Genomic DNA, 230686 nt, shown 5'->3' on the forward strand with positions numbered 1-230686 from the left:
GGTTACGGCAGAAGCGCGCAAAGCAGGAATTGCGGCGGGAGATGCACTCTATGCGATAGATGGACGCCGGGTGACTTCACTTGTTGACGTTAATGAATTATTCAGGCAGTACAAGCCGGGGGCGGTAGTCAAGCTACTGATGCAGAGTGATGGCGATATCGTAGCCAGAAGCCTTGTCCTTGGACAAGGTGACCCTTTGGTGAATGCCGCTGGTGCGGAGGGGGATTCCGATGATCAGAAGACGGATTGAGGAGATGACAGGTACAGCCGGGCCGGGCAGCAGGGCGAGACAAATGCGGCGCGGGGGATCTGTTTTTGTAGTCCTATTGTTGCTGCTCAGCCTATTTCCCGTGGGAAGGGCCCAGGCGGCGGAGGGGGCTCTGCTACAGCTTAGTCTTCAAGCGGGCAGCACAGCTGCAACAGTTAACGGGAAGCCGGTCACGATTCCGAAGCCTTTTGCTGAGAATGGAACGCTGCTGGTCCCGCTGGGTATTTTCAAAAAAGCCTTCGGCAGCACTGTCTCCCTACAAGGCGAAGATGTGGTGAAGATTATGTACGGGCCGCATACCGGTGCGATGACGATAGGCAGTACGACTGCCTGGAAGGATGGCGTCAAAATCAAGCTCGCCGCGCCCCCGCGTATGGTATCCGGTGTGCTGATGGTGCCGCTGAGGTTCGTGGCTGGAGTGCTGGGTGCGCGGATGACTCCGGCGGAGGGCGGAGGGGTACTGGTTACGTTATCTCCTCCAGTAGCAGTAGTAGACGTTGAAGCGCAGAGCGGGATTGACAGTGACGTCGGCAAAACCCGGATCGGCAACAGCTATCTGGAGTGGAGCATGAACTATCCGCCAGGGCTGGTGGTAGGCGACAGCGGAGGGAATGAGAGCGTAGCGACTTTTACGAGTGCAGAGAACGGGTATTATATGGAGGTGCACGCTTCGCCGCTGGCCGTTCCGCTTGATCCCGAGGGGCTGCTGGAGAATCTGGTCCGCTCCTCGGAGGAGGGCGGGGAGATTGTGCTGGACCGGGAGGCTGTGTCTAAGGCCAAGGTTCCTTACGCCCGGACCGTGAGCAAGGATTCGAGCGGCGCGCTCTGGGAAGGCAGGCAATATTATGCCGGAGGCAGGCTGTATGAGATCTATCTGACAGATGACAATGCAGCCAATTATAAGGACCTGGGCAAATATGCGGCGTTGCTGAATTCTTTTCAGCCCTCTTTTGACGCCTTAGACCGAAGTATCCGCGACCTCTCCACGATCCGCAACGGGCTGCGCAAAGGGTACAACGATGACTACGGGATTGCGCTTAAGGTCCCTGCCGACTGGAGTGCGGATGACCAGCAGCTCTATTATACGGGCAAACAGGGGAGTTATCTGCGTGTAAAAGTAAGCTCGGCCCCGGCAGGCTCCACGCTGGCAAGTTGGAACGAGGAACTGCGGTCTCAGCTACGTGACACTTATGTGACCGAGGCCTACACCTTGAAGGACAGCGTAGCGGGCAAGGTCTCAGGTGAACCGGCGCTGATTAATGAGATCGGGCTTAACCCGGGCAGCGGGTGGAGTACGGAATATCAAATTCTGCTGCTGAAGAACGGGTACCGTTATTATTTTGAATATGTTGCGGCTTCCGGGCCGGGGCAGAGTGGTGATCAAGCGCGCTTTACAGAGGTGCTGAACTCGATCGATATTGATTTTGCCCAGACCAAGAGTAACTTCGGGCGCCTGGCGTCAGAGGATTATAACCAGCTTAGCCAGAAGTCGGTCACTAAGACCTCCAAGACCTACGGCTACAAGCTCGAGATTCCGCGGCTGTGGAGCCCGGTCCAGGATTTGTTTGAGAGCCAGAGCGTGGAATACCGCTTCACCGGCGGCCGGTTCCAGCTCTATGCCAGTCCCGAGGTTACGCCAGAATATGCTGTCAGCCAGCTGCAGAGCTATTACCAGAACACCAAGCAAGACCCTAAGGGCCCGCAGGTGAAAAGCGTCACAGAAACCACCTTCGCCGGTGTACCAGCTACGATGCTCACGGTAGAACAGACTAAGAACAGCATCCCCGTGGGCACGAAGATTATTGTCTTCAACCGCAACGATGTGGTCTATACGCTCACTGTCACACTGAATGATGCCAACGCCACGGCGAGCCAGCAGGCGGTGCTGGAGCGGGTGCTGGGGTCGTTTGGGTGGGTGGGGGAGTAGGAGAGTAAAGAGGATATAAAAACAACGTCCCAGGCTGCCGATCAGCCGGGACGTTGTTTGTGTAAGACACGAATAAATTAATTACTTAAGTCTGATAAACAAAATTATGATTTACGTCCTTCAACAGCGGTGCTTGTTCATCCTTGGCAGACAGGACAGGGGTAACGTCGATCGGCCATTCAATGGCAATATCGGGGTCACTCCACAGAATACCGCCGTCACATTCAGGCGCATATAGCTCATCGCATTTGTATTGAACTTCAACATCCTCGGTTAGTGTCATGAAGCCGTGGGCGAACCCTTTGGGGATGAGGAGTTGCTTCTTGTTCTCAGCATTTAGCTCAACGCCGAACCACTTGCCGTAAGAAGGACTGCCTTGACGGATATCTACAGCTACATCAAAGATCGATCCGCGTGTGCAGCGTACAAGCTTGGTCTGTGCCTTCGGGTTTAGCTGGAAGTGAAGTCCGCGCAGAGTGCCTTTTACCGCTGAATAGGATTGATTATCCTGAACGAACTGGTAACGGAGATTGTGTTCATGGAATTTGGCTTCGCTGTAGGTCTCCATGAACCAGCCGCGGTGGTCCCCGAAGACTGCCGGTTCAACGACAAGAACATCCTCCAGATTGGTTTTGATAAACTTCATCGTATCCACTCTTTCTATGGTTTAAAATTGGATTTTACCTGTAGCAACCTTAATTAAATATTGGCCGTATCCGGTCTTGCTCAGCTTATGTCCGCATTCCAGGAGATGTTCCTTAGTGATCCAGCCATTGATATAAGCAATTTCTTCGGGTGCGGAGATTTTGATCCCTTGATGGTCTTCAATGGTTCTGACGAAGTTGGTAGCATCCACCAGGCTCTGGTGGGTTCCGGTATCAAGCCAGGTAAACCCGCGTCCCAGCAGGGCAACATCCAGCTCGCCCAGCTTCAGATAGGCTTCGTTAATCGAAGTGATTTCCAGCTCGCCACGGTGTGAAGGCTTGACTTCCTTAGCGATAGAAATCACCCGGTTGTCATAAAAATAAAGGCCGGTAACCGCATAATTGGATTTTGGATGCTCCGGTTTCTCTTCGATACTGAGGACCTTGCCGTCTTCGTCAAATTCCACTACACCAAAACGTTCGGGATCGGGAACATGGTAGCCAAATACGGTCGCCCCGCTTGTTTTGTCGGCAGCTTGCTTCAACATCTTAGTCATGCCGTTCCCGTAATATATATTATCTCCGAGAATCATCGCTACAGAGTCTTCTCCGATAAACGATTCGCCCAGAATAAAAGCCTGTGCCAACCCATCCGGGCTCGGCTGGACGATGTACTGCAGTGAAATTCCAAATTGGGAGCCATCACCGAGCAAATGCTCGAACCGTGGTGTATCCTCAGCAGTAGAGATGATCAGAATTTCTCGGATGCCTGCCAGCATTAATGTGGACAAGGGATAATAAATCATGGGTTTATCATAGACCGGCAGTAATTGTTTGCTGGTTACCATTGTGAGAGGGTATAACCGGGTACCGCTTCCTCCCGCAAGAATTATGCCTTTCATAACTGTTTCAACTCTCCTTTTGCTGCATATAAATTTTGGGAATCGTGAGATCTTTTTCGTATTTATTCTTTTCTATTCATATTTTACGCTGGTTCTTCTTCATTTGTCTATTAAAGCAGGAGCTCCTGGCCTATTTTAAGATAGATCCCTATGGAAAGCAAAATCCAAGTGTTTCTATTTTACTGGCAGACAGCTGTGATATTTGATACAATTAACAAGTTAAAAAGCTGTAAATGACCCGCCGAACAGGCGGTTTGGGAGGATATAAATGAAAGAGCAAGGAATACGCAGAGAAGACGTAGAGCTGCTGGCTCCGGCGGGAGATTGGGACTGCATGCGTGCAGCGGTGGCGAACGGGGCGGATGCTGTCTTTTTTGGCGTAGAGAAATTTAATGCACGGGCCAGAGCGAACAACTTCCGGATGGACGAGCTGCCGGAGATTATGGCGTTTCTGCACAGCTATGGCGTGAAGGGGTTCCTGACCTTTAATATACTGGTGTTCGAGAATGAGCTGCCGGATGCCAAGGGACTGATTGATGCCTGTGTGGACGCTGGTGTAGATGCTGTAATCGTGCAAGACTTGGGGCTGGTGAAGATGATCCGTGAGATCTCTCCGGACTTCCCGATTCACGGTTCTACACAGATGACGATTACCTCGCCGGAAGCGGTGGAATTCACGAAGCCGTGGGGGCTGGAACGCGTCGTACTCGGCCGTGAGAATAATTTAAAGCAGATTCGCACGATTGGCGAGCAAGCCCGCCTGCCTATGGAAGTGTTCGTGCATGGTGCGCTATGCGTATCCTATTCGGGCCAGTGTCTGACTTCCGAAATGTGGGGCGGACGTTCAGCGAACCGTGGGGAATGCGCCCAGGCCTGCCGTCTGCCGTATGATCTGATGATTGACGGGGAAGTGAAGCCAATGGGAGATGTGACTTACCTTCTGTCCCCTAAGGATCTTGCCGCCATTGACCTGATGCCAGAACTGATTGAAGCAGGCGTAACCTCGTTCAAAATCGAAGGCCGGCTCAAAACCCCGGAGTATGTCGCTAATGTGGTCAGTAAGTACCGTAAGGCGATTGATAAGTATTTTGAAGGTAACTGGACGCCTACCTCGAAGGAGGATATGCGTGAGCTGCAGCAGAGCTTCTCACGTGGGTTCACGAACGGTTTCCTTGAAGGCACCAATAATAAGAAATTAGTCGATGGCACCTTCCCGAAAAGCCGCGGGGTCTACCTGGGCACCGTGGAGCAGATCCTGCGCGATGGCGTGGTCTGCCGCATTCATGCTCCGCTTAAACGCGGGGACGGCATTGTGTTTGACGCCGGAGATCCGACTAAGAAGGAAGAAGGTGGCCGCGTCTACGATCTGCGCCGCAAGGGCGTCAAGCTGGAAGGCGAAGCCGGTGAGGGCTGGATCATTGATATCGTTCCCGGCCGCAGTGACGTAGACCTGCGCCGTCTGCATGTGGGGGATCGCATCTGGAAGACGAACGACCCGGCGCTCGATAAGGCACTGCGCCAGTCCTACGAGACCGAGAAGCCGTACCGGGTATTTCCGGTTCATGTGCGGGTGCAGGGCTGTGTAGGCGAGAAGCTGACGACCTGGTGGACAGATGTTCAGAAGAACGTCACCGTCCGTGTGGATTCGGAGCTCGCGCTGGAGACGGCGCAGAAGCGTCCGATGGATACCGCGCTGCTGGAAGAACAATTCGGCCGCCTGGGCGGGACCCTGTTCCAGCTTGAAGCGCTGGAGTCGCATCTGCAAGGCGACGTGATCGTGCCCATGCGCGAGCTGAACAGCATCCGCCGCCAGGCGGTGGAGCTGCTTGCGGGCGAGCGCCCGAAGCCTCCCGTGTATGTGAAACGGGAGGTTGAGGTCTACGGCGGCGCCTCCCGCAGGGGCGCCGCAGCGGGCACCATCGCCGCAGGAGATGGTGCGGGGGCGGGCAGCGGTGAAGCGGAGCTCACCGCGCTGTGCCGCAGCCTGCCGCAGGTGCAGGCTGCGCTCGAAGCCGGCGTAACGAATATATACGCCGATTTCGAGTTCATCAAGCAGTTCCCGGCGGCAGTAGACGCTGTGCGGGCTGCAGGGGCCAGCATCGCGCTGGCGACACCGCGCATCCATATGCCGAACGAGAACGGCTACCATGCTAACATCCTGCGGTTGCAGCCGGATGCTGTGCTGGTACGCAACACCGGTGCGCTGTATTATTACCTGCGCCACCGGCTGGAGCACCCGGAGGTTGCGCATCCCCGGCTGATTGGCGATTTCTCGTTGAATATCGCCAATCACCGGGCTGTGGATCTGTTCCTTGACGCCGGTTGTGACATGGTGACACCGTCATATGACCTGAACATTCAGCAGATGGTCGACCTGCTGGGGCACAGCGACACCTCCCGCATGGAGGTTGTTATCCACCAGCATCTGCCGATGTTCCATACAGAACACTGCGTCTATTGTACCTTCATGAGTGAAGGCACGGACTACACCAACTGTGGCCGTCCTTGTGAGGAGCAGCGTGCGTCCTTACAGGACCGCATCGGCATGTCCCATCCCGTCCGTGTGGATGAAGGCTGCCGCAACACCGTCTATAACGCCGTCGAGCAGTCGGGCGCTGAATACCTCAACCACTTCCGTGAGCTCGGCGTAGCTTCTTTCCGTGTTGAATTCCTGGAGGAGACACCAGAGCAGGTCGCGGAGGTCATCAGCCTCTACAGTCGCGCACTGCGTGGTGAAATCTCCGGTACGCAGGTTTGGAAGAGCCTGAAGGCCACAAACCAGCTTGGGGTTACACGCGGACAACTGGTGAATGCGAAGTAAGTGAATTAGTCCCATTCTCTCAAGGATTGACCTATTTTCGCGCGTTTTACGCACTTAATCAGCTAAGGCCATAATAACAGGCCCGGCAGTTACCGGGGCCATCCAACCAGATGGCTCCCGATATTCTTCCGGGCCTGTTTTTGTATCCTCCACACTATCCAGCCAACCAAACCTTTTACCCATCCGCTCTTTCTTACAACGGCAACAGCTCAGGCCAGATGTCCAGTGCTTCACCACAGGCCGGGCAGTTCACCTTTCCGGTGAGATAAGGCAATTGCTCCATCAGCTGACCGTTCTTGATGGCATGAGCTGCTTGCCATAGGCGTGCTAACGGGCTGTCTTCCGAACTGACGCTGCCAAGCGCGGAAGGCGTAACGGCTTGACCATTGTCCTTGCCGTTGAATACCGGGTCGTCAGAATAGGCGGTCATCCCTAGGCTGTTCTCATTCGGCCAAATATACATTTCCTCATAACAGCTCGGGCATCCGACCATATACTCATCGCCTTCCGAATAGGTCAACAATATACCCGCTACTGCCCGATCTCCTCGGTAAGCAGCATCCGCAGCGAGGATGTATCGCTTCTCCTGGTCATCCTTTTGCGCCGATTCCGCATAGCGGAAGATCTCTTCCGACAGGTTGCCCAGGTATTCAATAGCAGTGAGGTAGACCGTATAAATCTCTTGGACAAGCTCCTCAGCAAGCGGCGGGTTCTGGTGAGCAAACTCAGAAGGAAGATTTTCTCTGTTCACTGTCAGCTGATTCGTCAGGAAGATCCCGCAGTTCACGTAAATATCCAGTTTTACTTCGGGGTCATCCGACTGCCTGGCAAGCTGCGACAAATAAGGCACTGCGGCAAAAGTGCAGCTGTAGATCGTGTCCTGATGGAACAGGTGCTCCCAGTACAGCTCATCTTTAACCTCGGTGCTATACTCCTTCCGCAACTGCTGCAGTAACCCGGGGACCGCTTCAGCAGGGCCGAAAGGGCCGTGAAGCTGTTGCCATACCGGACTGGATAAGTCTAACATGAATACCCTCCTCTTCGAATGGAAGTGCTGTATAGTGCTGTTATATCAACATCTATTGGGAACGTCAACGCTGGGCGTTCACCCAGAGATCTTCGTCCCTGTTTGTCCCTGCCTCAGTATACTGCCCAAAATCAGCAGGAACTGTTATAATTGAGATTATGAGTATATCTGTTAAAGGAGCTATGAGATGAAGATCCGTAAAGCGATTATTCCCGCTGCCGGTCTGGGAACCCGCTTCCTGCCTGCGACCAAAGCGATGCCCAAAGAAATGCTGCCCATCGTAGACAAACCCACGATTCAATATATTGTTGAGGAGGCGGTTGCTTCCGGGATTGAAGATATTATTATTGTGACGGGGAAAGGCAAGCGTGCAATCGAAGACCATTTCGATAATTCATTCGAACTGGAATTCAATCTGGCAGAGAAGCAGAAGTGGGAGCTGCTGGAATCGGTGCGCAAATCCTCCGAGATGGCCGACATCCACTACATCCGCCAAAAAGAACCCCGTGGTCTCGGACACGCAATCTGGTGTGCACGGAAGTTCATCGGTAACGAGCCCTTCGCAGTGCTGTTGGGGGATGACATCGTGGAGTCGAACAAGCCTTGTCTCAAGCAGATGATTGAAGTGTACGATCAATATAGATCCTCCATTGTGGGTGTACAGCCTGTACCATGGGAAGAGGTGTCCCGTTACGGGGTAGTGGACAGTTCTGAAATAGCAGAACGTGTCTACAGAGCCAACCGGCTTGTAGAAAAGCCTAAGCGTGAGGATGCTCCATCCAACCTGGCGATTCTGGGACGGTATATCCTGACTCCGCGCATCTTCGATATGCTGGGTGAGCAGCAGGTTGGTGTAGGCGGTGAGATTCAGCTTACGGATGCGATCTCCCGTTTAAGTGAAGTGGAGCGGATTATCGCTTATGACTTCGAAGGCAGACGGCATGATGTCGGGGAGAAGATGGGGTTTATCCAGACAAGCATCCACTACGCGCTTCAGCATGAGGAGCTTAAGGAAGGGCTCTTGGAGTATTTGAAGCAGGTTATCGAGAACGAAGAGAGACTGTTTAGCAGATAAGGATACTATCGCTTATCTTTATACGTATTCTTATTCAATCTCACTTAAATCATAATAAAAGGCGGCTCACTGTACTCAGACAGTAAGCCGCTTTTTTCTATATCTGTTCTGTTATGCGATCAGTACTGCGTAGTCACAACAGCCTCAATGGCTGCAGCCTCAGCCGGATCAGCGGCAACCAGCTTGTCATAGATTGGCTGATCTACTACTGCTCCTGCTTTTTTTAGTGCTGCTAAGTACCAGCGGGCTACCTCGCGGTTAGTGGTATCACTGTAATCTTCAGTCAATCCAAGTTTCAAAGTAGCAGCAGCTACATCATTTTGTCCTGAGATAACCTGTAGCTTACCCACATTTAGTGCAATGGCAGGAGTAACAGAGAAAGGACGGCCTTGCATTTGTTCTGGTGGTAAAGTTTTCAGATGCTCCACACCATCCTCAACATGCTTATATGCATCCAGTCCGGCGGTGAGGTATTCTTGTTTCTTGGCCTCATCCTTCTGCTCAGCTGCCGCCGCAGCAAGCGTCTGAGCACGGTTAATCAATGACTCATACCAGGTGATATCCCAGTTGAACTTGTAAGCATTGTCACTGTATACTGCCAACGCCATATCAGGTTGACCCTTCAGATCGTAATAGCTGGCCAATTGAGCCAATAGATTTTTATTGTAAGGCTCATCTTTCAAAGCACTTGTCAACACATTGGACGCTTCAGCCAGATACTGCTCATCTTGAGTTTGCTTGAATACCTGCATGTCAAGAGTGGACAAGTATAATGCTGCTTCGGGATGGTACGGACGGGCATCTAATGCTTTGACTAACGGAGTTTTGATCTCCTCATAGGAAGTACTCACGGAAACTAAGTTTTTGCCTTTGAGCGCAGCGTTACTGGACCCGATGTAGCTGATCGACAGGAACAGCAGGAATATCGTCCCGATGCTCAGGACAGCCATGTACCCCATGCGAATCCCGGCTTTATTCCAGCTCTGGCGGAGCGGTTTGTTCTCCATCACAGCACCCATACCAGCCAAGCCGATGAAGACCAGAATCCCCATGAACGCGTAACTCATGTTAAAGTCCAGCAGACTGTGAACAAGAATGGATAGAGCAATGATGTAGAAAAAGAATCCATTATTGAACTCGTCCTTGTCCCGCTTCAGATATGCCCGGATGTATTTGTAGAAAATATATCCGATAAAGCCCATAAACACAATGAATCCGACAATCCCGACTTCGATCAAATACTGCAGGAAGAAGTTATGAACCTGACGGCTTATATAAGGGTTGTTCTGGTACTCTTCATATAACGCAGACCAGCCGCCCCCGCCCGATCCGAGAACCGGATAATCCTTCACTACCTTCATGGCATCCTTGTAGAAAGTAAATCGTTCTAATACACTATGCTGCTTGAAGTTAATGTTCTCCAGCCGCGTCTCGATATTATCCGGTAAAATACTTTTCAAGCCTGTCCCGATCAGCAGGAATGCAACGATAGCTACAGCCACGACTGAGCCGAGTGGAATCCATAGTCCTGTGAATCTGCGGGTTTCCGAGCCTCCCAGCTTTCCATGCAGCCATGGTGCAACATAACGTTGAATCACCCATCCCAGGGCGGCCACTACTGCCGAGGCCCCAATCAGATAGGCCCAGGCCTTAAGTGCTGATGATGAGGTATAAGTCGTATTTAACTCTGTTCCAAGAGTAGTCAGCGGGTTAGTAACCAGCAGAGCCGCCAGGCCAGACAACGCAAGATGAATAATCCAGAGAATCTGCTGTGCAGGCTTCAGGAACAGCAGGAGCAGGATAAACACTACAGGCAGCATGACAAGTCCCCCACGGGACAAGGTCAGTAGCAGAGATACAATAATCGGCACCAGCATGAAGCTGTGCGTCAGCGTACCATACCACTTTTTGGAGCGTACCAGGGCATACACTGCCACGAACAGGAAGGCCATGAGGAAGGCTGCATAAGTATTGGCATACTGGAAAATGGAGGTCAGACGCAGCCCGTTAGAGTCCGTCATGACTGCATCTAAATATTTACCATCGTGAATAGTGTTGGAGAACCAACCCACCAGTCCCCCGGCGAATTTCCAGCTGCCAAGCCAGTTCAGCAGACCGAAACCGACGATGAAATAAGCGATCGCCAGAATGGAATTTTGAATGACAACATTTAGTTGCTTTTGCTGGAGCAAATATAACGCTATAATGAATATTGCGACATACATGCTCTGAACAAACAGCAGGTTCATCGCCATATAATGCGAAGCAGCGCCAATAAGCGACAACGCGTAGGTTGCAGGCAACAGCAGCGAGGTCACAGCCAGCGCATCACGCTGTCCCTCCAGTCTGAACTTAGTGAAGTATAGACCTACCCACACTAGCAGCAGTAGGCTGCTTAGGAGTGAAGACAGATAGATCGGCTTCTCAAAGTCAATCTGCTGCCCATTAAATAATCCCACTTGAAACGGGGTCCAGACCAAAAAAACAATGAACCCAATCGCTAACGCCCATATGTAACTGGATATCTTTTCAACATTTCTCGACTGAACCGCATTTTTACCGTATACTGGTTTCGACACGTTTATAATCTCCTTTATCTGTAGGTACGAGGATATTTTAGCATAAGCGGATAGAATCTTAAAGGAACATCAATTTTCAACTAATAAGGAGATAAGGAAATTGCTGAATTTACATTTGTCACAAGAAACGAGTGCCAGAAACAAACTAATATATAGTCTGGCAAAAAATGATTTTAAAAAGAAGTTTAAAGGATCATATTTTGGAATTTTTTGGGCTTTCGCAAATCCTCTCATCACAATTTTACTATACTGGTTTGTTTTTCAGGTAGGGTTCCGTTCAGGAATTACAACCAGTGGTGCACCATTTGTGGTTTGGTTAATTTGTGGAATGATACCTTGGTTTTATTTTGCTGAAGCTTTCGCGAATGCAACTTTAAGTTTTACTGAGTATAGTTTCTTAGTTAAGAAGGTTGTTTTTAAAATTAGTATTCTTCCTATCGTTAAAATAGTGTCTTCATTCTTTATTCACTTATTCTTTCTTTTATTTTTATTTTTAATATTAATATTTTATGGGATATATCCTGATATTTATTGGATTCAAGTTATCTATTACATAGCAGGAATGATAATCCTGCTTGTTGGTGTGAGCTTTATTACTTCATCCATTGTTCCTTTCTTTAGAGATATGAATCAAATTGTATCCATAATTGTCCAAATTGGATTTTGGCTAACTCCCATTGTATGGTCTTTAGATATTACACCTCCCAAATATCAATTTTTATTTAAATTGAATCCTTTTTATTATATTGCAGAAGGCTATCGAGATTGTTTCCTGAACAAGATGTGGTTTTGGGAGAAACCGTTTGAAACGTTGTATTTTTGGATTGTTGCTTTCAGTTTGTTATTAGTTGGTGGTTTACTCTATAAAAAATTAAAACCTCACTTTGCAGATGTGCTTTAGAATTAAGGAGTGTAAAAATGGAGAATGTAATTGAAATAAATGAGCTTACAAAGATATACAAATTATATAGAAACCCTGTAGATAGATTGAAAGAATCTTTAAGTTTATTTGGTAAAAATTATCACAAGGATTTTTTTGCTCTGAATAGTATGACGTTAAATGTTCAAAAAGGAGAATCATTGGGTATTATTGGGAAGAACGGTTCTGGTAAATCTACGCTTCTAAAGATAATGACAGGAGTATTGTCACCAACTTCTGGTAAGTTATCTGTCAAAGGCAGAATATCTGCGCTATTAGAACTAGGGGCAGGATTTAATCCTGACTTCTCTGGTTTGGAAAATGTTTATCTAAATGGCACGATGATGGGGATGAGCAAAGAAGATGTTGATAAGAAGATTGACGATATTACTGCCTTTGCGGATATTGGTGACTTTATTCATCAACCGGTAAAAACATATTCAAGTGGTATGTTTGTTAGATTAGCCTTTGCTGTAGCGATTAATGTTGAACCTGAGATACTGATTGTTGATGAAGCCTTATCTGTAGGTGATATATTCTTCCAAGCAAAGTGTTTTAAAAAATTCAGTGAATTTAAGGATCAAGGTAAGACGATAATATTTGTTACTCATGACATGAGCAGCGTAATGAAATATTGTGACAGGGTCATTGTTATGAATGAGGGCGTCATCATTGATGAAGGGGCGCCTGGTCCTATGATTGACATTTATAAAAAAATATTGGTTAATCAATATTCTAAAGTGGAAAGCGTGGATGTTAAAAACGGATTTGTTGAAAATCAGTGGAAAAAAGGGATTAATATTAATCCTTCCTTTAGTGATTATGGAAATAATAAAGCGCAAATTATTGACTTTGGAGTATTCGATCATTTAGGGGATTTGACGAATGTTATTATGAAGGGAAAAGAGTTTAAACTGAAAATCAAAGTGCGTTTCAATGAGGATATAGTAGATCCCATTTTTGCTTTTAGTATCAAGGATATTCGTGGTACCGAAATAACTGGAACGAATACGATGCTTGAATCAATTAATACCGGATTAATCAAGAAAGATGATATATACATGATTGAATTTTCTCAGAACATTGCTTTGCAGGGTGGGGATTATCTTATATCTTTTGGTTGCACGGGATATGAGGGTAATGAGTTTGTTGTATATAATCGGCTATACGATATTTTTAACATTCATGTAATTGCAAATAAGAACAGCGTTGGTTTTTTTGATATGGACTCGAATATAAAAGTTTTGAAAAGCGAAGGGACTGTACTAAATGGATAATTCTGAAGATGGACGACTTAATTATTCGTTTTATAGTGGAGAGGATTTATACTCCGATGGAGAAATTGAAGATGTAATGCTTGATTTGGTTAAAAGTAATGTTGATTTAGAAACAGTTATTGCAACTGATAATCGATGGCCTATACTGTATCACTTTTCTAACAAGAGACAAAACCTACTAGAGTGGTATCCATTTAAAGAAGGAGCCGAGGTTCTAGAAATTGGAGCTGGGTGTGGTGCAATTACAGGAATACTTTGCGATAAATGCAAACATGTTACTTCAGTCGAACTTTCAAAAAAGAGATCATTAATAAATTTTTACCGTAATAGTGATAAACCCAATTTGGAAATCATTGTAGGGAATTTAAACGATATTAAATTCGACAAGAAATTTGATTATATTACTCTCATTGGTGTCCTGGAATATGCGGCACTATATACTGCCTCAGATTCGCCCTATATTGATTTTTTGATAAATATTAAAAAAAATCTTAAACCAAATGGAACCTTGATTATTGCAATTGAAAATAAGTTTGGATTGAAATACTGGGCGGGTGCTAAAGAAGATCATACAGGAGTAATATTTGATGGTTTAGAGGGTTACCCTTCAAAGCGGAAGGTATATACATTTTCAAAGCCAGAGCTAATTACAACGCTAAACGATGCTGGTTTTTTAGAGAATACATTTTATTATCCGTATCCTGATTATAAATTACCTAATTCAATTTATTCAGATAGAAGATTGCCGAAAATTGGAGAACTACAGAATGATATTGTCAATTATGACCAATCTAGAATGCTCTTTTTTAGCGAACAAGCTGTTTACGATAGTATTCTACATAGTGAAGGGGAGTACGCTTTTTTCTCTAATTCATTTTTAGTTTTTTCAAAATCTTAAGTTAGAGTCTATCGTTTTGAGGAGTGGGATGTACATGCATATACTATATACGCGATATAGTAAAGACCGTAATCCTCACTTTCAAATGAAAACCGTTATTTATGAACAAGACGGTGTTAAGAAAGTGAAAAAGGAAGCAATTAATTTAAGTGGTTCTAATCATATTAAGAATATTTTGGATAACTATAAAAAGTTAAGTGCTCATTATACGATGAATGTACTGCTGGAGCCTAAGGTGGATGAAGAATTTTCTTTAATATTTGATTATATTTCAGGTCGTAGCTTAGATGAATTGATTTTAGAGGCAGTACTTAATAAAAATGAAAAAGATTTTTTTTGCCTACTAACTCTATATAAGCAATTGATTAATAATGTTGCAGCTGAAAACTATACTCCATTTAGTAATACGGAGGAATTTGTTCATTTTTTTAAAAAAAAATATCCTCTTGATGGTTTGAATTCCTTTACAATTTCTAATGTAGATTTGAATTTGGATAACATATTTATTCTTGAAAACCAACAACTCAAAATATTAGATTATGAGTGGGTGCTCGATTTTCCAATACCGGTTGGATTTGTGGCATTTAGGGCGATTAATACTTTCTATTATGCCCACTACAAAAGCATGATTAATTTTGTGGATATTGGCACAATATTCAATTTTTTTCAAATTTCTAGTGAAATAGTAGAATGTTATATTGATATGTCGATTGTCTTTGCTGACTATGTAGGAACTAATCAGGCCACAACCATGCACAAAGGTTACTTGAAAAGTAGCATACCTTTTGAGTTTAAGGAACCTGAAGTATATTATAGTCAATTATTTTATAAAAATACCGAAGAAGATTTGTATTCTGAGCAACTTAGTGTAAAAATTGGTATTGATAGCCATACTAGAGTTCTTAATTTTTTTGTTGCATCGAATATGAATTTCTTTCGGTTTGATCCTGCGGATAAAAAAAGTATAATTCGGATTGAAAAGGTTATTGCATTCGATTCTAAAAACAATACTCTGGAATTAAATTATATTTATACAAATGCAAGTTTCACTTGGGATTCAACTTTCTTTTTTGCAACAGATGACCCCCAAGTCTACTATTTTGTAGAATCTGATTTTGAAGTGTCCAGAATTGAAGTCTCTTTGAAGTACATTAAGTTTATAGATGATGATTTACTTCTTGAATTTGGTGAAAAGTACGAGGGATTGTTGGGCTTTAACAGCACACTTGAAGCTGTACTTGAGAAAGAGAGGGCAGATTTTAATAATGAGAAAGAGCGTTTTGTTCATGAAAGCGAAACCTTAAATGATAGAATAATTAATTATCAATTGAGGATAGATGAGCAGCAAAACTCGCTTCGTACTGCTCAAGATATTTCCTGTGAAATTATGGCCAAGTTGAGTAATACGGAAGCGGAATTACTTGATCAAAAAAATCTCAATAATGTTCTAAGTGGTGAGAACTCTCAAATTATTAACGAGAATGTTATCTTGCAGAATGATTTGAAATTAAGTAAAGAATATATAAAACAGATAGAAAGTACAATTTGGTGGCGTGTATCTCGTAAAATAATTAGTTTAGGTAGGAAAATTAGTGGTGAAACGAAAGGAAAGAAAAAATGAAAAAAGTATTGAAAACTTCCTCACTATTTGGTTTGGAGATAAAAGATAAAAATGAACTTTCGAATGAATGGATCAGTTTAAATAATGATCCTCAAATGTATTTTAATGAGGCATATGTTAAGGGTTTTTACAAATTTACGTGGCGTGGAATATCACTAGATACAAGATATCTACGTCTCTATATAAATTATGGAGAAGGATTTAGCCAAGAGCAGTCCCTACTACTAGGTGTTTTAAATGAAAAGGATAATACTCATTTTAAAATTGTGAAGTTTGATCAAGAAGTGAAAGATTTAAGGTTAGACCCTGGGGACATGCCAGGTTCTTTTAAACTTGAGGATCTGAGCATTGAAAAGATATCGTCTATAGGATATTTTAAAGTCGCTTTTGAAAAGTATGCTAGCTTATATGGTAATGAGGGAATTATTAAATTAATAAAAAAGGGTTATCGAAAATGGAGAGAGCACGGATTTAAGTGGATCATCCAAAGGTCTGAAACGTTACTTCTTAACCACTCTTCAGACTCAGGGGGGCAGTATGCTTATGAAGCGTATAAGTATAATGAAGAAGAGCCGATCAGTTATCACGAATTAACATCTGACCCTTTATTGTCGATTATTATTCCATTCCATAGCGGAGACGTTGAGATTTTGAGTACCTGTGTCAATTCTTTGGTGAAACAGTCTTATAAAAAAATTGAGATTATTTTAGTTGGGAAAAACGTTTCGGGGATCAATAAGCGTTTTGACAATGTCCAGATAAATATGCTTGAAGTTAACAGTGAAGACTTTATGGATCATATTAACATTGCAATTCCTTATATTTCAGGGGACTTTACATTTATTCTTGAAGAAGAAGACTTCTTATCTGTGAATGCACTATATTATGCTGCACAAGCTATCAAAGAAACAAAAAGCGAACTGATATATATGGATGAAGATCGATTTATAGGAACAGAACACTTTGCACCTTTTTTAAAAGAAGAATTCATTCTTGCTGATATAAAAAATAAAAGTGCATTTTTGGGTCCTTTATTTATAAAGTCCGATAACTTAAAGAGAAATTTAGGAGAGCCTCATTATATTGCTTTGAAGGATAAACTTATTCATGAAAGTAAGGTAGTTCAACACATTCCAAAGGTCTTGTACCACAAACGTGCTACTGAGACCCAATGGAAAGAAGTTGAAAATGAGAAGGTTAAAATCATACCATTTTATCTTCCCCAATACCATGCGATTCCAGAGAATGATGAGTGGTGGGGGGAAGGATTCACTGAGTGGACAAACGTTACAAAAGCTCTCCCCTTATACGATGGACATTATCAACCGCATGTACCAACTGACTTGGGCTACTATAACTTGGTAAAAGATAAGGATATAAAAGAACGACAAGTTGAATTAGCTAATAGATATAGTATTTTCGGATTCTGCTACTATTACTATTGGTTCAATGGTAAAAGACTTCTTGAGAAGCCATTAAACGATGTGCTAGAAAATAAGGATTTAGACTTCCCTTTTTGCATTTGTTGGGCTAATGAAAGTTGGTCAAGACGTTGGGATGGGCAGGAAAAAGAACTATTGATGCAACAGATTCATGATGAAGACTCGGATAAAAGGTTCATTGAAGAGGTTATACCTATGTTAAAGGATAGCAGATATATTTGCATAGAGGACGGGGTCCCTATTATCTTAATATATCGGGCAGAACTTTTCCCTGATCTGAAAAATACGGTTAAATTCTGGAAAGATAAATGTCGAGCGAATGGATTAAAAGACTTGCATGTGTGTATGGTTCAATCTTTTGGACAACAAGATCCAGAAATTCATGGATGTGATTCTGCTGTAGAATTCCCACCGCATGGTGTTTATGCAGCGGAAATTTCAGATCAAATCAAAGGGCTTGATCCTGATTTTGACGGAAATATTTATAATTATAAAGAGGTTGTGGAGCGGAATTTGCGGAAAAAAAATGCGAGTGATTATATCTGGTTCCGAGGGGCTATGCTGAGTTGGGATAATACTGCTAGAAGGAAAAAATCGTCGAATATGTTTTTTGATGCTTCTCCTAGTGAATATGAAAAGTGGATGATCGGTTTGATAGACTACACAAAGAGATTTAATGAAAAAGATAATCAAATTGTTTTTGTTAACGCATGGAATGAATGGGCTGAAGGTACACATTTGGAACCGGATACCAAGTATGGGCATGGATATCTGGAAGCCACATTAAGAGCATTAAATGTGCGCTAATAAAACAAGGAGTTAATTCTAATGACTAATATGCCTTTGATTAGTGTGATTGTTCCATCGTATAATTATGAAAAATTTATTGTTCAATCTCTTGAATCAGTAATCTCACAGACTTATGAGAATTTGGAGTTAGTAATTATTGACGATTTTTCAAAGGATAATAGCGTGGCTTTAATTAGTAAATTAATATCACAAGAAAGAGTGAAAAAACGATTTAATGGGAATATACGGTTCATTATACATAAAGTGAATCGTGGAGCTCACTACTCTATAAATGAGGGGATCAATGCTTCCGCTGGTGAGTATATTTCAATTCTAAATGCAGATGATTTATATAAAGAAGATCGCTTTAAAATAATGATTTCTGCAATGCTTGCTCAGAATGCAGAATTTTCATTTTCGAAGATAAATGTAATCGATGGAGAAGGTGTTTTAGCAGACACTGCAGAAGGTGAGGCTGCCAAATTTGTAACGGTTCAAAACTCAATAAACACCTTCCCAACAGTCGGATGGTCTCTTGTTCCACATAACTCTGCCATATCCACCGGGAATATGTTGTTTACTCGAGATATCTATATTAAAGTGGGTGGATTTAGAAATTTGAAGTATTGTCATGATTGGGACTTTATTTTAAAGAGTCTATTGATTACAGAACCACTCTATATTCCAGATACAATCTATTACTACAGATTGCACGGAAATAACTCATATTTACAGTTAGATAACGTCGTGGATAGAGAAGTCAAAACTGTGTTGGGAAGTTTCTTTTATAGTTGTAGAAAGAAGCAACTTCTCAACAACCTTTGTCCTAGTCCAAACATTTGGGATAATGAGTTCATGACCCAGATTAAAAATATGTCACTTGATCATTTCTGGCTGTTTTCTAAGACGCCATTAAATTATGTATATCAGTTAAGGCAATCTTTCATTGATCGAAGGTGATCTTAATATATTAATTATAATTTCAACTATTAGCTAATAAGAAGAATGAACTTGATAATAGATGTTTTACAGCAGATTAAACTGGATTTTCTTTGTAGTTAGAAAAATAGTGTTTAGTCTGGAAAATTAAAAACTGAATAGGATGTTATAAATGAAAATTGAAATTAGTGTTGATGATAAAGTGGTTAATATTCCAAGAATATTAATATTATTCTTATCTGCCATTATCTTCGGATACTATCTTAAGCTTAATAGTGTTACCCCTTATTGGAATGATGAGTTTTATTATAGCTTTGTTAGTGGCGGCGATACTAGGATTCAAAATCTATATGATATTATACGCTCGCAACATTATCTGTATTTTAATTGGACAGGTAGAATAGTCATTCATGGTTTGGTTCAGTTGTTTTTGTTGTTAGGTAAAGGGTATTTTAATATCTTCAACTCGCTTTTTCTTGTATCTCTAATATATTTAATTTGTTCTTTTATTAAGATACGGAAATTTAATAATAAAGAGGATTTACGGGACTTTGTTATAGTAACCCTACTACTATGGTTTTTTATGCCTGTGATGGGGCAAACAGCGTTTTGGTTAGCTGGGTCCATTAATTACTTGTGGTCCACTGTATTTGTTATGCTATTTCTCTTGCCGTATAGATATTTGCTAGAGGGAAGTCATATAATTGGAAATAGAATAGCTAGCATAGTATTAATGTTTTTTTTAGGTTTACTAGCTGGCTGGTCTCAAGAAAATGCTGCTGTTACTGCAGTTGTATTTGTAGGTATTACCTTTCTATTTATGATGTATAAACACAAAAAAATCCCTTATTGGTTTACAAGTGGAAGTATAGGTCTTATCATAGGAGCTCTATTTCTTCTTCTTGCACCTGGTAATGGAGTTCGGAAAGAAAAAATGTACTTTGATTTAAGCTTAAAGGATCAAATTTTTGGTTTTATTCAATCAATTAAGAATATAGTATTACATGAACAGTTGGCTCTATTTGTTTTATTTTTTGTAATGTTTATATGTATGTTTTTTGTGAATTCCGAATCAAAGGTTAAAAATATCGGGTTATCCCTAATGTTATTTATAACAGGATTCATCTCGTATTTAGCAATGATTGCTTCTCCTGAATTTCCTACAAGAGCTACATTTGTTGGTGCAATATTTATTATCATTGCAATAACGATTTTGTCTAAATTTCTAAATCGAAAGCTTCGATTGACTATCGTTATAATCTCTCTGATTCCATTTCTTCTTTCAGTTAACAGTCTATTTAAAGATTTGCAGATAGTTGGACGTGAAAATGTAATAAGAGAAAAAATAATCAAAGAAAGTTTAGAAAGTGGGAAATACGATGTTCGTTTACCAACGTTTTCTGTAAAGGGTAGTGACAGAGTATTTATCTTTGATATTACTATGAATCCTGAATATACTTCTAACGTGCATTTTGCAAAATATTATGGTTTAAATTCAGTGGTTATTGATACCCCTGTACTCGTTGTGGAATTGAAAGATCCTGTTATTAATCAGTACCAATTATATTATGATACTGGTAACGGATTTAACGAGACAGAATCATCGCTCTCCGGAATTTATAACCAAACTGATGGAAAAAAACTTTATTTTAAACTTCCTAATAAGCCGATTTATAATTTTAGATTTGATCCTGGAATTCATGCAAATGAAAAGATTGTAATTTCAAAAATTACTATTCAAAATAAAAATATACTAAAGAAGTATGAAAGTACTGATCTACTAGAGATGCTAGTGCCAAAGCATGATATTTATTCGGTAATTAATAAAGATGGATATCTGGAGGTGGTTACCAGTGGTAATGATCCTCAATTTGAATTTGTTAACGATTATACGGATAAAGGCATAGGTATTACTATAGATTTTGCTAGCAAACTTTCAGAACAAATTCAAATATTTTATGATTCTGGAAAAGGTTTTATTGAAAAGAATTCTGTTAAGGTTAATATGAATGATGATGATAAACTAATTGTTCGCCTACCATCCGCATATATAAATAACCTTAGGATAGATTTAGGAAACAAAAAGGATTTGTTTATTGGAATAAAATCAATCAGCATAGAAGGTGCCAAAACTATTAAAATTAACGATTTGTTTAAGGAAACATCATCCTTGAATCAATTGGAAAAGTCAGGACTTAGAGATGGTGCTCAATATTTTTTAACAAAAGGGAATGATCCATCTTTCCAAATTAATAATTTGGAAATAATGTCAGCGGGTGAATGATGAGAACATTTCTGATTTATTATAAATTTAAAAGGATGAAATGAGCATGGAGTTTAAGTTGTCACTTATAGTTCCTATGTATAACGAACAAGATAATATTGAAACATTTTTCAAAAGTATTAAAAGCACAATGTTAGAGCATTCCTACAATTATGAAATCCTATGTATAAATGATGGCAGTAAGGACAATACATTGCCGTTACTTAGAGATTTAGCACAAATTGATAACCATATTAAAGTAATAGATCTTTCAAGAAACTTCGGCAAGGAGATTGCAATGTCAGCAGGTTTTAAATATGCCTCTGGTGATGCAATCATTCCAATTGATGCAGACTTGCAAGATCCCCCGAGTATAATCCCTTTACTAGTGAATAAATGGATTGAAGGATATGATGTTGTTTATGCTACACGTAGTAAGCGTGAGGGAGAAACAGTTTTTAAAAAGATGACTGCACATATGTTTTATAGAGTAATCACAAAGTTAACAAGAATTAACATTCCAGAAGATACAGGTGACTTCCGGCTCATGTCTAGGCAAGTTGTAGATGCATTAAATCAACTGCCTGAACATCATAGATTTATGAAAGGATTATTTAGTTGGGTCGGTTTTAAACAAACAAGCGTTACCTACCAGCGAGAGGCACGCTTTGCAGGGAAAACAAGTTTTAATTACTGGAAGTTATGGAATTTCGCATTGGAGGGTATAACCTCATTTAGCTTTGCTCCCTTACAATTTGCATCTTACTTGGGCTTTTTTGTGTCTATTACATCGTTTGTATATATGCTTTATCTTATTTTTAATACTATCTTCTATGGTAACCCAGTTGCAGGCTATCCATCATTGATGGTTGCTATCTTATTCTTTGGAGGGATACAGCTAATTACACTAGGGATTATAGGGGAATATATCGGGAGGATTTATAATGAAACTAAAAGAAGGCCGCTTTTTCTTGTTAGAGAAGAAATAAACATTTCTTCCTCATTAACTGAAAAAGAAAATTCATTATAAATGATGGTGAGTATGAATTGGTTTAAACAAAGAATTCTTGATAATTCTACTTTATTAAAATTTTTATTAGTCGGAGTCCTAAATACGATGGTCGGGTTAGGATCAATTTTTATTTTGTATAATACTCTACATTTTAATTATTGGATATCAACTAGCCTAGGGAATATTTTAGGGATTATTTGCAGCTATATATTAAATAAAAGCTTTACCTTTCAATCAAAAAAAAGTGCAAACAAAACTATTTGGAAGTTTATTTTAGTTTCTATTGTTTGTTATTTGTTTTCCTATTATCTAGGACATTTATTTAATATTTTTATGCATACTAATGATTTAGGAAGTAAGAACAAGTTGATCGAAAATACTTCTATTTTTGTGGCTTCAGTGCTATATACTCTCTGTAATTACATTGGGCATAAGTATTTTACATTTAAAAAGGATTAAACTGATCATAAAGAAAGATCACTTCTGTTAATGTATCGAATAGTATACGATTATAGAAATAATACTTGGAGGTTAAGTTAATGAAACTTCTCATTACTGGCGGAGCGGGCTTCATCGGTAGCAATTTCGTAATATATATGTTGCAGCAACACCCAGATTACCACATCGTCAATGTGGATGCGTTGACGTATGCAGGTAATCTGGAGAATCTGAAACCTGTTGAGAATCATCCGAACTATACGTTTGTGAAGGCGAATATTACTGATGTTGCGGCGATGGATAAGCTGATCGGTGACGGTGTAGATGTAGTGGTTAACTTTGCGGCGGAGTCGCATGTGGATCGGAGTATTTTGGAGCCGGAAGTGTTTGTGAAGACGAATGTGCTGGGTACTCAAGTGCTACTGGATGCGGCTAAGAAATATAGTGTGACTAAGTTCGTTCAAGTGTCCACGGATGAGGTCTATGGATCGCTTGGCGCTACAGGTCTGTTCACGGAAGAAACACCGCTGACGCCTAACAGCCCGTATTCTGCAAGTAAAGCAGGCGGAGATTTACTGGTGCGTGCTTACCACGAAACCTTCGGTTTGCCTGTTAACATCACCCGCTGCTCTAATAACTACGGTCCTTATCAGTTCCCGGAGAAACTGATTCCGCTGATGATCTCGCGTGCGTTGGCAGATCAGGCTTTGCCTGTGTATGGAGACGGAATGAATATCCGTGACTGGCTGTATGTTGAAGATCACTGCAGCGCAATTGATCTGGTTATTCATGAAGGCGTGAATGGCGAGGTGTACAACATCGGCGGCAACAATGAGCGGACGAATGTGCATATTGTGAATACTGTGCTTCAAGAGCTCGGCAAGCCAGACTCGCTGATTACGTATGTTCAGGACCGCCTCGGACATGACCGCCGTTATGGCATTGATCCAACGAAGATTACGAATGAGCTGGGCTGGAAGCCTAAGCACACTTTTGAAACCGGCATTAAGGAAACTATTCAGTGGTATCTGAATAACAAGGAATGGTGGACCCGTATTCAGTCTGGTGAATACAAGAAGTATGCTGCACTTCAGTACGGCAGCCGTCTGGGAGATTCCCTGTAATGGCGAAGATGAAGGTACTGGTTACAGGGGCAGCCGGACAATTAGGCCAGGATCTTATGCTGTTGCTTCAAGGTGAGGATTATAAGGTGCTGGGCTGTGACCGACAGGAGATGGATATTACCGATCTGGACCAGTGTCAGGAGATCATCGGCGCTTTTGCGCCTGATGCGGTCGTCCATTGCGCGGCTCATACAGCGGTTGATGCGGCGGAGACAGATATTGATGCAGCGTACCTCATTAATGCTACAGGAAGCCGGAATGTGGCGCTCGCTGCTGAGAAGGCAGGGGCTAAGCTGGTCTATATCAGTACGGACTATGTCTTCGATGGCATGGGGGAACAGCCTTACCATGAATATGATAACACTGATCCTAAGAGTATCTATGGTAAGTCCAAACGGGCAGGAGAAATTCTGGTCCAGTCCTTATCTTCTAAATTTTTTATCGTACGTACCTCTTGGGTCTATGGCAAATACGGCAATAACTTTGTCAAAACCATGCTGAAGCTGGGGCAGGAAAAGCCGTTGCTGCAGGTTGTCGATGACCAGAAAGGCTCGCCTACCTATACTGTAGACTTGGCACGATTCTTGCTTGAGCTTATCCAGACTGAAAAGTATGGAGTATACCATGCCTCGAACACAGATTCTTGTACCTGGTACGAGTTCACACAGGCGATCTTTGCTGAGGCCGAGGAACTTCTGGGGCTGAAGTTTACAGCGAAGCTTGAACCTTGTGCGACGGAGCAATTTCCCCGTCCGGCGCCTCGTCCACGCAACTCTGTGATGGAGCATCTGGCGATCCGTACCAACGGGTTCCAGGATATCCGTCCATGGCGTGAAGGGCTTAGATACTTTTTACTGGAGCTTAAATAGCTGCAGGACTGGGAGACTCTGCAAGTGACGAGATAACAATTAGACACCTAAGAAGTAACTGAACTGAGTAATATGATCACATCCCCTATTCCGGCAAACGGCAAGGGGTGTTGTGCTGTTTTTTGGTAGGGGTTTTTTAGGTTAGGAATTGTGTAACTTGTACTCTATACGAAAGTCTATGATGCCCATTAAACCTATATTTAACTCGACATCAAATTATTGTAAAACCCATGGATTGGGAGTGTTAAATATGAAAAAAGCATTTGTTATTATAATTGTTTTGACATCTTTATTTTCTTTTTCAACAATTGGAAGTGGCGATGGCCTCATTACAAAATCTATTCAAATGAAAAACTTTTTTAGAGCATGGCAGGGAGTGGGGGCTGACCAGGAAAGAATCTATGTGACATCTGATAGGGATTCAAATTTCACTCTGTCAAACACAATTTCTGTATATGATGTTTCGGGGAAATATATAACAGAAAAAAAGAATGCCTATGCAGGTAGAGATGTAAAAGGGCGCTTCATGTCCTTTGGAGATTGTTTTGTATCCGGTACTTATTTGTATGCCACAGTGTATAATTTCAACTCGTCTCCACCGGAAGAAGAGCGTGTTAGCCGGATTGTTAAATATAGGTTACCTGATTTAAAGTTGGTAAAGGAGTATGATATCGGACAGGGCACTGCAGAATCGCTAGCAACATATAAAGGATCCTTCTGGGTAGTTTATCATGATAGAAATGAAATTAAACGATACAATAGTAACTTTGAATATCAAGCAAGTTATGCATTGTCTGAACAATTTGGGGGTGAGGGTGGATATCAAGGTATCTTTTTTAAAGATAATGAACTTTATGGTAATCTCCATGGTTCTAATAAATACGGTGAGAAATATACGCAAGGATTGGACCACTATCAATTCGACGGAACTTCTTTTAATTTTATTGAAAGGCTTAAAGCGCCTACATATGGGGCAGGTCAAGGGGTCGAACTAATAGGGGATAAATTATATTGGGTAGACCGACCAGGAAATAGAATCATTGTTACTAATGATTTTTTTTAATTAATCTTGGATAACACTGACTCGAGGTGGAACTTAACCAAATAAACAATGGAATATTCTCATTTGGAAAACCTCCCTGAACAGGCGCTGCCTATCAGCGGGGTTTTTGTGTTATAATAATTGTCGATAGATTACTATATTTGTCAGGAGAGTATAGCAGTGAATGTAGATGTTAGTATATTGATTCTAAATTACAACACATGCCGCCTGACGATGGATTGTCTGAGGTCGGTGTATGATTCGGAGACAAGCTATTCCTATGAAATTATTCTAGTAGATAATAACTCCCAGGATGACTCGGTGGAGACGATAAGCAAGGAGTTCCCGGAGGTGCTGTTAATCGCCAATTCGGAGAATGTAGGCTTTGCCAAGGGGAATAACCAGGGGATGGAGGTCGCCTCTGGGCGTTATGTGCTGCTGCTCAATTCAGATACCGTGATCCGTAAGGATACGCTGGAGACGATGCTGACGTTCATGGACAGCCGCCTTGATCTTGGCGCGTCCGGGTGTAAGGTGATTTTGCCGGATGGGTCGCTGGATAAGGCCTGTCGGAGAGGGTTCCCGACCCCGTCCGCCTCGTTCTATTATGCCTTTGGCTTCAGTAAGCTGTTCCCGGACCGTCCGAAGTTCAACGGCTATCAGCTGGGCTATCTGGACCCGGATGACGAATATCCGGTAGATTGTCTGGTGGGGGCATTCATGCTGCTGCGCCGGGAGACGATTGAACAGGTGGGCGGGCTGGATGAGACCTTTTTCATGTATGGAGAGGATCTGGATTGGTGTTACCGGATCAAGGAAGCGGGCTGGGGGATTTATTATTATCCGCAGACGTCCATCGTACATCTGAAGGGTGGTAGCGCGCGCCGCAGACCGTTCAAGATCGTGTATGAGTTTCACCGGGCCATGATTTTATTTCATAAGAAGCATTATAGCAGCCGTTACAACAGTATGATAAATGGAGCGGTCTATGTGGGCGTCGGCGTTAAGTTCACTCTATCGCTGCTGCGCAACGCATTGATTGCCCCGCGTAAGGTGCCTACACCCGCACAGAGTCTGAATGTTCCCGGCGAAGCCGGTATCCGCAATGAATCGAAGGCTGAGGTGAGATTATGATTCGCCGGAATCAGAGATTCCTAACCCAACTCTATATGGTTGCTGACTTCCTTATTATCCAGTTGTCCTTCCTGGCGGCCTGGTGGCTGAAGTTCAAGAGCGGATTGTTGGAGTCCTACCGGACGCTACCCGTAGAATCCTATGCCTACTGGAGCATTATTTACGGGGCCATCGCCATACTGATCGGGATTATGGTGTCGCTCTACTTACCCAAGCGCAAGAAGCGGTTCATTGATGAATTCATCAAGATTTTTCAGGTTCATGCCATGGGGATCTTTATCCTGCTGGGCCTGATGTTCTTCCTGAGGGAGATCGATATCTCCCGGCAATACCTGGCGATCTACATGGGCTTCAATATTCTATCCATTATGCTGTACCGTTATGTGCTGAAGAAGATGCTGAAGTCACTGCGTGAAAAAGGCTTCAACCGCCAGTTCGTTCTGATTCTTGGTGCAGGCACATTGGGTAAAAGATTCTATAACAACCTGGAGCAGTATCCGGAGCTGGGCTATGAGGCCATCGGGTTCCTGGATGACTTCCATCAGTGGGATGGCATTGAGGAGCAGCGGTATAAGCCGATTCTGGGTACAGTGGATCAGTTGGAGGCTATGCTGGAGATGCTTCCTGTCGATGAGGTGATTCTGGCGCTGCCGCTGGATGCCCACTCGAAATACCCGGCTATTATTGCAACTTGTGAAAAAGCCGGGATGCGGACGCTGATTATCCCTGACTTCTTCGATTACCTGCCGGCCCGTCCGTATTTCGATAACTTTGCCGGGATGCCGATGATTAATGTACGCGATATTCCGCTGGATATGGCCGGGAACAAAATGGCAAAGCGTGCGTTTGATATTGTGTTCGCCTTGTTCGCCATTCTCATGCTGTCTCCCGTGATGCTGATTGTAGCGCTCGGAGTGCGCCTGACTTCACCGGGACCGGTGATTTTCAAGCAGGAGCGGGTGGGGCTGAACCGCCGTAATTTCATGATGTACAAGTTCCGTTCCATGAAAATGCAGACGGACGGTGAGGTGGACACAGGCTGGAGCACGAAGGAAGATCCGCGCCGGACCCGCTTTGGTACGTTTATCCGCCGAACGAGTCTGGATGAGCTGCCGCAATTCTTCAACGTGCTGTTCGGGCAGATGAGTGTGGTTGGTCCCCGGCCGGAGCGCCCTTATTTTGTAGAGCAGTTCCGCGGCGAGATTCCGAAGTATATGGTTAAGCATCATGTGCGGCCGGGGATTACCGGCTGGGCTCAGAGTAACGGTCTGCGCGGGGATACCTCGATTGAGGACCGGATCAAGCATGATATTTTCTATATCGAGAATTGGTCTCTGCTGTTCGATATCCGGATTATTGCCAAGACTATTCGTAATGGGTTTAAGAACGCTTATTAATACACGGTCTTATCTATATTCTATTCTCCGCTAAAAAACGGTTGCTGCCCCTTGAGGATGACACAGCCGTTTTTGCTTTTTTCAGCCGACTCTCTACTACTTGCAAAGGAGACTGCCATCATGAAGAGAACAAAGCTTATTGCTTCTATTACTATGATCGGGGCTGTTACACTTTTGCTTGTATTGATGCTTGGAGGAAAAGGAAAACAACCAGCTACAGGCTTCGCGGCCCACAGGGTCATTGCCCATGCCATGGGCGGAATCAATGACAAGGCGTATACCAATACCAAGGACGCTTTTATTGCGAACTATGAGCAGGGGACCCGGATCTTTGAGGCGGACCTGCTGCTTACCAGTGATGAACAGCTCGTGGCCCGTCATGAATGGACTACAGGTATGAGTAAGAAACTGGGTCAACAGGAGGTTCTTCCTCCTGACAAGCAGGGAGAGGTGCTGACTCACGATGAAGTGATGAACAGCCCGGTGCTGGAGCTCTACTCTCCGCTGGATATTGAGAAAATCGTCAATCTGATGGAGATCTACCCGGATACCTATATTGTAACGGACACGAAGGAACTGGAGCCGCAGCAGGTAACGAAGCAATTTCAGCTCATTGTAGAAGCCGCACAGAAGAAGGACCCAGCACTGCTGGAGCGGATTGTTCCGCAGATTTACAGCCGGGATATGCTGGAGGTTGTGAAGCAGGTGTACGCTTTTCCAGAAATCATCTATACCTTATACCAGACAGAGGACAGCGACGAGGTGGTTATTGAATTCGTCAAGCAGACCGGCGTGGACATCACGATGCCGACAGCAAGGGCTACCAAGAGCTTCGTGCGTAACTTGAAAAAAGCGGGCGCCAGAGTCTACGTGCATACCGTGAACGAGGAGAAGGAAATTCTGGAGCTGTCCCGGCTGGGGGTTGACGGGTTCTATACTGATTTTGTCCCGGAAAACGACTTGAAGCGGATCAAGGGTCTCCGCTGATCGAGGAAAAGTCCAAGGCAAATATGCGAAAAAATGTTCGCATTTTGTTCTCTTTTAAATTGACACTCCCCTTCGTACTGACTTAGACTAGAGATACGGATTGTGCGTGCACAGGAGTGTGTATATTCACTTAGATGAACAATGAGGATGGACAAAGATGAACGAGATGCGGCAAATGATCAGGCCATGGCGGCATGTATTCAAGCTGGACCCGGACCGTGTGCTTGGTGACAAGGAGCTGGCCGCTGTCTGCCAGTCGGGAACCGATGCGATTATCGTAGGCGGCTCTACCGGCGTGACTTATGAGAATACAATGAGTCTGCTTGCGAGAATCCGGCAGTATGACCTGCCTTGCGCGCTGGAGATTTCGGATTTGGAGGCCGCTGTGCCCGGTTTTGACCTGTATATGATTCCCATGGTGCTCAACACTGACGATACTTCATGGATTCTCGGCCATCACCGCCGGGCGATTGAACGCTTCGGCAGTCTGATCCCATGGGAATTGCTGCTGACAGAGGGCTATATTGTGCTGAACAGCGATTCCTCGGTAGCGCGCCTGACCGGTGCGGACTGCTCGCTGGATGCGGCTGGTGCGGGAGCCTATGCGCAGATTGCAGACAAGCTGATGAACCTCCCGGTGGTCTACCTTGAATATAGCGGACGCTATGGAGATCTGGAGATTGTGCGCGAGGTCAGGGAAGTGGTTGAGCACAGCCAGCTTTTCTATGGAGGCGGAATTACAGGTGCAGAGGAAGCCATGCATGTAGCCGCACTATGTGATACAGTAGTGGTCGGCAATATTATTTATAGCAATGTGGAACAAGCGCTGTTGACGGTCCAGGCTGTGCGGGATACCCCGCAGATGGACTGGTAGACTTTATAGATCATGAGCGTATATAAGAAGCGCAAAGAACTTGACGAAAAGCAAAAAGAAGCGGAGGGGAAATTTGGAACTGTAGGAGCGGTAGCGTCCGCCTGAAAGCTTTCCGTAGGAAAGCTCGCATCGGAAGCATCAGCTGTCACCGGATTTCATCCGCGAACAGCGGTTTAAATCAAGAAATCGGGTGACAACAGCGGCCGGAAGTCCAAATGTTCACCGCAGCGACGACCAAGCTTCGAGTTCAAACCCTTAAGTGCGTCTTATATAACTTATATTCAGAAAGGAGCATGTAACACATGCAACTTGTTAACATACAGGACGCCGTAAGCCGTCTGAATCCCCCGCAGCGTCAGGCTGTAGAAGCAACTGAAGGACCCCTGCTCATCATGGCTGGCGCAGGCAGCGGCAAGACCCGCGTGCTGACCCACCGGATTGCCTGGCTGATTGCGAACCGCAAGGCACCGCCGTGGGCGATTCTGGCGATTACGTTTACCAATAAGGCCGCCCGGGAGATGCAGGATCGTGTCTCCAAGCTGGTAGGGCCGGAGGGCCGGGATATCTGGGTATCCACTTTTCACTCGATGTGTGTGCGGATTCTGCGGAAGGATATCGATCAGATCGGCTTCACCTCGAACTTCTCCATTCTGGATTCGACAGACCAGCTGTCCGTCATCCGCAATTGTATGAAGGATCTGGACATCGATACCAAGAAGTTCGAGCCGAAGGCTGTCCAGGCCGTCATCAGCACGAACAAGAATGAGCTGATTACACCGGTGCAGTATGAGCAGAAGGTTGGCGATTATTTTGAAGGTCTGGTGGCCAAGGTGTACACCAAATACCAGCACCGGCTGAGAAGCAATAACTCTCTGGACTTCGACGATCTCATTATGAAGACGATCGAGCTGTTCAAGGAGAAGCCGGATGTGCTGGATTTCTATCAGAAGAAGTTCAAGTATATTCATGTCGATGAGTATCAGGATACGAACCGTGCGCAGTACATGCTCTGCCGGATGCTGGCTGAAGGCCACCACCGGATCTGCGTGGTCGGGGACAGTGACCAGTCGATCTACCGCTGGCGCGGGGCGGATATCTCGAACATTCTGAACTTCGAAGAGGATTACCCTGAAGCCCAAACGATTCTGCTGGAGCAGAATTACCGCTCCACCTCGAACATTCTGAATGCCGCCAACGGCGTCATTGCCCTCAATACGGGCCGCAAGCCGAAGAAGCTGTGGACCGACTCTGATGAAGGCGCGAAGATCAAGGTGTTCCGTGGTGACACTGAGCATGACGAAGGATATTTCGTCACCGGGGAGATCAGCAAGAATGTGAAGCAAGGTCAGGCTTACCAGAACCATGCGATTTTGTACCGTACGAATGCCCAGTCCCGTGTAATAGAAGAAATTCTGATCAAATCGGATATTCCGTATCAGATCGTCGGCGGCATCAAGTTCTATGACCGCAAAGAAATTAAGGATCTGCTGGCGTATCTGCGCCTGCTGTCCAATCCCGATGATGATATCAGCCTGACGCGGATTATCAATGTTCCGAAGCGCGGGCTGGGGGATACAACCGTTGGGAAGCTTGCGGCAGCGGCTGCTGCCCAGGGCGTCTCGATTTTCCGGGCGCTGCAGACGGTGGATGATCTCGGGTTCGCCGGACGGACCCGAAATACGCTGGTGGAATTCTACGATATGATCGAAGCCCTGCACCGGATGGTGGAATTCCTCTCGGTGACAGAGCTGACGGAGAAGATTCTGGAGCTGTCTCAGTACCGCCTTGAATTGCAGAATGAGAATACGCTGGAGTCCCGTTCACGCCTGGAGAACATTGACGAGTTCCTGTCCGTTACGATGGAATTCGAGAAGAACAATGAAGACAAGTCGCTGGTCTCCTTCCTGACCGATCTGGCGCTGGTTGCGGATATCGACAGTGTCAACGATGAAGAAGAACGCAGTGATGCGGTGGTGCTGATGACGATGCACAGCGCGAAGGGTCTGGAGTTCCCGACCGTCTTCATCATCGGGATGGAGGAAGGGGTATTCCCGCACAGCCGTGCCTTCCAGGACAATGATGAACTGGAAGAAGAACGCCGGCTGGCGTATGTGGGCATTACCCGTGCGGAGAAGCAGCTGTTCCTCAGCTGTGCACGGATGCGCACGCTGTTCGGGCGGACGAACGCGAATGCGCCGTCCCGCTTCCTAGAGGAGATTCCGGAGGAGCTGAAGGAAGATACTGTCCGTGAATCGGACCGCTTCCGGCGCGGAGGCGCGGAGGCAGGCGGTGCCTATGGCGGCCGGGGCTTCGGCGGAAGCGGAGGCAGCCGGGGGAACTTCGGCAGCCGCACCGCTGCTGCCGGGAACGCGCCGGGAGGCGGCGGGTCTGCCAGCTTCGGCAGCGGCAGCTCGGCAAGCGCGGTGCCTGGCGCGGGCCGTGTGGTGGTGACGACCGGAGGCGCGCAGCGCACGACGGGCGGGGCCGGGGCGGCTGCCGAGGCCGGAGGCTTCAAGGCGGGCGACAAGGTCGCCCACGGCAAATGGGGCACCGGCACCATTGTGGCCGTGAAGGGCAGCGGCAACGATACGGAGCTGCAGATTGCCTTCCCGGCGCCGGTAGGCGTTAAGCGGCTGCTGGCCGGCTTTGCGCCGATCACCAAAGTTGAATAAATCAAGCTTGCGATTAACGGCAGTGCTTTTGGATCACGCTAACCGTAGGAAACCTATTTGACGGAGGGATATGCCGGATGGATATGATGTTCACGATGGAAGAGCTTGTAGCCGAGCTGAATCAATACAATTATCACTACTATACGCTGGATGCTCCACAGATCAGTGACAAGGAATACGATGTGCTCTACGACAAGCTGGTAGCGCTGGAAGCGGAGAGCGGAATTGTATTGCCGCATTCCCCGACTCAGCGGGTAGGCGGGGAGCTGCTGAAGGGCTTCACACCGCATCGCCATCTGGCGCCGCTGTGGAGTCTGGATAAGGCGCAGAACATTGAACAGCTTCGAACCTGGAACACCCGTGTGCTGAAGCTGGTGAATGATTATAATACCAAGAACCCGGAGAATCCGCTGCCGGAGCCGTGTTATGCCGTAGAGCTGAAGTTCGACGGCTTGACGCTGAACCTGACCTATCGTGATGGGGCGCTCGTACAAGCAGCTACCCGTGGCAACGGGGTGACAGGTGAGGGAATTCTGGCTCAGGTGAAGACGATCAAGTCCGTTCCGCTGAATATTCCGTTCAAGGAAGGCGTTATTGAAGTGCAGGGCGAGGGGATTATGAACCTGTCGGTACTGGCGGATTATAATACCCGCGCAGCAGAGCCGCTGAAGAATGCACGCAATGGTGCGGCGGGCGCACTGCGCAACCTGAATCCGAAGATGACTGCCGACCGCAGGCTGAATGCTTTCTTTTATAATGTGGGGTATGCAGAAGGCGTACAGTTCGCCGATCATCAGGAGATGATGGATTTCCTGCGCAGCAACCGGTTTAAGGTTAACCCTTACCTGAACTACTTCAGTAATTTCGATGATGTGACCGAGCAGCTGGCAGAGATTGAAGAGAGCCGGTCCGGTCTGGATTATCTGATTGACGGGGCGGTCATTAAGGTTACCGATTTCCGCATCCGTGAGGCGCTGGGCTATACCGACAAGTTCCCGCGCTGGGCCGTAGCCTATAAATTCGAGGCGGAAGAGACCACAACCATTCTGGAATCTGTAAGCTGGAATGTCGGACGTACAGGCAAGGTCACTCCGCTTGCCAGGGTAGAAGCTGTAGAATTAGCCGGTGTTACGGTGCAGAACTGCACACTTAACAACGTAGGCGATATTGAGCGCAAGAATCTGAAGTTTGCTCTGGGTACACGGGTATTCATTCGCCGCTCCAATGATGTCATCCCGGAGATTCTGGGCAAGGTGACAGAAGAGAGTGACGGCGGGGAGATTATCTTCCCCGAAGAGTGTCCGGCCTGCGGGTTCCCGCTGGAGATGCGCGGCGCTCATCTGTTCTGCAACAACAAGCTTGACTGCAAGCCGCAGATTGTCAGCCGGATTACCCATTTTGCGTCCAGAGATGCCATGGATATCGAGACGTTCAGTGAGAAGACAGCGGCTCAGCTGCATGAGGAGCTTAGTGTACGGGAGCCTGCGGATCTGTATGAGCTAACCTTCGACCAGCTGGTGAAGCTGGAGCGGTTCGGAGAGAAGAAGGCGGCGAATCTGCTGAAGGCACTTGAAGACAGCAAAGGCAGAGATCTGGCATCCTTCCTCTATGCACTCGGTATTCCTAATACCGGCAAAGCCACGACAAGAATGCTGGCCGACCATTACCGCAGCCTGGAAGCCGTCATGTCTGCTACAGCGGAGGAACTGGCCGGACTGCCGGATATCGGAGGGATTGTGGCGGAGAGCATCGTGAATTATTTTGCCGACCCGTTCGTAGTGGTTAGCATCGACCGTATGCGGGCGCTGGGGGTAGAGGCCAAGGCTCCTGAAGCTCCGCATGTAGTCAATACGAATACCTATTTCAGCGGCAAAACAGTCGTCCTCACCGGTTCCCTGCAAAAAATGACCCGCGAGGAAGCCGCCGAACGCCTGGAGGCTCTGGGAGCCAAGGTATCCGGCAGCGTCTCCAAAAAGACTGATCTGGTCATCGCCGGGGAGAAGGCGGGCAGCAAGCTGGCCAAGGCTCAGCAGCTCGGCATTCAAGTCATTGAGGATGAAGACGAGCTGATCCGCTTGCTGGAGATGTAAGAGAATATATAAGTCCTGTGTTTCCTTTGCTTATGGGCGGAGGGGCGCAGGGCTTTTTTTGATGTATAGGAAATCGAAAAACCGACCAGATTGCGCCAAGTGAGCGCGAACGGGCCGGATGTAATCGAAAAACCGACCAGATTGCGCCAAGTGAGCGCGAACGGGCCGGATGTAATCGAAAAACCTACCACATTGCGCCAAGTGAGCGCGAACGGGCCGGATGTAATTGAAAAACCGACCACATTGCGCTAAGCGAGGGTGAACGGGCCGTACGTAATCGAAAAACCGATCACATTGCGGCAAGCGAGGATGAAGGGGCCGGATGTACAGGGGAAGGCACCAGCATTTGTTACCCGGTAAGCTGATTTTGTTGTGCAGACGGCTACCCTTCCGCGTTCATGTGAACATTTGATAATTTAATACAACTCCAGACTTATTTTGACAGTTAGTTAATCTTTCCAAGGTAAGCTTGGGATTAGAACCGTCACAATGAGGAAGGGGTATATGATGAACAAGTTAATGAGGGGCATGATTTTTGGAGGATTGGCGGCAGCCGTAGTCTCAGGAGCAACCCTTGCAGGGGCGGCCAAGAGCCCGGCTAATTCCGGAGGCGCTGCCAAGGCCCAGTCTAAGAATCTTATCGTTCTGATCGGCGACGGCATGGGCCCGGCCCAAGTGTCTGCGGCAAGATATTTTCAGCAATATACCAAGGGAGTCAAGCACCTGAACCTCGATCCATACTACGTGGGACAAGCTACTACATATGCAGACCGGGGAGAGGACAGCGGTAAAATCGTATCCGGGATCGTCACAGACTCTGCCTCTGCCGGTACTGCATTTGCTACAGGCCATAAAACCTATAACGCGGGCATCAGCGTCTCTAATGAGGATGTCTCAAGACCCTTTGCTTCTATAATCGAAGCTGCGGAGAGCGCAGGCAAGGCCACCGGCCTTGTGACCACTGCCCGTATCACCCATGCCACACCTGCCGTGTACGCTTCCCATGTCCGTAACCGTGACAATGAATCGGCGATTGCCTCACAGTACCTGGAGAGCGGCGTGGATGTGCTGATGGGCGGCGGGAAGCAGTTCTTCCTGACCAAGGATGAGAAGGGCAAACGTACGGATAAGAACCTGCTGCCTGACTTCAAAGCCAAAGGCTATACGGTCGTTGAGAATACCACAGCCTTAAATACACTCACTTCCAAGAATACCAAGGTGTTAGGCTTGTTCGGCAACTCCCATGTGGCTTATACGCCAGACCGCACTCCGGAAATTCCGAGCCTGGCAGCGATGACCTCCAAGGCACTGAATATTCTGTCCACCGATAAAGACGGCTTTGTGATGATGATTGAAGGCGGGCGTATCGACCATGCCGGTCATGCCAACGATCTGCCGACCCTCGTGCAGGAAGCGCTCGACTTCGACGCCGCCTTCAAGACAGCGGTTGAATTTGCGAAGAAAAACAGCAATACCTCCGTGGTGGTTACTGCTGACCATGAGACAGGCGGTCTCTCACTCTCGCGTGACAATATCTATGAGATCAACATCGATCTGTGGAACAAGCAGAAGCACTCCTCCGAGAGTCTGGCAGCAGATCTTGAAGCCGCGCAGACACCTGAAGAAATCCGCAAGATCGTAACGGCTAACACTTGGATCACGGATCTGACGGAGGAGGAAGTTACCCAGATTATGAATGGTGACGGTTCTTCGTACAAACGGGAGGGCGCATATAATGCAGTGATCTCCAAGCGTCTGCTGGTCGGCTGGTCGGGTCACGGCCACTCTGCGGTGGATGTCGGGGTGTGGGCGTATGGCCCGATTGCTGACAAGGTGAAGGGACAGATTGACAATACGCAGATTGCAACTATGGGAGCGGGAATACTGGGACTGGATCTGAACAAGCGTTCCGCAGAGCTGCAGTCGAAATATGTTTATCCGAAGTTCAAAATCAGCCGCGACAATGAAGTGCTCTACCCGGCACAGGCTCTGGTGAAGGCGCTTGGAGGAACCTATACAGGGAGTACTTCTGCTGCCAAGCTTACTATTGGAAAGAATACGATTGAAGTCGACCTGACCGGTAAAACAGCGAAGCTGAACAGTAAAGAGGCCGCATACACGGTGGATGTGGATAATAACGTACTCTACCTTCCGCTTAGTGCATTCAACCAGTTGAAGGGCACGACCTTAACCTGGGATGCGTTGTCCGAACGTATTGTACTCAGATAGGAGTGGCTCTTATTGCTCCAGATTCAGAATTTGACCAAACAATTCAAAGTGGACGGCAGAGCTGTGCCGATCCTCGATATCCCCCGGTGGAATGTTGAAAAAGGAGAGCGTGTAGCCATTACCGGACCCAGCGGGTCCGGTAAAAGCACGCTTTTGCACCTGATCAGCGGCATCATGCGTGCAGACAGCGGCAGAATTACCGTAGACGGACAGCCGCTTCACGAACTGACCGAGGCGAAGCGCGATGCCTTCCGTGCTTCTGCTATCGGCTATGTGCTGCAGGACTTCCATCTGATTCCCTCGCTGACCGCACGGCAGAATGTCGAGATTGCCATGACGGCCCGGCTTACGCAAAAGGAGCGACGGCGCATAGTGGACGGCTGGTTGGAGCAGGTGGGCCTGGGGGGCCGCGGAAGGCATCTGCCTTCCCAGCTCTCACGCGGGCAGCAGCAGCGCGTTGCCATTGTAAGAGCCATGGTCAATCACCCGCCGCTTCTGCTGGCAGATGAACCGACAGGCAGCTTGGACTGGGAGACTGCCGATGAGATATCCTCGCTGCTCCTGGAGCTTAGCGCGGCGCATGGACACACTTTAATCGTGGTAACCCATGACCTCAATATGGCTGAACGGTTTCCACGCCGCTTGAACATTCAGGATATCAATGAAGTGCGGCGGGAGGCATTATCCCGGCAGCGCTCTTCGCTCAGTGGGGTGGACAAGGAGGGGATTTCGCTATGAGCCTGTTCCGGCTCACCCTCCGCAATGTGCTGCACCGGCGGTTCCTGTCTCTGCTTACCGTGTGTGCTGTGGCGATTACAGTTGCCTTTATTGTGTTACTTGTCCTGTCCCGGCAGAGTGTAGAGCAGGGAGCCAAGAAAGGCTATGGCCCCTTTGATCTTGTCATAGGAGCAACGGGCAGTGAGACACAGCTTGTGCTGAATACCTTTTATCATATCGGCGCGCCAACCGGGAATATCCCGCTTGCTGTATTGGATGAGGCACGGCGGGACCCGTCTGTGGAAGCTGCCTTTGCGATGACTACGGGCGACAACTACAAGGGCTATCCAATTGTCGGGATAGATTCCGGGTATTTCTTCACCCGTTACGGTGGCAGCCGGCTACAGGAAGGCAAGATGTATGCCGATACTGGTGATACGATTGTAGGCTCATACGTGGCCCGGTCGCTGGGACTGAAGGTAGGCGATACCTTTGCGGGGGCGCATGGACTTGTACAGGGAGAAGACCACGAATCCGCAGCGGCTGAGCATGAAGGGGATCATGAGGACGAAGAAGCAGGAGGACATGCGGCAGCCGAAGATGAGGGGACGGGAGAGCAAGCCGGGCATGCCCATGATGATTTTCGCTACAGGGTAGCGGGTATTCTTCCAGAGCTCCATACTCCGGATGACCGAGCGGTCTTTACGACAGTTGACTATGCCTGGGCTGTACACGGGCTGGCGCCTGAGGAGCGGGAGATCACGGCGGTGCTGGTTAAGCCGGCCAGTCTGCTGGGGGCCCATGATTTGAAGCAGGGATTCGATGGCAGCAATGGTGTCCAGGCGGCGTATACCAGCAAGGCCGTGTCCGATGTGTTGAATGCAGTGGATCAGGGCTCCCGGCTGCTTGGGATGCTGACGGCCATTTGTGTGCTTCTCGCAGGTATTGCGATTCTACTATCTCTCGTTGCAGCAGCCTCGGAGCGGACCAAGGATGTGGGGATACTACGTCTTCTCGGAAAATCACGGGCCTACGTATGGCTGACCTTGACCACAGAAGGCCTGCTGGTAACAGCAACCGGACTCATTGCGGGTCTTGTAATCGGTCATCTCGGTGCCTATCTGCTCAAGGACATGTTGTTCTCGCAGGCGGGCATTCAAATCGAGCCCTACCATTGGACACCGGAGCATTGGCTTATTGTGCTTGGAGCGCTGGCGATAGGTCTGCTGTCGTCGCTTGGGCCAGCCTTCCGGATGTACCGGATGCATCCGCTCGCCTTGTTCAAATCATAGGAGGTACGTTCAATTGATACGACTACAAGGAAGAATGCTTCTGCTGTCGGGAGCTGTGACAGGTATGCTGCTGCTTCAGGCATGTGGCCAGAATGCTGCTGCTAACGGAAACGGGGAGTCCTTTGCGGCGGTGGCAGAAGCTTCGCAGAGCACTGAGGAAGTCACGGCGGAGGGTGAGTCGTCCGCATCCCCTTCCCCGCAGGACACTGCTCCAGCAGCCAAAGACGGAGTTGCTGCATCCGCTGCTCCATCCAAAGGTACGGATACCGGGACCAAGGTGACGGTTACGTTCAAGCCGTCTCCATCGCCTACTGCTGCACCTGTTGGAACGGCTACCTGGAAGCCCTCCGGGAAGAATGTAACCATTACGCCGAATCCGGCCGCCTCTTCTTCTGTACAAAGCCCCCGCCCAGCGGCAGCGTCCAAGGGTACCGGGGGGAGCAGCGATGAAGCAGAACCCGTCATGGCTGGATCTGCTCCGGCATTGAGCGTATCCCCATCACCGTCACCGTCTGCGGCAGCGGCTACCGTGAGTGCTGCCTCCACAGGGAATAAGGCCATAGACTGGAACGGTTTTTTTGACGGAGACGATCAGACCCGGCCCTCAGAGCACTTCTGGGATCTTAGCGGACAGCAGGTGACCATTAAGGGCTTCATGGGTGAGGTCCTTTCTTTTGAGAAAAACTGGTTTCTGCTTATTCCCGAACCGGGTGCAGAGTGTCCGTTCGATAATGGGGATGAGACCTACTGGAACAAGATTATGATCGTGTTTGTTCCTGAAGGCAGTAAGCTCCGCTACACCTCAGGTCCGCTGGAAATTTCGGGGCGCCTGGATGTGGGAATCAAGATTGACGAGTCCGGCTACAAAACCATGTTCCGCCTGTACGACGCTTCCTTCAAAAGCCTGTGATCCATGAAGCAAGAACAAAAACCTCCAAATCCCTAATTGGGAAAGGAGGTTTTTATTCTGAAATAGAGGACAGAAGCAACATTATACCCGCTTCGCACCCGGCAGCCAGGCATCTTTATCGTATCCACGCTGTTCCCAGTACCCGGTATAATCTTCATTGATTAACTCAATCCGGTTCAGCCATTTGACGGACTTATAGGCATACATTTGCGGAGTAACGAGACGAACCGGCCCGCCGAGCTGATTGGGGATAGGTTTGCCATCGTGCATCACGGCCACCATGATATCGTCCATCCTCGCCTGATCCAGAGTGAGTGAGTCCGTATAGACACCGTCTCCCGAGTAGAGCTTGACCATGACGGCCCCAGGCTGCACACCGGCCATATCGAGCAGCTTCGAGAGGGGGAGGCCCTCCCATGTATTTTTGTACACAGACCAGCCGGTCACGCAGTGAAAATCACTGACCTGTACCTCGCGCTGCAGCTTGACGAACTCTTCCCAGTTCCAGCTCAGCTTCTTATCCACCAGCCCATCAATGGTAAAAGACCAGTTGGAATTATCGAACGCGGGAATGGCCGTGACCGTATATACGCGAAAGCTGCCCTCGGCTCCCCCGCCGATAGGAGGTGCAGATTCCGCCAGCGGAATAGGATCTGGAATCAATGCATTGGCATTGGTTGCCGCATAGTCGGCTGTGCCGGGAAACTGCAGGGATTTACCGATCCAGCGGACAAAAGTTGGGCCGAGCGTGACAGCAAGCCCTGCGCCTACCGCAACCTTAATGAACCCACGGCGTGAATACATAGGCTGGGCTTCAGAAGGAGCCACAGGCAGCGCCCGTCCTGCGGGAGAAGAGGCCTCTTCAACAGGGACAGCTTCTGCCACAATCGTGCGCTTCTTGGGCTCCTTCAGCCACTTCACCCGTGTAATGGAGTGATAGATGATGACTGGCAGGCCGACCCAGGTCAGCAGATCATGAATGAATAACGCAGTATTCGCTGCTCTCGGCCCGGCAAGCCTGAACTGCCAGAGCACAACCCCTGAGATCAGCCAGCCGATCAAAAGCGTCAGCACGAAGAGGACGTTGGCTTTTTGCGCAGGTTTACCCTTGAGCCGCTTCCAGTGCTTCGCCGCCAGGAGCAGATAATAGACCACAGGGATCAACAGCGCCAGACCGAACACGATATGGCCCCATTTCAGCCACACTCTGCCCTCACCCAGCAGCTCTCTCCAGAAGCCGCCTACCAGCATCAGACCGCTAAGGGCAAGAATTAAGACCAGCCAGGCATTCCACAAGTGAATCGAGACGAGCTTCTTTCCGTATCCTTTACGGATGCCGGTCAATATTTTTTTCACCTGCAGTCCCTCCCGTTGATGAATAAGTGTCCAACATCATATTAATTTAAGTTTTAACTAATTGTACCGCAAAAAAACACTGCTGAATAATATTACCCCGATCAAGCCCGACCGTATGGTTGCCTTCCCTGAACTTTTTCTTATAGACTAATGGAAAGAGCTAAGGAAAGGATTAAATGCCCGTGAACCAAGAAACGATACTGCTGGTGGATGATGAAGTGGAGATTGTGGAACTGCTGGATATCTATTTTCGCAATGAGGGGTACCGGCTGCTTAAGGCATTTGACGGAAGGGAGGCGCTTGAATGCCTTGGCAAGGAAGAGGTGGATCTCATTATACTCGATGTGATGATGCCACACATGGATGGGATTGCCGCCTGCATGAAGATTCGTGAAGAACGCAACATGCCGATTATTATGCTCTCCGCCAAGAATGCCGATATGGACAAAATCCTTGGACTCAGCATCGGTGCAGACGATTATGTGGGCAAGCCGTTTAATCCGCTGGAACTGGTGGCGCGGGCCAAATCGCAGCTGCGCCGTTACCATAAATTGAATCGGGACACTTCTGCCAGAACGAATGAGCACGAACTGATCTTTGAAGATTTGCTGATAGATACACTTCGGCATGAGGTAAGTGTGGACAATCGCAAGGTGAAGCTGACACCCCGCGAGTTTTCTATCCTGGAACTTCTGGCGCGGCATCAGGGACAGGTGCTCAGTATGGAGCAGATTTATCTGAAAGTGTGGAATGAGCCTTTTCTGGATGGTGGCAACACCGTGATGGTGCATGTCCGCAATATCCGCGACAAAATCGAGCTGGACGCAAAGCAGCCCCGTTATGTGCAGACCGTATGGGGCATTGGCTACAAACTGGATCATCCATCCTGAAAGCTGAGGGGAACTGTAGTGAACACCAAATATATAAGCACCATCCGCTGGAAGTTTATCTGGGCCTTTGTGCTGAGTATTTTGTCGGGGGCAGCTCTGCTTTTGGCGGGCTATCGGCTGGTTAACTCTTTAATTTATCTGCAGCCGGCGCAGCCCTCCGCACTGTATTCGCGTACTCTGAAATGGATGATCAACCATATCGGTTCAGCGCCGCTGATGACCGCTGTCGGGATTGCCAGCTTCCTGATCTTCTTTTTCATCTATACGCGTAAAATCGTCTCGTACCTCGAAGAGATCACCAGCGGTATCCAGCAGATCACGAAGCTTGATGAATCGCACCGGATTGAGGTCCGAACGTCGGACGAGCTGGGGGTACTTGCGGAGAACATCAACATTATGTCTGAGCGGCTACAGCATTCGCTGCTGGAAGAACGCAAGGCTGTCGAGTCCAAAAACGAGCTAATTACCGGTGTATCGCATGATCTCCGCACTCCGTTGACCTCGGTGCTTGGCTTCTTGGAGTATATTGAGCAGGACCGCTGCCGGGAAGAGGCGGAGATACGTTACTATGTAGGGATTGCCTATCAGAAGTCATTGGTGCTGCGCAAGCTGATTGACGACTTGTTTGAATACACGCGGGTTAACAGCAGCAGACTGCCGTTAGTGCTGGAACGGCTCGATCTCAAGGCATTTATGCGCCAGCTTGCGGAGGAATCGGTTCCGGCACTGACCCGTGCAGGCATGACTTATGAACTGCAGGATGATACCGAATCGCTGTGGATTGAAGCGGCACCTTACGAATTGGTGCGTGCTTATGAGAATCTGATTGCCAATGCGATCCGGTACGGGAAGGATGGAAGAAGGCTTGAGATTGGACTCAGCTGTGAAGGTAACGATGCAGTTGTGCGGATCAGCAATTTCGGCGAGATGATTGCGGAGGGGGATCTTCCACATATTTTTGAGCGGTTCTACCGGGCGGAGCGCTCCAGATCGCAGGTTACCGGGGGCTCGGGATTGGGTCTGGCGATTGCCAAGGGAATTGTGGAAAGGCACCATGGGGAGATTACGGCTCACAGCACCAGATCCCGGACTGACTTTGTTACCCGGTTTCCGGTATCCTCCTGACAATCTTCAGTATTTCTTAAGAAATGGCAATGGTGTTTCTTAAGATTTAGCCGATATCCTTGGGCTATGGGATGAGACCCGGGGAGGCAGGAGAAGTTGGCTGATGTCAAAAATACACACGATCCGCACACTTTACCTCTACATATTCTGCGGTAGCGTTCTGCTTAGTGCAGGGCTGTTGCTGCTTATGCGGGGGATTTTTACTATGTTCTACTCCTGGTATACGCCGGAATCGGCTGCGCTGTTTGTCCGTTTCATGCATTGGATCATCAATCATATCGGCGCAAGACCGGCGGCTGTCATGATGTTCACCGTTGTATGTGCAGGGCTGTTCCTGCTCCGTTCACAAAAAGCAGCCAACGATACTACCGCGCTGCTGCGCGCCGCGGAACAACTGGCGGTTCACGGCGCCTGTGAGCTTGCGGACCTTGAGGTGCAATCGGGTGGGGAATTCAGACGGTTGGCTGCCAGTCTGCGCCGGATTCATCAGGCCGGATTGCGGCCAGCAGCGGCCCCTGCACCGCAAATACTAATGCCGGAGCCGGATGCACAAGAATTCATGGCGCTTATTTTGCGGACACGGGCGTTGATCCGCATGCTGGAACTGACAGTGGCGGAGTCAGAGGAAGAGGTCTGTAATATCCCTGCTGCAGTTCTGCAGCAGCTGGCGATGGCTAAGCAGGAGGCATTGGGAATGGAAAAGCTTCTGGAGCATTGGACTCGGCAGGTATGAGAACAGGACGGAGATCGCTGCTGCGTATTTGCTATGCCGTTTTTGATCTGACAGTCATCCTTGCTATTCTCATGCTAGCAGGAATTATTTATATGAGTCATTATGGAAAGCTGATGCTGGATCGTTATCCGGAGAAAATGATTTTACCGGAATCAAGTGTCATTATGGCCTCTGACGGAACAATGTTGCGGAGAATACCGCTACCTGAGACAGGCTACCGAATCAAAGCAGGACTTGGAGAGATGCCGCAGCTGCTCATCGATACTTTCATTGCTGTTGAGGACCGCCGCTTTTACAGTCATAAGGGTCTGGACTACCAGGGAATAGCCCGCGCATTAGTCAACAATACCTTACGTATGGGGGTATCGGAGGGTGGAAGCAGCATCACTCAGCAGCTGGCAAGGGGGTTGTATCTGAACCGGGGGCAGAATCTGCTGCGTAAGCTGAACGAGGCCTCAATAGCGTTGGCGCTGGAGAAGCAGTTATCGAAGGATGAGATTTTGCAGCTGTATCTTAATCAAATTTATATGGGGCAAGGGCAATATGGGGTGAAATCTGCAGCGGAGCGTTATTTTGGTATAACTGATCTGGAGCAGTTGGAGATTGGACAGATCGCGACACTGGCGGCTATTCCCAAAGGGCCTTCCATCTATAACCCGGCAGACAACATTGAATTGTCAACAGGCAGACGGGATCTGGTCCTGCGGATTATGCAGCAGCACAAGCTGATAACAACCGAGCAGATGACGGCAGCAATGAAGAGCACCTACGTACCTCCGATTAAGGATAAGACTGAGATTGTCGGGGCGTCCTATATGGATGCGGCAATTCAGGAAGCGATGCGGCAGACAGGATTATCGCAAAAGGAGCTAAGCACAGGCGGTTATACACTGGTGACGGGCATGAATATTGAGGCGCAGCGGGCTATGGAGCGGGCCTTCTCACAGGAAGAGGCATTTCCGCCGGATGGCAAAAACCAGAGAGCAGAAGCAGCCATGGTCATCATGGACCAGCGGACCGGTGAAGTGGCCGCACTGTTGGGAGGGCGAAGCCCGCGTACAGGCGGTCTGAACAGAGCCGTAACTCCTTCCCGGCAGCCAGGCTCCGCGCTCAAGCCCATTATAGATTATGGACCGGCGCTGGAGAGCGGGAAATATACGCCGGACAGTCTCCTGCCTGATATTAAAACAACCTATGGCAGCTACAGTCCGGCTAATCTGAACGGTGTATATCGTGGGCAGGTGAGCATGAGGGTTGCCCTGCAGCAGTCCATTAATGCCCCAGCGGTATGGCTGCTGAAGCAGGTGGGGGTCAGCTATGCCCGTGGGTTTGCAGCCAGGCTGGGAATGGAACTCGCTGCAGAAGACAACCATCTGGCTATTGCCCTTGGAGGTCTGCATAGCGGGGTTTCTCCGCTCACGATGGCTCAAGCCTACACCGTCTTTGCAAATGGAGGCATTCTTAACAAGGCGTATCTGGTGCGTAGTATCAGGAATTCGCAGAATCAGGTGGTGTATTCACATGTCGCTGCGCCGCAGCAGGCCATTTCGGTACGTACCGCAGCGGATATGACAGCGATGCTCCGTCAGGCGGTGAATGAAGGGACGGGCAGACGGGCGCAAATGAACGTTACGGTGGCCGGTAAGACAGGAACCACGCAGCTGGACCTGCCGGGAGTCCCCGGCAAGGCCAACCGGGACTTATGGTTTGTAGGCTATACCCCTAGATGGACAGCGGCAGTATGGATGGGTTTCGACCGCTCTGATCCCGACAACTACATGACTGCCGGCAGCGGGCTTGCAGCTGCTATGTTCTCCAAGGTTCTCTCCATGCTATGAATAGATTTGCTTATTCCGCCGCCCATTCCTCCAGCTTCTTGTCACCGGGCAGCAGCAGAGCCAATAGGCCGAGCAGCGGCAGGAATCCGCAGGCCACGAACACCGTGGCGATTCCGATCGTATCGATCAGATGCCCAATTACGACAGAGCCAATTCCGCCAAGCCCGAACGCAAGGCCGGTAATCAGACCCGAGACCGTACCAATATTGCCCGGATACAGCATCTGCGCGTAGATCACAGTGACGGAGAAGCTGGATAGTAGAATGAACCCGGAGATGATCAGCAGCACGGCCGCCCAGAACTGATTCACAAAAGGCAGGGCCAGCGCAAACGGCACCGTCCCGATCATCGACACCAGGATGAGATTGCGTCGGCCGAAGCGGTCTGCCAGCGGTCCGCCGAAGAAGGTGCCCACAGCGCCGGCAGCGAGATAGATGAAGATATAGATCTGTGCCTTATCCAGCGTCATCCCGTATTTGTCCATCAAATAGAAGGCGTAATACCCGCCGATGGAGGCGCCGTACCAGGATCGCACGAATACGATGAAGACCAGAATAACCGTTGTAATCAGAATACGTTTGCTGCGGGCAGGGTCGATAGAGCGTGACGCTGACTTTTTGCGGAAGGTGTATCCGGCATCCAGCATCTCTCGGTACCAGCGGGCCACATAGGCCTGGATGGCGACTCCGGCAGCGGCGATAACGGTGAAGCCGAGAGCACCCATCTGACCGAAGGGAATGAATACCCACTTCATTAATAGAGGACCCAAGGCCTGGCCGGCGTTGCCGCCCACCTGAAATATGGATTGCGACAGCCCCTTGCGCTGACCGGCAGCCATATGAGCCACACGCATCCCTTCCGGATGGAACGCAGCTGATCCGAAGCCCACAAGCATTACGGACACAATCACTAATACATAATTGCCGGCAAAAGCGAGCAGGAAGACCCCGGCAAAGGTACAGCACATCCCCAGCGGGAGCAGGATCGGACGCGGCTTCCGGTCAGCGGCGAAGCCGATAATAGGCTGAATCACCGAAGAGGTGATATTCAGCGCGAACGCAATCCAGCCGATCTGGGCATAAGAGAGCACCAGGTTATCCTTTAGTACAGGGAACATCGCCGGAATTAATGCCTGAATGGAATCGTTGAATAAATGAACAAAGCTGACAGCAAGCAAAATACGGTAGATGGTAGCCTGCTGCAAATTGCGTGATTCACCCAAAGAGCCGGGTGGAGCTTGAGGCAGGGTCTTGTTGGACATTTGGACTCCTTTCAGGAACAGTTAATAAGTAAGTTATCTATGGATACGAAGATAAATCCTATTGTAGCGACAAATGAAGCATTATGGGAATCAATTTGTGCAGGGCAGCGGTCAACTATTCATTATTAACTCAAAAAAAGCAATGCTTAATCCTATTGTAAAAAAAGACTTGCAAACGTTTGGAACGCGTGATATATTATCTCTTGTGCTTATGAGACATCGACGCTGAATTGAGCGGCGAAAGAAAAATAAGTTGACAACAAACGTAATAAAATGATATGATCTAATTCTTGTGCAAGAGACATAACGTTGAAATGCACGGAGCAAGTTCTTTGAAAACTGAACAAATGGAACGCTTTAATTTTTACAAGATTCATTTAATGAATCGTCAGTTTCAAAATGAGCAATCGCTCTTTCTAAATACCAATTTGGAGAGTTTGATCCTGGCTCAGGACGAACGCTGGCGGCATGCCTAATACATGCAAGTCGAGCGGAGTCTGAAAGGAAGCTTGCTTCCATTCAGACTTAGCGGCGGACGGGTGAGTAACACGTAGGCAACCTGCCCTCAAGCCTGGGATAACTACCGGAAACGGTAGCTAATACCGGATAATTTCTTTTTTCTCCTGAAGAGAGAATGAAAGGCGGAGCAATCTGCTGCTTGGGGATGGGCCTGCGGCGCATTAGCTAGTTGGTGGGGTAACGGCCCACCAAGGCGACGATGCGTAGCCGACCTGAGAGGGTGAACGGCCACACTGGGACTGAGACACGGCCCAGACTCCTACGGGAGGCAGCAGTAGGGAATCTTCCGCAATGGGCGCAAGCCTGACGGAGCAATGCCGCGTGAGTGATGAAGGTTTTCGGATCGTAAAGCTCTGTTGCCAGGGAAGAACGTCCGGTAGAGTAACTGCTGCCGGAGTGACGGTACCTGAGAAGAAAGCCCCGGCTAACTACGTGCCAGCAGCCGCGGTAATACGTAGGGGGCAAGCGTTGTCCGGAATTATTGGGCGTAAAGCGCGCGCAGGCGGTTATTTAAGTCTGGTGTTTAAACCTTGGGCTCAACCTGAGGTCGCACTGGAAACTGGGTGACTTGAGTACAGAAGAGGAAAGTGGAATTCCACGTGTAGCGGTGAAATGCGTAGATATGTGGAGGAACACCAGTGGCGAAGGCGACTTTCTGGGCTGTAACTGACGCTGAGGCGCGAAAGCGTGGGGAGCAAACAGGATTAGATACCCTGGTAGTCCACGCCGTAAACGATGAGTGCTAGGTGTTAGGGGTTTCGATACCCTTGGTGCCGAAGTTAACACAGTAAGCACTCCGCCTGGGGAGTACGGTCGCAAGACTGAAACTCAAAGGAATTGACGGGGACCCGCACAAGCAGTGGAGTATGTGGTTTAATTCGAAGCAACGCGAAGAACCTTACCAGGTCTTGACATCCAACTAACGAAGCAGAGATGCATCAGGTGCCCTTCGGGGAAAGTTGAGACAGGTGGTGCATGGTTGTCGTCAGCTCGTGTCGTGAGATGTTGGGTTAAGTCCCGCAACGAGCGCAACCCTTGACTTTAGTTGCCAGCAGGTTGAGCTGGGCACTCTAGAGTGACTGCCGGTGACAAACCGGAGGAAGGTGGGGATGACGTCAAATCATCATGCCCCTTATGACCTGGGCTACACACGTACTACAATGGCCGGTACAACGGGAAGCGAAGCCGCGAGGTGGAGCCAATCCCAGCAAAGCCGGTCTCAGTTCGGATTGCAGGCTGCAACTCGCCTGCATGAAGTCGGAATTGCTAGTAATCGCGGATCAGCATGCCGCGGTGAATACGTTCCCGGGTCTTGTACACACCGCCCGTCACACCACGAGAGTTTACAACACCCGAAGTCGGTGGGGTAACCCGCAAGGGAGCCAGCCGCCGAAGGTGGGGTAGATGATTGGGGTGAAGTCGTAACAAGGTAGCCGTATCGGAAGGTGCGGCTGGATCACCTCCTTTCTATGGAGAATCGTCTTCTGCAACGAAGACATTCAAATAAAAGTCTTCAGGAAGCTTACTTCCTGAAGCAGGCTTTACTTCCTGAAGCAGGCTTTACTTCGTAAAGCCTTGAGCGTTTCCATTTGTTCGGTTTTGATGGAATTTGCGGGGCCATAGCTCAGCTGGGAGAGCGCCTGCCTTGCAAGCAGGAGGTCAGCGGTTCGATCCCGCTTGGCTCCACCAACAAACTTCATCTATTTGTTATGTCTGAAATACTAGATACAACTTGATCCTTGAAAACTGGATACCGAAACGAATTTGCGTTTTAGAACATTCCTTTAAGCTGAACTTGTGTAAACAAGTTTTGAATTAATGGCGATGCTAAGCGGTTTTCCTTAGGGAAAACGCATTGGTTAAGCTACTAAGAGCACACGGAGGATGCCTAGGCGCCAGGAGCCGACGAAGGACGTGGCGAACAACGAAACTGCCTCGGGGAGCTGTAAGCAAGCTTTGATCCGGGGGTGTCCGAATGGGGAAACCCAGCTGTGGTAATTCGCAGTTACTCGTATCTGAATACATAGGATACGCAGAGGCAGACCAGGGGAACTGAAACATCTAAGTACCCTGAGGAAGAGAAAACAATAGTGATTCCGTCAGTAGCGGCGAGCGAACGCGGAACAGCCTAAACCAAGGGGCTTGCCTCTTGGGGTTGTGGGACGTCTCACATGGAGTTACAAAGGAATATGGTAGGTGAAGAGGTCTGGAAAGGCCCGCGATAGAGGTAAAAGCCCTGTAGCCTAAACTGTGTTCTCTCCGAGACGGATCCCGAGTAGTGCGGGGCACGTGAAACCCCGTATGAATCCAGCAGGACCATCTGCTAAGGCTAAATACTACCTGGCGACCGATAGTGAAACAGTACCGTGAGGGAAAGGTGAAAAGCACCCCGGAAGGGGAGTGAAATAGAACCTGAAACCGTGTGCTTACAAAAAGTCAGAGCCCTTTCTATGGGTGATGGCGTGCCTTTTGTAGAATGAACCGGCGAGTTACGTTTAACATGCAAGGTTAAGGTGAGAAGCCGGAGCCGCAGCGAAAGCGAGTCTGAATAGGGCGACTAAGTATGTGGACGTAGACCCGAAACCGTGTGATCTACCCCTGTCCAGGGTGAAGGTGCGGTAACACGCACTGGAGGCCCGAACCCACGCATGTTGAAAAATGCGGGGATGAGGTGGGGGTAGCGGAGAAATTCCAATCGAACTCGGAGATAGCTGGTTCTCCCCGAAATAGCTTTAGGGCTAGCCTCGGTGAATGGAGTGGTGGAGGTAGAGCACTGATTGGGTGCGGGGCCCGCAAGGGTTACCAAGCTCAGTCAAACTCCGAATGCCATTTACTTCTTGCCGGGAGTCAGACAGTGAGTGCTAAGATCCATTGTCAAAAGGGAAACAGCCCAGACCATCAGCTAAGGTCCCCAAGTGTGTGTTAAGTGGGAAAGGATGTGGAGTTGCACAGACAACCAGGATGTTGGCTTAGAAGCAGCCACCATTGAAAGAGTGCGTAATAGCTCACTGGTCGAGTGACTCTGCGCCGAAAATGTAACGGGGCTAAACACACCACCGAAGCTATGGCTAGATGCTTTGCATCTGGGGTAGGGGAGCGTTGTATATACGTTGAAGGTGTACCGTAAGGAGCGCTGGAGAGTATACAAGTGAGAATGCCGGTATGAGTAACGAAAAGATCAGTGAGAATCTGATCCGCCGAAAGCCCAAGGTTTCCTGAGGAAGGCTCGTCCGCTCAGGGTAAGTCGGGACCTAAGGCGAGGCCGACAGGCGTAGTCGAAGGACAACAGTTTGAAATTACTGTACCACCGTAATCCGCTATGAGCGATGGGGTGACGCAGGAGGGTAGTGACGCGGACTGATGGATGTCCGTCTAAGCAGTGAGGCTGGTGTGTAGGCAAATCCGCACATCATTAAGGCTGGGCTGTGATGGGGAGCGAAAATTATAGTAGCGAAGGTCATGATCTCACACTGCCAAGAAAAGCCTCTAGTCAGGAGAAGGTGCCCGTACCGCAAACCGACACAGGTAGGCGAGAAGAGAATTCTAAGGCGCGCGGAAGAACTCTCGTTAAGGAACTCGGCAAAATGACCCCGTAACTTCGGGAGAAGGGGTGCCTCGGTAGGGTGAATAGCCCGAGGGGGCCGCAGTGAAAAGGCCCAAGCGACTGTTTAGCAAAAACACAGGTCTGTGCGAAGCCGTAAGGCGAAGTATACGGGCTGACGCCTGCCCGGTGCTGGAAGGTTAAGGGGAGCGGTTAGGGGTTAAACCCGAAGCTGTGAACCGAAGCCCCAGTAAACGGCGGCCGTAACTATAACGGTCCTAAGGTAGCGAAATTCCTTGTCAGGTAAATTCTGACCCGCACGAATGGCGTAACGACTTGGGCGCTGTCTCAACGAGAGATCCGGTGAAATTTTAATACCTGTGAAGATGCAGGTTACCCGCGACAAGACGGAAAGACCCCATGGAGCTTTACTGCAGCTTGATATTGAATTTGGGTACGATCTGTACAGGATAGGTGGGAGCCGGTGAGAGCGGAGCGCAAGCTTCGCTGGAGGCGCCGTTGGGATACCACCCTGATCGTATCTAGGTTCTAACCTAGTGCCCTCATCGGGTACGGGGACCGTGTCAGGCGGGCAGTTTGACTGGGGCGGTCGCCTCCTAAAGAGTAACGGAGGCGTTCAAAGGTTCCCTCAGAATGGTTGGAAATCATTCGCAGAGTGCAAAGGCATAAGGGAGCTTGACTGCGAGACCTACAAGTCGAGCAGGGACGAAAGTCGGACTTAGTGATCCGGTGGTACCGCATGGAAGGGCCATCGCTCAACGGATAAAAGCTACCCTGGGGATAACAGGCTTATCTCCCCCAAGAGTCCACATCGACGGGGAGGTTTGGCACCTCGATGTCGGCTCATCGCATCCTGGGGCTGAAGTAGGTCCCAAGGGTTGGGCTGTTCGCCCATTAAAGCGGTACGCGAGCTGGGTTCAGAACGTCGTGAGACAGTTCGGTCCCTATCTGTCGTGGGCGCAGGAAATTTGAGAGGAGCTGTCCTTAGTACGAGAGGACCGGGATGGACGTACCGCTGGTGCATCAGTTGTTCCGCCAGGAGCATGGCTGAGTAGCTACGTACGGACGGGATAAGCGCTGAAAGCATCTAAGCGTGAAGCCCCCCTCAAGATGAGATTTCCCAACATGTAAGACCCCTTGAAGACGACGAGGTAGATAGGTTGGAGGTGGAAGTGCAGCAATGCATGGAGCTGACCAATACTAATCGGTCGAGGGCTTATCCAAACTTTTAACACGCAGATTCGTTTCGGATTCAGTTTTCAGGAATCAAATTCCTGAAGCATTTACGCTGTAAATGCCCGTTTGGTGGCGATAGCGGAGGGGTTCCACACGTACCCATCCCGAACACGACCGTTAAGCCCTCCAGCGCCGATGGTACTTGGACCGAAGGGTCCTGGGAGAGTAGGACGTTGCCAAGCACATGAGCCATTGTTGAGCAATCGACAGTGGTTTTTTTGCGTGCGGGCAGGGCTGTGGAAAAGCTGTGGATAGATTTCAGTAAGTACAGAAAAGTTGCGCACATGTGGATACCTTTACAGGAACAGAATGATCCCCGGATCATGGGGGAATCACGCACAATATTGTGGATGAGTCAAGCGAAAACATAAGTAATACACCGATTTTGTGGATAAAAAGTGAATATTGTGGATAGATAAAATGTAATCGGGGATAACTCTTTTGAGCCGGAAAGAAACTCTTTCCGGTTTTTTGCTTTGCTGTGCAAAAGCTGTGGATAACTATTCTTTTTGCAACGGATGGCCAGCCTTTATTAGCATCCGGCGGCTTGGCTTGTTATACTCTCTATTAAGCAAATATCTGGAGCTAATTTATGGAATGTAACGGGGGGAACAGCATGGAAATCAGGCAATTACGTGCCGGAGAATTTGAGGACAGCCTGAGCTTGTCCGAATATGCTTTTAAGTATAAGGTTTCTGCAGAAGATAGAGTACGCGCCAGGGAGAACTTCAAGCCGGAACAAACCTGGGCGATTTTTGAAGGAGACAGCATAGGTGCGAAGCTGACGCTTCTTCCGTTACAGGTATATATACAAGGCAAGCCCATTTCTATGGGGGGCATCGCCGGTGTAGCCACTTGGCCGGAGAACCGCCGGCAGGGTTATGTAGCCCATCTGCTGACCCATGCGCTCGAGACGATGAATGAAGCCGGTCAGACGTTGTCCTTTTTGCATCCGTTCCTGATTCCCTTTTACCGTAAATTCGGATGGGAGATCTACTGTGAATATAAGAAGTATACTCTTCCGGTAGGGAAGTTCCCGCACAAGACGGAGATTAAGGGCAGCGTGAAGCGCGATATCCCGGATCTTGCAGTATTCCAGCAGTTGTACGACCAATTCGCCATGAGGTATAACGGGACTCTCCAGCGCACTGAGACCTGGTGGAAGGAAAGTGTGCTTGATGATGCTACGCATTCCTGTGTGTTTTATTCTGAGCAGGGTGAACCGGAGGGCTATGTGCTGTATAAAATAGTGCAGCAGGAGCTGGTCATAGATGAGTTTATCTATGGGAACGAGCTTGCCCGCCAGGGCTTGTGGACATTCCTGGCCAATCACGACTCCATGATTACGGCTGCACAGCTGAAGCTGGTGCCGGCTGACGACATTCTGCCCTTCCTGCTTCCCGATCCGCGGATTGCGCAGGAGAATTATCCATACTTCATGGCGCGTATCGTCAATGCTAAGGCTTTTGTGGAGAACATGATCTTCAATGTGCCGGAGGGTGACCGGGAGCGGGTGCTTTATATTGAAGATAAGCATGCATCATGGAACAACGGGTTATGGCAGTGGACTGTGTCGGAGCAAGGGGCAGCGACGTTCACCCGGATTCAGGGCGAGCGGTCAGAGGCTGACCTGGAATGCAGTATCGGCACGCTTACTGTGCTGCTGATGGGATACAAGCGCCCGCTTCAGGCGGCAAAGTACGGACAATTATCCGGGACTGCTGAGGCGACAGCTTGGCTTGAAGCGCTGATTCCGCAGGCCGAGACGGCATTATTCGATTTTTTCTGACAGAGAACGGCTCTTCCTCTTCCCTTGGAAAGGGAGGAGCTGTCCTATACATAACGCCTCCATTCAGTGAACGAAGCAGGCAACCGGAATACAATACAGCCAAAACGTAAAAAATAAGAGTAACCTCTTGGCATTCAGCGAGAATATGTTATAATATGAAAAAGTCAAAGAAAGTCAAAGTCAACGCAGGCCGGATATCATCGTTCTCAGGAATGTAACATTTAGAGAAAAAGCGCAGTGCAGAGGCTATTGCAGCCGATTCTTATTACATTGCCCGGGTTAAGTTCTTAAGAGCATGTCTCTGACGGCAGGCGTTGGCGCAGCACAGATTTAACCAATGCTTATACACTGGAGGATGAGTGATGCGTAATATCTCCGATATTATTGAACAATATCTGAAGAATATTTTGCATGAAAGTCCCGAAGGTACGGTGGAAATTCAGCGCAATGATCTGGCGGACCAGTTCTCCTGTGTCCCGTCACAGATCAATTATGTCATCAGCACACGGTTCACATTGGAAAAGGGATATGTGGTGGAGAGTAAACGCGGCGGCGGCGGATATATCCGGATTCAGCGCTATGAGCTGCCTCAGAATGTGGCCTTATACGCACATCTGAACTCCACGATAGGGAATGATATTGATCAGAATTCTGCCGAAGGGCTGATTTATCAGCTGGAGGAGGCCCGTTTCCTCTCCAAACGTGAAGCGTGTCTGATGCGGTCTGCGGTTTCCCGGGAATGCCTGACGGTTAATCTGCCGTACCGGGATGAGATTCGTGCCAAGCTTATGAAGGCTATGCTAATCTCTTTATTGGGCAAATAATTTGTCAAATGGTAAGGAGGGACACCGCTCATGCTATGCCAGGAATGCGGCGTCAAACCGGCTACACTCCACTTCACGAAGATTGTGAACGGGGAGAAGACGGAATTTCATATCTGCGAAAGCTGTGCGCGGGAGAAGGGTGAACTGATTCCCGGAACTGCGGGAGGCTTCTCTATCCACAGCTTGCTTTCCGGTCTTCTGGATCTGGAAGGCGCAGGCAAGAGCAAGACAGCAGCACAGAATGTGCAGGGTCTGCATTGTGAAAACTGCGGCATGACCTATTCACAGTTCAGCAAGCTGGGACGGTTCGGCTGCAGCTCTTGCTATAAGTATTTCGACAGTACGCTCGACCCGCTCTTCAGACGGGTGCATGGCAGTACAGCGCATGTCGGCAAGCTGCCCAAGCGGGCGGGCGCACAGATCATGTGCAAGCGCCAGATTGATGAGCTGAAGCAGGAATTGCAGCAGAGTATCGTGCAGGAGGAGTTCGAGACCGCAGCTGAGCTGAGGGACAGAATCCGCAAGCTTGAAAAAGAAATGCCACAAGAGTAAAGTCTTTGATATATAGGAGGGATCCGGGCATGTCAAGTCTCCGGTTTACCGAACAAGCACTGAGTGACTGGATGCGCTGCGGCGGCAGCCATTCCGAGATTGTCATCAGCAGCCGTATGCGGATCGCCCGTAATCTGGAGCATCTTCCGTTCCCGCTGCTCGCTTCAAGAGAGCAGTCGGAGGAGGTGCTGGAGCAGCTTGCCCCCGTATTTCAGGGTGAAGCTTCGGCCGACTTCGGCAGCTTCGAGCTGTTGAGACTGGATGAGCTGGGTGAGCTGGACAAAAAGGTACTGGTGGAAAAGCACCTCATCAGTCCTAACCTGGCGGATGATTCCAAGGGCGGGGCAGTCATTCTTAATGAGGACGAGTCGGTCAGCATTATGATCAATGAGGAGGATCATCTCAGGATTCAATGCCTGTTCCCGGGGCTGCAGGTCAGAGAAGCCTGGGTAAGGGCAACCGCCATCGATGATATTTTCGAGGCTGCTGTCAATTACGCCTTCGATGACCGCAGAGGCTACTTAACAAGCTGTCCCACCAATGTGGGAACAGGGCTGAGAGCCTCGGTTATGGTGCATCTGCCGGCCTTGGTGATGACGCATCAGATCAACCGCATTTTGTCCGCAGTTAATCAGGTGGGGCTTACCGTTAGAGGAATTTATGGTGAAGGCAGCGAAGCAGTAGGGAATATCTTTCAGATCTCCAACCAGATTACGCTTGGACAGACCGAAAATGAGATTATTGAGAATCTTCACAGCGTAGTCACCCAGATTATAGAGCATGAACGCAACGCCCGCGAACGCCTGCTGGTCGATTCCGCTCTGCGGATTACGGACCGTATCAAGCGCTCCTACGGAATTCTGGCCTATGCTGCTGTGATGGAACTGAAAGAATCGGCACAGCGGCTCTCCGATCTGCGGCTTGGTGTAGATCTGGGGATTCTGGAAGGGCCTTCGATTTCAGTGCTCAATGAGCTGAATGTCAAGACTCAGCCGGGCTTTCTGCAAAAGCTGTTCGGTGACGCGCTGTCGCCTACTGAACGCGATATGTACCGGGCGAAGCTGCTCCGGGAGACACTGGGATCACAACATTAAATTATAGATATTTATTATCCGTGGAGGTGCAGGAGATATGATGTTTGGAAGATTTACGGAACGCGCACAAAAGGTGCTGGCGCTGGCGCAGGAAGAAGCCGTACGTTTGGGACACAACAACATTGGGACAGAGCATATTTTACTCGGACTGATTCGTGAAGGAGACGGCATTGCCGCTAAGGCATTGATCGGACTTGGTCTGGGTCTGGAGAAGATACAGGATGAAGTGGAAACACTGATTGGCAGAGGTCAGGAACAACCGACCAACATCGCTTATACTCCTCGTGCCAAGAAGGTGATCGAGCTGTCCATGGACGAGGCCCGCAAGCTGGGTCACACGTATGTGGGAACAGAGCATATCCTGCTCGGTCTGATCCGCGAGGGAGAGGGCGTAGCAGCCCGTGTGCTGAACAATCTCGGCATTAGCCTGAACAAGGCCCGCCAGCAGGTATTGCAGCTCCTGGGCAGCAGTGAAGCCACCTCCAGCCACAGCGGAGCTCCGGCTAACGTCAGCACGCCAACACTGGACGGCCTGGCCCGCGATCTGACGGCCTATGCCAAGGACGGTAACCTCGACCCTGTGATCGGCCGCAGCAAGGAAATTGAGCGTGTCATTCAGGTGCTGAGCCGCCGGACCAAGAATAATCCGGTGCTGATCGGTGAACCTGGGGTTGGTAAAACGGCGATTGCCGAAGGTCTGGCCCAAAAGATCATCAACAATGAAATTCCGGAGACGCTGCGCGACAAACGTGTCATGACCCTCGATATGGGTTCTGTAGTGGCTGGTACGAAATACCGCGGTGAATTCGAAGACCGCCTCAAAAAAATCATGGATGAGATTCGCCAGGCGGGCAACATCGTGCTGTTCATTGATGAGCTTCATACGCTGATCGGAGCGGGTGGTGCGGAAGGCGCGATTGATGCCTCCAACATCCTGAAGCCTGCCCTCGCCCGTGGTGAGCTGCAATGCATCGGTGCCACAACACTTGATGAATACCGCAAATATATTGAGAAGGACGCCGCGCTGGAGCGCCGCTTCCAGCCGATCACAGTGGATCAGCCTTCCCCTGAGGAAGCTGTACAGATTCTGTTCGGTCTTCGTGACCGGTACGAAGCCCATCACCGGGTGAAGATTACAGATGAAGCCATTGTGGAAGCAGTTAAGCTGTCTGACCGCTACATTCCTGACCGGTTCCTGCCAGACAAGGCCATTGACCTGATTGATGAAGCAGGCTCTAAGGTAAGACTGAATTCTTACACCATCCCGCCGAATCTGAAGGAACTGGAAATGCGTCTGGATGATATCCGCAAGGAGAAGGATTCCGCAGTACAAAGCCAGGAGTTCGAGAAGGCTGCTGCACTTCGCGATACCGAGCAGAAGATTCGTGAAGAGCTGGACACTACGAAGAACCAGTGGAAAGAAAAGCAGGGCCGCACCGATTCCCAGGTTACACCTGAGGATATCGCACAGGTGGTGGCCAGCTGGACCGGCATTCCGGTCAGCAAGCTGAAGGAAGAAGAGACAGACCGCCTGCTGAATATGGAAGCCCTGCTGCATGAACGTGTAATTGGCCAGGACGAAGCCGTTAAGGCGGTCAGCCGGGCACTCCGCCGGGCGCGTGCGGGTCTGAAGGACCCGAAACGTCCGATGGGCTCCTTCATCTTCCTCGGACCTACCGGGGTTGGTAAGACCGAGCTGGCGCGGGCGCTTGCCGAAGCGATGTTCGGTGACGAGAATGCGGTAATCCGCATCGACATGTCGGAGTATATGGAGAAGCATTCCACCTCCCGGCTGGTCGGAGCGCCTCCAGGGTATGTAGGGTATGAAGAAGGCGGACAATTGACAGAGAAGGTGCGCCGCAAGCCTTACTCGGTTGTACTGCTGGATGAGATTGAGAAGGCCCACCCTGAAGTGTTCAACATTCTGCTGCAGGTACTGGAAGACGGCCGTCTGACCGATTCCAAGGGCCGCGTGGTCGATTTCCGCAATACCCTGATCATCCTGACCTCGAACGTAGGGGCACAGGCGATCAAGAAGAATTCGACGCTTGGATTCACCGCAGTACAGGATGCAGGCGCGGATTACAGCAACATGAAGGGCAAGGTTATGGAAGAGCTGAAGAAGAGCTTCCGGCCTGAGTTCCTGAACCGGATCGATGAGATCATTGTCTTCCACTCGCTGGATGAGAAGCATATCGCAGAGATTGTGACTCTGATGTCCGAGGAGCTGCGCAAGCGTCTGCGTGAGTACGATGTAGATTTCCTGCTCACTGACGGCGCCAAAGCATTCCTGGCCAAAGAGGGCTATGATCCGGCCTTCGGTGCCCGTCCGCTCCGCCGGGCGATTCAGAAGCATATCGAAGACCGCCTCTCTGAAGAGCTGCTCAAGGGCAACATCAAGAAGGGGGATTCCCTGAACATTGATGAGGTGAACGGCGAACTGGTCGTAACCACCGTTGAAGCACCGGCCGAGGTCTCCCTGGAGAAAACAGTCGAAACTGAATAATTGTTCCGGAAAATGAAACAATGCTCCCGTTCCTCCGTATAGAGGGGCGGGAGCTTTATTTGTTTATACCCTAACATGCCTAAAAGAAGACGCAAATGAAAACTAGATCTTAAGTGTCCTTCCGTTCAGTGTGCAGAAATGGTAAACTTTGAATAAGAGTAAAATATCCGCAATTTTAGCAAGTTCGGACGGTAAGGAGTGCACATGGCTAAACCTAAAACAAAATTTTTCTGTACCGAGTGCGGCTACGAATCACCGAAGTGGTTCGGGAAGTGCCCGGGCTGCCAGGAATGGAACTCGATGGTAGAGGAAACGGAAAGCGTAGTCAAAACACAAGGCATGAATGCACCTATTTTTCAGAGTAAAGAAAAGGCGCAATCGATCATAAATATAGAAAGTGACAAGGAGCCCCGTATTCTGACGGGCATCGGTGAGCTTAACCGCGTGCTTGGCGGCGGGATCGTTCCCGGCTCGCTGGTGCTGGTCGGAGGCGACCCCGGAATCGGGAAATCCACACTGCTGCTGCAGACTTCGCATGCCTTGACTACACAAGGGCTGCGCGTGCTGTATATTTCGGGGGAAGAATCTGTGCGGCAGACCAAGCTGCGGGCCGACCGCCTCGGAGCGCTGTCTGCGGAGCTGTACGTTCTATGTGAGACGAACATGGAGAGCATTGAGGAAGCGATTGAGCAGATTCAGCCTCAATTTCTGGTCATTGACTCGATCCAGACTGTATTTATGCCGGAGGTAACCAGTGCGCCGGGCAGTGTAGCACAGGTGCGGGAATGTACGACAAGATTCATGCGGATCGCCAAGATCCGGGGGATCGCCACAGTGCTTGTTGGTCATGTAACGAAGGAAGGCGCTATTGCCGGCCCGCGTATGCTGGAGCATATGGTGGATTGTGTCCTTTATTTTGAAGGGGAGCGCCATCATACTTACCGTCTGCTGCGGGCAGTGAAGAACCGCTTCGGCTCCACCAATGAGATCGGGATCTTTGAAATGGGGGAAATCGGGTTGACCGAGGTGGAGAACCCGTCGGAGCTGTTCCTGTCTGAGCGTCCGCTCGGAGTGGCCGGGTCAGCGGTGGTAGCCAGCATGGAGGGCACAAGACCCGTTCTTGTTGAATTGCAGGCGCTGGTTGCTTCGACACATTTCCCTTCGCCCCGCAGAATGTGCACAGGTATGGATCATCAACGGATGGCGCTGATCATTGCTGTGCTGGAGAAGCGGATGGGCATGTTCCTGCAGAATCAGGACGCTTACCTCAACGTTGCGGGAGGGGTGAAGCTGGATGAGCCGGCGGTGGATTTGGCTGTCGCCATCAGCATTGCCTCCAGCTTCCGTGATTTTCCGACCAAGCCGTATGATGTGTTTTTCGGGGAGGTAGGGCTTACCGGTGAGGTGAGAGGGGTATCACGCGCAGAGATGCGGGTGAAAGAGGCGGCCAAGCTTGGCTTCCGGCGGGTTATTATGCCCGAGAAGAGTCTGAAGGGCTGGAAGCATCCGCAGGATATCCAGATTATAGGCGTCAGCACAGTAGCACAGGCACTAGCGGTCGCGTTAGATTAGGGGGCACAGGGACATGAAAGAATATAATCCATCAGATAATATGAATGATCTGCTTAGAATGGCTGCACCCGGAACACCCTTCCGGGAAGGGCTGGAGAATGTGCTTCGCGCGAAGACCGGGGCACTGATTGTTGTCGGATATAGTCCGGAGGTCATGGAGGTTGTCGATGGCGGCTTCTCCATTAACTGCGATTTTTCACCAAACTATTTATACGAGCTGGCCAAAATGGACGGAGCGATTATTCTGAGCGAGGATCTGAAGCGGATTCTGTACGCTAATACGCAGCTGATCCCCGATTCCTCCATCTCTTCGATCGAGACAGGAATCCGGCACCGGACGGCAGAACGGGTAGCGAAGCAGACCGGCAAGCTGGTCGTTTCCATTTCCCAGCGCCGTAATATTATTACGCTGTATCAGGGCTCCATCCGTTACGCACTCAAGGAAATCGGTTCGATTCTGGCCAAAGCCAACCAGGCGATCCAGACCCTGGAGAAGTACAGAGCCGTTCTGACACAAGGGCTGACCAACCTATCCGCTTCTGAATATGAGGGGATTGTGACGGTGGCCGAGGTCGTCGGTGTGATCCAGCGCGTGGAGATGGTGCTGAGAATCAAAATGGAAATTAAGCGTTACATCAACGAGCTTGGCAATGAAGGCCGGCTGATCAGTATGCAGATGGAAGAATTGGTTGGAAATACAGAGGAAGAAGCATGGCTGCTGTACAGAGACTATGCCAGAGAAGAGCAGGAGGAGAAGATCCGTGAGATCATTGCCGGGCTGAAGCGCAGCAGCGATGATGAACTGATGGATGACAACCATATTGCCCGCCTGCTGGGCTATTCCTCAACAGCCATTTCCTCCGAAGAAGCTGTAACTCCGCGTGGTTACCGCCTGCTGAACAAGATTCCACGGCTGCCGAATGTAATCATCCACAATTTGGTGGAACGCTTCGAAATGCTGCCTAACCTGATGAAGGCAAGCATAGCTGAGCTTGATGAAGTGGACGGTATTGGCGAGGTCCGCGCACGCAATATTCAGGACGGGCTGAAGCGGCTCCAGAAACAAGTTCTTATTGACAGACAAATGTAAATACCATACAATCACGTAATGTTGCAGTCCCATGCAGTACAAGTAGGAAAATTGAGGTGAAGAAATGATACAAAAATCAATTCCAAGTCTTTTTACGATTGGTAATCTGATGCTTGGAATGTTTGGTATCATGATGGCGTTTGACGGCAAGCTGAGCATGGCCGCTATCATGGTGATTATCGCGATGCTGCTCGATGGGCTGGATGGCCGGATGGCCCGTGCGCTGAAATGTGAGAGTGAATTCGGCAAGGAGCTGGATTCTCTATCCGATGTAGTTTCGTTTGGAGTCGCACCGGCGCTGATTATGTATTTAACAAGTCTGCAGGAGCTGAATCCTGCACTGGGATGGACCGTCACAGCGATCTTCCCTGTATTCGGAGCCTTACGTCTGGCCCGGTTCAATGTCCGCCCGGGGATTCCGGGATATTTCGTAGGATTGCCGATTCCTGCTGCGGGCGGGGTTCTGGCCACGCTTGCACTTTTCCATAAGGATGTATCCGCACCATTCATGATTGTGGCTACCCTGCTGCTGTCGTATCTGATGGTCAGCACAGTGAAGTATCCCAACTTCAAGAAGATTGGTTTTCCCAAAAAAGCGGTTATAGGCGCACCTGTAGTTATTGTAATCGCTGTAGCTGTTGCGGTGGTCTTCCCTGAACAGATTGCCAAGCTGATCTTTGGACTGCTGGCGCTGTATGCATTGTACGGCTTCAGACAGAGCTTAGGACTGTTTAAGGTCCGCCGGCAACGCCGCCGCAGAAGACGCGCGGAGGATAAGGTATATCATTCCAAGAACGGTTAGCCCTTCTTCAGAACTTATTTCATTCATAGACCGCTATATACAAAAGGCATTGCCTTTCCTGAATATCAGGAGAGTGCAATGCCTTTTTGCTGCCTGCGGGGAGGGAAGTATACGGAATACGGTTCCCCCTGAGCTGGCGGAATGGATGAAGGAGAGCGCGGACGGTCTGCTCAGGACAAGTTGAACAACCCGAGTGTTGCGCATTTCTGCGATTCCTTGGCGACAACCTCGTCCATATTGATAGCAAGCAAATTGCAGAGTGCAGACATATAGAACAGCTCGCGGCCCAGCTCGGAGCCAATGACCTCCCGGCAGTTCTCACACAGCTCCCCTGCCAGATGGGTTCCGGCAAGCTCCTTGGCTTGCTCAAGGCCTAGAGTGGGCTCGAAGACCTGCTTGGTGGCATGCAGCTGAATGCAGCCGCATTCGGTAATGGCTTTGACGACAGCCCGGTTGACGGAAGCACTGCTCTGTCCGTTCTTGGACATTACATCCAGAAGACTACGGTGACGGAGCAGCAGTTCGGAGACTTGATCCTGGAAGGCCTGTAAACTTGGTGCGCTCATTTTCCATTCACCCCTGGGTTCGAATTGAATTCATTATATGCCAGGGCCTCCCACATTTTCAACCAGGAATAGCAGTTTACGGCAACAGAGCCGGGCGAAATTCGGGGCTTGCAGAAAAAATAACGCGCCCCCCGGATTATTGTCCTAAAAATTGGAACATACTGGTGAGGTATAGAGGATTGATGGATGAATAAAAGGAGGTGCGAGGTTATGTGGAAAAAGTCTGTTATGATACTTGCCGGGTGTTGTGGAGCCTGGTCCGGTTATTCGCTATATCACGCGGCAGAAAGAGGGTTCCCGGTAGGCCTTGGGAAACTGGAGGATAGCTTGCCTATGGAAGGAAGCATTTTGTTTGCGGTGCTGGGTGCCATTATTTTTCTGATTGCGGGGACTTTATGCGCGGAATGGGCAAGTTCAAAGCTGCGGGAGATGGTTGCGTATTGCTCGCGTATCCCGATGAATGAGCTTGCTGCAGGCGCAGCAGGGCTTACGGGAGGTCTGCTGCTGTCTCTGCTGCTGTATCCCGCTATGTCCTGGCTGGGTAAAGCAGGTGAGCTGCTGCAGGTAGCTGCCACGCTTGCTCTGGGCTATATGGGCCTGAGGGTCGGGCTGGAGAAGAAGGAGGAGCTGGCTTCGCTCTGGAATACCGGACGCTGGGCACGCTCTGCTGAACCGGAGGATCGTGGAACTCAGGAGCATAAAATCCTCGATACCAGCGTGATTATTGACGGGAGGATTGCTGACATCTGTAAAACGGGCTTCATCGAAGGCACAATTGTTATTCCTGAGTTCGTGCTGGAGGAGCTGCAGCATATTGCGGATTCGTCGGATCTGCTGAAGCGTAACCGCGGACGCAGAGGGCTTGATATTCTGAATAAAATTCAGAAAGAGCTGGACGTTAAGGTGCTGATCTATGAAGGGGATTTCGAGGAGATCTCAGAAGTGGACAGCAAGCTGGTCAAGCTGGCGAAAGTACTGCACGGCAAGGTCGTCACCAACGACTTTAACCTTAACAAGGTATGCGAGCTGCAGGGAGTGTCGGTGCTGAATATTAATGACTTGGCGAATGCAGTGAAGCCGGTGGTTCTGCCGGGCGAAGAGATCATTGTTCAGGTGATTAAGGACGGCAAAGAACATGGACAAGGCGTAGCTTATCTGGACGATGGCACGATGATTGTGGTGGAGGGCGGCCGGGATTATATCGGCACTACGATGGAGGTTCTGGTGACGAGTGTGCTGCAGACATCGGCAGGACGGATGATTTTTGCCAAACCGAAGCTTCTGGAAAAAGCACAATAAGTTCAGCCCACCTCTCCGGCAGCACCCTTTCGGGCTTGGAAATGCCAGCCAAACACGTTATGATGGGAGTATACGTGAAAGAAAGACAGGAGCCGAAAGCATGTCAAACAGTGTTGGCGTCGTTATCGTAGCGGCAGGCAGAGGAACCCGGATGGGAACGGCAGAGAGCAAGCAATATTTGCTGCTGCAGGGCAAGCCAATTATCGTGCATACCCTGGAGGTATTCCAGCGGCATAAGCTGATCTCCGAGATTGTGCTTGTCACCGGGGAAGAGGATGTGCAGCGCTGTAAGCAATGGGTACAAGCCTTCAAGCTGGATAAAGTGGCTGCGGTCATTCCCGGGGGAACGGAGCGCCAGCATTCGGTACGCCGCGGACTGGATGAACTTAAGACCCATTGGGTCATGGTTCATGACGGGGTAAGGCCGTTCGTACAGGACAGCGAGATAGAAGCTTGCTACGAGCGGGCGCAGTCCGCTGGAGCGTCGGTGCTTGCAGTACCGGTTAAGGATACGATCAAGCAGGTCGACAGTGAAGGCAAGGTGCTGTCAACGCCGGATCGGCGAAGTCTGTGGGCGATTCAGACCCCGCAGACTTTTCGTTTGTCCGATCTGCTGTCCGCCTATGAGGAGGCAGAGCGGGACGGTTTTCTCGGGACAGATGATTCCAGTCTGGCGGAACGCAGCGGCATTACCGTGTCAGTTGTAGAAGGAAGCTACATGAATATTAAGATCACGACGCCGGAGGACTTGGATTTCGCTGAATTCACAGTAAGAAGCAGGGGAGAGGAACACAGATGATTGCTGTAGGACAAGGATTTGACGTACACCAGCTGGTCGAGGGAAGGCCGTGTATTATCGGCGGAGTGACGATTCCTTATGAGAAGGGGCTGCTGGGGCATTCCGATGCGGATGTGCTGCTGCATGCGGTAAGCGACGCTATACTGGGAGCGCTGGGCCTTGGGGATATCGGCAGACATTTTCCCGATACCGATCCGGCCTTCAAGGATGCAGACAGCCTGAAGCTGCTGGAGCAGGTATGGGCACTTGCGCGTGAGCGCGGATACCGGCTGGGGAATATCGATTCAACCATCATAGCGCAACAACCGAAGATGGCACCTTATATTCCGCAGATGACGGAGATTATTGCCCGCACGCTGAACGCTGACGTATCGAAGGTGAATGTAAAAGCAACAACGACCGAGCAGCTTGGCTTCGCAGGGCGCGGAGAGGGAATTGCCGCCCAATCTATTGTTTGTCTGCTGCAAGATGTGATATCATCGTGAGATGGCTTTAGCGTAAGTAAAGGCCTGATTTCAACCAATATGAAGCGGAGGGAAACCCATGGCGGATCAAGTTCGGGTGCGTTACGCACCGAGCCCTACGGGACATTTACATATCGGAAATGCCAGAACAGCCTTGTTTAACTATCTGTTCGCCCGCAATCTGGGCGGCAAATTCATTATCCGGATCGAAGATACGGATCTTAAGCGCAACATTGCAGAAGGTGAAGAGAGCCAGCTGAAGTATTTGAAGTGGCTGGGAATCGATTGGGATGAAAGCGTGGATGTAGGCGGCGAATACGGGCCTTACCGCCAGACTGAACGTCTGGATCTGTACCGTGTCTACTGGCAGGATCTGCTGGACCGCGGCCTGGCTTACCGCTGCTATTGCACAGAGGAAGAGCTGGAGGCTGAACGCGAGGAGCAGACGGCACGCGGCGAAACCCCGCGTTATTCCGGCAAACACCGTAATCTGACCGAGGAGCAGCGCCTGGCCTTTGAGGCAGAGGGACGCGTGGCCAGCATCCGTTTCCTTGTTCCGGAGGACCGCACTTATACCTTCAATGATATCGTAAAAGGCAGCATTTCGTTCAACAGCAAAGAAATGGGTGACTTCGTCATCGTGAAGAAGGACGGTATTCCGACCTATAACTTCGCTGTAGCGGTGGACGACCATCTGATGGCTATCTCCCATGTGCTGCGCGGAGAAGATCATATCTCCAATACCCCGCGCCAGCTCATGATTTATGAGGCACTGGGCTGGGAAGCTCCGCTCTTCGGACATATGACGCTGATTGTCGGCGATGACCATAAGAAGCTGAGCAAACGGAATGAATCGATCATTCAGTTTATTGAACAGTACGATCAGCTCGGCTACCTGCCGGAAGCTCTATTCAACTTCATCACTCTGCTGGGCTGGTCGCCTGAGGGTGAAGAGGAGATCTTCACCAAGGAGGAGCTGATCTCGATCTTTACGGCGGACCGCCTGTCGAAGAGCCCGGCAGTGTTCGATACGAACAAGCTGGCGCATTTGAACAATCACTATATCAAGCATGCCGATCCTAAGCGGATTGCTGCACTTGCCATTCCTCATTTGCAGAAGGCGGGCCGTCTGCCTGAGGTGCTCAGTGAGGAGCAGCAGAGCTGGGCGGAGAGCCTGGTTGCACTGTACCAGGAGCAAATGACAGCTGCGTCGGATATTGTCGTCCTCTCCGAGCTGTTCTTCCGCAGCCACCTGGAGCTGGAGACCGAAGCGGCAGGGGTGCTTGCCGAAGCTCAGGTTCCTGAAGTGCTGTCCGCATTTCTGGCCAAAGTGGAGGCTGCCGAAGATTTCAGCGCCCCGCATATGGCTGTTCTAATCAAGGAAGTGCAGAAGGAGACTGGTCACAAAGGCAAAGCGCTGTTTATGCCGATTCGTGTCGCTCTTACCGGACAGATGCATGGCCGCGACTTGAATGCAACGATTGCGCTGCTTGGCCGCAGCCGGGTGATCGAACGCCTGAAATCACAAATCAAAGGCGCTTAGGGCAGGGACATGCAAGGGGAGAAGACCCTTGTCAGTTCTGCGGCTTTTCGCTAAGATAGAAGAATATAAGAATAGCTGGGATCAGGAAAAGTAGGCGTATAAGGGCAATTACCAGAGAGAATAACCGCTTAAGGGCAAACGCCCTTGCAGGCTGGGAGTTATTCATTTGTCTGCCGCTGAAGATGCACCTGTGAGCTGCGTGGTTGAATGTCCTTGTGCGGGGCTGTAGACTGTGCCGGGCTGTCGCCGTTACTGACACCAAGAGGAACACCGGATACAGCGGCTGCGAAGTTTAACAGCTCTGGCATATACGAATGTTCAAGCAGAGTGGGACCGCGGTTAAACGTCTCTGCAGCTATCATGCTGCAGGGGCGTTTTTTGTTGAAATATAAGAATGTAACTTGAAATATAGCATCCAAAGAAGAGGGGAACCGCGATGTTTAAGCATATCAAGTCGGACATTCGGGCAGTATTCGACAATGATCCCGCTGCCCGCAGCAGGTTCGAGGTCGTCTTCACCTACGCCGGGCTTCATGCGATCTGGGCACACCGGATGGCCCACTCTTTTTACAAACGCCGTTGGTTTACCCTGGCACGCATGGTCTCTCAGATCAGCCGGTTCATGACGGGAGTGGAGATCCATCCGGGCGCGGTCATCGGCAGCCGGTTGTTTATTGACCACGGAATGGGTATTGTCATTGGTGAGACCTGTGAGATTGGCGATGATGTTATTATCTATCAGGGAGTTACACTTGGGGGGACCGGCAAAGAGAAAGGCAAGCGGCACCCTACCGTCGGCAACAATGTAGTCATCGGCTCTGGTGCCAAAGTACTGGGTTCCTTCCGGATCGGCGATAATTCTAATATCGGCTCTAACGCAGTCGTGCTGCGTGAAGTGCCTAACAACAGCACGGTAGTCGGCAATCCCGGGCGTGTGGTTAAGCGTAACGGCGAACGAGTATCAGACCGGCTGGATCATACCAAGATGCCTGACCCGCTGATTGATTCCCTCAAGTTCCTGCAGAAGGAAATCGAGGAGCTAAGAGAAAAGATGGGTGCTGAAGATAAGCAGAAGCAGGAACAGCGGCGACTCGAAAGCCAGCAATATATCGGCGATTACGAAATTTAAGAGTACCGGCATTTCAGAAATCCGGGGACAATAGAAAGGGTTGGGACAAGAATGGCTTTGCACATTTACAACACAATGACGCGCACGAAGGAAGAATTTGTACCGCAGGAGCCGGATAAGGTGAAGATGTACGTCTGCGGACCCACGGTCTACGGCTATATGCATATCGGGAATGCAAGACCGGTCATTGTTTTTGACATGGTGCGCAACTACCTGGAGACGCTTGGTAATGAGGTCCGCTATCTGACAAATTTCACCGATGTGGATGATAAAATGATCCGCAAGGCGGAGGAGCTGAACATCACCGTAGCCGAGGTTGCCGAAATGTTCATTGCCGCCTACCAGGAGGATCTGGCCGGGCTGGGCGTGAAGCCGGCGACGATGAATCCGCGCGTTACGGAGAGCATGGACACGATTATCGAGTTCATTAAGGAGCTTGAAGACAAAGGCTACGCGTATGAGAACGGCGGAGATGTGTATTACCGTACCGGGAAATTTGCCAATTACGGCAAGCTGTCCCGCCAGAATCTGGAGGAGCTGCGCTTCGGTATCCGTGTCGAGGTGGATTCGCGCAAGGAGAACCAGGAGGATTTCGTACTCTGGAAGGCAGCCAAGCCGGGCGAAGTGCACTGGTCCAGTCCATGGGGAGAGGGCCGTCCAGGCTGGCATATTGAATGCTCGGCGATGGTGCGTGAATATTTGGGTACAACGATCGACATTCACGGCGGCGGAGAGGATTTGAAATTCCCGCATCATGAATGCGAATGTGCCCAGACCGAAGCGCTGACGGGTGAACCGCTGTCGAATTACTGGATGCATAATGCTTTTCTGAATATCGGTGACGAGAAAATGTCAAAGTCGCTGGGGAATGGCCTCCTCGTGAAGGATATCCGCGCGCGCTTCAAGCAGGGTGCTATCCGTTACTTCATGCTATCCAGCCATTACCGCAATCCGCTGAACTTCACCGAGGAAGCATTGCTGTCTGCTGAGAAAAGCGTAGAGCGGATCGCTCTGGCTGAAGGCAATGTGAAGCATCGCCTTGAGCTGGCGGCGGAGGGGACAAAGGGTGAAGCAAGTCCGCAGGTTACGGAGCGGCTGGCCGCTATCCTTAGCAGCTTCCATGCGCGGATGCAGGATGATTTCAATACACCGGACGCTATTACGGCGGTGTTCGACTGGGTGAGCCTGGCGAACCTTACGCTTGCTGATCCTGAGGCGAATCCGGCTAACTTCGCCGCGCTGCTGAAGGCTTTTACCGAGATGAATGCGGTGCTTCGCCTCACGGTAGAGGCTGAGGAAGAAGTGGCAAGCGAAGAGGTGGAACGCCTGATTGCAGAGCGTGTGGAGGCGCGCAAGAACAAGAACTGGAGCCGGTCGGATGAAATCCGCGATGAGCTGAATGCGCTGGGAATTCTGCTGGAAGATACTCCACAGGGAATGCGGTGGCGGCGCAAATGAACGGGCTGTTTGATCTGAACTGCGCCTGGTTCCCGTATGAACCCTCTAAGCCTGCCCATCTGCTGCCTCCAATCGTTCTTGCTTATGCAGGTGACGCTATCTACGAAATTGCAGTCCGGCAGTATCTGATCTCGCTGCCTAATTTGCGCCCCCAGCATCTGCACCGGTCGGCGACCGGACTGGTCTCCGCCAGAGCTCAGAGCAACATTCTTGCTTATCTGGACCCAGTGCTCACCGAGGATGAGAAGGATGTGGTCAGACGGGGGCGCAATGCCAAATCCGGCAGCATTCCCAAAAATGCGGATGTGCTGGAATACCGCCACGCCACTGCTTTTGAATGCATGATCGGCTATTTATATTACACAGGACAGCAAGCAAGAATCCAGGAGCTTGTTCACAGCAGTATCGAATATATGATGCACCGCCCCAAGTGAGTATACAGAACAGGAGATAAAACAATGGAAGAATTGAGAACTGAAGAGGAAATACTGGCAGGCAAGCATTCGGTGCTTGAAGCCCTTAGAGCGGGACGTACACTCAACAAAATATGGATCGCCGAAACTGCACAGAAGCACCTGACCGCACCTATCGTTGCGGAAGCGCGCAAGGCGGGCATTGTCATTCAGCATGTAGACAAGCGCAAGCTGGATCAGCTTGCACCGGGCGTTCAGCACCAGGGAGTGGTGGCGCAAGCGGCGCCTTTTGCCTATACAGAGGTTGCTGATATTCTGGCGATAGCTGAAGCTAAGGGAGAACCGCCGTTTCTGCTCCTGCTGGACGAAATTGAAGATCCGCATAACCTCGGGTCTATCCTGCGTACGGCTGACTGCACAGGTGTGCACGGAGTCATTGTGCCGAAGCGCCGCTCTGCGCAGATTACAGCTACCGTATCCAAGACCTCGGCTGGTGCAGTCGAATATGTGCCTGTGGCCCGCGTAACGAATCTTGGACAGACCATTGACCGGCTGAAGGAGCTGGGAGTCTGGGTAGTCGGCACGGATGTGGATACCGATCAGAATCTGTTCGGATCTGATATTGTCACCGGGCCGGTAGCAGTGGTGATCGGCAATGAGAACAAGGGGATGGGCCGCCTGATCCGTGAGAAATGCGATGTGCTGCTTAAGCTGCCGATGGCCGGAAGAATCAACTCTCTGAATGCTTCAGTAGCAGCGGGCGTAATCATGTACGAGGTACTCCGCCGCCGCCAAGAACAGGGATAACTATGGCAGACTGGCGCGATATCCTGCTCGTGGACGGATACAACATGATCGGCGGCTGGCCGGAGCTTGCGGCATTGTCGCAGACCGGTATGCAGGGGGCACGCGACCGGCTGCTCGATATGCTGGCCGATTATCAGGCGTTCTCCGGGCTGCGCGTCATTGCCGTATTCGATGCCTACCGTGTGCCGGGACTGGGCAGGTCGTTTGAACAAGGGAAGATCCAGGTCTTCTTCACCAAGGAGAAGGAAACGGCAGATGAATGCATCGAACGGTTGGTTGGGGAATTCACGCACCGCCGCAGACAGATCTCGGTAGCCACCAGCGATTTTGTGGAGCAGCATGTCGTTTTTGCCCAGGGCGCACTCCGGATTTCAGCCAGGGAACTGAGGCTTGAGATTGAGGAGAACCAGAAGCAGGTGAAGAAGGCGATCGAGCCGGGAAGCGTGAGCGGGACCCGTCATTCGCTTGAAGACAAGCTGCCGCCGGAGACACGTAAACGGCTGGAGGACTGGCGCAGACAGTAGGACAGAAATAGCAGTTGCCCCTCACAAGGAAATGACATAATATGTTATTGAAGATTGTTTTTGGACAAATCCGGTTGACGGTGTAAGGTAACATAATATATACTGTTCCTATATTTCGAGAAGTAACGATGTGTCTTGCGTTGCAGCCGGGGGGATTCTTGGTGAGTGTCGACCTCAAGGAATTAATGCTGTCCGAGTATGATTTCATAAGTGATGAAGAAATTGTCGAGATCTTCCGTGGTGGCGACAGTGGCGCATTGGAGCATTTAATTAACAAGTACCGTAATTTTGTGCGTGCCAAGGCCCGTTCCTATTTTTTGATCGGGGCAGATCGTGAAGATATTGTGCAGGAAGGCATGATTGGCTTATACAAGGCCATCCGTGACTTCAAGGGTGACAAGCTGTCATCGTTCAAGGCCTTTGCCGAGCTGTGCATCACCCGTCAGATTATAACCGCCATTAAGACCGCTACCCGCCAGAAGCATATTCCGCTTAATTCATATGTCTCGTTAGACAAGCCCATCTATGATGAGGACTCCGACCGGACATTGATGGATGTGATATGCGGAAGTCAGGTGCTGGACCCGGAAGAGCTGATTATCAACCAGGAGGAGTTCATCGGACTGGAAGATAAGATGGCTGAGATTCTGAGTGATTTGGAACGCAAGGTTCTGATGCTCTATCTGGACGGACGGTCCTATCAGGAGATTGCCGAGGATTTGAAGCGGCATGTAAAGTCCATTGACAATGCCTTGCAGCGAGTGAAACGTAAATTGGAAAGATATCTGGAAGTGCGTGACAATTAATGATATAATGACTAGGAAGGCTCGGGACTCGAGTCTTTTTTTAGTGTCCGCTAGATTTGGATACGGCGAATTTGCGATGGGTGAAGCGTTGGAGGATGGCAGGTTTATACACAAGCGAATTGCAGCATAATGATTATGGATGACAGCTAGCGGTAAAAGAAGAAGCAGGATCAAAGATGACTTATGGCATAAGGCTACAGCACCCGGAATTACCCAGTGCGATGGGGGAAACTTTCGTTGACACAGACATTGATATTATGCTAAAGTGTTTTAGGTAGGCCTAAATTCGCGGCTTTTTTTTGAATCAATATCTACGTCTTCTAATTTGATGATTAGAAGTACGTCTTCGGGAGGTGCACATCATGCGGGTAATTATCACTTTGGCTTGTACAAGTTGCAAACAAAGAAACTATGCAACAACCAAAAACAAGCGAAATCACCCCGACCGCTTGGAGATGAAGAAATTTTGCAAGTTCTGTAACGAGCAAACTCCTCATCGCGAAACCAGATAGTCTTTTGGAGGTGTAGTCGGCGTGAAACGTAGTTTCAAGTCTTTGTTTTCCTTTTTCACTGAGAGCTGGAGTGAACTCAAAAAGGTTCGCTGGCCTAGCCGTAAAGAACTGAAGAACTATACATTGATCGTTCTCGGTACAATTGTAGTTATTTCGCTTTACTTCTGGGTTCTGGACATCGGTATTTCCGCTGTGATTGAAGCGATTATTTAGAGAGGTCCCAGGTGGCTTGATATGGAAAAAAGATGGTACGTTGTTCATACCTATTCCGGGTATGAGAATAAGGTCAAGGCCAATTTGGAAAAACGCGTTGAGTCCATGGGCATGGAAGACAAAATATTCCGCGTTCTTGTTCCTATGGAAGAAGAGCTGGTAAACAAGGATGGCAAGAAGAAAACTGTCATGCGCAAAGTTTACCCTGGTTACGTTTTGGTCGAAATGGTTCAGACTGATGATTCCTGGTATGTTGTCCGCAATACGCCGGGCGTTACCGGATTTGTCGGTTCAACTGGTTCGGGCTCTAAGCCTACCGCTCTGCTACCCGAAGAGGTTGAACAGATTCTGAAGCATATGGGCATGGTTGAACCTAAAGCGAAGATTGATTTCGAAATTAAGGAATCCGTACGTATTATGGTCGGTCCATTTGCGAATTTTGTGGGCTCCGTGGAAGAAATTTTGGCAGACAAAAGCAAGATCAAGGTACATGTCAACATGTTTGGACGGGAAACCCCGCTGGAGTTGGATTTCACTCAAGTGGAGAAGATATAACAAGCACAAGGGTTTCTTGTGGGAGAATGCTGTTTAGCATTCGAATACCACTATTTACGCAAGGAGGTGTCACTCATGGCTAAAAAAGTTATTAAAATGGTGAAACTGCAGATTCCTGCAGGGAAAGCGAATCCAGCGCCTCCAGTAGGTCCGGCGTTAGGTCAAGCGGGTGTCAACATCATGGCATTCTGTAAGGAATTCAACGCTCGTACTGCCGACCAGGCTGGTCTGATCATCCCGGTTGAAATTACAGTATTTGAAGACCGTTCGTTTACCTTCATCACCAAAACTCCTCCGGCTGCTGTTCTGCTTCGCATCGCTGCAAAAGTAGAAAAAGGCTCCGGTGAACCAAACAAGAAAAAAGTAGCGAAGCTGGGCCGCGCAGCGGTTCGTGAAATCGCTGAAACCAAAATGCCCGATCTGAACGCTGCATCTGTTGAAGCTGCAATGCGTATGGTTGAAGGTACTGCCCGCAGTATGGGAATCACAATCGAAGACTAATATGTATTCGATGAACCGGTCATTCATGACCGCAATATGTGGGAGGAATTTCCGCTAACACCACAAAGGAGGAACATTTCATGGCTAAACATGGTAAGAAGTACCAAGAATCCGCGAAGCTGATCAACAGCGAAGCGACTTACGAGCCTTCAGAAGCTGTAGAGCTTGTGAAAAAGGCGGCAACTGCCAAATTCGACGAAACCGTTGAAGCAGCAGTTCGTCTGGGTGTAGACCCGCGTAAACAAGACCAGGCAGTTCGTGGTGTTGTTGTCCTGCCTCACGGCACAGGCAAAACTCAACGTGTGCTTGTATTTGCAAAAGGTGAAAAAGCGAAGGAAGCGGAAGCTGCTGGCGCTGATTTTGTTGGTGATGCTGATATGATCAACAAGATTCAACAGGGCTGGTTCGAATTCGACGTCTGCGTAGCTACACCTGATATGATGAGCGAAGTCGGTAAACTGGGTCGTCTGCTCGGTGGTAAAGGTCTCATGCCTAACCCTAAAGCAGGTACAGTTACTTTCGACGTTACCAAGGCTGTTCAAGAAATCAAAGCCGGTAAGATCGAATACCGTCTTGACAAAGCGGGCCAAATTCACGCGCCAATCGGCAAAGTGTCTTTCAACGCTGAACAACTGAACGAGAACCTTAAAGCTCTTATGGACGCTCTGAACCGTGCGAAACCGGCTGCTGCCAAAGGTGTATACCTTAAAGGCATCGCTATTTCGTCCACAATGGGACCTAGCGCTCGTGTGAACGCGGCTGCTTTCAGATAATTAAAGGTTGACTCCTAGAGTTATCTTTGATAATCTATAACAGTTGTAAACATTAAGGTGATCAATCTTAAATGTGAATATGCTTACCGTAGACAGTAGGTGCCGTAGGGCTTAATTTCCTACCGAGGTGTTGTGATAGAAACAAAAAGTGCCAGGCTCGCCTGATTAACTTTCCGTTTTATCAAGCCTTCGTGAATCTGCGGAGGCTTTTCTAATGCCTGCGTAGGAACGGCGGGGTTTCTCCGGAGTAACCGCCGTGACATAAATTTTCAGGAGGTGTATATAATTGGCAAATGCAAAAGTAATCCAAGCTAAACAGGATGCGGTTGATGTTGTGACTGGCAAACTGCAGAACAGTGTCTCCACTGTTGTTGCAGACTACCGCGGATTGAACGTATCGCAAGTGACTGAACTGCGTAAGCAGCTTCGTGAAGCTGGCGTTGAGTTTCAAGTCCTGAAGAACACATTGCTTCGCCGTGCAACTGCGGCAGCTGAGCTGACTGATCTGGACGCTGTCCTGACGGGTCCTACAGCGATCGCATTCAGCGAGACTGATGCGGTGGTAGCAGCTAAGATTCTGAATGACTTCGCTAAGAAGAACGACGCTTTGAAACTGAAAGGCGGCGTTGTAGAAGGTAAAGTTATCGATGCGGACCAACTGAAAGCACTGGCTGAACTGCCATCCCGCGATGGTTTGCTCTCCATGCTGCTTAGCGTGCTTCAAGCTCCAATGCGCAACTTCGCGCTTGCAGTTAAAGCTGTTGCTGAGAAAGAAGAACAAAGCGCGTAAGCCTTTGCTTCCTGCTTCATAATCAAGACCACAAACCAATTCAAATATAATGGAGGTTCAATCATGAGCAAAGAAACAATCTTAGAAGAAATTAAAGGCATGAGCGTACTGGAACTGAACGACCTGGTAAAAGCAATCGAAGAAGAATTCGGCGTAACTGCAGCAGCTCCAGTAGCAGCTGGCGGCGCTGTAGCAGCTGTTGAAGCTGAACAGTCCGAATTCGACGTAATTTTGACAAGCGCTGGCGCTTCCAAAATCAACGTTATCAAAATCGTTCGCGAAATCACAGGTCTTGGCTTGAAAGAAGCTAAAGAAGTTGTAGACAACGCTCCAAAAGCAATCAAAGAAAAAGTAAGCAAAGAAGAAGCCGAAGCTACCAAAGCAAAATTGGAAGAAGCAGGCGCAGTTGTAGAAGTAAAATAAGTTGATTCAATAGGTACTGCCCCGGAGCAGAAGTCATTCTCTCCGGTTTCCGCAACCCCCTTGAACTTGTTCAAGGGGGTTGCTCTATAAGGGAGCCTTGCAGGTATATGTAGTTCAACGTGAAAGGGAGGATGGTATGTCGCAGCATTATTACTCGCAGCAGCCGGAAGCGCGTCATGACAGACGCAGCATCGATACGGAGCTGAGAGGCAAACGCCTCCGCTTTACCAGCGACGCCGGTGTTTTTTCTAAAGGAGATATTGATCATGGAAGCCGTGTTCTGATTGAGGCGATGGAGATTCCGGAGGATGCGAAGGTACTGGATGTGGGTTGTGGTTACGGGCCTATAGGGATTAGTGCGGCGCATCTCGCTTCCAAGGGACATGTGACGATGATTGATATCAACAGCCGTGCGGTAGAGCTTGCCCGCGAGAATGCGCAGCATAATGGAATCCGCAATGTTACGGTGATGGAAAGTGATGTGCTATCGGTAGTAAAGGGGCAGGCCTTTGATGTGATTCTAACCAACCCGCCGATTCGCGCCGGCAAGGCCGTAGTGCATGCGATTTTTGAACAGGCGTATGATCATTTGAATGAGGGCGGTTGTCTGTGGGTTGTCATTCAGAAGAAGCAGGGTGCGCCGTCGGCGGTTGCCAAGCTGGAGAGTATGTTTGCGGTGGTAGAAGAAGTAGGGAAAGACAAGGGATATAGAATCTTAAAAGCTCAGAAATAAATAATAATACTCATTGACATGCGATGTCCATAGTGGTATTATTATAAAATGTCAGTATTAAGCTAGGCTCCATGTCTTTAGTTTGCTGAAATGTCAAGTGATATATTGTCGCCCGGTAAGCGCATGCCGCACGGCAGGTTTTTGCGAATTCCGTTCTCTATGTTCCTGTCACGGCGAAGGTCGCCGGGGCAATAGATAATAGCGCATGAACTGTAGCCTGGTGACGTATAATACGCACGTTTTGGGCAAATCTACTGGATAAGGAGTATTTTGGCCGTGGATAGATGTGCTCTTTTTTCGAAAGATTTCGATAAGGGGCTTTTCTGTATTTATGGCTGAATCCTTGTGTTATGGTTCCATTATACGGGTCCAAACAAGGGTTCGCAATCAATTTTTAAGTGAGTAGACATGAGGGGTGAGTAAAGTTGGCAGGACATCTTGTTCAGTATGGTCGACGCACTCGGCGGAGCTATGCGAGAATTAACGAGGTACTCGAGGTCCCGAACCTGATCGAGATCCAACAAAAATCTTATGATTGGTTTTTGGAGGAAGGATTGCGGGAAATGTTCCAGGACATCTCGCCGATCCAGGATTTCACAGGGAATTTGGTACTAGAGTTCATTGATTACAGCCTGGGTGAACCGAAGTACACGGTTGACGACGCTAAAGAGCGGGACGTAACATATGCAGCACCTCTGCGTGTGAAGGTGCGTCTCATCAATAAGGAGACCGGTGAGGTTAAAGAGCAGGAAGTGTTCATGGGAGATTTCCCTCTGATGACGGAAACCGGCACTTTTATTATCAATGGTGCGGAACGGGTTATTGTCAGCCAGTTGGTTCGCTCTCCAAGCGTCTATTTCAGCACAAAAGTGGATAAGAACGGCAAAAAAACTTACACCGCCACAGTAATTCCAAATCGCGGAGCCTGGCTGGAGCTTGAGACCGACGCTAAGGACATCATGTATGTCCGTATCGACCGGACTCGTAAGATCCCGGTAACAGTCCTCTTGCGTGCTCTGGGCTTCGGCAGTGATGCTGAAATTCTGGAACTGCTTGGCAATGATGAATATATTCGCAACACGCTGGATAAAGACAACACGGATTCCACGGAGAAGGCGCTTATTGAAATCTACGAGCGTCTGCGTCCGGGCGAACCACCTACACTTGATAATGCCAAGAGCTTACTGGTCGCACGTTTCTTTGACCCGAAGCGTTATGATTTGGCCAATGTAGGCCGTTACAAAATCAACAAAAAGCTGCATATTAAGAATCGTCTGTTCAATCAGCGTCTGGCACAGCCTTTGGTTGATGAATCTACCGGAGAAATCCTGGCAGAATCCGGCCAAATGGTGGACCGCCGCCTGCTTGATGAGCTGATTCCTTATTTCGAGAAGAGTATGGCTGCCAAAAACTACCGTGTAACCGGCGGTGTAATGGACAGCGAAGATATTCCGCTTCAGACCATTGACGTATTCTCGCCAATCGAAGAAGGCCGTATCATCAAACTGATCGCCAATGGCAACATTGATAAATCGGTTAAGCATATTACTCAGGCTGATATTATATCCTCAATCAGCTACTTTATTAATTTGCTGCATGGTATCGGCAACACGGATGATATTGACCATCTGGGTAACCGCCGTCTGCGTTCTGTAGGTGAGCTTCTGCAGAATCAGTTCCGGATCGGTCTATCCCGTATGGAGCGGGTAGTCCGCGAGAGAATGTCGATTCAGGATGCCAATGCGATTACACCGCAGGCGCTGATCAACATCCGTCCGGTTATCGCATCCATCAAAGAGTTCTTCGGCAGTTCGCAGCTGTCCCAGTTCATGGATCAGACGAACCCGCTTGCCGAGCTTACGCATAAGCGCCGTCTGTCTGCACTCGGACCCGGCGGTCTGACTCGTGAACGCGCAGGCTTTGAAGTCCGCGACGTCCATCACAGTCACTATGGCCGTATGTGTCCTATCGAGACTCCGGAAGGTCCGAATATCGGTCTGATCAACTCCTTGTCCACCTTCGCCCGCATCAATGAATACGGCTTTATCGAAGCTCCGTATCGTTGGGTAGATCCGAAGACAGGCAAGGTAACTGAGCAAATCGATTATCTGACTGCCGATGAAGAAGATAACTATGTAGTTGCACAGGCGAATGTACTGATCGATGAGGATGGCTCCTTTAAGGAAGACCAGGTTATCGTTCGTTACAACAAGGATTCAGACAACATCACTACTATGCCTAGCAACCGTGTAGACTACATGGACGTTTCGCCAAAACAGGTCGTATCGGTCGCAACGGCGCTCATTCCGTTCCTTGAGAACGATGACTCCAACCGCGCACTGATGGGATCGAACATGCAGCGTCAGGCTGTTCCGCTTCTTATTCCTAAGGCTCCGCTTGTAGGGACAGGGATGGAGCATAAGTCTGCTAAAGACTCCGGCGTATGTATTGTCTCCAAATATGACGGTATTATCGAACGCTCCTCTGCCAATGAAATCTGGCTGCGCCGTGTTGAGGCAGTTGAGGGCAAGGAAGTCAAAGGCGATATCGTTAAATATAAATTACACAAATTCATGCGTTCGAACCAGGGTACCTGTATTAACCAGCGTCCACTGGCTAAACGTGGGGATATCGTCAAAAAAGGTGACATCCTGGCAGATGGACCTTCCACAGAAATGGGCGAACTTGCGCTTGGCCGCAACGTAGTCGTTGCGTTCATGACTTGGGAAGGCTACAACTACGAGGATGCGATCCTGCTGAGTGAGAAGCTGGTGAAGGAAGATGTATACACTTCGATCCACATCGAGGAATACGAATCCGAAGCCCGTGATACGAAGCTCGGACCTGAAGAGATCACACGTGATATTCCTAACGTCGGTGAAGAGGCGCTCCGCAATCTGGATGAGCGCGGAATTATCCGTATCGGTGCGGAAATCAATGCCGGCGATATTCTGGTAGGTAAGGTTACTCCGAAGGGTGTAACTGAGCTGACTGCTGAGGAACGCCTGCTGCATGCGATCTTCGGTGAGAAGGCCCGTGAAGTTCGTGATACCTCCCTGCGTGTTCCGCATGGTAGTGATGGTATTATCGTTGACGTCAAAGTATTCACACGTGAGAACGGCGATGAGCTGCCTCCTGGCGTGAATCAGCTGGTTCGTGTCTACATCGCCCAGAAGCGTAAAATTTCTGAAGGTGACAAGATGGCCGGACGTCACGGTAACAAGGGTGTCGTTGCCCGTATTCTGCCAGAAGAAGATATGCCGTTCCTTCCTGACGGTACGCCGGTACAGGTTGTCCTGAACCCGCTGGGCGTTCCTTCCCGTATGAACATCGGACAGGTGCTTGAAGTCCATATTGGTATGGCTGCACTGCGTCTGGGTATCCACGTGGCTACTCCGGTATTCGACGGAGCCCGTGAGTATGACGTGTTCGATACGATGGAAGAAGCCGGTATGCAGCGTAATGGTAAGACTGTGCTGTATGACGGACGTACAGGCGAGCGCTTCGAGCGTGAGGTTACTGTCGGCGTCATGCACATGATCAAGCTTGCGCACATGGTTGACGATAAGATTCATGCCCGTTCCACAGGTCCTTACTCACTCGTTACACAACAGCCACTGGGCGGTAAAGCTCAGTTCGGCGGACAGCGTTTCGGGGAGATGGAAGTGTGGGCGCTTGAAGCTTACGGCGCGGCGTATACACTGCAAGAGATTTTGACCGTGAAATCCGATGATGTGGTCGGCCGTGTGAAAACGTACGAATCCATTGTCAAAGGTGAAAATGTTCCAGAACCGGGTGTACCGGAATCGTTCAAGGTATTGATCAAGGAACTGCAGTCGCTCGGGATGGATGTCAAAATCCTCAGCGGTGACGAGCAGGAGATCGAGATGAAGGAACTGGACGATGAGGACGAGACGTCAGGCGATAAGCTGAGCCTCAATTTGGAAGGCGCAGAAGTCGGCATAGAGTAGTTCACCAGCAAGCCAATAATTTCATTACACAAAGGACCATGCCCTCTGTTGACTTCAGCGTCAAGAGAGGGCTGTGGTACTAAATCAGGATATAGGTTAAGGAGGGTTGCTCCTTGTTGGACGTTAACAATTTTGAATTTATGAAAATCGGGCTCGCTTCCCCGGAAAAAATTCGTTCTTGGTCCCGCGGAGAAGTTAAAAAACCGGAAACCATTAACTATCGTACATTGAAACCGGAAAAAGAGGGTCTCTTTTGCGAACGTATTTTTGGACCGCAAAAGGACTGGGAATGTCACTGTGGTAAATACAAACGCGTCCGTTATAAGGGCGTAGTGTGCGACCGCTGCGGCGTGGAAGTTACCCGCGCTAAAGTCCGCCGCGAACGTATGGGCCACATCGAACTGGCAGCTCCTGTATCTCATATCTGGTATTTCAAAGGTATTCCAAGCCGTATGGGTCTGGCGCTGGATATGTCTCCTAGATCGCTCGAAGAGATTATCTACTTTGCATCTTATGTTGTAACTGATCCAGGGGAAACTCCGCTGGAGAAGAAGCAGCTGTTGTCCGAGAAAGAATACCGCAGCTACCGCGAGAAATATGGCTACGGATTCCAGGCCGGCATGGGTGCAGAAGCTGTCAAAAAGCTGCTTCAGGATATCGACATCGATAAAGAGCTGGAATTCCTCAAAGAAGAGCTGCGTACCGCTCAAGGCCAGCGCCGCAACCGGGCAATCAAACGTCTTGAAGTCATTGAGGCCTTCCGCAACTCCGGCAACAAGCCTGACTGGATGATCATGGATGTACTCCCAGTTATCCCTCCGGAGCTTCGTCCAATGGTTCAGCTTGATGGCGGCCGTTTTGCTACGTCTGACCTTAATGACCTGTACCGCCGTGTAATTAACCGGAACAACCGTCTGAAAAGACTGCTGGACCTCGGCGCACCTGACATTATCGTGCAGAATGAGAAACGGATGCTTCAGGAAGCTGTAGATGCCCTGATTGACAACGGCCGCCGCGGCCGTCCTGTAACAGGACCAGGTAACCGTCCGCTCAAATCGCTCAGCCATATGCTGAAAGGTAAACAGGGACGTTTCCGCCAGAACTTGCTCGGTAAACGTGTTGACTATTCCGGCCGTTCGGTTATCGTCGTAGGACCTTACCTGAAGATGTACCAATGCGGTCTTCCTAAGAAGATGGCACTGGAGCTGTTCAAACCGTTTGTAATGAAAGAACTGGTTAACAAAGGGCTAGCCCACAACATAAAGAGCGCGAAGCGTAAGGTTGAGCGCGTAAGTCCTGAAGTATGGGATGTGCTTGAAGAGGTAATCAGAGAGCATCCGGTTCTGCTGAACCGTGCCCCAACGCTGCATAGACTGGGTATCCAGGCGTTCGAACCGATTCTGGTAGAAGGTCACGCGATCCGTCTTCACCCGCTCGTATGTACGGCTTACAATGCCGACTTTGACGGTGACCAGATGGCGGTACACGTTCCTCTGTCCGCTGAGGCTCAAGCTGAAGCCCGTATTCTCATGCTGGCGTCCGGTAACATCCTGAACCCTAAGGACGGCAAGCCGGTCGTTACCCCTTCCCAGGATATGGTCCTTGGTACGTTCTACCTGACCATGGACAACAAGGAAGAAAAGGGTACCGGGATGATCCTGCGTAACGTGAATGAAGCGGTCTCTGCTTATCAGCGCGGAACTGCAGGTCTGCATGCACGTGTTGCTATTCCTGTTAAGGCTCTGGGTAAAACCAGCTTCACAGAAGCGCAGCAGAATGCTCTGCTGATCACTACTGTGGGTAAGATTATCTTCAACGAAATCTATCCAAGCAGCTTCCCGTATATCAACGAAGCTACCAAAACTAACCTGCTGCAGGGAACTCCTGAGAAGTACTTCATCTATGAAAAGGGTGCGGATGTCCGCGAACTGATCATGGCGGCTCCGGAAGCCAGTGCTGTAGGTAAAGAATATCTGGGCCTCATTATCGCCCGCTGCTTTGAGACGTATCACACCACCAAGACTTCAGTGATTCTGGATAAAATTAAGCAACTCGGCTTTACGTACTCTACACGTTCCGGTGTTACGGTTGCCGTATCGGATGTTATCGTGCCTGAGGAAAAAGCTACCATTCTTAAGGAATCCGAAGCTAAGGTTGATGTGGTTGCGAATCAATACCGCCGTGGTCTGATTACCAATGATGAGCGGTATGACCGCGTTATCGAGATTTGGTCGAAGACCAAGGATGATCTGACTAACGTATTGCTTAAATCAATGGACCGCTTCAACTCCATCATGCTCATGGTCGACTCCAAGGCGCGTGGTAACAAATCGCAGATCACCCAGCTCGGTGGGATGCGTGGTCTGATGGCAACACCTTCGGGCCGAATCTTTGAATTGCCAATCAAAGCGAACTTCCGTGAAGGCCTAACCGTCCTCGAGTACTTTATCTCCACTCACGGAGCGCGTAAAGGTCTGGCCGATACAGCGCTGCGTACAGCGGATTCCGGGTACCTGACACGCCGTCTGGTTGACGTAGCGCAGGATGTTATTGTCCGTGAAGAAGATTGTGGTACTGATAAAGGCTTCATGGTTAGCCGGATTCAGGATGGCAAGGAAGTCATTGAGGATCTCTACGACCGTATTGAAGGCCGTTATTCCTTCGAGACCGTCCGTCATCCTGAGACGAAGGAAATCATCGTTCACCGTAACGATCTGATTGACTCGGATAAGGCTGAAGAAATCGTGAATGCTGGCGTGACCAAGCTGCAGATCCGCTCTGTACTCAGCTGCCGTGCCCGTCACGGTGTCTGCAAGAAGTGCTACGGACGTAACCTGGCAACAGGTAAATTCGTGGAAATCGGGGAAGCTGTCGGTATTATTGCCGCACAATCCATCGGTGAACCGGGAACACAGCTTACCATGCGTACGTTCCATACCGGTGGTGTAGCCGGAGACGATATTACGCAAGGTTTGCCGCGTATCCAGGAGCTGTTTGAAGCCCGTAACCCTAAAGGTCAGGCTACAATCAGTGAGATTGACGGGGTAGTTAAGGAAATCCGTGAAACCAAGGACCGCCGCGAAATCGAAGTCCAGGGTGAAGCAGAGTCCAAAACGTATTCCATCACTTACGGCTCCCGTCTGCGTGTCAGCGAAGGCCAGGAGATTGAGGCCGGCGATGAATTAACAGACGGTTCAATTGACCCTAAAGAAATGCTGCGTATCAAAGGGATCCGCGGGGTACAGAACTACATTCTGCAAGAAGTACAGCGTGTATACCGTAACCAGGGCGTTGAAATCAATGATAAGCACATTGAAGTTATGATCAAGCAGATGCTGCGCAAAATCCGCATTATCGATGCCGGAGATACCAGTCTCCTGCCGGGTGCATTTGCGGATATTCATGAATATGAAGCAGCCAACAAGGAAGCCATTCTTGCCGGAAATGAACCAGCAGTCGCCAAACCGGTTCTGCTCGGGATCACCAAGGCCTCCCTGGAAACTGATTCATTCCTGTCTGCGGCATCCTTCCAGGAAACTACGCGCGTCTTAACAGATGCAGCTATTAAGGGTAAAGTGGATAAGCTGCTCGGTCTGAAAGAGAATGTAATCATCGGTAAGCTGATTCCTGCAGGAACTGGCATGAATCGTTACCGTAATGTGAAGCTGAGCGACCCGAATGCTGAGAGCAGTGAAGAAGCTTTAGAGCCGGTACCCGCTGAATAATTGAATACTCATGGCAAGCAGTATTCGCGTCACGCAGAAATCTGGCGTGACGCGGCTGTCTGCTGTGATTATTAATAAATTTATTGTCGTTTTTCTTGACATCATGTGCTGAGGATGCTAATATGTCTAAGGTGCGTGAGTAGTCTTGTCATTCTTATTCAGTGGAGGTAATGATTTTCATGACTGATGACAGAGGGTTACAGGATGCTCAGGTCAAGATCGGTTCCAAGCAAACCGTCAAGGCGGTGGAGTTGGGCCAAGCCGCAGAAGTCTATGTGGCAGAGGACGGAGATCAACGGCTTACTTCCAGAATTGTAATGCTTTGCAACAAACAAGGTGTGAAGGTCACTTATGTGGACACAATGCTGAATTTGGGCAAGGCCTGCGGTATAGAAGTTGGTGCTGCGATGGCAGCCGTCTTAAAACAATAGCAGCAAGAGAACGTTTTTGTACCGGGGTACACTTCGGCAGCAAGGACTTTTCATTTGTCTTTTTATGAACCACCTGGGTCTGTGGACTTAATGTTTGTAAATTGACTATCATTTCAGGAAGGGGGTGGCACAACATGCCAACTATTAATCAATTGGTTCGTAAAGGCCGTCAAGCCAAAATCGAAAAATCCAAATCTCCCGCTCTTCAAAAAGGGTTCAACGCCCTCAAGCGTGAGGCTACAAATTTGAGCTCTCCGCAGAAACGCGGTGTATGCACTCGTGTAGGCACAATGACTCCACGTAAACCAAACTCAGCACTTCGTAAGTATGCCCGTGTTCGTCTGACGAACCGTCTTGAGGTGACTGCTTACATTCCGGGTATCGGACACAACCTTCAAGAGCACAGTGTAGTATTGCTGCGCGGAGGTAAAGTTAAGGACCTTGCAGGAGTTCGTTACCACATCGTTCGTGGTGCACTGGATACTGCAGGTGTTGCTAACCGGATGCAGGCTCGCTCCAAGTATGGTGCGAAACGTCCTAAAGTCAAGAAATAAGATGAGCTTATCAGAATAATAACCATATAAGAAAGGGGGATATCCATGCCACGCAAAGGTCCAGTTACTAAAAGAGATGTATTGCCAGATCCATTGTATAATAGCAAGTTGGTTACTCGTTTGATCAACCGTATTATGCTGGGTGGTAAAAGAGGTGTCGCTCAAAGCATTTTGTACAATTCGTTCAAGTTGATTCAAGAACGTACAGGTAAAGAGCCGATGGAAGTTTTCGAAGCTGCCATCAAGAATATCATGCCTGTATTGGAAGTTAAAGCTCGTCGTGTCGGCGGTGCTAACTACCAAGTACCTATTGAGGTTAAACCTGAAAGACGTACTGCTTTGGGATTACGTTGGCTTGTAAACTACTCACGCAACCGCGGTGAGAAGACTATGGAAGAGCGTTTGGCGGCTGAGATTATCGATGCTTCCAACAACACAGGCGCTTCTGTTAAGAAACGTGAAGATACACACAAAATGGCTGAAGCGAACAAAGCGTTTGCTCACTACCGTTGGTAGGATCAAAGTCATTCAAATAACTTCTATTTTGAAAGGAGATCCAATTCATGGCAAGAGAGTTCTCCTTAAAAAATACACGTAATATCGGGATCATGGCGCATATTGATGCTGGTAAGACTACTACCACTGAGCGGATTCTTTTCTACACAGGCCGTACGCACAAAATCGGTGAAGTTCACGAGGGTGCTGCTACAATGGACTGGATGGAACAAGAACAGGAGCGCGGAATCACGATTACTTCCGCTGCTACAACTGCTGCATGGAAGGGTCACCGCATCAATATCATTGATACCCCAGGACACGTTGACTTCACCGTTGAAGTTGAACGTTCCCTGCGTGTATTGGATGGGGCAGTTGGTGTATTTAGTGCGAAAGAGGGCGTAGAACCTCAGTCCGAAACCGTATGGAGACAGGCTGACCGTTACAACGTTCCACGGATCGCATATGTGAACAAAATGGACATTATCGGTGCGGATTTCCTTAACGTTATCGAAACGATGCGTGATCGTCTTCAAGCCAATGCAGTTGCTATTCAACTGCCAATCGGTGCAGAAAATGATTTCGCAGGTATCATCGACCTCGTTGAGCAAAAAGCACATATGTTCAGAGATGATTTGGGCCAAAATATTGAAGTTACGGATATTCCGGAAGAATATTTGGCAAAGGTTGAGGAACTGCGTCTCGAGCTGATCGAGAAAGTTGCTGAACTTGATGAAGATCTGACTATGAAGTACCTGGAAGGCGAAGAAATTACTATTACGGAAATCAAAGCTGCTCTGCGCAAAGGCGTAGTTGAAGTTAAAATTTTCCCAGTAATTTGCGGCTCTTCCTACCGGAACAAAGGGATTCAGCTTATGCTGGATGCTGTTGTTGATTACTTGCCTTCACCTTTGGATGTACCGGCTATTACGGGTCATCTGGAGGATGGAACAGAAGCGGAACGTCATCCTTCGGATGAAGAGCCATTCGGTGCCTTGGCATTTAAGATCATGACAGACCCTTATGTTGGTAAACTCACGTTCTTCCGTGTATACTCCGGTATCCTGGAATCAGGTTCTTATGTAATTAACGCTACTAAGGGCAAACGTGAGCGTATTGGGCGTATCCTGCAGATGCATGCGAACAGCCGTCAAGAAATCTCCATCGTTTACGCTGGTGATATCGCGGCAGCCGTTGGTCTGAAGGACACTAGCACAGGCGATACACTCTGCGACGAGAAGCATCCGATCATTCTGGAATCCATGAACTTTCCAGATCCGGTTATCGAAATCGCAGTCGAGCCAAAAACCAAAGCTGACCAAGATAAACTGGGTGTTGCTCTCGGAAAGTTGACTGAAGAGGATCCTACTCTTCGTGCTCACACTGATGAAGAAACAGGCCAAACCATCCTGGCAGGTATGGGTGAGCTTCACTTGGACATCATCATCGACCGTATGCGTCGTGAATTCAAAGTAGAAACCAATGTGGGTAAACCGCAGGTTGCCTACCGCGAAACGTTCAAGGCATCTGCCCGCGTAGAAGGCAAGTTTGTTCGCCAATCCGGCGGTCGCGGTCAGTACGGTCACGTTTGGGTTGAGTTTGAACCCCTCGAGCCAGGTACTGGCAGCCAATTCGAAAGTAAAGTTGTCGGTGGTTCTGTACCTAGAGAATACATCGCTCCTGCACTTGCCGGTATTGAAGAGCAAATGAAGAACGGCGTTATTGCAGGCTTCCCGCTTGTTGACGTTAAAGCTACCATCGTAGATGGTTCTTACCATGATGTTGACTCCAACGAAATGGCGTTCAAAATTGCCGGTTCGATGGCGCTTAAAGCTGCAAAAGACAAATGTCAACCTGCATTGCTTGAGCCAATCATGAAAGTGGAAGTAACTGTTCCTGAGGAATACATGGGCGATGTAATGGGTATGCTGAACTCCCGTCGCGGTAGAATCGAAGGTATGGATTCCCGTGGTGGAGCGCAAATTATCCGTGCGAAGGTGCCTTTGTCCGAAATGTTCGGATACTCCACAACACTCCGTTCCGGTACTCAAGGACGCGGCGTATTCTCAATGGAGCTTTCTCACTATGAAGAAGTACCTAAATCCATTGCTGAAGAAATCGTAGCCAAGAACAAAGGCGGAGAATAAGCTTGATTTTTAACTTGCCGTCCGGGTATAACACATAAGTCACCTTAGAACTGCAAATAGGCGGACGGCTCAAATATATGGACCCCACAATAAGGAGGAACTGTTCAAATGGCAAAGGCAAAGTTTGAACGTAACAAACCGCACGTTAACATCGGTACTATTGGTCACGTCGACCATGGTAAAACAACTCTGACTGCTGCAATCACAACTGTATTGTCCAAAAAATACGGTGGTGCTGCAATTGCATTCGACCAAATCGACAAAGCTCCTGAAGAGCGCGAGCGTGGTATCACAATTTCTACATCCCACGTTGAATATGAAACTCCTAACCGTCACTACGCTCACGTAGACTGCCCTGGACACGCCGACTATGTTAAAAACATGATCACTGGCGCAGCGCAAATGGACGGAGCAATCCTGGTTGTATCCGCAGCTGACGGCCCTATGCCACAGACTCGCGAGCACATCCTGCTGTCCCGTCAAGTAGGCGTTCCTTACATCGTTGTATTCTTGAACAAATGCGACATGGTTGAGGACGAAGAGTTGCTTGAATTGGTTGAAATGGAAGTTCGCGATCTGCTTAGCGAATACGACTTCCCAGGCGATGACACTCCAATCGTTCGTGGATCTGCTCGTGAAGCTCTGCAGAACCCTGATGGCGAGTATGCACAGAAGATCGTTGAAATGTTCGAAACGATCGACACATACATCCCACTTCCAGAACGTCAGACTGACAAGCCTTTCTTGATGCCTGTCGAAGATGTATTCTCCATCACTGGCCGCGGTACTGTGGCAACTGGTCGCGTAGAACGCGGAACAGTTAAAGTCGGAGAAGAAATCGAAATCGTTGGTATTCACGAAGAAACTAAGAAGTCTGTAGTTACTGGCGTGGAAATGTTCCGCAAATTGCTTGATTCCGCTCAAGCTGGCGACAACATCGGCGCATTGCTGCGTGGTGTTGACCGTAACAACATCGAGCGTGGCCAAGTATTGGCTAAGCCGAACTCCGTTAAGCCACACACTGAGTTCACTGCTCAGATCTACGTTCTGACTAAAGAAGAAGGCGGACGTCACAAACCATTCTTCACTGGTTACCGTCCACAGTTCTACTTCCGTACAACTGACGTAACTGGTATCATCAACCTGCCAGAAGGTACTGAAATGGTTATGCCTGGTGACAACATCACTGTAACTGTTCAGCTGATCTCCCCAATCGCTATTGAAGAAGGTACTAAATTCTCCATTCGCGAAGGCGGACGTACAGTTGGTGCCGGTTCCGTAGCTTCTATCCAGAAATAATTCAGGCTCTATCCGTTAGGATAGACTGAATATAAGTCAGGCCCCCTTCGAATGAAGGGGGCCTGTTTTATTTTATAGATATGATTAAGAATTAGATTTCCTTCGCATAGTCCGCACTTGGCAACTTGGATAAAATCACATGCAGGCTGGACGGCGATGAACTATTATTCGTATAAGCGAATGACTCGTCACCGGCAATGTAGATGGTCTCTCCTTGGATGAAGGAGAACTCTTCCTCATTAACATGAATGGTACCGTCACCGTGTAAGGCGAGGATATAGACATCTGCTCCGGGGTGCTTGTGAACGGGCAGCTTTTGCCCAGGCATGAAATTAAGCACAAATACTACGCTATCGCCTTTTTGGAAAATGATCTTTTTGGTAAAGCGTTCCTCTTGATACTGTACGGCCTCAGCTAGTGTTTTCTTTTCCATTATAAATCCCTGCTTTCATTATATTAGTATTATTTAAAGCTTAACTTCGTACTCGCAGTGCTCATGACCGGTGACATTAGCTCTTCCACGGACTGGACAGGCAGGCTCTCGCCGATCTTTCTGCCAATGGTCACAGTCGTTCCCTTTCCGCCTAACGGCAATCCCTGGTTCATTCCAATTAGACGGATGGTCCGGAATAGTTCAAGGGGTACCATATTGCCCAGAGTTGTTCTATTCATCTGGCGCATGTCCTCAAAAGTGTATTGCTGCAAGCCCATCAACTCCTTGTCTCTCTATGAACCTATTGTATAGACAGGCGGCACGTTAATCCTTGATATAGATCAAGTTTTATGAAAATTTGTGCGTCCAGTCACCCGGCAGCGCTTCGATCATTGATATGGTGGGATAAGCGACAGTAGAGGAGGAATGATGTATGGAATGCAATACGTGCAGTTCTCATGCCTGTGTGCGTCAGGTTCCGGTATTCAGGAGTTTGTCCGATGAAGAATTGGTTATCATAGAATCAATCACAGAATCCCATTCATATAAAAAGGGTAGCCAAGTTTGCCGAGAAGGGGAGCCGTCTGAAGCCTTGTTTGTGGTGAAGAGCGGGCTTATCAAATTAACGAAGAACAGTAAAGAAGGGAAGCAGCATATTGTCCGTTTTCTTTTCCCGGGGGATTATTTCGGTCAGTTTGCCCTGCTTCATAATAAAAATAATGATGTAACGGCGGAGATTATTGAGAGTGGAGTGGTCTGCCGGATGCACCGGAAGGATTTCATTCCCCTGCTGGAGCAGAATGCGGGTCTGGCGTTTAGCTTTCTGATGTCTGTTAGTGAGCAGCTGCATCTGGCGGAAGAAACAGCAGGGGCACTGCATATGTTAGAAGTGGAAAAACGGTTAGCCCGGCTGCTAGTCTACTTGTACACGAGGAATCTACCAGAATCAGCTCTGACAATGCAAGCTTTAAGACATTCCGTGGATCTACCATCGGCGCAAAAAGAGGTGGCAGCGATGATCGGCACTACTGCCGAGACCCTAAGCCGCAAGCTGAACAAGCTGGAAGCGCTGAAGATCATCGCTATGCATAAAAGAACCGTGAATATTTTGGAGATGGAGACTCTAATTCAGCTCGCTGAAATCAGTCATTAACAATTTTCAGATAAAACCGTGTATTTTTAAACTTTTTTTCTGGAAAAGGTGATTTGTTTTGCAAAGGCTCTTGCAATATAGCCGCCTATTAGATATAATAATAAATGTTGTTCTGAGACGTTGCGATGATGTGAGAGGTTACTGACACACCCGGCCCCTTTGCCATGAGGTCGACGTCAGAAAATTTTCACGGAGTATGTCCGATAATAAATTGGGCGATAGAAGGAGGGACTAAAATGGCAAAGCAAAAAATTCGTATTCGCTTGAAAGCATACGACCACAGAATTCTTGATCAATCCGCAGAGAAAATCGTTGAAACAGCAAAACGTTCGGGTGCTGGTGTATCCGGGCCGATTCCGCTGCCAACTGAGAAGCAAATCATTACCATTCTCCGTGCGGTACACAAGTACAAGGATTCCCGTGAACAGTTTGAGCAACGGACTCACAAACGTTTGATTGATATTGTGAACCCAACACCACAAACTGTGGATGCCTTGATGCGCTTGGATCTACCGTCCGGTGTAGATATCGAAATCAAATTGTAATTCATTAAGTAATCAGGAAAAGAAAAGAGGTGTCAACATTGAAAGGTATCTTAGGAAAAAAACTCGGTATGACTCAAGTGTTTACTCCAGAAGGTAACGTAATCGCGGTTTCTGTTATCGAAGCTGGACCTTGTGTGGTACTGCAAAAGAAAGACCTGAATATCGACGGATATGAAGCAGTGCAGTTGGGCTTTTCCGATAAAAAGGAAAGTCGCTCCAACAAGCCTGAACAGGGTCACGCCAAAAAGGCAAATGCAACACCTAAGCGCTACGTTCGCGAAATTCGCGGTGTTGACCTCGGGTCACTCGAGGTTGGACAAGAGCTTAAGGCTGACATCTTCGCTGAAGGCGAGTTTGTTGACGTAACAGGTACTTCGAAGGGTAAAGGCTTCCAGGGTAACATCAAACGCTGGGGACAAAGCCGCGGACCAATGGCACACGGATCGCGTTACCACAGAAGACCGGGCTCGATGGGTTCCATCCAGGCTAACCGTGTTCCTAAGGGCAAACGCCTGCCAGGACATATGGGTCACACGACCGTAACGGTTCAAAAGCTTGAAATCATCCGGGTTGACGTAGAACGTAATGTACTGCTGGTTAAAGGCGCTATTCCAGGTCCTAAGAACAGCTTTGTGAAAGTTAAACAAACCGTTAAGAAATAATTACTGAAGAAAGGAGGAACATGAAATGCCAAAAGTAACACTTTTCAATACTAGTGGTAACGAAGTTGGCGAAGTTGAACTGAGTGATTCAGTTTTCGGTATTGAACCGAACGTACATGTGCTGCATGAAGCTGCACTTATGCAAAGAGCTTCCCTTCGTCGCGGTACACATAAAGTAAAAGGACGCTCTGAAGTGCGTGGCGGCGGACGTAAGCCTTGGAAACAAAAAGGTACAGGTCGTGCTCGTCAAGGCTCCATTCGTTCTCCACAATGGAAAGGCGGCGGCGTAGTCTTCGGACCAACACCACGCAGCTATTCCTGGAAATTGCCTAAGAAGGTTCGCCGGTTGGCCATCAAATCCGCGTTGTCCTCAAAAGTGCTTGAGAATGACATCATCGTATTGGATAGCTTGACTCTGAATGCTCCGAAGACGAAAGAATTCGCAGCGATTCTGAACAACCTTAAAGTGGGCAGCAAAGCCCTAATCGTAGCACCAAGCTATGATGATAATGTAGCACTTTCCGCTCGTAACATCCCTGGGGTGAAATTCGTAGCGGCTGACGGCATCAATGTTCTTGACGTACTGATGTACGACAAACTGATCATCACTAAAGAAGCAGTTCTGAAGGTAGAGGAGGTGTTCGCGTAATGAAAGATCCTCGTGATATAATTAAGCGTCCAGTGATTACGGAACGCACATCCGAATACATGAGCGAACTGAAGTACGCTTTTGAAGTGGATATCCGTGCTAACAAGACCGAAATCAAAAAAGCTGTCGAGGCTATTTTTAAAGTAAAAGTCGTTAGTGTGAACACAATGCGCGTACCTGGTAAACTGAAACGTTACGGCAAATACTCCGGTTATACTCCAGAGTGGAAAAAAGCCATCGTGAAGCTTAGCCCGGACAGCAAGCCGCTTGAGTTCTTTGAAGCGGTAGAATAATACTCTTAAAGTAAGGAGGAAACTATAGTGCCAATCAAAAAGTACAAACCGACCTCTCCGGCAAGACGCAACATGTCTGTGTCTACGTTTGAAGAAATTACAACAAACCAGCCAGAGAAATCGTTGCTGTCCCCGCTGTTCAAGCATGCCGGACGCAACAACCAAGGTAAAATTACGGTTCGTCACCATGGCGGCGGACACAAACGTAAATACCGTATCATCGACTTCAAGCGGACTAAAGACGGCATACCAGGTAGCGTTGCTACAATCGAGTATGACCCGAACCGTACTTCCAATATTGCTTTGATCCACTATGCTGATGGAGAGAAACGTTATATCATCGCTCCTAAAGGCCTTAAAGTTGGGGATAAAGTTGAGTCCGGCCCTGCTGCGGACATCAAAATTGGTAACAGCCTTCCGTTGATCAACATCCCGGTAGGTACAGTTATCCACAACATCGAGTTGAAACCAGGCAAAGGCGGACAATTGGTTCGTGCTGCAGGTACTGAAGCTCAGCTGCTGGGTAAAGAAGATAAATACGTATCTGTTCGTTTGAACTCGGGTGAGGTTCGCAGAATCCTCAGCGTTTGCCGTGCGACTATCGGAGCCGTAGGTAACGGAGATCACGAACTGATCAAGATTGGTAAAGCCGGACGCAGCCGCTGGCTCGGACGTCGTCCTGAAGTACGCGGTGTTGTCATGAACCCTAACGATCACCCACACGGTGGTGGTGAAGGCCGCGCTCCTATCGGACGGAAATCGCCAATGTCACCTTGGGGCAAACCAACCCTCGGCTACAAAACGCGTAAGAAAAACAAAGCATCTGATAAATATATCGTTCGCCGCCGCACAAAATAAGACGCTTCAGGCAAGTTAGTTAAGCGCGAAGCGTCGATTCGCGGTTTTGAAGAACTGGATGAAGGGAGGATTCACACATGGGTCGCAGTTTAAAGAAGGGGCCGTTCATCGATGGCTACCTGCTGAAAAAAGTTGAGGATTTGAACGAGACAGACAAGAAAGTCGTAGTAAAAACCTGGTCCCGTCGCTCAACCATTTTCCCTCAGTTTATCGGACATACGTTTGGTGTATATGACGGCCGCAAACACGTGCCTGTATACGTAACGGAAGATATGGTAGGTCACAAGTTGGGCGAGTTCGCGCCAACACGTACTTACAAAGGCCACGCGGGTGACGATAAGAAAACCAGAAGATAATTAACGTCTTCGTTTGAGAGGAGGGAAAACAATGGAAGCAAAAGCACATGCAAGATCGGTGCGGATTTCCGCTCGTAAAGCGAAACTGGTTGTTGACTTGATTCGCGGCAAGCAAGTGGGGGAAGCAATTGCAATTCTTCGCCACACTCCGAAGTCCGCTTCTCCGGTTGTTGAGAAGCTACTGAACTCGGCGATTGCGAACGCTGAGCATAACTACTCTATGGACGTTAACAGCTTATTCGTAAGCGAAGTTTTCGTTAACCAGGGTCCTACAATGAAACGTTTCCGTCCGCGCGCCATGGGCCGCGCAAGCCGGATCAATAAACGTACCAGCCACATTACTTTGGTGGTATCTGAGAAATAAGGAGGGATAACACGTGGGTCAAAAGGTAAATCCAGTCGGACTCCGAGTCGGTATTATTCGCGATTGGGAATCAAAATGGTATGCAGGCAAAGATTTCGGTACTCTTTTAATGGAAGACGTCAAAATCCGGGAATACCTTAAAGGCAAGTTGAAAGATTCCTCTGTTTCCCGCATCGAGATCGAAAGAGCGGCAAGCCGAGTGAACGTTACAATTCACACTGCCAAGCCAGGTATGGTAATTGGTAAAGGCGGAGCAGAAGTAGAAGTACTTCGCAGCGCAGTTACAACTATCGCCGGCGGTAAGAAAGTACACATCAACATCAATGAAATCAAACACCCTGAACTGGATGCTATTCTTGTTGCTGAAAGCATTGCACAACAGCTGGAACGTCGCGTATCGTTCCGTCGTGCTCTGAAACAAGCGATTCAAAGAACTATGCGTTCCGGCGCAAAGGGAATTAAAACTCAGGTTGGCGGACGTCTTGGCGGCGCTGAGATTGCCCGTTCAGAAGGTTATAGCGAAGGAACAGTTCCACTTCATACGCTTCGTGCTGATATCGATTACGGAACAGCTGAAGCACATACAACTTACGGCCGTATTGGCGTAAAAGTATGGATTTATCGTGGAGAAGTTCTTCCCCCAGCTAAGAAACAAGCTGCTCAGGAAGGAGGCAACTAATCATGTTGGTACCAAAGCGCGTTAAACACCGCAAGCAACAACGCGGTCACATGAAGGGTATGGCAAAAGGCGGAACCGAACTTAACTTCGGCGAATTCGGTTTGCAGGCACTGGAGCCATCTTGGATCACTAACCGTCAGATCGAAGCTGCTCGTATCGCAATGACACGTTATATCAAACGTGGCGGTCAGGTTTGGATCAAGATTTTCCCGGATAAGCCAATCACTCAGAAGCCTCTCGAGGTTCGTATGGGTAGTGGTAAAGGTAACGTTGAGAAGTGGGTAGCTGTAGTTAAACCGGGTAAGATTATGTTCGAACTCGGAGGCGTGTCGGAAGAAATCGCTCGTGAAGCGATGCGTCTTGCCGCTCACAAGCTGCCTGTAAAGACTAAGTTTGTGAAACGTGAAGAATTGGGTGGTGAAGCAAATGAAAGCTAATGAACTTCGCAACTTAACCACTGCTGAGATTGAACAGAAAATCGCCGGATTTAAGGAAGAACTTTTCAATCTCCGTTTCCAATTGGCAACAGGCCAACTGGACAACCCGACTCGGATTCGTGATGTGCGTAAGGAAATAGCTCGTGCTAAAACCGTTATCCATCAAAGAGTACTTGGGATTAGTTAAGTGACGGCGGATGCATAATCCGTAATCAGGAAGGAGGCTAATTATGAGCGAAGAGCGTAATGCACGTAAAGTGTTGATCGGTAAAGTAGTCAGCGACAAAATGGATAAAACCATCGTAATTGCTGTTGAAACCTATAAAAAGCACAATCTGTATCACAAACGCATCAAGTCCACGAAGAAATTCAAGGCACATGATGAAGAGAATGTAGCTAAAATTGGTGATGTCGTGAAAGTCATGGAAACTCGTCCATTGTCGAAGGACAAACGGTGGAGACTGGTTGAAGTGGTAGAAAAAGCGGTAATCATCTAAGACATGAAGCAGATCCCTTTCCGGAAGGAGGAAAATAATAATGATTCAACCATTTACACGTTTGCATGTGGCTGACAACTCTGGTGCGAAGGAACTGATGTGTATCCGCGTACTGGGTGGTACTGGACGCCGTACAGCAGCAATCGGCGATCTGATCGTTTGTTCCGTTAAACAAGCAACACCAGGCGGCGTTGTCAAAAAAGGTGATGTTGTTAGAGCGGTAGTTGTTCGTACAAAACGTTCGGTACGCCGTAAAGATGGATCTTACATCGCATTCGACGAAAATGCAGCTGTTGTTGTCAAAGACGACAGAAGCCCGCGCGGAACACGTATCTTCGGACCAGTTGCTCGCGAACTTCGCGACAAGGACTACATGAAGATCGTTTCCTTGGCACCGGAAGTAATCTAAAAATCCGAGTGATGCTCGGTTGTACTTGAAAAGGTCAGTTATAGGAGGTGTAATCAATGCCTAGAGTTAAAAAAGTTCTGGAATCCCATAACAATAAACTGCACGTGAAAAAAGATGATGTGGTGCTTGTGATCAGCGGGAAAGACAAAGGTAAAAAAGGCCGTGTCATCGCTGCTTATCCTCGTGAAAACCGCGTCCTGGTAGAAGGCGTGAACATGGTGAAGAAACACCAGAAGCCTAACCAGTTGAATCCGCAAGGCGGAATCATCGAGCAGGAAGCTTCGATTCATGTGTCTAACGTAATGCACATTGATCCGAAGAGCGGGAAAGTTACGCGTATCGGCTATAAAGTACTAGATAACGGTAAGAAGGTTCGGGTAGCAAAAAGATCCGGAGAGATTATCGACTAATACAGTCCTAATGAAAGGAGGTAAATCTTCATGGCAGCAAGAATGAAAGAACGTTATCTGAATGAAATCACACCATCTTTGATGCAGAAGTTTAACTACACAACAGTTATGCAAGTGCCTAAGATCGAGAAGATCGTCATCAACATGGGTGTAGGTGACGCTGTTCAAAACTCCAAAGTACTTGACGCTGCAGTTAACGATATGCAATTGATTTCTGGCCAAAAGCCCGTTATCACTAAAGCTAAGAAATCCATCGCCGGTTTCAAACTGCGCGAGAATATGCCGATCGGGGTTAAAGTAACACTGCGCGGCGAGCGTATGTATTACTTCCTGGATAAATTGATCAACGTAACGCTTCCACGCGTTCGTGACTTCCGTGGTATTTCCAGCAAAGCCTTTGATGGCCGTGGTAACTACACACTGGGTCTTAAAGAACAATTGATCTTCCCGGAAATCGAGTATGACAAAGTGGATAAGGTTCGCGGTATGGACATCGTTATTGTAACGACTGCTAAGACGGACGAGGAATCCCGTGAGTTGCTGAATCAGCTGGGAATGCCTTTCACAAAATAAGAATCATCCATTTCTCCGAAAATGTTTAGGAGGTGTCAGTCTAAGTGGCAAAGACTTCAATGAAAGTTAAACAACAACGCGAGCCTAAGTTCAAAGTACGTGCATACACACGTTGCGAGCGTTGCGGTCGTCCACATTCGGTACTGCAAAAGTTCAAAATTTGCAGAATTTGTTTCCGTGAATTAGCTTATAAAGGCCAGATTCCTGGCGTGAAAAAAGCAAGTTGGTAAGAAGTTTATAAACGGGAAGGAGGTTTACACACATGACTATGTCTGATCCTATTGCAGATATGCTTACTCGTATTCGTAACGCCAACACTGTGCGTCACGAGACAGTAGAAATGCCTGCTTCTACTATGAAAAAACAAATCGCGGACATCTTGAAGCGTGAGGGCTTCATCCGTGATGCTGAATTCGTTGAAGATAGCAAACAAGGGATTATCCGTATTTTCCTGAAATACGGCCCAAGCCAGGAGCGCGTTATCACTGGTCTGAAAAGAATCAGTAAACCAGGTCTGCGCGTATACACGAAGAGCAATGAAGTGCCTCGTGTACTCGGTGGCCTTGGAATCGCGATTATCTCCACATCTAAGGGAGTTATGACCGACAAAGAAGCTCGTCAATCTAAATCCGGCGGAGAAGTTGTCTGCTACATTTGGTAATAAACGTCACAAGATAAGGAGGTGCAACACATGTCTCGTATTGGTCGCAAACCAATCGCAGTACCTAGCGGTGTAGATGTCACTTTGGACAACGCCGTTATTACAGTAAAAGGTCCTAAAGGCACTTTGACTCGTGAGCTTCATAAAGACATGAAGATTACAGTTGAAAATAACGAAATCACTGTTGTTCGCCCGTCGGACAACAAATTGCATCGTTCACTTCACGGCACAACCCGCTCCGTTGTCAACAACATGGTGAGTGGTGTGACTGAAGGTTTCTCGAAATCTCTGGAACTGGTTGGGGTCGGATATCGTGCAAGCAAATCCGGAGATAAAATCGTATTGAACGTTGGTTACTCCCACCCGGTTGAAATTACACCGGAAGCGGGTATCGAGTTCGATGTTCCTGCGAACACGAAGATCATCGTTAGAGGGATTGACAAAGAACGCGTTGGCGCTTATGCTGCCAAAATTCGTTCCGTACGTGAACCTGAACCATACAAAGGTAAAGGTATCAAATATGAAGGCGAGCGTATCATCCGCAAGGAAGGTAAAGCTGGTAAGAAGAAATAACCAGCTCTACCTTAATTGTAAGATACCCCGTGCATCTTAAAGTGAAGCTGTTTACGGCAAACTGAAGGGAGTGAAAGGGAAGTCATGATTACAAAAGAGGATAAAAACAAGGCTCGTCTCAAAAGACACCTGCGTGTTCGTAAGAAGATCCAGGGTACTACTGAGCGTCCACGTTTGAATGTGTTCCGTTCTTCGAAACACATCTACGCTCAACTGATCGATGATGTGACTGGCGTTACTATCGTATCGGCCTCCACACTTGATAAGGAATTGAGTGCTACAATCGGAAATGGCGGCAGCGTTGAAGCTGCAAGCAAAGTGGGTCAATTGATCGCTGAGCGTGCCAAAGAAAAGGGTTATGCTGTGGTTGTATTTGACCGCGGTGGATACTTGTACCATGGACGGATTCAGGCTCTGGCTAGCGCAGCTCGCGAAGCTGGTCTTGAATTCTAGAATATTTCTAAAAGGAGGTTAACGACTTGCGTGTAGATCCGAACAGTTTAGAACTGACAGAAAGAGTTGTACACATCAACCGTGTTGCAAAAGTTGTAAAAGGCGGACGCCGTTTCAGCTTTAGTGCACTTGTTGTTGTGGGCGACGGCAACGGCTACGTTGGTGCTGGTATCGGTAAAGCCGGCGAAGTTCCGGATGCCATCCGTAAAGGCATTGAAGACGCCAAGAAAAACCTGATCCACATTCCAATCGTAGGAACTTCGATTCCTCACCTGGTTACTGGACATTTCGGCGCAGGACGCGTTCTGCTGAAACCAGCATCCGAAGGTACCGGCGTTATCGCTGGTGGACCGGTTCGTGCGGTGCTTGAATTGGCAGGCGTTGGCGATATCTTGACAAAATCTTTGGGTTCTTCGAATTCCATGAACATGGTCAATGCTACTCTAGAGGGACTTTCCCGTCTGAAGCGCATTGAAGAGGTCGCGAAGCTTCGCGGCAAATCTGTCGAAGAATTACGCGGTTAAGGAGGGGAACGTCAATGGCTAAATTGCAAATTACCCTCGTACGCAGTGTAATTGGACGTCCAGAAACACAACGTGTTACTGTTAAGACGCTCGGCCTGCGCAAAACCAACTCGTCCGTGGTTCACAACGACACTCCTGCAATTCGCGGGATGATCAACAAAGTGAGCCACTTGCTGTCCGTTACTGAAATTGAAGGCTAAACAGCCTCGCATAAATTAACAAACATAAGGAGGTGCAAACGATGAAGTTACATGAACTTGCTCCAGCTCCTGGATCACGGAAAGAACGCAACCGCGTTGGTCGTGGACCAAGTAGCGGTAACGGTAAAACTTCGGGCCGTGGACACAAAGGTCAAAACTCCCGTTCCGGCGGTGGTGTACGTCCAGGCTTCGAGGGTGGACAAAACCCACTCTATCGTCGTCTGCCTAAACGTGGTTTCGTCAATCCTACCCGTAAAGAGTACGCGATTGTGAACCTGGAAGATCTGAATAGCTTTGCAGAAGGAACAGAAGTAACTCCTGAGCTTTTGCTTGAAACTGGTGTTGTCAGCAACACTAAGAGCGGTATCAAGATTCTCGGCAATGGTGAACTGGCTGTTAAATTGACTGTCAAAGCAAATAAGTTCTCTCAATCTGCGGTAGAGAAAATCGAAGCTGCCGGCGGTAAAACCGAGGTGATCTAATGTTCAAGACGCTTAAGAATATATGGCATGTTGAAGATTTGCGCAAAAAGATCCTGTTTACCCTGTTCGTTCTGATCATTTACCGCATCGGTTCGTTTGTACCGGTTCCCGGTGTGAACAAAGAAGTACTGGAATCAACAAATCAGGGCGGAGACGCTTTGATGGGTCTTTTGAACACCTTCTCGGGCGGAGCGCTCAAAAACTTCTCGATTTTTGCGATCAGCATTTACCCGTATATCACAGCATCCATCATCGTTCAATTGCTTTCGATGGATGTTGTCCCTAAGTTTGCCGAATGGGCTAAGCAAGGGGAACACGGGAAAAAGCAGCTGGCGCAAATTACGCGTTACGGCACAGTAGTGCTAGGTTTGATCCAAGCGTTTGCCACATCTATCGGGTTTAACCGGATTTATGGCACTGAGATGATTCCAAATGCAACCTTTGCGGATTACCTGCTTATTGCGATCATATTGACGGCGGGTACATCGTTCTTGATGTGGTTAGGTGAGCAGATCACTGAAAAGGGTATAGGAAACGGGATTTCGATCCTGATTTTTGCGGGAATCGTCGCCGCCTTTCCGGGATATATCACCACTACGGCGCAATCAAGCTTCATTCAGCCGGGTCAGATGTTCCTGAATATTCTTAAAGTCGTTATTGTACTGATCGTGGTTGTTGCGATTATTGTCGGGGTGATCTTTGTTCAACAAGGTATCCGTAAAATCCCTGTACAATATGCCAAGCGCGTAGTCGGTAACAAAATGTACGGTGGACAGAATACGCACATTCCGCTTAAAATTAATGCGGCTGGTGTAATTCCTGTTATCTTCGCCGTTTCACTGCTTCAATTCCCGGTCGTTTTATCGAGCTTCTGGTCCACCCACGCTTGGGCTAAATGGGTCTCGGCCAATCTGGATCATACCAAGCCGCTCGGCATGCTGCTGTATGTAGTCATGATCATCGGATTCACGTTCTTCTATACGTTTGTCCAGATGAACCCGCAGCAAATGGCTGACAATATGAAAAAGAATGGCGGATACATTCCAGGTATACGTCCAGGTAAGGCTACTGAGAAATATCTGACTAGAGTTATGTCGCGTCTGACCATGTCCGGTGCGCTCTTCCTGTCATTAATCTCTGTACTGCCAGTATTATTTGGATCGTTGTCCGGGTTACCGAAGCAAGTGCAGATTGGTGGTACGGCACTGCTTATCGTTATCGGTGTTGCACTGGATACCATGAAGCAGATCGAGAGCCAATTGATCAAACGCCATTACAAAGGCTTCATCAATAAATAGGCGATAGGTTCCGGAGAAGTACCTAAGGCTTTAAACTTCCCGGTACCTATTGTGCTGTTTCTTGCTTGGTGGCGAACTTTCGGGGGGAGAAGAGAATCGTGAACATTTTATTCATGGGCCCTCCTGGGGCAGGCAAGGGAACACAAGCCGCTGTTGTTGTAAAAGAGTTGGGTATTCCTCATATTTCGACTGGTGATGCATTCCGCTTGGCTATTAAGCAAGGCACACCGGTTGGACTTAAGGCCAAATCTTATATTGATCAAGGGTTGCTTGTACCTGATGATGTGACTATTGGAATCGTCGAAGAACGGCTGCAGCAGTCCGATTGCGAAAAAGGTTTTTTATTGGATGGCTTTCCAAGAACCCTTTCGCAAGCGGAAGCGCTGGGAGAAATCCTCAGCCGGCTTGGAACTTCACTGGATCACGTTGTCAACTTGAATGTGGACCGCGGACTGCTGATGGCGCGTCTTACCGGACGCCGGATCTGCTCAGTATGCGGAACATCCTACCATTTAATTTTCAACCCGCCGAAGCAAGAAGGCGTCTGCGACATTGATGGCGGAGAATTGTATCAGCGTCCGGATGACAACGAAGAAAGTGTAGGCAAGCGTCTGGATGAGTACGATAACAAGACAGCGCCGCTGCTTGCATTTTATGACGATAAAGGTCTTGTGCGTCAGGTCAACGGAGAAAACGAAATCAATGTCGTTTCTTCTGAAATCGTATCTATGCTGCGGGGTTAATGTAATGATCATTTGCAAATCCGAACAGGAACTTGTCTTTATGAGGGAAGCTGGTCGAATTGTTGCCGAGAGTCACCGTCTTATTGCTGAAGCTATCCAGCCAGGCATTACTACCGGTGAGCTCGACAGAATCGCCGATGGGTACATTCGCAGTCAGGGTGCTGTGCCGTCTTTCAAAGGCTACAACGGTTTTCCTGCCAGCATTTGCGCTTCAGTCAACGAACAATTGGTGCACGGATTTCCAGGGAAACGCAAACTGGTAGAAGGCGACATCGTTACGCTGGATATCGGTGCAGAGTACCGTGGTTATCACGGTGATTCCGCCTGGACATACGGGGTGGGCAGCATCTCCGAAGAGGCTCAGCGTCTGCTGGACGTCACGGAAGGCTCCCTGTACGCTGGACTGGCGTTAGTCAAACCGGATGTGCGCTTGTTTACAATCTCCCATGCCATTCAGTCATACATTGAAGACGCCGGATTCTCCGTTGTCCGCGAGTATGTTGGTCATGGCATTGGGGCAGAACTGCATGAAGAACCGCAAATTCCGAACTATGGCATAGCGGACCGCGGACCACGTCTGAAGCCGGGTATGGTACTCGCCATTGAGCCGATGGTTAACGCTGGAGAACGTTATGTCAGAACGCTGGATGATAACTGGACGGTCGTTACGGTAGACGGTTCACTGTGCGCTCACTTCGAGCATACAGTAGCAGTTACACCGGACGGCATGGAAATTTTCACAAAACTGAATGCGTAGGTGATCTTCACGTGAATACTGGGAGCAGCCCGCAGGTTGGTCAAATCGTGAGAATCCTCAAAGGCAAGGATGCCGGAGAGGCTGCCGTTGTTATCGCAGTTGTGGATAGCAGATTTGTATATATTGCTGATGGGGACAAACGTAAGTTTGACAGCCCAAAGAAGAAGAATATTCAGCATCTGGAGCTCATACCCTTCATCAGCAGTGAGATTGTAGACAGTTTGGAAGAAACCGGCCGGGTCACCAACGGAAAGCTGCGGTTTGCAGTGATGAAGTATGGCCAGCCCGCTGGAAAAAGTGCTAATGAGAAAGGAGACTAACTGTGGCTAAGGAAGACGTCATTGAGGTAGAAGGAACGGTTATTGAGCCGTTGCCTAACGCAACTTTTAAGGTTGAGCTTGAGAACGGTCATCAAATACTTGCCCATGTGTCCGGGAAATTGCGGATGCACTTTATCCGTATCCTAACCGGAGACAAAGTGGTCGTGCAGTTATCGCCTTATGATTTATCAAAAGGCCGTATAACTTACCGTAAATAGATGGGAACTACAACAAAAGTTTTGCTTCGCAAAACTTTGAGGAGGTAATTAACATGAAGGTAAGACCTTCTGTAAAGCCCATTTGCGAAAAATGCAAAGTCATCCGCCGCAAAGGGACTGTTATGGTAATTTGCGAAAATCCGAAACACAAACAAAAACAAGGTTAAGAAGGGGGTGTAGCGTAAAATGGCTCGTATAGCTGGAGTGGATTTGCCACGTGATAAGCGCGTTGAGATCGCCTTGACTTATATTTTCGGAATCGGTAAAACGACTTCCCAGAAAATTCTTAATGAAACAGGCATTGACGTTAACACACGTGTCCGTGATTTGACGGAAGATGAAGTCAGCAAACTGCGTGAAACGATCGACAAAGAGGTTAAGGTTGAAGGTGACCTTCGTCGTGAAATTTCCTTGAATATTAAGCGTCTTACTGAGATCGGCTGTTACCGCGGTGTTCGTCACCGTCGTGGATTGCCTGTTCGCGGTCAACGTACCAAAACCAATGCTCGTACCCGTAAAGGCCCGCGTCGTACTGTAGCAAACAAAAAGAAATAAGAAGAGGTGATAAGAGACAATGGCTAAACCGAAAAAAGTCGTACGTACGAAACGTCGCGACCGGAAAAATATCGAGTCTGGCGTGGCACATATCCGTTCCACGTTCAATAACACTATCGTTACGATCACGGATCCCCACGGAAATGCAATTTCCTGGGCAAGCTCCGGCGGTCAAGGATTCAAAGGTTCCCGTAAATCGACTCCATTTGCAGCGCAAATGGCAGCCGAAACAGCTGCTAAGGCAGCTATGGAACACGGCATGAAGTCCGTTGAAGTTATGGTTAAAGGACCGGGCGCGGGCCGCGAAGCAGCCATCCGTTCCCTTCAGGCCGCTGGTCTTGAAGTAAACCTCATTAAAGACGTTACTCCAGTTCCTCACAATGGATGCCGTCCGCCGAAGCGTCGCCGCGTTTAGTACAATCAGAATTGTGATTGTGGTATAATTCTGACGCATCTGCTAATAATAGGTGTTTAGGCATACTACATGATACACCTGATGGGGTGACTGTTTCATATAGGAGCGACGTTTGAAGGAGGGGTACACTCGTGATAGAAATCGAAAAGCCGAAGATTGAGACCGTAGAAGCCAATGATGATGGGACCTATGGGAAATTCGTAGTTGAACCGCTGGAACGTGGATATGGCACGACTCTGGGGAACTCGCTTCGCCGGATCCTGCTTTCCTCCCTTCCGGGAGCCGCAGTGACTTCGGTCCAAATTGACGGCGTTCTGCATGAGTTCTCGACCGTTCCCGGCGTAATGGAAGATGTGACGGAAATCATCCTGAACCTTAAAGCTCTGTCTCTGAAGATTCATTCGGATGAAGAGAAAGTGTTCGAGATTGATGCTGAAGGAGAAGGCATCGTTACCGCGGGTGATATCCGTGCGGACAGCGATGTTGAGATCCTGAACCCGGATCTTCATATTGCAACGCTGGGACCTGGCGCGAGACTGCACATGCGCATTTTTGCAGGCCGTGGTCGCGGCTACGTCCAAGCGGACCGGAACAAACGCGACGATCAGCCAATTGGTGTAATTCCAGTTGACTCTATCTACACTCCTATTTCACGTGTGAATTACGGTATTGATAATACCCGTGTTGGTCAAGTGACTAACTACGACAAGTTGACGCTGGAAATTTGGACAGATGGCAGTATCCGACCGGAAGAAGCCGTTAGCCTTGGAGCCAAAATTTTGAACGAGCACCTCGTTCTATTCGTAGGTCTTACGGATGAAGCGAAAGACGCCGAAATTATGGTTGAAAAAGAAGAAGACAAAAAAGAAAAAGTACTTGAGATGACGATCGAGGAGCTTGATCTTTCTGTCCGTTCCTACAACTGCCTCAAACGTGCCGGTATTAATACCGTGCAAGAGCTGACTACGAAAACTGAAGAAGATATGATGAAGGTTCGTAACCTGGGCCGCAAATCTTTGGAAGAGGTTCAAGAGAAGCTTGAGGAACTTGGTTTGGGACTTCGTACAGAAGAATAGGACCCCGGAGTTCTTGAGACTTGAGTGAAGGAGGGAAAACAAATGGCATACCAAAAATTGGGCCGTGATTCCAGCGCGCGTAAAGCTTTGTTCCGCGATATGGTAACGGATCTGTTCCTATACGAACGTATTCAGACAACAGAAGCCAAAGCGAAGGAAGTTCGTTCCATCGCTGAGAAACTGATCACTAAAGCGAAAAAGGGCGATCTTCATGCTCGCCGTCAAGTAGCTGCATTTGTTCGTCGTGAGACTGTAGATGGTGAACAAGATGCAATCCAAAAATTGTTCTCTGACATTGCTCCACGTTACACAGAGCGTCCAGGCGGATACACTCGTATCCTGAAGCTGGGACCTCGCCGTGGCGATGCTGCGCCTATGGTTTATCTTGAACTGGTAGACCGCGCGTAGTTTCACAAGCCATGATTTCCGGATGTACGCTTTACGTATTTAACGTTATTGTACTGCAGGGCATAGTACCCTGCCGTGCAAATAACCGCGGGAATCACCTTGTATAGAGTAGAAGGAGCTCCCGCCGGGGCTCTTTTTTTTGAGAATAAATTAAGTATATGGACCAACAGGAGAATGAAATGCGCAATCTATTGATGAAAGTCAATTATGACGGTACCCACTATGATGGCTTTCAGACCCAGCCTCAGGGCAATACGATTCAGGACAAGCTGGAGCATGCTATTCAGCATCTGACCGGTGAGACGCTCAAAATCACGGGCTCAGGACGGACTGATGCAGGGGTGCATGCTTATGGCCAACCTTTTAACTTCATAACCTCCTCACAGATTCCGCTGGAGCGCTGGTGTCTGGCGCTGAATGCCAGGCTGCCGCAGGATATCGTGGTTACTGAGGCTGCTGAGGTTCCGCTCTCGTTCCACTCCCGTAGAGGGGCGAAGCGTAAAACCTACCGGTACACGATTAACGGCAACCGGTTCCCGGACCCGTTCCAGCGGCGCTGGCAGCATCATCATCCGATGAAGCTGAACGTTCCTGCGATGGAGCTGGGGCTAAGCGCGCTGCTGGGTACCCATGATTACACCTCGTTTGCGTCCAGGAAGTCTACCAAGACTTCGCATGTGCGGACCATTTATGAGGCTTATCTTGAAGTAGACCGCAGCATGTGCCGCCCGGGCTCTCCTGACCAGGGAGTGATCCATACCTATATTACAGGCAGTGGCTTTTTGCAGCATATGGTACGCATTATTATGGGCACGCTGATGCAGGTGGGGCAAGGTAAAATCAGCGCAGATAGAATGCCTGTCATTCTTGCGGCTTGTGATCGTGCAGTGGCCGGACCTACGGCTGTGTCTAAGGGGCTGGCACTCTGGAGTGTGGAATATGACGAGATAGACGACTAAACGGCCGATACTATATTTTTTATGAAAATAAGTACTGATTGTTTAAAAATCGCTTGCGCTTGTCATGTTTATACTGTAATATAAAAGTTGTGTTTTCTTGATGGCTATCCCACAGCCCCGATCAAGGAAATGCCAACAAATAAGTTTTTTAACTCACTAAATTGTAATTCAATCGCGAAACAAGATATACGAAACAGATGATTTTCGTACGAGAACAAGGAGGAAACATTCATGCGTACCACCTACATGGCGAAGCCGAACGAAGTTGAACGCAATTGGCACATCATTGATGCCGAAGGCAAAACACTTGGCCGTTTGGCAAGCGAAGCCGCTGCCCTGATCCGCGGCAAACACAAACCGCAATTCACTCCACACGTTGATACTGGTGATTTCGTAATTGTTATCAACGCTGAGAAGATTCACCTCACAGGTAAGAAAATGCAAAACAAGAAATACTACCGTCACTCGATGCACCCAGGTGGCTTGAAAGTTACCGTTGCGGAAGAACTGCTCAAGACCAAACCTGAGCGTATGATTGAATTCGCAGTTCATGGCATGATTCCTAAGACTCGTCAAGGTAATCACATGAAGCTGAGACTCAAAGTATATGCAGGCGCTGAACATCCACATGCAGCACAAAAACCTGAAGTTTACGAACTTCGCGGATAAGAATAAAGGAGGACAGTTTCATGGCACAAGTACAATACTATGGGACAGGTCGTCGTAAACATTCGGTAGCACGTGTTCGCCTTGTACCGGGTGAAGGACGCATTGTCATTAACAAACGTGAGATGGACGAATATTTCGGTGTTGAAACACTGAAGATGATCGTAAGACAACCTTTGAACCTGACTGAAACTCTGGGCAGCTACGATGTAATCGTACTTGCACATGGTGGCGGCATTTCCGGTCAAGCTGGCGCAATCCGTCACGGGATCTCCCGTGCATTGCTCAAAGTAGACCCTGAATATCGCGGTACGCTGAAGAAAGCCGGCTTCCTGACACGTGACCCACGTATGAAGGAACGTAAGAAATACGGCCTCAAAGCCGCTCGTCGCGCTCCACAGTTCTCGAAACGTTAAGATTCCCTTGTTATCAAGGAATGGAAGCTCCTGGCCTTTATGGTCGGGAGCTTTTTTGTTTTTCTCCAGAATACTAATATTCACAAATACTTTATTCCAAATTGAACGAAACCCATTGACTTCGCCGGATAAACGGATATACTATATCTTATAGAATTAGTCGGGATTAGCCTCGTAGGTTTCGATCTTGACGATATCCGGATGGAGGAAACTAAGATGAACCTGCTCGAGAAAGAGGATTTAATCAAAGTGAAAGCGGAAGAGCTGGAGAATGCTTCTCCCGAGGAGATTATCCGCTGGGCGGTGGAGACCTTTCCGAATATAACCTTTGCCTGCAGCTTCGGGGCGGAGGATGTAGTACTGGTGGATATGATCCAGAAGGTGAGTCCCTCGACAGATGTGTTCTATTTAGATACGGATTATCATTTCAAGGAAACCTATGAGACTAGAGATATTATGGCTGACAAGTACGGGATGGAGTTCGTACGGGTATCGCCGCAGATTACGGTGGAGGAGCAGGCCCAGCAGTATGGAGAGGCGCTGTGGAACACTGACCCGAACCAGTGCTGTGCGATCCGCAAGGTTGAACCGCTGACCCGTATTCTCTCGCAATACGACGCTTGGATTACCGGGATTCGCCGGGACCAGGCCCCTACTCGGGCTAATGCGAAGAAGATAGAATATGATAATAAGTTCGGGCTGGTCAAGTTCAATCCGATTGCCAACTGGACTACGGAGGATGTGTGGAATTATATCCGCGAGAATGATGTGATCTACAATCCGCTGCATGACCGCAATTTCCCGAGTATCGGCTGTGAGCAATGCACCCGGGCTGTTATGCCTGGTGAAGATCCGCGTGCCGGCAGATGGTCTGGTTCGGACAAGACAGAATGCGGACTACACAAATAAGATACGCCTAAATAAATATCGCTCAGATATGATCACTAATTTATCCGAACTTATTTACCCGCACGCACTAAATTACCAGCACTCTATACAGCACTACACAGGCATTGCACAGGAGGAGAGAACAGGGATGACTTCAATACTTCCTCACGGAGGAACGCTGATCCGGCGCATCGCAGACGGAGAAGAGAGAGAAGAACTGCTGAAGCAAGCTTCAGGCCAGCAATCGATTGCCCTCAATACATGGACCTTATCTGACTTGGATCTAATTGGCGTAGGGGCCTTCTCGCCGCTCACCGGATTTCTGAACGAAGAGGATTATCACTCGGTAGTAAGCAATATGCGCCTAGCTAACGGAACCGTATGGAGTATACCGGTTACGCTGGCTGTCGGTGACGAGCTTGCAGCAACTCTTAAGACAGGCGACAGGGTTTCTCTAATCGGTGAAGACGACGGTGTTGTCTACGGTCTACTGGATATCGAGAGCATCTACGCAGTAGATCAGCAGGTGGAGGCGCACAATGTATTCAAAACCACTGATCCGGAGCATCCTGGAGTCAGCAAACTATTGTCCCGCCCGACAACCTATGTAGGCGGACCAATAACGGTACTCAACCGTCCGCAGCCGGAGAAGTTCGCTGAATTCTATTTTGACCCCGCCGAAACCCGCCGGATCTTCGCCGATAAGGGCTGGAGAACGGTTGTAGGCTTCCAGACGCGTAACCCGGTACATCGTGCCCATGAGTATATCCAAAAATGCGCTATGGAGGTTGTGGACGCTCTGTTCCTCAATCCCCTGGTTGGTGAGACCAAGTCGGATGATGTTCCGGCCAACGTGCGGATGAAGAGTTATCTGGCCTTACTGGAGAATTATTATCCGGAGAACCGTACCTTCCTTGGCGTCTTCCCGGCAGCGATGCGTTATGCGGGCCCCCGTGAAGCCATTTTCCATGCCATGGTGCGCAAGAATTACGGCTGTACACACTTTATTGTCGGGCGTGATCACGCGGGTGTTGGTGATTATTACGGCACGTATGAAGCGCAGGAGATCTTTGCGAACTTCACCGCCGAGGAACTGGGCATCACGCCTTTGTTCTTCGAGCACAGCTTCTTCTGCGTGAAGTGCGGCAATATGGCCTCCAGCAAAACCTGCCCGCATCCGTCTGACCAGCACTTGACGCTCTCCGGTACGAAGGTGCGTGCATTGCTGCGTGACGGCCAGTGCCCGCCTCCAGAGTTCACCCGCCCGGAAGTGGCGCAGATCCTGATTGAAGGCATGTCACCGGAAGCCGCTTTGAAGTCCTAATCGAATAGGGAGCATAGCCAGTACTATTTGGCCCTCTTGTCCCATATAGATGAGTAGAATCTATCGGGACGAGGGGGTCTTTGTTATGTCTGGAGGGCAGAAGCATAAAGTCTCGGTCTGGATCTCTTGGCGCAGCATCAAAAAAGGTATCCTGGGCGCTGTGCTGCTCACGATAATGATCGGAATCATCGCCTACGACATGCCGACTGCCAAGACGGTCAATTATTGGAGCCTGCCGCTCTCCGGCAAGGTGATTGCCATTGATGCAGGTCATGGGGGACCGGACGGGGGAGCGGTGAGCCGCTCAGGCCTGATTGAGAAGGATATCAATCTCTCTGTGTCGCTGTACTTGCGCGATTATCTGCAGCAGGCTGGGGCGATTGTGGTGATGACCCGTGAAGGCGATTATGATCTGGCCCAGGGCAGCACCAAGGGGTACGCAAGACGCAAGACGGAGGATCTGAAGCAGCGGGTGCGGAGCATTGAAGAGAAGGGCGCCGATCTGTTTGTCAGCGTACATATGAACAGTATTCCCTCCAACCGCTGGAGCGGGGCGCAGACCTTCTATTATCCAAGCAGCGAGAGGAACAAGGCCTTGGCCGGGCTGGTTCAGGATGAGCTGAGAGCTACACTTGAGAATACGGACCGCGTGGCGAAGACAGCGAATACCATTTATTTGTTAAAAGTGTTAAAGATGCCGTCCGTGCTCGTTGAGGTAGGCTTCCTGTCACATCCTCAGGAGTCCTTGCTCCTTGGAGATGATCTGTACCAGCGGAAGGTGGCAACCAGCATCTACCGGGGCATCCTGCGGTACAGCTCCGAGCAGCGATAGCGGCATAGGGTGGGACTACTCTTCCCTCCGGGGGTAATGCTATAATGGGTACAAATACCGGGGCTTACCGCCGGATAGGAACAGAGGTGCTTTCCATGCAGACCAGGGAACAAATTCAGGAACTTTTACAGCCGCTTACAGACCCGGAATCCGGAAAAAGCCTGATCGAACTACAGTTAATCCGCGATATCATGATCAAGGAAGACCGTATTTCGTTATCCATCGTATGTCTGGAGTCGGATGAGAAGAAGCGGATGGAGCTGGAGCAGCAGGTACGCGACCTGCTTACGGAGGGCGGGGCAGAACAGATTCATATCCGCCTGCGTGATGCCACCGATTATGAACGGGCTATGCTTCGCGGAGAGGGCAGCGGGGACGAGCCGGATACAGATCAAGAGGGGAAGCTCAAAGGACACGCAGCGGGTCTTGAGGGACATGAGCTGATCAATGAGAACTCCGGTGTGAACTTCATCGCGATCGCCAGCGGCAAGGGCGGGGTCGGGAAATCAACAGTAACCGTGAATCTGGCGGTGGCGCTGGCCCGTAAGGGCAAGAGAGTGGGCCTGATCGATGCAGATATTTACGGCTTCAGTATCCCGGACATGATGGGTATTGAAGAAGGGCCGATCGTGGAAGAAGGAACGATTATTCCGGTAGAACGCTTCGGCGTCAAGGTCATGTCGATGGGCTTCTTTATCCGGGAGAATAGTCCGGTGATCTGGAGAGGACCGATGCTTGGCAAAATGCTGCGCCAGTTCTTCGCCGATGTCGGCTGGGGGGAACTGGATTACCTGCTGCTGGATCTGCCTCCGGGTACGGGCGATGTGGCCCTTGATGTCCACCAGATGCTGCCGCACAGCAAGGAGATCATTGTCACTACCCCTCATGCTACAGCTGCCTTTGTGGCGGCGAGAGCAGGCTCTATGGCTCTGCAGACTGAGCATGAGATTCTTGGCGTCATTGAGAATATGGCGTACTACGAATGCTCCTCCTGCGGCAAAAAGGATTACATCTTCGGCAGAGGCGGCGGAGCCCGTCTGGCGGAAACGCTGCACACAGAACTGCTGGCCCAGGTGCCGCTGGGTGCTCCGGACAACCATATTTCCGAGCCGGACTTCTCACCGTCAGTATATAAGGCGGATACGGCTACCGGAGTATTGTTCGCAGACATTGCAGACAAGCTGATTGCCAAGTACGAGCAATAATCACCCTTTGACCTTGCACGCACCTAAACAAATAAGGCCATGTCCCATCAACGGGGCAAGGCCTTATTTGTTTAAGAACCCGAACCGGAATCGTCTCCGCCTTCCTGCTTCTGGCTGTCGCCGCCCTGCTTGTCCTCCCCGCCGCTGCCTTCGCCTTTACCACCATCCTTTTTCTCAACCTTAGGCTGCAGTTCATCCTGGACCACGGATTTGAGAAGCGTAAGTACTTCCATTCGGAATAGCGGGTTCTGCATAGCCTCCTGCATAATCGTCATGGACTGCTTGCGGTAATCCGGAGTCTTCGTAAGATCGAGGAACATTTTCGCCATTTCCGGCGACTTCATAATTTCGCCAACCGACTTCTGATAAGTGGGGTCCTTGATCAATTGAAGATGAAGTTCCTTGCTCTGTTTATTAATCGCTTTGGCGAAATCGCCGGCAAACTGCGGATCAGTCATAATTTTTTCAATTTCCTTCTGATACTCCGGCGCGGTGAGGGTATCCTTGACAGCGAGCCGGATCTGCTCCGTGGTTTGCATAGGCATCATCTTCATGCTTAAGCCGCTGACGGCACTGCCCTCTTCTGAGCTTGGAGTAGACAAGGCCTCCTCTACAGCCTTTTTCCCTTCATCACTTTTCAATATATCGACAACCATCGTCTTCATTTCCTTATATCCGCCTTGTCCCGAAGAAGAACTGCTCTGTTCGCCCCCGCAGGCCGTCAAGGTGATTATCAAGCCAAGTGCCAAGCCTCCAGACCAGATAGCCCTCCATTTCATTGGCGCTGCCCTCCTTTATAGAATTACTGATTGTAGTATGCCGCGCCAAGGCACATTTATGTTGAAGCGGAATGGTTTTTTGACGGTAACCTTGGTAAAATAAATCTGACACGGGGAGGTGGAAGCGCTGAGCTTGAGAAAATGGTTTTATTTGTTCTGGACCACGCTTTTGATCGGTGCAGGCGGGGCTGTCATTGCCGGACTTGCTCTGCAGATAGGGAATGGCGGTATACAATTTAAAGGCACTGCCGATCTTCTCCTGTACTCCCTGATTCTTTTGGGCTACGGAGTGCTTGTAAGCGTATACGCCCAGCTCGGATTTTTTGCATATCTGATCCTCAACTATACGGGCATTGGGGTGTTCCCGCGCAAGGCGTGGCGTTACATACAGCTGGTGCTGGCCGTGCTGGCGTTGTTTGAGCTGATGTTCCTGCGCACCTTTGTCAGCGGAGACCAGAGCGCCCGGACGGATTTGACGCTAGGCGTGGCTATTCTGTTCACTGCACTTATTGTATCTTGGCTCAAAATGCGCAGCACGAACGCGTCAGCCTGGGTCCCGACCTTTTTTTTCATGACAGCCATCACTATAGTGGAGATTATCGGTGTGCTGCGGATCGGCGTGGACAGCGCCACCATCTTTATTCTTGTACCGCTTATCGCCTGTAATGCCTTCCAGATTCTGATGCTGCACCGTGTACTGAAGCCGGCCACAATCTGACCATAGCAATCATGCTCAAAACCCCGCCCCTCTGTATACAACCAGGGAGGCGGGGTTTTGGCATTGCCTGTGGGGAGCGGTTAGAATGAAGATGAAGAGGTTAATCTTAAAGAACAGAGTGGAGGAGGGAATATATGAACATCAAGCGCTATATGATAAAAGACACAAGTGAAACACGCCTGAAGGACCTCGATCCTGATGAACGGGGAGACTTCAAATCCAAAGAAGAAGCCGAAGCCAAAATGGAGAAGCTGAAGGAACGGCTGGTCAAGCTGCAGGATATCCTTTTTGCACAGAAAAAGCATTCGCTGCTAGTGATCCTGCAAGGAATGGATTCAAGCGGTAAGGACGGAACCGTCAAACACATCTTCTCCGGCATTAATCCGCAGGGGTTCATCGTCACCAGCTTCAAGAAGCCTTCACTGGAGGAAGAAGCACACGATTTCCTGTGGAGAGTTCATATGAAGACCCCGCCCAAAGGCTATATTGCCGCATTCAACCGTTCGCATTATGAGGATGTGCTGGTGCCCCGCGTGCATGGCAGTCTTAGCAAGGAGGATGCCAAGCGGCGGTTCCGCTACATCCGCCAGTTCGAGGAGATGCTGGCGGAAGAGGGAACGACGGTCATTAAGCTCTTTCTGCATATCTCCAAGGAGAAGCAGCTGGAGAAGATTAAGGAGCGGCTTGAAGATCCGGCGAAGCACTGGAAATTCGATGCCAGTGATCTGCAGGAACGCGAATACTGGGACGATTATCAAAAGGCGTATGAGGATGTTTTCCAGGAGAGCAGTATAGATAAGGCTCCATGGTACTGGATTCCGGCGAATCACCGCTGGTACCGCAACTATCTGGCGCTGAAGATTGTGGTCAAAACGCTGGAGGGGCTTGACCTGAGTTACCCGAAGCTGAATACACCGACGCCTGATATCTCTCAGCTGATCTCACCGCGTCACTGATGCCATACACAGGTAAGGGAGTTACATTCCTGCAGCGTCTTCCAGGCCATTATTCAGCAAGGCGGAATCGCGGACTTCCTTACCGTTTGCACTGCTTTGGCTGATTAGCTCAGAGACGGTTACGAACTCATACCCCTGGCTGCGCAGCTTATCAATAATCTGAGGCAAGGCTTCATGCGTTTGTTTACAGGAGTCGCTGGCATGCAGCAGCACAATATCCCCGGGATGGGCTTTGCTCGTTACACGGTTAACGATGTTATCCACACCGATGTTCTTCCAGTCCAGTGAGTCCGTGTCCCATTGAATGACTTTATAGCCGAGATCGGTGGCCACCTGCAGGACTCTTTTGTCAAAATCACCGTTAGGCATTCTGATCAGGTTGGGCTGAGAACCGGTTAGCTCCGTCAATACTGTATGGGCAGTACTGATCTGCGTGCGGATTTCATCATTGCTTAGCGTACTGTAGTTCACATGCTTGTGACCGTGGCTGCCAATCTCGAACCCGGCGTCTTTGATGCTTGTTACGATTTCAGGATGGGTTTTGCTCCAAGGTGAGGATAGGAAGAATGTCGCTTTATCCACCTTCTTGTCTTCCAGCACCTTCAGAATCGGCTCAGGCCGTTTCTCTCCCCAGCTGATATCGAAGGTCAAGGCGATCAGCTTCTTTTCCGTCGGCACACTGTAAATGGCAGAAGGGGCAGCTTCAGAGAATACGGTGATATTGCCCCTCTCCACATAGACAACGCCGGCGGTAAGAAGCGCAGCAGCAAAAATGTACAGGAACCGTTTGATCTTTTTGCCGCTAAATACATAAAAAGAATTCATAATGTCAGCGCTCCTCTCCCATGCGAAATGCTTGTTTGTTCTAAATGTATGCTCGTACAGGGCGCTTATGACCTCAGATATGAATCAATCCATACGAAATGCAATTCGGCAGAATCCAAATCAGGAGGTACGCATGTTATCTTTTAATACATTTATCAAGGATCTAAGGACAATTCGCACCGCGCTCCTAATGGCCACAATCCTGTTCATAGCGGGGGGAATCTTGGGCTGGCTCGGCACAGGTAGTCTTCAGCAGCTGCTGAATGAGCAATTGAAGGGGATCAGTAAGATTAGCGGGAACCTTAGAGAGTCGTCCAATCCGCAGTGGAGCTTTTTTGTATTCATTTTTCTGAACAATAGTATCAAAAGCGTAGTCATCATTTATCTGGGCGCCTTATTCGGCCTCTTGCCGGCATTCTTCCTGCTCATCAACGGTGCGGTTATCGGCTATCTGATTCATTTGTCCGCGATACAGGGACAGGATCTGTTCACGCTGATTGTAAAAGGACTGCTGCCGCATGGCATCATTGAGATTCCGGCTATCATCATTGCCTGCGCCTTTGGGCTAAAGTTCGGCAGTAAGGTGCTCTCTGCACTCTTTGGAGCGATGAAGCGGAGCGGGGAAGAGCCAGTGAACTGGCAGGCCTTTATGCGGCAGACCTTCACCGCTTCAGTCTGGATTGTGATTTTGTTATTTGTTGCAGCAATCATCGAGAGCACAATTACATTTTGGCTTTTATCATAAAATTCTGGGGAATTGTGCATAACAGTAAAGCCGGAACATTTGGATCTCCTGCCAGGTTGAATATAGGGAGTCCTAAAATGGAATTTTCTTATGATATTGGTTATAGGTTCAATACTCCGGTTAATTTAGTGTAAGCACTTCAATAGAGCTTCCCACATCAAATGGCTTTTTGATTGAGATGAAATGGCGTTTGATGATTTTGGATAACTATGAATTTCATGAAGGAGGCCAAGCATATGTTAGGGATGTTATTCAATGAGAAGGAATGCAAGGAGCTGGACTATGTTTTGCGTAAAGAGCTGGATGAGATGCTGCTGGATATGAGTGACCAGCGTTTAGATCAGAACATTAGGCATGCGATTGCCAATCGATATAAAACAGTTTTCCGTATGTATGCACGATTTGCTCCACAGAAAGAGCTGTCTAAGTATGCGTGGGGTGGACGTTCTTCTCAGTTCAAGCACTAGTATTGGAGCGGGCTGATAACCGGAATAAATAAAATGAATGGAATAGCTTGACGAAAAGGGAGCCGACATGATACATTATATCTCGCGCTCCTTTTGAATGTTTAAAGAGAAGACGCAGGCAAGAAATAATGAAAAATAACTTTTTCAAAAAAAAGCTTGCCAAACAACGAAACACTATGATATATTATGAAGGTCGCCGCTGAGATGCGGTGAAGAGCTAAAATGAGACATTGATCTTTGAAAACTGAACAACGAGTGAGTGGGAAATCACTTCGGTGAGATCCAAAAATGAGAATGTAAATTCTCGTCAGATGTTTCAAAATGAGCAATCGCTCTTTCTAAATACCAATTTGGAGAGTTTGATCCTGGCTCAGGACGAACGCTGGCGGCATGCCTAATACATGCAAGTCGAGCGGAGTTTGAAAGGAAGCTTGCTTCCTTTCAAACTTAGCGGCGGACGGGTGAGTAACACGTAGGCAACCTGCCCTCAAGCCTGGGATAACTACCGGAAACGGTAGCTAATACCGGATAATTTCTTTTTTCTCCTGAGAGAAGAATGAAAGGCGGAGCAATCTGCTGCTTGGGGATGGGCCTGCGGCGCATTAGCTAGTTGGTGGGGTAACGGCCCACCAAGGCGACGATGCGTAGCCGACCTGAGAGGGTGAACGGCCACACTGGGACTGAGACACGGCCCAGACTCCTACGGGAGGCAGCAGTAGGGAATCTTCCGCAATGGGCGCAAGCCTGACGGAGCAATGCCGCGTGAGTGATGAAGGTTTTCGGATCGTAAAGCTCTGTTGCCAGGGAAGAACGTCCGGTAGAGTAACTGCTACCGGAGTGACGGTACCTGAGAAGAAAGCCCCGGCTAACTACGTGCCAGCAGCCGCGGTAATACGTAGGGGGCAAGCGTTGTCCGGAATTATTGGGCGTAAAGCGCGCGCAGGCGGTTATTTAAGTCTGGTGTTTAAACCTTGGGCTCAACCTGAGGTCGCACTGGAAACTGGGTGACTTGAGTACAGAAGAGGAAAGTGGAATTCCACGTGTAGCGGTGAAATGCGTAGATATGTGGAGGAACACCAGTGGCGAAGGCGACTTTCTGGGCTGTAACTGACGCTGAGGCGCGAAAGCGTGGGGAGCAAACAGGATTAGATACCCTGGTAGTCCACGCCGTAAACGATGAGTGCTAGGTGTTAGGGGTTTCGATACCCTTGGTGCCGAAGTTAACACAGTAAGCACTCCGCCTGGGGAGTACGGTCGCAAGACTGAAACTCAAAGGAATTGACGGGGACCCGCACAAGCAGTGGAGTATGTGGTTTAATTCGAAGCAACGCGAAGAACCTTACCAGGTCTTGACATCCAACTAACGAAGCAGAGATGCATCAGGTGCCCTTCGGGGAAAGTTGAGACAGGTGGTGCATGGTTGTCGTCAGCTCGTGTCGTGAGATGTTGGGTTAAGTCCCGCAACGAGCGCAACCCTTGACTTTAGTTGCCAGCAGGTTGAGCTGGGCACTCTAGAGTGACTGCCGGTGACAAACCGGAGGAAGGTGGGGATGACGTCAAATCATCATGCCCCTTATGACCTGGGCTACACACGTACTACAATGGCCGGTACAACGGGAAGCGAAGCCGCGAGGTGGAGCCAATCCCAGCAAAGCCGGTCTCAGTTCGGATTGCAGGCTGCAACTCGCCTGCATGAAGTCGGAATTGCTAGTAATCGCGGATCAGCATGCCGCGGTGAATACGTTCCCGGGTCTTGTACACACCGCCCGTCACACCACGAGAGTTTACAACACCCGAAGTCGGTGGGGTAACCCGCAAGGGAGCCAGCCGCCGAAGGTGGGGTAGATGATTGGGGTGAAGTCGTAACAAGGTAGCCGTATCGGAAGGTGCGGCTGGATCACCTCCTTTCTATGGAGAATCGTCTTCTGCAATGAAGACATTCAAATCGGAAGCTTTGCTTCCACAATAGAACCTTCGGGTTCGGACACTCACTCGTGTTCAGTTTTGAAAGAGCAAGTCTCTTTCGTATGCGTTTGGTGGCGATAGCGGAGGGGTTCCACACGTACCCATCCCGAACACGACCGTTAAGCCCTCCAGCGCCGATGGTACTTGGACCGAAGGGTCCTGGGAGAGTAGGACGCCGCCAAGCGAACAATCAATTCATTGATTGCTTCACTACTGCAAGTTTTGTTATATGGGCTTTTAGCTCAGTTGGTTAGAGCGCACCTCTGATAAGGGTGAGGTCGGTGGTTCGAGTCCACCAAGGCCCACCATATAACACTTCAATTGAATACTTACTTTGGGGCCATAGCTCAGCTGGGAGAGCGCCTGCCTTGCAAGCAGGAGGTCAGCGGTTCGATCCCGCTTGGCTCCACCAATTATTCTTTACAACAGTATATGCAACAACTTGATCCTTGAAAACTGGATACCGAAACGAATTTGCGTTTTAGAACATTCCTTTAAGCTGAACTTGTGTAAACAAGTTTCATATTAATGGCGATACTAGCGATTTTCCTTAGGGAAAACACATTGGTTAAGCTACTAAGAGCACACGGAGGATGCCTAGGCGCCAGGAGCCGACGAAGGACGTGGCGAACAACGAAACTGCCTCGGGGAGCTGTAAGCAAGCTTTGATCCGGGGGTGTCCGAATGGGGAAACCCAGCTGTGGTAATTCGCAGTTACTCGTATCTGAATACATAGGATACGCAGAGGCAGACCAGGGGAACTGAAACATCTAAGTACCCTGAGGAAGAGAAAACAATAGTGATTCCGTCAGTAGCGGCGAGCGAACGCGGAACAGCCTAAACCAAGGGGCTTGCCTCTTGGGGTTGTGGGACGTCTCACATGGAGTTACAAAGGAATATGGTAGGCGAAGAGGTCTGGAAAGGCCCGCGATAGAGGTAAAAGCCCTGTAGCCCAAACTGTGTTCTCTCCGAGACGGATCCCGAGTAGTGCGGGGCACGTGAAACCCCGTATGAATCCAGCAGGACCATCTGCTAAGGCTAAATACTACCTGGCGACCGATAGTGAAACAGTACCGTGAGGGAAAGGTGAAAAGCACCCCGGAAGGGGAGTGAAATAGAACCTGAAACCGTGTGCTTACAAAAAGTCAGAGCCCTTTCTATGGGTGATGGCGTGCCTTTTGTAGAATGAACCGGCGAGTTACGTTTAACATGCAAGGTTAAGGTGAGAAGCCGGAGCCGCAGCGAAAGCGAGTCTGAATAGGGCGACTGAGTATGTGGACGTAGACCCGAAACCGTGTGATCTACCCCTGTCCAGGGTGAAGGTGCGGTAACACGCACTGGAGGCCCGAACCCACGCATGTTGAAAAATGCGGGGATGAGGTGGGGGTAGCGGAGAAATTCCAATCGAACTCGGAGATAGCTGGTTCTCCCCGAAATAGCTTTAGGGCTAGCCTCGGTGAATGGAGTGGTGGAGGTAGAGCACTGATTGGGTGCGGGGCCCGCAAGGGTTACCAAGCTCAGTCAAACTCCGAATGCCATTTACTTCTTGCCGGGAGTCAGACAGTGAGTGCTAAGATCCATTGTCAAAAGGGAAACAGCCCAGACCATCAGCTAAGGTCCCCAAGTGTGTGTTAAGTGGGAAAGGATGTGGAGTTGCACAGACAACCAGGATGTTGGCTTAGAAGCAGCCACCATTGAAAGAGTGCGTAATAGCTCACTGGTCGAGTGACTCTGCGCCGAAAATGTAACGGGGCTAAACACACCACCGAAGCTATGGCTAGATGCTTTGCATCTGGGGTAGGGGAGCGTTGTATATACGTTGAAGGTGTACCGTAAGGAGCGCTGGAGAGTATACAAGTGAGAATGCCGGTATGAGTAACGAAAAGATCAGTGAGAATCTGATCCGCCGAAAGCCCAAGGTTTCCTGAGGAAGGCTCGTCCGCTCAGGGTAAGTCGGGACCTAAGGCGAGGCCGACAGGCGTAGTCGAAGGACAACAGTTTGAAATTACTGTACCACCGTAATCCGCTATGAGCGATGGGGTGACGCAGGAGGGTAGTGACGCGGACTGATGGATGTCCGTCTAAGCAGTGAGGCTGGTGTGTAGGCAAATCCGCACATCGTAAGGCTGGGCTGTGATGGGGAGCGAAAATTATAGTAGCGAAGGTCATGATCTCACACTGCCAAGAAAAGCCTCTAGTCAGGAGAAGGTGCCCGTACCGCAAACCGACACAGGTAGGCGAGAAGAGAATTCTAAGGCGCGCGGAAGAACTCTCGTTAAGGAACTCGGCAAAATGACCCCGTAACTTCGGGAGAAGGGGTGCCTCGGTAGGGTGAATAGCCCGAGGGGGCCGCAGTGAAAAGGCCCAAGCGACTGTTTAGCAAAAACACAGGTCTGTGCGAAGCCGTAAGGCGAAGTATACGGGCTGACGCCTGCCCGGTGCTGGAAGGTTAAGGGGAGCGGTTAGGAGCAATCCGAAGCTGTGAACCGAAGCCCCAGTAAACGGCGGCCGTAACTATAACGGTCCTAAGGTAGCGAAATTCCTTGTCAGGTAAATTCTGACCCGCACGAATGGCGTAACGACTTGGGCGCTGTCTCAACGAGAGATCCGGTGAAATTTTAATACCTGTGAAGATGCAGGTTACCCGCGACAAGACGGAAAGACCCCATGGAGCTTTACTGCAGCTTGATATTGAATTTGGGTACGATCTGTACAGGATAGGTGGGAGCCGTGGAGGCAGGAGCGCAAGCTTCTGCGGAGGCGCCGTTGGGATACCACCCTGATCGTATCTAGGTTCTAACCTAGTGCCCTCATCGGGTACGGGGACCGTGTCAGGCGGGCAGTTTGACTGGGGCGGTCGCCTCCTAAAGAGTAACGGAGGCGTTCAAAGGTTCCCTCAGAATGGTTGGAAATCATTCGCAGAGTGCAAAGGCATAAGGGAGCTTGACTGCGAGACCTACAAGTCGAGCAGGGACGAAAGTCGGACTTAGTGATCCGGTGGTACCGCATGGAAGGGCCATCGCTCAACGGATAAAAGCTACCCTGGGGATAACAGGCTTATCTCCCCCAAGAGTCCACATCGACGGGGAGGTTTGGCACCTCGATGTCGGCTCATCGCATCCTGGGGCTGAAGTAGGTCCCAAGGGTTGGGCTGTTCGCCCATTAAAGCGGTACGCGAGCTGGGTTCAGAACGTCGTGAGACAGTTCGGTCCCTATCTGTCGTGGGCGCAGGAAATTTGAGAGGAGCTGTCCTTAGTACGAGAGGACCGGGATGGACGTACCGCTGGTGCATCAGTTGTTCCGCCAGGAGCATGGCTGAGTAGCTACGTACGGACGGGATAAGCGCTGAAAGCATCTAAGCGTGAAGCCCCCCTCAAGATGAGATTTCCCAACATGTAAGACCCCTTGAAGACGACGAGGTAGATAGGTTGGAGGTGGAAGTGCAGCAATGCATGGAGCTGACCAATACTAATCGGTCGAGGGCTTATCCAAACTTTTAACACGCAGATTCGTTTCGGATTCAGTTTTCAGGAATCAAATTCCTGAAGCATTTACGCTGTAAATGCCCGTTTGGTGGCGATAGCGGAGGGGTTCCACACGTACCCATCCCGAACACGACCGTTAAGCCCTCCAGCGCCGATGGTACTTGGACCGAAGGGTCCTGGGAGAGTAGGACGTTGCCAAGCGGACAATATTCCCTGATAGCTCAGTTGGTAGAGCACTCGACTGTTAATCGAGTTGTCACAGGTTCGAGTCCTGTTCGGGGAGCCATGCTCTCATAGCTCAGCAGGTAGAGTGCTTCCATGGTAAGGAAGAGGTCACCGGTTCGAATCCGGTTGAGAGCTCCACAAATTTTTTAAGGCCCGTTGGTCAAGGGGTTAAGACACCTCCCTTTCACGGAGGTAACATGGGTTCGAATCCCATACGGGTCACCATTTTTTATGGGATGAGAATTCCCTGGGTTCGTTGAAGCATAGGCATCGTAAGGAATACTTCGCAATCTCGTAATGGAGTGAAGAGTATCCCATACGGGTCACCATTTTTAACTAGTACCCTTATTAGTCACCATACATATGGAGGCTTAGCTCAGCTGGGAGAGCATCTGCCTTACAAGCAGAGGGTCGGGGGTTCGAACCCCTCAGCCTCCACCATAATGTTCTTGATATTTGAGGGAGATTGTGGGCATTATATAGGTATCTATTGTAGGGGATTCGCCAAGTGGTAAGGCAACGGACTCTGACTCCGTCATCATAGGTTCGAATCCTATATCCCCTGCCAAATATGAGCCATTAGCTCAGTTGGTAGAGCACCTGACTTTTAATCAGGGTGTCGAAGGTTCGAGTCCTTCATGGCTCACTTTTATTGATTCATGCGCGTGTGGCGGAATGGCAGACGCACCAGACTTAGGATCTGGCGTCGTAAGACGTGGGGGTTCAAGTCCCTTCACGCGCACCACTTATTTGCGGACGTGGCTCAGCGGTAGAGCATCGCCTTGCCAAGGCGAGGGTCGCGGGTTCGATTCCCGTCGTCCGCTCCAAATTTTTTGCGCCCTTAGCTCAGCTGGATAGAGCGTTTGACTACGAATCAAAAGGTCGGGAGTTCGAATCTCTCAGGGCGCGCCATTTATACTTCATTGATTCAACTCTTTGTATTAACGGGATGTAGCTCAGCTTGGTAGAGCACCTGGTTTGGGACCAGGGGGTCGCATGTTCAAATCGTGTCATCCCGATATTTCACCTTTGCGGGTGTAGTTCAATGGTAGAACTTCAGCCTTCCAAGCTGATAGCGTGGGTTCGATTCCCATCACCCGCTCCATAATAATCTCATAGTTTCGGGATGTAGCTCAGCTTGGTAGAGCACCTGGTTTGGGACCAGGGGGTCGCATGTTCAAATCGTGTCATCCCGATCGAACAGCTTATGGCTGACAATGAACTCTTACTGCGGTAAGAGTTTTTTGTTGCGTTATTAAAGGAACGTATGTTCCTTTAATCGTCTAAAAAAAAGACAACCTCAGCCGGGATGCCGATCCTTGCATAATAGCTCTGTAGGGATTCATCCTGCTCAATGGTAGTGCCGACCGATAGCAGCTTGACCGCGAACAGGTTAGCCTGCCGCTCCAGCTTGCCTGGCGAGAAATAAGAATTCTCCTCCAGAAAAAAACGGTTGACCCCTTTGTGGAGACGGTCATGCGCGAGTTCATGGGCGCATACGAATCGTTGCCACTCCAGCGGCAGCTGGTTGTGAATGACGATGAACCTTCTTCTTAGCTTCCGATAGTAGAGGCCCTTGGTGCCGTCACCCAGATGCATGAACCGGATGTGAATCCCCAGTGCTTCAGCCAGCTCGAAGGGGCTGCTGGTATTGTATTTTTTGACCAAACGCTTGATTAGCTCATCCATATTCTTCACCCGCAGCATGTTAATAGTAGTTGGATTGCCTGGTACTTACTCCTTGCCTGGATCGTGCTTGGGCTTGGTCCGCTTGTTCATCTGCTTCGCCTCCCAGAACAGGCCGGTTAATACGTCCTTGATCCGCTGCTTATCCTCCTTGTTCAGGGGAATTCCGTCAAACATCAGCTCACCATCATCCTCCAGCATTTGGCGGAAGTCCCGCTTATCCTTGCTGGTGGCCCAGGCAGGCACAGTGCCCTCTGTACTGATCTCAGTCTCGGTTAAATAACCGGCATGGCCCATCAGCTCCTCGTACGACACATCGGTCGCTTCAGCAATCTTACGCAGGGTAGCCGGCTTGGGGACACCCCGTAATCCATTCTCGATTCGTGAGATTTGGGCTCCACTGATACCGGCAAGCGCTGCCAGCTGATTAATGGTCAATCCCTTTCCTTCCCGAAGCTGTCTCAGATAGTATCCGAATTCCTCTGCCATCGATAACCACTCCTTATCCCTAATCACCTAAAAAGCTGTTGCTACTACTATAAGCTATTTATGCCAATAGGTAAACAATAAAGAGTCTATTATTGCCAAAAGGTAAGAATGGGCATGTATTTAGCTTGTTTATGCTGCAAAACGGGCGAAAATGAGGTTTTACTGAATTGGTAGATAAGTGGTATATTATGAAAAAAGGCGAACACTATACGAACAAGTAGAATTTTAACACATTTGACCGGAAAGGTCCGCAACAAAGTTCTTAAATCTGTATAACATCTAAGGAGTGGTATAAATGATGATTCTATCTTCGCTGCCCGAGCTTGACCGCCGCCGGACTCAGGTCACTATAGAGAATATGCTGGAGAAGTACCGGATTTTCAAATCTGTAACGTTTGAGGCTAAAGAGGCCGGGATTACGTACTCCTACACGGAACGGTTCCATGGCGCAACCCATACGGTTACTGATCAGACAGCAGCGATTGCCACGCATAATGTAGATGTGCCTGCTGCAAGACGGGCGTACTGTGCTGTGATTGATTCGGTTGTAGAGCGGCTTACCCAGAGAGAACAACAACTGGTGCGGGAGAGATACATGCGCAGAGAGGAGAGCTACGACTACACTATCTATAACCATGTGTTCGATCCCCCGGTGAGCAAGGATACTTATGTGAAAATAAGATCCAAGGCGTTCTATAAGATGGCGCTGGCGCTCGCCGATCTGCAGCTGCTGTCTCTGGCTGCGCTCACGAAAACCCCGGCTGGAGGGAACCTGCCGAAGGGGTAGAACTACTTTGGACACAAAATGCAGACTCCATATGTAATTGAGATGGCCGTATTGCCCGCCGGGGTGATACGGTCTTTTTGCATGAGCTTATATGTTCTGGCGGTCTCGCCGTAAATTGAACCCTTCCATTGAAGCAGGACGTGCAGGAGAGGCGGGCTAAGAGCGGGGACCGCCGTGAACCATCCCTTTTTCCACCGGAAGTTATCGTTAACTCCTCTGTAAAAGCGCCTGCGCAAGGTCTCAGGGGGTCTATGATTATAACATGGCAAATGAAGCAGAAGGACACCGCAGGAGCATGAATGCTCCAGATCATCGAAGCCTACGACAGGCCGGCAGACAAGTGCGGTGAAAGCTCCTTCGGTCATTGCCGGATACAAGACGGGTCCTATTCTTCCTGAATCGAATCCGCAGGTGACTTCAAGAAAGGCAGGAGGGATTACCACATCTAATCATGAGAGGAATGAAGTCATGACGGTACAACATCTACGAGGGAATATCACTGCTGCGCTGGGGCAGTTTTTCCCGGATATTCCTGTCTATGTGGAAGGGGATAAGCCGCAGTCAGCCTACTTCAGGCTGGAGCTGCTCTCGGCAACCTACGACAGGCAGCGCGAAGGAAGATACATGGCGGTCTACCGCTTCGGTATCCGCTATGAGCAAGGCAGTCTGCTGGATGCAGAGGCTATAGCTGACGGGCTCTGTGAGGCGCTGGACGCAAGAGAAAGTGTGAATCCCGCTTATCGGGTGGTGCGCCAGTCCTGGGTGGCCGGAGCAGAGGAACGGGGAGCGCTGTTCACCGTGGACTATATGCTCTATCTCCAGAAGCAGAAGCAGCCGGAGGAAGAGGAAGAGCTGATGGGACACTTCACAGAAGGGGCGCGGCTGAAATGAGTTCTAAGGAAATGAAGGTAAGTGAGCGGGAACGCGGCAGCCAGGGATCGGATGTTTTTGGGAAAAAGCAGATCAGGAAGTCCGCTCTGTTTACACCGCGGGAAAAGGATGTACTGGAGGTAGTTCTGCAAGAGGACGGGAGCTACACCTTGGAAGAGGCTAAGCACTTAATGGAGCTTTATTTAAATAAGGAGGTTATCTAATGGCTGGAGGAACATGGACAACACAAAACAAGGTGCGTCCGGGGGTATACGTAAATGTGGCCTCGAACGGCATTGTGGCAGGTAAAATGGGGGAACGCGGTACGGCTGCTTTGGCGCTTGCACTGCCTTGGGGGCCTGCGGGCGTCATTCTGAAGCTTACGGCTCAGGATGATTTCCAGCACAAGCTGGGCTACGATCTGACGGCTGCAGAGCTGTTGCCGGTGAGAGAGGTGCTGAAGCGGGCAGGCACACTGCTGCTATACCGTCTGAATCAGGGTGTGAAGGCTGCTGTGACCAATAACGGAGTTCAGGCGACTGCGCTGTATGGCGGGGAACGCGGGAATGCGCTTAAGGTAGTAATCGAGAAAAATATCGATGACACTACTCAGTTCGATGTTCGGACGCTGCTTGAGGGTGCCGAGGTGGACAAGCAGACGGTAAGTGCTGCTTCCAGCCTGGCTGCGAATGCTTATGTAGAATTTAAGCCTAGTGAATCCGGTGCGCTGACGGTGACAGCCGGGTTGCCGCTCTCGGGCGGTGCGAATGGAACGGTCACGAATGCGGAGCATAGTGCGTTCTTGTCTGCGCTGGAGGTTCAGGATTTCCAGACGGTAGGTCTGGTATCGCAGGATAACACGCTGAAGTCGCTGTATAGCGCCTATGTGAAGCGTCTGCGTAATACAGAAGGCAAGAAGGTGCAGGCGGTCTTGTCCGATTACGCTACGGCTGACCAGGAAGGCATCATCAGTGTGGCGAACGGCGTCATTTTGAGTGATGGGACGGTAGTGGATAAAGCTCATGCCGTGGCTTGGGTTGCCGGTGCTACTGCCGCTGCTGCTGTGAACGAATCCCTCACTTATCAGGCCTATGACGATGCTGTAGATGCGGATGTGCGTTTCAGCCATTCCGAGACTGTAGAAGCGCTCACAGACGGAGAACTGCTCTTCACCTATAGCGGAGGCCGGGCTGTAGTAGAGCAGGATATCAACACGTTCACCTCCTTCTCCACGGACAAAGGCAAGGCCTTCTCCAAGAACCGCGTGCTGCGCGTGCTGGATGGAATCGCTGGAGATTTGAAGCGGATTTTTGAGAGCTACTTCATTGGCAAATTGCCGAATAATGAGGACGGGCGCGCGCTCTTCTGGTCGCAGTGCGTCACTTATATGAATGATCTGCAGAACCTCGGGGCGATTGAGAATTTCAATGCACAGAGCGACATTGTAGTGACTCCTGGAGCGGACAGTGACAGTGTAGTGCTGGAGGTAGCTGTAAAGCCGGTAGATTCCGTAGAAAAAGTATATATGAAAGTGAAGGTGGTCTAAGATGACATTCTTGAGAGCCAGCGATACGCTGTCCGGCCAGGAGGGCCGGGCGTATGCCACGATTAACGGACAGACGGAAGAGATGTTCTATGTCAAAACCCTGGAAGCCACTGTAGAGAAGCAGAAGGCGGAAGTGAAGACGCTTGGACGCCGCGGGGTGCAGCATAAGGCCACCGGCTGGTCGGGCAGCGGTACGATGACGATTTTCTACATGACGAGTCGTTTCCGCCAGATGATGCTGGAGTACATGAAGACCGGGATTGACCAATACTTCAGCATTATCGTGACCAATGAAGATCCGTCCTCAACCGTGGGCGCCCAGCGCATCATGCTGAAGGATGTCAATCTGGACAGTGTCATTATGGCTTCGCTGGATACGGAGTCGGATGCGCTGGAGGAAGAGGTTGCTTTTACCTTCGAGGATGTGGAATTGGTTCAGCCCTTCGCGGCTCCGGTTAATGGCGGTCAATAAAGCTTAAGTGGGCTATTCGCAGGTTGTAACAGAGTAAATGAATGAATAGGTTCGGGAGGCCCCGCAAGGTATCCGGATAATCATTGGAGCCATAGCCGCTGTGCGGCGGTATTCTGCGAAGGGCCTCTTCGCTTCCGTAACACAATAAGAATCCGGGAGGAACGACATGAGTGAATTGAGTTTATTTTTTGCGCAAAATGCGGCTTGTGATACAACAGAGGAATTCGCGGTCTCGCTGCGGTTCAAGGACAAGGAAGGTAACCCTGCCGTCTGGAAGCTGCGCAGTATGAATGAGGAAGAGAACCAGGAATGCCGTAAGGCGGCTACCCGTAAGGTCAAGGGAAAGAACGGCACCTACACTACGGACATCGATCCCAATGAATATATGGCGAAGCTGATGACGGCAAGCATTGTGCATCCGGATCTGAAAAATACGGAGCTTCAGCGTTCCTACGGGGTGATGGGCGCCGAATCGCTGCTGCGCAAAATGCTGCTGCCTGGAGAATTCGCTGCGCTTGGGGAGCGGGTACAGGCCCTGAACGGCTTCGCCACAGATATGAACGAACTGGTGGATGACGTAAAAAACTAATCAACGAGGGCGATGGTGAGGCGAATCTGGCCTACTACGCCCTCCATGAGCTGCATATTCTCCCGCATGAGCTGATGAAGCTCTCCGTCCGCGAACGCGCGGCGATCTATGCCATGATCTCCGTACGCGTGGACAAGGAGAAGCGGGAGCGCGCACGGAGCAAGGGGAAAAAGAGATGAAGGGGGTGAATGAATGGAAATCGATAGCTCCAAAGCAGTCATTATCTCGCGCAGGTCGGTTACGATCTGGAAAGCCGTCCACAAACAAAGCCTGCGGATGAATAATAATCTCGACATGGTTAACCGGTCGGTAAAAGGTTTTCAGGCGGCGGTGAAACGTTCCAGTGAACAAATCATCCGTTCAGAGGATCGGATCATTCAATCCTTGCAACAGATTAATGACACGCTGCTGGAAGGCTTCAAACGGCTGCCTGTCAAAGTGGATGTGTCCAGAACAGTGGTGATGCAGCAAAGCCAAAGGGCTGCGCAATCCCAGCAGTTGGGGGTCAGGATGCTTACCGCCGCGCCTGCTGTAGAGGAGCCTGAGAAAAAAAAGCCCGAGCCCAAAGAGGTGAAGTGGTGGGAGGGCCTCAAGGAAAAAGAAAAAAAGGAAGAGGAAGAGAAGAAACCTGAGGTGAAAAAAGAGGATGTTAAACCGCCAGTGGTGAAACCTGAGGTTCTTCCGAAACCGAAAATCAACTTGAAGAAGGACCCGGTACCGCCGCCGTTGCCGCCACCTCCACCTCCACCAGTCCCGCCTGCACCGGGCGGCGATTCCAAGATCATGAAATTCCTCAAAACGGCTGATGTGGTAACGCCTTTTAACACGATTAAGTCGTTCGGGGAGAAGGCCGTGAAGGAAGCAGCACAGCCGGGGGATATTGAGAAATGGAACGTGATGAACGAGAATATTGACAATGCGCTCGGACAGATTGGTGCTAAGGCAATGGGCGCTCTGCGGCCGGTAATGGATATGATTAACAACGCGTTAACTTCAGGACAGCTTGCACCGCTGATTGATGCGATGGCTAACGGGTTTCTTGTCATAGCGAATGTGATCTCAATGGTGGTTAATGGATTGTTATGGCTGGCTCAAGTGGTTCAGGATAACTGGTCTTTCATCAAGCCTATTCTTGAGGCGATAGCGATTGTTTTCCTGGCAGCTATGATTGTTCAGGTCTATATGCTCGCTGCAGCCTGGCTGGCTGCTAACTGGCCAATCTTAATCGTCATTGCGGTGATAGCAGTCTTATTGATGATTCTGCAGCATCTTGGCGTCTCGGCGGGCGAGGTGATTGGATTTATTGTGGGATCGTTCTACTACCTGGCTGCAGTTGTGCAGAATATAGCCATTGGTATCCAGAATTTTTTCACTTTGGCTGGCGATGTGTTAGTTTATATATTTAATTCAGCTGTCAATAAAGTACAGGGATTCTTTTATGGTCTTGCCGCTGGTGCGCTGGATGTTATGTATAGTATTGCTGTAGGCGCAGAAGGATTCGCCGGAGGATTCATGAAGGTAATGGCTAAGGCTATTCAGTGGGTGCTCGACAAGTTCAACTCACTGGTTGATATGCTGAGCAACATTCCATTCTTCGACACATTAGGGATCAGTAAGGTCAAACTAGATGTAGAGGAACCGGAGACCCCTCATGGTGCCAGTGATATTATTGGGAAATATCGTCAAGGCCTTGAAGCATATAAACCAGCAGACAAGGTAGTTTTGGAAATATCCAAGCTAACAGATTATAAGGATACAAAAGCGGCATATGGCAAGGGGAATGAAATAGGAAAGAATGCCATGAACAATTTCATGGATAAGGGACAACAAATGGCGGATAAAGCCAAGGAGTTAACTAACCCTAAGTCTCTTAAGAATATCCCGGGAGGTTCTACTAATGCTTTCGCCAACCAAAACGGCAGCCTGAACAACGTCAACAAGGTGGGCGAGGTAGGCAAGATCAATGAAAAGGTCGATATCTCCAGTGATGATCTGGATATGCTGCGGGAGCTGGCGGAGATTCAGTCGATTCAGAATTTTGTTGAGCTAACGCCAACGGTGCAGGTAACAACAGGGAATATTAATAATTCGGGCGATATTGACTCCATCATCACGAAGATTGGGCAAAAGCTGAAAGAGGAGTTCGTCTCTACGGCGCAGGGGGTGTACACGTAACATGGAGGAGTATGGATTCTATCTGAGCTTCAATAATTATGAAGAGGTGATCCGGCTTCCGGTGAACCCTGAGACGCTGGAGATCAAGGAGAACAGCGATGGCAAAAGCTATACGATTGTGGATTTTGGTGAAATCAACGCGATTGCATATCCGAAGCTGACGGAGATTACGATTGAGAGTATGTTCCCGGCACAGTATTATCCGTTTGTGGTGTACTCCGGAGAGAATGCCGGTAAGCTGTTGAAGCCCTACGAGTATGTAGAGCTGATTCGCAAATGGATGCTCAGCCGCAGGCCGGTCCGGTTTGTTTTTTCAGGGCTGAAATCGGCGAATGTGCAGAATACGCAGACCCCAGATTGGCTGAGGCAGGCCAGGGCGCAGGCGCAACAGACTTTTACCGGGGATATTGGCATTAATATGGCGGTCAGTATTGAGAACTTCTCCTGGAAGCTCAGTGCGGGGTCCTCGGGGGATATCGATTATACACTTGGACTCAAAAAGTATGTGTTCTATCAGGCGTTAGCTGTGAAGGTAGGCAGCACCGGTGAAGTGAAGAAGCAGCAGAAACGGGCAAGCGAGAAGGCAGCGCCCGCTACCTATACGCTCAAAGCCGGGGATACGCTCTGGTCGGTGGCCCAAAAGCTGCTCGGTGACGGCAGTAAATCCAAAACGCTGCAAAAGCTGAACAATATCTCGGACAGCGAACTGAAGAAGCTCAAAATTGGCCGAGTGATCAAGCTGTCTTAGGAGGCCGTGGCGATGGAATTAATCGTAATTAATAAGGAAGGCGCCATCTGGAATATTGCCGGAATCGTTACGGATATCACGTGGAAAACCACCCGGACCGGCAAGCCTGCAACGCTTGAGCTTACGCTGGTGGACAGCGGGATGTATCAGCATAAAAAGTTCGCGATCAGCAACGGGGATATTGTGCAGTTCCGCAGAGACGGAGTCGATGTATTCTACGGCTTCGTCTTCAGTATTGACACGGGTGCGAATCAGGAGATCAAGCTGACGGCGTACGATCAGATCCGCTATCTGCTGGGCAATGGCAGTTATGTGCTTCAGGATGTTACTGCGGCTGAGGTCATCAGTACCATTGCCAAGGACCGCGGCCTGCGGCTTGGATTACTGGAACCGGCGGAGTACAAGATCCCCTCGCTGATCGAAGACGGCAAGAAGCTGCTTGATATTATTATGGGTGCGGTCGGCAGTGAGCTGCAGTATAAGGGCCGGCTGATGGCGTTCTATGATGATTTCGGCAAGCTGACGCTGCGCAGTCCGCAGTCCATGCTGCTAAAGGTGATTCTGGGGGCAGGCCATTACCTGTACGATTATTCGCTGAAAAGAAGCATCGACGATAATACGTACAATACGATTCTGCTCTACCAGGACAACGAAAAAACCGGTAAACGCGAGTTCTATCCGGTCACAGATAAAGAAAATGTAAAGCGCTGGGGTATCCTGCATCTCTACCAGAAGGCGGACGATAATGCGAATGCTGCGCAGATTCAGGAAAAGGCAGGCAACCTGCTCAAGCTGCACAACCGGGAGAAGGTCAGTCTCTCTGTGCAGGCTCTTGGCGATATACGGGTGAGGGCGGGGAACTTCATCTACGTGTTGTTGGATGAATTCCAGACACAGCTGTTCCTGGTGGATCAATGCAGCCATAAAATTTCCGGAGGGGAGCATACGATGTCCCTAGACATTAAGGTGGTGTAGACAACATGCTCGATATTATCAAACAGGCAAGCCTCGGGGCCGTATCGAATACGAATCCGGTGGCTTTTTCTTATGGGACGGTGGTTCTGGCAGAGCCGCTGCAGATTCAGGTGGAGCAGCGGCTGCTGCTGACGGGAGCCGCACTGGTTGTGGTTGAATCCGTGATGGAGAGTAAGGCTGTGATCGAAGGCCGGGAGATCCCGCTACGGCGTGGACTTGAAGCGGGAGACCGCGTGCTGCTCGTGCGGATGCAAGGCGGACAGAGCTATATTGTCCTCGATCGGCTGGTGGATTTATGATTCCGGCAATAGGCAGATCCGGTCCGGTGACGGGAGCGCTGGAAGGGAATGTGACCGATGCGGGGAATGCTCCGAGCCTGACGTACCGGATGGACTGGGAGCGGGGGCGGATCGGCGGGCGGGTAGACGGGCTTGAAGCGGTGAAGCAGGCTGCAATCAAGGTGCTGCAAACCAGCCGTTATGAGCACCTGATCTATAGCACGGACTACGGAACGGAGTGGAAGCTGGTGCTGGGTCAGGACAGGCTGCTGGCCCGGCCGGAGTTGCGCCGGCTGATCAGCGATGCGCTGCTCCAGGATGAGCGGATTCAGGCGCTTGAGGATGTAGAGATTCTTTTTGACGGGGATACGGTTAGCTTCAGCTGTACGGCTGTAACGGTATATGGCGATGTGGAGCTTAGAAAGGAGGGGATGGCCAGTGTATGAGGATCAGACGTACGAGGCTCTGCTGGAACGCATGCTGGATCGGGTTCCAGAGGGGCTGGACAAGCGCGAGGGAAGTATTATCTATGATGCGCTTGCGCCGGCGGCGGCTGAAATGGCCCAGATGTATCTTGAACTGGAGGTCAGTAATAATCTGTTCTTCCCGGATACGGCGGACGGCGAATATCTGGAACGAACCATTGCCTGGACGGGACTGAAGCGTCAGCCCGCAGGCAAAGCGCAGCTTGGTGCGAGGTTCTATACCAGCGGCGAACAGCCGCTGGACATTCCGCTGGGCAGCCGTTTCTCCCTGGGACTGCTCCATTATAGTGCGGCGGAGAAGCTTGCTCCCGGGACGTACCGCCTGGAGAGCGAGACCGCGGGGGCTGAGGGGAATCAGTATTCAGGCGCGCTGCTGCCGATTGATTATATCCCGGGACTGGCCCGGGGGGAGATTACGGGCCTGCTGGTTCCGGGGACGGATGCGGAGCCGGATGAAGCGCTGCGGCAGCGGTACTTCGATTCGGCCCGGCGGCCTGCAACGAGCGGCAATAAATATCATTATATGGAGTGGGCGCAGCAGATTCAGGGCGTAGGGGGAGCGCGGGTCTTCCCGCTCTGGGCCGGACCGAAGACGGTCAAGGTGGTCATTGTGAACGCGGAGCATCAGCCCGCTTCCCCGCTGCTGGTCTCCCAGGTGCAGCAGTTCATTGATCCTGCGCCGGGTCTAGGCGAGGGCCAGGCTCCAGTGGGAGCGGTAGTGACGGTGGAATCGGCCACAGGCCGTACGATCAGCGTGACCGCGAAGGTCACGCTGGCAGCCGGCTATGCGCTGCAGCCGGTTATTCAAGCTTTTACGGCGCTCCTGGAGAAGTATCGTAAGGAGAAGGCTTTTGCCGCTACCTATATCAGTCAATCGGTCATTGGCGCATTGCTGCTGGATACGGAGGGCGTAGTGGATTATAGCGGTCTGAAGCTGAACGGCGGGACTGCAAATATCCCTCTGCTGGAGACAGAAGTGCCGCTGTTCGGCAATGTCGTTCTGGAGGTGTAGGTATGGGATATCCGGAGCAGGTCGATGTTTTTCAGGATAAGCTGAACAAAAAGGCAAATGGCGGCAGTCATGTTGTAGAGGAGAAGCTTCGGCTCACAGGTGGTGTATTCAGCGGACTGCTGGCCCACGACAATATTAACAATCAGACGCTGGCCGTGTACACAGGCTCCCGCTTCAGCGGGACAGAGGTACGGAATTACTCGGTCTCTTTCCCGGACGAGACTCCTTGGCGCCGGCTCATTAACATCTATGCGGATGTGCCCGAAGTCTATGTGACTTACGAGACACCGGGAGACACTGTGGAAGCGGATGATGTGAACCAGTTACAGGGCGGGCTTACGGCTACGCAGCGTGAACTGGAGCGGTATAAACAGGCCGGTCTGATTGACGGCGGATCTTTTAGAAGAGAGGTGTAATATGGCACAGACTATTCAGGTCAAACGTGGTACCCGGGCCGAGCTGTCCACTTACGGGATGCTGAAGGCGGGCGAAATGGGCTTCTGTACAGATACGAAAGAGGTCTATATCGGAGACGGTACTTCTAACTCCATGGTGGGCCGGGCCTTGTCCGGTCCCGAAGCTTCGCGTCCTGCGGCAGCCTCGGCGGGGCGTCTATACTATGTGAGCAGCGGGAGTAACAGCGGATATTTGTATTTCGATGACGGGGCCGCCTGGCGGCGGGTCAATGCGCAGAAATTAACAGATGTGAGCGGAACGGTGGACGATATCGCTGACGGCTCCACGTATGCCAAGGTGCTTAAGGCGGATCTTACAGCAGGGCATCCCAATAAAGTGTCGGACGGCACGAATACCAAGACTGCCGCAGAAATTGCAACTCATCTTAACGATGCCGCGAAGCACCGAATTATTAACGATGGCGGTTCGACGATTACAGATCTGTGGTCCGCACAAAAAATCAAAAACGAAATCGAGCTGGCCAAGCATAATATTGAGCCGCAGGCTTCGGTGAAGGATCAGCATCTGACGGCTCCGCCAGGAAGTCCCGTGGAAGCTGACCGGTATATTATTCCTTCCGGTGCTACCGGTGTCTGGGCGGGGAAAACGAATCAGATTGCGGAATATGCCTCAGGTAGCTGGGCTTATTATGTTCCGGCTGTCGGCTGGACGGCCTATGTGGACGATGAGCAGAAAATCTACAGCTGGAACGGGAGCGCCTGGGTGCGGACGGGCGGCGCGCTACAGACGATCACGGCTGGAAATGGTCTTACCGGCGGCGGGCAGGCGGATAGTGTCACGCTGACCGTCGGGGCAGGCAATGGGATCATTGTCGGCTCAACCAGTGTTGCGGCCAAGCCGGGTAAGGGAATTCTGGTCAACTCGACTGGCATCGAGGTCAACATCGACGGCTCAAGCATCGTCTACGATTCGGCCAATGGCAACCAGCTCACAGTAAGCACTATCGATGGCGGGACATTCTAGGAGGCGGTGACCATGGCACGGAAGACTTTGATTCAAATCCGCCGCGGCCTGGAGAGTGCGCTGGGTACGCTGGCCGCAGGCGAGCTGGGCTACTGCACAGATAGCGGCAAGCTGTTCATCGGCAGCGGCAGCAGCAATATGCTGCTGGCGGCAGGCCAAAGCACAGGCGATATGCTGAAAAGCATCTACGACACGAATAACAACGGCAAGGTCGATTATGCCCAGGCTGCGGATACGGTTCCCTGGTCAGGTGTAGACGGCAAGCCTTCGGTCTATCCGGCGGCTGCACATACCCATGATTATATGCCGAAGGGTCCGCTGACCTGGAATCAGCTGAAGGGGGTGTAGCTGTGGCTTATGGAGACAGTATATATGGCGTTGTGGCATATTCGGCAGATGGTGTGACAGGGGAGGGGCCGGAAATTACCGCTCCCGATCTGATGAAGTACCTGCCCGATTATTATCAGGGCGTGCCTGAGATGGAGGCATTGCAGGCCAGTGCCGGTGCAGCCTGCGGTGAAATGGCTTATGCGATGGCCGACAGTGATGATCAGAAGACGCTGGAGTCGGCTACCTGGGGACTGTCCCGCTGGGAGCGGATGCTGGGGCTGGCCTCGGATACGAACAAGTCCTACGCCACCCGGCGGGAGATGATCAAGGCCAAGCTACGGGGCAGTGGAACAACTACGCCGGAGATGATCCGGCGGACGGCGTCTGCTTTTTCCGGGGGAGATGTGGAGGTCGTGGAGGTGCCCGGAGCGTACAGCTTCGAGGTCCGCTTCGTCGGCACGCTGGGCATCCCGGCCAATATGGCAGGGCTGATTCAGATCATGGAAGAGATTAAGCCAGCCCATCTGGATTACAGCTTCGTATACAGCTACACCTGGTGGGACTCCTTGAAGTCCCTCACCTGGAACGGTGCGCACAGCAAGACCTGGAACGAACTAAGAGTATATGAATAGGAGTGTGAGCGATGAAAACAACGGGTAATCTGGGGCTGAAAAAGCCCGATGGTACAGACATTGTAGATATCACCGATCTGAACGGCAATATGGATATTCTGGACACCGCCGTCAAGACCGCGCAGGATCACGCCGCGGATGCGGTCAAGCACATCACAGCCGCAGAGCGCACGGCATGGAACGCCAAGGCGTCTACGTCGGTTGCGACCACGACTGCTGCGGGGCTGATGGCTGGAGCAGACAAGTCGAAGCTGGATAGTGTGGCGCAGGGGGCTAATAATTATGTGCATCCTTCCACGCATTCGCCATCGGTCATCGTCCAGGACTCGTCCAACCGCTTCGTAACCGATGCGGAGAAGACGGCCTGGAATGGCAAGGCGAATCTAGTGACTACACCGCAGCAGACTACGGCGGATATTACCTATTACGTCCGGACGGATGGGAATGATGGGAATACGGGTCTGGGGAATACGGCGGGTGGGGCTTTTAAAAGTATTTCAAAGGCATTAAGTATGATTCCTAAACTAGTTAATCATATTATCAATATTAACATAGGAACAGGAACGTACAACGAAGAAATAGGCGTTAGCGGACTTTCAGGTGCGGGCTCAGTTAGCATAAATGGCGGAAGCAGCTCAGTACAGGATTCTGCCTCATACGTCGTGACTGGAAGAATTTATTCTATGCGTAATTCGTGCCGTGTACAATTTTACGGACTTAGAACATCTTACGCAGGTGCGCAATATCCAATTTATGTTGATAACTCAAGCGAAACGTTCTTCCAATTTTGCTCGACAAATGTAAATACGAACCCAAAACAGTTTGGGGTTTTTGTTGAAAACGCAAAAGTATTTCTATATAGTTGCGAGTTCCATAACAAGTCTTCTGCTATACGCGCACATGTCAATGCCGATATTTTGGTGCAGGATTGTGTGGGGCAAGGGAATGATACTGCTCACTTCGCTGCTTTTGGTGGTAAAATTCACATTTCAGGCAATCTGGTCATTAATGGAGCAGCCTTTACAAATGCCACTGAGGGTGGGGTTGTTACCACTTATGGACATGGTGTTATTAATCCTTGGGGAGAAAACAACGGATTTAATAGAACGTACATTAGTGCATACATGACTGCTGACCAAGCAATTAACGCTAGCGTAAATACAAAAGTACTATTTCAAGGTAAAAGTATTGACCACTTAGCTGAATTTGATGTTGCCAACGGGAGATTTACCGCAGGTAAAACAGGCACCTATCTAATATCGACTCAATTAGGTTTTAAAGGTTTGCTGGATCAAAACACGGCTGATCTAATTATTTATATTAATGGTGGGTATCAACTTGTATCAAGACTTGCTGTAAGTGGTACTTATTCCCCACCTCAAGCCCGTTTTGTTGACGTTCTGAGATTAAATGCGGGGGACTTTGTTGAAGTTTATGTTTATTGCGGAGCAGCATTTTCAATCGAAGGAGCGGCAGTATCAAGTTTTGTAAGGTTGCAAAGGGTTGGTTAATTTAAAGTTGGGAGGGGAAATAATGAATATAGCACAAGCAATCATGTATCTGTACCCGAATGCTGACCCGCTTCGGGATTTCATCGTCCAAGACAACGGCCCTGAACCCGTCCTGCGGCCTTTAGCCGAAGACAAAGGTCGCATCCGCTACGAGATCCAATCGCCTGAGATCGGCGAGGAACTCGAAGAGGGCGTCCACTACCGCTACGGTATAGATTACAATTTTCTGACCGAAGGCGAAGATTATGATCTGGTGGAGCGGGGGCCGCATATCGCGGTCTGGAAGCTGGATGCGCCGCAGCCGACCGAGGCTGAATTACAAGCGGCTTGGGAAGCGTACCAGGAAGCTGAGGCTAACAAGCCGCCGGTGCTGACGGAGATGGAGCAGCTGCAGCAAGAGAATCTGCTGCTGAAAGCGCAGAATAGCGCGTTGTCGGAGCGTGCAGATTTTATTGAGGATATTATTGCTGAAATGGCAACCAAAGTCTATTCTTAAAAGTTCGGCGGGTTTGCCTACGTATTATGCATATTAATAGAAAGGTGGTGAGAGCAATGGCATTATTTTTCGCACAACGCGTCACTCTGGGGAAAACGAAGTATAGTGAAGTACCCTCCACGCTGAAGCTGGCCGTCAAAGAAATTCTGGCAGATAACGGTCTGGAGTTTCTGGCAACTGAAGAATAGGTAACCGCAGGCGCCGACCAAGGCGTTTTTATTTTGCCCTCGGACCCGTCCGGGGGCTAACCATTAATAACCACACAGAAGGGAGTGAAGCAATGGACAGCAACGATGTAGCGAATCTGGAGAAGCTGCTGCCGCTTGCGGATAAGTATGGACTGGCTTATATCATCGCTCTGATTCTGCTCATGATTATGCTTGTGCTTTTGCGGTCAATTGTGAAGGGGAATCTGGTGCCGCGTGAACTGCTGGAGCGTGCTGAGGAGGACCGGGACAGGCTGCAGAATATCCTCGACAAAGAGCGGTCAGACTTCATGGCACCCACGCTTGAAGTCTTGCAGCGCTTGAAGATAGACCATTCCGCAGGCAGCCATACGGGTAGTACCAGTACTAATGAAGAAGACAGGGGGAGATAACGTGCTGAGTGCGTGGATCAAGCGTCTATCGCCCCTGCACCGGGACAGAGAGCGGAGGCTGGCGCTGGCAGGACATAAGGTATCGCTCTCTATCCGCAGGTACAAGAATGTCTCTCAGGACATTCAGGATGAAATCAGGAACAACGGGTTCGCCGAGTTCCTAATCTATGATCGGGGGGCAGAAGATGAGCAGCATTGATATTGTGTTGTTACTGGCCTATTCTATATCCTTTATCTGTGCGCTGCTGCTGATGGCTGCGCTTTTTTTGTATTTCCGCCGGAGATTCCGGGTGCGCGTAGTCAGTCTGTTTATGCTGGCGGCGTTCTTTTTCCTCGGGGCGTATACGGTTAAAATGGCGGTGGCCTTCTGGATCAGATTCAGCTCCGCTCCCGCCCCGGACGCTATACGAAGCTCGCTGCAATCGGATGCCTGGGCAATTGCCCAGACGGGAACGACCCTAGGGCTAGTCATTCTAACCCTCTTGATGTACACCAGACGCCAGGATCTGTTCGTGGTCCTCTCTGAAATCAGGAAAGGGGAGGAATCGCATGCTGACGCTAACTCAACTCCTGAATAAATCTGCTGCCCGGTTAAAAGGACTTCATCCCGCCGTTCTTGCCGCAGCCACCGCACTGATTGAACGCTCTCATGCTTGCGGTGTGCCTATCCTGATCACGCAAGGTCTGCGGACGATTGCCGAACAGGATGCACTCTATGCCCAGGGGCGAACCCGGCCGGGAGCGATCGTGACGAATGCGCGCGGCGGGTACAGTTATCACAATTATGGGCTGGCGGTGGATTTTGTGCTGCTGCTTCCGGATGGCTCCAGCGTCTCTTGGGATATGAACAGGGACGGGAATCGGAATGGGACCCGGGATTGGCTGGAGGTCGTGCAACACGCTAAGGCCATCGGGTTCGAATGGGGCGGCGACTGGACTAGCTTTAAGGATTACCCACATCTGCAGATGAGCTTCGGATTAAGTCTGGCGGATCTGCGAACCGGCAAAAAGCCTGCGGCTGCGGCCGTGGAGGCGGTGGTTGAACGGATCAAGCCCAAGGAGGAACCAGTGATGAAGACTCAGATAAAAGTTGCAGTACAGGTGAATGGCAGGAAGATTGCGGACGGGTGGCTGGAGAATGGGGTTACCTATGTTCCTGCACGTAAAATTGCGGAGGCGCTGGGCGCTCAGATTGCCTACCATCCGGCTGCCAACACCGTTGAAATCACCACCACACCGCAGAAAGGAGCAATCTCATGATGAACCGCGAACTGCTGGACCATGTATTGGCTTTTGCCTCCATCCTGGCCGTATTTATTCTTGCCTTGGTGCAGCTGATCAAAAATAATACCCATTTGCCGCGTAACAGCATCCCTTTTATCGGACTGGGCATCGGGCTGCTGGTTGGAGCGGTGGCGTATCCTTTTACAGAGATGGAGTTGACCTTGCGTCTATGGGCAGGCGGATTGGCCGGGTTATCGGCTACCGGATTATTCGAATTGGCGTTCAACAACCGCTCAGGGCAGACAATGAAATAAAAGTTAACCTGTGATGAACGGCCGGCTCTGCGGAGCTGGCTGTTTTTGTCGTTTTACGTCATATAACTTCACATGAAAACTGCATAAAGCACATATCAAAGAGAGAATATATCAGGAAGAAATACATAATTTTTTGGGACTGCATAAATGGTCAGTTTGGTGTATAATCGAAATCACTGCACTGCTTTACCGCGCAATAAAGTTGAAGATTTCCGGGCGTTTTTATTGTATGATATGAGGAAGCTTTTCAAATAGACAATGCTAAGAGCATTGATCCGGAAGAGGATGGGGGGAGCAGCATGACCGAACTTACGACTACCGTTAGCAAAAGCAACTCCAACAATCTGCTGCGGCGGGACGTACGGTTCCTGGGGAACATACTGGGCGAAGTCTTGGTACACCAAGGCGGCAACGAACTGCTGGATATTGTGGAGAAAATCCGGGAGACCAGCAAATCGCTGCGCTCATTGTTTTTGCCTGAACTGCACAACGAATTTAAAGAGCTGATTAGCTCACTGGACCCGGAGAATCGCCATCAGGTGATCCGTGCCTTCGCAATTTATTTCCAACTGGTGAACATCGCCGAGCAGAACCACCGGATTCGCCGTAAACGCGACTACGAACGTTCTGCCGGGGAGACGGTACAGCCGGGGTCGATTGAGAGCGCGGTTCAGGAGCTTCGCGAACGGGATTTCTCCCACGAAGAGGTTCTTGAGATCATGAGCGGCATGTCACTTGAGCTGGTTATGACCGCTCACCCTACTGAAGCTATGCGCCGTGCGATTCTCGATATCCACAAACGGATCTCCGACGACGTCATGGGCTTGGATAATCCGACGTTAACCTTCCGCGAACGCGAACAGCTCCGGGAGAAGCTGCTGAACGAGGTTATTACCTTGTGGCAGACCGATGAACTGCGTGACCGCAAGCCAACGGTGCTGGATGAAGTGCGTAACGGGATGTATTACTTCCATGAGACGATTTTTGAAGTGCTGCCGGATGTATATCAGGAGCTTGAGCGCTGTCTGAGCAAGTATTATCCGGGCCAGAACTGGCATGTGCCGACCTATCTGCGTTTCGGTTCATGGATCGGGGGAGACCGCGACGGAAATCCTTCAGTGAAGGCAACCGTTACCTTGCAGACCCTCCGTCTGCAGCGCAAGCTGGCTATTCGTGAATACCAGCGTATTATGCGCGAGCTGATGCAGTACCTGAGCTTTAGTACAAGCATTGTGAATGTGACGCCGGAGCTGCTGGAATCCATTGAGGCAGACCGGAATATTATCAATCTTAACCGGGTCGATGCCTGGCGTAATGATAACGAGCCTTACCGTATTAAGCTCAGTTATATGATCTCCAAGACACAGAATGTGCTGGACGATGAGAAAAAAGGAACACCAGAGCGCTACGCATCCCCGGCGCAATTCATCGACGACCTGAACGTGATTGACCGCAGTCTGCGGCATCACTACGCCGATTATGTAGCAGATACCTACATTAAAAAGCTGATTCGTCAGGTGGAGCTGTTCGGCTTCCACACCTCTACGCTGGATGTCCGCCAGCACAGCCAGGAGCATGAGAATGCAATGACAGAGGTTCTGGCCAAGATGAATGTTACACCGGATTACTCCAAGCTGTCGGAGCAAGAGAAGATTGTGCTGCTGGAGAAGCTGCTGAATGATCCGCGTCCGCTGACTTCTCCTTACCAGTCGTATAGTGAAGGGACAGAGGAGTGCCTGGCGGTATACCGTGCGATCTATGAGGCGCAGGAGGAATACGGCAAGCAATGTATTACAAGCTATCTGATCAGTATGGCGGAGGCGGCAAGCGATATTCTGGAGGTTATGGTCTTCTCCAAGGAAGTCGGCTTGTTCCGCAAAGACAACGACGGTACGGTAGTCTGTACTTTGCAGGCTGTGCCGCTGTTCGAGACGATTGACGACCTGCATGATGCGCCGCAGATTATGCGTACGCTGCTCAGCATGCCGATCTACCGCGATGCGGTCCGTGCGATGAATGATCTGCAGGAGATTATGCTGGGATATTCCGACAGTAATAAAGACGGTGGCGTGGTTACAGCGAACTGGGAGCTGCGTGTGGCCCTGAAGCAGATCACAGCGGCTGCCGATGAGTTCAACATTAAGCTGAAATTCTTCCATGGACGGGGCGGCGCTCTCGGACGCGGCGGTATGCCGCTCAACCGGAGCATTCTGGCCCAGCCGGCTTCCACCATCGGCGGCGGGATTAAGATTACCGAGCAGGGCGAGGTTATCTCCTCCCGGTATTCGATGAAAGGCATTGCTTACCGCAGTCTGGAGCAGGCGACATCCGCTCTGATTACGGCCGCTATTCATGCCAGATCGCCGCAAGCGGATCTGTACGAGGCCAAGTGGGATGAGATTATTGCCCGTATCTCTGAAGTCTCGCTGAACAAGTATCAGGATCTGATCTTCCGTGATCCAGATTTCCTGACGTATTTCAAAGAATCAACCCCGCTGCCGGAGGTAGGGGAGCTGAATATCGGCTCACGCCCTTCGAAGCGGAAGAATAGCGAGCGCTTCGAGGACCTGCGTGCAATTCCTTGGGTATTCGCTTGGACGCAGAGCCGTTATCTGCTTCCAGCATGGTATGCCGCCGGAACCGGTCTGCAGAGCTTCTATGAGGGCAAGGAAGAGAATATGAAGATCATGCAGCATATGTATGCGAACTTCTCATTCTTCACGACCCTGATCGATACGCTGCAGATGGCTATTGCGAAGGCGGATCTTGTCATCGCCAAGGAATACGCCGGGATGGGCAAGAACGAGGAAGCACGTGCGCGAATCTTCGGCCAGATCGAGGCTGAGTTCAAGCTGACCTCCGAGCTGATCCTTCAGATCACCGGCCAGCAGGATATTCTGGATAATGTTCCGGTCATTCAGGAATCTATCCGCCTGCGTAATCCGTATGTTGATCCGCTCAGCTACCTCCAGGTTCAGCTCCTCGCCGAGCTTCGCGCCCTGCGTGAGGCTGAAGGGGATGACGCTGAGCTGCTGCGTGAGGTACTGCTCACGATCAATGGTATTGCCGCTGGTCTTCGGAATACCGGCTGATGGTTTGCGTTGATCACCGTAGCTGCACTTTACTCTACCGATCTTGTTCTTCAAAGTCGGCGAAGCCGCTTTAGGGTTTGGAACTAAAAGTCGGCGAAGCCGCTTTAAGGTTTTGATTTTCCGGTCTTAGGTTTTGATCTCTCGGTCTTGAATCTTTGAAGCCGGCCCTAAGGCGCTTTAGAAGTTCCCGCCCACCTCCTAGCCGGAGGTGGGCTTTTTTTATAGGAAATTGGCGGTCAGGAAGGCGCACGGGCCAATTGTATGAGGAAAACCGAACACATTAGAAGGTCGTGAAGTCGCATAGGCCAAATACAGTGGGTCCGCATACCGCCACCCGGCGCAATGTAGTCAGTTTTTCGATTACATTTGGACCACACGGCACCATCCGGCGCAATGTAATCGGTTTTTCGACTACATTTGGACCGCACACCGCCACCCGGCGCAATGTAGTCAGTTTTTCGATTACATTTGGACCGCACAGCACTCGTCCGGCGCAATGTAGTCGGTTTTTCGATTACATTTGAACTGCACAGTACTCGTCCGGGATGGCGTAAAGTAAGTTGTGTACCAAGATTTGGAGCCTAGTCAGGCACCAAAAAAGTAGGGTATCCTCGGGATTGCGAAACCACCAAGGAGGAACCCTACCAATGAATATTTTACCCGAAAGTTCTCTGAATAATCTATTTGAAAAACTTGTTAAAGATTTTGTGAAAGACAACATGGAACGCCTGTTGCGCGCCGAAATCCAGGGGTTTATGGAGAGTGAAGAAGCCGGCGCCAGCAATAGTCGCAATGGCTACTATACGCGAGACTTACACACGAAATATGGCCATATCGAGGATCTTCAGGTGCCCCGGGACCGCCAAAGCCTTTTCCAGACGCAGATGTTTGAGCCGTACCAGCGGCGGGACGGATGGTTAGAAGAGGCCGTCATCCAAATGTATAAATCGGGCATGGGTACGCGGGATGTGGCCCGGTTCATTGAAAGTATGTTTGGCAGCCACTACTCCCCCACCACGGTCAGCAATATTACGGCTACAGTGCTGGACGATATCCACCAGTGGCAAAAGCGGCCACTGAGCAAACGGTACTCTGTGATCTATTTAGATGGGCTGTACGTGAAGCTGAAACGGGGCACGGTTCGTGGTGAAGTGGTCTACTTTGCGATGGGAATTGACGAGGAGGGACAGCGTCAAATTCTCGGGTTCTACGTGGGTGGCCAAGAGAGTTCGAATGGCTGGCGGGAGGTACTCAAAGACCTGTACGACCGCGGAGCGCAGGAAGTCCTGCTGGGTGTGTTTGACGGGCTACCGGGACTGGATGCGGCGTTTAAAGAGACCTATCCTCAGGCGGATGTACAGCATTGCGTAGTGCACAAAGTGCGGGCCACGTTCCATAAAATCCGGATGGAGCACAAAACCGATGTCATGGAGGCGTTGAAAACCATATATACGGCACCGGATGAAGTGGTAGCCCGGGCTAACTTTGATACGGTCAAAGCGAAGTGGAACAAGCTGTATCCGAAGGAAATGAGGTCCTGGGAGGAACAGTTATCCACACTCCTGACGTTCTACAACTATCCGCTGTCGATCCGTAAAGCGATCTACACGTCGAACCCCATCGAGCGGATGAACAAGGAAATCCGCAAGCGTCTGAAACCGATGAACAGTCTGACAAACATGGATGCCGCAGAGAAAATCGTGTACCTGGAGATGCTGGAATACAATGAACGTCATGCAGGGCGGGTCGCCCAAGGCTTTGGAGTGGATGCCGTTAAAAAGAAGCTAAAAGTGCTATTCGAAACACGCTACCCCTCTTTGCCCACACCGGAAGAGGCGTAACAGAGAAATCCAGTTTCTGGGGGTCGGGGTTCCCCCTTCCCCCAGAAACACTACATCCCAACCCGTAACCCGGGGGAGGCACTTCTACTCTTTTACACAAACTTCTTGACGCTACCCCGTCCGGCGCAATGTATGCCAAAAACCGAATACATTGGGTGATCTGAGGGTTATCGGCAAAATGTATGCGAAAACCGAATAGAAATAGAATGAGGATGAAACAGGTGGATGCAAACAAGTGAGGTGCTGCCCTAAGAGGGGCATACGGCACGAGCATGCTTCATCTGATAGGAGGTTTTGCCGTTCCAGGGAGGCCGGGGGGCAGGGACCCGGCCGAGTCCATGCCCCACCCCATTGTTGCCTGAGATATAGTTTGGGCAACAAGAAAAGCAGTGGGGGAACCAGGCTGATGGAGGGGGCGAAGCGGAAATTTGGAACTGTAGGAGCGATAGCGTTCGCCTTTATTGGCAGATTTCAACCGCAGCGCGCGGTTCCAATCAGGAAATCTGCCAATAACAGCGACCGGAAGTCCAAATGTTCTGCGCAGCCCCGACTAATCAGCCGCCAGGGGGGTCAGGGGGTTCCTCCAGCGATCAGCCGCCAGCAACCCGGCAGCAAGCTTTTCCAGCACATTATATAGAAGGTAACAATACAAACCTTGATTTTTGCAGGCACATGATTTACGATTTAAATGCTTGTACCGTGGTCTTCGAAGAGCTGAAAGTCCAAGGGCGGCAAGTCTGGGGGAGTTAACAGGTGGAGAATCTGGAAGGCAGACTGACAAAGCTCGCGCTGAAGGGTGACCAAAGGGCATTTGCCGAGCTTGTGGAACTATATAAAGACAAAATTTATCATTTGGCTTACCGTATGCTGAATAACCGCCATGAGGCGGAGGATGTTGTTCAGGAGACTTTTTTGCGCGTCTACAGAAATTTGGACAGGTATGATGATAAGCAGAAGTTCTCGACATGGATCTACCGGATTGGCACGAACCTCTGCATTGACCGGCTGCGTAAGCGTCGTCCGACCTATTCCCTGGATGCCGAGATGAACGACCAGGAGGGGATTGACGGGTATTCGATGATTCCGAGCGATAATGTGACCCCGGAGACGGAACTGCTGCTCTCGGAGACACAGAGACTCATCTATGAAGCCATCGACAGCCTGCCCGTGAAGTACAGGTCGGTTATGATTCTGCGCTATCTGCAGGATTTGTCGCTTCAGGAGATCGGCGATGTGCTGGATATGCCTGTAACGACGATCAAGACCCGGGTGCACCGGGGCCGTGAGTTTTTACGTAAGAAGTTAGGACCCAAATTGTAAAAATAGATTATTTTTTATGAAACTCCTGCATTGCAGGGACGTATGTAAGTTAAGCAAGTCTTATGCACTAAATTAGCACGTATGAAAGGATTGGCTCCTATGGAATGCAAACTGGCCGTCTCTATGATGCACGACTACCTGGATGACGACTTGCCCGACCTGCAGCAGAGGGAATTGAAGGAGCATCTTTTATCCTGTACGGAGTGCCGTGCGAGGTTCAAAGAACTGGAACAGACCGATATGCTGATGTTTTCCCTGATGCACCAGACACCTGTGGCCTCGGAGGATTTGGTTGGCCGGATCATGGATTCATTACCGAAACCCAAGAAGGAAAGAGCCTTCATCACCTGGATTAAGCGACATCCGGCCCTGACGGCGGCGTCTATGTTCATTCTTGTGATGCTGATGAGCTCTGTAACCTTTTGGAATCAGGATCGGCAGCTTGTGGTTAGAGGGGCAGACCTCGACCAGGTTGTGATCAAGGGGAATACGGTGATTGTACCCTCCGGCAAAATTATCTCCGGCGATCTGACGGTGGAGAACGGTAAGACTCAAGTCTACGGGGAAGTCAACGGAAACGTAACGGTAATCGACGGCTCGCTGTATCAGGCTTCAACCGCCCATATCTCCGGGCAAGTCAAAAGTATAGACCAAGCCGTAAGCTGGATCTGGTATAAAGTGACGAACATGTTCTCTGAAGTTGCCTACCGATAGCTAAATGTTGGTCGCTTGTAGCAGATAACTCATTTGCGCCTCTTTTTCCGGAAAGATGGCGCTTTTTTGTTGCCTGAAATGACAGGTTCATCAATTTACCAGCCGCCAAACTTGCAACCGGAGGCGTAACGTTATAACCTAGAATAAGATTCAAGCTTAACAGACAATTTACATAAACCCAGTTAATTTGAAATCACGGGGGTTTTCGGCCATGAGCTACTTTACCGACCTTACATGGAAAGAATCCATTAAAGATATAATTGATATTCTAATTGTCAGCTACATTATCTATAAAGTGCTCAACATGGTGCGCGGGACGCGGGCGGTTCAACTGCTGAAGGGGATTATGGTCCTGGTCGTCATCTGGGGCGGCAGTACTCTACTGGATCTGTATACCCTGAGGTGGCTGATGAACCAGGTGTTTACTTTTGGGATACTCGCGATTTTTATTATTTTTCAGCCGGAGCTGCGGCGGGGGCTGGAACAGCTCGGCCGGGGCAAGTTCTTCGGGCGGAATGCGGAGAATGATGAGGAGATCAGTAAATTAATCGGTGAAGTGATTAAAGCCGTGAATTATCTGGCTGTCCGCAAAATCGGGGCATTGATCGTATTCGAACGGGCCACGGGGCTTAATGAATATACGGAATCCGGGATCGCCATGCGCTCTGAGGTCAGCTCCGAGCTGCTGATTAATATCTTTATCCCCAATACGCCGCTGCATGACGGAGCACTGATTATGCAGGGAGGCCAGATCGCGGCAGCGGCCTGTTACCTGCCGCTCTCGGAGAATCCGTTCATCAGCAAGGAGCTGGGAACCCGGCACCGGGCCGCAATCGGTATCAGTGAGGTGGCAGACTCGGTGTCTGTGGTCGTCTCTGAGGAGACCGGCCTGATCTCGCTGGCCATCAATGGACAAATTGTCCGGGATATCAAGGAAGAGTCCCTGATCTCGAAGCTGCACCAAGAGCTGAGCGCAAGCAGCTCGCCCCTGATGGAGAAGAGCTCCGCTTTCTGGAAACGGAGGGGGAATAAAGACAATGGATAAATGGATGAAGAACAACAACTTCAACAAGATCCTTGCCCTGGCTCTGGGAATTATTCTGTGGACCATTGTGCATGTGGATACAGCGCCAACGTACCAGACTACGGTTAATACCGAATCGAAGACGATCGAGAATGTCAAAGTGGAGATTGAGGGCTTCGACAGTGAGAATTATGTACTGACCAAGGATGTGGACAGCGTCAGGATGGAGGTAAGGGGCAAGAAGTCCGATCTGACCTACAAGTTCTCCGATGCCTATCGGGTATGGCTGGATCTGAAGGATGTGAAGCCCGGTGATAACACGCTTCCGCTGATGTATTCGACTCCAAGCGGTGTAACCCTGGATGATATGGTCCCGAATCAGGTGAATGTGCATATCGAGGCGCGGACGACGAAGTCTTTTCCCGTCTCGCTGAATATTACGGGAGAGCCGGCAGCAGGCTATGAAGTAGGCAGTCCTGTGATTGAGCCGGTATCCGTGGAGGTTACTCTTCCGGCAAGTGATCTTGGACGGGTAGCGAAGGTGCAGGGGAAGGTGGAGCTGGAGGGGCAGAATGAGACTTTTAGTGAGAAGAGGCTGAAACTCTTTGCTCTGGACAGTAAGGGGAATGAGCTGGAGGATGCGGTCATTGAACCCTCTACAGTAGCGGTAGAAGTGCCTGTTACCCTCCCGTCCAAAACCTTGCCGCTGGACATCAGCTTCACCGGCAGTCTGCCCGGTTCCCTGGTGCTGTCCAGGGTAACGCCTGAACAGGATATGGTAACGGTGTACGGCAGTGCAGAGACCCTTAAGACCTTATCCTCGTATGAGGCTGTCCTGGATTTGAGCGCTATCAAGAATGCGGGTACTGAGCAGATGAAGCTGGAGCTTAAGCCGCCGGAGGGCACAGGCAAGATTGAACCTGCGGCAATGACCGTAGCGGTCTCTGCGGCGGAGATTACCCAGCGGACCCTCTCTGCTATCCCCATTAAGCTGGAGGGCGTCAGCAGCGGGCTGACAGCCCGTATCATAGACCCTGGAAGCGCCACTATGGATCTGACCCTATCAGGTGCGCCAACACTGCTGGACCAGCTCGACCAGGATAGCATCAGTGTGGTTGCAGATGTCGTGGGGCTTACGGCCGGTGTTTACGATATTACGCTGCAGGTGTCGCTCCCCCGGTTCATTACCCTGGAGAATGCCGCCTCGCAGCTTGTTGCGAAGGTGGAGCTGGTAGCGCCTGCTGCTCCGGCCGCGACTGCCGTACCGGACAGTAGCCCTATCCCGACGCCTACGCCGGAGCCCAGTGCTGAGCCTGCATCCGGGGACGAGACGCTCGTAGAGCCAACCCCGGAGCACACCACAGAGATTGTAGAGGAGACACCGACACCGACACATATTCCGCCGGAGACTGCTGAACCAACGCCGCCCGCAAGCGGCAATAATGCCGACAGTACGGGCGGAACGTAACCTTCCGGGCATGTAAAGGTCTATTTATATGCACCTGACATACACGAATTATCGAATCATTCATACTATAATTTATTAAGCTGAAGCAGCGTATTCTAAAGGAGAAAAAAAGATGGGTAAGTATTTCGGAACAGATGGCGTACGCGGGGTGGCTAACCGTGAATTAACAGCAGAAATGGCCTACAGTATTGGACGCTGCGGGGGATATGTGCTGGCAGGAAATGTGGAAAAGCCTAAAGTGGTCATCGGCATGGATACACGGATCTCGGGTCCAATGCTGGAATCTTCACTCATTGCGGGTTTGTTGTCCATTGGGGCAGATGTGATCCGTCTGGGTGTAGTCTCTACACCTGCTGTTGCTTATATCACAAGATTGCTCCAGGCGGATGCCGGAGTGATGATCTCTGCTTCACATAATCCGGTGGAGGATAACGGAATCAAGTTCTTTGGCGGAGACGGCTTCAAGCTGACAGACGAAACGGAGCTGCGCATCGAGGAGCTGATGGATGCCGAGCACGATGAGCTGCCGCGTCCGGTAGGATCGGGTCTGGGCACGCTGCGGGTCGATGATCAAGCGAAATACCTCTACCTGGAGTATCTGAAGACCACCATCGACCAGAGCTTCAAGGGCACGAAGGTGGTGCTCGACTGCGCACACGGCGCAGCCTATGAGCTGGCACCGCGATTATTCAAGGAACTGGGCGCAGAAGTAATTGCCATTGGGGCAGAGCCGGACGGGCTTAATATCAATGACGGCTTCGGCTCCACACACCCGGAGACTCTGCGTGCAGAGGTGCTTCGCCATGGTGCGGATCTTGGGCTTGCTTTTGACGGGGATGCGGACCGCCTGATCGCTATCGATGAGAACGGCGACGAGGTGGACGGCGACTTCATTCTCTGCATTTGCGGGGATGCGATGAACCGTGCAGGGAAGCTGAAGGACGGCACAATTGTATCTACAGTAATGAGCAACATCGGTTTCTACAAGGCAACAGAGAAGCTGTCGCTGAATACGGCGAAGACTGCGGTCGGTGACCGTTATGTGATGGAAGAGATGCGCCGCGGCGGCTATAATCTGGGCGGGGAACAATCCGGCCATGTGATTTTCCTGGATTATAATACTACAGGTGACGGAATTCTGACTGCGATTCAACTGGTGAATACCATGAAGTCTTCCGGCAAAAAGCTAAGCACACTGAAGTCCATGATGACTAAGTATCCGCAGGTGCTGGTCAATGTGCGTGTTCAGGACAAAACCAATTATCCGAATAATCCGGCCATTGAGGCCGCGATCATAGAAGTGGAAAGCAAGCTGGGCGACAACGGGCGTGTCCTGGTGCGTCCTTCGGGAACCGAGCCGTTGATCCGTGTAATGGCCGAAGGGCCGGATAAGGCGGAGCTGGATCTTTTTGTAGGGCAGATTGTTGAAGTGGTTCAGCGCGAGCTGGTGTAATCACTCACTGAAGTAGCAGGAACCGGTAGCCGGTGGATGGATCAATTCGATTCGTTCACCGGCTGAATGATTAATGTGGTCATGGCTGTTTGGAAAAAGTGTGAAATGGATGAAAAAGGTTTTCTTCGCCACATCGTTGCAAAAACGGGTTGAGGTGCATATAATAGACTAAGTGTCATTCCAGAAGGAAAGCGGGGATCGTAAGGTTATTGCAACACAAGCGCCAGAGCTTGATCTTGCGCGGGAGAGAAGGGAGGACCGGTGGCTGCGTAAGCAGTGCAGGACGGTCTGAACGGATCACGGCAGATGTAAGCTGACGAGGTGGAGGTGTTCGAAATGTTCGGCGGGGACCTCCCGGTGATGCACCAGAGCCGTAAATGGAAGCGGAAAATGCGAGGGCGACCTTGCACACAACGCTTTTGTGGGTGCTAACTTAAAGATGTACAAATCATGGGTATGCGCATTTGCAGGAACGCAGACGGTTCTGCCACGGCAGAGGAGAAGACTGTGCATAATCGTGACTAACGATGTAATTGACAGGTTATCATGTTGGGTGTAATGGACAACATCATATTTGCTTTTCTTCAAAACATGCCGCACGGCACGTTTCTTTCCTCATGCGCGCCTAATTACGATAAATTGGACGGAGGAAATTATAATGTGTGGTATTGTAGGATATATTGGTAATCAGAATTCGCAAGGAATCTTGGTCGAGGGTCTGAAGAAGCTGGAATATCGCGGGTATGATTCCGCTGGTATTGCTGTGTTCACGAAGGATGGTCTGCAGGTTGTAAAAGCACAGGGACGTATGGCGAATCTGGAATCCCGTCTGGACGCGACTCCGCTGACAGGCAGTGCCGGGATCGGTCACACCCGCTGGGCAACACACGGCAAGCCATCTGATGAGAATTCTCATCCTCACACGGACAACAGTCACAAATTCTCGGTAGTACACAACGGGATTGTCGAGAATTACCTGGATCTCAAGGAAGAGCTGATTGCTGGAGGATGCCACTTCACCTCCGAGACGGATACAGAAGTCATCTCCCACCTGATTGCCCGTGAATACAAGGGAGATATCGTTAAGGCTGTACAGCAGGCGATTTCTTACATGCGCGGAGCGTTTGCTCTGGGTGTACTGACTGAATATGAACCGGATAAGCTGGTAGCTGTACGGCAAGCCAGCCCGCTGATCATTGGTCTCGGAGAAGGCGAGAACTTTATCGGGTCCGATATTCCCGCATTGCTGGAATACACCCGCAACGTATATATTCTGAACGACGGCGAAATGGCTGTATTGACACGGGATGCTGTCGAACTGATGACGATTGAAGGCAATTTTATTTCTCGGGAAATGATTACTGTCGATTGGGATGCCGTTACCGCAGAAAAGGGCGGTTATGAGCACTTCATGCTGAAAGAAATCCACGAGCAGCCTAAGGCTTACCGCGATACCATGCGCGGACGGATGAATGCGGAAGGCAACAAAGTCATTCTGCCTGAGCTTAACCTGACAGAAGAACAAATCAAGAACATCCGCAATATCCAAGTGGTAGCTTGCGGTACTGCATATAACGCCGGTCTGGTTGGACGTAACCTGATTGAGTCCCTGGTACGCATTCCTGTAGAGAATGATATCGCTTCGGAATACCGTTACCGTTCGCCAATCGTAACTCCGGAGACACTGGTTATTGTAGTCAGCCAATCGGGTGAAACTGCGGATACACTGGCTGCTCTTCGTGAAGGTCAAGCAAACGGAGCCCACGTGCTGGCGATCACCAACGTAGTAGGCAGCTCTATTGCCCGGGAAGCAGACAGTGTACTGGTTACGCTGGCTGGTCCAGAGATCGCTGTAGCCTCGACCAAGGCCTACACTTCCCAGTTGATCGCATTCACTTTGCTGGGTCTGTATCTGGCTGAAGTACGTGGCACACAGTCTGAGTCTGAGGTTACCAAGATTCTGGCCGCTATGCAGTCTCTGCCGGAGCAAGTAGAAGTCATTCTGGGTCAAAAAGACGCGATCAAAGCCTACGCTGAGCAGATCGCTGAGCACAAGCACCTGTTCTTCATCGGCCGCGGCGTAGATTACGCTGTAGCTCAAGAAGGCTCGCTGAAGCTCAAGGAAATCTCCTACATTCACTCCGAAGCCTATGCCGCAGGTGAACTGAAGCATGGTACCTTGGCACTGATCGAAGAAGGCGTTCCTGTCATCGCTCTGGCTACCCTGGAATCCGTGTTGGAGAAGACCGTCAGCAACATCAAAGAAGTGAAAGCCCGTGGCGCCCATGTCATGGCCATCACCCACGAAGAGCACAAAGACGACCTGCTCCGCTCCGTTGACCAGGTCTTCGTGATCCCTCAGACCCTGCCGCTGCTGACTGCTGCACTGTCCGTAGTTACCCTGCAGTTGCTGGCGTACTATGCTTCGCTGGCTCTGGGCCATGATGTGGATAAGCCGAGAAACCTGGCTAAGAGTGTTACTGTGGAGTAGGATTTGGGGAATTGGATATGTTTTTTGATTAAAGCTGATATGAAAATATTCATCGATTAAGTTAATTCATCTTGAGCCGTCCTGAGAAATTAGGGCGGCTCATTTTTTTGATGTAAGATACAAATGAAAAAACCAACTTCATCGTTAAATTCGGTAGAGTCTGCTATGATGTGTAAACGATTACACAATTAAAAGAGACAGTAGGCAAAGAACAGCAAACAGGTTGTCATGAAGGAGGAAATCCATATGCTGTATATATTCGGCGGGTTGCCAGGCACCGGTAAGTCTACATTAGCATCAGCTTTAGCAAGCGAACTTCGGGCACCGTATCTTCGGGTTGATGTCGTTGAACAGGCTATGCGCGTTGCCGGGGTTAAGGTTGATGGACCTGAGGGTTACATCGTTTGTTACGAGATAGCGAGGCAGAATCTCATTTTGGGTCTGGACGTGATAGCGGACACGGTCAATCCCATTCACTATACCCGCAAAGCTTGGCGTAATGTAGCGGAGTCTCTAGCAATTCCGTTTGTCGAAATCGAAGTGGTCTGTTCGGACGAATGTACACACAAGCATCGAATCATCACTCGTACAACAGATATTCCCGGCTTTACCCTCCCCACGTGGAATGAGGTGAAGAACAGACATTACGAGGCTTGGGACCATGACCACATCGTGATCGATACAGCGCATCAAACCGTGACGGAAAGCTGGATGTCGTTACGTGAACAGCTAAGTCTGCAGAAGTCAGCTACTTAGATAACCCAAGAATCCCCTGAACATCCGACACCGGAGGTCTCCCATATTGGCGGGCGTATTCGCGGCTGAATTGAGAGGGGCTCTCATAGCCTACGCGGAAGGCGGCATCGGAGGCTTGGAGGGATTCGGTCAGCATGAGGCGGCGGGCTTCCTGCAAGCGGATGACCTTCTGGTATTGGAGCGGGCTCATGGCGGTGACGCGCTTGAAGTGCTTGTGGAAAGCAGAGGTGCTCATATTTACGGACTCAGCAAGCTGTTCAACGACAAGGGATTGATCGTACTGCTTAGTGATCACTTGGATGGCTTGAGCAATCCGGTGCGCATGGCTGCCGATGATGGCGAAAATTGATGCAGGTGTGCGCCTTGGTCGCTCTGAAGAACGCGATATAGAATTTCACGGATCACGAGCGGGGACAGAACAGGAATATCCTGCGGCGCGTCGAGTAATTGGATGAGCCGTACAATGGCTTCCAGTAAGTTCCTGGAGGTTTGGGCAACCGTGATGCCAAGCGACGTTTCACCCGGGATAAGGGAGGAGTCATCCATTTCTTTTACAATTTCCAGGATGGTGCCCGGATCGAAGCTTAGCTTGATGCCCAGAAAAGGATGCTCAGGCGAAGCTCCGGTTATTCTCCCGTTGATCGGCAGCTCAACCGAAGTGACCAGGTAAGTGGAAGGATCGTAATGATAAGTTTCGCTGGACAGGGTGGCTGCTTTGGCTCCTTGGGCAACAACGCAGATTGAAGGCTTATAGACTGACTCCAGCGGCTCTGCTACATCCGTGGCGTGCATCAGCTGCAGGGAAGGGATAAGCGTCTGGCGGGTACCTGCCGATGGAGCATGGCGAAGGATCAGTGCAGCCAATTGCTGCAAAAGCGGTCCGGTCCGCAATATATCGTCCAAGTTAGAAGCCTCCTTTTCCCATACTCATGGGGTTTGCTGTTAATCATAACGAGTTGAAGAGAAATAGGCAAGAAGTGAACAGGTCTGTTATAACTGGATGCTGGTCGATTGATTTACAATGGATCCATAAGGCCAACCGATCATCATCCGGCCTAAGCAAATTTAAGGAGAGTGGTCCTAATGAGTCAGAATGGAAAAGTAGCCATCGTCACAGGTGCATCAAGGGGTATCGGAAGACAAATCGCCATCCAGTTGGCCGGGTTAGGAATAAAAGTGGCTGTCAACTATTCATCTAACCGGGGAAAAGCGGACGAGGTCGTGCAAACTATTAAGGAATCTGGCGGGGAAGCGATAGCCGTTCAGGGTGACGTAAGCAAAGTCAGTGAGGTCAAAGCACTTTTCTCGGAGACAATCGGGCAATTTGGGCGTGTCGATATTCTGGTGAATAATGCCGGAATTATGGACTGCGTGCCTATTGCGGACGTAACGGAGGAGATGTTCGACCAGCACTTTGCTGTAAATGTAAAAGGGACTTATTTCGCTTGCCAGCAAGCGATTAGGAATATGGAGCGGGGCGGAACGATTATTAACTTCTCGACCTCAGTATCGGGCGCGATGCTGCCGACTTATAGCGTCTATGCCGCAACCAAAGGGGCAGTCGAGCAGTTAACCCGCCAATTGGCGAAGGAATTCGGAGCGAAGGATATCGTCGTGAATTGCGTCGCACCCGGGCAGGTATCGACGGAGTTATTCCTGAACGGGAAATCGGAGGAGCTGGTAGATTCGTTCCGGCGGATGAATGCTTTTGGACGGCTTGGCGAACCGGAGGACATTGCGAATGTAATCGACTTGCTCGTCAGTGATAAGTCCCGCTGGATCACGGGGCAGACGATTCGTGTGAATGGTGGATTCAACTGATATAACTGATGAGTTCCTGCCTCTATCGTCTATGGTTTATAATGGATGAAAAGGAGGGGACGAAATGAATAAAGGCATGTTGCTTGTTCTAAATGGAACTTCAAGCTCCGGGAAGAGCTCCATCTCGGCTGAATTGATAAAGCAGAAAGAGATTCCATTTTATCATGTATCGATTGATGATTTTTTCATGAATTACAATGATTTCATTAATCATAAATTTCCAGACGAGCCTGTACGGGAAATAGACCATCAGGTGGTCTCGCAAATACTGGATGACTCCATAGTCTCCGTGTACTATTCGACGATTAAGCTGTTAGCGGAAATGGGATTCAATGTCATCGTGGATACCGTATTCGACAACGATAAGAGATTTAATGAGTTTTGGGATCATTTTGCTGATCGGACTACGCTATTTGTTGGTGTCCTATGCTCCCGGGAAGAGCTTATCCGAAGAGAGCAGGCCAGAGGGGACCGGCAGATTGGACTGGCGGATGCACAGTTCGACATCGTCTATCGTTTTGATGAATATGACCTTGAAGTGAACACGGAAGAGCTGACTCCGGCAGAATGTGCCGAACAAATCCTTAACTGTATTAAGTCCAATCAGGAATTCTCGGCATTTCAGAAGTTGCGCAAAAGAGATGCAGATCTTAATAGAACGCTACTGACATAACGTTGTCAGGAAGGGTGGGTATAATGAAGACTATATTAACCTACAAACAAGAATATTAGGAGGCTATTATGTCAGTCATTGGACCCGATTTCGTCTCACTTCAGGTCAGCGATCTTGAAGGCTCTGCTGAATTTTATCAACACTATCTTGGACTCGTCCGTTCACAGGCGGGCCCGCCTCATGCGGTGGTTTTTGACACCAAGCCTATTGCATTTGCACTTCGTGACCTCATGCCGGGAGTCGAACTTAGCGGGGGCACTCAGCCTGGGCTTGGTGTTGCGCTATGGCTCTATGCCCCGGATGCACAAGACATTCACGATAAACTCGCAGCAGCAGGCGTCAAAATTACATCCGCACCCATCGACGGCCCCTTTGGACGTACCTTTACCTTTGCTGATCCGGACGGTTATCTGATAACTCTTCACAGTAAAGGCTGATTACATTAAGATTATATTACTTTAAGTATATTGCTCCCCATATGGTAAACAGGTGAACTGATAAATCCTGTTGCTAAATGGGGAGTTTCTGTTTGACCGAATTGTATTTTATAGAGAAACTAGATGCGAGAGAGAAATTTGTGGTGAATTATTTAAGAGGAGGAAATATTATGATAAAAAAATGGACAATTGCATTGCTTTCATCAGCATTTCTTATGCTATCTTTAACAACTGGGTCTAGTTATGCGGCTGAGGCACAAACATCTACAACGATTAACAATGGTCAAATAAACAACGGACGAGTCTTAATTCCCTTACGTGCTGTCTCCGAAAATCTTGGCGCAAGCTTGGAATGGTTTCAAACAGATAAAGTTGTTAAAATCAAAAACGGGAATTCGACTATATGGCTTGCGGCAAATTTCAAACGTGTGATTATTGAATCTGCTCCATCGAGTGAAACTCCAGATACACCGTCACGGAAATATGTCGATTTGGATACTGCAACACAAGTCATCAAAGGAACAACTTATGTCCCTCTTCGTTTTGTTAATCAGTCGTTAGGAGCAACGGTAGTGTGGAATCAACTGTCTAAACAAGCAACAGTAACAGCGGGCAACAAAGGATTGGTTGTTAATATGGAGACCCCATCTATTCAAATTCCTGAAAAGAATAAAGTTTCTGAAGCACGTTTGAAACTTCTATCAGATAAATTAAATCAAGCCTCAAATCTATCTTCAATTAAAAATGTGAATTCAACCCTCAAACCGTACTTCACGGATAGATTAATGAAGTCTATTGTTCAGAATAAAGGATTGAAAACGACGGGTACTTATGAAACGCCTGTCATTTCACCTATTTATACTAGTAAGAATTCTGCCACATTCTCACAATCTGTAATAGTAGCGAATGGTCTTACAGGTGAAGATCAATATGCAGAAGATCGTACAGTCTCGCTAATATTCGTGAACGGAACTTGGAAGGTGGATAGCGTCACCAAGGGGTCTAGAGTTCTGATTTCGGGATTCTCTGATTATCATCCACAGTGAACAGGAGGTGAGGCATTTGAGTCCAAGAGTGAAGTGGTCGGCCTTTTTCCTATCGCTACTGGGAATTGGACTAAGTTTCCTGTTTCTGTTTGATAACCCATACAGTGATCAGGCGGCATCCATCAGCACACAAGTGATTGTGGTCCTCATGCTCATAGTACCTTCAGCCGTCATGGCCATTTCAATTTGGCGTGGTCTTCGCTTACTTATGGCCATTTCGTTGGTTTGGCTGGCTCCCTATTCCTTCTATTTTGCCATTGCAGCTATTCCGAGTATATGGAACGTGTTTTTCCTGATCCTATTGGTTCAATTCATGGCTACCGTTTCATGCAAACGCTAGGACTTCATCTAAGAGACCGCGAGGAGTTCGACCTGAAGGAGCTGCGCCATATTCGCAAGGGGCAGCCCTCTTTTTTGTGGCGAGCTATCGATCTTCATTATTTTTCCAAACAATGCACAACAAAACCGGTACAATCGCCGTCTATACATAAAGAATGGAAAATAGTCTCAAAGGAGTGTGAACCGCAAGTGTTAAAGAAACTGGCTTTAACCCTACTTATGACGACGATGGTGTTCAGTGCAGGCATAGCGGGTCCATCACAGGATAAGGCTCAAGCCGCCAGTGCGGGCACTGTGCAGGCGAAGACGGCCGATCAATTGTATCCGGTTGAAGTGAACGGGAAATACGGCTTCATCAACGGCAAAGGCACAGTAGTCATCGAAGCGGTGTATGACGGATACGGGTATTCAGGAGTACCTGGAGGAACGCTGTATGTTGAGGACCATGCGGCTAAAAAGCAATATTATTTCAGTTCAGCAGGCACCAAGCTGTTCGAATATAAGCTGAGAGATGCCGGCATTCTGTATAATGACCGCGCCCTGTATACAGCGCAGATTCAGACCGCTGGTGGAGCTAAGGCGACCCGGTACGGGTATATCGATAGCCAAGGCAAGGTGGCCATACAGCCAATCTATGTCCGGGCATTTAATTTCTCCGAAGGTCTGGCCCGGGTCAATATGGGTAAAGCCTCGGGTTACATTAACACGAAGGGCACGCTTATCGTTCCTTACAGATATAGCTTTACTTCTGATTTCTCGGAAGGCATGGCGGCCGTTACACTTGCCGTTGGCGGCAAATACGGCTATATCGACACCACCGGCAAGCTTCGCATCATCCCAAGGTATGATTACGCCACACCGTTCTCCGGCGGGGCGGCAGTTGTGTATGTGAACGGCAAATACGGCTACATCGACAAAACAGGCAATTACCTGATTAAGCCGCAGTTCAGCATGGCCCAGCCGTTCTCGGGAGGTCTGGCGTTCGTCGAGCGCAATGGAGCCACCTTCTATATTAATAAGAAGGGCGCCAAGGTCATTCAGGGATTCACGGCTGGAGGTTTGTTCAAGGGTGGTCTGGCACCGGCAAGCCCGGGGCAGAGGTACGGCTATATTAATACCTCCGGACGCTTCGTGGTTAAGCCGCAACTCTATTGGGCCGCTGATTTTAAAGGCGAACTGGCAGAAATCACCCTGCTCGTTCCAGATACTCGCGAGGAAATCAGAGGGTACATGAACCGCAGCGGAACCATCGTCTGGCCGCCGGCTTCCGAGCTTCCGGGCGGAGTGGTGAAACCGTAACTAAATCAATCAAGGGTAGAGGAGGCAATAATATTCAATGGGCAACGACTTATACAGAAAACTAGGGGCAGCCTTTCTGATTACGGCCGCGTTAATCTACACTATCGAGCGTGTAGGTACATTGATCGCTCGAAATTATGAAATTTCTGCGTTATACCAAGCGCAAATGTACGATGTCCAGCCTAAAACTCATATCGCAGGCTTCTTCGATAATCTCTTTGTGCCAATCCTTACGTTAATTGGTGTGATACTATTCGTATACGGTTTTCCGAAGAAAACAAAATAGGAGAGTGAACAGCGATGAACAGTGATGAAAGGTTTTCGAACCGGGTCGATTCCTATTTGAAGTACCGCCCAAGCTATCCACAAGAGGCTATTGATTATTTGTACGACAATATTGGTCTGCGCCCGAACAGTAAAATAGCAGATATCGGTTCTGGCACTGGGAGCCTGTCCAAGCTGCTTCTGGAACGCGGCAGCGATGTAATCGCGGTCGAGCCCAATCAGGCAATGCGTGAAGCCGCAGAGCAAAGGCTCAACAGCAACCCGAGCTTCCAGAGTAGATCAGGATCTGCGGAAGCTACCGGGTTACCGGATCGGTCGGTTGAGTTTATTGTCTGTGCGCAGGCATTTCACTGGTTTGACCGGCAAGCCGCGCAAACGGAGTTCCGGAGAATACTACAGCCTGGCGGGAAAGTCATACTCATATGGAATTCCCGGCTTACAAACGGTACTTCATTTCGTGAAGAGTACGATCAACTGCTTCACACCTACGGAACTGACTATGAACAAGTGAATCATAAAAACATTTCTCAGGCGATGCTTGTCTCTTTTTTTAAAGAGAATACGATGCATAAAAGCCAGTTTGAAATGACTCAGGAGTTCGATTTCGAGGGTCTGAGCGGCCGGCTGTTATCCTCCTCCTATAGCCCTGTTCCCGGACATCCGAATTACAATCCGATGATGACAGAGCTGTAGAATATATTTGACAGGCATAATCAGGGCGGTGTGGTTCCCTTCGAATATGAAAATGAGATTTTTTGGGGAGAAGTATAGTTAAAAGGTATACACATGATCCTTAATATCCGCCCAGGCCAGCGTTCCATCCGGCATCCAGCCCAGCAGTGTGCCTGCGGATATGAACGTAAAGGTCCGTTCCTGAGTGTCATAGACCTGTATGGTTCCTGTATCCGACTGGAAGGCTGCGAATCTGTTGTCGGGTGACCACATCAGCCCGGATAGCAACAGGTCATTATGCGGCTGCCGCTCATGAGCTTTGAAATCCTGCTTCAGCTGGTCCGTGATGCGCTCATCCTGCATAACTGATGAGGTTCCGCTTACGGTACTGTACCGGTTTTGGCCCAGCGGGTTCTTCTCATTTCTGTCTACGGGAAGAAGCAGATGCGAATCGTCCTCCCAAGTCAGAGAATAGACGAACAGGAAGCCGTCACTATGGGAGATGAAGGCGGCGTTCTGCTGCGAATGCAGTATTTTCCCCTTCTGATCCAGCAATGTCAAGTCCGCCCCGGGGCCGATAAACTCGTCATGAGCAGTTAATACAGCTATGCGCTTGCCGTCAGGCGAGGAGGACATGCCGTAGACCGGCTTGCTGAATACATGAAGCTTCGTACGGGTGAAGCCCTTCAGGTCTACCCGATACAGCGTCTTATTGCCCGAGATCATATAAGTAAAGTCCCCATAGAAGCGGTCAGAATACATCTCATGGTAACCATAGTCATTGCCGTAGGCATCATTCTCCTGAGCAAAAACCGGAATCTCCAGCGCCTCGCCTGTCAGGGCGTGCACCAGATGATGCTTCTCCTGTCCGTAGAACAGATAGGAAGGGGCAACCGATTCCCGGGTCTGAATGGACTTGATCCAGCCCGTGTTCCAGGCAGGTACTACGCGCCGGGTACCGGAGGTGACGCCTTGGAACAACAGACTGCCCTCACCGTCTCCAGCTCTAATCACTACCGTGTTACGGTACGGCTGCTCTGTACTAGCATACTTGCGCCCGTCTGTGGTGATGGCTTCATCCAGATTGAACGTCCCGGACCAGACACTGCCCTCATCGAGATGCAGGCGGATTTGCACAAACCGCGGGGACTCCCATTCCAACGTGTAACGGAATTTGGTCTCGGGATCACTGGTCTGTAGACTATTTTTCAGCGCTTGCTCCAATGATCGCTGGTCAATATCAAAGTTGGATTTCACCTGCACCAGTTGTCCGCCTCCGCCGATAGTTTTCAATTGCTCAATATAGAGCAGCGGTTCTTCCTCGATTGAAGATGCTGAAGGGGAAGGGGTGGCTGACACAGCTGTGGGTGATACGATGGATGGGGAAGCTGTGGGCGGAGCTGAGGAAGAGCCGTTCACACCGGCCTTGTCTGCCCCCTGGCATCCGGAGAGCAGAGCCGCCGCCAGCACAATTGCTGCCATATAGCGCATACATAAACCTCCTGTTGTGTTCAATTGTCCTATTGTTTTCAGAGAATAGATAGATTTTCCATATTGTTATGGACGCGGATGCTGCGCAGAAGTTGCAGATGCGGGTTTGACTTCCATTCTCTGCATGGCTACCATGGAAGCAAAGCTTTGGCTGATATGCCACAAACAGAGGTGATCCTAGATGATAAGAGAAGTAGAGATGCAGACTCATTCTTTTAAAGGAATGAAATACTTTTATGAGAATACTCTTGGGCTGGCGGTATTCCAGGAACATCGGGCATCCTTCAGTGTACGAGCGGGCGAGTCCAGTCTAACCTTCAATGAGTCTGATCCAAGCAGACAGCCGAAATATCATTTTGCCTTTAATATTCCTGAGAATCAGATAGATGAAGCGTTGCGGTGGATTACTCCTAAGGTGTCTGTCATTCCTAATGAGGGCCAGGAAGTTGTGCACTTCGAGTCTTGGAATGCCGATTCCTTCTATTTCTATGATCCGGCAGGTAATATTGTAGAGTTGATTGCCCGGCACAATCTGAACAATTCCGCCAATGAAGCCTTTTCTCCAGCCAGTCTGTTATGTGTAAGTGAGATCGGGCTGCCTGTACCCGATGTGGAGGAGGCGCTGCTTAAGCTATCCCGGCTAGGGATTGTTCCTTGGCAGGACTATAGTAGCCAGTTCGCTGCTGCCGGTGACGAGCATGGGTTGATTATTGCTGTGAAGCAAGGCCGGGTCTGGTTCATGTCTGATCAGGAGGAAGCCTATTCGCATCCGCTAACGATCAGGACAGATGTCTGTGAAGTTACGCTGGATGCTTCAGAGGGGTTGAAGATCCAGGGGCTTCGTTAAGTTAACCGTACAGAATGAGTATAACGGTTCTTACTTTTGACTTCCCGGCTACGAATGTCTACCCTGAAGTTACATAATAAGGAAAGCGAGTGAACTTATGAATAGATGCGCTGACAGGCTGAACGTTGTCATTCGGGACACGGAAGAGGTTAAGCTGTCACGCCAATCCACTTCCGTGTAGGCACAACAGATACGGAGGGATAGCTTTTGAAGAATACGCAAGCAGGCTTTGAGTACAGTGGGGATTATTATGAAGCAATCGGAGATTTCATGCGGGAGCAGTATTTGACATTCGGTTTCGCCCAGGGAACGATGCAGGAAGTAGACTTTTTAATGGAGTTAATGAATCTGCGGCAGGGTACCCGCACCCTGGATATTGGCTGTGGTCCGGGGCGGCATAGTCTGGAATTGGCCCGGCGCGGAATTAGAACAGTGGGCGTGGATATTTCTGCGGAATTTATCAGGCACGCGAATAGCGAAGCTGCGAAGGAAGAGTTACAGGCAGCATTTCTGGTGGCGGATGCCCGCGAGTTAACGTTTGATCAGGAATTCGATGGCGCAATTTGTCTGTGTGAAGGGGCCTTTGGACTGGCTGGCAGTGAAGAGAATCACCGGAAGGTCCTTAAAGGAGTTCATCGGGCGCTGAAGCCGGGTTCTCTATTTGTTCTTACGGTAATTAATGCACTTAACTTAGCCCGGCGTATACAGGATGAGTCGTTATTTGACCCGTATTCATGCACCGTAATCGATAAAGAAGAGGTTCACAGCCCCGAGGGTGAATCCAAAGAGGTGTTGATTTACACTACCGCTTTTACCTTCCGTGAATTGCAGATGCTGCTGGATAGTGAAGGCTTCGCAGTAGAGGCTGCATATGGTTGTAGCCCAGGACAATTCGGGAATCATCCTTTACAGCTCGGCAGTATGGAGATTATGATGGTTGCCCGCCGTAAGTAAATAGTAGTGTGGTAAATAAGCAGCGGTAGCCGGGACTCTTAAGGGGCCAGGGCTGCCGCTGTATTTTGATATGCGCCCGTCTGAGTTAGTTTACTGGACCTGAAAAGAGTTTCAAAAAAGAAACTGAGTTGAGAAGATTATGCAACTTTTGGAAGAGCGGTTCAGTCTATTATGGTGAGGTGACAAATCAACAAGTGGAGGATATTCCATGAACTACAAAAGGAAAGTCGTGTTTATTGGTTTGCTGCTTGGTGCTTTATTAGCAGGATGCAGTCAGAATGTAAATTCATCTTCAAATACTCCTGCAACTGAAAATTCCGCCAATAATGAAGGTGAAGGAATGACAGAAGCCGAGCCGTTCTCTTATACCGCAGAACAAAAAAATGAAATTAGTGAAGCTGCTAAGAAAGCCGGATTAGATAAAGTCTATATCCCTACAGTAGAATTAGGTGTCGATGATTTTCTGGATCGTGTTGAAGCTAAAGACAATCAAGTCCGTATTGTATTTTTTCGCGGTTCAATTACTCAATCCAGAGAAGAACTTAAACCAACTAACGAGATTGCTTCGACTAAAAAAGTTGTGCTTTCTAAAAATGTATCGGGGGAGTGGATCACTCAAGAGAATGGAGCAACCTATTTATACTTTGAAATAGGCGGACTGCATTTCAGTATGGAGTCAGCTAGAGACATTTCTCAGGCTGATTATGAGAGAGCGGCCGCTTCGCTTGAACCATTAACAGTTCAAGATAAGGCAGGTACGAAAACAATTCCTTACGCCATTACAAACAGTAGCGCCATTAGCTACGGAACATTTTCTGAAATGGATGCACAAACAGATATTGTTGTTAAGGGAACGAAGGCAGGGGCTCAGGAAGTAGTTCTGAAAAAAGAAGATGTGGACGGATTGGTTATTGACAATCGCACATTATCCAAATTTGTACTGAGCGATGTATTTAGAAATAATACCGGTCACACGTTGTCTAGCGGGGAGACCATCACCGTCCAAGAAAATGCAGCGGCCGACTCATCAAGAGTTTACAGCACATTTGGATATCAGTTGATGAATGAAAATGAAGAATACTTGCTGTTTTTGAGAGAGAGCCTCACTGATCCTGGTGTATACATTATCCGTGGCGTTGTTTACGGTAAAGTACCTACTGCGGGTGAAGACATTCCATCTAAGAGCACTGCTGATGATATACAGTTTAAAGGAGACGATGATACCCGGGAACAATTAGATGCTATTTTTGAGGACGCCCGGAAAGCGTATTTAAACTGAGTTTAAGTGATCTTTGTATGTTTTGATGAAGAGAATCTAGAAATCTATAAGAATGAACTAGGCAAATGAACCTTTTTCCCGCTCCATTTGTTTATAACTTGCCAGGCTCTGAGTAGTGAAGCTTAACAACCAAAGCGGGGGGATTAAAGGTGTCTATGATATTAGCTATGCATATTGCTACACATCTGCTCACGGGCAGTTTCATTGTATCGATGGTGCTCATGCGCTATGAGATTTCTTTCAGGGAAAAGTTTGTTCTGCTCGGACTGACCTCATTCTTGGGAATTGTGCCGGATCTGTTGGGGAACAGGTATGTATCTCCTTGGTCGCACTCCATTGTAGTTATGGGGCTGGTTATGGTTCCGATTGTGTTCCTGTTCAGGCTGCTGCTGAAAAAATATTCGTATACCCAGTTATATCTGTGTCTAGCGGGGAGTGTGCTGGGGCATATTCTTGTGGATTATTTGGGACATGGGGTCCATTTGATCTATCCGCTGTCCAGCGAAGCTTATACCCTTCCTTTGATCTATCTTGGTGATCCTACGGTATGGTTACCCATGCTTGCGGGTGTGATGAGTTTTGTGCTTCCGGTGTCGTTGGGCAGGAGACGGGTGCTTAGTACGGGCTGTGCGGTGTTTATTGTCCTGTATCTCGGCCTTAAGCTTGCTATGCTAGTGCAGCTGGAGCAAGGGCTTCCACGTAAATTCACGCTCACTCCACAGGCTGCCATACAGGTGTCTCCGCTGGGAGATAATCAGGTGCACAAACTGAGCGATTTTTGGAAAATGGGGTTTGATGTCATCGACTCTCAGCGAAGGGTGCTTGGGGTGTTGCCTGTCTTGGGCGGAGAGGTCCGTTTAGACTTGAATATGATCTTTGCCGTTAAGAGTGACGTTGTCCGCAGCAAGACGGGAAAAGACGGGCTGGAGCAAGTATACCGGAAGCTCCCTGCCGGGGATGAGGCTTCATTTGAAGTGATGGAGGAGAGCGGGGAAGGGCCTGCCGGAGAGATTGTTGCACGTGACCGGGAGGGGAATCCCCGTTATTTCATCTATAAGGATGGAACTTGGGTGGAAGAACAGAGGGAATAGACTATTGCAAAGTAGGGGGAGCGCGTGGAGGGCATTCAAGCACTTATTCAAAAGCTAGACTGGGACACACCTGAAGCCGAACAAGCGGAGTCTATGGGTCCACCAGCCAGCTCCAATATCTTAATGCAATCTTAATGTCTTTGCGTAATCCTTAACGCTATATTAATGCCGGACATGATATGTTGAAGGTCACAGAACATTCTTCTGTGGTCTTTTTGTTGTGTCCGAGAATGGGAGCAGATGGGGTACAAACAAGATCCTACAAATAATAAGCGAGTGGTGAAACCGAGTGATTTCATTTTTAAAACGATTTTTAATTGGCAGGCCCTTAAAGTCCAGTGAATTGGGCGAGCAAAAGTTAAATAAAAAGAAAGCGCTGGCTATACTGTCTTCAGATGCGCTGTCATCCGTTGCCTACGGGCCGGAGCAGATTCTGATTGTTCTGGTTACGATTGGGGCAGCCGCCTTCTGGTATTCGATCCCGATTGCGCTGGGTGTGTTGGTCCTGCTGACCGCGCTCATTCTGTCCTACCGGCAGATTATTTTTGCTTATTCCCACGGCGGGGGCGCCTATGTGGTGTCCAAGGAGAACCTGGGCAAGTATCCGGGGTTAATAGCCGGCGGTTCGCTGCTGGTTGACTATATTTTAACGGTGGCTGTAAGTATATCGGCGGGCACGGATGCCATCACCTCAGCGTTTCCAAGCCTGCACGAGCATAAAGTGGTGATTGCCATTGCTTTTGTGCTTCTGATCACGATTTTGAACTTAAGAGGGGTCACAGAATCTGCCTCCGTCCTCGCTTATCCGGTCTATTTATTCGTCTTGGCCTTATTCATTCTGATTGGTACAGGTCTGTACAACATCTTGTCAGGTAACGTTCCGGCAGAACTGCATACCTCACTGGGTACTCCGGTAGCGGGGATCAGCCTATTTCTATTATTGCGCGCATTTTCTTCCGGGAGCTCAGCGTTAACGGGTGTAGAAGCGATCTCCAATGCCATACCGAATTTCAAAAGCCCGGAAGCGTCCAACGCCTCCAAAACCTTAATCGCCATGGGAGTGTTATTGGCCGTGATGTTCTCAGGCATTGTGGTGTTAGCCTATTATTACGGGATTGCTCCCCGTGCTGACGTCACTGTGGTATCGCAAATTGCCGAGCAAACCTTTGGCCGGAATGCGATGTACTATTTTATCCAGGGAACGACTGCATTAATCTTGATTCTGGCTGCCAATACCGGTTATTCCGCCTTTCCATTGCTGGCTGTGAACCTTGCCAAGGATAAATTCATTCCGCGAATGTTCACCATGCGGGGGGACCGGCTGGGTTACTCCAACGGTATTATCATATTAGGTGTTCTGTCCATGGTTCTGATATATGTCTTCGAGGGGAAAACGGAGCAGCTGATTCCTTTATATGCTGTAGGTGTGTTCATTCCCTTTACGTTGTCGCAGAGCGGTATGATGGTGAAATGGCTCCGGGAAAAGCCAGCAGGCTGGGTGCAAAAGTTCATCATCAACACCGTTGGCGCTCTAATCAGCTTCGTTGTGACGATGATGTTCTTCATGACCAAGTTTACTCAGGTATGGCCGGTATTTGTTTTTCTGCCGATTCTGCTCCTGGTGTTCCACCGGATTCATAAGCATTATGAGGCCATTGCGGACCAGCTTAGAATTTCGACCTGTGAGGAAACGATCAAGATTGAAGGCAATGTGATTATCGTGCCGGTTGCCGGAATCACTCATGTCGTGATGAACTCCCTGGAATATGCCAAGTCGCTGTCTCCGCAGCAGATTATAGCCGTCTACGTGCCCTTCGAGCGGGAGGATGAAGCGGTGTTCGAGGAGAAGTGGAGAAAGTGGCAGCCGGACGTAAGGTTAGTAACCCTGTATACTCCTTATAGAAGCATTGTACAGCCGTTGACCAAGTTTATTGATAAAGTGAATTGGAAGGCCGCAGAGCTGAACCACAGGGTAACGGTAATTATTCCACAGTTCATTCCGAAGAAAGGCTGGCATAATATCCTTCATAATCAATCGAGTCTGCTGATACGCGCCCGTCTGCTGTTCCGCAGCGATGTGATTGTCACTACAGTGCCTTATCATTTGAAGAAGTGATTGAGTATAAAAAGCCTGCACCCCCATGCCGGGAGTGCAGGCTTCTTGCTGTTATTAAGGTTCGTTAACTTAGCCTAGCTTAAGCAGCCTGCTTCGCAGGCAGCAGACGGCGGATCAGCTTCGCCAGCTCCATCACAATGACTGCGCCTAGGGCGAGTCCGGTGGCGGTTAGCCAGTGGTTCATCCCGAAGGTGGCAGGGATTGAGAAGATCTCTCTGACACCTGGCAGGACCGCAATGCCGTAGAAGGCAAAGCAGATCAAGACCGCGCCGATTACATATTTGTTGCTGAAGAAGCCGGCCTCCACAGAGGTCTGGCTGTTGGAGCGGGCAGCGAAGGTCTGCAGGGTGCGTGCCAGAATCAGCGTGGTGAAGGCCATCGCAATCCCCATTTCATCCGAATGCTGCAGCCCGATATACTGGGAGATAATCACGGCAATCCCGATCAGCAGACCGCGGGTGATCACTGCCTGCATCATCCCGCCTGCGAAAATGCCCTCGCTGATGTCCCGCGGCTTGCGGCTCATTACATCCGGCTCCGCCTTTTCCATGCCCAGCGCAATCGCCGGGAGGGAGTCGTTCGCCAGGTTAATGAATAACAGCTGAATGGCCGTGAACGGATTGATCCAGTCGAAGATCAGGGCGAACAGGATGGCGATAATCGCACCCAGATTGCCGGCGAACAGATAGGCGATCGCCTTCTTAATGTTATCGAACACCGTCCGGCCAACAGCCACTGCATTGACAATCGATACGAAGTTATCATCGGTTAGGATCATAGCCGCCGAATCCTTGGCGACATCGGTTCCGCTGCCCATCGCAACACCAATATCGGCCTGCTTCAGTGCCGGGGCATCATTGACGCCGTCCCCAGTCATGGCGGTGATTTTGCCCTTACGCTGCCAGGCCCGGACGATCCGGATCTTATTCTCCGGGGAAACGCGGGCATAGACGCCGATCTGCTCCAGTCTGCTGTCCAGCTCTTCGTCGGACATGGCATCCAGCTCCTGGCCGGTGACAGCGATCTCATCCTCTGCCATCAGCCCAATGTCGCGGCCGATCGCCTGGGCGGTAGTCTTGTGGTCCCCGGTGATCATAATCGTGCGGATACCTGCTTTGTTCGATTCGGCAATAGAGCCATATACGGCCTCGCGCGGTGGGTCAATCATCGCCGACAGGCCGACCAGCACCAGATCCTGCTCATCGTCAAGCCCCACCTCTGTCACCGTATCCGGCACGTTCTTATAGGCATAAGCAAGCACGCGCAGCGCTCTGCCGGAGAACTGTTCGTTCGCTTCATTGAAGTTTTCCAGGACCTCCGCCGTCAGCGGAACCTCCTGGCCCTCCAGCAGGACATGGGAACATCTGCTGAACAGGACATCCGGGCCGCCTTTGGTCAGCAGTGCCTTCTGCCCCTCGAACGTATGCAGCGTAGTCATCAGCTTACGTTCAGAGTCGAACGGCAGCTCGGCCTCGCGCGGGAAGTTATCGCGGATCTCGCGGTAATCCCTGTCCTTGCTGTTGCTGAAGGCAATCAGTGCTACCTCGGTCGGGTCGCCCAGCTCCTTGCCTTCCTCATTAATGTTGGAATCGTTACAGAGCACGGCAATATGCAGCAGCTTGCGGGCTTCCTCCGACCAGTCATCGGCCTTCAGCTTGAACTGCTCCTCTGGCCCTCCGGGGAGAAAATAATCCACAACCGTCATTTTATTCTGGGTCAGCGTCCCGGTCTTGTCCGTACAGATGACGCTCGTTGATCCGAGTGCCTCTACAGCAGGCAGCTTACGGATAATGGCATGCTGCCGGGCCATCTTATTCGTGCCCACGGAGAGTACAATGGTCACGATAGAAGACAACGCCTCGGGGATAGCGGCAACAGCTACTGCTACAGCGAACATCAAGGCATTCAGGATGGCTTCGGTGGTGTCCACCGTGTCATTCGAGAGCCAGACGCGTGCGGCCTGAATGGCGAAGATCAGCACCGACAGCAACAGGACGGCGATCCCCAGCTTTTTGCCGAAGCTCTCCAGCTTGCGCTGCAAGGGCGTCTGCTTGGCTTCGGCACTCTCGATCAGCCCGGCTATCTTCCCGAGCTCGGTGCCGAGTGCCGTTCCTGTAATGACCAGTGTTCCCCGTCCATAGACGACCAGTGAGCCGCTGAAGGCCATATTGCGCCGGTCGCCCAGCGGAGCCTCCTGCGGGATAGGATCGGTATGCTTATCCACGGCTTCGGATTCGCCGGTCAGCATGCCCTCATCGATCCGCAGACTCCCGGATTCAATAATCCGTCCATCCGCAGGCACATAATCGCCAGCCTCCAGGAAGACGATGTCTCCCCGGACCAGCTCCCTTGCGGGAATCGACAGTAAGGCTCCGTCCCGCATGACCTTGGCTTCAGGTGCGGACATTTTGCGCAGGGCGTCCAGTGAGCTCTCTGCCTTCCGGGTCTGCACCACACTGATTACAGCATTCAGAATCAGCACCACGAAGATGATGACGGATTCCATAATATGTCCCATTACGATCTGAACGGTTGCCGCGATGAGCAGCACAATGACCATAGGATCTTTGAAATTCTCCAGAAACAGCTTCCATAGCGGGTCCTTTGCTTTGCCCTTCAACTCATTGTAGCCTTCCTTGGCCAGCCGGTTGTCTACTTCAGCAGACGTAAGCCCGCTTGCGGAACTGTTGACTTCTTCCAGGGTGTCTGAACTATTGCGGCGGTAATATTCCATCAGGTACAAGCTCCTCTCCCGTTTGTTATCTTTTGTCTGTATGGTCCAAATTTACGTTAAATAGTACGACAAGTTTCATTATTCTCAGCTCGGGCGGCTAATTACTTATACCCCAATAGGCCATAGTTAGATAGAATGAATTCAGATAATTATTCGTTAATGATGAAAAATATTTCGTAAAGGCAGGGTTCTGCTTGAATCGGACATTTGCATATGTGATGCTGTTTATCGTCTTTATTCTCCTGTTATCCATTAAGGAGCCGTCAGTCGTGAATACGGTGCTCCTTACGGTTATGGTGACATTGTTAAAATATCTGGTCACGTTCATTCATGAACTTGGGCATTATTTGGCTGGGAAACTCGTGGGCTATCCTGTACCAGTAGTAACCATTGGAGAACGAAAGCCGTTCTGGCGTGTATCTTTTTGCGGAACTTTATTTATTTTTGGCTATGGCTTCGGCGGGCTAACGCTTATGGGGAGCAGTGACAAGGTCAGCAGGCTGCGTTCTTCGATGTTTGCTCTTGGCGGGGTACTGTTCCAGCTTGCTGCAATAATTCTGGTTTATACTACAATGGGAATCGGCAACGAAGACAACTATTTCCTTCCGTTGATTTTCATCATTCTGAACGGATGGACCATCGCGGTCAATCTGTATCCAGCTATCATTTCCAGAAATGAGGCATACTATTTTAGCGACGGCCTGCTTCTGGCAAGAATTATGAAGAGTAGAGAGAACCATCACGAATGATTCTTCTCCTATGTGTTAAGGCGCTTCGGCATATAGCCCTGGCGTCTTTTTTGTACTTTTTAGAGCAAAACCCATAAATAGTGGTATTTTTCCCAATGAGGGGTTCCTTATGCGAGAGAAGGACAAGCACTATAATATGAAGGCGGTTACAAAAAACCGAGGATGAATATAAAAGGGGAGGCAAAGTATGAAAAGTATGAAGCGTGTTTTAACGGGGCTCTCAACAGTACTCGTGATGTCATCTGCTCTGGCAGGATGCGGCGGCGGGAACTCCAATTCCAGCTCTTCCGGCGCAGCTGCAACAACGGCTCCGGCATCAAATGCGGCAGAGGCAACCAAAGCTCCGGAAGCGGGTAGCGGTGAGAAGGTAACGATCAATCTGTGGAGCTTCACCGACGAAATTCCAAACATGACCAAGAAGTATATGGAAGCGCATCCTGATGCGAATGTGGAATTCAAAACTACGGTAATTGCAACTACAGACGGTGCTTATCAGCCTGCACTTGACCAGGCGCTGGCAGGCGGCGGGAAGGATGCCCCGGATATTTACGCAGCGGAATCCGCATTTGTACTTAAATACACGCAAGGCGATGCATCCACCTATGCTGCAAATTATGCAGACCTCGGACTTGATGATCAAATGGTAAAAGATGCTGGCATCGCCCAGTATTCTGTAGATATCGGCAGCAGCCTTGACGGTCATCTGAAAGGCCTCGGTTACCAGGCTACAGGCGGTGCCTTCATCTATCGCCGCTCCATTGCCAAGGATGTCTTCGGAACCGATGATCCGGCTAAGATCAAAACAGAGGTTGGGCCCGGCTGGGATAAATTCTTCGATGCAGCGAAGAAGCTGAAAGCTAAAGGCTATGGTATCGTATCCGGCGACGGCGATATCTGGCACCCGATCGAGAATAGCTCGGACAAGGGCTGGATCGTGGACGGCAAGCTGCACATCGATCCGAAGCGTGAAGAATTCATGGATCTCTCCAAAAAGCTGAAAGACAACGGCTATCATAACGATACAACAGACTGGACAGAAGCATGGTATGCCGATATGTCCGGTGCAGGCGCTCAACCTATCTTCGGATTCTTCGGTCCGGCTTGGCTCATCAACTACGTGATGAACGGTCAGGTGAAGGATACCAACGGCGACTGGGCTGTAACTGAACCGACTACTGGCTTCTTCTGGGGCGGTACTTGGCTCTTGGCCAATGCCGAAGTAACCAAGGATGAAGCGAAGAAGCAAGCCGTTGCAGACTTCGTTAAATGGGTTACGCTCGACAGTTCCGAGACGGGCCTCCAGTATTACTGGGCTAACGGTACGATGAAAGCGGGCGAACAAGGCACGAAGGATAGCGTAGCTTCCTCTGTGGTGATGTCCAAGTCCAATGGTGAAGTTCCATTGCTCGGCGGACAGAACATGTTCGACGTCTTCGTTCCGGCCAACGCGAATGCTTCAGGTAAGAACCTGACCCAATTCGACGAAACGATTAACAAAGCCTGGCGCGAACAGGTACGTGAGTACACTGCAGGCAATAAGACCAAGGAAAAAGCAATCGAAACCTTCAAGTCGCAAGTCAAAGACCAATTGGGTATTGAAAGCGAATAAGAGGAATTCGAAGGGGGCGGGGGATTATCCCCGCCCCTATAATCAACTAAAGAGGTGAGAGCATGCGCCGCAAGGATGTCAGCTATGCGAAATTCGGCTATATCTTTACTTTTCCATTTGTACTTGCCTTTCTGATTTTTTCGCTGTACCCGATTCTGTATACAGCAGTCATCGGGTTCACGGATATGAAGGGGCTCATTCCGAAGCCTATACATATCCTTGATAACCCGTTCCAGAACTTCAAGGATCTCCTGTTCGATAATGTTTCATTCCGCAAGTCCCTGATCAATACTTTCCTCCTGTGGATTACCAACTTTATTCCGCAGATGGCCCTTGCGCTTTTGCTGACCGCCTGGTTCACGAACAAGCGGCTTAACGTCAAAGGACAAGGCTTGTTCAAGGTTCTGCTCTATATGCCGAATATCATCACTGCAAGTACGATTGCCGTGCTGTTCAGTACATTGTTCGCATATCCTATGGGTCCGGTCAACAGCCTGTTTCAGATGCTGGGCTGGAGTGATTCTCCGATCTTCTTCCTGCAGGATAAGACGACAGCCCGCGGCATTATCGCTTTCATCCAGTTCTGGATGTGGTACGGGAACACGATGATCGTCCTGATTGCAGGCGTAATGGGGATTAACCCGGCGCTGTTCGAGTCGGCGGCGATTGACGGCGCGAACGGGTTCCAGACCTTCTTCCGGATCACCCTGCCGAGTCTGCGTACCATCCTGCTGTTCACCCTGATTACCTCAATGGTCGGCGGTCTGACCATGTTCGATATTCCGCAATTATTCCTGGCGGGCGGCCCGGATGACTCTACGCTTACTACGTCCATGTTCATCTACGGGCAGGCGTTCAAGGGCAGTTACATGTATAACCGTGCTGCAGCCGCGAGTATGATCATGTTCCTGATTTCTGCTGTACTGTCCGGCCTTCTGTTCTACGTGATGCGTGACCGGGACGCAGCCAAGTTGAAGAAGATCCAAAAACAAACACACAGAAATGCTGCTCAGGCAGCGGCTAGGGAGGTGTAATCCATGGAGAAGAATCGGGAAAGCAGTAAAGTCACCCAAACTGTCAACAAGACGATTATCTACGTGGTTTGCATCGCTTTGGCAGTACTCAGCATTTTGCCGTTCTGGATTATGTTCGTGAACGCTACACGCTCTACACCGGAGATCCAGAGCGGACTTTCTTTGCTCCCCTCGAGCCACATGATGGGCAATCTGAAGGTGCTGCTCGACAAGAGCTTTGATCCACTGCAAGGCTTCATGAACTCCTTCATTATTGCCAGCGGTGCAACGCTCTGTACGGTCTACTTCTCCTCACTGGCTGCTTACGGACTGGTAACCTACAGCTGGAAGCTGCGGGGCGCGTTCTTCACCTTCATTATGTGCGTGATGATGATTCCTTCCCAAGCCAGTGCGATCGGCTTCTATCAATTCATGTATAAGCTGCACTGGACCAACAACTTCCTTCCGCTGATCTTGCCGGCCATTGCAGCGCCTGCAGTGGTATTCTTCATGCGTCAATACCTGCTTGCTACACTATCCATTGAGATCGTAGAGGCAGCCCGTGTAGACGGATCTGGAGAGTTCCGTACCTTTAACCGGATTATTATGCCACTGATGATGCCGGCCATTGCGACACAAGCCATTTTTGCTTTTGTAGCCAACTGGAACAACTTGTTCATGCCGTTAATCCTCCTTACTCAGAAGGAGAAATATACGATGCCTATCATGGTCAGCTTATTGCGCGGGGACATCTACAAGACGGAATTCGGCTCTATCTATATGGGGCTGGCGCTGACCGCATTGCCGCTGTTCATAGTCTACTTCCTGCTGTCCCGTTATATTATCGCAGGTGTAGCACTGGGCGGAGTCAAAGAATAACCGGATCAGGATAGCTGTGAAGACAAACCATACTGCAGAGAAGGTCCATTCCGGTGGATCATTCTACTGCAGTTTTTTGTATGCGGTTGGTTGAATGAACAGCCGGCATCGGGTAATGTTGAAGGATAAGCGGATAGGGGGAAGCAGGAGTGAAAATCGGATTGTTAATTATTGATCTGCAAGAGGTCCATGTCAGCGGGGTAGAGCAGAAGGAGATTGACCGCGCCTGCGAGTATATCAATTATGTCTCCGGGCTGCTGCGGGCCAAGGGACATGCCGTGATTCATATTCAGGACATTGAAGGGATGCAGCCCTCTGAGGAAGCGAAGTTCGCAATCATCCCCGGAATTGAGATTCAGGAGACGGATTTCAACGTGAAGAAGGAATACTCGAATGCCTTTTGGAAGACGGATCTGGAAAAGCTTGTGCGGGAGCAAGGCATCGATCTGCTGATTCTCTCCGGCTATGCCGCCGAGCATTGCGTTCTGTTCACCTATAACGGGGCTGCCGAAAGGGGAATCAAGGCGGTGCTGCTGCAAAATGGGATTCTAAGCTCTCATCAGGATGTAATCACGGCGGCGTACAGGGACCGGAATCTGGTTTCGTATCCTGTGATTCAAGCGTTGGTGGAGTCTTAGTTTTCAACGAAAAACACCTCAAGCACCGTTTGGCGCTTGAGGCTTTCTTGTTGTTTAGGAAATTATGATTTTCTTCTGTTGTGGATAAGTGGTGCGCAGGTAATCTCATTCACCCGCAGGGTGATTTTGTTCCGGATAGAGTAAAATATTCCCGGTTAGAGTGAAGTCGGACTTTATTTCCCCTCAGTACGGGCTAACTCCGCATGCACGATAGGGGCAACCTTGGTGCCTAGCAGCTCGATGGCACGCAGGACCTCGCGGTGCGGCATGTAGCCGACATTCACATGCAAGAAGAACCGGGTCACGCCGAGATTCTTACGCAGCAGAATGATCTTCTCGGCGACATACTCTGCGTCACCGACATAAAGTGCTCCGCGTAAGCTGCGGGCATCATCGAAGGCTGCGCGGTTGTAGGTTCCGCCCCAGCCCCGTTCGCGGCCGATGACATTCATCTGTGCCTGGGTGGACGGGTAGAATAAGGCCGCAGCCTGGTCGTTAGTTTCACCTACGAAGCCGTGGGAGTGTGTGGCGATCTGCAGTTTATCCGGATTATGTCCGGCGCGTGCTGCGGCCTCCTTGTACAAGTTCACTAGTGGAGCGAACCGCTCCGGCATTCCGCCGATAATCGCGAAGGCGATAGGCAGACCAAGGGTTCCAGCCCGTACAGCGGATTCAGGGTTGCCGCCGCTGGCGATCCAGACCGGAAGCGGGTCCTGAACGGCACGGGGATAGACCGGCAGATTATTTATAGCCGGACGGTGCCCACCGCGCCAAGTGACCTTCTCGGAGGCGCGGATCGCCAGCAGCAGCTCCAGATTCTCCTCGAACAATTCATCGTAATCCTCCAGACTGTAACCGAACAGCGGGAAGGACTCAGTGAAGGAACCGCGTCCGGCCATAATCTCTGCCCGGCCGTTCGAGAGGCCGTCCAGCGTAGCGAACGCCTGATAGACCCGCACCGGGTCATCCGAAGACAAGACGCTGACCGCACTGGTCAGTCTGATCCGCTTGGTTGTCGCTGCCGCTGCGGCGAGGACTACAGCCGGGGCACTCCCTGCATAATCCTTACGGTGATGCTCGCCTATTCCATATACGTCCAGACCCACTTGGTCAGCGAGCACAATCTCCTCTACAGCTTCCCGCAGCCGTTCTGCATGGCTGATCGTCTGCCCCGTCACCGGGTCAGGTGTAGTCTCCAAAAACGTGCTTATTCCTATTTCCATAATCTTCTTTTCATCGGCCATGTTCATCCGCCCCTTTCTTCATGTCATCATTCTACTATACTTTTTAATGTTTCTCAACTTTAGTAAGTGAAATGAAAATGAAAAGTAATTTATCACCTGTCCCATTCGCCGTTGCTGCCGCCTGTCCGGCGACATAATTATATGTTAATACGAAGAAAGCGGTGATGAGGATGGGAAGCGGGTCAGGGAACACAGCGAGCGGCTTCGCTGCGCATGCGGAGGGACTTAGTACGACTGCAAGCGGTACAGCAGCTCATTCTGAAGGGTATACCACGCTGGCCAGCGGAGAAACCTCGCATGCGGAAGGCAATACTACGACTGCCAGCGGAAGCGCATCGCATGCGCAGGGGTATCTGACCCAGGCGACTAATGATACGGCACATGCCGAAGGATCTACTAGTATTGCCAGCGGAGTCGCGGCGCATGCCGAGGGTTATTTGACCAATGCTACAGGTGAAAGCTCTCATGCAGAAGGCTCCATGACGGTGGCCGCCGGGCTGGTGGCACATGCCGAAGGGAGCGGCACCCAAGCCTGGGGGGACAGCTCCCATACAGAAGGGTTGAATACTTCAACTCAGACGACGGCAATCAACGCGCATGCAGAAGGAGAAGGGAATTCTGCCAGCGGGAGGGCTTCCCATGTGGAAGGCGGCGGGTTAGATCCGCTTGGGAATCCGGCCCCGAACTTCGCTGGCGGCTCCGCTTCCCATGCCGAAGGGGTGGGAACCACCGCCATGGGCTTAGCGTCCCATGCGGAAGGCGGAACAACAGATATCACACAGGGCGCCGGACCTTCTGCCCTTGGCGATTTCTCTCATGCCGAAGGGCAGAACACGGTAGCTAGCGGTACTTCAGCGCATACTGAAGGATTAGCAACAACAGCGAGCGGCAATGTGGGAGCGCATGCGGAAGGACAGAATACGACAGCCAGCGGAACCGCTTCCCATGCCGAGGGCTTCCAGACCTTGGCCAGCGGGGCTTCCGGCCATGCGGAAGGGGCTAATACCCAGGCTAGCGGTTCCTTTTCCCACGCCGAGGGGGTGGGGACTCTGGCGAATGCGCCTTATGCGCATGCCGAAGGTGCGGATGCGATAGCTTCCGGCCAGGCTTCGCATGCTGAAGGGCTCCAGACCCAGGCCCTTGCTCCGAATTCGCATGCCGAGGGTGAGGCGACAGTTGTACTGGCGGAGCATACCGGTGCCCATATCATGGGACAGAACGGGTCCACCCGGTTCCCTTATTCGTGGCATCTGGCTAATGGGCTGGCCGTAGGGCCGACTTTTAACTCGGCAGTCATTGAAGGACTTACGGGGAACATGTATCTGGATGGTACTCTGATGTCTCCAGGTGCGGCTGATTATGCGGAAATGTTCGAGACTTCGGACGGCTTATCCATTGAACCGGGGTATTTCGTTACATTCGATAGCGCCAGTGACAGGGTTCGTAAGGCCAACTCGGCAGATGAGTACATTGTTGGGGTCATTAGCGCAAGACCGGCTATCGTTGCGGATTCGAGTGATTTGCGCTGGAAGGGCATGTTCGCTACGGATGAATGGGACCGGATTCTGTATCATGAGGTGAAGGTCCCGGAGGTAAGGAATGAATATGGTCATGTCGTACGCGAAGCAGGAACGAAGACAGAACCGGTACTTAATCCGGAGTGGGATGCCGCGCAGGAGTACATTCCCCGCCAAGAGCGGGAGGAATGGGTGGCGGTCGGAATCGTGGGCAAGCTGCTTGTCCGCGATGACGGCACTTGCGTGCCTGGAGGATACTGCCGTCCGGATCAAAACGGCGCAGCAACATCGTCGGCAGACGGATACCGGGTAATGAAGCGTACGGGCGAACGCCAGATTCGTATTTTCATGAAATAACCTGCTGAACAGGATAACAGCCAAAGAGACCGGGTTGCCCCGGCCTCTTTGGCGGCCTGCTGTCTTCAGGATTCAGGATTTATCCTTCTTGACGGCAAGCTGTACAATCATAATAACAAGAACGAGCAGTGCGATGAGCTGGTCTGTACTCATAGTAGTCCGAACCTCCAATCCCGTAACAAGGATGGCTCTTCCGGACCGCGTCTCCTCTCCAAGAAGCTGCTTCGTTCCCCATAATCCAGCCTATGTATTCATACATACACTTAGTACTTAAGCATATAAATATTATTGCAGCAGACGGCTGCCGGGTGGGGTGGCGATGGCTCTGAACAGGCTTGCGTAACGCAGGTGAACCTTCCAGCAATTTTTATCTTGTACTTCACATGAGGCTGCTTTAGTATATATAAATTGGCTTATATTTATATCTACTGTAAGGAGTGCATCGGGGAATGCTGCAGATCAAATGGGGGGCTGCATTATGGTTGTGATAGCCTGCCTGATTTTTGTTGTGACTTTGGTTTTTGTGATCTGGCAGCCGCGGAATTTATCGATTGGCTGGTCCGCCTGCGGCGGGGCGATTCTCGCGCTTGCGGCAGGGGTGGTCAGCTTCGGCGATGTCCGTGATGTGACGCTGATTGTATGGAATGCAACGCTTGCATTCGTAGCGATTATTCTAATTTCCTTAATTCTCGATCGTGTCGGCTTCTTCGAGTGGGCGGCGCTGCATATGGCGGCGGCGGCACGCGGCAACGGCACGCTGATGTTCATCTATGTAATTGTTCTGGGTGCAGTCGTGGCGATGCTGTTCGCCAATGACGGGGCAGCGCTGATTCTGACGCCGATTGTGCTGGCGATGGTCCGGGCGCTGAATCTGGACGAGCGCAAAGTCTTTCCTTTTATTATTGCCAGCGGCTTCATTGCCGATACCACCTCGCTGCCGCTGACCGTCAGCAATCTGGTGAATATTGTCTCTGCCGATTTCTTCGGCATCACCTTCATGCAGTATGCAGGACATATGTGGCTGCCTACCCTGTTCTCGCTTGGCGCAAGCATTCTGGTCTTATATCTCTACTTCCGCCGCAGCATTCCGAAGGAGTATGACACCGCCGGAATGAAGCTTCCGGGGGATGCCATTAAGGACCAGCGGATGTTCCGGCTATCCTGGTTCGTACTCGCGCTTCTGGTAGCCGGATATTTCGTCAGTGAATTCCTGGACATTCCGGTATCCGTGGTAGCGGGAGTGATCGCAATCTGTTTCCTGCTGATGGCCCGCAGAAGTCCTTACGTGAAGACGATGGAAGTGGTCAAGGGGGCGCCTTGGGCGATTGTTTTCTTCTCCATTGGCATGTACGTAGTGGTGTATGGCCTGCGTAATGCGGGACTGACGGATGTGCTCGCAGAGATGATCAGCGGAATTGCGAAGCACGGGCTGTTCGCAGCCACGATGGGGATGGGCTTCCTGGCCGCGCTGCTCTCCTCGGTGATGAATAATCTGCCGACCGTGCTGATCGGGGCGCTGGCCATTGATACCGCAAATGCCGCGGGTCTGGTGAAGGAGGCTCTGATCTACGCCAATGTTATCGGTTCGGATCTGGGCCCGAAGATTACACCGATTGGTTCACTGGCCACGCTGCTGTGGCTGCATGTGCTGTCGGGCAAGGGTGTGAAGATCTCCTGGGGCTCCTATTTCAAAATAGGGATGATCCTGACGGTTCCCACACTGTTCATCACGTTGCTCGGTCTATATTTGGAGCTGAAGTGGCTCTGATCAGAGACCTGTTAAGCGAACCGGGGGCCACGATCCCGTGTACAATTCATAATTTAGAAGGAGCGGTGCAGACCTAGTCTGACCGCTCTTTTTTCGACATCTAAGGCAGATCATTCCTTCTTCTTGCCCTGTCCCTGCTCCTGCTGATCCGGATACTTCACCACAGGCCATTTCACCTTGCGCAGGGCGTTCATCAGCTCCGGCCCGGTATGCAGATTGCTGCTGACCAGCTCCCTCGGCGTGAGCGCCATCCACTGGTTGAGGGAGACGTCGGCGAACCGGTCGCTCTTGAACATTTCCAGGAACCAGAGCGTCTCTGTGCCGGTATTCTGAACATAATGCCCCTGGGCAAAAGGCACATAGCCGACATCCCCGGCCCTTACATTGAAAGTGCGCGCATCGCCGTTGCCTCCGAAGACGGTCATTCGTCCTTGCCCGCTGAGGTAATACTGCCACTCGTCATTGTTCGGGTGCCAGTGCAGCTCCCTCATCGCCCCAGGCTCAATCTCTACCAGGGCTGCGGCGATATTCCGTGAGATGGGGAAATTGCTGGAATCGACAATCCGCACACTGCCTCCCGGGGTCTTGAGCGGCGGCTGGGCCATCAGCCGATGCTTGAAGCTCAGCGGAATCTCCCCGTAAGGCGATTCGATCCGCTGGCTCGCAATTGGACCTGGCACCTGGTCCTGATAGATGTACACCTGCTCCTTGGGAAGATTGGCGAAGGCGGATTCAGGTACACCGAAGTTCGCGGACAGGACTTCGCGCGGCGTATGGGCGAACCAGTCGGAGATGGACAGGGTGTTCAGATCCGAGAAGCCTCCGTCGTCGAACACAAGCAGGAATTCACATCCCTCAGCCAGACCCTGAATGGAATGCGGGATGCCTGGAGGGAAATACCACAGATCGCCGGGACCGACATCGGCGATGAAGTTGCGGCCATTCTGGTCCACGGCTGTAATCCTTGCGCTGCCCAGCAGCATGTAGGACCATTCTGCCTGCTGATGCCAGTGCAGCTCACGTACGCCGCCCGGCGTCAGGCTCATATTTACGCCCGCAAGCGTAGTGGCCACCGGCAGCTCCCTGACCGTCACCTCACGGGACCAGCCGCCATGATTCAGCTGCATGTGGGCGTCGGAGAACGAGAATTTCAGATTCGGGATCAGCCCGTTGTCCGTGACCGGAGGAACGAACATATCGGGATTCTCCCGGTCGCGCATGATGTCACGTGGACCCAGGTCGATATTGCCTGCACCGTCACTGCGTATGGGCTGGGGAATGACGGGCTGGCCTAGAGAACGGGGATGCTCAGGATTCATCACATAGGCTCCTTTCTGGAACGCACAGCATTTCAAGAAAATATATGCGCAAATGTGATAATATTTGACTACCGGACAAAGATCCGTACGATAATCAGAGAGCAGGGTTAGAACCAATGACATTAAGTGGACAAGAACGCTACCGCTTCAGCGAAGCGCCTATATGGGAATTGCAGCGCACCTACTATGAACAGCTGGGTCTCCAGGCTTGGGCCAATGACCAGGTTCCGCAGTATATTACAAGCAATCCGATGATTGGAACGGCATATGCAGAGATCATTTTCGGCTTTCTTCAGGACCGTGCGCAGAAGGGATTCATTACAGAGCCGGTAGTGGTACTGGAGCTGGGCGCAGGAGTGGGGCGTCTGGCGTTCCATGTACTGCAGCAGCTGTGTGAGTTGATCCAGTATGCGGGCGTGCCGCTGCCGCCGTTCCGCTATGTGATGAGCGATTTGCCGTGGAAGAACATTGAGGGCTGGCAGCAGCATGAGGGGCTGAAGCCTTTTGTAGAACAGGGAATGCTTGACTTTGCCCGCTTCGATGCGGTCCGGGATACGGAGCTGAGCTTAACGCAGAGCGGATTGGTGATTAAGCCTGGGGAGCTGGGGCAGCCGCTGATGGTGATCGCCAACTACTTCTTCGACAGTATCCCTCAGGAGCTGCTCTATGTGGATGAAGGCAAGATTTATGAATGTGAGGTCTCGCTGAAATATCCTGAGCAGTCAGCTACCATGGGGCCGTCCGAGGTGCTCCGTGATCTGGTGCCGGAATACCATTACAAGCGTGCAGCGGGCTATGAGGACCCCTCGTATCCTTATCATGAAGTGATCTCGTTCTATCTGGACAAGCTGGAGGATTCACATGTGCTGTTCCCGGAGGCAGCCCTGTCCTGTATGGAGCGTCTGGGTGCACTCTCCCGGGGAAGCTTCCTGCTGCTCACTGCCGATAAGGGAGACCACCGGCTGGAGAACTGGGAGTTCGCCGAGCCGCCGAAGCTGATTCATCACGGAAGCATCTCGCTTACGGCGAATTATCATGCGCTGGTGCATTATTTTGAGCGGAAGGGCGCACAATCCCAGTTCACGCAGCATCATTATAAAAATCTCAATGTGGGCTGCATCCTGATGCTGGAGGAGCCGATGCTGCATCCGCATACCCGGCTGGCCTACCGGCGGTTTGTCGAGCGATTCGGGCCGGATGATTTCTTCAGCCTGAAGGTGTGGATCGACAAGAATTACGACACCATCGGTATGCAGCAGATCCTGGCCTTCTGGCGGCTGGGTGGATATGACGCGGAGCTGTTCATTCAGAGTGCCGAGCGGATCTCTGCGCTGCTGCCGGATGCCAGCGACGAGGAGCTGCTGGACCTTCAGCGGGGGATCGACCGGATGTGGCGTGGCTTCTACCCGATGCCGCAAAAGTATGATCTGGCGCTGGACTGCGGCCTGCTGCTGTTCGAGATGGAGCAGTACGGGGAATCCCGCCGCTTCCTGGAGCATTCGCTGGCCTCCAGTGAGGAGGAGCCGGTAATTACCGTGCTGTACTGCCTGGCAATCTGCAGCTACGAGCAGGAGGATGATGAGGCGGCGCTGGATTATACGCGCAGATCGCTGCTGATTGAGCCGGAGCATGAGGAAGCGCTGGAGCTGCTCGCGGCGCTAAGCCAGGACCCGGCAGAGGCTTAGGCTGCTGCTCCCGGCAGTCCGGTGCAGCCCTTTACACCCGTTGTGAGTTTTGTTATTCTGTATCCAATAACGCAAACGCGATGACGAGAAGAGTACATTCAGGTTCTTCCCTCACAGAGAGCTCCGGCTGGTGTGAAGGAGCAGGGAAGACTGGATGGAAACAAGCCTCTGAGCGGCTTACCGGAACCAGGCAGCAGCCGGGGATGGTACGACAGGAGCTCCTGTTACAGAGCTAGAGTATAAGCCCTGCCGGACGGCAGCGCCGTACTTGATGAGATTAATATGGTGACATATTAATGAACCTGGGGTGGTACCGCGAGAATTTCGTCCCCAAGACTTACGGTCTTGGAGGTGAGGTTCTTTTTTTGTATCCGAAATTTAGGTAGTACCACCTATAACAGGAGGAGATCATCATGACAGTTGCCAATGAGAATGAGAACACACCGGCCATGCCGGAGAATTATATGGATAAGCTGATTAGAGAAGATGTGGAGGCGGGAGTCTTCAGCAGGGAGATCTGCACCCGGTTTCCGCCGGAGCCCAATGGCTATCTGCATATCGGAAGTGCTTTTGCCATCCATACAAATGTGGAAATTGCCCGTAAATACGGCGGCCGCTTCCATCTGCGCTTCGATGATACCAACCCGCTCAAAGAGGATAAGGAATATGCGGAGGCAATCATCCGTGACCTTGAATGGCTGGGCTGCAGTCCCGGGGAACACATCTACTACGGCTCGGATTATTCGGAGGAGATCTACCACAGGGCAGAGACACTCATTCTGAAGGGGAAAGCCTATGTCTGTGATCTGACGGCAGCAGAGGTAACGGCTTACCGGGGGACCTTAACCGAGCCGGGGAAGGACAGTCCTTACCGCAGCCGAACGCCGGAGGAGAATCTGCGGCTGTTCCGGGAGATGCGTGCGGGGAGCTATCCGAATGGCGCTAAAGTGCTGCGGGCCAAGATCGACATGGCCTCGCCGAACATGAATTTGCGAGATCCGGTGCTGTACCGGATTATTCATGCCGCGCATTACCGCACGGGCGTTGCCTGGTGCATCTACCCGATGTATGATTTCGCCCATCCGATTCAGGATGCGCTGGAAGGGGTGACGCATTCGCTCTGCTCGATCGAGTTCAAGGATCACCGGCCGCTGTACGAATGGGTGCTGAACGAGCTGGGCACCCCGGAACCGCCGAGACAGAGGGAATTCGGCCGGGTGAACCTGACCGGAGTGGTTACAAGCAAGCGGCATCTCCGGGCACTGGTAGCCGGAGGCTTCGTGGACGGCTGGGATGATCCGCGCCTGCCTACGCTCAGCGGGCTGCGCAGACGGGGTTTCACGCCGGAGAGCATCGAGGCCTTCGTACGGGAGATCGGCATGGTCCGCAATACGACGATGGTGGATTTCTCGCTGCTGGAGCATTGCCTGAGACAGGACCTGAAGGCGAAGGTGCCGGCGGTCATGGCGGTACTGGACCCGCTGAAGGTCGTGCTTACCAATTACGCCGCCGGGGCTTCTGAGCTGCTTCTGATCCCTAACAACCCTGAGAATGCCGAGCTGGGTTCAAGAGAAGTACCGTTCTCCGGCACGCTCTACATCGAGCGGGCCGATTTCATGGAGGTGCCTGTGAAGGGCTTCCGCAGACTGGTTCCAGGCGGCGAGGTGCGCCTTAAGGGCGGTTATATTATCCGCTGCAGCGAGGTGATTAAGGACGCTCAGACGGGGGAGGTTCTGGAGCTGCGCTGAACCTACGACCCGGAGACCCGCAGCGGCGGCACTCTAAGCGGCCGGAAGGTGAAGGGGACTGTGCAATGGGTCTCGGCTGCTCATGCGCTGAAGAGTGACGTATACCTGTATGAGCAGCTGCTGACGGATAACAACGGGCCGAAGGAGGAAGGAGAGAGCTGGGAGGAATACATCAATCCGAATTCGATAACTCTGCTTAAGGATTGCCTGCTGGAGCCGCTTGCGGGTAACCCTCAGCCCGGGGACACCTACCAGTTCCTGCGTCACGGCTATTTCTGCATTGACAGCAGGCTTAGCACAGCTCAGAAGCTGGTGTTCAACCGAATCGTTCCGCTCAAGGACACCTGGAAGGGCAACGCAGGACAATAGACTGCAACGCAGCACATGCAATATTCGTCTGTTCCCAATTGCGAAGCAGGGGGGCAGATTGCCGGGGAGCAGCGCTCCCTTATGCTTTTTGGAAAATAATTGATGTTCAATGAAACATACAAGCTTCTGTGCCGTCTAAAGGGAGACGGAGGAGGTGGAATATCATGTGGAGCAAATTTTACTTAGTCTTTCTCGCTTTGGTAATGTATTTTGGTTATCCCTTGGGCATCCCGGATCGTCCTTCCGCATCCAGTGCTCAAGCAGAGGCTCCGGCAGGGGACAGCCAAACGGATTCGTTATCGGTTGCGCTCAATCTGCCGCTGCAAGCTAAGGTCAATGAGGAATTCACCATGAAGGCCAGCTTAAGCAACGACAGCCTATCTGATGTGAACCTGATGAGCAGAGCACAGTTGTTTACGTATGTCATTAAGGATGCGAACGGGAAGCAGATCAATTCCTATGCTGTTGAAGACAAAGGAGTCGCAAGTGTCCTAAGCGGTAAAAGCAAGATGTCGGAAGCCTATACTTATAAGATCAAGAAGTGTGGTACTTACTCGATCTCGGCCGATGCTGAATTTACGATTACGGATAACGGGGCCCATACCCAGATGAAGCTTAGCACAGCAGCTAAAACACTGGTGGTGAAGTGAGTTTCGTAGGAGACACGGCGCAATAGGCCACCATCCATTTTTAAAAGCATAAACATAGAGCAGCGCTCCTTCCGTAATTAGAAGAGCGCTGCTCTATGTTTATGGCCGGGGTGAACTGCCCCGGAAGCAGAAAAGGCCAGGTGCCAGGTAGGCTCCGGTGCTGCCGAGTGCAGCTGAAGAATAATGAGGGGCACTATGGCCTAAGCAGTGGACCTTTACAGAAGAGCGGGTAATAACATAAGGTTATGAGCCTCACTTTATCGCGTGACTTTACATAATATGGGTCGAGGCATTACATGAAAACCCAATGAAAATACATTTACAATTCTCAACTTGAGGATTATAATAAAACCAGATCGAATGTTGCACCAGGGAAACTTTCGTGTATATAGACAACTTTTTCCGGGCAAGAGGAGGACAGAACATGATGGAGCAAAATACCGCAGTAGAATCATCCCCTATACTAAAAGGTCATATCAATACACATTCGGCACAATCCGTGCTTAATGGAGATGTCAAAGGACTGAAGAGACTTCTTCCTTTTCTGGGCCCGGCTTTTATAGCTTCCGTAGCTTATCTGGACCCCGGCAATTTCGCCACCAATATTACGGCAGGCTCGAAATACGGTTACCTGTTATTATGGGTCATCTTTGCCTCGAATCTAATGGCTGTACTGATACAATCCTTATCCGCCAAGCTGGGTATTGCGACCGGCAAGAATCTGCCTGAGGTGGCGCGGGAGCGGTTCCCGAAGGGCGTATCGATCTTCCTGTGGATACAGAGCGAGCTGGTTATTATCGCTACCGACCTGGCGGAATTCATCGGCGCAGCGCTTGGACTGTATTTACTGTTCGGTATCCCGATGCTGCCGGCCGCACTGATAACCGCTGTAGGGTCATTCGCCATTCTGGAGCTTCAGCGGCGCGGCTACCGTACCCTGGAGGCCGGAATCGCCGGGATGGTGATGATCGTGGTGCTGGCTTTTGCATTCCAGGTCATTATGGCGAAGCCGGATGCAGGCAGCATCCTTACCGGGATGTTCACCCCAAGATTCGAAGGTGTCGACAGCATCCTGCTGGCGGCCGGGATTCTCGGCGCGACGGTGATGCCGCATGCGATTTATCTGCATTCCTCGCTGACCCAGAGCCGGGTCGTCGGCATTGATGAGCGGGAGAAGAAGCAGATCTTCCGGCTGGAATTCATCGACATCCTGATCGCGATGCTGATTGCCGGTGCGGTCAATATGGCGATGGTCATTGTGGCGGCCGCGCTGTTCTTTAAGAACGGTCTGGTGGTGCAGGATCTGGATGTCGCCTTCGAGCAGTTCCGCAATCTGGCCGGTCCCGTGACGGCAGTCTCCTTCGGCCTCGGCCTGCTGATCGCAGGTCTGTCGAGCTCGTCGGTCGGCACGATGGCCGGTGATGTGGTCATGCAGGGCTTCATTAATAAAAAAATCAATCTCTATCTCCGCCGGGCGATCACCATTATCCCACCGCTGACGATCATCGCCTTCGGCATTAACGCGACAAGCGCACTGGTGATGAGCCAAGTCGTCCTTTCCTTCGGGATTGCCTTCGCCCTGATTCCGCTCGTCATCTTCACCAGTGACCGCCGGATCATGCAGGGGCTGGTGAACCACCGGATCACCACCATTCTCGGCTGGATGATCTCCGCCCTGGTGGTCGCGCTGAACCTGTTCCTGGTAGTGGAGATGTTTGTGTAACACGCTATAACAGATTATCCAGGAGGTCGTCCTGTAGCCTTAAAATGGCTTGAGAGGAGGGCCTTTTGTTTTGGTTTCAGCCTAAAAGCTCTGTTAACTTTAATTGTCGTTCCCGTTCTTTAGTAGAAGCCTCTATAGAGTTATTCGTTAAAGAATTCGTTGTCTTTATTGCGTAGTCACTGCTAACTAAAGCATGTCCCCTCATATGTCCTGTTGCAATGGCTTGGGCGAAGGAACGCGCAGCATGTTTGCTAATCTCTGTTTTGGATTCTTTCGCCAATTCATTCACTACAAATCCAACCTTTCGTAAATCGAAGGCTCGAATCCTACCGTCTATTCGTTTTTCTAATGTCTCAATCCCCAGATGTATTCGCGGGTCATCCTTTAAAGAGTCATCAAGATAATCTAAGTACGGAGTAGCAACTCGCAAAGCCCATTCCGCAAGTAACTTTTGCGGCAATTTTTCAAGAGCTTCTTCAATTCGATTCCGCAAATTGCTATTATCTATGATTTTTATTTTAGGGCTACTATGTTTAAATTCGATTTGTGCTTCTTTTAATATCTGCTCATGCGTATTCCATGCATAGTCTTCTAATTTCACTGAAAACACTCCTATCCTTTTGAACAGAGGGGTATGGGGATATAACAAATTTTACATCCAAAATTTATCCGGATGCAAACTGTCCGTGGATGTCAGCCGCATACCCCAAAAAGGAGTGCCTCAGTACCGTTTGCCGGCTGCTGAGGACACCCCTAGTCTAAAAAAAGGCTTCCATCCTATTGCTTCACAATATCCTGCACAGCCTTATCCAGCTTCTCCAATAGCTGATCGTGGTTCAACTGTCCGCCGAGGTATTCCTGCATGGCAGCGCCGAAGCCCTGGGTCACGCCGTCAGGGAACATATCCCAGTTCCAGCCCAGCGCGCTCGCAGACTTCTCTTGCACGGCAACGGCGACCTGGCCGATATCAGCGGCATCTGCGGTGATATTTGCTTCCGCCGGAATGAACTTGAACTCCTTGGTCAGATACTTCTGGCCGGTTTCCGAGCTGACCATCCAGTTCAGGAAGGCCTTGGCTTCCTCCGGATGTGCGGATTTGCTGTTCACGATATAGCTGTTAGGCACACCTACCAGGATGGTGCCTTCTTCGTTATTGATCGGGAGCGGGAGGAGGCCCAGGTTCAGAGCCGGATCGATTTTGTCGATATCGCCTTGCGTCCAGTTCCCCTGCAGCATCATAGCGGCCTTACCGGAGGCGAATTCAGCCACCTGGGTTGCATAATCGGTAGTCATCTTGTTGTCCTGGGCATTATCGAAGATCACATCGACCAGATCCAGCCATTGCTTGAAGACGGCATTGCCCTTAATGGTCTGTTTGCCCGCCTTCACATCGTCAATGAACTGCTTCGGATCAGGCTGGTGTGCCATGCCCACGTTAACAAGGTGAATCCCCATCGACCACCACTCATTGGTCGCTTCAAACGGCGTGATGCCGGCGGTCTTCAGCTTGGCTACGGCATCCTTGAGCTGCGGGAGTGTCTTAGGCTCTTCCGTTATCCCGGCTTTGGCGAACAGATCCTTGTTGTAGATCAGCCCGTAGCCTTCTACATTCATAGGCATGCCATAGAGCTTGCCGTCTACAGTTGCCGGTGTCTTGGCGGTCGGAATCAGCTGGGCGGCCCAAGGCTCATTACTCAGGTCGGTGGCACGGTCCATATAAGGGACGAGGGCTGTATACCCGCCGTTATTGAAAATCTCAGGCTCAGAGCCGGAGGCAATCTCAGCTTTCAGCAGCGCGCCGTAATCCTCACCGCCGCCATGCGTTTCGACTTCCACCTTCACCCCCGTCTCCTTCTCATATGCTTCAGCGAGTGCATTCAGCTGCTCGGCAATCTCCACCTTGAACTGGAACATCTTGATGGTAACATCCTTGGCAGGCGCTTTGCCGGCTTCCGGTGCTGCGGATTCGGTTGACGCGTTAGGAGCATTCGTAGCGCTTCCATTGCCTGCGGAATTCGTATTGCCGCTGTTCCCGCAACCTGCGATAATGAGGGTGCAAACGGTTGCCATGATGAACGCGAACTTTCTTTTCATAGAATAACCTCCCTGGTCTGTGGTTCCTGCTCTTAGAGCGTAAAGGAATGGATAGATGACTTACACTTCATATGTTGCTCGAAAAAGTGGATATTATTGCGGAGGGAAGCCTGCCCTAAGATCATCCCTTAATGGAGCCTGCCGTCACGCCTTCCACAATATAACGCTGGAGCGACAGGAAGAACAAGAGAATAGGCGTGATCGCCATGACGAGACCCGCAAGGGCCAGATCCCACTTCTTGGTGTACTGACCGAAGAACTTGGTCACAGCTACGGGCAGGGTCGTCAGATCCTTATTCCCGCCGATCACCAGGACAGGCAGCAGATAGTCATTCCAGATCCATAGCGTATTCAGGATAATGACGGTTACAATAATCGGCATCAACAGCGGGAACACAATCCGGAAGAACACGCCGTACGGATTCGAGCCATCCACCCGCGCGGCTTCCTCCAGCTCCAGAGGCACCGTCTTGATGAACCCGTGGAACAGGAAGACCGACAGCGGCATCCCGAAGCCGAGATAACAGGCCACAATGCCGTACAGCTCGCCGCGCAGCTCCAGCAGGCTGGTCACCCGGACCAATTGCAGCATGAGCGACTGGAACGGAATGATCATCGCCGAGACCAGCAGCAGGAACACGAAGGCATTGAAGCGCGTCGGCTTGCGCACAATCTGATAAGCGGCCATCGAGCTGAACAGGACGATGAAGATTACACTTAGAATCGTAATGGTCAGAGAGTTGAAGAAGGCCTGCGGGAAGTTAATGGCATCCCAGACCTTGGAATAGTTGCTCCAGTGGAACACCTGCGGCCAGGAAGCGGCATCGATCAGGATGTCCTTCAGCCCCTTAACCGAGTTGCTCAGGACCAGATAGAACGGCGACAGGAAGACAATAGCCAGCAGAATGGCGGCAATTTCGAGGATGAAGTTGCCCGGGCGGTAGCGGCTGCTGTTCATTAGGCGGACACCTCTTTTCGTTTGGTAAGCCAGACCTGGGTGACGGTAATCAGGGAGACGGCGGCGAAGAAGAGCAGCGCTTTGGCTGTACCGAGGCCATACCGGTTGTTGATCAGTGCCTCTGCATAAATGTTATAGGCCAGCGACTGGGTCGAGGTGCCGGGTCCGCCTTTGGTCAGCGACAGGTTGAGGTCGAACATTTTGAACGCATTTGAGGTCGTCAGGAACAGGCAGATGGTGATCGCCGGCATAATCAGCGGGATGTAGACGCTCTTGAACAGCTGCGGAGCGCGGGCACCGTCTATGCGGGCAGCTTCAATGAGATCCTTCGGAATCCCGGCCAGCCCGGCAATATAGATGACCATCATATAGCCGGCTGTCTGCCAGACGAACACAATGACCAGACCCCAGAACCCGGTGCTTGGCGTGCCCAGCCAGGGCAGCTGGAAGAACGAAATCCCGGTCAGCTCGCCGATCGTAGCGAAGCCCTTGGTGAAGATGAATTGCCAGATGTAGCCGAGCAGAATGCCGCCGATCACATTGGGCATGAAAAAGACGGTACGGAGCAGCTTCTTCGTCTTCAGCGTCGTCATTAGAATGAAGGCCAGCAGCAGTGCAAGCACGTTGGCAGCCACAACCGAGATCACGGTGAAGCGCAGGGTGAACACCAGGGACTCCCAGAACTTATCGTCATTCATGAAAATCCGTTTCCAGTTGGCCGCGCCGGTCCAGACCGCTTTGTCCAGATCCAGCCCGTTCCAGTCCGTGGAGGAGTAGTAGAAGCCGAGGAAGAACGGGGTGACCACAATGGTCAGGAAAAAGAGCAGACAGGGGCCGAGAAATACGATTTGCTGTCCCCAGCCTCGCTGCATACCTAGAGTTTTTCTCATATGGACTCTCCTTTGGGTAAGTTTGGGTAAGATAACTACGGGTTCACAGCTTGATTATAGAAAGTCCGGGACACCGCTAACACTTCATTTCATGCCGGGAAAAGTGGATTATATTGCAGACCATACGGCTCACACAACTTGTAGGAGGTTCCCCCATGTTCAAGAACAGCATCCGGACACGGCTGATGGCCTTAGTGCTGCTGGCGTCAGTGATCCCGTCAGGCATCTCTGTGACCTTCTCTTATCTCTATACGAGGCAGTCAGTTACGGACCAGTCCGTGAAGCAGAATACGAAGCTGCTGACGCTGGGGGAGGCGAATCTCCGGAGTTATTTCAGCGGCATGAACCAGCAGGCGATGTCGCTCTACAGCGGAATCAATGTTCCCAGCTCCTTCTATACCACCCTGCTTACCGCCAAAAGCGCTGCTCAGGCCCCGCCCGGCACGATTCTACCGGACACCCGGGCCATCATCTCCACCCAGCTGTACAATCTGTTTCTCTCTGACAGCAATACGTATCAGATTCATCTGTATGTGAGGGCCGCCAGGCAGTCTAATCTGCTGCTTAAGGGATTTTTCCGCCGTGAGGATAATGCAGACTATGCCGCCAAGGGGCAAGCCGGAGGGACTTACCGCCCGTATCTCGAAGTGACGCATATGGATCATCAGTACGGAGTGAAGTCCGGCTTCCCCAATCTGAAGCCGGGGAGCGTGCCGGTCTTCACGGCCCATTTTCCCATCTACCGGACCCCTAGTGACAGCGTACTGGCAGATTTGTCGATCGATTATACGCTGGGGGAGCTGGAGGGGATCGTGGAGTCGATGTACAATTCGGACACAGAGCGCCTGTATGTGCTGAATGAGCAAGGCGAGGCGCTGTTCGCTTCCGATCCGGACTGGATCGGGAAGCCGGTCGCAGCGGGCTGGAGCCGTCTCCCCGCAGAGCAGGACAGCGGGCATTTCGCCTGGAAGAAGGACGGCTTCCAGGGAATCGTAATGTACAAGCAGATCAAGGCCCCTTTGTTCAGCGGAAGCATTATCAAGCTGGTGCCCTATGAGGATCTCTACACAGACGCAAGGGTGATTACCCGGTTCAATATGGGCATCGGACTGCTGTTCCTGCTGATCGGGGGCATCAGTGCCGTGCTGATCTCCATCGGCTTCACCCGTCCGATCAAGAAGCTGATTCACTTCACGCAGAAGGTGCAGACCGGCCAGCTGGATGCGCATATGGATGCCGAGCGGGAGGACGAGTTCGGGCTCCTCACCCGCAAGATCACCGGTATGACCCGCACGATCAATGAGCTGATCGTTAAGGAATACCGGCTGGAGCTGGCGAACAAGACGAATCAGCTGAAGGCGCTCCAGGCCCAGGTGAACCCGCATTTTCTCTACAATGCGCTGCAATCCATCGCCAGCCTGTCCTTGCGCTATAATGCGCCGAAGGTGTATGATCTCATCTATTCCCTGGGCAGTATGATGCGTTATTCGATGAATACCGAGCGGACCCAGGTGCCGCTGCGGGATGAGATTGAGCATGTGCAGAACTATATGATTCTGCAGACGGAGCGGTTCGGCGAAGAGAATCTGCAGCTTGCGGTCGAGGCGGGGCCGGAGACTCTGGAGCTGATCCTGCCGAAGATGATCCTGCAGCCGATTGTAGAGAATATCTTCAAGCATGCCTTCGCTGACGGGATAAGCGGGGGGCTGATCCAGATAGAGTGCAGGCTGGACGGGGCGGCCAGGCTGGTGCTTGCCGTGAAGGATAACGGCCGGGGCATGAGCCCGGAGCGGCTGGAGGAGATTACGGCCTGCCTCAGAGGCAGCAGCCAGCAAGGCCAGGAGGAGATCGGCCTGTACAATGTGCTGGCCCGCCTGCGGCTGCAGTTCGGCAGCGCAGCGGAGATGCAGCTTAAGAATAATGAGGACGGCCAGGGGCTTACCGTTACGCTGATTATTCCGCTGGAGGAGATCGGCGGTTAATTCCGGCGGCTTTTGCGAATAGAGACTATTTCTTGAAGGAGCGGCTGAGATGAAGGTGCTGATTGTAGATGATGAGAAGCATGTGCGGGAGGCCATCCGTTATTTTGTTCCGTGGGACAGCTATAACATCTCCGGGATCTATGAGGCGACCAACGGGCAGGAGGCGACACAGATTATGCAGGAGCATCAGCCGGCTGTCGTCTTCACGGATATGCGGATGCCGCTGATGGACGGGGCGGAGCTGCTGGAATGGCTGCACCGGCATTATCCGCATACGAAGACGATTGTCATCAGCGGGTATCAGGATTTCAATTATGTGAAGCCGGCCATCGTATACGGCGGTACGGATTATCTGCTGAAGCCGCTGAACAGCAAGCAGCTGATTGCCTCTGCGGAGCATGCCTTCAAGCTGTGGATGGAGGAGGAGGCGGAACGGAAGCGGCGTCAGCGCCAGAATATGCAGCTGAACGCGCTGCGTCCGCTCTACTGGGATAAGATGCTGTCCGATCTGGTAAGCGGACAGGCCTCCTTCCATGAGCTGAAGCTGGCCCTCTGTGAAGAGCTGGGGATGCCGATTGGGGTGCAGGAGTGCAGGATCGCCGTCCTCCCGCTGCAAGGTGCAGATTGCCATCTGCTGCGGAGATTTCGCGGCGATGTGGCCTTGACGGCCTTCGTGCTGGCCAATGTCTGCAATGAAGTGATGGCAGAGGGCCAGAGCGGCTACGCCTTCCGCAACTGGCAGGGCGGGGGCGAGCTTGTAGTGTTGCTGTGGAGCGCTGTAGCGCAGGCGGAGGAGATACTTATCCGTATGAATGAAGCCATCCGTCAGGCGTTCGGCGTTCAGCTGGATATCGGGCTTAGTCCGCTGAACCCGTTGCCGGAGGGGCTGCGGTCTGCTTTTGAACAGGCAGGCCAGGCGCTTGCGGAGCGGAATCTATTGCAGCGGGACGGGCGCATTCATCCCTTCAGGAAGCGTGAGGACGGGCGTGGACCTGTGGAAGACTACGGCCTGGAAGAACGGCTGGACAAGCTTAGAGTCGCCGTCTTGTCCGGCGATCTGGAGCGGATGGAGCGGGTGGCAGAAGAATGGGCCGAACATCTGGCCGGGCTGCCGCTGCTCACAGAGCGCGTTCTGCTGCATCAGCAGACTGAGATTCTGGACGTTCTGAAGCGCTGGCGGCCGGAGGCAGAGATTAGCCTGGAGCGCTGTTATGACGCTGAAGGGCTGTTCTCGGTGGAGAACTGGCAGTGCCGGCTGAAATCGCTGCTTCACCACTTGTCCAAGGGCAGCCCGCAGACGCCGGATAGCCGGCTCGTCCAGGAGATCAGGGAATACCTGGACCGGAACTATGCGCAGGAGATGACGCTGCAGCATATTGCGGAACGCTTTTTCATCAGCAGGGAGAATGTATCTCGCAAGTTCAAGCATATTACCGGAGAGAATCTGTCGGATTATCTGACCGGCCTCCGGGTGGAGAAGGCGAAGACACTGCTCCAGAATACGAATCTGCGGCTGTCGCAGATCGCGGAGCTGGTAGGCTATGAGGATGAGAAGTATTTCAGCCGTGTCTTCAAAAAAACCGCCGGAATCACGCCAAGAGAATACCGCAAGCAGGAGGAAGAAGCCTGAGTATGTAAGGTTCACGGACTGCCTGTCAGCATTTCCCGGCCTGTAACCGATAATAGCTATATGGGCAATAAATACATAGCTGCGGTTATAGGGGAGGGCTGGATAGAATGGACAATGATCTGGGAAGAACGATTAAGAATGACCTGATTAATGCCTATGGAGTGACTGTTATTCCGGCGGGGAGCAGGCTAAATGCCGAGCATCTGGAGCTTATCCGCAAACAAAAAATCGACAGGTTCGACATTCTTTTTGCAGATGAGGCTGACCAGGCGCCCCCCTATCAGAAGATGGTCAACAGTACAGTGGACCTATCCAAGGAATTATTCGAATCTTACCGAATCTCCCGCAAAATCCCGCTGGCGGATATCCGCAAGGAGGTGCTTCCGGTCATCCAGGAGATCTCGCGCAACCCGGATATCTTCGCCTTGTTCCATTCGGTGCAGGGCAAGGATGATTATACATATGAGCATAACATCGGCGTTGCAGTGCTCTCTACCCTGATCGGCAGATGGCTGGAGATGAGTGAAGCGGAGCTGTCCGTGCTCTCCATGGCTGCAACCCTGCATGACATCGGCAAGCTGAAGATACCCTCAGAGCTGCTGAATAAGCCCGGCAAGCTGACGGACGAGGAATACACCCAGGTGAAGAAGCACACGGTCTACGGCTACGAGATCCTCAAAGAAACCACCGGAGCCAATTCACGCATTGCCCTGGTGGCGCTTCAGCATCATGAGCGAAATGACGGCAAGGGGTATCCGCTGGGGCTGAAGGACGAACAGATCGATCCGTACAGCAAAATTGTGGCCGTGGCGGATATTTTTCATGCGATGTCCAGCAAGCGCCCGTATCATGAACCGACGCCGTTCCATATGATTGTGGATCAGATGAGAAGAGGCAGCTTCGGCGCGCTGGACCCGCATATTGTAACCGTTTTTCTAGAAAATATCGTGAAGCGGTCAGTTGGGCGTGAAGTGGTCCTAACCGATGGCCGGGTCGGCGAGATTGTCTACTTGAACCCGCATGATATCGAGACTCCGCTGATCCGCATCGGGGATGAATATATCGACCTCAGCAAAAGAACGGAGCTTAACATCCGGGAGATCAGCCTCTGATTCCTCTCTACTTGTTGAAATAATCGGCCACTCCCTCAGCGACCGCCTGAGCCGCCTTCCGCTGATAAGCCGCCTTGCGTACAATCGCTTCGTCGTACGGGTTCGACAGGAAGCCCAGCTCTACAAGGGTAGCCGGCAGCGGATTCTCCCGCAAAATATGATAGTCGCCGAAGGAGAGACCGTTGCTGCGCAGGCCGATGCCCTCACCCAGCCGGGTCTCCACTGCCCGGGCCAGCCGCAGATCATTCTGCTGCGAATAGAAGAAGGTCAGCGTGCCGGAGACATTCTTCGGCGATGAATTATAATGAATGCTGACAAAAGCATCTGCACCGAGCTGCCGCCCGAGCTGTACCCGCTGGGAGAGCGCAGGCTTCTGGTCTCCGCGGGTCCGGGTCATCTCCACTCTGGCTCCCTTGGCGGTCAGATAATCCCGCAGGTAGAGGGAAGTCTGGAGCGTCAGATCCTTCTCCATCGTGTTATAGGTTGTCCCGAGCATGCCCGGATCGGTGCCGCCGTGGCCAGGGTCCACTATGATCAGCTTGCCCCGGATGCTGCCGGATTTCCGTACGACACTCGGAGTCTGGCTATTCGAGCTGATGGTGCTTGCGCTGCGGACGGTTCCGCCTGACAGATACCCGGAGGATACCCAGCCGACGGATCCTCCCGCGGTGCGGATCCGCGACCACTCTCCCTGCCGGAGCAGGAGTGTCACCTTGTTGCCGGATTGCAGGGAGCCGACCACCTCATAGCCGGTTCCCGGCCCGCTACGGATGCGCAGGGAAGACGCGGTCACGACAGCCGTTCCGCTGGAGGCCGCTGTGGTCTTAACCGCCGCCTTGGAGGCGGTGGAGCCGGAAGAGGCGCTGGCAGAAGAGGTACTGGTGGAGGAGCTTCCACTGGTACGCTTCAGGTAGTAACCGGCTACCCAGCCGGAGACAGAGCCGGCCCGGACCTTGAGCCAGCCATGCTGCTCCTCAGTGACGGTAACGGTGGCTCCGCCAGCCAGAGTGCCTGTAACGGCGGCGCTTGCAGCGGGCTCACTGCGTACATTCAGAGAGCTGGCGAACACTTTGGCCGTGTAAGCAGTTGCAGCATAAACGGTAGAAGACGGCAGGACAGGTGCCAGTATGGATGAAGTCAGCAGACAGGCTGACAGGACTGCAGTATGTATTTTTTTTCGCATACAAATAAATCCTCATTTCCCGGAGAGATAAACTTCTATTACCCGTTTCATCGGCCAGAGAATACCGAAAATTTAAAATTGAAGATAAATACCTATTCGGAATACCGCTAACAACGCTGCTTATCATATTGCTCTTATCTTCCTCCGATGCTGCCTAATATCGCCCGAAGCCCTATTCGTTGGCAGGAAATGTCTGTATAATTATTACATATTGGGGAAATAGACAAAGGAGTGCCGCCGTGATCAGACCTAGATTATTCATTGGTTCTTCCAGAGAATCTATCCGCTATGCCAGGGCTATCCACGAACAGCTTAAGCGGACCGCTGAGGTCCATCCGTGGTATGCCGCTGCTTTCCGGCCGAATGAGTACACCATGGAAGCGCTGGAGCGTAATCTGGATATCAGCGATTTTGCCGTCTTTGTGTTCTCGCCGGATGATGTAGCCCGGATTAGGGGTAAATATTATTATGTGACCCGGGACAACACCCAGTTCGAAATGGGCCTGTTCTGGGCGCGGCTGCGGCGCGGCCGGGTCTTCTGCCTGCTGCCGGATCAGGTACCCGCCCGAAGTGACCTGATCCCGGGTGAGAATGTGGAAGAGTATCATCTGCTGTCGGATCTGTCGGGACTAACCCCGCTGGAATATGAGTGGCAGCACGAGAATGTTACAGCAGCGGTGGATGTGAGCTGTGGCAAGATCATCGACAGCATTCAGGCGCAGGGGATGTACCACGACCCGGCTGTAGAGCTGTTGCAGCTTCGGGCAGAGCTTAGGCGAAAAGAAAGTATCCTTCACTTCTTTTGGCAATATAATAATAATGTAACGCCGCCCCAGGCAGCCGAGAAATATCAGGCACTGAGCGAAGCCGTCCGCAATTCATTCCTGCCCCCGGAGGATTGCCGGGTCATCGGAGCCGCCATGTGGCGGGCCGAAGCGGAAGCGGGCCTGAAGCAGGTCGGCGGCAATGTGGGACGCGGGCAGATGTATCCGTTCGCCGCCTTCGAGGACGGGAGCGTGAAGCCGGGGGTGCTGGATGCTTTTCTGGCAAAAGAATGGACTTTTTTACAGCGTACGGAAGTTGCGGAGGTATATATCCTATGCTATCCTTTAGGGGAGAACCATGTGCTGTCCGTGCACTTCTCGGGAAATCAGAGATTATCGGGAGAGGATATTACAGCAGTCGTGGCCTATAACCGGGATTTGTTCCGCACCGTCAATCATTTAGTGGGAGGGGACTAACAGGATGAAGAATATGAAGAATGCCGTTAGTGTATCCAGTACTGTCCGCCGGTCTGCAAGCGGTGACGGCAACAGCGCGGGAGGCAAAGGCCGCTCCAGACGCAAATCCGGCCCCAAGCTTACGCCCTCAGCGTCAAGCGTCTATTTGGCACCATCCGTGGAGGGTGGCGACGACGAGTACAAGAAGCTGGTCAGCGGTAAAGTGGATAATAACAAGCCTTCATTTGCCTGAACATTGGCTAAATCATACTATTGAACAGGTCCCCAGCAATCGCTGGGGGCTTTTTTTTGCTGTTTGAGGAACGGCGGCCAACGACTTAGGGAATGCGAAGTTATGCGCTCTCCTGATGGGCTTGCTCACTCACATCCGTGGCATCCTCCGTCAGCCGGGTCTTGAACTCAAACTAATATAAGGAATTAGGGTGATATGTGGACTCCGCTGGGAGCGGGCTGGATGGAGAAATGAAAGGGATAAATCCCATTGGTGGCGCTGGAAGTGGGCTGGACAGGGAAAATGAAAGGGAAAAATCCCTTTGGCGGCGCTGAAAGTGGGCTGGATGAGGGAATGAAAGGGATAAATCCCATTGGTGGCGCTGAAAAGTGGGCTGGATGGGGAAATTAAAGGGATAAATCCCATTGGTGGTGCTGGAAGTGGGCTGGACGGGGGAAATGAAAGGGATAAATCCCGTTGGTGGGCTGAAGGTAGGCTGGATGAGGAGTGCAAGTTAGCTAAATGAGCAAATCAGGGGCACAAGTGCACCTGAATCGAGCAAAAGTTGGCTAAATGAGCGAATCAGGAGCACAAGTGCACCTGAATCGAGCAAAAGTTGGCTAAAAGAGAAAATCAGGAGCACAAGTGCCCCTGAATCGAGCAAAAGTTGGCTAAATGAGCGAATCAGGAGCACAAGTGCCCCTGAATCGAGCAAAAGTTGGCTAAATGAGCAAATCAGGGGCACAAGTGCCCCTGGATCCAACAGATGTTAGTTAAATGAGCCAATCAGTTAGGCGGCGCCCCATCCAGCGCAATGGCCCCTATTGCGCGGAGGAAATTCCGCGCTGCTTCTTCGCAACCTCGCGGCGCACCACCGGGGCGACCTCGGTGGCGAGCAGCTCGATGGCGGCGGCTACTTTGGCGTAAGGCAGGCCGCCGATGTCTAGCTGGGTCATGAAGCGGTTATGGCCGAACAGCTCATGCTGATAGAGAATCTTCTCGATAATCTGTTGCGGGCTGCCCACGGCCAGGGTGTTGTCCGGCGAGGTGAACCGGCCGAACTCGCTGCGGGAGATCCGGTACTCCTGACCGGGGCGCGGGCTGATCGCATTACGGTAGCTGTAGTAATAAGGGTAATACTCATCCAGTGCCTGCTGAGAGGTCTTGGCGATGTAGCCATGGCTGGTGATGGCGATCTTCAGGTCCTCCGGCTGGTGGCCGGCGGCTGCCCCGGCGCGGCGGTAGGTGCCGGCCAGATTCTGGAAGGGCTCCGGGCTGCCGCTCAGGATAGCGATAGCCATGCCTATGCCAAGGGCCCCGGCCTTCTCGGCACTTTCGGCTGAACCGCCGATGCCGACCGAGAGCGGCAGTCTCTGCTGCAGCGGACGTGGAGCGATCTCGGCGTTATGCAGCGGGGAGCGGAATTTGCCCTTCCAGTTCATAACTTCATGCTGGTTCAGTGTGAGCAGCAGGTCGAGATTCTCGCTGAACAGCTGCTTGTAATCTTCCAGCTCGTAGCCGAACAGCGGGAAGGATTCCAGAAAAGCGCCGCGTCCGGCAATGATCTCGGCCCGACCGCCAGACAAGAGGTCCAGGGTGGCGAAATCCTCGAAGACACGGACTGGATCAATGGTACTTAGCACGGTCGTAGCGCTGGTAAGCTTGATCCGCTGTGTAACCTGGGCAATAGCTGCCAGGACAACGGGCACCGATGAGATTACGAAATCCAGCCGGTGATGCTCGCCTACGCCGAATACATCCAGTCCGGCTTCATCGGCCAGCTTCGCGGCTGCAATGACTTCCTGCAGGCGTTGGGCGGGGCTGATCCGCTGCCCTGTATGGCAGTCGGTAACAATATCGCCCAATGTATAAATGCCGAATTCAAACTCCGGCAGGCTTGCTTCTTTTTCTTGAGCATCCGCTTGCGCATTAGCTTGTGTATTCCCTTGATTGTTCATGGTACAGACCCCTTATCATCCAGAATATTGAGCAGCAGTTACTTGTAAGCTTGTCCGTTAGTGCAAGGATATAGCCCAGTATATCACAATTACTTACTAATTGTAAGTATATGAGTGGAAGTTTGCGAATAGCTATTAACATTGTCTGGTTCATCGTTACTGTTTCATAGTTTCAGAAGAATGTCAGCAGTAAATCAAATTAATCCGCCCGGATATTGTGTATTTTTATTGACAGATTACCTGATGGATGATATTTTAAATTTACAAATTCCAATCAACTTACTTTGGATTATATTTTACCGACTGTACATACAGAGGTGCCTGCGTGATTGTTGCGCGAGGTCCCTCTGTTTTTTTGTTGCTAAGGGAATTCAGCCAGAAGGAGGAGCAGATATGGGAGAGGCATTGTTGTCTATCACAGAACTGAATAAGCACTTTGATACCGCTGGAGGCAAGGTGCAGGCGCTGGAGGATGTCGAGCTGGAGGTGCAGGAGGGGGAGTTCATCACGGTGATTGGACCCAGCGGCTGCGGCAAAAGCACCCTGCTGCGCATCATTGCCGGTCTGGATACCGGCTATACCGGCAGTGTTACCCTGGAGGGGGCAGCGATCAGCGGGCCGGGAATCGATAAGGGGTTTATTTTTCAGGAGCACCGCTTGTTTCCCTGGCTTACGGTAGAGAAGAATATTGCCTCGGATCTGCCGCTGGGCAGGCCGGATATCCGGCAGCGGGTAGATGAGCTGATTGAGCTGGTGAAGCTCGGCGGCTTCGAGAAGTCCTATCCCCGTGAGCTGTCGGGCGGGATGGCCCAGCGGGTAGCGATTGCCCGGGCACTGCTGCGCAGTCCCAAGGTTCTGCTGCTGGATGAGCCCTTTGGCGCGCTGGATGCTTTTACGCGGGCGCATATGCAGTCGGTGCTGCTCGACATTTGGCAGCGGAACCGGACGACGATGATTTTTGTGACCCATGATATAGATGAAGCCGTGTTCCTGGGGAACCGGGTGGTGATTCTGGAGCCTCGTCCCGGCCGAATCCGTAAGATCGTTCCCATAGACCTGCCGTATCCGCGCTCCAAAACAACAACCTCCTTTCAAGAGCTGCGGCTCAAGGTATTGAATTACTTCGAGAAGGTGGAGGAGCTTGAGCTGAAGGACGGGGCCGGAATATAAGGTAAATCCAGATGCTTATTGTGGAATGCGAATATATTAATTAATTCAGAAGGAGGAACAGCCATGGCAGAGCGGACCGTAGCTGTAGGGAATGCCGGAAAAACCGGACAGCCTGATGGACCTGGAAAAGTGGTCATTGCCGGTCTGGGGCTGCTGCTTCCGGCAGGGGTACTGATCCTGTGGCAGATTCTGGGCTATTACGGAGTGATCTCGGAGATGCTGTTCCCGACACCTTATACGATTGCCCAGTCGTTCATTGCGCTGGCGTCTACCGGGGATTTATGGAGCAACCTGAGAATTAGTGTCGTGCGGGCGTTGTCAGGATTTCTGCTTGGCGGCGGGCTCGGTCTGTTCTTCGGCATCCTGGTCGGATTATTCCGCCGGTCGGAGAAGCTGCTGGACCCCTCGCTGCAAATGATCCGCATGATTCCGAGCCTTGCCGTAGTGCCGCTGTTCATTCTGTGGTTCGGCATCGGCGAAGAATCCAAGGTGCTGCTGATTGCCAAAGGGGCGTTTTTCCCGGTCTATATCAATACCTTTATCGGAATACGCGGGACGGATAACAAGCTGTTTGAGGTAGCCAGAGTGCTTGGCTTCAGCAGAGGGAAGCAGATTGTGCGGCTGGTGCTGCCTGCGGCGGTGCCGAATATAATGCTCGGGGTGCGCTTGTCGCTGGGACTCTCCTGGCTGGGACTGGTGGTTGCGGAGCTTATTGCTTCTACCTCGGGGATCGGCTACATGATGTCAGATGCCCGCCAGTTTGCCGATACGCCTGTTGTATTTGTGGGGATTATTGTATTTGCCGCTGTCGGACTGCTGAGTGACACGATTGTCCGCCTGATCGAACAGCGTCTGCTTCGGTGGCGGGACAGTTATCAGGGATAGGGGGGAAGAACAGCATGAGTGAAGGGATAGAAGCCATAATTAAGACAGCCAAGGGGGTAAGGGAAGCCCGTGATTATAGCGGAACTGCTTCAATTACTACGGCTAACAACAAGAAAGAGACATATTCTGTACTCTGGAAAAAGCTTCTGTATGACTGGGTAGCCGGGGCAGCCATTCCCGTAGCGGTGCTGGCCGTGTGGCAGCTTGCCGGGAGCGCAGGCTGGATCTCACCGGAGTTTCTTCCGGCACCGCTGACGATCCTCTCTGCATTTGCGGATCTGACTGTTAAGGGAGAACTCGTCCATCATGTGGGTGTCAGCATTGGACGGGCGGGCATCGGGTTCCTGATTGGAGGTATTCTCGGCTTGCTGCTGGGGACATTGACCGGCCTGTTCCGCAGCGCAGCCTATCTGCTGGACCCAAGTGTTCAGATTCTGCGGCTGGTTCCGCATCTGGCGATTGCCCCGCTAATTATTCTGTGGTTTGGCTTCGGCGAGATCTCGAAGGTGGTTATTATCATGAGCGGCTCCTTCTTCCCGCTCTATGTTAATACCTTCATGGGCATCCGGGGAGTGGATAACAAGTTATTCGAAGTGGCCCGGGTACTGGGCTTCAGTCCACTGCAGAAGGTGCGGCGGCTGATCCTGCCGGCTGCGCTGCCCGGCATTCTCCTGGGACTGCGCCTGTCGATGGCTGTGGCCTGGATCGGTCTGGTGGTTGCTGAACTGATCGGATCACAGTCCGGGGTTGGATTTCTCATTAATGAAGCGAAGCAGAATTCCAATACGGCAGTTATTTTTGTCGGAATACTTATTTTCGCTGTGGTCGGCAAGCTAATCGATTCTCTATTCCGCGTCATCGAACGCAAATTCCTGTACTGGCGTGACAGCTATCAAGGTTGAAGACGGGCTAATGAAACGCTAACGCTAATGAAACCAAGGGGGCAACAACATGAGCCAACCGGCACTGAAGGAAGCATTGAAACTGACGGCAGATGTACTGGTAATCGGCGGAGGTCCCGCAGGAACATGGGCTGCACTTACAGCCGCAGCCAAGGGAGTGAAGGTGATTCTGGCCGATAAAGGATACTGCGGCTCCAGCGGTGCGACTGCCCCGTCGGGCACAGGAGTATGGTACGTGAAGCCGGAGGAGGAGCTGCGCGAGGCCGCGAAGGCCAGCCGTTATGCTATGGGCGGTAAGCTGGCAGAGCACCGCTGGATGGACCGGGTGCTGGACCGTACTTATGAGAATATGAACAGACTGGGCGTCAGCGGCTATCCGTTCCCGGTGGATGAGGAAGGCAATCCATACCGGCGGGGCCTGCAGGGACCTGAATATATGCGTCTGATGCGCAAGCTGGTGAAGAAGGCAGGTGTGAAGATTCTGGACCACAGTCCCGTGCTGGAGCTGCTCGCCGATGAGCACGGGGTAGCCGGAGCGGCCGGCGTACAGACCCAGAACGGAGAAGCCTGGAGTGTGCATGCCGGGGCGGTGGTTATCGCTACCGGGGGCTGCGCTTTCCTCAGTAAGGCGCTGGGCTGCAACGTTCTGACGGGTGATGGTTACTTATTCGCTGCGGAAGCAGGAGCGAGCCTGTCCGGCATGGAGTTCTCCAATGCCTATGCGATCTGCCCGACCTTCTCCTCTGTAACGAAGACCGCATATTACAGCTATGCCAGCTTCTATTATGAGGACGGCAGCGTGGTGGAAGGAGCGGGCTCCAAGAAGGGCCGCTCGGTCATTGCCCGGAATCTGCTGGCGGGCCGTCAGGTGTTCGCGAAGCTTGACGGAGCCGATGAGGCTTTGCAGCCGCTGCTGCGGGTGGCGCAGACGAATTTCTTCCTGCCGTTCGACCGGCGGGGAATTAATCCCTTTAAGGATCTTTTCCCGGTAACCTTGCGGCTGGAGGGGACCGTCCGGGGGACCGGCGGTATCCGGATTACAGACGAGAATTGCGGCACAGGTGTTCCAGGGTTATATGCTGCAGGGGATGCAGCCACCCGCGAGCTGATCTGCGGCGGGTTCACCGGAGGCGGGAGCCACAATGCCGCCTGGGCCATGTCCTCCGGCTCCTTCGCCGGGGAAGGGGCTGCGGCTTATGCCGCAGGACTTGGCCGGCATGCCAGCCATCGGACACCTTCCGGCTTGTCCTCTTCCCCGCTGGTTCACGGGGAAGTCCGGGCAGGCGCAGCGGCCAGAACCGCAGAGTATGTGGAGGCTGTGCAGGCAGAAGTCAAACCGTACGATATTAATCTGTTCCGTACAGAGCAGGGGCTGGCCTCTTCGCTGGAACGTCTGGACGGACTATGGAAGGAGCAGCGCAGCCGGGAAATCCAGCGCACGCCGGAAGGTGTAAAGGCGCGTGAAGCCGAAGCGATGACGGCGACGGCACGCTGGATGTACAGCTCCGCACTGGCCCGCACCGAGACCCGGGGAATGCATAAACGGGAGGACTTCAAGGCAAGTGATGACAGCCAGCATCACCGCTTGATCAGCGGCGGACTGGATCAGGTATGGGTGAAGACAGAAGAGGTAGCGAAGGAGAGTGTATTGTTGTGATTGAAGTCATCAGCGCTGGCCGGTGTATAGAATGCAACCAATGCGTATCCGTCTGCCCGACCAATGTATTCGACCGGGCAGATAATGGAATTCCTGTTATCGCCCGGCAGAGCGACTGCCAGACCTGCTTCATGTGTGAGCTGTATTGTCCGGTGGATGCGCTGTATGTTGCTCCGGATTCCGAGGGGATTACCGGGATTACAGAGGCAGAGCTGGAGGAGCAAGGCCTGCTTGGAGGCTACCGCGAGAAGGTAGGCTGGGGCAAGGGCAGACAGCCGGTGGCTAGTCATGACTTCATGGTTAAGCTGGCGGCGCGGGCAGGATTCTGATTTCTGATATGCGATAACAACATCCAGTAGACGACTGAGGGGAGAATACAGCAATGAGCAGATTGTACAGAGAGATTACAGGTATATGGAGCAAAAGGGGACGCCTCACGCTGATTACAGGTGTGGTGATGATCATGCTGGTACTGCAGGCTTGCGGCAATAATACGGGGAGCAGCAGCTCAGCAGCAGGCAGTGGAGGTAACAATACCGCTGAAGCGGCTGGCGATAAGGCTTCAAGCAATGTTCCGGCCGTGCTGAATTACGGATTCATTGGCTCCAATAAGCTGAATCTGCCGGGAGGCGCGGAAGGCTGGGGCCTTTACAAGGGCATTATTCAGGAAGAGCTGAAACCATACGGAATTACCGAAGTCAAGCTGACAGGCTTCCCGAACGGGCCAGATCAGACGGAATCATTAATCAGCGGAAGACTTGATTTCGGCAGCCTCGGGGATACCCCGGCGATTATCGCCTACGCCTCAGGAGCCAAGACCCGGCTGATCGCCCAGACTTCAGCGCATACAGTCGGTTATCTGATCGGCAAGAAGGACGGGCCGAAGACGGTGCAGGACCTGAAGGGTAAGACGATTGCCATCCAAAAAGGTTCGTTTATGCACCGTTATGTAGTCGGCTTGCTGAAGCAGGAGGGCGTAACTGATTATAAGCTGGTTCACATGCTGATTCCCGATGCAAGCGCAGCACTGGCCCGCGGCGATGTAGACGCGACCACCAATAACGGTGTGGCAGCGCTCAAGCAGATTGAGCAGGGGTACACCCATTTGGATGATGCCTCGCAGCATCCGGATCTGCTCGGTAGCAGCGCTACCGTAGTGTCAGAGGAGTACCTTGCGAAATTCCCGGATTTCCCCAAGGTCTGGAATGCGGCCCGGGAGAAGGCACTGGCCGACCTGAAGCAGCATGAAGATGAATATTATGCATTCCTGGCTGAGATCGGAGATACCACCCCGGAACTCGCGAAGCAGGTCAATCCAATCAGTGATATCAAGGATACAGCCTTCACAGATGACGGTATTAAGCTGCTGGAGGGCACCAAGAACTTCCTCGTCGATGAGAAGCTGGCCAAGAAAGATTTCAATATCAGCGATTGGCAGCTCAAGTAATTCAACATAGGGAAACGGAGGGAATGCCGATGTCTCATGAAACCTTAACTATTGAACATTTCAAGCTGCCGCTGGAGAATGGGCTGTATCTGGAAGGTGAGGTACGGGTCCCTGCGGGGACGGCAACGAAGCCTGTACTCCTGATCAGCCATGGCTTCAGAGGGCATAAAGATTGGGCGTTCTGGCCGGAGGTCTCCGGCAGAATTGCCGGAAGCGGGTTCTACACCGTAAGCTTCAATTTCTCGCGTATCGTTGCCCGTGATGCTGACGGGATCAGCCCGGAGGAAGCAGCCGAAGCGGCCACGCTGAGCAGGGAGCTGGCGGATCTGGAGCAGTTGCTTCATAGCCTGCTTGAAGGCAGGCTGCCGCTTGCCGGACAAGCGGACACGGAGCGGATAGCGGTTCTGGGGCATAGCCGTGCAGGCGGGAGCAACATCCTGTTCGCGGCAGAGCATCCTGAGGTGAAGGCGCTGGTAGTCTGGAACGGCGGTGCTGCACCGCAGCCTCGGCAGGGTGAAGGTACTGCGGCGCTTACACCGCAGGAGCAGGCGGTCCGGGAGGATCAGCTGCGGAATAAGGAGCGTTTCAATCTGGAGGAAGCGCTCAGCAGAGTATCGGCTGCTGCGCTGCTGATTCAGGGTGATCAGGACCGTGATGCCCTGCTGCTGCAGCATGCCGGCTTCAGGGAACAAGCGCCGCAGCACCGGTACCTGAGCATCCGGGGTGCAGATCATACCTTCGGCACGGTAGATCCGTACGAAGGCTCCACCTCTGCGCTGAATGAAGCTGTCACCTCGACGATAGCATTTTTGCAAGAGAAGCTGGCCTGATCTTATTTCTACATTTCAAAGAACCATGAAGAGGAGGAAGCGGAATGCCGCAGCAACAGCAGGCTACAACAGATGTTCTAGTGCTGGGTGGAGGCCCGGCCGGAGCATGGGCGGCATGGAGTGCAGCTTCTCAGGGAGCGAAAGTGATCCTGGCCGATAAGGGATATCTCGGAACCAGCGGGGCTACCGCGCCGGGGGGGACGACGCTGCTGGTGATTCCACCGGTGGCAGAGCTGCGGGAGCAGGCCGTGCAGGACAGACTTAAGGCCGGCGGCTATCTCTCGGAGAATGCCTGGATACACCGTGTGCTGGATCAGGTCGAGCAGAATCTGCAGCTGGTAGAGGAGTGGGGGTATCCCTTCCCGAAGGATAAGGATGGCAGGCCGCTGCGGACGCATCTGCATGGCCCGGAATACATGAGGATTATGCGCAGAGTGGTGCGCAAGGCGGGAGTGCGCATCTGGGATCAATCGCCGGCACTGGAGCTGCTCCATGATCAGCACGGCGTGGGTGGCGCCCGCGGAATCAACCGCCTGACCGGAGAGAGCTGGGAAGTGAAGGCGAATGCGGTGATTATGGCTACGGGCGGCTGCGCCTTCCTCAGCAAGGGGCTGGGTTGTAATGTGCTTACCGGTGAAGGGCTGCTGATGTCAGCCGAAGCCGGTGCCGAGCTGTCGGGCATGGAATTCACCCGGCAATATGCTCCGAGCTTCGCGGATGGAACGGTCACCCGCGGGCGCATGCTGGCTTGGGCCACGCTGTATGATGCTGCGGGCAGGCCGCTGCACCGGGGCGGCCGCACCTTCGGCAGCATTCCCGAGCTGATGCTGAAGGGCCCGGTCTATGCTTCTCTGGATTTGGCTGATACGAAGGAGAAGCAGGCATTCCTCCGCAATGCCCACCCGATCTTCTTCATGCCGCTGGAGCGGGCGGGGATTAATCCGTTCAAGGATAAATTTCCGCTTACGCCCCGCTATGAAGGCACGATGCGCGGCACGGGCGGCCTGCGCCTGACCGGCCCCGGGTGTGAAACCTCGGTGCCGGGGCTGTATGCGGCAGGCGACGCCGCCTCCCGCGAGAAAGTGACCGGCGCCATCTCCGGCGGCGGCGCCTACAATGCATCCTGGGCCATCTGCAGCGGCAGCTGGGCAGGACGAAGCGCAGCGCGGCACGCTCTGCAGCAGCCGCATCCGGCGGAGCGCCGGATGCTCCGCGCGGCGGGCCGCTACGGGATGCCGGCTGGCGCCGGCACGGCAAGGACGCTGGACGCGAAGCCGCTGATCGCGGCGGTCCAGCAGGAGATCCTGCCGCTGCGGATCAATTACTTCCGCAGCGAGCCCGTAGTCGCTGCCGCCCTGCAGCGCCTGAACCGCCTGATGCCCGAGCTGGGCGGGCAGGTGCCCGCGACGGTTCAGGGCATCGTGCAGTCACGTGAAGCGGCCGCTATGCTGAATGTCGGCCGCTGGATCTACACCGCTGCGCTGGCCCGCAAGGAGAGCCGCGGCCTGCAGCGCCTGGCCGAGTATCCGGCGCTGGACCCGCGCCAGACCCACCGCCTGATTCTCTCCGGCGTTAATACGATCGGTATCCGCACGGAAAGTGTGCCTCATGCCCATGAGCTGCGGATTCCGGGAGAGGAGCGGGCCATATGATTGAGCTGGTTAGCCAGGACCGCTGCATCGGCTGCAGGCTGTGCGTGAAGGTCTGTCCGACGAATGTCTTCGCGATGGAGGGCAAGCTTGCCGTCATTGCCCGCCAGGAGGATTGCCAGACCTGCTTCATGTGCGAAGCTTATTGTCCTGTCGATGCATTGTATGTGGCACCGCAGGCAGATAAGTCTGCGAACCCGGATGAGCAGGAGCTGATTGAATCCGGCCGGCTGGGCAGCTGGCGGAAGGAGATCGGCTGGAATCCGGGGGCGGAGGACACGATGGCAGAGCGGGACACGACACCGTTCTTCGAGGTCTTCACCGAAGCTTACCGCGGCAAGTAGCAAGAGATAGGCAAGTGAATTCACAGGTGTTCCGCAGCCATGCCGGCAGCGGAACACCTTTTTGTATATAATCGCTTCTGACTGACGGGTGCATGTTCTTGTACGTTTCGGCCGTCTCTAAGTAATATGACATAATTTGGGCAATACTAGGAGCACGCCGATACATATAGAAGCAGGCTAAGCTGCTGCAGAAAAATATAAATTATTTTAATATATACTAACTGGGCGGCTACCGATTATACTAAGTTGAACGAACCGTTTCTTCAGCAGGCGGAGCGTCTCCCCAAATCTACACACAGACACTACAATATTATGCTGGAGGAAATTGAATGAGCATTACAGAACTTACTAGCCAACTTTCCAGTTTCACAGGAAGGCTACTGCGGGAACGCTTCGGGAAGGGACCTGAATCGATACATGCCTCTATCGGGGAGCAATGTATAGCACTGCATATCCGTAATTTCATCGGACCTGTGGAGAGGTTTTTATTGAATAAAGAAGAAGAACAGGCGTTTCGTTATACACGGGAGCTTCTGATGAAGTCCCTGCTTCCCGAGCTTGCAGCGTACCTGAAGGAGAGCCTGGCTATTGAGGTCGGCGAGCTTTTTTATGATTGGGGCATTCATAACGCATCGGGGATGATCGTGGCGCTCATCAAGAATGACGACGTACCGATTGATGATTATGCCGGGCGCGAAGAAGTCCATACCCAGATTAACGAGGTGACCAGGAAGGTCCAAAAGGAACCGGTCCATACAGACTCCTGGTGGCTGGGACCCCGCATTCTGATTATTAAGCGTGAAGGCATCATGATTCCTTTGGAGAAGGAATTGATTGGCCTCGGCTATGAGAATACGCTTAAGACTACCAAGCGCAAGATGGAGAAGCGTTATTTGGATGATACCACCACTATAGCCCAGATGCTCGGCAAAGAGCTGGCGGATATTTATGTGGATTGGGATTTCGACAAAGATACCAGCGTGATAGCCTATACTTTTCACTAAAGTCTAACCATATATGAGGTGGAAATGAGTCGGACATGCAAATGAGCCGAACATGAGCCGAAGAAGGGGGAACCGTCCCTTTCTTCGGTTTTTTTATTTTCTGCCCATCTGCCGTTAGGGGTGCTGAGACTTTTTAGGAGGATAAGCTGGATGGAGGAGTGTAAGTGGACGGTATTATATGTAGAAGATAATCAGCTCAATATGGCCTTAGTACACCATATCTTCAAAAGAAATCTGCCCTCCGTATTGCTGCTGAAGGCTGAAACGGCAGAGCTTGGACTGCAAATAGCGCGGGAAGCTCTGCCGGATCTGATTATCCTGGACATCGGGCTTCCCGGACTTAACGGGTATGAAGCTCTGGAAATACTGCAGCAGGATCAGGCAACTTGTCATATTCCGGTGCTGGCGACGAGTGCGTTTGCGCAAAGCTCGGATATTGAGAAGGCCCGGAAGAAGGGCTTTGCCGAATATATCACCAAGCCCTTTCAGGTTAAAGCGTTCACCGAAACCGTGAAGAGGCTGCTCTACGGAGAAGACCTGCAGAAGATTTAGCTTGAAATAGCAACAGGGGATTCATTAAGGTGGGGAGCTGGGGAGATCTCTGTCTGGCGGCGGGTTCACGGGCTGCTGTAATCCGCTGAATAAGGAATTGTCTGTATTCGACATAATGATTTGACTTTCGCCCGATTATGCAAGATATTTATATTGCAGATTTAATATAAAGGAATTGCATCTAATACTTCACAAACGGGCGGTGGATCTTATGCTAGGGCAGCATACGGAGACGTCTTCTCCATTTGAACAGGCATTTAAGACAGGAACTGCCGGAGTAGCCTTTCTCTCCATGGCTGAAGAATGGATGAAAGTGAATCCGGCGGTAACCCTCTTGCTCGGATATTCCGAAGAGCAGTTGCTGGGACGCAGCTTCCAAGCGTTCTGGGATGAAGATAGCCTGCACATACATAGTTACAGGATGGGGAGCCTCAGGACAGGAGCAGCCCCTTTTTTTGAAGCCGAAATTAAGCTGCGCCATGCGGATGGCTCTGCGGTTCCGGTGCTGCTGCATGTGGCGAGGGTGAGCGAGCCTTCGACGGGAGAGGGGCTGTATTATATCGTTCACTTGGCTGGAAGGCCGCTTGAAGCACGGGTGGAGGCACTTCCCGGGACGTCTGAGCGGCTGTACCAGCTGATTGCCGGCAACATCAGGGACATTGTGTACTATGCTGCGCCCGGTTCAGTCTGCCGCTACTGCTCCCCTTCTGTGGAGGAGGTGCTCGGGTATAGACCGGAGGAGCTGATCGGCCGGGATAACAGCAGACTGGTTCATTCTGAGGATCTGGCCTTAATCAGTGCGCAGCAGATGGCTGACTCGCCTGATGTCCAGCTGCGGATATTACATGCGAACGGCCAATATATCTGGATTGAATTCTCTCTGAGAACGGTGGAAGACGGCGGGGAGCGCGGGGTGCTGGCTGTCGGCCGCGATGTGACCCGGCGCAAGATTGTGGAGCAGAAGCTTCAGGAATCGGTCGAGCGTTATACCTCGCTGAAGAAATATAATCATGACGCGATCATATCGCTGGACCTGGAAGGCCATATTATTAACGGGAATGAACAGGCGGTAAGGCTGACGGGGTATACGATCTCTGAGATGGTGGGCATGAGTGTCAGCCGGATCATCGGCGAGCGGCAGCTGCAGAATGTACTCGGTCCCCGCCGGCGGAGCGGCTCCGCGGGACAGGATATCAACCTGATCTGGCATAAGGACGGGCATTCTGTGGAGGTCCTGACTACCCTTGCGCCGATTATTATCAACCAGTCTACCGTAGGCTTTTATATTATCGTCAAGGATATTACCGAGCAGAAGAAGCTGCTGATTGCCAAGGAGACCGCAGAGAATACGAACCGCGCCAAAAGTGAGTTCCTGGCTATGATGAGCCACGAAATCCGTACTCCGATGAACGGGGTGATCGGGATGACCGACCTGCTGCTGGAGAGCAGTGAGCCGCGTTCGCAGCAGCGGGAGTTCCTGGAGATTATTCGCCAGAGCGGTGAATCCCTGCTGAATATCATCAACGACATTCTCGATCTCTCCAAGATTGAGGCAGGCAAAATCTCACTCCAAGACGAGCCGTTCATCCTCCAGCACTGTATGGATTCCGCACTGGAGCTGCTTCAGCTCAAGGCGGAGCGCAAAGGGCTGACCCTCAGCGTGGAGACGGAGCCGGATGTGCCGCAGCGGCTGATCGGGGACGGGGAGCGGCTGAAGCAGGTGCTGCTCAATCTGGCCGGCAATGCCGTCAAATTCACCTGTACCGGCGGGGTAAAGGTAAGCGTGAAGCGCATTGCCGATGGCCTGGCAGGTGTAACGCTCCAGTTCACCGTGGCGGATACGGGGAGCGGGATTCCCGAGGAGGCCCGCAGCCGCTTGTTCGAGCCGTTCTATCAGATGGAGCATTTCAGGGGCCGCCAGGGTGAAGGCACCGGTCTGGGGCTGGCGATCAGCAAGCAATTGGTCGAGCGGATGGGCGGAGAGATCTATCTGGATACAGCAGCCGGGCATGGGGCGACCTTTGTGTTCACCGTGGTCCTTCGGACGCAAGCGCAGTCGCTTCCGGCTGACGGGCCGGAGGGGAACCTGCCGGAGCCGCAATCCGAAGGCCGGTCCCTGCATATTCTGGTAGCCGAGGACAATGTGATCAACCAGATCGTCCTGCGCAAAATCCTGGAGAAGCGCGGCTTCGCCGTCGATGTGGCCGAGGATGGGCGGCAGGCGGTCGATATGACAGCCCGGCATGGCTATGATCTGATCTTCATGGATGTGCAGATGCCCGGGATGAACGGCCTGGAGGCCACAGCTGCCATTAGGGCAGAGCAGCCGGCAGACCAGCAGCCGGTCATTGTTGCAGTGACGGCCAACGCGCTCAAGGGCGACCGGGAGCTATGCCTTGAAGCAGGGATGGATGAGTATATCAGCAAGCCGCTGAGAAGCGACAGCATTGCCAAAGTAATCGGGAAATTTTTTGCGGAACAGGAATAAGCAGACCTCTCTTCATAAAATAATCACAATGCTGAGTTAAAGCTGCAATGCAGTGCTGTGATGTCTTGCATATGGAAGTCTTTTTGATTAAGATAGCAGAAACTGGTGCATAAGCAGCACCGATATACCTTGTAATGACAATGACGAAGAGAGTAAGCACTTCATAGCGTATTTTAACAGGGAAGGCGTGCCGGAGACTGAGAGCACCCCCATTAGACGCTTAGTGCCGAAGTTCACTTCCGAGTCGGTCCCTGAAGTACACTGCTGCAGCAGTTATGGGTAGGGTGGCCCGCTTCCTGCGTTAACGGATGTAAGACAGAATGAATCGACTGGCCGGTATCCTTCAGGTATGCCGTCATGTGCTGATGCGTCAGCAGGATTCAGTTCTAAATAAGGGTGGTACCACGGCTCCTCGTCCCTTGCGGCGGGGGGTCTTTTTGCGTTCGTTCATAGCCTTAACTATTAATATCACAAAGGAGTGTCTTGGAATGAGTAATGTGGAATTGGATGATCTGAGAGCAAGATTGGATGAGATTAACGGTCAGCTGCTGGAGCTGATCTCGGAGCGTGCCGGAATCGTTCAGGAGATTGGGGTGCTCAAAGAGAAGCAAGGCGTGCCGAAGTTCGATCCTGAACGGGAGAAGGCGATGCTGGAGAAAATGGTCGCAGGCAATAAGGGGCCGTTCACGAATGGAACCATCCGTACGCTGTTCAAGCAGATTTTCTCAGCTTCGCTTGATCTGCAAAGTACGGAGCATAAGAAGACCCTGCTGGTAGCGCGTAAAGACCATGCGGAGGATACAGTTATTGAGCTGCCGGGCGGCGTTACAGTAGGCGGATTATCCTCCCTGATGGTAGCTGGCCCGTGTTCGGTGGAGAGCGAGCTGCAGACCCGTACGGTGGCTGCGGCCCTGCAGAAGGCAGGCGTAAAGGTTATGCGCGGCGGCGCCTTCAAGCCCCGGACCTCCCCTTATGATTTCCAGGGACTGGGCATGGATGGCCTGCGGATTCTGCGTGAAGCGGCGAATGAATACGGGCTGCTGACGATCAGTGAGATTGTCGATCCCCGGCATATTGAAGATGCGCTGGATTATGTGGATGTCATTCAGGTCGGCGCGCGGAACATGCACAACTTCGAGCTGCTTAAGGCGGTAGGGGAAGTGAACAAGCCGGTGCTGCTGAAGCGCGGACTATCCGCCACGCTGGATGAATTCGTTCATGCGGCAGAATATATTATGTCCCGCGGCAATATGGAGATTATGCTGATTGAACGCGGTATCCGCACCTATGAGCGGTCGACGCGCAATACGCTGGATATCTCGGCGGTACCGATTCTTAAGCAGGAATGCCATCTGCCGGTGCTGGTCGATGTCACCCATTCCACCGGACGCAAGGACATTCTGATCCCGTGTGCCAAGGCTGCGCTTGCTGCCGGAGCCGACGGTATTATGGTGGAGGTGCATCCTGATCCGGCTACAGCCTTGTCTGATGCGGCGCAGCAGCTTAATATTGAGGAGTTCAACACCTTCTTCAATGAGGTGAAGGCCTCCGGATTATACCGTTAAGTGAAACAGGGTGAATTCAGGTAACAGGAGGAACTGAAATTTTGAAGCAAATCGTCTCATACAACAACGGTTGGTTCTCCAACACACGGAGTGATATTTTATCGGGCATGACCGTGGCTATTGCCTTAATTCCTGAAGCGATTGCTTTCTCCATCCTTGCTGGCGTAAGCCCTATGGTTGGTTTGTATGCCTCCTTCTGTATCGCTATTGTAACAGCCTTCGCCGGCGGGCGGCCGGGGATGATCTCGGCGGCGACAGGAGCGATGGCGCTGCTGGTCGGCAGCCTGGTGCTGTCGCACGGCATTGAGTATCTGTTCGCGGCTACGGTGCTGGCTGGCATCCTGCAGATTGTGATGGGGCTGCTGAAGCTGGGCCGGTTCATCACCTTTCTGCCGCAGCCGGTCATGACCGGCTTTGTCAACGCGCTGGCGATTCTGATCTTTATGGCTCAGCTCGTGCATTTTGAGGGACAGGGCTGGATCATGTACGCACTCGTGGCTCTTACGCTGGTCATCATCTATACGGTTCCCCGGATCACCAAGGCGGTGCCATCGGCGCTGGTCGCCATTGTCGTAGTCTCGGTACTCAGCATTGTGCTGGGTCTGGATGTAAGAACCGTAGGCGATATGGGGACTATTACTTCAGCGCTGCCTGTATTCCATCTGCCGAGCCTTCCCTTGACGCTGGATACACTGCTGATTATACTGCCGTATTCGCTCTCACTCGCGGTCGTCGGATTACTGGAATCGCTGATGACAGCCACGCTGATTGATGATATCACGGGCACCGGCAGCGACAAGAACCGGGAAGCGAAAGGGCAGGGGCTGGCCAACATCGTGACCGGCTTCTTCGGAGGCATGGCTGGCTGCGCGATGATCGGCCAGTCGATGGTCAATATGAAATCGGGCGGACGGACACGCTTGTCCACTTTTGTCTCCGGGATCTTCCTATTGTTCCTGATTCTTGTGCTGGGTGATGTTGTTAAGCAGATTCCTATGGGCGCACTGGTCGGTGTAATGATTATGGTCTGCATCAGCACCTTTGAATGGAAGTCCCTGACCTCCTTGCGGAGAGTTCCGCTAAGCGATGCCCTGGTCATGGTGGTCACTGTGGTTACAGTAGTAGCTACCGATAACCTGTCGATCGGCGTGCTGTTCGGCGTGCTGCTGAGTGCTTTGTCTTTTGCCTGGAAAATCGCTTCCCTTCAGCTGAATGTTCATACTACGGCATCTGTAACGACTTATCGAGTATCGGGCCAGCTGTTCTTCGGAACCACGAGCCATTTCGTGAATGAATTCATGTATGACAGTGATCCGGCGCAGGTCATTATCGATTTCAGCCGTTCCCATGTGTGGGATCAGTCGGCGGTGGGGGCCATTGCCAAGACGATGGACAAATACGCGGCATTGGGTACTAAGGTCACTCTCACGGGTCTAAATGAAGAAAGTGCCCGGCTGGTGCATCGGGTTGGATTGTCGTCTTCGGGCGGCCATTGACGGATCAAGGACAGAAGGCTGTTTTTGGAGCGATTAGGCTTCAGAAGCAGTCTTTTTTTGACAATATAATAATGTAAAGGATTCATCCTACAAATTTTAATCGTCTACGCCGTCTTTGGAAAAGGATTTTTGAAAAGTTTGTCGAAATTTTCCGGTAGAGGGACATTTGTCATTGCTTCTTCGGATGGCCCTACTATAACCACGCAATTGTGATGCGCGAAAGGGAAGGCCTCCATGTTTTCTTTTATCCGAACCAGACTGATTGCCCGTATTCTCTGTGTTATGACCGTTGTGATTCTCTGCATTACAGCAGGCAATGCCGCCATTCAGTGGGTGAACACCGGATCAGCGGTCAAAGGGACGATCAGCAGCTACAACATGAGTATTGCCAGCCATTATGTGACGCAGATTGATGCCGGGCGCTACAGTGAATTCCTGGCCGATCCGCAGGAGTCGGACCTGTATTGGTCGCTCCGCAATGAACTGGATCAGTTCCGGAAGTCGATTGGTGCCCGTTATGTATATTTTGTGCGGATTGATGATGCCCGCCAGCCGCAGCTGATGATTGACGGCAGGCCGGAGGGAGACCCGCTGGCTTCGGGGATTAATGAGACTACTGATATGCCAGCGGCCGCAGTTACGGCTGTGCTTGCCGGAGAGAATGCCAGCACGCCGCTGATCAGCAATCCCGAATACGGGGATTATATCTCGGCATTCGTTCCTATGAAGGACACCGGCGGGAAGCTGGTCGGGGCGCTGGGCATTGATACCGATGTTGCTGTGCTGAGTACGCTGACCCGTGATGTCCTGATGGAGAGCCTGCCGCTCTATAGTATTATTCTAGCTCTGTCTCTGGGCGCACTCGCGGTGCTGGCCTGGTTCGTCTCCCGGTCCTTGCGTCCGCTGGTGACGATTACAGAGAGCGCGGGCACGATGGCTGAAGGGGATCTCGCCGAGGCAGCCCGTATCCTGCATGCCCGTCCGGTCAACTCCCGGGATGAGATTGGCAGGGCTTATCAGGCGATGCTCCAGATGTCAGGGGATCTGAATGCCAGAGTGAAAGGGATGGTATCCGGGGTGTCTACCGCCTCTGACAGTCTCTACGGCTCCTCCGAGACCTTCGCCAGGAATGCCGATGATGTGCTGAAGATGAGTGAGACGGTGAGCGGCAGAATCAGCAATATCCATGCCGGGGCTAACTCGCAGACGGAAGGCGCTCAGAGCAGCGCAGTAGCCATGGATGAGATGGCGCTGGGCATCTCGCGCATCTCGGAGGCCTCGGCTGCGGTCTCGGAATTCGCAGTCAAGGCGCTGGACATTGCAGAGGCGTCACAGACGGCGATGAACCACACCAATCAGCAGATGAAATCGATCTCTGTATCCACAGGGGAGACGCTGGATATTGTACTGCGGCTGCAAGGGTACACGGATGAGATTGAAGGCGTGCTGGCTGCGATCAGGCAGTCTGCGGATCAGACGAAGCTGCTTGCGTTGAATGCTTCCATTGAGGCGGCGCGTGCGGGGGAGCACGGCAGAGGCTTCACTGTCGTAGCCGGTGAAGTACGCAAGCTGGCAGAAGGCTCCGCAGCCTCAGTCGAGCGGGTGGCCGAGCTGCTGATGCAGATCGGCCAGGCTTCTGCAAGCATCGGGGGACAGATGACGGAAGCGTCCGCTGAAGTGCAGGAAGGGGTGCGGATGTCAGCCGAGGCGGAGGCTGCTCTGCTGGAGGCCTCCGCCGCCTTCCGGGAGGTGGCCGGACAGATCATTGATGTGTCGGCGACAGCGGAGCAGCTCTCCGCTGGCTCGGAGGAGGTTGCGGCAGCGGTGGGCAGCATGGCCGATATTGCCGGAGAGGTCTCGGAGCAGACCCGGGAGATCCGTGAGCTGACTGATCTGCAATTGGCGCGAATCAAAGAAGTCTACGAGGCTTCGCTGAGCGTCAGCGCGAGTACAGGCGATCTGCGGGAGGCCATCCGGCAGGTGAATGTATAGGGCTAGGGGTTCGGTACGCTTGATCTATACTGTCCGGAGTGGATACAGGATTAGCAGAGGTTATGCCCTCCAGCTTTCAAAAGCGTCCGACTATTGGTATGATACAAGGGATGTGAACATCTATTACCGATTATATGGAGGAATTGAACATGAGTGAAACTACAATATCCGGGATTATTGATCATACGCTGCTGAAGGCGGATGCCCGGAAAGACGATATTATCAAGCTTGCCGAAGAGGCCAAAGCCTACAAATTCGCCTCTGTGTGCGTGAATCCGGCCTGGGTGGCTACGGCGCATGCCGTACTGAAGGATACACCGGAAGTGAAGGTATGTACAGTAATCGGCTTCCCGCTGGGGGCATCGACGCCTGAGTCGAAGGCTTTTGAGACAAAGGATGCTATTGCGAACGGTGCCGGTGAGGTGGATATGGTCATTAATATCGGCGCACTGAAGGACGGCAATGACGAGCTGGTGAAGCGCGATATGGTTGCTGTAGTCGAAGCCGCACGCGGCAAAGCGCTGACCAAGGTTATTATTGAGGCCTGTCTGCTGACAGAAGAGGAGAAGGTCCGTGCCTGTAAGCTTGCCGTAGAAGCTGGCGCAGACTACGTGAAGACCTCGACCGGCTTCTCGACCGGCGGGGCAACGAAGGAAGATATCGCCCTGATGCGGGCAACGGTCGGACCTGAGATCGGCGTGAAGGCCTCCGGCGGTGTCCGCAGCGCGGAAGACGCGCTCGTGATGATCGGCGCAGGCGCCAGCCGGATCGGCACCAGCGGCGGCGTAGCGATTGCCAAGGGCGAGCAGAGCCAGAGCGGCTACTAAGCTGAGGTGAGCTAGACATATAGAAACGGCTGCGGCCTCCTTGAGTTCAAGGGAGCCACAGCCGTTTTCTGTTTAGAGGAAGTATAGCAGGTGGATTTCCTCCATCTATTAATGAACATATGAGCGTTACCGAACCAGCAATTGGATAAACAACACTTAAATTCTCTCGATTCATCCCAAGTAGCATAAAGTAACTATATTAGTTGCTGTTTGTCCACCTGTTGCCGGTAACTCCAGCCCAATGGGCGAATTAAGATACGTTATTCCACTTGCTTGTTGCAGGATGAGCTATCCGTTCAGGGTTACCCCCTTAAACCAGCCCCTTATCCATCGCCTTGCCGATCAGCGTCGCAAACAGGCTGTTGGACCAGGCGAACCATTCGCGCGAGAAGTCCGCCGGATTATCCGGGTGGAAGCCTTCGTGCATGTAGCCGGTATCGGCGTCGGTGCGGATCAGCATGTCGATCAGCTCCTTGATCTCCTCATCGTTATCCGCCGTCAGCGCCTGCATGGACAGCGCCATATGCCAGACATAACCGCCCGGTGTATGCGGACTGCCGATGCCCTTGGCGTGCTTGCCCTCGAAATAGAACGGGTTATCGAAGCTGAGCGCGAACCGGCGGGTGTTCTGATAGATCTCATCCTCTACGCCCACGTAACCAATGTAAGGAATAGAGATCAGCCCTGGGGTTCCGGCATCGTCCATCAGCGAGTAATTGCCGTAGCCGTCCGTCTCATAGGCGTAGATTCTGCCGTATTTCGGATGGGTCACGATACCATAGGTACGGATGCCGAAGTCGATCTCCTTGCGCAGCTTCGCCGCTCTCGCTGCCAGCCGTTCATCCTGATACACCTCGCTCGCCATCTCGCCGATATACCCCAGAATGACCACAGCGAACATATTCGAGGGAATATTGTAGCCGAATTCACAGCTGTCATCGCTCGGGCGGAAGCCCGACCAGCTCATCCCTGTGTAGTTGACGGGCATCCCGCGTCCGTTATTGTGCAGCGTCTCCGTATCCTGGAGCGTCTGGCGGATGAAGTGGTATGGGGATTTCTCCCCGTGATGCTGCTCGGTCTCGATCGTGTTCACGATGGAGGTCAGCGCCTGGTAGCAGGCGGCATCGAAGATGTCGGTCTGCTCCGCTTCCTTCCAGTACATATAAGCCAGCTGAACGACGAAGCAGAGCGAGTCCAGCTCATATTTACGCTCCCACATCCACGGATTCAAGTTACAGTCGTCCGTATCGCGGTAATGCTTGTCGTTTGCCGTCTCGTTGAAGGCATTGGTGTACGGATCAATATTCACATAGAACATTTGGCGGGCAATCAGGCCGCGGAGAATCCGCTGCAACTCAGGGTCGTTTTTGGCAAAAGGAATATAGTGCCGCACCTGCTCCGTCGAATCGCGCAGCCACATGGCCGGGATATCGCCGGTGAACACGAAGGTCGTGCCGTCTTCCAGCAGCTTGGTCGTGGTCTCCAGTGTGTTCGGGAAGCAGTTGCGGAACAACTGCTGCAGTTTCGGGTGATGCGCTAGCCGTTCATCGGCCTCATTCAGATAGGCGGTAATGGAAGCTGGCAGATTCATGGTGTAACTCCTCCTGGCATAGTGAATTTAGGGTTGTACGGGTTGCAGGGCATAGGTGACGATTTGAGCGGGGCCGGCAGAGCGGCGGAGAGAACCTTCATCCAGGGCTTCCCGCTGTTTGCGCCGTTCCAGAATATCACTGGCATGGACAGCCTTCACCGGAAAATGCGGCGTAAGCGCGAGCTCCTGCTCTGCTCCCGCCAGATTGTACCAGCGCAGAATAATGTCCTCATGGTCTGCGGACATTTTGAAGGCCGACAGTGCCAGGGTGCGGCCCTGCCACTCCAGCGGCTGATAGACAGCAGGGAGGGAGCTCTCCTGCCAGCCGGTCTGGACCGTGAACCAAGGCACCTGGTACTGGTAGGCCCAGGCACAGGCCTCCGTCCAGTCCGCATCCCCGGCGAAGGGACGGACCGCGAATTCCACGGTCTGCTCGCCCAGGCACTGGGCTTCCGGTGTAGGGAACACGCCCCAGTCGCCCAGCTCCGATACGCTGCGCAGCAGGGTAACGGCAATCGTATTCCTGCCGTCCCGCAGCACCTCGTATTCGTTCAGCCCCTTGTTGGCTACCAGCAGTCCGGCGCTGCCGTCTGACACGCTGACATAAGCCTGCTGGTGCTGGGCGTTGCTCGGATTGATCCAGTCCGGTGCCGGCTCAATCTCGCGCTCAGCGGCTTCGAAGATGGAATCGGCCCGCAGGGTTGAGGCGGTCAGTCCGGTAGGGAAGAGGACGCGCAGCCGGTGGTCCTTGGCCTGATTATTGAACGCGGCAGAGACCTGAACGCCGGTCCCGCCAGTCTCCAGGCTGATCCGTGTCACGATCCGCAGCGGAGCTTGCTCGGTTGAGCGTCCGGACTTGCGCTGCCGGAACGGCACCATTCTGCGCTTCTCGTCCTCGAACGAAGCATCGGCGGAAGCGGGAATCGCCCATTCATGCACGATTTCATACGTGATGCGGTAAGGCTCATGCTCGGCCAGCGAGATCCGGGCGGCAAGGCCCTTGGTCGTCAGCGCCACATCGCCCTCCGGCTGGCGGAACACGTATTCATTCCCGATATCGCCGCAGTTCTCATAGACGCCGAGTCCGGTGAAGCTGCGGCCCGTCCGCTTGTCAGCCACATCGTAAGAACCGTCCTCGCGGATCTGAACGGCCAGGAATTCATTCTCCATCCCACGTTCCAGCAGCTTAAGCGGACCTTCAGCTGCAGTCCCGGCGGACTCATCCGCCGACTCTACCCAGGCGTAGGTGCTGTAGCCTAACGGCGGCACCTGCGTAGCCTCGAAGGTCAGTCGGACCATCCGGGCCATATAAGGCTTGCGGAACTGGTCGTCCGGCAGCTCGTAGCCGAACCGGGTGCCCAGATCCTCCGCCCGGCAAGCCACAGTCTGCCCTTCAGCGTCGAGCAGCCGTCCGTTCGCAAGCTCAAGCGTAAGCTGATCGAGCGCTGAGGCAATCGCCGCAGGGTTCGGCCCTTCCTTGAAGTAACGCTTGGCGAAGATGATCTCCACGCTTACCGTCCCGCTGCGCTGCCAGCCGGTGGTATTGAAGACCGTCACTGGCCGGGCAGAGTCGCCCCAGGCCGCAACATTCCGGGTTCCGATCTGTGCAGATACCGCCTTCAGACTGTCTTCAATAATAGCTTCGCCGACATGGCGGCTCTTCTCGAAACGTGTAATCATCTCGCGGTGAACCTCATCCACGCTGCAGCCGCAGATGCTGTCATGCGGGTGATTCTGCATCAGCGTCTTCCAGGCATAGGTCAGAAGCGCGTGGGGGTAGACCTGTCCGCTGACCAGATAAGCCAGTGCCGCCAGCGGCTCAGCGCCTTTCTCCAGCAGCGTCTGGCCCTGCTGGTTAAGCTGCTTCAGATAGACGCGGGCGGAGGCGGTATTCACCAGCGTCCCCCAACCGTCCGTATGCTGGCTGCGCAGCTCGCCGTGCACGGTGACCAGATCCTCAGGCAGCGAAGGGGTCAGCGCCTTCAGGTATTGCTCGAAGCTGGAGTGGACAAAGTCCGTGTCCGGGTACAGCTTCCGGGCCGTCTCCAGCGCATCCGCGAGATCACGCTGCACCGGCTGATGATCACAGCCGTTCATGAACAGCAGCTCCGGGGTGGAGGCGTATTTGCCGGCATCCGCGAGTTTCTTGTCCCAGAAGGCCTTGGCGTCCTCAGCATCTACAGGCACCTCATTGCCGTTGCTGTACCAGTTCGCAAACAGCAGTCCAAGCACAACTGAGCCATCCGGGGATTCCCAGTACATCTCCGAGTATGGCGACTCATAGCTGGTGCTGTTCAGCTCGCCGACCATATTATCGAAGCCTGTCGGCTTCACGCCGCGGCCGAACACCGCAGTCCCGATGTCAGCCTGCTGGAGTAGCTGGGGGGCTTGGCCCATATTGCCAAAGGAATCGGGGAAATAACCGAGCTTCGAGATGACGCCATATTTCGCCGCATCCTGATGCCCGATCAGCAGATTACGCACATTGGCCTCGGAGCTGGTCAGGAATTCATCCTGGAGCACATACCAGGGACCGATGACAATCCGGCCTTCGCGGATGAACCGCTCCAGCTGCTCTCTCCGCTCAGGATGCACCTGCAGATAGTCTTCAATAATTATGGTCTGTCCGTCCAGGTGGAAGTACCGGTAGCGCTCGTCCTGCTCCAGCGTCTCCAGCAGCTCGTTCATCAGCTTCGCCAGCAGCACATGGTGACGCTCATAAGGCATATACCATTCCCGGTCCCAGTGGGTGTGTGAGATCAGGTGGGCAGTTGTACGGGTCATGACAGAAACCTCCTATATCTTGAGTCGGTGTTGTAGTGTCGGCATTCGTAGCAAATGTTTGCATACCTGCCGGGGGATCACAATATGTAACTTTTGCAGGGGGGAGGAGGGTTCATAATTCACACATTTACGGCAGTCAGCCAGTAGCGGCCCGTAGAAGTTATTCAGCTCATAAGCCCCGTAGCAGCGCGGTTTTACACTCTTTTAACATGACAATGCACAACCTACATATTTACGATGTCAGCTTAGTTTCTCTACAATTTGGGATGTAAGCGTTAGCAGGAAAGGCCATAGCAAGAATGCGAAGCGGATACAGATTTATGTGTAATGAAAACTAACATAGAGAGGAGTGGGAGAATGAAGGGGAACAAGTCCCTTGGCAAAAGAATCTGGCAGAATTGGGAGCTCTATCTGTTCATGCTTCCCGCGTTACTGTATTTCTTCATCTTTCATTATGGTCCGATGTACGGCATTCAGATTGCCTTCAAGAACTTCGTGCCCTCCAAAGGAATTACGGGCAGCGACTGGGTAGGCTTCGACCATTTCGAACGGTTCTTCAATTCTTATTTCTTCTGGGATCTGCTGTGGAACACGTTCAGCATCAGCTTCTATGAGCTTGCCATCGGGTTCCCGCTGCCGATCATTCTGGCCCTGGCCTTCAATGAGGTCCGCAACGGCCCGTTCAAGAAGTCGGTCCAGACGGTTACCTATGCGCCGCATTTCATTTCAGTGGTCGTCATGGCGGGGATGATTATTACCTTCCTGTCGCCCTCCAGCGGAATGATTGTCCGGGCGATTGAATTCCTGGGCTTCCAGCCCGCACAGTTCCTGACCGACCCGGCCTGGTTCAAGACGGTATACGTCTTCTCAGGCGTCTGGCAGAGCACCGGGTGGGGGACGATTATCTATCTCGCAGCGCTGTCCGGCGTAGATCCACAGCTGCATGAAGCGGCCATTGTGGATGGAGCCAGCCGGATCAAGCGGGTGCTGCATATCAATCTGCCGACGATTATACCCACGATTACGATCATGCTGATTCTGAACATGGGTAACATTCTGGGCTTGGGCTTCGAGAAAATCCTGCTGCTGCAGAATTCGCTTAACATGGAAGCCTCCGATGTCATATCCACCTATGTCTACCGCGCCGGTCTGGTGAACGCCCAATACAGCTTCTCGACGGCTGTCGGATTGTTCAACTCGGTGGTCAATGTAATACTGCTCGTTACCGTGAACCGGATTGCCAAACGCACCAGTGAGAACAGCCTCTGGTAGAAAGGAGTTGAAGTCTATGGTTACTGCGATGAAAGAATCCAGGGGAGATAAGCTGTTTCTGATCAGCACCTACATCTATCTGTGCCTTGCGCTGGTAGTGGTCCTCTATCCGCTGATCTACATCCTCAGCGCGTCCATCAGTTCGCCGCAGGATGTCAATTCGGGCGCCATGTGGCTGTTCCCGAAGAATGTGACGCTGGACGGCTACAAGCTGGTGTTCGAGAACCCGAAGATCTGGAACGGCTATCTCAATACCATCATTTACACTGCGGTGGGCACTTTGCTTAATCTGGCGGTTACGCTGCCTGCTGCATATGCGCTCAGCCGGTCTGATTTTGTCGGACGCCAGCTGTTCATGGGCCTCATTCTGTTCACGATGTTCTTCAGCGGCGGGCTGGTGCCGACGTATCTGCTCGTCAAGAATCTGGGCCTCATTAACAGCATGGGGGCGTTGATCCTGCCGGTGGCCGCATCGGTGTGGAACATCGTGGTCGCCCGCACCTTTTTCCAGTCCACCATTCCAAAAGAACTACAGGAAGCGGCCCACATCGACGGCTGTACGAATCTGAAGCTGTTCATCCGCATTATCCTGCCGCTGTCCGCGCCGATTGTCGCCGTGATGGCCTTGTTCTACGGGGTTGGACACTGGAACAGCTACTTCCCGTCCCTGATCTATTTGAATGATGAAGCCAAGTATCCGCTGCAGATGGTGCTGCGCCAGATTCTGGTCCTGCAGGAAATGTCGGCCGAAACTACAGGCGCTGCGATCAACGGCGAGGTAGCTATGGCCATGAATAATAAGGCAGAGACGGCATCGCTGGTCAAATATGGCGTTATCGTTGTTTCTACACTGCCGATTGTGGCTGTCTACCCGTTCCTGCAGCGTTATTTTGTCCAAGGGGTCATGATTGGCTCTGTGAAAGGCTAAAGGTTAAAATGTAATGAACCTAAGGGAGGAATTATTAATGCAGATCAAACGTAAACCATGGAAGATTCTGCTGTCTTCGGCTGTGATTCTTGGACTGCTGGCAGGCTGCGGGAGCTCCAATGAAGGCACCGCGAATAAGAGTACCGGAGAGGCCACTGTGAACAAGGAGGGCTTCCCGATTGTTAGCGAACCCGTTACCCTGACGCTGATGGCGCCGGATGTGGGCATTCAGAACTGGGAGAACATGCCGGTGCTCCAGCAGATGAAGGAGAAGACCGGGATTACGATGGAATATAAAAATGCGCCGAAGGACAGCTTCGATACCAAAAAGAATCTGGTGTTCGCCAGCGGCGATTACCCGGATATCTTCTATGCTGCAGGTCTGACGACTGCCGAGCAGATGAATTACGGAGAGCAGGGGATTCTGATCCCGCTGGAAGACCTGATTGAGGAATACGCCCCGAACTTCAAGGCGCTGCTGGAGGAGAACCCGGATGTCCGCAAATCGATTACCGCCCCGGACGGTCATATCTACTCTCTGCCGGTGGTGGAGATGAGCCAGCACTGGTACCGCAACCCGATGTGGTATAACGGCGACTTCCTGAAGGCCCTGAACATCGATAAGCTGCCGGAAACGACTGAGGAGCTATACACCTACCTGAAGCGCGTGAAGGAGGAAGATCCGAATGGCAACGGTGTGGCTGATGAAATTCCAATCTCTTCGGTGACCACCACTGCTGCGAACCTCCGTGATATCCGCACCTGGCTGCTGGGCGCGTTCGGCATCTATGAAGAAGAAATCTATGTAGACGATGCGGACAAGGTCCACTATACGCCGCTTGAAGAGGGCTACAAGGAATATCTGACGTATATGAACCGCCTGTGGTCCGAGGAGCTGCTGGATCATGAGAGCTTCTCGCAGACGGCGGAGCAGAAGAAGGCCAAGGCGCAGAATAACCGCGTGGCGCTCTTTTCCGACTGGCATGCTTATATGACGAAGGGCGGAGAGCCGTCCACGGCAGATCCGATGTTCGCCCCTGTGCGCAGTGAATCGGTGTCCGCTCCGGCGATTGCCAAGAACAGAGGGATTACGACCGGCGCATTCGCCATCACGAACAGCAATCCGGCACCGGAAGCCTCACTTCGCTGGGTAGATTACCTCTATTCCTATGAAGGCGCTCTGTTCTTCAACAAAGGGCCGGAGGGAACGCTCTGGGAGTACACCGACAAAGAGAATCGTGTGAAGCAATACCTGCCTGTACCGGACGGCAAGGAAATGGAAGATTTCCGGGCCACCTTGACGCCGAACTACGGTATTCCTGCCCCAACCCTGTCCATGGATGACATTAACAAGGGGCTGAAGACAGACTTCGACCTCTGGGTAGAGCAGGAGACGAAGCAGAAGCTGTTGGATAAAGGCGCGCGGATTCCATTCCCGGCCCTGTTCCTCACCGTGGAAGAGCAGACGGAAATCAGCAGTCTGAATTCGGACCTGAGCACTTATGTGAAGCAGATGGAAGCGAAGTTCATCACCGGGGCCGAGCCGCTGACCGGCTGGGATAA

At 51.0% G+C, this 230686-nt stretch carries 213 protein-coding genes, 15 tRNA genes, 7 rRNA genes, 2 pseudogenes and 2 other annotated features (2 of these 239 cut by a window edge); of the genes and pseudogenes, 210 read left to right on the top strand and 27 right to left on the bottom strand.

The window, feature by feature from the left end; genetic code table 11:
* Positions 1-250 carry the final stretch of a S1C family serine protease gene (locus MHH78_RS05615; protein WP_341170285.1) on the top strand. The gene continues 932 nt to the left of window position 1, outside the view, so only the last 250 of its 1182 coding nucleotides appear in the window; its start codon lies off the left edge, out of view; it ends in the stop codon at positions 248-250.
* Complete coding sequence (locus MHH78_RS05620; RefSeq protein ID WP_341166858.1) at positions 231-2195, top strand: stalk domain-containing protein; 1965 nt, start codon at positions 231-233, stop codon at positions 2193-2195. The genes MHH78_RS05615 and MHH78_RS05620 overlap by 20 nt, the downstream gene beginning before the upstream one ends.
* A gap of 85 nt (positions 2196-2280) precedes the next feature.
* On the opposite strand, the gene rfbC is transcribed toward MHH78_RS05620, so the two are convergent.
* Both rfbC and rfbA read right to left on the bottom strand, forming a co-directional pair.
* Complete coding sequence (gene rfbC, locus MHH78_RS05625; RefSeq protein WP_341166859.1) at positions 2281-2841, bottom strand: dTDP-4-dehydrorhamnose 3,5-epimerase; 561 nt, start codon at positions 2839-2841, stop codon at positions 2281-2283.
* A 21-nt stretch (positions 2842-2862) separates the two neighbouring features.
* Positions 2863-3741: a glucose-1-phosphate thymidylyltransferase RfbA gene (gene rfbA, locus MHH78_RS05630; RefSeq protein WP_341166860.1), complete on the bottom strand. Its 879-nt coding sequence runs from the start codon at positions 3739-3741 to the stop codon at positions 2863-2865.
* A 268-nt stretch (positions 3742-4009) separates the two neighbouring features.
* On the opposite strand from rfbA, the gene MHH78_RS05635 reads away from it, so the two are divergent.
* On the top strand, positions 4010-6562 hold the full coding sequence (locus tag MHH78_RS05635) for a DUF3656 domain-containing U32 family peptidase (protein ID WP_341166861.1): 2553 nt from the start codon (positions 4010-4012) through the stop codon (positions 6560-6562).
* A 193-nt stretch (positions 6563-6755) separates the two neighbouring features.
* Here MHH78_RS05635 and MHH78_RS05640 read toward each other — a convergent pair whose 3' ends face one another.
* On the bottom strand, positions 6756-7589 hold the full coding sequence (locus MHH78_RS05640; RefSeq protein ID WP_341166862.1) for a hypothetical protein: 834 nt from the start codon (positions 7587-7589) through the stop codon (positions 6756-6758).
* A gap of 187 nt (positions 7590-7776) precedes the next feature.
* On the opposite strand from MHH78_RS05640, the gene galU reads away from it, so the two are divergent.
* The gene (galU, locus tag MHH78_RS05645; protein ID WP_341166863.1) at positions 7777-8664 is read left to right on the top strand and encodes a UTP--glucose-1-phosphate uridylyltransferase GalU; all 888 of its coding nucleotides are present in this window, start codon (positions 7777-7779) and stop codon (positions 8662-8664) included.
* Positions 8665-8783: 119 nt separating this feature from the next.
* Here the strand turns inward: galU and MHH78_RS05650 are convergent, their stop codons facing one another.
* Positions 8784-11243, bottom strand: coding sequence for an O-antigen ligase family protein (locus MHH78_RS05650; protein WP_341166864.1), 2460 nt, complete (start codon positions 11241-11243; stop codon positions 8784-8786).
* A gap of 100 nt (positions 11244-11343) precedes the next feature.
* Between MHH78_RS05650 and MHH78_RS05655 the strand changes: the two genes are divergently transcribed.
* The 22 genes from MHH78_RS05655 (at position 11344) to MHH78_RS05755 (ending at position 40178) form a co-directional block, all read left to right on the top strand.
* Positions 11344-12144: an ABC transporter permease gene (locus tag MHH78_RS05655; protein ID WP_341166865.1), complete on the top strand. Its 801-nt coding sequence runs from the start codon at positions 11344-11346 to the stop codon at positions 12142-12144.
* Between the two features lie 17 nt (positions 12145-12161).
* Complete coding sequence (locus MHH78_RS05660; RefSeq protein ID WP_341166866.1) at positions 12162-13439, top strand: ABC transporter ATP-binding protein; 1278 nt, start codon at positions 12162-12164, stop codon at positions 13437-13439.
* A complete protein-coding gene (locus MHH78_RS05665; RefSeq protein WP_341166867.1) occupies positions 13432-14337 on the top strand; it encodes a class I SAM-dependent methyltransferase in 906 nt (301 codons plus the stop codon). The genes MHH78_RS05660 and MHH78_RS05665 overlap by 8 nt, the downstream gene beginning before the upstream one ends.
* A 34-nt stretch (positions 14338-14371) precedes the next feature.
* Positions 14372-15958 carry a hypothetical protein gene (locus MHH78_RS05670; protein ID WP_341166868.1) on the top strand — a complete coding sequence of 529 codons (1587 nt, stop codon included), beginning with the start codon at positions 14372-14374 and terminating at the stop codon, positions 15956-15958.
* A complete protein-coding gene (locus tag MHH78_RS05675) occupies positions 15955-18207 on the top strand; it encodes a glycoside hydrolase family 99-like domain-containing protein (RefSeq protein ID WP_341166869.1) in 2253 nt (750 codons plus the stop codon). The genes MHH78_RS05670 and MHH78_RS05675 overlap by 4 nt, the downstream gene beginning before the upstream one ends.
* A 21-nt stretch (positions 18208-18228) precedes the next feature.
* A complete protein-coding gene (locus MHH78_RS05680; protein ID WP_341166870.1) occupies positions 18229-19149 on the top strand; it encodes a glycosyltransferase in 921 nt (306 codons plus the stop codon).
* Between the two features lie 151 nt (positions 19150-19300).
* Positions 19301-21412 carry a DUF3329 domain-containing protein gene (locus MHH78_RS05685; protein ID WP_341166871.1) on the top strand — a complete coding sequence of 704 codons (2112 nt, stop codon included), beginning with the start codon at positions 19301-19303 and terminating at the stop codon, positions 21410-21412.
* Positions 21413-21458: 46 nt separating this feature from the next.
* A complete protein-coding gene (locus tag MHH78_RS05690) occupies positions 21459-22421 on the top strand; it encodes a glycosyltransferase family 2 protein (protein WP_341166872.1) in 963 nt (320 codons plus the stop codon).
* Positions 22422-22433: 12 nt separating this feature from the next.
* Positions 22434-22862: a GtrA family protein gene (locus MHH78_RS33915; RefSeq protein WP_445668033.1), complete on the top strand. Its 429-nt coding sequence runs from the start codon at positions 22434-22436 to the stop codon at positions 22860-22862.
* 80 nt (positions 22863-22942) lie between these two features.
* Positions 22943-23965, top strand: coding sequence for a dTDP-glucose 4,6-dehydratase (rfbB, locus tag MHH78_RS05695; RefSeq protein ID WP_341166873.1), 1023 nt, complete (start codon positions 22943-22945; stop codon positions 23963-23965).
* A gap of 8 nt (positions 23966-23973) precedes the next feature.
* On the top strand, positions 23974-24834 hold the full coding sequence (gene rfbD / locus MHH78_RS05700; RefSeq protein WP_341170286.1) for a dTDP-4-dehydrorhamnose reductase: 861 nt from the start codon (positions 23974-23976) through the stop codon (positions 24832-24834).
* A gap of 250 nt (positions 24835-25084) precedes the next feature.
* A complete protein-coding gene (locus tag MHH78_RS05705; RefSeq protein ID WP_341166874.1) occupies positions 25085-25897 on the top strand; it encodes a hypothetical protein in 813 nt (270 codons plus the stop codon).
* A gap of 159 nt (positions 25898-26056) precedes the next feature.
* Entirely contained in the window at positions 26057-27010 is a 954-nt protein-coding gene (locus MHH78_RS05710; RefSeq protein WP_341166875.1) for a glycosyltransferase family 2 protein, read from the top strand.
* Positions 27007-28407 (top strand): undecaprenyl-phosphate glucose phosphotransferase, encoded by a 1401-nt coding sequence (locus MHH78_RS05715; RefSeq protein WP_341166876.1) that lies wholly within the window; start codon positions 27007-27009, stop codon positions 28405-28407. The genes MHH78_RS05710 and MHH78_RS05715 overlap by 4 nt, the downstream gene beginning before the upstream one ends.
* Before the next feature lie 120 nt (positions 28408-28527).
* Positions 28528-29394 carry a phosphatidylinositol-specific phospholipase C/glycerophosphodiester phosphodiesterase family protein gene (locus MHH78_RS05720; protein ID WP_341166877.1) on the top strand — a complete coding sequence of 289 codons (867 nt, stop codon included), beginning with the start codon at positions 28528-28530 and terminating at the stop codon, positions 29392-29394.
* 166 nt (positions 29395-29560) lie between these two features.
* On the top strand, positions 29561-30268 hold the full coding sequence (locus tag MHH78_RS05725) for a heptaprenylglyceryl phosphate synthase (protein ID WP_341170287.1): 708 nt from the start codon (positions 29561-29563) through the stop codon (positions 30266-30268).
* A gap of 302 nt (positions 30269-30570) precedes the next feature.
* A complete protein-coding gene (gene pcrA, locus MHH78_RS05730; RefSeq protein WP_341166878.1) occupies positions 30571-32940 on the top strand; it encodes a DNA helicase PcrA in 2370 nt (789 codons plus the stop codon).
* Positions 32941-33017: 77 nt separating this feature from the next.
* Positions 33018-35030 carry an NAD-dependent DNA ligase LigA gene (ligA, locus tag MHH78_RS05735; protein WP_341166879.1) on the top strand — a complete coding sequence of 671 codons (2013 nt, stop codon included), beginning with the start codon at positions 33018-33020 and terminating at the stop codon, positions 35028-35030.
* A 507-nt stretch (positions 35031-35537) separates the two neighbouring features.
* A complete protein-coding gene (locus MHH78_RS05740) occupies positions 35538-37259 on the top strand; it encodes an alkaline phosphatase (protein ID WP_341170288.1) in 1722 nt (573 codons plus the stop codon).
* A gap of 12 nt (positions 37260-37271) precedes the next feature.
* Positions 37272-37997 (top strand): ABC transporter ATP-binding protein, encoded by a 726-nt coding sequence (locus MHH78_RS05745; RefSeq protein WP_076083540.1) that lies wholly within the window; start codon positions 37272-37274, stop codon positions 37995-37997.
* Positions 37994-39268 (top strand): ABC transporter permease, encoded by a 1275-nt coding sequence (locus MHH78_RS05750; protein ID WP_076083536.1) that lies wholly within the window; start codon positions 37994-37996, stop codon positions 39266-39268. The genes MHH78_RS05745 and MHH78_RS05750 overlap by 4 nt, the downstream gene beginning before the upstream one ends.
* Positions 39269-39281: 13 nt before the next feature.
* Positions 39282-40178: a hypothetical protein gene (locus tag MHH78_RS05755; RefSeq protein WP_341166880.1), complete on the top strand. Its 897-nt coding sequence runs from the start codon at positions 39282-39284 to the stop codon at positions 40176-40178.
* Between the two features lie 81 nt (positions 40179-40259).
* Here MHH78_RS05755 and MHH78_RS05760 read toward each other — a convergent pair whose 3' ends face one another.
* Positions 40260-41534 carry a molybdopterin-dependent oxidoreductase gene (locus MHH78_RS05760; RefSeq protein WP_341166881.1) on the bottom strand — a complete coding sequence of 425 codons (1275 nt, stop codon included), beginning with the start codon at positions 41532-41534 and terminating at the stop codon, positions 40260-40262.
* A gap of 182 nt (positions 41535-41716) precedes the next feature.
* Between MHH78_RS05760 and MHH78_RS05765 the strand changes: the two genes are divergently transcribed.
* The 4 genes from MHH78_RS05765 to MHH78_RS05780 all read left to right on the top strand — a co-directional run bounded on the left by MHH78_RS05765 (position 41717) and on the right by MHH78_RS05780 (position 46120).
* Positions 41717-42424, top strand: coding sequence for a response regulator transcription factor (locus tag MHH78_RS05765; protein WP_036694776.1), 708 nt, complete (start codon positions 41717-41719; stop codon positions 42422-42424).
* An 18-nt stretch (positions 42425-42442) separates the two neighbouring features.
* A complete protein-coding gene (locus tag MHH78_RS05770; RefSeq protein ID WP_076083525.1) occupies positions 42443-43549 on the top strand; it encodes a sensor histidine kinase in 1107 nt (368 codons plus the stop codon).
* 103 nt (positions 43550-43652) lie between these two features.
* A complete protein-coding gene (locus MHH78_RS05775; RefSeq protein WP_339251638.1) occupies positions 43653-44282 on the top strand; it encodes a hypothetical protein in 630 nt (209 codons plus the stop codon).
* Between the two features lie 92 nt (positions 44283-44374).
* A complete protein-coding gene (locus MHH78_RS05780; RefSeq protein ID WP_340994628.1) occupies positions 44375-46120 on the top strand; it encodes a transglycosylase domain-containing protein in 1746 nt (581 codons plus the stop codon).
* A gap of 10 nt (positions 46121-46130) precedes the next feature.
* On the opposite strand, the gene MHH78_RS05785 is transcribed toward MHH78_RS05780, so the two are convergent.
* Positions 46131-47381, bottom strand: coding sequence for an MFS transporter (locus tag MHH78_RS05785; RefSeq protein WP_076083515.1), 1251 nt, complete (start codon positions 47379-47381; stop codon positions 46131-46133).
* Positions 47382-47806: 425 nt separating this feature from the next.
* Here MHH78_RS05785 and MHH78_RS05790 point away from each other — a divergent pair.
* From MHH78_RS05790 to pssA, 12 genes are all read left to right on the top strand, one after another.
* Positions 47807-49367: ribosomal RNA gene (locus MHH78_RS05790) — 16S ribosomal RNA — on the top strand.
* A 146-nt stretch (positions 49368-49513) separates the two neighbouring features.
* Positions 49514-49589, top strand: a tRNA-Ala gene (locus tag MHH78_RS05795).
* 168 nt (positions 49590-49757) lie between these two features.
* Positions 49758-52686: ribosomal RNA gene (locus tag MHH78_RS05800) — 23S ribosomal RNA — on the top strand.
* A gap of 77 nt (positions 52687-52763) precedes the next feature.
* Positions 52764-52880 (top strand): 5S ribosomal RNA (rrf, locus tag MHH78_RS05805).
* Together the 16S, 23S and 5S rRNA genes with 1 tRNA gene alongside form the textbook arrangement of a ribosomal RNA operon.
* Positions 52881-53314: 434 nt before the next feature.
* Complete coding sequence (locus tag MHH78_RS05810; RefSeq protein WP_339251633.1) at positions 53315-54487, top strand: GNAT family N-acetyltransferase; 1173 nt, start codon at positions 53315-53317, stop codon at positions 54485-54487.
* A gap of 362 nt (positions 54488-54849) precedes the next feature.
* A complete protein-coding gene (locus tag MHH78_RS05815; protein ID WP_036721901.1) occupies positions 54850-55311 on the top strand; it encodes a CtsR family transcriptional regulator in 462 nt (153 codons plus the stop codon).
* Positions 55312-55341: 30 nt separating this feature from the next.
* Positions 55342-55863, top strand: a complete 522-nt coding sequence (locus MHH78_RS05820) for a UvrB/UvrC motif-containing protein (RefSeq protein ID WP_076081723.1) — start codon at positions 55342-55344, stop codon at positions 55861-55863.
* 29 nt (positions 55864-55892) lie between these two features.
* Positions 55893-56957 (top strand): protein arginine kinase, encoded by a 1065-nt coding sequence (locus tag MHH78_RS05825; RefSeq protein WP_341166882.1) that lies wholly within the window; start codon positions 55893-55895, stop codon positions 56955-56957.
* Positions 56958-56994: 37 nt separating this feature from the next.
* Positions 56995-59463 (top strand): ATP-dependent protease ATP-binding subunit ClpC, encoded by a 2469-nt coding sequence (gene clpC / locus MHH78_RS05830; protein ID WP_076081724.1) that lies wholly within the window; start codon positions 56995-56997, stop codon positions 59461-59463.
* A 204-nt stretch (positions 59464-59667) separates the two neighbouring features.
* The gene (gene radA, locus MHH78_RS05835; protein ID WP_036692317.1) at positions 59668-61035 is read left to right on the top strand and encodes a DNA repair protein RadA; all 1368 of its coding nucleotides are present in this window, start codon (positions 59668-59670) and stop codon (positions 61033-61035) included.
* A gap of 13 nt (positions 61036-61048) precedes the next feature.
* On the top strand, positions 61049-62125 hold the full coding sequence (gene disA / locus MHH78_RS05840; protein WP_036721893.1) for a DNA integrity scanning diadenylate cyclase DisA: 1077 nt from the start codon (positions 61049-61051) through the stop codon (positions 62123-62125).
* A 64-nt stretch (positions 62126-62189) separates the two neighbouring features.
* Positions 62190-62927: a CDP-diacylglycerol--serine O-phosphatidyltransferase gene (pssA, locus tag MHH78_RS05845; RefSeq protein ID WP_076081725.1), complete on the top strand. Its 738-nt coding sequence runs from the start codon at positions 62190-62192 to the stop codon at positions 62925-62927.
* 170 nt (positions 62928-63097) lie between these two features.
* Here pssA and MHH78_RS05850 read toward each other — a convergent pair whose 3' ends face one another.
* The gene (locus tag MHH78_RS05850) at positions 63098-63493 is read right to left on the bottom strand and encodes a hypothetical protein (protein WP_036692322.1); all 396 of its coding nucleotides are present in this window, start codon (positions 63491-63493) and stop codon (positions 63098-63100) included.
* A gap of 210 nt (positions 63494-63703) precedes the next feature.
* Between MHH78_RS05850 and MHH78_RS05855 the strand changes: the two genes are divergently transcribed.
* From MHH78_RS05855 to tuf, 25 genes are all read left to right on the top strand, one after another.
* On the top strand, positions 63704-64792 hold the full coding sequence (locus MHH78_RS05855; protein WP_341166883.1) for a PIN/TRAM domain-containing protein: 1089 nt from the start codon (positions 63704-63706) through the stop codon (positions 64790-64792).
* 100 nt (positions 64793-64892) lie between these two features.
* A complete protein-coding gene (gene ispD / locus MHH78_RS05860) occupies positions 64893-65591 on the top strand; it encodes a 2-C-methyl-D-erythritol 4-phosphate cytidylyltransferase (protein WP_076081727.1) in 699 nt (232 codons plus the stop codon).
* Positions 65588-66076 (top strand): 2-C-methyl-D-erythritol 2,4-cyclodiphosphate synthase, encoded by a 489-nt coding sequence (ispF, locus tag MHH78_RS05865; RefSeq protein WP_076081728.1) that lies wholly within the window; start codon positions 65588-65590, stop codon positions 66074-66076. The genes ispD and ispF overlap by 4 nt, the downstream gene beginning before the upstream one ends.
* 58 nt (positions 66077-66134) lie before the next feature.
* Positions 66135-67598 (top strand): glutamate--tRNA ligase, encoded by a 1464-nt coding sequence (gene gltX, locus MHH78_RS05870; RefSeq protein ID WP_341166884.1) that lies wholly within the window; start codon positions 66135-66137, stop codon positions 67596-67598.
* Positions 67599-68034: 436 nt separating this feature from the next.
* Positions 68035-68727, top strand: a complete 693-nt coding sequence (gene cysE, locus MHH78_RS05875; protein ID WP_036721878.1) for a serine O-acetyltransferase — start codon at positions 68035-68037, stop codon at positions 68725-68727.
* A gap of 51 nt (positions 68728-68778) precedes the next feature.
* Positions 68779-70185, top strand: a complete 1407-nt coding sequence (gene cysS / locus MHH78_RS05880) for a cysteine--tRNA ligase (protein ID WP_341166885.1) — start codon at positions 68779-68781, stop codon at positions 70183-70185.
* The gene (locus tag MHH78_RS05885; protein ID WP_341166886.1) at positions 70182-70619 is read left to right on the top strand and encodes a Mini-ribonuclease 3; all 438 of its coding nucleotides are present in this window, start codon (positions 70182-70184) and stop codon (positions 70617-70619) included. The genes cysS and MHH78_RS05885 overlap by 4 nt, the downstream gene beginning before the upstream one ends.
* Positions 70620-70643: 24 nt before the next feature.
* Positions 70644-71405 carry a 23S rRNA (guanosine(2251)-2'-O)-methyltransferase RlmB gene (gene rlmB / locus MHH78_RS05890; RefSeq protein WP_076081731.1) on the top strand — a complete coding sequence of 254 codons (762 nt, stop codon included), beginning with the start codon at positions 70644-70646 and terminating at the stop codon, positions 71403-71405.
* 2 nt (positions 71406-71407) lie between these two features.
* Positions 71408-71929, top strand: a complete 522-nt coding sequence (locus tag MHH78_RS05895) for an NYN domain-containing protein (RefSeq protein ID WP_036692346.1) — start codon at positions 71408-71410, stop codon at positions 71927-71929.
* A 161-nt stretch (positions 71930-72090) separates the two neighbouring features.
* Positions 72091-72735: an RNA polymerase sporulation sigma factor SigH gene (sigH, locus tag MHH78_RS05900; protein WP_036692348.1), complete on the top strand. Its 645-nt coding sequence runs from the start codon at positions 72091-72093 to the stop codon at positions 72733-72735.
* Between the two features lie 362 nt (positions 72736-73097).
* Positions 73098-73247 carry a 50S ribosomal protein L33 gene (rpmG, locus tag MHH78_RS05905; protein WP_074086515.1) on the top strand — a complete coding sequence of 50 codons (150 nt, stop codon included), beginning with the start codon at positions 73098-73100 and terminating at the stop codon, positions 73245-73247.
* A gap of 21 nt (positions 73248-73268) precedes the next feature.
* Positions 73269-73460, top strand: coding sequence for a preprotein translocase subunit SecE (gene secE / locus MHH78_RS05910; protein ID WP_036692354.1), 192 nt, complete (start codon positions 73269-73271; stop codon positions 73458-73460).
* 21 nt (positions 73461-73481) lie between these two features.
* Positions 73482-74015: a transcription termination/antitermination protein NusG gene (gene nusG / locus MHH78_RS05915; RefSeq protein ID WP_020427084.1), complete on the top strand. Its 534-nt coding sequence runs from the start codon at positions 73482-73484 to the stop codon at positions 74013-74015.
* 75 nt (positions 74016-74090) lie between these two features.
* Complete coding sequence (gene rplK / locus MHH78_RS05920; RefSeq protein WP_019908208.1) at positions 74091-74516, top strand: 50S ribosomal protein L11; 426 nt, start codon at positions 74091-74093, stop codon at positions 74514-74516.
* Positions 74517-74596: 80 nt separating this feature from the next.
* Positions 74597-75289 carry a 50S ribosomal protein L1 gene (rplA, locus tag MHH78_RS05925; protein ID WP_036692357.1) on the top strand — a complete coding sequence of 231 codons (693 nt, stop codon included), beginning with the start codon at positions 74597-74599 and terminating at the stop codon, positions 75287-75289.
* Positions 75290-75357: 68 nt separating this feature from the next.
* Positions 75358-75511 (top strand) — a sequence feature (ribosomal protein L10 leader region).
* Positions 75512-75575: 64 nt separating this feature from the next.
* A complete protein-coding gene (gene rplJ / locus MHH78_RS05930) occupies positions 75576-76079 on the top strand; it encodes a 50S ribosomal protein L10 (protein WP_036721864.1) in 504 nt (167 codons plus the stop codon).
* A gap of 63 nt (positions 76080-76142) precedes the next feature.
* On the top strand, positions 76143-76502 hold the full coding sequence (gene rplL / locus MHH78_RS05935) for a 50S ribosomal protein L7/L12 (protein ID WP_036692360.1): 360 nt from the start codon (positions 76143-76145) through the stop codon (positions 76500-76502).
* Between the two features lie 136 nt (positions 76503-76638).
* The gene (locus tag MHH78_RS05940) at positions 76639-77235 is read left to right on the top strand and encodes a class I SAM-dependent methyltransferase (RefSeq protein ID WP_076081732.1); all 597 of its coding nucleotides are present in this window, start codon (positions 76639-76641) and stop codon (positions 77233-77235) included.
* A gap of 425 nt (positions 77236-77660) precedes the next feature.
* Positions 77661-81206 (top strand): DNA-directed RNA polymerase subunit beta, encoded by a 3546-nt coding sequence (rpoB, locus tag MHH78_RS05945; RefSeq protein WP_036721858.1) that lies wholly within the window; start codon positions 77661-77663, stop codon positions 81204-81206.
* Between the two features lie 113 nt (positions 81207-81319).
* Positions 81320-84931, top strand: a complete 3612-nt coding sequence (gene rpoC, locus MHH78_RS05950) for a DNA-directed RNA polymerase subunit beta' (RefSeq protein WP_036721855.1) — start codon at positions 81320-81322, stop codon at positions 84929-84931.
* Positions 84932-85110: 179 nt separating this feature from the next.
* Positions 85111-85362, top strand: a complete 252-nt coding sequence (locus MHH78_RS05955; protein WP_036692367.1) for a ribosomal L7Ae/L30e/S12e/Gadd45 family protein — start codon at positions 85111-85113, stop codon at positions 85360-85362.
* 134 nt (positions 85363-85496) lie between these two features.
* The gene (rpsL, locus tag MHH78_RS05960) at positions 85497-85916 is read left to right on the top strand and encodes a 30S ribosomal protein S12 (RefSeq protein ID WP_341166887.1); all 420 of its coding nucleotides are present in this window, start codon (positions 85497-85499) and stop codon (positions 85914-85916) included.
* 45 nt (positions 85917-85961) lie between these two features.
* Positions 85962-86432 (top strand): 30S ribosomal protein S7, encoded by a 471-nt coding sequence (rpsG, locus tag MHH78_RS05965; RefSeq protein ID WP_020427074.1) that lies wholly within the window; start codon positions 85962-85964, stop codon positions 86430-86432.
* Between the two features lie 47 nt (positions 86433-86479).
* Positions 86480-88558 (top strand): elongation factor G, encoded by a 2079-nt coding sequence (gene fusA / locus MHH78_RS05970; protein WP_341166888.1) that lies wholly within the window; start codon positions 86480-86482, stop codon positions 88556-88558.
* 108 nt (positions 88559-88666) lie between these two features.
* Positions 88667-89857 (top strand): elongation factor Tu, encoded by a 1191-nt coding sequence (gene tuf, locus MHH78_RS05975; RefSeq protein ID WP_076081735.1) that lies wholly within the window; start codon positions 88667-88669, stop codon positions 89855-89857.
* 91 nt (positions 89858-89948) lie between these two features.
* On the opposite strand, the gene MHH78_RS05980 is transcribed toward tuf, so the two are convergent.
* Together MHH78_RS05980 and MHH78_RS05985 are read right to left on the bottom strand one after the other, a co-directional pair.
* On the bottom strand, positions 89949-90290 hold the full coding sequence (locus MHH78_RS05980) for a cupin domain-containing protein (protein WP_341166889.1): 342 nt from the start codon (positions 90288-90290) through the stop codon (positions 89949-89951).
* Between the two features lie 29 nt (positions 90291-90319).
* Complete coding sequence (locus MHH78_RS05985) at positions 90320-90529, bottom strand: hypothetical protein (RefSeq protein ID WP_143803808.1); 210 nt, start codon at positions 90527-90529, stop codon at positions 90320-90322.
* A 194-nt stretch (positions 90530-90723) separates the two neighbouring features.
* Between MHH78_RS05985 and MHH78_RS05990 the strand changes: the two genes are divergently transcribed.
* The 39 genes from MHH78_RS05990 (at position 90724) to MHH78_RS06180 (ending at position 113148) form a co-directional block, all read left to right on the top strand.
* A complete protein-coding gene (locus MHH78_RS05990; RefSeq protein WP_076081738.1) occupies positions 90724-91443 on the top strand; it encodes a Crp/Fnr family transcriptional regulator in 720 nt (239 codons plus the stop codon).
* 236 nt (positions 91444-91679) lie between these two features.
* Entirely contained in the window at positions 91680-91988 is a 309-nt protein-coding gene (gene rpsJ, locus MHH78_RS05995; protein WP_017692074.1) for a 30S ribosomal protein S10, read from the top strand.
* Between the two features lie 38 nt (positions 91989-92026).
* Positions 92027-92650 (top strand): 50S ribosomal protein L3, encoded by a 624-nt coding sequence (gene rplC / locus MHH78_RS06000; protein WP_036721840.1) that lies wholly within the window; start codon positions 92027-92029, stop codon positions 92648-92650.
* 25 nt (positions 92651-92675) lie between these two features.
* Complete coding sequence (rplD, locus tag MHH78_RS06005; RefSeq protein WP_341166890.1) at positions 92676-93299, top strand: 50S ribosomal protein L4; 624 nt, start codon at positions 92676-92678, stop codon at positions 93297-93299.
* Complete coding sequence (rplW, locus tag MHH78_RS06010; RefSeq protein ID WP_019908225.1) at positions 93299-93592, top strand: 50S ribosomal protein L23; 294 nt, start codon at positions 93299-93301, stop codon at positions 93590-93592. The genes rplD and rplW overlap by 1 nt, the downstream gene beginning before the upstream one ends.
* A gap of 27 nt (positions 93593-93619) precedes the next feature.
* Positions 93620-94450 (top strand): 50S ribosomal protein L2, encoded by an 831-nt coding sequence (rplB, locus tag MHH78_RS06015; RefSeq protein ID WP_036692392.1) that lies wholly within the window; start codon positions 93620-93622, stop codon positions 94448-94450.
* A gap of 77 nt (positions 94451-94527) precedes the next feature.
* A complete protein-coding gene (gene rpsS / locus MHH78_RS06020; RefSeq protein WP_036692395.1) occupies positions 94528-94806 on the top strand; it encodes a 30S ribosomal protein S19 in 279 nt (92 codons plus the stop codon).
* 31 nt (positions 94807-94837) lie between these two features.
* The gene (gene rplV, locus MHH78_RS06025; RefSeq protein ID WP_019908228.1) at positions 94838-95170 is read left to right on the top strand and encodes a 50S ribosomal protein L22; all 333 of its coding nucleotides are present in this window, start codon (positions 94838-94840) and stop codon (positions 95168-95170) included.
* Between the two features lie 13 nt (positions 95171-95183).
* Positions 95184-95849, top strand: coding sequence for a 30S ribosomal protein S3 (gene rpsC, locus MHH78_RS06030; RefSeq protein ID WP_036721832.1), 666 nt, complete (start codon positions 95184-95186; stop codon positions 95847-95849).
* A gap of 2 nt (positions 95850-95851) precedes the next feature.
* Complete coding sequence (gene rplP, locus MHH78_RS06035; RefSeq protein ID WP_020427064.1) at positions 95852-96286, top strand: 50S ribosomal protein L16; 435 nt, start codon at positions 95852-95854, stop codon at positions 96284-96286.
* Entirely contained in the window at positions 96276-96473 is a 198-nt protein-coding gene (gene rpmC / locus MHH78_RS06040; RefSeq protein ID WP_019908232.1) for a 50S ribosomal protein L29, read from the top strand. Before rplP ends, rpmC begins: the two co-directional genes overlap by 11 nt.
* Before the next feature lie 43 nt (positions 96474-96516).
* The gene (gene rpsQ, locus MHH78_RS06045) at positions 96517-96783 is read left to right on the top strand and encodes a 30S ribosomal protein S17 (protein ID WP_036692400.1); all 267 of its coding nucleotides are present in this window, start codon (positions 96517-96519) and stop codon (positions 96781-96783) included.
* A gap of 40 nt (positions 96784-96823) precedes the next feature.
* Positions 96824-97192, top strand: coding sequence for a 50S ribosomal protein L14 (rplN, locus tag MHH78_RS06050; protein WP_036680556.1), 369 nt, complete (start codon positions 96824-96826; stop codon positions 97190-97192).
* A gap of 56 nt (positions 97193-97248) precedes the next feature.
* Positions 97249-97602, top strand: coding sequence for a 50S ribosomal protein L24 (rplX, locus tag MHH78_RS06055; protein WP_019908235.1), 354 nt, complete (start codon positions 97249-97251; stop codon positions 97600-97602).
* Between the two features lie 30 nt (positions 97603-97632).
* On the top strand, positions 97633-98175 hold the full coding sequence (gene rplE / locus MHH78_RS06060) for a 50S ribosomal protein L5 (RefSeq protein ID WP_036721829.1): 543 nt from the start codon (positions 97633-97635) through the stop codon (positions 98173-98175).
* Between the two features lie 44 nt (positions 98176-98219).
* Positions 98220-98405: a type Z 30S ribosomal protein S14 gene (locus tag MHH78_RS06065; protein ID WP_036589425.1), complete on the top strand. Its 186-nt coding sequence runs from the start codon at positions 98220-98222 to the stop codon at positions 98403-98405.
* Between the two features lie 32 nt (positions 98406-98437).
* Positions 98438-98836: a 30S ribosomal protein S8 gene (gene rpsH / locus MHH78_RS06070; RefSeq protein ID WP_036692403.1), complete on the top strand. Its 399-nt coding sequence runs from the start codon at positions 98438-98440 to the stop codon at positions 98834-98836.
* Between the two features lie 30 nt (positions 98837-98866).
* Complete coding sequence (rplF, locus tag MHH78_RS06075; RefSeq protein ID WP_036721827.1) at positions 98867-99409, top strand: 50S ribosomal protein L6; 543 nt, start codon at positions 98867-98869, stop codon at positions 99407-99409.
* Positions 99410-99493: 84 nt separating this feature from the next.
* On the top strand, positions 99494-99862 hold the full coding sequence (gene rplR, locus MHH78_RS06080) for a 50S ribosomal protein L18 (protein WP_036692407.1): 369 nt from the start codon (positions 99494-99496) through the stop codon (positions 99860-99862).
* A 26-nt stretch (positions 99863-99888) separates the two neighbouring features.
* Entirely contained in the window at positions 99889-100386 is a 498-nt protein-coding gene (rpsE, locus tag MHH78_RS06085; protein ID WP_036652980.1) for a 30S ribosomal protein S5, read from the top strand.
* Positions 100387-100400: 14 nt separating this feature from the next.
* Positions 100401-100586, top strand: coding sequence for a 50S ribosomal protein L30 (gene rpmD / locus MHH78_RS06090; protein WP_019908243.1), 186 nt, complete (start codon positions 100401-100403; stop codon positions 100584-100586).
* Between the two features lie 41 nt (positions 100587-100627).
* On the top strand, positions 100628-101068 hold the full coding sequence (gene rplO / locus MHH78_RS06095; protein WP_036692409.1) for a 50S ribosomal protein L15: 441 nt from the start codon (positions 100628-100630) through the stop codon (positions 101066-101068).
* Positions 101068-102366: a preprotein translocase subunit SecY gene (gene secY, locus MHH78_RS06100; protein WP_036721825.1), complete on the top strand. Its 1299-nt coding sequence runs from the start codon at positions 101068-101070 to the stop codon at positions 102364-102366. Before rplO ends, secY begins: the two co-directional genes overlap by 1 nt.
* A 98-nt stretch (positions 102367-102464) precedes the next feature.
* Positions 102465-103109 (top strand): adenylate kinase, encoded by a 645-nt coding sequence (locus MHH78_RS06105; protein WP_036721823.1) that lies wholly within the window; start codon positions 102465-102467, stop codon positions 103107-103109.
* Between the two features lie 4 nt (positions 103110-103113).
* The gene (map, locus tag MHH78_RS06110; protein ID WP_036721822.1) at positions 103114-103866 is read left to right on the top strand and encodes a type I methionyl aminopeptidase; all 753 of its coding nucleotides are present in this window, start codon (positions 103114-103116) and stop codon (positions 103864-103866) included.
* 11 nt (positions 103867-103877) lie between these two features.
* Positions 103878-104186, top strand: a complete 309-nt coding sequence (locus MHH78_RS06115) for a KOW domain-containing RNA-binding protein (RefSeq protein WP_036721819.1) — start codon at positions 103878-103880, stop codon at positions 104184-104186.
* Positions 104187-104188: 2 nt separating this feature from the next.
* A complete protein-coding gene (infA, locus tag MHH78_RS06120) occupies positions 104189-104404 on the top strand; it encodes a translation initiation factor IF-1 (protein ID WP_018753971.1) in 216 nt (71 codons plus the stop codon).
* A 53-nt stretch (positions 104405-104457) separates the two neighbouring features.
* On the top strand, positions 104458-104571 hold the full coding sequence (gene rpmJ / locus MHH78_RS06125; RefSeq protein ID WP_003322638.1) for a 50S ribosomal protein L36: 114 nt from the start codon (positions 104458-104460) through the stop codon (positions 104569-104571).
* A 19-nt stretch (positions 104572-104590) separates the two neighbouring features.
* Positions 104591-104959, top strand: coding sequence for a 30S ribosomal protein S13 (rpsM, locus tag MHH78_RS06130; protein WP_036721817.1), 369 nt, complete (start codon positions 104591-104593; stop codon positions 104957-104959).
* Between the two features lie 19 nt (positions 104960-104978).
* Positions 104979-105374, top strand: coding sequence for a 30S ribosomal protein S11 (gene rpsK, locus MHH78_RS06135; RefSeq protein ID WP_020427052.1), 396 nt, complete (start codon positions 104979-104981; stop codon positions 105372-105374).
* A gap of 131 nt (positions 105375-105505) precedes the next feature.
* Positions 105506-106450 carry a DNA-directed RNA polymerase subunit alpha gene (locus tag MHH78_RS06140; RefSeq protein ID WP_036692422.1) on the top strand — a complete coding sequence of 315 codons (945 nt, stop codon included), beginning with the start codon at positions 105506-105508 and terminating at the stop codon, positions 106448-106450.
* 42 nt (positions 106451-106492) lie between these two features.
* On the top strand, positions 106493-106858 hold the full coding sequence (rplQ, locus tag MHH78_RS06145; RefSeq protein ID WP_019908254.1) for a 50S ribosomal protein L17: 366 nt from the start codon (positions 106493-106495) through the stop codon (positions 106856-106858).
* 179 nt (positions 106859-107037) lie between these two features.
* Positions 107038-107817: a tRNA pseudouridine(38-40) synthase TruA gene (gene truA / locus MHH78_RS06150; protein ID WP_341166891.1), complete on the top strand. Its 780-nt coding sequence runs from the start codon at positions 107038-107040 to the stop codon at positions 107815-107817.
* Positions 107818-108048: 231 nt separating this feature from the next.
* A complete protein-coding gene (gene rplM / locus MHH78_RS06155; protein WP_036721811.1) occupies positions 108049-108486 on the top strand; it encodes a 50S ribosomal protein L13 in 438 nt (145 codons plus the stop codon).
* A gap of 20 nt (positions 108487-108506) precedes the next feature.
* The gene (rpsI, locus tag MHH78_RS06160; RefSeq protein ID WP_036692433.1) at positions 108507-108899 is read left to right on the top strand and encodes a 30S ribosomal protein S9; all 393 of its coding nucleotides are present in this window, start codon (positions 108507-108509) and stop codon (positions 108897-108899) included.
* Positions 108900-109115: 216 nt separating this feature from the next.
* The gene (locus MHH78_RS06165; protein ID WP_341166892.1) at positions 109116-109808 is read left to right on the top strand and encodes a phosphoadenylyl-sulfate reductase; all 693 of its coding nucleotides are present in this window, start codon (positions 109116-109118) and stop codon (positions 109806-109808) included.
* A 127-nt stretch (positions 109809-109935) separates the two neighbouring features.
* A complete protein-coding gene (sat, locus tag MHH78_RS06170; RefSeq protein WP_341166893.1) occupies positions 109936-111111 on the top strand; it encodes a sulfate adenylyltransferase in 1176 nt (391 codons plus the stop codon).
* An 85-nt stretch (positions 111112-111196) separates the two neighbouring features.
* Positions 111197-111943 (top strand): N-acetylmuramoyl-L-alanine amidase CwlD, encoded by a 747-nt coding sequence (cwlD, locus tag MHH78_RS06175; RefSeq protein ID WP_341166894.1) that lies wholly within the window; start codon positions 111197-111199, stop codon positions 111941-111943.
* Between the two features lie 95 nt (positions 111944-112038).
* The gene (locus MHH78_RS06180) at positions 112039-113148 is read left to right on the top strand and encodes an Mrp/NBP35 family ATP-binding protein (protein WP_341170289.1); all 1110 of its coding nucleotides are present in this window, start codon (positions 112039-112041) and stop codon (positions 113146-113148) included.
* 71 nt (positions 113149-113219) lie between these two features.
* On the opposite strand, the gene gerD is transcribed toward MHH78_RS06180, so the two are convergent.
* Positions 113220-113927 carry a spore germination lipoprotein GerD gene (gene gerD / locus MHH78_RS06185; RefSeq protein WP_341166895.1) on the bottom strand — a complete coding sequence of 236 codons (708 nt, stop codon included), beginning with the start codon at positions 113925-113927 and terminating at the stop codon, positions 113220-113222.
* A 127-nt stretch (positions 113928-114054) separates the two neighbouring features.
* Here gerD and MHH78_RS06190 point away from each other — a divergent pair, with 127 nt between their 5' ends.
* The gene (locus MHH78_RS06190) at positions 114055-114645 is read left to right on the top strand and encodes a KinB-signaling pathway activation protein (RefSeq protein WP_076081762.1); all 591 of its coding nucleotides are present in this window, start codon (positions 114055-114057) and stop codon (positions 114643-114645) included.
* Between the two features lie 134 nt (positions 114646-114779).
* Entirely contained in the window at positions 114780-115601 is an 822-nt protein-coding gene (locus MHH78_RS06195) for a PPK2 family polyphosphate kinase (protein WP_036721770.1), read from the top strand.
* A gap of 21 nt (positions 115602-115622) precedes the next feature.
* Here MHH78_RS06195 and pdaB read toward each other — a convergent pair whose 3' ends face one another.
* Positions 115623-116426: a polysaccharide deacetylase family sporulation protein PdaB gene (gene pdaB / locus MHH78_RS06200; RefSeq protein ID WP_036721768.1), complete on the bottom strand. Its 804-nt coding sequence runs from the start codon at positions 116424-116426 to the stop codon at positions 115623-115625.
* 133 nt (positions 116427-116559) lie between these two features.
* Between pdaB and MHH78_RS06205 the strand changes: the two genes are divergently transcribed.
* The 20 genes from MHH78_RS06205 to MHH78_RS06300 all read left to right on the top strand — a co-directional run bounded on the left by MHH78_RS06205 (position 116560) and on the right by MHH78_RS06300 (position 124509).
* Complete coding sequence (locus MHH78_RS06205; RefSeq protein ID WP_341166896.1) at positions 116560-117171, top strand: stage II sporulation protein M; 612 nt, start codon at positions 116560-116562, stop codon at positions 117169-117171.
* Between the two features lie 236 nt (positions 117172-117407).
* The gene (locus MHH78_RS06210; RefSeq protein ID WP_036692450.1) at positions 117408-117638 is read left to right on the top strand and encodes a hypothetical protein; all 231 of its coding nucleotides are present in this window, start codon (positions 117408-117410) and stop codon (positions 117636-117638) included.
* Between the two features lie 347 nt (positions 117639-117985).
* Positions 117986-119546, top strand: a 16S ribosomal RNA gene (locus MHH78_RS06215).
* Between the two features lie 124 nt (positions 119547-119670).
* Positions 119671-119787 (top strand): 5S ribosomal RNA (gene rrf, locus MHH78_RS06220).
* A 47-nt stretch (positions 119788-119834) separates the two neighbouring features.
* A tRNA-Ile gene (locus MHH78_RS06225) sits at positions 119835-119911 on the top strand.
* A gap of 28 nt (positions 119912-119939) precedes the next feature.
* A tRNA-Ala gene (locus tag MHH78_RS06230) sits at positions 119940-120015 on the top strand.
* A gap of 154 nt (positions 120016-120169) precedes the next feature.
* Positions 120170-123095 (top strand): 23S ribosomal RNA (locus tag MHH78_RS06235).
* 77 nt (positions 123096-123172) lie between these two features.
* Positions 123173-123289: ribosomal RNA gene (gene rrf / locus MHH78_RS06240) — 5S ribosomal RNA — on the top strand.
* A gap of 9 nt (positions 123290-123298) precedes the next feature.
* Positions 123299-123374 (top strand) — tRNA-Asn (locus tag MHH78_RS06245).
* A 1-nt stretch (position 123375) separates the two neighbouring features.
* Positions 123376-123451: transfer RNA gene (locus MHH78_RS06250), tRNA-Thr, on the top strand.
* A 12-nt stretch (positions 123452-123463) separates the two neighbouring features.
* A tRNA-Glu gene (locus MHH78_RS06255) sits at positions 123464-123538 on the top strand.
* A gap of 140 nt (positions 123539-123678) precedes the next feature.
* Positions 123679-123754 (top strand) — tRNA-Val (locus MHH78_RS06260).
* A 53-nt stretch (positions 123755-123807) separates the two neighbouring features.
* Positions 123808-123881: transfer RNA gene (locus MHH78_RS06265), tRNA-Gln, on the top strand.
* Between the two features lie 5 nt (positions 123882-123886).
* A tRNA-Lys gene (locus MHH78_RS06270) sits at positions 123887-123959 on the top strand.
* Positions 123960-123974: 15 nt separating this feature from the next.
* Positions 123975-124058 (top strand) — tRNA-Leu (locus MHH78_RS06275).
* A 7-nt stretch (positions 124059-124065) separates the two neighbouring features.
* Positions 124066-124140: transfer RNA gene (locus tag MHH78_RS06280), tRNA-Gly, on the top strand.
* A gap of 8 nt (positions 124141-124148) precedes the next feature.
* Positions 124149-124225, top strand: a tRNA-Arg gene (locus MHH78_RS06285).
* A 33-nt stretch (positions 124226-124258) separates the two neighbouring features.
* Positions 124259-124332, top strand: a tRNA-Pro gene (locus MHH78_RS06290).
* A 12-nt stretch (positions 124333-124344) separates the two neighbouring features.
* Positions 124345-124418 (top strand) — tRNA-Gly (locus tag MHH78_RS06295).
* A 17-nt stretch (positions 124419-124435) separates the two neighbouring features.
* Positions 124436-124509 (top strand) — tRNA-Pro (locus MHH78_RS06300).
* Between the two features lie 79 nt (positions 124510-124588).
* Here the strand turns inward: MHH78_RS06300 and MHH78_RS06305 are convergent.
* Positions 124589-125002 carry an ImmA/IrrE family metallo-endopeptidase gene (locus MHH78_RS06305; protein WP_341166897.1) on the bottom strand — a complete coding sequence of 138 codons (414 nt, stop codon included), beginning with the start codon at positions 125000-125002 and terminating at the stop codon, positions 124589-124591.
* Between the two features lie 45 nt (positions 125003-125047).
* Positions 125048-125488, bottom strand: coding sequence for a helix-turn-helix domain-containing protein (locus tag MHH78_RS06310; protein ID WP_341166898.1), 441 nt, complete (start codon positions 125486-125488; stop codon positions 125048-125050).
* 298 nt (positions 125489-125786) lie between these two features.
* On the opposite strand from MHH78_RS06310, the gene MHH78_RS06315 reads away from it, so the two are divergent.
* The 33 genes from MHH78_RS06315 to MHH78_RS06475 all read left to right on the top strand — a co-directional run bounded on the left by MHH78_RS06315 (position 125787) and on the right by MHH78_RS06475 (position 156129).
* On the top strand, positions 125787-126275 hold the full coding sequence (locus MHH78_RS06315; protein WP_445322085.1) for an ArpU family phage packaging/lysis transcriptional regulator: 489 nt from the start codon (positions 125787-125789) through the stop codon (positions 126273-126275).
* 345 nt (positions 126276-126620) lie between these two features.
* Positions 126621-127166 (top strand): phage tail terminator family protein, encoded by a 546-nt coding sequence (locus MHH78_RS06320; RefSeq protein ID WP_341166899.1) that lies wholly within the window; start codon positions 126621-126623, stop codon positions 127164-127166.
* Positions 127163-127369 carry a hypothetical protein gene (locus MHH78_RS06325; protein ID WP_076081826.1) on the top strand — a complete coding sequence of 69 codons (207 nt, stop codon included), beginning with the start codon at positions 127163-127165 and terminating at the stop codon, positions 127367-127369. Before MHH78_RS06320 ends, MHH78_RS06325 begins: the two co-directional genes overlap by 4 nt.
* Entirely contained in the window at positions 127369-128691 is a 1323-nt protein-coding gene (locus MHH78_RS06330) for a phage tail sheath family protein (RefSeq protein WP_341166900.1), read from the top strand. Before MHH78_RS06325 ends, MHH78_RS06330 begins: the two co-directional genes overlap by 1 nt.
* Position 128692: 1 nt before the next feature.
* Positions 128693-129163: a phage tail tube protein gene (locus tag MHH78_RS06335; RefSeq protein ID WP_341138823.1), complete on the top strand. Its 471-nt coding sequence runs from the start codon at positions 128693-128695 to the stop codon at positions 129161-129163.
* 166 nt (positions 129164-129329) lie between these two features.
* Complete coding sequence (locus MHH78_RS06340; protein ID WP_036696211.1) at positions 129330-129752, top strand: phage tail assembly chaperone; 423 nt, start codon at positions 129330-129332, stop codon at positions 129750-129752.
* Positions 129753-130028: 276 nt separating this feature from the next.
* Positions 130029-131927, top strand: coding sequence for a hypothetical protein (locus MHH78_RS06345; RefSeq protein ID WP_341166901.1), 1899 nt, complete (start codon positions 130029-130031; stop codon positions 131925-131927).
* A gap of 1 nt (position 131928) precedes the next feature.
* A complete protein-coding gene (locus MHH78_RS06350) occupies positions 131929-132675 on the top strand; it encodes a LysM peptidoglycan-binding domain-containing protein (protein WP_076081822.1) in 747 nt (248 codons plus the stop codon).
* A 12-nt stretch (positions 132676-132687) separates the two neighbouring features.
* Positions 132688-133650 carry an XkdQ/YqbQ family protein gene (locus MHH78_RS06355; RefSeq protein ID WP_339251553.1) on the top strand — a complete coding sequence of 321 codons (963 nt, stop codon included), beginning with the start codon at positions 132688-132690 and terminating at the stop codon, positions 133648-133650.
* 5 nt (positions 133651-133655) lie between these two features.
* A complete protein-coding gene (locus tag MHH78_RS06360; RefSeq protein WP_076081820.1) occupies positions 133656-133949 on the top strand; it encodes a DUF2577 domain-containing protein in 294 nt (97 codons plus the stop codon).
* Complete coding sequence (locus MHH78_RS06365; protein WP_076081819.1) at positions 133946-134374, top strand: DUF2634 domain-containing protein; 429 nt, start codon at positions 133946-133948, stop codon at positions 134372-134374. Before MHH78_RS06360 ends, MHH78_RS06365 begins: the two co-directional genes overlap by 4 nt.
* Positions 134367-135425, top strand: a complete 1059-nt coding sequence (locus MHH78_RS06370) for a baseplate J/gp47 family protein (RefSeq protein WP_341166902.1) — start codon at positions 134367-134369, stop codon at positions 135423-135425. Before MHH78_RS06365 ends, MHH78_RS06370 begins: the two co-directional genes overlap by 8 nt.
* Positions 135426-135427: 2 nt before the next feature.
* Positions 135428-135841, top strand: coding sequence for a phosphoglucomutase (locus tag MHH78_RS06375; protein WP_341166903.1), 414 nt, complete (start codon positions 135428-135430; stop codon positions 135839-135841).
* A gap of 1 nt (position 135842) precedes the next feature.
* Positions 135843-136865 carry a DUF2793 domain-containing protein gene (locus MHH78_RS06380; protein ID WP_341166904.1) on the top strand — a complete coding sequence of 341 codons (1023 nt, stop codon included), beginning with the start codon at positions 135843-135845 and terminating at the stop codon, positions 136863-136865.
* A 12-nt stretch (positions 136866-136877) separates the two neighbouring features.
* Entirely contained in the window at positions 136878-137213 is a 336-nt protein-coding gene (locus MHH78_RS06385) for a hyaluronate lyase N-terminal domain-containing protein (protein WP_081751111.1), read from the top strand.
* A gap of 2 nt (positions 137214-137215) precedes the next feature.
* A complete protein-coding gene (locus MHH78_RS06390) occupies positions 137216-137827 on the top strand; it encodes a putative phage tail protein (protein ID WP_341166905.1) in 612 nt (203 codons plus the stop codon).
* Between the two features lie 11 nt (positions 137828-137838).
* Positions 137839-139338, top strand: coding sequence for a hypothetical protein (locus tag MHH78_RS06395; RefSeq protein ID WP_341166906.1), 1500 nt, complete (start codon positions 137839-137841; stop codon positions 139336-139338).
* Positions 139339-139360: 22 nt separating this feature from the next.
* A complete protein-coding gene (locus MHH78_RS06400; protein WP_341166907.1) occupies positions 139361-139834 on the top strand; it encodes an XkdW family protein in 474 nt (157 codons plus the stop codon).
* 56 nt (positions 139835-139890) lie between these two features.
* Entirely contained in the window at positions 139891-140022 is a 132-nt protein-coding gene (locus tag MHH78_RS06405; RefSeq protein WP_341166908.1) for a hypothetical protein, read from the top strand.
* Positions 140023-140114: 92 nt separating this feature from the next.
* Positions 140115-140432, top strand: a complete 318-nt coding sequence (locus MHH78_RS06410) for a hypothetical protein (protein ID WP_341166909.1) — start codon at positions 140115-140117, stop codon at positions 140430-140432.
* Position 140433: 1 nt separating this feature from the next.
* Positions 140434-140631, top strand: a complete 198-nt coding sequence (locus MHH78_RS06415) for a hypothetical protein (RefSeq protein WP_036696237.1) — start codon at positions 140434-140436, stop codon at positions 140629-140631.
* Positions 140618-141010: a hypothetical protein gene (locus tag MHH78_RS06420; protein WP_341166910.1), complete on the top strand. Its 393-nt coding sequence runs from the start codon at positions 140618-140620 to the stop codon at positions 141008-141010. The genes MHH78_RS06415 and MHH78_RS06420 overlap by 14 nt, the downstream gene beginning before the upstream one ends.
* Positions 140982-141692 (top strand): M15 family metallopeptidase, encoded by a 711-nt coding sequence (locus tag MHH78_RS06425; RefSeq protein WP_341166911.1) that lies wholly within the window; start codon positions 140982-140984, stop codon positions 141690-141692. Before MHH78_RS06420 ends, MHH78_RS06425 begins: the two co-directional genes overlap by 29 nt.
* The gene (locus tag MHH78_RS06430) at positions 141692-141970 is read left to right on the top strand and encodes a holin (RefSeq protein WP_341170290.1); all 279 of its coding nucleotides are present in this window, start codon (positions 141692-141694) and stop codon (positions 141968-141970) included. The genes MHH78_RS06425 and MHH78_RS06430 overlap by 1 nt, the downstream gene beginning before the upstream one ends.
* A 299-nt stretch (positions 141971-142269) precedes the next feature.
* Positions 142270-145062, top strand: coding sequence for a phosphoenolpyruvate carboxylase (gene ppc / locus MHH78_RS06435; RefSeq protein ID WP_341166912.1), 2793 nt, complete (start codon positions 142270-142272; stop codon positions 145060-145062).
* 647 nt (positions 145063-145709) lie between these two features.
* Complete coding sequence (locus MHH78_RS06440) at positions 145710-146903, top strand: IS256 family transposase (protein WP_340826667.1); 1194 nt, start codon at positions 145710-145712, stop codon at positions 146901-146903.
* Between the two features lie 753 nt (positions 146904-147656).
* The gene (gene sigW / locus MHH78_RS06445; RefSeq protein WP_036696241.1) at positions 147657-148223 is read left to right on the top strand and encodes an RNA polymerase sigma factor SigW; all 567 of its coding nucleotides are present in this window, start codon (positions 147657-147659) and stop codon (positions 148221-148223) included.
* A gap of 99 nt (positions 148224-148322) precedes the next feature.
* Positions 148323-148937: an anti-sigma factor family protein gene (locus MHH78_RS06450; RefSeq protein ID WP_036724508.1), complete on the top strand. Its 615-nt coding sequence runs from the start codon at positions 148323-148325 to the stop codon at positions 148935-148937.
* A 211-nt stretch (positions 148938-149148) separates the two neighbouring features.
* The gene (gene cdaA, locus MHH78_RS06455; RefSeq protein ID WP_076081805.1) at positions 149149-149982 is read left to right on the top strand and encodes a diadenylate cyclase CdaA; all 834 of its coding nucleotides are present in this window, start codon (positions 149149-149151) and stop codon (positions 149980-149982) included.
* Complete coding sequence (locus MHH78_RS06460) at positions 149975-151429, top strand: CdaR family protein (protein ID WP_341166913.1); 1455 nt, start codon at positions 149975-149977, stop codon at positions 151427-151429. Before cdaA ends, MHH78_RS06460 begins: the two co-directional genes overlap by 8 nt.
* A gap of 112 nt (positions 151430-151541) precedes the next feature.
* A complete protein-coding gene (glmM, locus tag MHH78_RS06465; protein ID WP_036724506.1) occupies positions 151542-152882 on the top strand; it encodes a phosphoglucosamine mutase in 1341 nt (446 codons plus the stop codon).
* A gap of 658 nt (positions 152883-153540) precedes the next feature.
* The gene (glmS, locus tag MHH78_RS06470) at positions 153541-155373 is read left to right on the top strand and encodes a glutamine--fructose-6-phosphate transaminase (isomerizing) (RefSeq protein WP_339251521.1); all 1833 of its coding nucleotides are present in this window, start codon (positions 153541-153543) and stop codon (positions 155371-155373) included.
* A gap of 246 nt (positions 155374-155619) precedes the next feature.
* A complete protein-coding gene (locus MHH78_RS06475; protein WP_341166914.1) occupies positions 155620-156129 on the top strand; it encodes an AAA family ATPase in 510 nt (169 codons plus the stop codon).
* Here MHH78_RS06475 and MHH78_RS06480 read toward each other — a convergent pair.
* Together MHH78_RS06480 and MHH78_RS06485 are read right to left on the bottom strand one after the other, a co-directional pair.
* Positions 156122-156364: a helix-turn-helix transcriptional regulator gene (locus tag MHH78_RS06480; protein WP_341166915.1), complete on the bottom strand. Its 243-nt coding sequence runs from the start codon at positions 156362-156364 to the stop codon at positions 156122-156124. The two genes, MHH78_RS06475 and MHH78_RS06480, sit on opposite strands and share 8 nt — an antisense overlap.
* Positions 156365-156420: 56 nt before the next feature.
* Positions 156421-157032, bottom strand: coding sequence for an AraC family transcriptional regulator (locus MHH78_RS06485; protein WP_341166916.1), 612 nt, complete (start codon positions 157030-157032; stop codon positions 156421-156423).
* Positions 157033-157212: 180 nt separating this feature from the next.
* On the opposite strand from MHH78_RS06485, the gene MHH78_RS06490 reads away from it, so the two are divergent.
* The 8 genes and pseudogenes from MHH78_RS06490 (at position 157213) to MHH78_RS06525 (ending at position 162800) form a co-directional block, all read left to right on the top strand.
* A complete protein-coding gene (locus tag MHH78_RS06490; RefSeq protein ID WP_341166917.1) occupies positions 157213-157950 on the top strand; it encodes an SDR family oxidoreductase in 738 nt (245 codons plus the stop codon).
* A 64-nt stretch (positions 157951-158014) separates the two neighbouring features.
* A complete protein-coding gene (locus MHH78_RS06495) occupies positions 158015-158623 on the top strand; it encodes a chloramphenicol phosphotransferase CPT family protein (protein WP_341166918.1) in 609 nt (202 codons plus the stop codon).
* 68 nt (positions 158624-158691) lie between these two features.
* The gene (locus MHH78_RS06500) at positions 158692-159060 is read left to right on the top strand and encodes a VOC family protein (RefSeq protein WP_341166919.1); all 369 of its coding nucleotides are present in this window, start codon (positions 158692-158694) and stop codon (positions 159058-159060) included.
* A gap of 170 nt (positions 159061-159230) precedes the next feature.
* A complete protein-coding gene (locus tag MHH78_RS06505; RefSeq protein WP_341166920.1) occupies positions 159231-160106 on the top strand; it encodes a stalk domain-containing protein in 876 nt (291 codons plus the stop codon).
* 16 nt (positions 160107-160122) lie between these two features.
* Positions 160123-160446, top strand: coding sequence for a hypothetical protein (locus MHH78_RS06510; protein WP_341166921.1), 324 nt, complete (start codon positions 160123-160125; stop codon positions 160444-160446).
* Positions 160447-160634: 188 nt separating this feature from the next.
* Positions 160635-161744 carry a WG repeat-containing protein gene (locus MHH78_RS06515; RefSeq protein ID WP_341166922.1) on the top strand — a complete coding sequence of 370 codons (1110 nt, stop codon included), beginning with the start codon at positions 160635-160637 and terminating at the stop codon, positions 161742-161744.
* A gap of 37 nt (positions 161745-161781) precedes the next feature.
* Positions 161782-162030: a hypothetical protein gene (locus MHH78_RS06520; protein WP_076081789.1), complete on the top strand. Its 249-nt coding sequence runs from the start codon at positions 161782-161784 to the stop codon at positions 162028-162030.
* Between the two features lie 14 nt (positions 162031-162044).
* Positions 162045-162800: pseudogene (locus MHH78_RS06525) on the top strand (class I SAM-dependent methyltransferase).
* Here the strand turns inward: MHH78_RS06525 and MHH78_RS06530 are convergent.
* A complete protein-coding gene (locus tag MHH78_RS06530; RefSeq protein WP_341166923.1) occupies positions 162801-164192 on the bottom strand; it encodes a hypothetical protein in 1392 nt (463 codons plus the stop codon). It lies immediately after the preceding pseudogene.
* 181 nt (positions 164193-164373) lie between these two features.
* Here MHH78_RS06530 and MHH78_RS06535 point away from each other — a divergent pair, with 181 nt between their 5' ends.
* From MHH78_RS06535 to MHH78_RS06555, 5 genes are all read left to right on the top strand, one after another.
* Positions 164374-165039 (top strand): VOC family protein, encoded by a 666-nt coding sequence (locus MHH78_RS06535; protein ID WP_341166924.1) that lies wholly within the window; start codon positions 164374-164376, stop codon positions 165037-165039.
* A 207-nt stretch (positions 165040-165246) separates the two neighbouring features.
* Positions 165247-165993 (top strand): SAM-dependent methyltransferase, encoded by a 747-nt coding sequence (locus MHH78_RS06540; RefSeq protein ID WP_076081786.1) that lies wholly within the window; start codon positions 165247-165249, stop codon positions 165991-165993.
* Between the two features lie 208 nt (positions 165994-166201).
* Positions 166202-167272, top strand: coding sequence for a hypothetical protein (locus MHH78_RS06545; protein ID WP_341166925.1), 1071 nt, complete (start codon positions 166202-166204; stop codon positions 167270-167272).
* Positions 167273-167427: 155 nt separating this feature from the next.
* Positions 167428-168363, top strand: coding sequence for a metal-dependent hydrolase (locus tag MHH78_RS06550; RefSeq protein WP_341170291.1), 936 nt, complete (start codon positions 167428-167430; stop codon positions 168361-168363).
* 289 nt (positions 168364-168652) lie between these two features.
* The gene (locus MHH78_RS06555; RefSeq protein WP_076081782.1) at positions 168653-170479 is read left to right on the top strand and encodes an APC family permease; all 1827 of its coding nucleotides are present in this window, start codon (positions 168653-168655) and stop codon (positions 170477-170479) included.
* 79 nt (positions 170480-170558) lie between these two features.
* On the opposite strand, the gene MHH78_RS06560 is transcribed toward MHH78_RS06555, so the two are convergent.
* Complete coding sequence (locus tag MHH78_RS06560; protein WP_341166926.1) at positions 170559-173213, bottom strand: cation-translocating P-type ATPase; 2655 nt, start codon at positions 173211-173213, stop codon at positions 170559-170561.
* A gap of 269 nt (positions 173214-173482) precedes the next feature.
* Between MHH78_RS06560 and MHH78_RS06565 the strand changes: the two genes are divergently transcribed.
* The 5 genes from MHH78_RS06565 to MHH78_RS06585 all read left to right on the top strand — a co-directional run bounded on the left by MHH78_RS06565 (position 173483) and on the right by MHH78_RS06585 (position 178101).
* Positions 173483-173962 (top strand): site-2 protease family protein, encoded by a 480-nt coding sequence (locus MHH78_RS06565; protein ID WP_341166927.1) that lies wholly within the window; start codon positions 173483-173485, stop codon positions 173960-173962.
* Between the two features lie 187 nt (positions 173963-174149).
* Entirely contained in the window at positions 174150-175571 is a 1422-nt protein-coding gene (locus MHH78_RS06570) for an ABC transporter substrate-binding protein (RefSeq protein WP_083685474.1), read from the top strand.
* Positions 175572-175633: 62 nt separating this feature from the next.
* Positions 175634-176605 carry a carbohydrate ABC transporter permease gene (locus tag MHH78_RS06575; RefSeq protein ID WP_036730473.1) on the top strand — a complete coding sequence of 324 codons (972 nt, stop codon included), beginning with the start codon at positions 175634-175636 and terminating at the stop codon, positions 176603-176605.
* A 3-nt stretch (positions 176606-176608) separates the two neighbouring features.
* Complete coding sequence (locus MHH78_RS06580; RefSeq protein ID WP_076081779.1) at positions 176609-177463, top strand: carbohydrate ABC transporter permease; 855 nt, start codon at positions 176609-176611, stop codon at positions 177461-177463.
* 149 nt (positions 177464-177612) lie between these two features.
* Positions 177613-178101 carry a cysteine hydrolase family protein gene (locus MHH78_RS06585; protein WP_209876680.1) on the top strand — a complete coding sequence of 163 codons (489 nt, stop codon included), beginning with the start codon at positions 177613-177615 and terminating at the stop codon, positions 178099-178101.
* Between the two features lie 173 nt (positions 178102-178274).
* On the opposite strand, the gene MHH78_RS06590 is transcribed toward MHH78_RS06585, so the two are convergent.
* A complete protein-coding gene (locus MHH78_RS06590; RefSeq protein WP_076081777.1) occupies positions 178275-179345 on the bottom strand; it encodes an LLM class flavin-dependent oxidoreductase in 1071 nt (356 codons plus the stop codon).
* Between the two features lie 170 nt (positions 179346-179515).
* On the opposite strand from MHH78_RS06590, the gene MHH78_RS06595 reads away from it, so the two are divergent.
* Together MHH78_RS06595 and MHH78_RS06600 are read left to right on the top strand one after the other, a co-directional pair.
* Positions 179516-181219 (top strand): peptidase G2 autoproteolytic cleavage domain-containing protein, encoded by a 1704-nt coding sequence (locus tag MHH78_RS06595; protein WP_341166928.1) that lies wholly within the window; start codon positions 179516-179518, stop codon positions 181217-181219.
* Between the two features lie 478 nt (positions 181220-181697).
* On the top strand, positions 181698-182987 hold the full coding sequence (locus tag MHH78_RS06600) for an arsenic transporter (protein WP_341166929.1): 1290 nt from the start codon (positions 181698-181700) through the stop codon (positions 182985-182987).
* Between the two features lie 110 nt (positions 182988-183097).
* Here MHH78_RS06600 and MHH78_RS06605 read toward each other — a convergent pair whose 3' ends face one another.
* Positions 183098-184306 (bottom strand): oxalate decarboxylase family bicupin, encoded by a 1209-nt coding sequence (locus tag MHH78_RS06605; protein ID WP_341166930.1) that lies wholly within the window; start codon positions 184304-184306, stop codon positions 183098-183100.
* A gap of 116 nt (positions 184307-184422) precedes the next feature.
* Here MHH78_RS06605 and MHH78_RS06610 point away from each other — a divergent pair, with 116 nt between their 5' ends.
* The 4 genes and pseudogenes from MHH78_RS06610 to MHH78_RS06625 all read left to right on the top strand — a co-directional run bounded on the left by MHH78_RS06610 (position 184423) and on the right by MHH78_RS06625 (position 190481).
* The gene (locus MHH78_RS06610) at positions 184423-185991 is read left to right on the top strand and encodes a tetratricopeptide repeat protein (protein WP_341166931.1); all 1569 of its coding nucleotides are present in this window, start codon (positions 184423-184425) and stop codon (positions 185989-185991) included.
* Between the two features lie 71 nt (positions 185992-186062).
* Positions 186063-186326: a binding site (T-box leader), on the top strand.
* 78 nt (positions 186327-186404) lie between these two features.
* A pseudogene (locus MHH78_RS06615) lies at positions 186405-188108 on the top strand (glutamine--tRNA ligase/YqeY domain fusion protein).
* Positions 188109-188272: 164 nt separating this feature from the next.
* On the top strand, positions 188273-188758 hold the full coding sequence (locus MHH78_RS06620; RefSeq protein WP_341166932.1) for a hypothetical protein: 486 nt from the start codon (positions 188273-188275) through the stop codon (positions 188756-188758).
* 427 nt (positions 188759-189185) lie between these two features.
* On the top strand, positions 189186-190481 hold the full coding sequence (locus MHH78_RS06625) for an Nramp family divalent metal transporter (RefSeq protein ID WP_076081829.1): 1296 nt from the start codon (positions 189186-189188) through the stop codon (positions 190479-190481).
* A gap of 76 nt (positions 190482-190557) precedes the next feature.
* Here MHH78_RS06625 and MHH78_RS06630 read toward each other — a convergent pair whose 3' ends face one another.
* The 4 genes from MHH78_RS06630 to MHH78_RS06645 all read right to left on the bottom strand — a co-directional run bounded on the left by MHH78_RS06630 (position 190558) and on the right by MHH78_RS06645 (position 194423).
* Positions 190558-191082: a putative immunity protein gene (locus MHH78_RS06630; protein WP_341166933.1), complete on the bottom strand. Its 525-nt coding sequence runs from the start codon at positions 191080-191082 to the stop codon at positions 190558-190560.
* A 176-nt stretch (positions 191083-191258) separates the two neighbouring features.
* Positions 191259-192575, bottom strand: coding sequence for an ABC transporter substrate-binding protein (locus tag MHH78_RS06635; protein WP_341166934.1), 1317 nt, complete (start codon positions 192573-192575; stop codon positions 191259-191261).
* A gap of 121 nt (positions 192576-192696) precedes the next feature.
* Positions 192697-193533 carry a carbohydrate ABC transporter permease gene (locus MHH78_RS06640; RefSeq protein WP_341166935.1) on the bottom strand — a complete coding sequence of 279 codons (837 nt, stop codon included), beginning with the start codon at positions 193531-193533 and terminating at the stop codon, positions 192697-192699.
* On the bottom strand, positions 193533-194423 hold the full coding sequence (locus MHH78_RS06645) for a carbohydrate ABC transporter permease (protein WP_076081768.1): 891 nt from the start codon (positions 194421-194423) through the stop codon (positions 193533-193535). Before MHH78_RS06645 ends, MHH78_RS06640 begins: the two co-directional genes overlap by 1 nt.
* Before the next feature lie 155 nt (positions 194424-194578).
* Between MHH78_RS06645 and MHH78_RS06650 the strand changes: the two genes are divergently transcribed.
* From MHH78_RS06650 to MHH78_RS06660, 3 genes are all read left to right on the top strand, one after another.
* Positions 194579-196405, top strand: coding sequence for a sensor histidine kinase (locus MHH78_RS06650; protein WP_341166936.1), 1827 nt, complete (start codon positions 194579-194581; stop codon positions 196403-196405).
* 49 nt (positions 196406-196454) lie between these two features.
* Positions 196455-198035 (top strand): response regulator, encoded by a 1581-nt coding sequence (locus MHH78_RS06655; protein ID WP_341166937.1) that lies wholly within the window; start codon positions 196455-196457, stop codon positions 198033-198035.
* Positions 198036-198142: 107 nt separating this feature from the next.
* Complete coding sequence (locus MHH78_RS06660; RefSeq protein ID WP_036730433.1) at positions 198143-199147, top strand: HD-GYP domain-containing protein; 1005 nt, start codon at positions 198143-198145, stop codon at positions 199145-199147.
* A gap of 7 nt (positions 199148-199154) precedes the next feature.
* On the opposite strand, the gene MHH78_RS06665 is transcribed toward MHH78_RS06660, so the two are convergent.
* Positions 199155-200330 carry an N-acetylmuramoyl-L-alanine amidase gene (locus tag MHH78_RS06665; protein ID WP_341166938.1) on the bottom strand — a complete coding sequence of 392 codons (1176 nt, stop codon included), beginning with the start codon at positions 200328-200330 and terminating at the stop codon, positions 199155-199157.
* A 239-nt stretch (positions 200331-200569) separates the two neighbouring features.
* Here MHH78_RS06665 and MHH78_RS06670 point away from each other — a divergent pair, with 239 nt between their 5' ends.
* The 3 genes from MHH78_RS06670 (at position 200570) to MHH78_RS06680 (ending at position 202193) form a co-directional block, all read left to right on the top strand.
* Positions 200570-201571 carry a TIR domain-containing protein gene (locus MHH78_RS06670; protein WP_036730427.1) on the top strand — a complete coding sequence of 334 codons (1002 nt, stop codon included), beginning with the start codon at positions 200570-200572 and terminating at the stop codon, positions 201569-201571.
* A 4-nt stretch (positions 201572-201575) separates the two neighbouring features.
* Positions 201576-201803 carry a hypothetical protein gene (locus tag MHH78_RS06675; protein ID WP_036730425.1) on the top strand — a complete coding sequence of 76 codons (228 nt, stop codon included), beginning with the start codon at positions 201576-201578 and terminating at the stop codon, positions 201801-201803.
* Positions 201804-202052: 249 nt separating this feature from the next.
* The gene (locus MHH78_RS06680; protein WP_341166939.1) at positions 202053-202193 is read left to right on the top strand and encodes a hypothetical protein; all 141 of its coding nucleotides are present in this window, start codon (positions 202053-202055) and stop codon (positions 202191-202193) included.
* Between the two features lie 410 nt (positions 202194-202603).
* On the opposite strand, the gene MHH78_RS06685 is transcribed toward MHH78_RS06680, so the two are convergent.
* On the bottom strand, positions 202604-203740 hold the full coding sequence (locus MHH78_RS06685) for an LLM class flavin-dependent oxidoreductase (RefSeq protein WP_341166940.1): 1137 nt from the start codon (positions 203738-203740) through the stop codon (positions 202604-202606).
* Positions 203741-204133: 393 nt separating this feature from the next.
* Here MHH78_RS06685 and MHH78_RS06690 point away from each other — a divergent pair, with 393 nt between their 5' ends.
* The 16 genes from MHH78_RS06690 to deoC all read left to right on the top strand — a co-directional run bounded on the left by MHH78_RS06690 (position 204134) and on the right by deoC (position 222548).
* A complete protein-coding gene (locus MHH78_RS06690) occupies positions 204134-204910 on the top strand; it encodes an ABC transporter ATP-binding protein (RefSeq protein WP_076084669.1) in 777 nt (258 codons plus the stop codon).
* 63 nt (positions 204911-204973) lie between these two features.
* A complete protein-coding gene (locus MHH78_RS06695) occupies positions 204974-205795 on the top strand; it encodes an ABC transporter permease (protein ID WP_341166941.1) in 822 nt (273 codons plus the stop codon).
* Positions 205796-205809: 14 nt separating this feature from the next.
* Complete coding sequence (locus MHH78_RS06700) at positions 205810-206697, top strand: ABC transporter permease (RefSeq protein ID WP_341166942.1); 888 nt, start codon at positions 205810-205812, stop codon at positions 206695-206697.
* Between the two features lie 49 nt (positions 206698-206746).
* Positions 206747-208354: an FAD-dependent oxidoreductase gene (locus MHH78_RS06705; protein ID WP_076084660.1), complete on the top strand. Its 1608-nt coding sequence runs from the start codon at positions 206747-206749 to the stop codon at positions 208352-208354.
* The gene (locus MHH78_RS06710) at positions 208351-208683 is read left to right on the top strand and encodes a 4Fe-4S dicluster domain-containing protein (RefSeq protein WP_076084657.1); all 333 of its coding nucleotides are present in this window, start codon (positions 208351-208353) and stop codon (positions 208681-208683) included. Before MHH78_RS06705 ends, MHH78_RS06710 begins: the two co-directional genes overlap by 4 nt.
* A 53-nt stretch (positions 208684-208736) precedes the next feature.
* Positions 208737-209801 (top strand): ABC transporter substrate-binding protein, encoded by a 1065-nt coding sequence (locus MHH78_RS06715; protein WP_076084654.1) that lies wholly within the window; start codon positions 208737-208739, stop codon positions 209799-209801.
* Positions 209802-209830: 29 nt separating this feature from the next.
* Positions 209831-210631 carry an alpha/beta hydrolase family protein gene (locus MHH78_RS06720; protein WP_341166943.1) on the top strand — a complete coding sequence of 267 codons (801 nt, stop codon included), beginning with the start codon at positions 209831-209833 and terminating at the stop codon, positions 210629-210631.
* A gap of 44 nt (positions 210632-210675) precedes the next feature.
* Positions 210676-212283: an FAD-binding protein gene (locus MHH78_RS06725; RefSeq protein WP_341166944.1), complete on the top strand. Its 1608-nt coding sequence runs from the start codon at positions 210676-210678 to the stop codon at positions 212281-212283.
* Positions 212280-212624 (top strand): 4Fe-4S dicluster domain-containing protein, encoded by a 345-nt coding sequence (locus MHH78_RS06730; RefSeq protein ID WP_076084645.1) that lies wholly within the window; start codon positions 212280-212282, stop codon positions 212622-212624. Before MHH78_RS06725 ends, MHH78_RS06730 begins: the two co-directional genes overlap by 4 nt.
* 329 nt (positions 212625-212953) lie before the next feature.
* Complete coding sequence (locus MHH78_RS06735) at positions 212954-213628, top strand: Na-translocating system protein MpsC family protein (protein ID WP_076084642.1); 675 nt, start codon at positions 212954-212956, stop codon at positions 213626-213628.
* 150 nt (positions 213629-213778) lie between these two features.
* Positions 213779-214180 carry a response regulator gene (locus tag MHH78_RS06740; protein WP_076084640.1) on the top strand — a complete coding sequence of 134 codons (402 nt, stop codon included), beginning with the start codon at positions 213779-213781 and terminating at the stop codon, positions 214178-214180.
* A gap of 211 nt (positions 214181-214391) precedes the next feature.
* Positions 214392-216668 (top strand): PAS domain S-box protein, encoded by a 2277-nt coding sequence (locus tag MHH78_RS06745; RefSeq protein WP_341166945.1) that lies wholly within the window; start codon positions 214392-214394, stop codon positions 216666-216668.
* 488 nt (positions 216669-217156) lie between these two features.
* Positions 217157-218233: a bifunctional 3-deoxy-7-phosphoheptulonate synthase/chorismate mutase gene (locus MHH78_RS06750; RefSeq protein ID WP_341166946.1), complete on the top strand. Its 1077-nt coding sequence runs from the start codon at positions 217157-217159 to the stop codon at positions 218231-218233.
* A 41-nt stretch (positions 218234-218274) separates the two neighbouring features.
* Entirely contained in the window at positions 218275-219729 is a 1455-nt protein-coding gene (locus MHH78_RS06755; protein ID WP_445668034.1) for a SulP family inorganic anion transporter, read from the top strand.
* Between the two features lie 234 nt (positions 219730-219963).
* Complete coding sequence (locus MHH78_RS06760; protein ID WP_341166947.1) at positions 219964-221721, top strand: methyl-accepting chemotaxis protein; 1758 nt, start codon at positions 219964-219966, stop codon at positions 221719-221721.
* A 149-nt stretch (positions 221722-221870) separates the two neighbouring features.
* Complete coding sequence (gene deoC, locus MHH78_RS06765) at positions 221871-222548, top strand: deoxyribose-phosphate aldolase (protein WP_076084608.1); 678 nt, start codon at positions 221871-221873, stop codon at positions 222546-222548.
* A 310-nt stretch (positions 222549-222858) separates the two neighbouring features.
* Here deoC and MHH78_RS06770 read toward each other — a convergent pair whose 3' ends face one another.
* The gene (locus MHH78_RS06770; RefSeq protein ID WP_341166948.1) at positions 222859-224139 is read right to left on the bottom strand and encodes a glycoside hydrolase family 125 protein; all 1281 of its coding nucleotides are present in this window, start codon (positions 224137-224139) and stop codon (positions 222859-222861) included.
* Between the two features lie 27 nt (positions 224140-224166).
* Complete coding sequence (locus MHH78_RS06775) at positions 224167-226923, bottom strand: alpha-mannosidase (protein WP_341166949.1); 2757 nt, start codon at positions 226921-226923, stop codon at positions 224167-224169.
* Positions 226924-227280: 357 nt separating this feature from the next.
* On the opposite strand from MHH78_RS06775, the gene MHH78_RS06780 reads away from it, so the two are divergent.
* The 3 genes in view from MHH78_RS06780 to MHH78_RS06790 are tightly spaced (at most 37 nt apart) and all read left to right on the top strand, a layout consistent with a single transcriptional unit that may run on beyond the window.
* Complete coding sequence (locus MHH78_RS06780) at positions 227281-228195, top strand: ABC transporter permease (protein WP_235192024.1); 915 nt, start codon at positions 227281-227283, stop codon at positions 228193-228195.
* A gap of 16 nt (positions 228196-228211) precedes the next feature.
* Positions 228212-229123, top strand: coding sequence for a carbohydrate ABC transporter permease (locus MHH78_RS06785; RefSeq protein ID WP_036694906.1), 912 nt, complete (start codon positions 228212-228214; stop codon positions 229121-229123).
* A gap of 37 nt (positions 229124-229160) precedes the next feature.
* Positions 229161-230686, top strand: the 5' portion of a protein-coding gene (locus tag MHH78_RS06790) for an extracellular solute-binding protein (protein ID WP_341166950.1). Its footprint extends 85 nt past the window's final position; the window shows 1526 of its 1611 coding nt (coding positions 1-1526); its start codon is at positions 229161-229163; its stop codon lies off the right edge, out of view.

This window comes from Paenibacillus sp. FSL H3-0333, assembly GCF_038002805.1.
GTDB classification, from domain to species: domain Bacteria; phylum Bacillota; class Bacilli; order Paenibacillales; family Paenibacillaceae; genus Paenibacillus_AQ; species Paenibacillus_AQ silagei.

Bases quoted from the DNA above. Each gene is read 5' to 3' on its own strand.
- MHH78_RS06365 (WP_076081819.1), top strand. From the start codon at position 133,946: ATGATTCCGGCAATAGGCAGATCCGGTCCGGTGACGGGAGCGCTGGAA.
- MHH78_RS05775 (WP_339251638.1), top strand. From the start codon at position 43,653: ATGTCAAAAATACACACGATCCGCACACTTTACCTCTACATATTCTGC.
- MHH78_RS06605 (WP_341166930.1), bottom strand. From the start codon at position 184,306: ATGAATCCTGAGCATCCCCGTTCTCTAGGCCAGCCCGTCATTCCCCAG.
- MHH78_RS06775 (WP_341166949.1), bottom strand. From the start codon at position 226,923: ATGACCCGTACAACTGCCCACCTGATCTCACACACCCACTGGGACCGG.
- MHH78_RS06700 (WP_341166942.1), top strand. From the start codon at position 205,810: ATGAGTGAAGGGATAGAAGCCATAATTAAGACAGCCAAGGGGGTAAGG.
- MHH78_RS05895 (WP_036692346.1), top strand. From the start codon at position 71,408: ATGGCAGACTGGCGCGATATCCTGCTCGTGGACGGATACAACATGATC.
- rplO (WP_036692409.1), top strand. From the start codon at position 100,628: ATGAAGTTACATGAACTTGCTCCAGCTCCTGGATCACGGAAAGAACGC.
- MHH78_RS05780 (WP_340994628.1), top strand. From the start codon at position 44,375: ATGAGTCATTATGGAAAGCTGATGCTGGATCGTTATCCGGAGAAAATG.
- MHH78_RS06340 (WP_036696211.1), top strand. From the start codon at position 129,330: ATGAGTGAATTGAGTTTATTTTTTGCGCAAAATGCGGCTTGTGATACA.
- MHH78_RS06180 (WP_341170289.1), top strand. From the start codon at position 112,039: ATGCAGACCAGGGAACAAATTCAGGAACTTTTACAGCCGCTTACAGAC.
- MHH78_RS06375 (WP_341166903.1), top strand. From the start codon at position 135,428: ATGGGATATCCGGAGCAGGTCGATGTTTTTCAGGATAAGCTGAACAAA.
- MHH78_RS05955 (WP_036692367.1), top strand. From the start codon at position 85,111: ATGACTGATGACAGAGGGTTACAGGATGCTCAGGTCAAGATCGGTTCC.
- MHH78_RS06645 (WP_076081768.1), bottom strand. From the start codon at position 194,423: ATGAGAAAAACTCTAGGTATGCAGCGAGGCTGGGGACAGCAAATCGTA.
- MHH78_RS06530 (WP_341166923.1), bottom strand. From the start codon at position 164,192: ATGCGCTATATGGCAGCAATTGTGCTGGCGGCGGCTCTGCTCTCCGGA.
- rpsK (WP_020427052.1), top strand. From the start codon at position 104,979: ATGGCTAAACCGAAAAAAGTCGTACGTACGAAACGTCGCGACCGGAAA.
- cysS (WP_341166885.1), top strand. From the start codon at position 68,779: ATGGCTTTGCACATTTACAACACAATGACGCGCACGAAGGAAGAATTT.
- MHH78_RS06355 (WP_339251553.1), top strand. From the start codon at position 132,688: ATGGAATTAATCGTAATTAATAAGGAAGGCGCCATCTGGAATATTGCC.
- MHH78_RS06690 (WP_076084669.1), top strand. From the start codon at position 204,134: ATGGGAGAGGCATTGTTGTCTATCACAGAACTGAATAAGCACTTTGAT.
- rpsH (WP_036692403.1), top strand. From the start codon at position 98,438: ATGACTATGTCTGATCCTATTGCAGATATGCTTACTCGTATTCGTAAC.
- nusG (WP_020427084.1), top strand. From the start codon at position 73,482: ATGGAAAAAAGATGGTACGTTGTTCATACCTATTCCGGGTATGAGAAT.
- MHH78_RS05705 (WP_341166874.1), top strand. From the start codon at position 25,085: ATGAAAAAAGCATTTGTTATTATAATTGTTTTGACATCTTTATTTTCT.
- MHH78_RS06330 (WP_341166900.1), top strand. From the start codon at position 127,369: ATGGCTGGAGGAACATGGACAACACAAAACAAGGTGCGTCCGGGGGTA.
- truA (WP_341166891.1), top strand. From the start codon at position 107,038: ATGCGCAATCTATTGATGAAAGTCAATTATGACGGTACCCACTATGAT.
- MHH78_RS06360 (WP_076081820.1), top strand. From the start codon at position 133,656: ATGCTCGATATTATCAAACAGGCAAGCCTCGGGGCCGTATCGAATACG.
- MHH78_RS06405 (WP_341166908.1), top strand. From the start codon at position 139,891: ATGGCATTATTTTTCGCACAACGCGTCACTCTGGGGAAAACGAAGTAT.
- MHH78_RS05660 (WP_341166866.1), top strand. From the start codon at position 12,162: ATGGAGAATGTAATTGAAATAAATGAGCTTACAAAGATATACAAATTA.
- rlmB (WP_076081731.1), top strand. From the start codon at position 70,644: ATGGAAGAATTGAGAACTGAAGAGGAAATACTGGCAGGCAAGCATTCG.
- MHH78_RS06410 (WP_341166909.1), top strand. From the start codon at position 140,115: ATGGACAGCAACGATGTAGCGAATCTGGAGAAGCTGCTGCCGCTTGCG.
- MHH78_RS06310 (WP_341166898.1), bottom strand. From the start codon at position 125,488: ATGGCAGAGGAATTCGGATACTATCTGAGACAGCTTCGGGAAGGAAAG.
- map (WP_036721822.1), top strand. From the start codon at position 103,114: ATGATCATTTGCAAATCCGAACAGGAACTTGTCTTTATGAGGGAAGCT.
- MHH78_RS05680 (WP_341166870.1), top strand. From the start codon at position 18,229: ATGACTAATATGCCTTTGATTAGTGTGATTGTTCCATCGTATAATTAT.
- rpmC (WP_019908232.1), top strand. From the start codon at position 96,276: ATGAAAGCTAATGAACTTCGCAACTTAACCACTGCTGAGATTGAACAG.
- gerD (WP_341166895.1), bottom strand. From the start codon at position 113,927: ATGAAATGGAGGGCTATCTGGTCTGGAGGCTTGGCACTTGGCTTGATA.
- sat (WP_341166893.1), top strand. From the start codon at position 109,936: ATGACTTCAATACTTCCTCACGGAGGAACGCTGATCCGGCGCATCGCA.
- MHH78_RS06460 (WP_341166913.1), top strand. From the start codon at position 149,975: ATGGATAAATGGATGAAGAACAACAACTTCAACAAGATCCTTGCCCTG.
- rplP (WP_020427064.1), top strand. From the start codon at position 95,852: ATGTTGGTACCAAAGCGCGTTAAACACCGCAAGCAACAACGCGGTCAC.
- rfbB (WP_341166873.1), top strand. From the start codon at position 22,943: ATGAAACTTCTCATTACTGGCGGAGCGGGCTTCATCGGTAGCAATTTC.
- MHH78_RS06335 (WP_341138823.1), top strand. From the start codon at position 128,693: ATGACATTCTTGAGAGCCAGCGATACGCTGTCCGGCCAGGAGGGCCGG.
- deoC (WP_076084608.1), top strand. From the start codon at position 221,871: ATGAGTGAAACTACAATATCCGGGATTATTGATCATACGCTGCTGAAG.
- rplE (WP_036721829.1), top strand. From the start codon at position 97,633: ATGGCAGCAAGAATGAAAGAACGTTATCTGAATGAAATCACACCATCT.
- rpsL (WP_341166887.1), top strand. From the start codon at position 85,497: ATGCCAACTATTAATCAATTGGTTCGTAAAGGCCGTCAAGCCAAAATC.
- MHH78_RS05715 (WP_341166876.1), top strand. From the start codon at position 27,007: ATGATTCGCCGGAATCAGAGATTCCTAACCCAACTCTATATGGTTGCT.
- MHH78_RS05820 (WP_076081723.1), top strand. From the start codon at position 55,342: ATGCTATGCCAGGAATGCGGCGTCAAACCGGCTACACTCCACTTCACG.
- MHH78_RS06675 (WP_036730425.1), top strand. From the start codon at position 201,576: ATGAAGAATATGAAGAATGCCGTTAGTGTATCCAGTACTGTCCGCCGG.
- MHH78_RS06685 (WP_341166940.1), bottom strand. From the start codon at position 203,740: ATGAACAATCAAGGGAATACACAAGCTAATGCGCAAGCGGATGCTCAA.
- MHH78_RS06520 (WP_076081789.1), top strand. From the start codon at position 161,782: ATGGGCAACGACTTATACAGAAAACTAGGGGCAGCCTTTCTGATTACG.
- rplN (WP_036680556.1), top strand. From the start codon at position 96,824: ATGATTCAACCATTTACACGTTTGCATGTGGCTGACAACTCTGGTGCG.
- pssA (WP_076081725.1), top strand. From the start codon at position 62,190: ATGATACAAAAATCAATTCCAAGTCTTTTTACGATTGGTAATCTGATG.
- MHH78_RS06195 (WP_036721770.1), top strand. From the start codon at position 114,780: ATGAACATCAAGCGCTATATGATAAAAGACACAAGTGAAACACGCCTG.
- tuf (WP_076081735.1), top strand. From the start codon at position 88,667: ATGGCAAAGGCAAAGTTTGAACGTAACAAACCGCACGTTAACATCGGT.
- MHH78_RS06715 (WP_076084654.1), top strand. From the start codon at position 208,737: ATGAGCAGATTGTACAGAGAGATTACAGGTATATGGAGCAAAAGGGGA.
- galU (WP_341166863.1), top strand. From the start codon at position 7,777: ATGAAGATCCGTAAAGCGATTATTCCCGCTGCCGGTCTGGGAACCCGC.
- MHH78_RS05940 (WP_076081732.1), top strand. From the start codon at position 76,639: ATGTCGCAGCATTATTACTCGCAGCAGCCGGAAGCGCGTCATGACAGA.
- clpC (WP_076081724.1), top strand. From the start codon at position 56,995: ATGATGTTTGGAAGATTTACGGAACGCGCACAAAAGGTGCTGGCGCTG.
- MHH78_RS05810 (WP_339251633.1), top strand. From the start codon at position 53,315: ATGGAAATCAGGCAATTACGTGCCGGAGAATTTGAGGACAGCCTGAGC.
- rfbC (WP_341166859.1), bottom strand. From the start codon at position 2,841: ATGAAGTTTATCAAAACCAATCTGGAGGATGTTCTTGTCGTTGAACCG.
- rplM (WP_036721811.1), top strand. From the start codon at position 108,049: ATGCGTACCACCTACATGGCGAAGCCGAACGAAGTTGAACGCAATTGG.
- ispD (WP_076081727.1), top strand. From the start codon at position 64,893: ATGTCAAACAGTGTTGGCGTCGTTATCGTAGCGGCAGGCAGAGGAACC.
- gltX (WP_341166884.1), top strand. From the start codon at position 66,135: ATGGCGGATCAAGTTCGGGTGCGTTACGCACCGAGCCCTACGGGACAT.
- MHH78_RS06640 (WP_341166935.1), bottom strand. From the start codon at position 193,533: ATGAACAGCAGCCGCTACCGCCCGGGCAACTTCATCCTCGAAATTGCC.
- MHH78_RS06380 (WP_341166904.1), top strand. From the start codon at position 135,843: ATGGCACAGACTATTCAGGTCAAACGTGGTACCCGGGCCGAGCTGTCC.
- fusA (WP_341166888.1), top strand. From the start codon at position 86,480: ATGGCAAGAGAGTTCTCCTTAAAAAATACACGTAATATCGGGATCATG.
- radA (WP_036692317.1), top strand. From the start codon at position 59,668: ATGGCTAAACCTAAAACAAAATTTTTCTGTACCGAGTGCGGCTACGAA.
- MHH78_RS06560 (WP_341166926.1), bottom strand. From the start codon at position 173,213: ATGGAATATTACCGCCGCAATAGTTCAGACACCCTGGAAGAAGTCAAC.
- rpmJ (WP_003322638.1), top strand. From the start codon at position 104,458: ATGAAGGTAAGACCTTCTGTAAAGCCCATTTGCGAAAAATGCAAAGTC.
- MHH78_RS05620 (WP_341166858.1), top strand. From the start codon at position 231: ATGATCAGAAGACGGATTGAGGAGATGACAGGTACAGCCGGGCCGGGC.
- MHH78_RS05785 (WP_076083515.1), bottom strand. From the start codon at position 47,381: ATGTCCAACAAGACCCTGCCTCAAGCTCCACCCGGCTCTTTGGGTGAA.
- MHH78_RS06315 (WP_445322085.1), top strand. From the start codon at position 125,787: ATGATTCTATCTTCGCTGCCCGAGCTTGACCGCCGCCGGACTCAGGTC.
- ppc (WP_341166912.1), top strand. From the start codon at position 142,270: ATGACCGAACTTACGACTACCGTTAGCAAAAGCAACTCCAACAATCTG.
- rpmG (WP_074086515.1), top strand. From the start codon at position 73,098: ATGCGGGTAATTATCACTTTGGCTTGTACAAGTTGCAAACAAAGAAAC.
- MHH78_RS05690 (WP_341166872.1), top strand. From the start codon at position 21,459: ATGGAGTTTAAGTTGTCACTTATAGTTCCTATGTATAACGAACAAGAT.
- rplK (WP_019908208.1), top strand. From the start codon at position 74,091: ATGGCTAAAAAAGTTATTAAAATGGTGAAACTGCAGATTCCTGCAGGG.
- MHH78_RS05665 (WP_341166867.1), top strand. From the start codon at position 13,432: ATGGATAATTCTGAAGATGGACGACTTAATTATTCGTTTTATAGTGGA.
- disA (WP_036721893.1), top strand. From the start codon at position 61,049: ATGAAAGAATATAATCCATCAGATAATATGAATGATCTGCTTAGAATG.
- MHH78_RS06660 (WP_036730433.1), top strand. From the start codon at position 198,143: ATGGACAATGATCTGGGAAGAACGATTAAGAATGACCTGATTAATGCC.
- rfbA (WP_341166860.1), bottom strand. From the start codon at position 3,741: ATGAAAGGCATAATTCTTGCGGGAGGAAGCGGTACCCGGTTATACCCT.
- MHH78_RS06665 (WP_341166938.1), bottom strand. From the start codon at position 200,330: ATGCGAAAAAAAATACATACTGCAGTCCTGTCAGCCTGTCTGCTGACT.
- MHH78_RS05885 (WP_341166886.1), top strand. From the start codon at position 70,182: ATGAACGGGCTGTTTGATCTGAACTGCGCCTGGTTCCCGTATGAACCC.
- MHH78_RS06745 (WP_341166945.1), top strand. From the start codon at position 214,392: ATGCTAGGGCAGCATACGGAGACGTCTTCTCCATTTGAACAGGCATTT.
- MHH78_RS06635 (WP_341166934.1), bottom strand. From the start codon at position 192,575: ATGAAAAGAAAGTTCGCGTTCATCATGGCAACCGTTTGCACCCTCATT.
- MHH78_RS06720 (WP_341166943.1), top strand. From the start codon at position 209,831: ATGTCTCATGAAACCTTAACTATTGAACATTTCAAGCTGCCGCTGGAG.
- rpsS (WP_036692395.1), top strand. From the start codon at position 94,528: ATGGGTCGCAGTTTAAAGAAGGGGCCGTTCATCGATGGCTACCTGCTG.
- rpsM (WP_036721817.1), top strand. From the start codon at position 104,591: ATGGCTCGTATAGCTGGAGTGGATTTGCCACGTGATAAGCGCGTTGAG.
- MHH78_RS06480 (WP_341166915.1), bottom strand. From the start codon at position 156,364: ATGAGCACCTCTGCTTTCCACAAGCACTTCAAGCGCGTCACCGCCATG.
- rpmD (WP_019908243.1), top strand. From the start codon at position 100,401: ATGGCTAAATTGCAAATTACCCTCGTACGCAGTGTAATTGGACGTCCA.
- MHH78_RS06695 (WP_341166941.1), top strand. From the start codon at position 204,974: ATGGCAGAGCGGACCGTAGCTGTAGGGAATGCCGGAAAAACCGGACAG.
- rpsQ (WP_036692400.1), top strand. From the start codon at position 96,517: ATGAGCGAAGAGCGTAATGCACGTAAAGTGTTGATCGGTAAAGTAGTC.
- MHH78_RS06395 (WP_341166906.1), top strand. From the start codon at position 137,839: ATGAAAACAACGGGTAATCTGGGGCTGAAAAAGCCCGATGGTACAGAC.
- MHH78_RS06210 (WP_036692450.1), top strand. From the start codon at position 117,408: ATGTTAGGGATGTTATTCAATGAGAAGGAATGCAAGGAGCTGGACTAT.
- MHH78_RS06770 (WP_341166948.1), bottom strand. From the start codon at position 224,139: ATGAATCTGCCAGCTTCCATTACCGCCTATCTGAATGAGGCCGATGAA.
- MHH78_RS05635 (WP_341166861.1), top strand. From the start codon at position 4,010: ATGAAAGAGCAAGGAATACGCAGAGAAGACGTAGAGCTGCTGGCTCCG.
- MHH78_RS06325 (WP_076081826.1), top strand. From the start codon at position 127,163: ATGAGTTCTAAGGAAATGAAGGTAAGTGAGCGGGAACGCGGCAGCCAG.
- cdaA (WP_076081805.1), top strand. From the start codon at position 149,149: ATGAGCTACTTTACCGACCTTACATGGAAAGAATCCATTAAAGATATA.
- MHH78_RS06575 (WP_036730473.1), top strand. From the start codon at position 175,634: ATGCGCCGCAAGGATGTCAGCTATGCGAAATTCGGCTATATCTTTACT.
- MHH78_RS06705 (WP_076084660.1), top strand. From the start codon at position 206,747: ATGAGCCAACCGGCACTGAAGGAAGCATTGAAACTGACGGCAGATGTA.
- MHH78_RS06750 (WP_341166946.1), top strand. From the start codon at position 217,157: ATGAGTAATGTGGAATTGGATGATCTGAGAGCAAGATTGGATGAGATT.
- MHH78_RS06535 (WP_341166924.1), top strand. From the start codon at position 164,374: ATGATAAGAGAAGTAGAGATGCAGACTCATTCTTTTAAAGGAATGAAA.
- MHH78_RS05815 (WP_036721901.1), top strand. From the start codon at position 54,850: ATGCGTAATATCTCCGATATTATTGAACAATATCTGAAGAATATTTTG.
- MHH78_RS06545 (WP_341166925.1), top strand. From the start codon at position 166,202: ATGAACTACAAAAGGAAAGTCGTGTTTATTGGTTTGCTGCTTGGTGCT.
- rplA (WP_036692357.1), top strand. From the start codon at position 74,597: ATGGCTAAACATGGTAAGAAGTACCAAGAATCCGCGAAGCTGATCAAC.
- MHH78_RS06475 (WP_341166914.1), top strand. From the start codon at position 155,620: ATGCTGTATATATTCGGCGGGTTGCCAGGCACCGGTAAGTCTACATTA.
- MHH78_RS06780 (WP_235192024.1), top strand. From the start codon at position 227,281: ATGAAGGGGAACAAGTCCCTTGGCAAAAGAATCTGGCAGAATTGGGAG.
- MHH78_RS06620 (WP_341166932.1), top strand. From the start codon at position 188,273: ATGTGGAGCAAATTTTACTTAGTCTTTCTCGCTTTGGTAATGTATTTT.
- cysE (WP_036721878.1), top strand. From the start codon at position 68,035: ATGTTTAAGCATATCAAGTCGGACATTCGGGCAGTATTCGACAATGAT.
- MHH78_RS06595 (WP_341166928.1), top strand. From the start codon at position 179,516: ATGGGAAGCGGGTCAGGGAACACAGCGAGCGGCTTCGCTGCGCATGCG.
- rplD (WP_341166890.1), top strand. From the start codon at position 92,676: ATGCCAAAAGTAACACTTTTCAATACTAGTGGTAACGAAGTTGGCGAA.
- MHH78_RS06430 (WP_341170290.1), top strand. From the start codon at position 141,692: ATGAACCGCGAACTGCTGGACCATGTATTGGCTTTTGCCTCCATCCTG.
- MHH78_RS05675 (WP_341166869.1), top strand. From the start codon at position 15,955: ATGAAAAAAGTATTGAAAACTTCCTCACTATTTGGTTTGGAGATAAAA.
- MHH78_RS06760 (WP_341166947.1), top strand. From the start codon at position 219,964: ATGTTTTCTTTTATCCGAACCAGACTGATTGCCCGTATTCTCTGTGTT.
- MHH78_RS06625 (WP_076081829.1), top strand. From the start codon at position 189,186: ATGGAGCAAAATACCGCAGTAGAATCATCCCCTATACTAAAAGGTCAT.
- MHH78_RS05825 (WP_341166882.1), top strand. From the start codon at position 55,893: ATGTCAAGTCTCCGGTTTACCGAACAAGCACTGAGTGACTGGATGCGC.
- MHH78_RS05670 (WP_341166868.1), top strand. From the start codon at position 14,372: ATGCATATACTATATACGCGATATAGTAAAGACCGTAATCCTCACTTT.
- cwlD (WP_341166894.1), top strand. From the start codon at position 111,197: ATGTCTGGAGGGCAGAAGCATAAAGTCTCGGTCTGGATCTCTTGGCGC.
- MHH78_RS06655 (WP_341166937.1), top strand. From the start codon at position 196,455: ATGAAGGTGCTGATTGTAGATGATGAGAAGCATGTGCGGGAGGCCATC.
- pdaB (WP_036721768.1), bottom strand. From the start codon at position 116,426: ATGAATTCTTTTTATGTATTTAGCGGCAAAAAGATCAAACGGTTCCTG.
- MHH78_RS06570 (WP_083685474.1), top strand. From the start codon at position 174,150: ATGAAAAGTATGAAGCGTGTTTTAACGGGGCTCTCAACAGTACTCGTG.
- MHH78_RS05855 (WP_341166883.1), top strand. From the start codon at position 63,704: ATGTGGAAAAAGTCTGTTATGATACTTGCCGGGTGTTGTGGAGCCTGG.
- MHH78_RS05725 (WP_341170287.1), top strand. From the start codon at position 29,561: ATGCGGCAAATGATCAGGCCATGGCGGCATGTATTCAAGCTGGACCCG.
- MHH78_RS06600 (WP_341166929.1), top strand. From the start codon at position 181,698: ATGGTTGTGATAGCCTGCCTGATTTTTGTTGTGACTTTGGTTTTTGTG.
- ligA (WP_341166879.1), top strand. From the start codon at position 33,018: ATGGATATGATGTTCACGATGGAAGAGCTTGTAGCCGAGCTGAATCAA.
- rplR (WP_036692407.1), top strand. From the start codon at position 99,494: ATGATTACAAAAGAGGATAAAAACAAGGCTCGTCTCAAAAGACACCTG.
- MHH78_RS06610 (WP_341166931.1), top strand. From the start codon at position 184,423: ATGACATTAAGTGGACAAGAACGCTACCGCTTCAGCGAAGCGCCTATA.
- MHH78_RS05850 (WP_036692322.1), bottom strand. From the start codon at position 63,493: ATGAGCGCACCAAGTTTACAGGCCTTCCAGGATCAAGTCTCCGAACTG.
- rfbD (WP_341170286.1), top strand. From the start codon at position 23,974: ATGAAGGTACTGGTTACAGGGGCAGCCGGACAATTAGGCCAGGATCTT.
- rplX (WP_019908235.1), top strand. From the start codon at position 97,249: ATGCCTAGAGTTAAAAAAGTTCTGGAATCCCATAACAATAAACTGCAC.
- MHH78_RS05640 (WP_341166862.1), bottom strand. From the start codon at position 7,589: ATGTTAGACTTATCCAGTCCGGTATGGCAACAGCTTCACGGCCCTTTC.
- MHH78_RS06500 (WP_341166919.1), top strand. From the start codon at position 158,692: ATGTCAGTCATTGGACCCGATTTCGTCTCACTTCAGGTCAGCGATCTT.
- MHH78_RS06345 (WP_341166901.1), top strand. From the start codon at position 130,029: ATGAATAATAATCTCGACATGGTTAACCGGTCGGTAAAAGGTTTTCAG.
- MHH78_RS06730 (WP_076084645.1), top strand. From the start codon at position 212,280: ATGATTGAGCTGGTTAGCCAGGACCGCTGCATCGGCTGCAGGCTGTGC.
- rplQ (WP_019908254.1), top strand. From the start codon at position 106,493: ATGGCATACCAAAAATTGGGCCGTGATTCCAGCGCGCGTAAAGCTTTG.
- MHH78_RS05740 (WP_341170288.1), top strand. From the start codon at position 35,538: ATGAACAAGTTAATGAGGGGCATGATTTTTGGAGGATTGGCGGCAGCC.
- MHH78_RS06425 (WP_341166911.1), top strand. From the start codon at position 140,982: ATGCTGACGCTAACTCAACTCCTGAATAAATCTGCTGCCCGGTTAAAA.
- MHH78_RS06505 (WP_341166920.1), top strand. From the start codon at position 159,231: ATGATAAAAAAATGGACAATTGCATTGCTTTCATCAGCATTTCTTATG.
- MHH78_RS06385 (WP_081751111.1), top strand. From the start codon at position 136,878: ATGGCACGGAAGACTTTGATTCAAATCCGCCGCGGCCTGGAGAGTGCG.
- MHH78_RS05985 (WP_143803808.1), bottom strand. From the start codon at position 90,529: ATGAATAGAACAACTCTGGGCAATATGGTACCCCTTGAACTATTCCGG.
- MHH78_RS06205 (WP_341166896.1), top strand. From the start codon at position 116,560: ATGTTATCTTTTAATACATTTATCAAGGATCTAAGGACAATTCGCACC.
- rplL (WP_036692360.1), top strand. From the start codon at position 76,143: ATGAGCAAAGAAACAATCTTAGAAGAAATTAAAGGCATGAGCGTACTG.
- MHH78_RS05750 (WP_076083536.1), top strand. From the start codon at position 37,994: ATGAGCCTGTTCCGGCTCACCCTCCGCAATGTGCTGCACCGGCGGTTC.
- MHH78_RS05685 (WP_341166871.1), top strand. From the start codon at position 19,301: ATGAAAATTGAAATTAGTGTTGATGATAAAGTGGTTAATATTCCAAGA.
- MHH78_RS06440 (WP_340826667.1), top strand. From the start codon at position 145,710: ATGAATATTTTACCCGAAAGTTCTCTGAATAATCTATTTGAAAAACTT.
- MHH78_RS06580 (WP_076081779.1), top strand. From the start codon at position 176,609: ATGGAGAAGAATCGGGAAAGCAGTAAAGTCACCCAAACTGTCAACAAG.
- rplV (WP_019908228.1), top strand. From the start codon at position 94,838: ATGGAAGCAAAAGCACATGCAAGATCGGTGCGGATTTCCGCTCGTAAA.
- secY (WP_036721825.1), top strand. From the start codon at position 101,068: ATGTTCAAGACGCTTAAGAATATATGGCATGTTGAAGATTTGCGCAAA.
- MHH78_RS06400 (WP_341166907.1), top strand. From the start codon at position 139,361: ATGAATATAGCACAAGCAATCATGTATCTGTACCCGAATGCTGACCCG.
- pcrA (WP_341166878.1), top strand. From the start codon at position 30,571: ATGCAACTTGTTAACATACAGGACGCCGTAAGCCGTCTGAATCCCCCG.
- rplF (WP_036721827.1), top strand. From the start codon at position 98,867: ATGTCTCGTATTGGTCGCAAACCAATCGCAGTACCTAGCGGTGTAGAT.
- glmS (WP_339251521.1), top strand. From the start codon at position 153,541: ATGTGTGGTATTGTAGGATATATTGGTAATCAGAATTCGCAAGGAATC.
- rplW (WP_019908225.1), top strand. From the start codon at position 93,299: ATGAAAGATCCTCGTGATATAATTAAGCGTCCAGTGATTACGGAACGC.
- MHH78_RS06735 (WP_076084642.1), top strand. From the start codon at position 212,954: ATGAGCATTACAGAACTTACTAGCCAACTTTCCAGTTTCACAGGAAGG.
- MHH78_RS06725 (WP_341166944.1), top strand. From the start codon at position 210,676: ATGCCGCAGCAACAGCAGGCTACAACAGATGTTCTAGTGCTGGGTGGA.
- MHH78_RS05720 (WP_341166877.1), top strand. From the start codon at position 28,528: ATGAAGAGAACAAAGCTTATTGCTTCTATTACTATGATCGGGGCTGTT.
- MHH78_RS06305 (WP_341166897.1), bottom strand. From the start codon at position 125,002: ATGGATGAGCTAATCAAGCGTTTGGTCAAAAAATACAATACCAGCAGC.
- MHH78_RS33915 (WP_445668033.1), top strand. From the start codon at position 22,434: ATGAATTGGTTTAAACAAAGAATTCTTGATAATTCTACTTTATTAAAA.
- MHH78_RS05990 (WP_076081738.1), top strand. From the start codon at position 90,724: ATGGAATGCAATACGTGCAGTTCTCATGCCTGTGTGCGTCAGGTTCCG.
- rpsG (WP_020427074.1), top strand. From the start codon at position 85,962: ATGCCACGCAAAGGTCCAGTTACTAAAAGAGATGTATTGCCAGATCCA.
- MHH78_RS06740 (WP_076084640.1), top strand. From the start codon at position 213,779: ATGGAGGAGTGTAAGTGGACGGTATTATATGTAGAAGATAATCAGCTC.
- MHH78_RS06450 (WP_036724508.1), top strand. From the start codon at position 148,323: ATGGAATGCAAACTGGCCGTCTCTATGATGCACGACTACCTGGATGAC.
- MHH78_RS06590 (WP_076081777.1), bottom strand. From the start codon at position 179,345: ATGGCCGATGAAAAGAAGATTATGGAAATAGGAATAAGCACGTTTTTG.
- MHH78_RS05980 (WP_341166889.1), bottom strand. From the start codon at position 90,290: ATGGAAAAGAAAACACTAGCTGAGGCCGTACAGTATCAAGAGGAACGC.
- MHH78_RS06420 (WP_341166910.1), top strand. From the start codon at position 140,618: ATGAGCAGCATTGATATTGTGTTGTTACTGGCCTATTCTATATCCTTT.
- ispF (WP_076081728.1), top strand. From the start codon at position 65,588: ATGATTGCTGTAGGACAAGGATTTGACGTACACCAGCTGGTCGAGGGA.
- MHH78_RS06495 (WP_341166918.1), top strand. From the start codon at position 158,015: ATGAATAAAGGCATGTTGCTTGTTCTAAATGGAACTTCAAGCTCCGGG.
- rpsJ (WP_017692074.1), top strand. From the start codon at position 91,680: ATGGCAAAGCAAAAAATTCGTATTCGCTTGAAAGCATACGACCACAGA.
- MHH78_RS06350 (WP_076081822.1), top strand. From the start codon at position 131,929: ATGGAGGAGTATGGATTCTATCTGAGCTTCAATAATTATGAAGAGGTG.
- MHH78_RS06650 (WP_341166936.1), top strand. From the start codon at position 194,579: ATGTTCAAGAACAGCATCCGGACACGGCTGATGGCCTTAGTGCTGCTG.
- MHH78_RS06165 (WP_341166892.1), top strand. From the start codon at position 109,116: ATGAACCTGCTCGAGAAAGAGGATTTAATCAAAGTGAAAGCGGAAGAG.
- rpsI (WP_036692433.1), top strand. From the start codon at position 108,507: ATGGCACAAGTACAATACTATGGGACAGGTCGTCGTAAACATTCGGTA.
- glmM (WP_036724506.1), top strand. From the start codon at position 151,542: ATGGGTAAGTATTTCGGAACAGATGGCGTACGCGGGGTGGCTAACCGT.
- MHH78_RS06550 (WP_341170291.1), top strand. From the start codon at position 167,428: ATGATATTAGCTATGCATATTGCTACACATCTGCTCACGGGCAGTTTC.
- MHH78_RS06490 (WP_341166917.1), top strand. From the start codon at position 157,213: ATGAGTCAGAATGGAAAAGTAGCCATCGTCACAGGTGCATCAAGGGGT.
- MHH78_RS06785 (WP_036694906.1), top strand. From the start codon at position 228,212: ATGGTTACTGCGATGAAAGAATCCAGGGGAGATAAGCTGTTTCTGATC.